This is a genomic window from Shewanella jiangmenensis (assembly GCF_018596335.1).
Taxonomy (GTDB): Bacteria; Pseudomonadota; Gammaproteobacteria; order Enterobacterales; family Shewanellaceae; genus Shewanella; species Shewanella jiangmenensis.
On record NZ_JAHEPS010000004.1, the window covers coordinates 1 to 229,225 of the forward strand.

Sequence of the window (229,225 nt, forward strand, 5' to 3'; positions counted from 1 at the left end):
TGCCTGGTGACATTAGTGCTGTGGTCCCACCTGATCCCATTCCGAACTCAGAAGTGAAACGCAGTCACGCCGATGGTAGTGTGGGGTCTCCCCATGTGAGAGTAGGTCATCGCCAGGCGCCAAATTTGGGCTAAGGCCCAAAGGAGCGGTAGTTCAGTTGGTTAGAATACCGGCCTGTCACGCCGGGGGTCGCGGGTTCGAGTCCCGTCCGCTCCGCCAACATAAAGACGAAAGCCTCTGCAGCAATGCAGAGGCTTTTTTCGTTTCTGCATTTTCTACAAGCTTATGTCGTTGCGACCGTTTCCGGTTAATCGTGGTAATTTGTATCCTGTCATCCTGATGATCTGCGTCGGGTGATAAACTGTATCCTATTAATTTGTCAGTTGGAGTTGGGATTGGAGCTTGAATACAGACAGGCGCTGCTGAATTGGTTGGCGACTTTTGGGGTGCAGCCTGAGGATTCTCAGGGGCTGTCGTTGATCCTGATGTTGGGCGCATCACTGCTGATTGCCTTTATCGGTTACCTAATTGTCCGTCGTGGTGTGGTGCGGGCGATGAATCTGGTTATTCAGCGCTCCAGCGCGACCTGGGATGATGTGTTTATGCATCACAAGGTGCTGGAGAAGTTGTCGCAACTGGTGCCTGTGATGGTGCTGGATTTGCTGCTGCCGATTGTGCTTGCCGAACATAAGCTTGCCAGCGACTTAATCGACCGCCTGACCAACGTGGCTTTGGTGGTATTGATGGTCAGGGCGTTTTACGCGGCGCTTGATGCAGTGAATGACATTGCCGACAGGCGCGATGTGAGCCGCCGCTTACCTATCAAGAGTGTGGTGCAGCTGATCAAGCTGTTCCTGTTCTTCATCGGTGTCATTATCGGTATTTCGGTGCTCGCCGACCAATCGCCGGTCATCTTCCTCTCCGGCCTCGGTGTTGCCACCGGTTTGGTGATGTTGGTGTTCAAGGACACCATTCTGGGCTTTGTGGCTGGCATTCAGCTTGCCGCCAACCGTATGGTGAGCCGTGGCGACTGGATCCAGATGGACAAATACGGAGCCAACGGCGCGGTGGAAGAAGTGATGCTGACCACGGTGCGGGTGCGTAACTGGGATAATACCCTGACCATGATCCCGGCCTATGCGCTGGTGTCGGATGCGTTTCGTAACTGGCGCGGCATGTCAGAGTCGGGTGGGCGCCAGATTAAACGTGCCATCAATATCGACATCAACAGTATTCGCTTTTTGACCGAAGAGGATAGAAAGCGGCTGGCGCGGATTAACCTGCTGAAAGACTATCTGCCGAGAAAGATTGAAGAAGTGACCGAGGCCAATGCCGGCGTCGCTGACTTGGATGTACCTGTTAACGGGCGGCGTTTGACCAACGTGGGGACTTTCAGGGCGTATTTGACCGAGTATTTGCGCAGGCACGATAAGGTGCATCAGGAAATGACCCTGATGGTGCGTCAGTTGGCGCCAACCACCGAAGGCCTACCCATAGAAATTTATATCTTTACCAACGACACCCGCTGGGTGTATTACGAAGGTATTCAGTCAGATATTTTCGACCATGTGTTTGCGATTCTGCCTGAATTCGGCCTGCGGGCGTTTCAGAATCCCACAGGTGAGGACATCCGCAGTATTGGTGTTAATTGCGCGCCGCGAGCAGCGCAGCCAGACTGACAAATACCCCGCCACTGGTTCGGTCGAACCAATGCAGCCGGTTGCTGGCACTGAGTTTGGGTGCCAGCAAGCTTGCCAGGCTCGCATAAATCATCACAAAACTGAAATCCACCACAGCCCAGGAGCCGGCAAGAATAGCCAGTTGTGGCCCTTGTGGTGCTGTCACGTCAATAAATTGTGGAAACAGAGCGGCGAAAAACAGCAGATCTTTTGGATTGCTGATCCCCACCATAAAGGCTTGCCGAAACAGCGCCTTCGGGCTGCCTTTGTCCTGTGGGCGAGCGAGATGAAAACCGTCATCGTGCGGCTTGGTGAGCAGCAGCTTGATGCCCAGATACAAAAGATACGCCGCGCCGCACCATTTAAGTACCGTAAAGCCATACTCGGTGGCCGCCAGCAAAGCGCCAAGGCCTGCGGCTGAGGCCAGCATCAGGCACAGCGCAGCAAGCACACTGCCAAGCGCCGTCGCCAGGCTTAAGCGTTTACCAAAGTGCATCCCATGTGACATGGAAAGCATGGCCATTGGGCCCGGTGAAATGGCAATCAGCACAATGGCGACAAGGTATAACAGCCAGGTATCGAGACTCATGGAATTGTATACAAAAATGAAGGTGGCCGAACTATAGCCAGTTCAGCTGGCTCAGGCAAAGACTAATTGGCTATTTGATGTGGCGGCGCTTATTTTTCGCTGGGCACATAGTCTGGAATTGCCTTGGGGTAGCGGCCGTGAATGCCGCGGTAAAAGGCTATGATGCTGTCCATGTCGGCCTGCATGTCGCCGCTGGTATGGGTGGGGCTGGCGATAACCACTTTACGGCTGGCAAAGTCCAATCCCACGGTCACAATCGGCACCTTTGCCTTAACGGCGATATGATAAAAGCCGGTTTTCCAGCGCGTTACTGCGCTGCGGGTGCCTTCGGGCGCCAGTGCCAGTTTAAAATTGCTATCTGCTTCAAACAGTGCCGACACCGCATCCACCAGATTGTTGTTTTTGCGTCTGTCTACCGGACTGCCACCAATTGCACGAAAGAACCAACCCCAGGGCGGAATAAACAGCTGATGCTTGCCAAGGAAGTGGATCCGCTCGCCCAGCGCGCCACGGGCCATTACGCCGACGATAAAGTCCCAGTTACTGGTGTGGGGCGCGACTGTCATGATGTAGCTTGGCAGTGGCGGTAATTCGCCTTCAAAACGCCAGCCGGTCAGTTTCATCAAAAAACGGCACAATGCTTTAAACATGAGTCAGGTTCTTGGAGTGGTTAATGGCTGGATTGTAGCGCCAATCCGTCGCGGCTGCCTATGACTTAGCTTTGAATAACAAACCTTTGTATACCAAGATTTCTGCCCTTTCCATCGTAACGCAGCTCGCAAAAGTCTATGCGGCCGTGTTTGTCCTGCCAAAGCAGACTGGTAGAGCGGGTGCCGTACTCTTCATGGCGGATATAAATCGATGACAGGCGCCGCTCCCATTCAAGGCTCACGCCTGTGCTTGGCAGCGCATTATCTTCTGGCCTGGACTCGTCCCGCATGATTTCAAGCAGCGCCTGTTCATCGGGTTTTCCGTTAATCACCAGCTGTTCAAGCGCTTGCTGACCCTTGGCCATCTTGGGCCAGACATCATCCATGGCACCATTGCTGATGGCATGACAGCCCGGCGTCAACTTCACATGCTCGGGTGCCAGACTGTTGAAGCAATAAAAGTCCTGCCCTTGGCCGTATACCAGATTAAAGGGATTGTAGTGGCGGGCATGATCTGTAAGCCAGGCGGGAAAGTCATTTGCGCTGCCAAGGAAGCGCGGAATAAGCTCACCACGGCTTTGGCGGTTGTCGCTGTGGTGGGCCGGGCTTCTGATATTGGTGAGGGCGCTGATAAAACCCTGGCGGTTAAGCCCGAGCCAGGTGCCACCGGCAAGCAGATCCTGACCTGCCAGAACCGTTTGCTCCGGCGGCCAGAAGTGGGCGGGTGCCGTGGGTCTGTGGTGATACTCATCGCGATTGGCGCACAGGATCAGCGGGTAATCCGGATTCACCCCAAGCGCCATAAACAGGATACACATGCTGCAATCCTCAATCGGGTTTCACTCAGCCTAATCAGCTTTCTCCCGTTTGAGAAGGGCTTAATGGTGATGATGGCCGTGATCGTTTCCGTGGCTATGCGGCTGACCATGTTTATGGCCATGCCCCTGATGAGGGTGATGATGAGCCTTTTTCGGACGACCATGCCACAAGCGGCGCAAAAACTTGCGCGGGCCAAGTCGCAGCAGGCTTGCCGCAAACAGCAGGGACAGCACCGCAAGCGCGGCAAGCTCCAGCTCATGCGGCAGCGCGATTAGTGGTGCATGAGTCAGCGGTGCATGCGTTGGTGCAATGGCGCTGGCGGCGGCCAGCAAAGCGGCGAGCAGCAGCCCCATGATGACTTTAACATTCAGCGGCATTTGCGACAGCTGGCGCAGGCTAAGCCATGGCGCACCGAGGAGCACCAACATCACAGCGGCTGCCGACCAGCCGCTGAAGGCCAGCGAAATGGCAAGCACGGCACCGCCAAGGTTGCAAAAGCGCATTGGCAGCAACACCAGCGTCAGCACCAGCAGTTGCAGCCAAAGATTGGATAAGGGAACCGACGGGTGGCCGATAAGGTTTGCCAGCAGCAAGCTGAGCAGTACCCAGGGCGCGCTGCGATCTACCAGATGGCTGAAGCCGAATTTAAGCGCACTGCCGGGCAGATGGCTGTGTGGGTCGACCGGCTTAACCTTGAAATGCACCAGCACAGCACCTATCAGCAGCAAACCAATGCCCTGTGCCAGCGCGTAGATTGGCCCCAGAATCAATGCGGTCAGCACCAGCGCTTCGGGGCCTGCCAGGCGCTGCAGCCAAAACAGCGCCGGTTTGCCGGTATCGGGGCGCACGCCCAGTTTGAATCTCATCACCGCCACCAGATAGGCCAGCAGCAGCGCGGGCGACAACTGCATCAGCCAGTGCAGCAGTTGTTCGCTGCCGTGATGTTCGTGGCTGTGGCCGCCATCCGCCACTGCCAGCAGCACAAACAGAAGCGCAATGCCGATAAGGCTGCCGATGCCGGCCTGATATTCGTGGCTGTGGTCGTCCAGCGACGACTGACCATGGGGCTGATGCAGCACCACATGCAATATCGAGCCGGTCACAAAGGCTTGCAGATAAACGGTATTTTCAAGGCTGAGGCGCTCGATGATCTGCTCGCCACCGAAAAAGCCGAGGGATGTCATCAACATCATGCCCAGCAGCACCAGCATGGTCCAGCCCACGCCAAGCTGTGGCCGCAGCAGCCACCAGATGGCCAGACCCACCGGCAGGCGGTGCAATACCACGCCCAGCGCCAGCAAGGTTGAGCTGCTGTCATGGCTTGCCAGCGCCATGGCACCGCCATCTGTGATGGTATGCAGCAGCAGACCGCCGATGCCGAGCACCAGTGTCAGGTTGTGGGTTAAATCTGAATAGCGGTGGAACAGCTTTTCACTGGCGGTGGGGCCCCAGAGCCCAAGCACCACAAACAGCAGCGACCACAGGCCACCGTGTGCCAGCAGTTCCGGCAGGATGTGAATAAGCACCAAACCGCCGAGGGAAACGAAGATAAAGCCGTCCAGCCCCTTCTGCAGCCCATTGCCCTGGGCAATGAAGCGATAACACAGAGGGCCCAGAAGAAGGGCGATGCAGCTGGCGAGCAGATAAAGCATGGGGATCCGGTGCGATTTTAAAAACGCTGTAGTATACCAGTTGCCAGCCGAATGAGCAGCGCCCATTTCGTTATTTACCTTTGTGCTGAGAGGGGCATTCAGGAAAGAGCCAATAGCTTATGTACTGGCCCTGCTCGTGTTCAATCTGCCCTCTTGCACTTATGGCAATGTTTGCCGCGAATCCATCGGGGCCTTGTCAATTTCATAGGGATTTTTCAGTCGGAGAAGCCCTTTTGTGATCCACGACAAAAATACCTATTGTAGCCGGAGAGGTGGTTTTCTGTGGCTATACTCTAGATAAATGATGACCTTGACGAATTTATGCATGGGGAGCTGCGTGTTCTTGTTAGTCATTTTGCTGCCGGCTCGGACGAATGCCGCTGTGACCTTAACAGGCAGCTTGCCCTAATGTCAGAGGATTCGAATGGTAAATGACATTCTTTTCAGCAATCTTATCGAATACATTCCTGTTGGAATTGTGGTTCACGGTCCACAATCCGAAATTTTGTATGCGAATAACAAAGCATCGGACATTCTTGGGCTCAGCATTGAGCAGATGATGGGAAAGGTCGCAATTGATCCCGCGTGGCGGTTTGATTCAGCTGACGGCTCTCCAATGAGTCTTGCTGACTATCCGGTTAACAGGGTGCTTGATGCCAAGGAAGGTGTATGGGGAATCATACTCAAGGTGCATCGCCCGGCTTCGAGGGATGTAGCTTGGGTGCACTGCAATGCGTTTCCGAATCTTGATGAGAACGGAGACGTAGCACAAGTCATCACCTGTTTTACAGACATCTCCAATGTTAAGCAGACTGAAGAGGCTCTCAGGGCGTCTGAAGAACGTCTGAACCTCATGCTACAAGGGGCTAATGATGCCGCGTGGGATTGGGATTATCGGCAGCACAAGATGTATTACTCCCCCAGGTGGTGGGATATGCTGGGCAGAGAGCCCAATGAGTTGGAGCCCGAAGAAGAGTTGTGGGTCAAGCTATTGCACCAGGAAGACTTGGAGCGGATTCTCGAAGAATTGCAGGAGTTGATGAGCAAGTCCGGCCCCACCGCCTTTGATACAGAATTCAGATTGCAAACCAAGTCGGGTGACTTTGTTCCTGTCCTTTGTCGGGGGATTATTGTTCGGGATGCCGATGGCACTCCACTGCGTGTGTCGGGCACTAATATGGATCTGACGGAGCGGAAAGCATCCGAGGCGCGCATTTATCAACTGGCTTATTACGATGTGCTCACCGGTCTGGCCAATCGAACCTTGCTCATGGAACGGCTCAAAGCGGCCATTGCACTGTGCGAGCGGAGTAAACAGGTTGGGGCGCTGTTTTTTCGATCTTGATAACTTCAAAATTCTCAACGATACCATGGGGCATGATATTGGCGATCAATTCCTTAAATTGGTTGCTGAGCGCCTGCTTCATTCTGTGCGGGGTTGCGATCTGGTTGCCCGTCTTGGGGGCGATGAGTTTGTAGTTGTTATGGAAAACCTAGCCGAAGATGAGCAGGGGGCGGCCCTTAAAGCAAAATCAGCCGGGCAAAAAATTAGAACTTTGTTAAATGAGCCTTTTTTTCTGGACGACAAATCTGTGCGTACTTCTCCGAGCATTGGCGTCGCATTGTTTGCTGATGGGGGCGGCTGCCTGGACGAGTTATTGAAGCAGGCTGATGTGGCTATGTATCAGGCAAAGGAAGCAGGTAAAAACGGATTGCGTTTCTTTGACCCAGCGATGCAGGCCGCGGTGGAAGAGCGGGTTGCACTGGAAAATGATTTACGTCAGGGGCTGCGGGACAATCAGTTCAGACTATTTTGTCAGCCGCAGGTGGATGCACAAGGCAAGCTGTGTGGCGGCGAAGTATTGATTCGCTGGCAACACCCGGTTAGAGGCCTGGTGATGCCCAACCATTTCATACCACTGGCTGAGCAAACTGACCTGATTATCCCTATCGGAGAGTGGGTTCTGCGCAGGACCTGCGAAACCCTGGTGGAATGGGAGCGTCATCCATCTCTGAAGCAAATCTCCCTGTCAGTTAATATCAGTGTGAATCAAATCCGGGCCGATGACTTTGTCGAGCGGGTATTGTCGATAGTTAATGACTGTGGCACCAATCCAGCACGCCTGATGCTGGAGTTAACGGAAAGCTTAATGGCAGAGGATGTTGAGGGTATTATTTTTAAAATGAATGCGTTACGCGAAAATGGTGTGCGTTTTTCTGTTGATGACTTTGGCACGGGCTACTCCTCGCTTAGTTACCTGAAACGCTTTCCTCTTGCCGAGCTCAAAATTGACCAATCTTTTGTCAAAGAAATACCAGAAAATCAGAATGATGCGGTAATTACCGAGATTATTATTGCGTTGGCACGACAGTTAGGGTTGGCGGTGTTGGCTGAAGGTGTTGAAACGATGGACCAGTTCAACTTTTTGTTGCGCAATGGGTGTGGCTATTTTCAGGGCTATTTATTTGGTAAACCATGTGCAATCGAGTTTTTCAGCAGCAACTTTGCCAATTTGATGGCGGCTGACATCAGGGGTGTCCGTTAGGGTTAACCTTTGTTCAAATTGCCGTTCGACCTGCAGGAATTTGCGAGTAAAATAATCCCATAATTGGAGTTTTCCGATAAATCATTGCCATGGATATATTTTCTGCTGCTGTTATGTTGTTTTTGATTATGGACCCGCTCGGTAACCTGCCGATTTTTGCGTCCATTCTGCGTCATATCGATCCGAAGAAGCGCCGCAAGGTGCTGGTGCGCGAGTTGCTGATTGCGCTCGTCATCATGTTGCTGTTTTTGTATGCCGGTCAGTGGATCCTCGACTTCCTCAATCTGCGCTCTGAGTCAGTGAGCATAGCCGGCGGTATCATCCTGTTTTTGATTGCGATTAAGATGATTTTCCCGAGCGAGGGTGGTGTCACCGGCCTGCCCGCCGGCGAAGAGCCTTTTATCGTGCCGATGGCCATTCCGCTGATGGCTGGCCCCTCGATTCTGGCAGCGCTTATCCTGCTTGCCCATACTGACCCAAGCCGTATGACCGACTGGACCATAGCGCTGGTGTCTGCCTGGGCGGTGAGTGCTTTTATTCTGATGTTTTACAAGAGCTTTACCCGCATACTCGGTGAAAAAGGCCTGACAGCGGTCGAGCGCCTGATGGGTATGGTGCTGGTGATGATTTCGGTGCAGATGTTCCTCGATGGCGTGGCAAACTACTTAAATAAATCCGTTGGTTGAGTCAGGTAGCGTGTTGGGCTGTTGCCTGAGTGCGCCGCTCCTTGATTGATGCGGCTTGTAGATTGAGTTGATTACCAGCCTCGAACAAAGCCATGGTTCCGATAAGGGTTCTGTGGCTTTTTGTTTGGCATTCATATTCTTTCGCCTTCCACGCTTAGCTTCCTTTGCACTTACCTTCCTCTGCACTTATCTTCCTCCAGATTTACCGTCTTCCATTTCGCTGAGCTGAACTGAACTGCGCTGTGCTCTGCCAGCTGTTCCGCTTCACCTCCGGTCACCTGAACTCTAATAATTGCCGCGTCACTTGCCAGCAGCGGGTGTGGGTGCGATTATCGGAATATTGTATCCAAAAATAACTACCATAATGCCCAGCTCGTCGCATAGCTCTCTGTTCGGCTCTTCGCAAAGCACTTTGTTCAGCTCTCTACTAAGCGCCCTGCTTATTGGCTCACTCACGCTTATCGCCGTGCCCATTGCAGCAGCCCCTCCAGTGGTCAATTCAATAGCGGCCAACTCAGCAGTGAACGCCTTTGGAACGGCGACCATGCCACCTGTCACGTCGCCTGCGATGAGTGGTGCTGCGACGCCTGCTATCAGCGCTACGCTTAAACCTCAGGCCACTGCGCTGCCCTATGCCGGTGTGCCTCCGTCGAGTGAATCCCGCGATAAGCTCGGTAATCTCATCCCCGCTGCGGTTTATACCGACCTTGGTGCCTGGCATGGCTTTCATTTACCCACGGCGGCAGCGGTGGGCAGTTTTCCCGGCCCACTGATTATTGCCGAGGAATACAGCATTCATTTATCAAAGGCCATGGAGCGGCTCAGTATCAGTCAGGGTGGGCAGCTTTTGCCGTTGGCGCAGGCCAAAGTCACGCTAAGCGCCGAGCCTTGGGGGCTTTATCAGCGGCTCGACTGGCCCGAATTAAGCGTAACACTCGCGCTTGAGTATCTTGATGCGCGAACGGCAATAGTCACGACCGGGGTCATCAATCAGGCGCAGCGGCCGCAGCAGTTGACGCTGCACTGGCAAGGCGAGCCCTTTGCCGAACATTCGGGAGAGGCGTTGACCAGCGAGCCTAAGCTTGGCGAGCGGCAGATAAGCTGGGCTATGAATGACAGGGCTGATACCTGGAACCTGCTGCTTAACGGCGCATCGTATCGCATCAGTTTTGAAACGCCGCTAAGCCTCAGTGCTGCGGCACAAAAAGGTTATCGGGGCGAACTTACCATCAGCCTAAGCGCTGGTGAGCAGAGAGTATTTCGCTCCGCCCATCGCTATTTTCACACCCGGGCGGAAGTAAGCGAATTTGCCTTTGACTGGGGCCGGGTTGATGGTGCGCTCAAGGCAAACAAAGCGCGCTGGCAACAACGTTTTGCCCGCCTTGGCGCCAGCGGCGACAGGGCGCTGGACGGGGCTGCACAAAAAGCGGTGATGACATTGCTGCACAACTGGCGTTCGGCGGCCGGTGCCATTCGCCGTGATGCGATAACCCCTTCTGTTACCTACAAGTGGTTTAACGGCGTATGGGCATGGGATAGCTGGAAGCAGGCGGCAGCCCTGGCGCGCTTTGATGCCGGGCTTGCCAAATCCAATGTGGAAGCCATGTTTGATTATCAGTTTGGCGCCGATGACAAACTGCGGCCGCAGGATGAGGGTAATCTGCCGGATGCGATTTTTTATAATCAGTCGCCGGAGCGGGGCGGCCGCGGCGGAAACTGGAATGAGCGCAACGGCAAGCCGCCACTTGCGGCCTGGGCCGTGTGGGAAATAAACAAACAGGCCCCGGATCATGAATTTGTAAAGCGCATGTATCCAAAGCTGGTGGCATACCATGAGTGGTGGTACCGCAATCGTGACCATAACCAAAATGGCCTGGCCGAATATGGTGCCAATCTGCACTCTGCCCATGTGAAAGACGGTAAGCCCGACAGCAAGGCCATTCTTGAAGCTGCCGCCTGGGAGTCGGGGATGGACAATGCCCCACGCTTTGATGCCAGACCCAGCCTCAAGGTGCTCGAAAACCGCGACCGAGCCGGCAAGTTGCTGGGTTATTCGGTATCGCAGGAAAGCGTTGATCTCAATAGTTATCTTTATGCTGAAAAAGGTTATCTGGCCGAATTTGCCGATGAACTTGGCCTGAAGGAAGAGGCGGCGCGCTGGCGTGAGCAGGCCGAGCGGCTCAAAGCGCAGATCCAGACGCTGATGTGGGATGAGGAGCAGGGGTTTTTCTTCGATCGCGACAGCATCAGCGGCGAGCGGCTGGTCTCGCTTGGAAAAGGCGTCGAAGGCTGGATCCCGCTGTGGGCGAGGGCCGCCGCCAAGGCACAGGGCGAGCGGATAATCCGGGAGCAGCTTGAGCCCGGTCGTTTTGGCAGCCTTATTCCGTTTCCTACGGTCAGCGTCGATAACCCGGCGTTTGCGCCCAGCCGTTACTGGCGCGGCCCGGTGTGGCTCGATCAGTTGTATTTCGCGCTCGAGGGCATGGAAAACTACGGTGGTGCAACGCAAATAAGGCCCTTGGTGCTGCGGCTTTTTCAGCAGGGGCAAGGGATTATCGGTGACGGGCCCATCCGCGAAAACTATCAGCCGCTGACCGGCGAAGGCTTACATGCGACCAACTTCAGCTGGTCGGCGTCGGTACTTTTGCTTGCCCATCAGCGCTGGTTGCTGCCGCCTGCGATTAACCAATAAGTTTTGTGAAACCGCCGGGTTTGTTAACGGGAGTGCAGGCCGTTTCGCTGAACCATGTTGCTGAGTTGCTGAACCGTGCCTGAATGCCTTGAAGATAGGGCGCTTGCCCTGTTGAGGCGCCTGCCCGGCGCTGTTAATGTTCTGTTCCCGACCTGTTGCGCTTTGTTTGGCTGTTTATCAGCCGATTAAGCGGCAGTGGTTAACATGAACTGTCATCATGGGCGTCGGCGACTACACTTTAGTTTTATCCCGGTTTGGTGGTTGGTTTAAGGGCGTATGGCTTTTCATGGTCAGCCCGAAGGAAGGTTTTGATGGGCAAAAGATTCAAGTCCCCGGGGCTGTGTGCTTTGGGCGTAATGTTGGCATTGGCAGGCATGCAGGTTGCGGCGGCGCCGACCTCAGGAACCCCGGCCGATATCGGCATCATCAACAAAGAGCGGGTGCTCTACTGGCTTATCAAGCGCGGTGAAGTTGACGCCGATGCCAGTGACGACATCAAACAGGCGGCAGTCGAGGCCTTTATCGCCCGCGCCCGTGGCACAGCGCCGGATATCGCTCTTGCCGAGCGCCAGGAGCGTGAGCAAAAAGCCAAGGCGCAGCAAAACCAGATGCAGCGCAGCCGTGCTCAGGCGGTGGCCGACGCCGATGTCACCAAAACCGTGAAGGTATTGGGCGTGCTGGTGGATTTTCCTGATTTACCATACGATAACAATGGCTTGGTTGCCGGTGATACCGACATGTATTACCCAAGCTACCCCAAAAGCCATTATCAGGACCTGCTGTTTTCCACCACAGGTGTAACCGGCCCGAACAATCAGAATTTGATCTCCGGTTATCAGTATTTCCAGCAAGCCTCGGGACAGACCTTTTTCTTTACCGGTGCGGTACGCGACTGGGTGCGCGCCGACAATAACGCCGCCTATTACGGTGGCAATGCCGGTGAAGCCGATAACGACAAGGCGGTGCCTGAACTGGTGCTCGAAGCCGTGACCAAGGCGGTGGTGGGCATGAGTGCGCAGGAGCTCGCCAGTTACGATATCGAAGATCCCTACGATGTCGATGAAGACGGCAACCTCGATGAGGCCGATGGCATTATCGATCACATCATGCTGTTCCACTCCAGCATAGGTGAAGAAGCAGGCGGCGGAAAACTCGGAGCCGATGCCATCTGGTCGCACAGATTTTTCCTCTCAAGCGATGCCACCGCCTATGGTAAGGCCGTACCCGGCACCAATCTGCGCGCCTACGGTTACACGGTTCAGCCGATTGATGCCGCCGCCGGGGTCTGCACCCATGAATTTGGCCACGACTTGGGCCTGCCCGATGAATATGACCTTGAGTCAGGTGGCGATGGCTCGCCGGTTGGCAGTTGGTCACTGATGTCCGGCGGCAGCTGGACCGGTGAGGTGGCTGGCGCTGAACCCGTGGGTTTCAGCCCTTATGCCCGCTCGTACCTGCAAAATACCTACAAGGGTAAGTGGGTGAATGAGCAGCAGGTGAGCCTCGACAGCCTCACCCCATCCGGCACGGATTTCACCCTGGTTGAAGGGGTTAACGCCAATGGTGTTAACCAGTTATCTCTGAAGGTGCCAGCCGCACCGGTTGAGTTCAAAGCACCCTATGCCGGTGAGTACCAGTATTACTCGGGTCAGGGACATGGGCTTAACAATGCCATGTCGTTCAATGTGACCCTGCCGTCAGCGTCGACTATTACCCTGAAGATGCGCGCCCATTGGGAAATTGAAGAGGGCTACGACTATATGCAGGTGCAGGTGGATGGCACGCCGATAGCGGGCAATCTGACCCAGCCAACCAGCTACTATGCCCATGGCACCCATGTCATTACCGGCTCATCTCAGGGAGAATGGATTGAGCTGACCTATGACCTCAGTGCCTATGCAGGAACTACGAACAGGCAAATCAGCATTCTGTATCGTACCGACGAGTATGATGGCGGCTATGGTATTGCCATCGACAACCTCAGTATTGAAGCGGGTACAACGGCGGTTTACAGCGATGATGCCGAAACCGATGGCAAGATGACCCTGGGCGGCTTTGCTCGTATTGACGGTTACCGTCCGGGTAAAGACCGCCGTTATATAGTGCAGCTTCGCAGCCACAATGGTATCGACAAGGGGCTTGCCAGCCACAAATACGATCCGGGCGTGGTGCTCTGGTTTGAAAACTTCGACTACAGCGACAACAACTCTGTCACCCATCCGGGCTCTGGCTTGATTGGTGTGGTCGATGCGGATCAAAACCCGATTGGCTTTGGCAGTGCGCTTGGCAGCACCGATACCCAAATTCGTGATGCCGCCTTCAGTACCCGCCAGCAAACGGTCTACGAGGGCGACAGCCACCGCAGCCCGGTGAGCCTGTTTGACGACAGTCTGGATTACAGCGCGCCGTTGCAGCCGCAGTCGGGCATAGTGCTGCCCAAACTGGGTCTGACCATGGAAGTGCTGGAGCTGGCCGCCGACAATAAAACCGCCCGTATCCGCATTAAAAAGCAGGATGGCAGCACGCCACCACCGCCAGCGTTGGTGGCCGATATCGGCGTTAGCGTAAGCGGCGCTACCGCCAGTTTCAGCAGCAATGTCAGCGGTGGCAGTGGCAATTACACCTATGAGTGGAATTTTGGTGTCGCGGGGGCAACGTCGACCCAGACAAACCCAAGCTACAGCTACGCCAGAAGCGGTGATTACACTGTTACCCTGACCGTGACCGACAGTGCGGGCGCCACCATCAGCGACACCCAAACTGTGCAGGTGACTGTACCTGTGGTGGCCAGTTTCACTCAGGTCGTCAACCAGCTTAACGTTACCTTCAGCAACAGCAGCAGCGGCGGCGATGGCAACCTTAGTTACAGCTGGAGCTTCGGTGATGGCAAGAGCAGCACGGCGGCATCGCCAAGCCACAGTTACTCAACTGCCGGCAGTTACACTGTGGTGCTGACTGTGACCGACGGAAAAGGCAAATCCGCCAGCCAAACCCGCACCCTGTCGGTAACGGCGCCTGTGGTGACCCCAACACCCGGTGACAGCGGCGGCGGTGGCGGCAGTCTCGGCTGGTTTGCACTGCTGGCCTTAGGCCTTGCAGGCGCTGTGCGCCGCCGTCCGGCCTGATGTCGGCTTGAAATCGGCCTGATGTTGGCCTTATGTTGAAGCAAAAGGATTAACAAAAACGCCCCGTTTAGGGGCGTTTTTTATGGGCGCTGATGAAGGGCGACAGCCGGCCGTTAAGCGCCGCGCACCCTGCGGTAGTGGCTTTTTACCATGGCGCCGAGCAGCACCTCGGTGTTTACATGCTCATACTGCTGCGGCTCTGATAATGTCCCAAACAGCGGCGAGCCGCCGCCAAGCACAATCGGCAGGCGGGTTATCACCAGCTCATCAATCAAATCGGCGGCCATAAAGCCCTGAACGGTCTTGCCGCCATCGATGTAAAGCCGCTGCAAACCACGGTGATTAAGGGTTGCGACCAGTGCCGCCAGCTCGCTGCTGACGAGTTCGGCCTTGTCTGCGAACTTTGCCCGGATCTCACTGAGGCTATTGCTGAGTACAAACACAGGCACAGGATAGGGCCAGTCGATATCGAAGCTGCACACAGTCTCAAAGGTGGTTCGCCCCATCACTATTGCATCGATACGGCTTAGAAAACCGGCCCAGCCGCAATCATCGCCATCGGGATTGGGCACCGAGTGCAGCCAATCGATGCTGCCGTTGCTGTCGGCGATAAATCCATCGAGGCTGGTGGCGATATAAACTATGTTTGCCATGGTTTTACTCCCCTGATGATGCATTTCGCTGGGCTGCTGATGTACTTCGCTGTTGGTGTACGTCGCTGTTGGTGTACTTCGCTGAGGATGCGCTCAGCTGGTGATTTGCGTAACCGCTGCCGGCAAAAAGATTTCGCTCACGGTCAGCTCCTGTCCGGCGCAGCCAAAGTAGCGTCGCCGGCCCCAGAGTCTATCCGGGACATTTTGTCCCAGGCTCTCGGCTAGGCTTGCCAGTGCGCTGCAGGAATCGAAACTCGCCACTTCAATTCGTCCGGGGCGGAAGTGGTCGCTGGCAAACAGCAGTTCGCCCAGCGGCCGCTCACCAAGGCCGGTCAGCTCGTTGCCAAGCCGCGCCAGCAGTGAGGGTGGCACCAGAGTGCGGGCAAACACCCAGGGCGTGCCATCAAGCACCAGTAGCACTTCGCGCACCCACATGGGCTCGGCGCTCGCGGTGTCGATAAGCTCAGATTCCCCCAATACTTTTACTTCAAAGCGTTGGCATTGAGTCTTCAGGCGGGCGGTTAAGCTGCCGCCATCGAGCAGCCAGTCGGTCAGCGCGGCACCGGGCAGGCCGATGTCGTCGGGCGCGTGCCAGGTAATGGATTCGCCATACGGAAAACTGAGACTGGAAACACTCATGGATTGCTCGCTACAATGAATGGGTAAAACGAGCCAAGTCTATCATGTTGATGTAACTGTCGATAGTTTGCCTCCGGCCGATACTGGGATCACAAGGAGTTCGGGATTTGATGAAATATTTACTGATGCTGGCCGTTTTCGTGTTGTCTCTGGGCCTGCCTGCCTTGGCCGAAGAAGAGGCGCCAAAGCTTGAAGAGTATGCCTATTACGGCTTTGAACCCGAGATTGTGACCAACTACATCTCCAACCGTAAAAAGCTTGGTTTTGTGCGTATCAGTGTCGAGCTGATGGTCAAAAATCCCGATGACATGGTGCAGGTTGAAAAGCACGATCCGCTGCTGCGCTCGGCCATCATCGAGATCCTCGGCAATCAGCCGGAAGAGAAAATCAAATCCCTCACCGGCCGCGAAGAGATCCGCCGCGAATGCTACGATGCGGTCAACAAGCTGATGGAAGCCGAAACCGGCAAGGCGCTGGTGGTTAACCTGCTGTTTACCCGATATTTGTACGACTAATCTCAAGGCGGCGCCTCAGGGCGCCGTTCACTTTTTATGAACTCCAAATCTGCCAATTCCAAAGGGCTGCACCCGGATAATGCACATCGCCACGGCTATGATTTCAGCGCGCTGGTGGTGAGCTATCCGCCGCTCAAATCCTTCGTGCGCCCCAATCCCCATGGCAATCTGTCGATAGATTTTGCCCTGCCGGCGGCGGTGAAGGCGCTCAATGCCGCCTTGCTCAAGCATCATTACGGCATCGACGGCTGGGACATTCCCAAGGGCTTTTTGTGCCCGCCCATCCCGGGGCGGGTCGATTATTTGCATTATCTGCAGGATTTACTCGCCCACACACCGGGCGCTGCAGACTTACCGCTGCTGGACATAGGCACAGGTGCCAACGGCATTTACGCCCTGCTGTCGGCGAGCCGGTTTGGCTGCAACGTGGTGGCCACCGACATCGCCAAGGCGTCGCTTGCCAATGTGGACAAGGTGCTTGGCCATAATCCGGCGCTGAAAGCCAAAGTCACGCTGCGCCATCAGGCCAATCCCAAGCGGATTTTCGCTGGTGTGGTTGCAGAAAATGAGCGCTTTGCCGCCTGTGTCTGTAATCCGCCATTCCATGCCAGCGCCGCAGAGGCCGCCAGTGGCACGGGTAAAAAACTCGAGGGGCTCGCCAAAAGTCGTGGCAAAGCGGTGCCTACACCCAAGTCGGCCAGCAAGCCGGGGGCGCTTAATTTTGGTGGTCAGGATGCGGAGCTTTGGTGCGATGGCGGCGAGCGCAGCTTTTTGTTTCGCATGATAGATGAGAGCGCGGCGCGGCCGCAGTTGTGCCTGTGGTTCAGCTCGCTGGTGTCCAAAGGCGATAACGTGCGTCCCTGCAAGCGGCGGCTGGAAAAACTCGGCGCCGCCGAGGTAAAAGTGATCGAAATGCACCAGGGCATGAAAATCACCCGGGTGCTGGCATGGCGTTTTTAAGCTAAAGCGAAGGCGCGGCTACTGCCCCTGCGACCACAGCAGTTGCCCGGCGCCGCTTAAGTCATAACCGCCGAGCATGGCCGCCACCTGACGGGTGTCCGGTGCGGTCAGCATCCCCAGCAATTCCTGCAGCTGGCGGCGAAAGTAGATGCCCTGGGTCATCACAAAATCAAAGGATTCATTCAAAAGCGGCACAAAGGCGAGGCTGCTTTCTCTGGCAACGGCCTGACAGCCAAAGCCAATATCGGCATCGCCACGGGCGATATACCCTGCCAGCTCCCGCTCGCTGAAGCCGGTGTAACGCACATCGATATCGGTCAGGGCTTTGCCCTGCGCCATCAACCAATGTTCCAGATGCTGCTGGCTGCCGGCACCGCTCTGACGCCGCACCCAGCGCAGCGGCAAGCGGGTGATTTGTTGCTGATCCTGCAGCTGGTGGTGCATCTCTGGCCTGACAATCAGCCCCTGTGCGCGTTTATAGCCATGCACCAAAATCCACTGCTGGTGGTTCTGGTACCCCTTTAGCAGCCCGGTGTGGCGGATGCTACGCTCATCGAAGCTGCCCCAGTGCAGGGTGCAGACATCGGCGTAGCCCTTGGCGAGCAGCTCAAGCCCCAGCCGCGAGCCGGTGGCGCTGTAGCTGACCAGTTCGCGGCTGCCGATTTTGCCCATCAGTCTGGCAACCAGCATCGACAGCAGCGGGTCGTCGCTGCCGCTGATAATCAGCCGATCGGTGAGCATGCCGCTGTGGCAGGAATCCATTACCCAGCGGTCAATCAATACTTTTGGAAACAACCATTTACCCGTTACCTTGGTGGCGGGCAACACCCGGTCGTTGGCCATGGCGTAGACCTTCTTCTCGTTGAGATCCAGATAGTCGGCCACCTGTTTGGCGCTCATGTATACCAGTTGTGCTTGGTCCGTCATCGTCCTTTCCGTGTTGTTCCTGTCAGTCCCTAGGCCTGGCGGCGGTATTGATGGCATCAAAGCTGATATTGTCGGCGCCGTGGTACACCAAAAAGTGCCGCCCCTTGGCGCGGGCTATCATGGTGATGCCAAGCTTTTGCGCCAGCTCCAGCCCCATTTGGGTCACGCCGCTGCGGGACAGCAGCACAGGTATGCCCATCTTGGCCACCTTGATCACCATCTCCGAGGTCAGCCGACCCGTGGTGTAAAAGATGTTATCGCCGCCGGTTTCGCCCTTGAGCCACATTTCACCCGCGAGGGTATCCACCGCGTTGTGGCGGCCAACGTCCTCCACGAAGGAGCGAATTTGATCCCCCTCACACAGGCCGCAGCCATGCACGGCGCCGGCGTTTTTGTAGGTGTCGTTGTAGTCGTTGATGTTGGCGAGCAGGCTGTAGAGGGTGCTTTGTTTAAGCGACGGTGTCGGCAGCCTGATTTCATCTAGCCCTGCCATCAAATCACCGTAAACCGTGCCCTGGCCGCAGCCGGTGGTCACGGTTTTTTCCGACAGCTTTTTATCCAAATCCTCGGTTTGCTCGCGAGTGATGATGGCGGCCGAATTGACCGCCCAGTCGACAATCACAGACTCAAGCTGCGATAGGTCTTTAATAAATCCCTGATTTTTAAGATAACCAAGCGCCAGTGCCTCCGGGCGGGCACCCAGAGTCATCAGGGTCACTATCGGACGCCAGTTGAGATACAAGGTCAGTGGCCGCTCGCAGGCGACTTGTTTTTGGAGCACTGCACCGGTTTCATCCACCGCAGTGACGCCAATGGTCAGCGGCGCTTCGGCGCTGGTGCGGATAAAGCGGGTGTGGGGTTTTTCGGCCGTCATGGCAAACCTCGTTGATAAACCTGATCTTGGCTTAGCAAGTATCGTACCCGCCCAAAAACGTGATCTGTTCCGGCAGATTTTCCGACCCTTTTGGCAAACCGAGGGGCGTTCTGTCCCACCCTAAATCGGGTGTGAGACAAATTGTCCTATAAACAGCAGGGATTTGATGATCCAGTTCAAACTTATCCGCCCGGTCCGCTGGCACCCTTCTTGCAGTCTGGGGTTAGCAACGCGGTCGGGGTTTTGAAACTCCGGCTTTTCTCAGAGGAATCAAGAGATGCAACACACCCAAAGCGTTTGGCCCATGTATGTGTCGCTGAAGAAAGTGCAGAAGCAGGTTGGCCGCTGGCTGTCGTCCAGCTGGGAGCTGGATGCCATGGTGCCCGCCAGTCAGGGCGAAGTGCCCGGTGCAACCCTGGTGCTGCTTGAGCTGTACCGCGATGAGCGCGCCAGCTACCGCCTCAATCTCGATATGGACAATCCCATGCTCTATATCGTCTGCGACGAGCTGGAAGGCGGCACCTGGGTGCCCGCTGCCATCAGCGCCGATCAAAACGTCGCCGCCGGTTGTCTCGAAGGTGATACCCCGGTGCTCAATTGCCCGATGCCTGAGGCCATCGCCTGCTGGATTGAAGCCTTTATCACCCACCACGGCGAAGTGGAAATCAGCGCCCATCGCCGCAAGCACGTTAACCGCCGCAAGGAGCTGGCCGAAGCGAACGCACGGAGGCCCTGATGTCTGAATCCGCTGGTTTGTTCGGGCGTTGGCAGGCGCGCCGAGAGGCGGTGGCCGCCGAAGCCGCTGCCGAAGACATCGAGCTGCAATCGCCAGATCTTGCGACTGAGCAGAGCGAGCCCCTGTCTGCTGCTGAAACGGCTGCAGAAGCTGGCACGGCAACGACCGAAGCTTCTGATGCTGCCACAGCTGATGAGGCGGCATTGGCCGAACCCTTGCCCGACCCGGAAAGCATCGAAATCGGTGGCAGCTTTGCCCGCTTTATGGGGCAGGAAGTTGACCCGGTTACCCGCGCTGCGGCCCTGCGCGCGCTGTGGAAGCAGCCCCAGTACAACGAGATAGATGGCCTGATTGAATATGCGCTGGATTATTCCAATCAGCCCAAGCTCAGCCCCGATGCCTCGCTGGAGCTGGCCAAAAAGGTGTTCCGTTATGTGGTAGATACGGCTACCGAAGCCGCTGAAGCCTCTGAAGAAGTACAAAGCGCTGACGTGGCGGCCACAGTCGCAGCGCCAGCGGACAATTTGCCTGAGGGCGCCGATGCTGTGTCCCAAAATGGCCCTGCAGAAGGAGAGCAGCCCCCGACGCAGGTCGTTTAGGGGGAGTTTAGATGAGTTTAATGTCCTTAAATCTGGTATGTGAATTGCTGTATTGAGAGCGGTACGCCAGCGCCAAGTAGCGCAAAATAAACAAGAAATTGGCGGCCCTCACTTACAGAAACAGCCAAAGAACTGTTCAGGAACGCAACGTGAGCATGACAGAAAACACCCACAGAGCCGGGCACGCCGAGGTGCGCCGTCAGGTTCTGGCACAAACCCGCATACTCGGGAACCTTATTCCGCCAACGGTGAGCTATTCCACCGAGGGCCATGTCCTTATCCTCGGTGCCGAAGATCTCGCCCGCCTCGCGGCCGACAAATTGTCCGCCATGGCGAGCTGCACCATTCTGACCACTGATGACATCAGCAGCCAGGATGAAGCCCATCTGGAGCAAGTGATGAACGCCGCCACCAGTGTCGAGAGCTTCTACAACAAGTTGGTGTCCATCAAGGGCTTTCTCGGCCAGTTTCAGGTGGTGGTTGAGCACAATGGCACAAAGGCGCAACTTTCCACCGTCGCCATTCGCCGCCCTCATTTTGATGTGGTGCTGGATTTGTCCATCGCGCCCGCCATCCAGCTCGAAATGCTGCCGCCGGGCTATTTTCATGTAGGTCAGGACAGCGCCAAGCTGGAAGATGCGCTGGCGCAGATCCCCGATTTGGTGGGCCAGTTCGACAAGCCGCGCTACGTTAAGGTGAATGCAGATCTGTGCGCCCACAACCGTAACGGCCTCAATGGCTGTAACCGCTGCCTTAATTTCTGCCCCGCCGACGCGATTCAAAGCGTTGAAAAGAAAATCGAAATCGACCCTTACCTGTGCCACGGCGCCGGCAGCTGCACCAATGCCTGCCCAACCGGCGCCATCAGTTACGACCTGCCCAACCCGCAGGCGCTGCACAGCTTTTTGAATAAGCTGGTGGCCCGCTTTATCGAGCAGGCCCAGGAAGCACCGGTGATTTTGTTCCACGACCAGGCGCAAGGCCAGGCGCTAATCAACGATGACTTGCCCGGCGAAGTGCTGCCGGTGGCGCTGGAAGAAATCACAGTTGCCGCCATGGATCACTGGCTGGCCGCGCTCGCCTGGGGTGCCCGCGAAGTCTTAATCCTTAACACCGCTGCCACCGCACCAACCCTGACCTCAATGCTGAAGGGCGAGGTGGCACTGGCCTGTCGTATCCTCGACGAAATGGGTCAGCCTGCGCGGGTGCGCCTTATCGATGAGGCCGAACTGACGGCGCTGTCGGCATCGCTCGACATCAGCCTCGACTGGCCTGTGATAGTGCCCGCCGGTTTTTCCGCAAGCGCCAAGCGCAGCACGCTATATGCCGCCATCGATCATCTCAATGCCCAGGCCGCCGATGTGCGCACCACAGTGCCCATGACCAACGTGCCCTTCGGCAAGGTCAATCTCAAGCAGGATAACTGCACCCTGTGCATGTCCTGCGTGGCGATTTGCCCGACTGCGGCCCTTAAAGATGGCGGTGACGAGCCCAAACTGCTGTTTACCGAGCAGGACTGCGTGCAGTGCGGCCTGTGTGAGGCGGCGTGCCCGGAAAAAGTCATCAGCCTCAGCGCTCAGGTGAATTTTGACCCACAAAGCCGTCAGGCTGCGCGGGTACTCAAGGAAGAAAAACCCTTTGAATGTGTGCGCTGCGGCGCGCCTTTCGCGACCCAATCCATGGTGCACCGGATGCTGGATATGGTCGGCATGCACTCGGCATTTTCCGCCAACATCGAACGACTCAAGATGTGTGGCGACTGCCGTGTGAAAGACATGTTTGAAGACATTCTTCAAGATCCGGAAAAGCAACTGAGATAAGAGACGCGCTATGACCCAAGCTATTCGAGAAGTATCAGAAAACGATCAGTTCCGGGCCGACATTTACCAATTGTTGGCAGCCTTGCTGCGCCGTGCGCCGTCAACCGAGCTGCTGAGCTTTTTACAGGCCCTCGAGGTTGAGGCCGACGAAGACAACGACATGACCCGGGCCTGGGCCGCCATCAAGCTGGCCGCCGGCCAGTTCAGCCCCGAGCAGTTGGAAGACGAATATTTTGCGCTGTTCCTTGGCGTTGGCTGCGGCGAAATCCTGCCCTACGGCAGCTGGTTTATGACCGGCTCTTTGATGGACACGCCGCTGGCGCTGCTGCGACAGGACTTGGCGCAGATGGGCTTTGAGCGTGAAGAAAACGTCAAAGAGCCTGAAGATCATGTGGCCGCCCTGTGCGAAGTGATGGGCGCGCTCATCCTTGAGGCCCCCGGCTATCGCCAGCTCGCGTTTTACCAGCGCCACATGGGCAGCTGGATTGAGCGTTTCTGCGACACGGTTGCCAGAGCGCCGAGCGCCGCGTTTTACGCCACGGTTGCCCAGCTCGCCAAGGCATTTTTTGCCCTGGAAGCGCGTGAGTTTGAACAGCTGAGCCTGAACATTCCGGTGAATTGCCCGGGCTCAGCCGATATTGCCCCTGCCAGTGACGAAGCCGCCGTCGCGGTGCACTGACAGGCAATCAACCCGGCGGCTTCGGCCGCCAACCAAACCGCCGGCTCAGGCCGGATTTGATAATAACAAGGAGACAACATGAAGAAGCCAGCTTCTGAAATGAGTCGTCGTGAACTGCTTAAGGCGCTCGCCATCGGCGGTGGTGCCGTTGCTGCCGCCACTGTGGCCGGCACTGCTGCTGCCGCTGCGCCCACCGAGGCCGCCACAGATGAGCAAAGCGACAAGTATCGCGAGACCGAACATATCCGCAATTACTACGCCACGCTGCGTAATTAAGTCCAGAAACCAAGGAGATTAAGATGCGATTAACCCGCACCTCCACCGAGGCTCCCAAGGCTGACAAGCCAAGCCTCGGCATGAATCGCCGTCAGTTCCTCAAGTCTGCCGGTTTTGCCACCGGTGGTATCGCCGCCGCTTCTATGCTGGGTACCGGCATGATGCGCCGCGCCGAAGCCAAAGACGTGCCACACAACGCGCCAACCGAAGTGAAGCGTACCATCTGTTCCCACTGCTCTGTGGGCTGTGGTGTTTACGCCGAAGTGCAAAATGGCGTCTGGACCGGTCAGGAGCCAGCGTTCGATCACCCATTCAACCAGGGCGGCCACTGTGCTAAAGGCGCCTCTCTGCGTGAGCACGGCCATGGCGAGAAGCGCCTCAAGTACCCAATGAAACTTGAAGGCGGCAAGTGGAAAAAACTGAGCTGGGAACAGGCTATCAACGAAGTGGGCGACAAGATGCTCAAGATTCGTGAAGAGTCAGGCCCCGATTCCGTGTACTTCATGGGCTCGGCCAAGTTCTCTAACGAACAGTCGTACCTGTACCGCAAACTGGCCGCGCTGTGGGGCACCAACAACGTTGACCACTCGGCCCGTATTTGTCACTCAACCACAGTAGCCGGTGTGGCCAACACCTGGGGCTACGGTGCGCAAACCAACTCCTTTAACGACATCCGCAACTCCAAGTGCATGTTGTTTATCGGCTCCAACCCAACTGAAGCCCACCCGGTTGCCATGCAGCACATCCTGATTGGTAAAGAGCGTGGCGCCAAAATCATTGTGGTTGACCCCCGTTTCACCCGTACTGCGGCTAAGTCCGACGAGTACGTGCATATCCGTCCCGGTACCGACATCCCCTTCATCTATGGCCTGATTTGGCACATCTTTGAAAACAAATGGGAAGATACCGAATTCATCCGTACCCGTGTGTACGGCATGGAACGCATCCGTGAAGAAGTGAAGCGCTGGACGCCGGAAGAAGTTGAACTGGTTGCCGGTGTGCCCAAGGCACAAATGTACCGAGTGGCCAAAATGCTGGCCGACCATAAGCCCGGCACCATAGTCTGGTGTATGGGTGGTACCCAGCACCACGTGGGTAACGCCAACACCCGTGCTTACAGTATCCTGCAACTGGTACTGGGTAACATGGGCGTGTCCGGCGGCGGCACCAACATCTTCCGTGGTCACGATAACGTACAGGGCGCCACCGACTTCGGTCTGCTGTTCGACAACCTGCCCGGTTACTACGGCCTGACCAGCGCCGCCTGGAGCCACTGGGCCAACGTGTGGGATCTGGATCCCGCCTGGATTGCCGCCCGCTTCGATCAGGGCGAGTACCTGGGCAAGCAGCCACAGACCACCGCCGGTATTCCCTGCTCGCGCTGGCACGACGGCGTGCTGGAAGACAAAGCCAAGATTGCCCAGAAAGACAACATTCGTCTGGCGTTCTTCTGGGGTCAGTCGGTCAACACCGAAACCCGTGGCCGTGAAGTGCGTGAAGCTCTGAACAAGATGGACACTGTGGTAGTGGTTGACCCCTTCCCAACCATGGCCGGTGTCATGCACCAGCGCACCGATGGCGTGTACCTGCTGCCCGCCTCGACCCAGTTCGAAACCTACGGTTCAGTATCGGCCTCCAACCGCTCACTTCAGTGGCGCGATAAGGTCATTGAGCCGCTGTTCGAGTCGCTGCCTGACCATGTGATCATGTACAAACTGGCCAAGAAAGTCGGCATCGAGAAAGAGTTCTGTAAGCACATTCAGGTCAATGGCGAAGAGCCACTGGTGGAAGACGTGACCCGCGAGTTCAACAAGGGCATGTGGACCATCGGCTACACCGGCCAGAGCCCAGAGCGTCTGAAGATGCACCAGCAAAACTGGGGCACCTTCGATGTGAACACCCTGACCGCCCCCGGCGGCCCAGCCAAGGGTGAAACCTATGGTCTGCCATGGCCATGTTGGGGCACGCCTGAGATGAAACACCCCGGCACCCAGATCCTGTACGACACAAGCAAACACGTGAAAGACGGCGGCGGTAACTTCCGCGCCCGTTTCGGTGTTGAGCACGATGGCGTCAGCATCCTGGCCGTGGATTCTTACTCAAAAGGTTCTGAAATTCAGGACGGTTACCCCGAGTTTACCGCCGACATGCTCAAGCAGCTTGGCTGGTGGGACGACCTGACTGAAGATGAGAAAAAACACGCCGAAGGCAAAAACTGGAAGACCGACATTTCCGGTGGTATCCAGCGCGTTGCCATCAAGCACGGTTGTATTCCTTACGGTAACGCCAAGGCGCGCTGTATCGTGTGGACCTTCCCGGACGATATCCCGCTGCACCGCGAGCCGCTGTATACCCCACGTCGCGACTTGGTGGCCAAGTATCCTACCTACGACGACATGCAGGTTCAGCGTCTGCCTACCCTGTATAAATCCATTCAGGACAAGGACTTTGCCAAGGACTTCCCGCTGGCACTGACCTCAGGCCGTCTGGTTGAGTACGAAGGTGGCGGTGAAGAAACCCGCTCCAACCCGTGGCTGGCCGAGCTGCAGCAGGAAATGTTTATCGAAATCAACCCTGCCGACGCCGCCGACCGTGGTATCCGCGACGGTGACAACGTCAAGGTACACAGCCCTGAAGGCGCGGTCATCATAGTTAAGGCCATGGTGACTCCAAGGGTGATTGCCGGTGAATGCTTCATGCCATATCACTTTGCGGGCATCTTCGAAGGTGAAAGCCTTGAGAAGAATTATCCAGAAGGCACAGTGCCTTACGTACTGGGTGAATCGGCCAACACAGTAATGACCTACGGCTACGACCCTGTGACTCAGATGCAGGAAACCAAGTCCAGCCTGTGTCAAATCAGCAAAGCCTGACCGTAACTTGATGAGGAGAACGCCAATATGGCAGTCATGAAATTCCTGTGTGACACCAAGCGCTGCATCGAGTGTAACGGTTGTGTCACCGCCTGTAAGAACGAAAACGACTCCGCCCTCGAGTGGGGTATCCAGCGTCGCCGCGTGGTCACCATCAAAGATGGTGAACCCGGCGAGGCCTCAATCTCGGTTGCCTGTATGCACTGCACCGACGCGCCCTGTATGGCGGTGTGTCCGGCGAACTGCTTCTACAAGACCGAAGACGGCATAGTGCTGCACAACAAAGATACCTGTATCGGTTGTGGTTACTGCTTCTACGCCTGTCCTTTCGGTGCACCGCAGTTCCCGAAAAAGACCGCCTTTGGCAGTCGCGGCAAGATGGACAAGTGCACCTTCTGCGCCGGTGGTCCGGAGGAAAACTTCTCCGAGGCCGAGCGTAAGAAGTACGGTGCCAACCGAATTGCCGAAGGCAAACTGCCTATGTGCGCCGAGCTGTGTGCCACCAAGGCCCTGCTCGCCGGTGATGCTGAAGTGGTATCCAACATCTACCGTGAGCGCATGGCCGCCCGTGGCAATCCCAACATGATCTGGGGCTACAACCCTCAGACTGGTGAGATTAACTGAGGCCAAGCTGTGGCGGCGAATTCGGGTCAGCGCCTGAGTTCGTCGCCGCTAAAGGAGTGAAAATGTTATCCAAAGCGTTCAACAAGTCACTGCAGCAGTTCTGGTCTGTAGCCTTGTTGGCGATTGCACTGGCGCTGGGGTCCGTATCCGGAGCCTTTGCCGCCGATGAGCAATCCAGCCAGCAACAGGCCGCCAAGACCAGCGATGCCGACCTGTGGCGCGCGGTGAAAGCCGGTGAATCCGGTTACACCACGGCCGAGGGCGTCGAAGCCGGCGTGCTGATTAACGTGGCCGGTAATCAGGGCAAAGAAGTCCGCAATCAGTATCTGACCCCGGTAATGGGATTGGCAGTGGTGGGGGTGTTCGGTGCCTTCCTGCTGTTTTATCTGGTCAACGGCCCGTCCAAGCTGCATCACGGCTTTTCGGGTAAGTTGGTCGCCCGCTGGAGCAAGGCGGATCTGTGGATCCACTGGGTGATGGCGATTGCCTGTATGCTGCTGATTTTCACCGGCTTGACCATCATGCTCGGTCGTCATGTGCTGGAGCCTTATATCGGCGCCGGTTTGTGGGCCTCGCTGATTTACGGCAGCAAAACCGTGCACGACTTCGCCGGTCCTGTGTTTATGGCCGCGTGGGTCCTGTGTGTGGTGAAGTGGATGCCGCTGCAAACCTTCAAGATGTACGACCTTAAGTGGTTCTTGCTGGTGGGCGGTTACATCAACTTCGGCCCCTTCAAGGGCAAGCACCCCGACAGCGGTTTTGCCAATGCCGGTGAGAAGATGTGGTTCTGGACCCTGACCATCTTCGGTCTGTTTATCAGTGTCAGCGGCCTGATGCTGGTGTTGCCGGGTCTGGATTTGCCGCGTGAGGCCTCGATGGCCGCGCTGTTGGTGCATGCCATCAGCGCTATCATCATCATCGCCTTCACCATAGTGCATATCTGGATGGCAACCGTGCTCAGCGAAGGCGGTATGGAGTGTATGAAGTCCGGTTACTGTGATGAAAACTGGGCTATCCAGCACCACAATCTCTGGTACGACGAAATGAAGGCTAACGGCAGCCTGAAATATAAAGACTGACGCTTAGTCTCGTGCTTAAAAGGCCCAGTTTTGACTGGGCCTTTTTTATTCCCATCTCTAGTTGCTCAGTGGCTATCCCTGCAATGTTCAATTTTGCCCATATCCTGCGGCAATCCTGCCGCTGTAGCCCCCATCCCAGAATCACATTCCGGCTACAAAATTAACCACATTTAACTTTTGAATCAAAACGTTACACCTGCAATTTTTTGCCGGTTTCTTGCGTTTGTTAACAGAAGCGCAAGTTGAGTCTTTGCTCAGAACCACAACACTGCGCCAGATCAACTCCTGCGTGTACGCGCGCGGCTACAGTGGCGGCGAAAATTACCTAACTCACTAATAAAAGTGGGTTTTACAACAATAGTCGTGATTTTTGTTAACAGGGTGAGTCAGCTGCGCTGACGAATTCAGGAGCCAATATGAACAAAACCCCCAACAGCGCCGGACGCCGGGCGTTTCTCAAGGCAGTGGCCTTGGGCAGCGTGGCCGGAAGCGCCGTGCTGGCCACAGGCCATGCTGCGGCAAAACCCGCTGCGCCAGCCCAGCCACAAGGCACGGGCTATCGTGAAACCGATCATGTCCGCCGTTATTACGCCAGCCTGCGCGGCGAGTAAAAGGAGTCAGTGATGAAACTTACCCGTTCCTCCAATCAGGCCGCCAAGACTGAGGCCAAGCCGCTCGGCATGAGCCGCCGTCAGTTTTTGAAAACCGCCGGTATTGCCACCGGTGGCATTGCCGCTGCTTCTATGCTGGGCACCGGCATGATCCGCCGCGCCGAAGCCAAAACCGTATCTGTCCCACATGATGCGCCTATCGAAATCAAACGTACCGTGTGTAGTGCCTGCGCCGTGGGCTGTGGTCTGTATGCCGAAGTACAAAATGGTGTCTGGACCGGCCATGAGCCAGCCTTCGACCACCCATTCAACGCCGGTGGCCACTGTGCCAAAGGCGCCGCGCTGCGTTATCACACCCATTCCGACAAGCGGGTGAAATACCCGATGAAGCTTGAAGGCGGCAAGTGGAAGAAGCTGAGCTGGGAGCAAGCCGTCAGCGAAATCGGCGACAAGATGCTGAAAATCCGTGAAGAATCCGGTTCAGACTCAGTGTACTTCATGGGCAGCGCCAAGTTCTCCAACGAAGCGGCCTACATGTACCGCAAACTGGCTGCTATGTGGGGCACCAACAACGTCGACCACTCGGCCCGTATTTGTCACTCTACCACTGTAGCCGGTGTGGCCAACACCTGGGGCTATGGTGCGCAAACCAACTCGTTCAACGATATCCGTAACGCCAAAAATATCTTCCTGATTGGTGCCAACCCCGCCGAGGCGCACCCGGTGGCGATGCAGCATATCCTTACCGCCAAAGAGCGCGGCGCCACAATTACCGTGGCTGACCCACGTTTCTCACGCACTGCGGCCCATGCCCATGTGCACCTGCCACTGCGCCCCGGTACCGACATTCCGCTGGTTTACGGCCTGATGTGGCACATCTTCGAAAACGGCTGGGAAGATAAAGAGTTTATCCGCCAGCGCGTATTCGGCATCGAGAAAATCCGCGAAGAAGTAAAGCGCTGGACCCCGGATGAAGTGGAAAACGTTACCGGCGTATCCAAAGAAGCCGTATACAAGGCCGCAAAGCACATGGCCGAGCACAAACCCGGCACCGTTATCTGGTGTATGGGTGGTACCCAGCACACTGTGGGTAACGCCAACACCCGTATTTACTCCATTCTGCAGCTGATCCTCGGCAACATGGGGATTCAGGGCGGCGGTACCAACATTTTCCGTGGCCACGACAACGTGCAGGGCGCCACCGACATGGGCCTGCTGTTCGACAACCTGCCCGGTTACTACGGCGTGACTACAGGTGCCTGGCAGCACTGGTCCCGCGTGTGGGATCTGCCGTTTGATGAGGTAAAAGCCCGCTTCGATGCCAGGCAGTACCTTGGCCGTGACCCTATGACCACCCCGGGTATTCCCTGCTCGCGCTGGCAGGATGGCGTGCTGGAAGACAAATCCAAGCTGGCCCAGAAAGACAACCTGCGTCTGGCCTTCTTCTGGGGTCAGTCGGTGAATACCGAAACCCGCCAGATGGAAGTGCGTGACGCGCTCGACAAGCTGGAAACCGTGGTGGTGGTTGACCCTTACCCAACCATCGCCGGTGTACTGCACCGCCGCACCGACGGCGTGTACCTGCTGCCTGCCGCCACCGTGTTTGAAGGCGAAGGCTCGGTCAACAACTCAGGCCGCAGCGCCCAGTGGCGTCAGCAGGTGGTTGAGCCCATGTTCGACTCCAAGCGCGACATGGAAATCATGTACCTGCTGGCCAAACACGTTGGCATTGCCGATGTCTGGACCAAGAACATCGAGGTGAAAAACAACCGTCCAGTGCCAGAAAGCGTGATGCGCGAATACACCCGCGGTATGCGCTCCATCGGTTACACAGGTTGGTCGCCAGAGCGCATCAAGGCCCACACCATGAACTGGGGCGACTTCTCCAACGAAACCCTCGAAGCCGCCGGTGGCGTCAACAAGGGCGAAACCTATGGTCTGCCATGGCCATGTTGGGGCTTGCCGGAGCAGAAGCACCCGGGCACCCAAATCCTCTACCGCACCGGCATGAACGTGAATCAGGGCGGCGGTAACTTCCGTGCCCGCTTCGGGGTGGAATATCAGGGCGAAAGCCTGCTGGCCGACGGCTCCTTCTCCAAAGATGCCGACATTCAGGACGGCTACCCAGAGTTCAATGCCGACATGCTCAAGCAGCTTGGCTGGTGGGATGAACTGACCGAAGACGAGAAGAAACTCGCCGAAGGCCGTACCTGGTCGACCGACCTTGGCGGCGGCATTGTGCGTGTGGCGCTGGCCCACAACATGGTGCCTTACGGTAACGCCAAGGCCCGCTGCCGCGTGTGGACCTTCCCGGATGAGATCCCGACTCACCGTGAGCCGCTGTACACCCCGCGCCGCGATCTGATCGCCAAGTACCCAACCCACGACGATATGCAGGTGCACCGTCTGCCAACCCTGTTCAAGACCATTCAGGACAAGGTAGTGGCCGACAACCTCGACAAGAAGTATCCGCTCATCATGACTTCAGGTCGTCTGGTGGAATACGAAGGTGGTGGTGAAGAGTCCCGCTCCAACCCGTGGCTCGCTGAGCTGCAGCAGGAGATGTTTGTCGAGATCAACCCGGCCGATGCCGCCGACCGTGGTATTCGCAATGGCGATACCGTGTGGCTGGAAGGCGCCGAGGGTGGACGTATTCGCATCAAGGCCATGGTGACCCCAAGGGTGAACCCGGGCGTGACCTTTATGCCTTACCACTTTGCCGGCGTGATGCATGGCGAAGACCTGCAATACCCCGAATCCGGTGGCATAAGCACCAAGCCCTATGTGGTGGGTGAGTCTGCCAACACCGCGCTGACCTATGGTTACGACCCTGTGACCCAGATGCAGGAGACCAAGGTGTCCCTGTGTCAGATAGCTAAGGCCTAAGCGCGGTAATCGAGGAGATAAGTCATTATGGCTACAATGAAATTTTTGTGTGACACCAAGCGCTGCATCGAGTGCAACGGCTGCGTTACCGCCTGTAAAAACGAAAACGACTCCGCCCTCGAGTGGGGTATCCAGCGCCGCCGCGTAGTCACCATCAACGATGGCGTGCCCGGCGAAGCATCCATCTCGGTGGCGTGCATGCATTGCTCCGACGCCCCCTGCATGGCGGTGTGCCCGGCCAACTGCTTCTACAAGACCGACGAAGGCATAGTGCTGCACGACAAGGACACCTGTATCGGCTGTGGCTACTGCCTGTACGCCTGTCCGTTTGGCGCGCCGCAGTTCCCGAAAAAGGGTGCTTTTGGCAGCCGTGGCAAGATGGACAAGTGCACCTTCTGCGCCGGTGGCCCGGAAGAAACCTTCTCCGAGGCCGAGCGCGAGAAATACGGTGCCAACCGTATCGCCGAAGGCAAGCTGCCTATGTGTGCCGAGCTCTGCGCCACCAAGGCGCTGCTGGCGGGTGACGCGGAAATCGTGTCCAACATCTACCGTGAGCGCGTGGCCTATCGCGGCGCCGAAAACGGTGCCTGGAAGTAAACACAGCCAAGGGGGCGGCCTGGCTGCCCCCAAGCGAGGTTATCTATGAACAATTGGTTCAAAATCCTGGCCGCGGCTGTGGTACTCACCATGGGCATAGGCCTTGGCCAGGCGGCCACCGCCGAGGTTGCTGCAGCGCCAGCGGTGCAGGCAGCAGCCGAACTGCCGCAGGCGAGCGATGCTACCCTGTGGGCCGAGCTTAAAGACGGCGCTACCGGCTACACCACCTCGACCAGCGAGTTCCACAACCAGCCAATCAATACCTATGATTTGCGGGTGCTGGAGCTTCGCAGCGACCTGCTGGCACCGGCGTTGATGGCGGCGCTGTTCGGTATGATCCTGATATTCGCCCTGTTTATCATGGTCAACGGCATCTCCAAGCTGCACCACGGCTTTTCCGGCAAACTGGTGTATCGCTGGTCAAAGCTCGATGTGAGCATTCACTGGCTCGGTGCCATTCCGTGCCTGCTGCTGATTATCACCGGGCTTATCCTGCTGGCGGGACGTTTCTTCTTCCAGCCGTTTGTGGGTGAAGGCGTGTGGGCTGGCATGGTGTACGCCGCCAAGCAGGTGCACGACGTGGTGGCCATTCCCTTCATGATTGGCTGGGCGCTGATGACCCTGATGTGGGCCAAAAACCAGCTGCCGAAAATGTACGACGTGAAGTGGTTTATGGTGATGGGCGGCTATATCAATTTTGGCCCCTTCAAGAACCAGCACCCCGACGCGGGCTTTGCCAACGCCGGTGAAAAAATGTGGTTCTGGACCTTCGCCCTGTTCGGGCTGGTGATTTCGGCATCCGGTATGTTGCTGCTGTTCCCCAACCTGTTCGAGCCAAGCCGTACCCTGAGCCTGATTGCCCTTATTTTGCACGGCATCAGTGCCATCATCATCTGCGCCTTCTCCGTGGTGCATATCTTCATGGCCACCGTCATGTCTGAGGGCGGTATGGAGTGTATGGTGTCGGGTTACTGTGATGAGAACTGGGCTACCCAGCACCACAATTTGTGGTTTGATGAAATCAAAGCTAACGGTTCGTTGAAGTACAAAGAGTGATAGTTAAGGACGTCGTCCTTCACCTTTGAGACTGAAAAAGCCCCGCGACAGCGGGGCTTTTTGTTGCAAGGTCGATGTTTGGCTTAGGCTGCGTCTAAATCTATCAGCTTATTAGTAATCGTTTACCAACGGACCTCAGCACCGAGAACCCATGCACCATCACTGACAAAGTTATTGTATTCAGCTGTGATGGCGATGTGCTGGCCGAAGGCATACTTTGCGCCTACTTTGTAGGCCGTATCACTATCATCCCATTCGTCTAAATTGAGGTAATCAAGGCCTGAATAAAGTTCTAAGGCTGGAGTGGTGGCATATCGCAACAACGTCCCCAGGCGGTACCCACTGCCGCTGTCTGAATAATCCTGGATTTCGGCCTTGAGTTTTATGTAGGCAGCTTCAATACCTATATGAAATGTCGGAGTAAGGTGGAAGGCGTAACCTGCGCCATAATTTGCTTGGGTTAGATCCTGATCAAGATCACCGATTGCTGTGTGGAGATCGGAAGACGTTTTACTGTGCTTCAAGGTGATGTAGAAGCCACTCTGAGCAATTTGTTGCAACAGGCTAGCAGTATACCCAGAGTAGTCATCGCTGAACTCATACTCTGCTGTGGTGTAGCCTATTCCTACATGACTATAGTTTAGCGTGTTGCTTTCGGTACTTTCAGCAAATGTAGAGATAGAAATAAGTGCAATCGAGGATATCTGTAGCAGATTCATTTTCATTATTTTTCCATGTGGTTAACGTTAAAAGTCGATTCAGTCCATTGCGACAACACTAACACATGCAAACAATAATTTAACATGTCGGTAGTGGAAAATTTCATCACCACAATGACCGTGTAGAAAGCGCAAACGAGAATTCTCTAGCTTGTTGCCGGTCTCCATTCTGCCCAAGTTCATAGTTTTCGCCCCTGCGGTTGACTGGATTCATACCCTGTGACTTGCGCCTGCCTCTGCTTTTTCGATCTGCATGAAGCACAAAGTAGCCTCACAGCCATACGATCTTGCAGACCGCTACTGCAAATTACTTGTCGACTAGACGACCTCCGTTGTGTTTCATTCGTGTTTTGTTTTTGTTTGATAAGTATTCGGTATGATTCGTGAAGACACTGATTGAACACTAGAGTAAAAACAAGGAGCTAAAATGCGACTGCTGATTCGAGCACTGAAATGGATGTCAATTACCTTGCTTGTCATTCCCGTTGGTTGCTATCTGATTTTGTTTTTTATCAATTATCAAGATAGTGCGCCTTCGACTCAGGCTATGGCCTATCTTGAGCAGGTCAAAGCCGAAGAAGAGGCTTTGAGCCAGCATTTGGAAGATAACCCTTATATATATGCCCTGGGCTTTGATGCATCAGTGATTGACTCACCTATGGCACGTGGACTTGAGCGCTATCAGGCGATCAGGGAGCTTGGAGTTATGGACCGAGCGCTTCAGACAGCCAAAGACCATTTCGAACGACCTAAATGGCCAATAACCAATTGTCTAAGTTCAGAGAATTATCTCAGCGAGTGTGCAGTTCTGCTTTCTGCGACGGAAACATTAGTAAATACACTAAATGAACATGCTTGGTTGATTGAGCGATATTCGATATTGCTTTCTATGGGACAATGGCAGGATGACACCAACTTCAACGTATTCAGCGATGCATTACCCATGCAATATTTTATTGCGGCTCAGCATTTGTATCTTGTTGATGCTTACATTAATGAACGTGATTCAACCGACGTTATAGCTGCATTAGATCAAGATTTTCGGTTTTGGATGCACGCTGCAGAGCTGAATAATTTATTAATTAATAAGTTTTTTGCAATTGCTGCTCTGAAACAAAACTTAAGACTGGGGGAGGTGCTAATTGGTGAGATGCGACAGGGGGATGGTCATCGTCCATTGCCCGTGGTGTGGCAACGCCCCATTCCGGCAAGTGTACTATCTCTGGAGAGGGTTAAACGGGGAGAGTGGCATTTTCTTACTAAAATGACACGCCATATAGGTGCGGATGAAACTGCCAAGATTACAACTAAGCTTGCCGAAGCCCTGCTGGCACCATTGTTTCAACAACAGGATACTGCCAACCGTTATGCTGAAATGCTGACCACGGAGGTCAGCATGGAGCCATGTTCAGACTTTCTCTCATTATCAGCCCTGAAATATTATGCCTATAACCCCATGGGTAAGTTTATCCTTTGTACGGGCACCAGTTCCTTTGACTCTTACCAGGCCACTGCTAATGAGCTGGAGTCATTGCGAAGCGGGCTTATCTTGCGCCTGGAGCCTACTCTGTCATCCCTGTAATGATGATTGTATGAGTGAGTCCTGGTGACTTTGACGCTCGACCTAAAGACCACACCGCTAAAACACTTTTCTCGTTGCATAAGGAGGCTGCTTTAGGGCACGGCCCTTGTGTCCCGTCATGGCCTGCCTGAGGTTATGTTTCTCGGTTGTAATCGTTGAATAAACAAACTGTGTATTCGGCATGGCTAAAATATGCGCTGCTTAACAAAAACCGTTGGTGGACTCTGGTAGCTTGGGTAAATCCGTAACAGCTCACGTTTTGCCTATATCAAAGGGGGTAGTCTTAGGGACGCAGTTTCGGAATCTTCTTTTTGATTATCAAAAAGATCCATTTCGAATGATCTTTGACAGGAAGCCCTATGACCAGCAACAGCAGCACCCTAGCCATCTCCAAGGCCGCCGAGGCCCGTGTCGATATCAGTTTGCCTGACTGGCTGCTGAGCACTGCTGAGCGGGTGATGAATTTCTATGTCGACCGCAATCTGCGGCTCGATACCCTGTCGGTCGATTCCATGCCCGCGCCTGTGCCAGGCAAAAAGTACATGCTGTACGCCCATGTGCCTTTTTGCCATACCCTTTGTTCTTACTGCACTTTTCACCGCTTTACCTTTAAAGAGGATAAGGCGCGCGCCTATTTCATCTCGCTGCGTAAAGAAATGACCATGGCCAAGGAACTTGGCTACGATTTTGAGTCCATGTATATCGGCGGCGGCACCACCACAGTGCTGGAAGACGAGCTGGCCCGCACCATTGAGCATGCACGGCTGCTGTTTCCGTCGATTAAGGAAGTGTCCTGCGAGTCCGACCCGCGCCACCTGGCAAGCCCGGAGTTTCGTCAGCTCAAGGGCTTGGTGGACCGTATGTCCATCGGGGTGCAGAGCTTCGATGACGGCATCTTAAAGATGACCGATCGCTTCGAGAAGTTTGGCTCGGGGCTGCAAACCTTCGACCGTATTCAGGCGGCCAAGGAGCTGTTTCCGATTATCAATGTGGATTTGATTTTTGGCTTCCGTGGCCAGAGCGAAGAGATTATTCAGCGCGACCTCGACATGGCGCGCCGTTTGGATCCAAGGCAAATCACCACGTACCCGCTGATGATCACCCACCAGACCCGCAAGAGCGTGAAGGGCACCCTGGCGGCGCCCCAGGCTGATCTGACCCGTCAGTACCGCCAAATCCTCACCAGCTTGCGCGGCCAGTACAACCAGCTGTCGAGCTGGGCCTTCGGTAAGGCCAATGACGAGGGCTTTGACGAGTACGTGATTGATTATGATGAGTATCTTGGCGTGGGCTCGGGCTCGTTCAGCTTCCTTGGCGACACCTTGTACGTGAACACCTTCTCGCTGCGCAAATATCAGGAGCGCATCGAGGCCGGCAAGATGAGCGTCGAGCAGCAAAAGCGCTACGACACCAAGGCCATCATGCAGTACCGCTTCCTGCTGGGGTTGTTTTCCGGCCGCCTGTCGCGCAAGTACTTCCGCGACACCTTTGGGGTGAATCTCGATACTGCGCTCTTTAAAGAAATGACCGCCATGAAGCTGATTGGCGCGCTGAAAAACGACCCGACCAACCCCGAGGAGCTTATCATCACCGACAACGGCAACCTGATGGGGCTGCTGATGATGAAGGAGTTTTACTCCGGCATGGACAATGTGCGGGCCCAGCTGCGTAAACCATTGAAGTCGTGTGATATGTAGTTAAGGCTTGCTTGTGTATGTGATTGCGGCCGAGTCAGCGCTGGCCTGATTGGGATAGAACAGCAGCGCGCTGCCGTCATTGTTTCCTCTTAAGGCTGTTGGTTACTCAAATATTGGCAGTCCGCCCAGGCTCATCGGATTAACGCCATAAACAGCAGCTCATCATTCGACAGCTGATCCAGTGCCACGAAGCCAAGCTGACTGTAAAGCGTGGCGGCGACGAGGTTACTGCGATACACCCTCAAGGTAAGGGCGCTGGCGGCTGTCACTTCAATGGCTTTGGCAATCAGCAGCTCCATTAAAAGCCTGCCATAACCACGCCCGCGCTGCCCGGGCGCTATCACTATCCGGCCCAAATGTACGCTGTTATCGATAACGGCAGGCATACCAGCCGCCGCAAGCGGCCGCCAGAACTGGCCGAAGCCGCAGAGGGTGCCGGTATCATCCACCAGACAAAAGCTTTCAAGCGCTAGCTCAGGCTTTTGCAGCAGTGCTTCAAGCTCGCTGGCCGCAAAGGGATAGGGCATGGTCGGCCCCGCCCAGCGGCGCACATCTGTGGTATTGTCAAACCAGCTGGCAATGGCGAGATAGTCAGTGCTTTGCGGCGTGCGCAGTGTGATGGTCATCGTGTCCCAGTGATTTGAAGTAAAGCGGCAATTTTTGGTGGCTTTAGTAAATGGATAAACCCTTAAGCTTTTTCAGCCTAACGGTTTTAGTGGCGGTTTCCCAGTCAGGTCCATGCTGGAGTGGGTATCGCAAATCCGATGCCTCCAAAAGTTACATTTTTATTTATATTATTAATCAATAGCCTGGGTGTTTTCTTGGCGTGTGACAGCTGTGCTAGAGAACGTTTTTTAACCAATCAGTTCAATTCGCTAAAATACCGCGCATTATTACGTTTATAAAATAATAATTAGACCTTAATATTACTTCATAAACGTAATATTGGAGTAAATTATGACCAGGCTAAGCGCAGTTGCTACCTCTTATTCAGTGTCTTTGTTGAATCGCTCAAAACTAACGCCTGTAACCTCGGCAGAGTTAACAGAGTACTGCTACTACCTTTTACATGTGCTGAATGACCTTGCAAGTCTGGCGACGAAAGGGAAGTATTTCGAAATGTCCAGGGATTGGACGGGAACCGATGAAGAAATCCAGTTTGTGCACAACTCCTATGCATGGGAACTCTTGGTGCGAATTTGGGATTATGCTGAAAATGGTATTTCTGCGCATAACTTTATGCCGGCCGCTATTACGGATGATTTTGAACACTTCTTTAAATTGACCAGCGCTTGTGAGGGTGTATTGTACCATGATGGTTCATTCAGTCATGAATCTACCGAAATTATGATAACACCAATCAAATTGGCCTTAAAATACTTTGCGAGACTTAAATTAGATACCGAGTGGGACTTGGATCATGAAGTCGGTCCGTGTTTGAGTCTCTATCCATCGGTTCATGAAACACATTTGACTAGCGTTGAATACGCTTTGCTGGCAGGGCTAAGTCATATTGGTGCGGTGCGAAATGAAACTTGTAAAAAAGAGAATCCACTGCTAACCGAAAAGAATGGCAATAATATTATCATTACAATTGAAGAATCTAGAAAGAAACTTAAAAATAAGCGGAAATTTGTTCCTACTCCCGGAGTTAATTATGGTTACGCTTAGTAAGCATGCCACCAAGAGGATACAGCAACGTGACATAGAACCCTACATTGTGTCGCTTCTGCTTAACTATGGTCATGAACAATATGCCGGTAAATCAGTTAATAAGTTACAACTTCCGAGAATAGAACGAAAACGTATTATCTGCAGGCTGAAAAAAATGGCGAAGATGTTGGAGAAGGATCCATATATTTTGTTAAGTGATGATGGAATCATAGTTACTGCAGCAAAAAGTTATTTCTAATTAAGGTGAGTTTTAATAATATGTTTAATGTAACACCGGACGTTCTTGATAAAGTCGTTAATTGCACTCCAGAATCCCCTTGGGATAATAGCTTAAAGCTATTTTATGACAAAGACGTGTCAGTTTATTACGCGCCATTTGACCATGTAAACCTGAATGCAAAGGTCGCTATATGTGGTATTACACCGGGTAAGACACAAGCATCAGAATCTTTATCCGTGGCGCAAAAATACATGAATGCAGGAGCATCAATTACCGACGTACTCGAGCAATCCAAGCAAGCGGCGAGCTTTAAGGGATTCCGCAAACCGTTGGCAGCAATGATGGATGCGATAGGGTTGCAGGATAAATTAGCTTTGGGGTCTTGTGATGCCCTATTCGATACAGCCAAGCACATGGTGCACTACACCAGCGCGTTAAGATACCCGGTCGTGACCGCGAAAGGAGAAAACTACAACGGCAATCCCAGGATCACTAAACATCCGCAACTTATTGGTATGGTTGAGGCGTATTTGGCCAAAGAGGTTGAGATGTTAGGGGTAGACTGTTTGTGGATCCCGCTAGGTCAATCTGCAACAGAGGCGCTTGAGCATCTTGTCAAAATTGGCAAATTGAGGAGTGAGCAGTTGTTGTCTGGATTGCCTCATCCAAGCGGTGCTAATGCGGAAAGAGTTGCCTATTTTTTGGGTAATAAGTCCAGAGAAAACTTAAGTATCAAAGTAAATCCAGTCAAACTGGATGAAAACAAATCAAAGCTCATTTCTAAAATAAAGAGCATAAGAACATAGAATTATTAAGTTAAACGTTAAATTGACTGCCGAATATATTTTCGGCAGTAATAAATTCTGGAGTTAGGTTGTATTGCATGGAAAAGCGTATAAATAATGGTGTCAATGAGCATACAATTAAGGTTTTGCTTGGTATTTTGACAACTGAAGTAGGTAAAAGGATATTTTTCGCTATAGCATTTGTTGTGGCAACAACTGTTCTGCTAGCAGATTTATTATCTGTTATTTTTCTTGAGAAGGATGCAAGTCTACGATTAAGTATAGTGTTTTTTGTTTCGCTTGCTCTGTCTCTGGAGGTGACATATTTCTCAATAAAATACATGTTTTATAAGTTTAACTCACTTAAAGTTTTTAACTTTAAATCAGTTGGTGCGGCACACCTATTTCCTTTGGCATGTTTTATGACCATGCATAGTCTACTGCTACTCAATGACACCGGTAGCTATGAACCTATGTCGGTTAAAGCGCTTTTAATCGGATTTTTGACTGTGCTAGGAGTTGAGTTTGTTTTTTTACTCTGTACCGCAAAGAATATGTCAGAGATGTTTAATTTTGACTTTGTTTCAGTATTTAAAAAGCTTGTAAGTCAATCAATAGCAGAGAAATACTGCATGTTAAGAATATTGTTGTTCACCTTGACTATTTGTGCAGTTTCCAGTTTTTCCCTCGGCACATTTATAGTTATGTTTGCTTTCTCTTTATGGCATTGGGGTGTTGCAGCCAATTATGCGCTCAAATTTGCAGCGGAGCGGCGTAGTATTCAGGCATGATTTAAGTTAGTTCCGAATAAATTCTGTGCTGCCCCTGTGTAAGTTGGGCGAGGGCTTGTTTGCACCGGCCTTAAGTTAACTTGGGCAGCATCATCGCAAAGAATAGATTCGCGACCACAGTTAAACCGACTAATTTGTATTGTCGTTGGTCGGTGAGCTGCACACCCGGTTGCGGCCGCTGGATTTGGCGCTGTAAAGCGCCTTGTCGACCCGGTTCAGGGCGCTGCTGACGCTGTCGCTGGGCATGAGTTCGGTGACGCCGGCGCTGACTGTGATCTGCAAACTGTGTTCGCCGCACTGGATTGGCATGGCTTCAAAATCGCAGCGGATCCGCTCGGCGACCACCATGGCTTCGGCCATCTGGGTGCTGGGCAGCAGCAGAATAAATTCTTCGCCGCCGATGCGGGCGGCAATATCTTCGGTGCGCAGTACCAATTTGACCCGGGAGCAGACTTCCTTAAGCACCGCATCGCCAATCAGGTGGCCAAATTGGTCGTTGATGGGTTTGAAGTAATCTATGTCGATAAGGATTATCGACGCGGGTTGTCGGCGGCGGCGCTTGAGGTGCAGTTGCTGTTTGAGGGAGTTGAGTAGGTAGCGGCGGTTGTAAAACCCGGTGAGTACGTCGGTTTGACTTAATGTCAGCAGTTTTTGCTCGAGTTTGTGGCGGCGGGTGATGTTGCGGGTCAGCCACAGCACGGCGCGCTGGCCGTTGAACAGGCTTTGCAGCGGCACTACTTTGCCTTCAAACCTGAGCACGCCTTCGGGCCCGCTTTGGTCATCAACGCCAATGATTTGCCCCACATTCAGGTCGTACTCGACCGTCATCACCTCGCCCTGATTCAGCGCCAGATTGATTTGGTCATTAAACCATTTGGCCTGCTCTTTGGGCATCACCTGATACAGGCTTTGGCCCACCAGAGGCGCAACATCGTGATATGACTTGCTTTCAACCCCGCCCAAATACGCGATATAGCTGCCGTCGCTTCCCAGAATAAACGCCGGGTCGGGCAGCAGAGACACAATTTCACGCAGTTGAGCCAAGCTGAAGTCTTGCATGGTTCAGTAACATCCTTGAGAGAGAACCCCGGCCTTTTACGCCGGTGTTGAGGCTGCGCTGCCAATGCTCACGAGAGTGAGCCGCAAACCCGGTAAACCGGAATTTTGCACCGGCTAGGTTACTGCAGTGGTGGATAGCAGGCAACTTAACCCTTTATGAGTAGCATACTTTTAGCCTTAGGTAGTAGCTTGCCGGGCCTTGTTTTAACAAGCTTTGTTTTAACGAACTTTGTTTTAACACGCTTTGTTTTGACCCTGCGGTGCGTTGCTACAGTGGCGCCGCGCATTCGGCTGCGGCCGTCACCTGAATCGACTTGTTATTATAGTTGGTCAGTTTGAGTGTGAGGCGGTTTTGGGTCACTGCCAGCAGTGTGCCCTCGCGAAATCCTTCGTAGCTGTCGATGGCGCAGTAGCGGTAAAACAGCGGCGTAACTGGTTTCAGTTGCCAAAGATTAAGATAAGTCCTGGTGGTGAAGGCACCGCCATCGATGCGCTCAAACTGAAAGCGTGTGTCCGCTTGTTCAAGATAATCAGCCTGATAACGGCTCAGGCTAAAGTTGGCCGAGAGCAGCATGCTTAAGCCAAACAGCGACAAAGTGAAAAAATACAGCCAGCGGCGCGCGCGGGCAGAACTTACGCAAAGGGAGATGCCGCCGCACAGGGCGCCGAGCATCAACAGGTCTTTAATGGCCTCGGGCAGCGAATAGCCGGATTGCAGCTCAAAGCGGTACAGCAGATTGAAGTGCTGCATCAATAAATTAAGCAGCAGCGGCAGCGATATCAGCAGCAATCCAAGGCTGATGGAAAGTCCTTTTGGCACGGGTTAATCCTTTAAAACAGCAGCAAGCAAAATTCGGTCGCAATTTGAACATGGCAGCCCGGCAGTTGCAACCTCGGTCAGTCGCTGCGCCCGCGCCCTTCAATTATCCAGCTGCACACAACCTCATCACCGCGCACGCCATAGAGGGTGCTGAAGTTGTTAAGTGTGGTGTCGCAGTGGCTTGGGATCATCATCAGTTGCTCGCCAAGCGCCAGCGGTGCGCAGCCATCTGATAACGTCAGAATGCCATGTTCATCGCCGCCGCTGCGGTAACTGAGGTCACTGCGGCCTTCTGGCTGTGCCGGCCCCATGTCGGTGGAAAGGCACTTGCTGCCGGCATCCACCACGGCGCGGTTTGGTGTTGGGGTGCTGATAACTGTGGTCCACACCTTGAGTGCGGTATGAAACGTCTCGAAACTGTCGCCCCGTTCATCGCCAATTTGCCGATAGCTGCTGTCCATAAAAAGATATGAGCCGGCCTGAATTTCGGTAAAACCCAGCCCCTCGCAGGCGGCAAAGGTACCTGTGCCTGCGCCGCTGACGACAGTTGGCGCCAGTCCAAGTGGCTTGAGTTCGCGCTCGATATAGTCAAACAGCGGGGCGACGGCATCGCGGGCGGCGCGCGTTCGCTCGGCAAACCCCTTGATATGCTGCAAATGGCCGCTGTATGCCTGAATGCCGGCAAAGCGCAGCGCTGGTACGGCATTGATTTGAACAATCAGCTCTTTAAGTGCATCGCCCACCGCCACACCGCAGCGTGCCTGGCCGCTTTCGACTTCAATCATCAGCGCCACTTCCACCTTGGCGGCCGTGGCCAGTGTTGCCAGTGGGCTGACCTGGGCCGGGTTATCAATCACCTGAGTAAAGCGGCACTGCGGATAGTCGCGGATAAGCTGGATGAGACGCCGATATTTGATGTCGCCGGCAATGGGGGTGGTGATAAGAATGTCTTCAATGCCGCCCCGCGCCATGACCTCGGCCTCGCCAAGCTTGGCCACACAAATCCCCGCTGCGCCGTGTTCCAGCTGCATCCGCGCCAGCGCCGGTATCTTGTGCGCCTTGGTGTGCGGTCGCAGCCGAAGGCCAAGCGCATCGGCGTGCATCTGCATAGCGGCAAGATTTTGCTCGAGTAAATCCAGGTCGGCAATCAGGGCGGGGGTATCGAGTTCGGAGAGTTTCATGGGGGTGTCTGCAAAGCGAAAAATGCCACTCTAACAAAGGCCGGCGGTGCGAACAAACCCGCCCAAGTCTCTATAAATCGTCACAAGTCTCAACAAGCAGCCATAGTCCGCCATTGTTAAAGCAGTCCGCAACCGTCGTCAGCGATCTGACGGGTGGTTTACCCCATCGCACACAGGCACCTCGCCCAGCAAATAGGGATCGACGCCCTCGAGGCAACCGACGTTGTAGCCAAACTCGGCGGGGTTAGAGCGGCGCTGGTGGTGGGTGTAAATACCGCAGTGGCCGCAGAAATAGTGCCGCGCCGTGTGGGTATTGAATTGGTAAAGGCGCAGCGCATCCTGGCCTTTGAGAATGGTCAGCCCCGAAAGTGGCACGCTGGCGGCGATGGCGCCCCGGCGCCGACACATTGAACAGTTACAGCGGCGCGGCCTGACTATGCCATCGGGCAACGATAGCTCCAGCACTACGGCGCCGCAGTGGCAGCTGGCGATATGTTTTGGTTTGATTTGGGTGTCACCCACTTGCTTTATCATGCAGTCCCCCGGTTTTGATCCCCTGTTAAGTTACGGTGACAAAATTTATTCGGCAAGTGCGAGTGTGGTTTCCGTATAAGAGACTGTTTATGTTGATCTTGTTCGAAATCGCTTGTTAATAGCCTGTTATGCACTGTTGTAATGATAGCGACCTTTGGGTAATGATTGAGCGCTTGCAGTAGGTCCGGTGTGTGAAAGAGTGCCCTAAACCAACCAGAAAAGGGTGCGCTTTGTTGTCGTCCTCCGGCGAGGTCTGCTGCGTAAAACAATCAAAACTAAGGGACGCAACATGAAAAAAACACTGCTTGCCATGGCCGTGCTCTGCGCCGGTCAGGCTTATGGAATGGATTTCATCCTCGATGTAAACGGCAAATTTGATCAGGCAAAAGTGGCTGCCGATGTGGCTGCCAAGGGTGGGGTGCTCAAGAGCTGTATTCCACAGATTGGCGTGTGTCAGGTTGCCTTTGGCTCGGTGGATGCCGCAGCCGCTGCGGGCCTGGCGTTGGTGCCCGATGCGACCGCGTTTGTACCAGAGCCCGCCGAAGCGTCGCTCAACACCCAGGAACTGACTGTGTCGATGGAAGCGGCCTACGGCAATCCACCTGCCAGTGGCGATAACGACCGCTTCTTTAATCTGCAGTGGGGCCATGTGGCCGTTGGCGCTGTGGATGCCTGGAACGCCGGATACCGTGGTCAGGGCGCCCGTGTGGCGGTGCTCGACAGCGGCGCCGACGGCGACCATCCGGATTTGGCACCCAACATCAATGCCGCACTGAGCCGCTCTTTTGTGGCCGGTGAAGCCTGGGATTACGCCGGTACCACCACCTCGAACCACGGTTCACACACCGCCGGTACCATCGCTGCTGCCGATAACGGCATTGGCTCTATCGGTGTCGCGCCCGAGGCCGAACTGGTGATCCTCAAGGTGTTGTCGGCCAACACCGGCTCCGGCAGCTCCTACGGCACCATGCAGGCCATGGTATACGCCGCCGATAACGACGTGGACATCATCAACATGAGTCTGGGTCTGGCGGTGCGCCGCAACGGCCTGTTTGATGTGAACGACACCCCGTACGACACCTCAGACGACGTGCGTTTTGATGTGGGCGGCAAAGACGGTATTGCCCAGTTTATCGGTGCCTACTCCAAGGCGGCGACCTATGCCCGTCAGCATGGCGTGACCCTGTTTGCCTCTGCCGGTAACGAAGCAACTGACCTTGACAAGACTGACAGCCTGATGCACCTGCCATCCGGTCTGCCAGCCGTTAACGCGGTATCGGCGCTGGGCCCTCAGCTGTGGGGCGCCAACCCCGGCACCAACCTCGACAATCTGGCTATCTACTCCAACTACGGTCAGTCTGAAATCCACTTCGGCGCTCCGGGCGGTGATTACAGCAGCCTGTATATCCCAGGCGGCACGTCACCCTGCACCGTGGCCGGTCTGACCCGTTCTTGCTACGTGTTTGACTTTGTGTTCTCTACCGGCAACAACGGTTGGTACTGGTCTGTGGGCACCTCGATGGCATCACCCCACGCCGCCGGTGTGGCCGCGCTGATTGTGAGCGCCAACGGTGGCCGTATGGATCCGCCGAAGCTGGAAGCCGAAATGCGCCGTCTGGCGCAGGATCTGGGCAAGCCAGGTCGTGACGATGTATATGGTCACGGCAAGGCCTACGCGCCAGCTAACTGATTGACGCTAAGTCATAGCTCAAATAAAAAACCGGACGCTCTGGCGTCCGGTTTTGTTTTACGGCCGATTTTGTTTACGGCTGATGGAGCAAGGCTTACTGCGCCTTACTCATGTCACCGGCTTTTATCAGGGCAAAGTCTTCCGCCTTGATGTACTTGCGGAAAACCTGGTTCAGGTCATCGGCGGTCAGGGCGGCCAGCTTGTCTTCAAAGGCTTTGTCGAACGCCATGGTGCGTTCAAGCTTTAAGTTTTTCGCCAGCGAGCCAACCAGCTCCTTGTCCTGAGAGCGGCTGACCTTGCGGCCCTGCAGCAGGCCTGACTTGGCCGCTTCCACTTCTTCTGCGGTAAAGCCGTCTTTGAGCAGGCGGACGATTTCCTCTTTAAAGCCCAGCTCGACCTTGTTGAGGTTTTGCGGCGCGCAGATGGCGTAGGCGCCAATCATGCCCCGTTGATCTTCACTGCCCAGTTCCATAAAGGAGCCGGCGCCATAGCTTAAACCGTCCTGCTGACGCAGGCGGGTGGCGAGACGCGAGCTTAAGAAGCCGCCGCCGAGGATATAGTTACCGAGCACCAGCGCCGGAGCATCGGCGTCTGCGTCACCCACAGGCAGCGCCAGGGATGCCACAAAGGTGGCGTTTTCCTTGTCTGGGGTGTTGAAGGTCACAGGGCTTGAATCCAACTTGACGTAAGGGGATTCAATCCGCTGATAGGCCTGCTTGCTCTTCCAGCCATCGGTGAGCTGTTCGAGCGCGGTAACTGTTGCACTGCGGTCGAAATCGCCCACCACCGAAATCTGCATGTTTTTGGCGGTGTAGAAATCGGTGTGATAGCGCTTCACCTGCTTCAGACTCAGCTTGTCGAGTTCGGCCAGCTGCTCTTCAAAGGTGCCGACATAGCGTGGGTCATCCTTGCCATAAGGGCTCTGATGACGGCTCAGGGCATTGAATGCCAGCGCCTGTGGGTCCTGCAGGCTCTGCTCTATGGCGACCTTGGCCTCGGCCTTGTAGAGATCAAACTCTTTTTCGGCGAAGGCTGGGTTACGCAGCACGTCGGTGATGAGGTCGAGCACGGGCTGCAGATTGGCCTTGGTGGTTTCGATGGCGACGGTCATATTGCCGTTGCCGCCACCAACGCGCACGCTTGCCTGCAGCTTGTCGAGCTCTTCTTTGATTTGCTCGCGGCTGTATTTGCCTGAGCCGCGCAGCAGCATCTCGCCAACTGCGTCACCGATGGCGCCCTTGCCGGACAGGCTCTTCAGATCGCCAAACTGACCACTTATGCGCACCACCACGGCTTCGCCGCGGGTCTTTTTGGCCAGCAGCGCCACCTTGGTACCGGTAGGCAGGGTCAGGGTTTCGGTGCGCGCATCGATATTGCTCTGGGATGGGTCGAAGGCTTCGCCCTGTGCCACCTGCTCGCGGCCCTTGTAGTCTTTCACCAGTGCTGAGGCATCGGCAACCAGCGGGATCTCGACCCGCTCAGGCTTATCTGTGGGGATAAAGCGGCCGGCGGTGCGGTTATTTTGGGTGAAGTAGTACTCGGCCACCCGCTGCACGTCGGCGGCGGTGACTTTTTCGAGTCTGTCACGGTTTAAGAACAGCAAACGCCAGTCGCCCATGCCCAGCCACTCAGACAGCTCAAGGGCAATTTTTTCAGACGAGTTGAACGCCAGGGTGAGGTTTTTCAGCAAAGTGCGTTTGGCCGCTTCGACTTCCTTGTCGGTGATGGGCTGGGATTTGATGGATTCCAGCGTCTCCAGCAGCACCTTGCGCGACTTTTCGCTGTCGGTGGATTTATCGAGCTCCGCCAGGAAGATAGCCACGCCCGGGTCCTGCCACTGAAAGTTCATGCCAAATACCGAGGTGGCGAGTTTGTTTTCCACCAGTGCCTTGTGCAGGCGGCCGTTTGGCGTGGCCGAGAGCACTTCGTTCAGCACATCGATGGCGGCAAAGTCCTGGTGGGCGCCGGGCGGCACATGGTACAGGGTGCCGAGCAGCTGCACGTCACCTACGCGGCGCACAGTCACTTCGCGCTCACCGTCCTGTGCCGGTTCAACGGTGTACAGTGGCTCTATGGTGCGGTCGGGCTTTGGAATGGCGCCGAAGGTGTTTTCAATCTTGCCCAGCATAGCGGCCGGGTCAAACTTGCCCGCCACAATCAGGGTGGCGTTATCGGGCTGATAATACTTGCGATAAAACGCCTGCAGCCGCTCGATGGAGACGTTTTCGAGGTCGGAGCGGGCGCCGATGGTGGTTTTACCATAGTTGTGCCATTCAAAGGCCGAGGCCAACATGCGCTGCAGCGTGATACGAAACGGGCTGTTTTCGCCCATTTCAAATTCGTTGCGCACCACGGTCATTTCGCTGTCGAGGTCTTTTTTGGCGATGAAGGAGTTGACCATGCGGTCAGACTCCATCGACAGCGCCCAGTCGATATTTTCTTCGGTGGCGGCAAAGGTTTCAAAGTAGTTGGTGCGGTCGGTCCAGGTGGTGCCGTTGGGGCGGGCGCCGTGGCTGCTGAGTTCTGCCGGAATGTCTTTGTGTTTGGGGCTGCCCTTGAACACCAGATGCTCCAGCAGGTGTGCCATGCCGGTTTCGCCGTAGTTTTCGTGCTTGGAGCCCACATGGTAGGTCACGTTAACGGTAACGGTTTCCTTGGTGGCATCGGGAAACAGCAGCACCTTGAGGCCGTTGTCGAGGCGGTATTCGGTGATGCCTTCGACCTCGGTGACTTTTTTGATTTCGGCAAAGGCCTGCAGCGGGTTGAGGCTGCACAGGGCCAGCAACATGGCCGTTGCCAGGGTCGGCAAGCGGCGCTTGAGGGTAAGTTGCATAACGGACTTCCTTTTCGTTGTTGTGGGTACTTCTTGTTGTTTGCAACTTGCCAACCTAACAACACGGCGCTGATTTTTCCAGCAATTCAGGGCGTTGAACCTGAGTTTATTCAGGTTGGCATACGGCGTACCTGCCTGCTTGTCTCTTTGCCCGCTTGCCTGGCTGCTTCTGTGCACACCGAAGTGGATGCCGCAGAGGATGCACCCGCGGCCCATGTTTTCGCTGCATGGCGCAAAGAGCGCCAAAACCTGTATCAACTCTGATAGTCGCTGTCGCAAAACTGCGACATATGGTGCATCCCCCGAAGCGACTGGGCTGCGCCAGCGCGCGTACAACTTTTGGGTTGCTAAACTGCGCAAAAGAGAGGCGTTGCTGAGTTGGTCGTTTGTTTAAAATCATGACCTTAGCGAATGGCATCGAACTTGCGATAAGGAAGTTACGGGTCAGCAAGGGCTGACCCTCTCCCTAAACGAATAATGCAAACGTTGGAGGTTGTGATGCGAAATTTGATGAAGCCGTTACTGCTGTGCCTGGGTTTACTGCTCGCGCTGCAGGTGCAGGCATCGACCAGAGTCCTGTATGCAGGCAAAAATCAGCCCATTGGCGAGGTGGAAACCTATTTTATGGGCAATGAGTTGGTGGTCACGGCCCAGGTGACGGAAGTGGGTTGGTGTCTCTCTGCCTCACACCTGTACGTGGGTGAGCAGGCGCCCACCACCTCGGCCCCGGGGCAATTTCCGTTTCAGCATGAATTGGGCTGTAGCTTAAGTGATACCTACCGGGTGAATGTTGCCGCCGCCGATCAGTACGTTGCCTACCATGCGGTCAGCAAGCAGTCGGCCCATCCCATTGGCGGCACTGTGTCATATATGGTGCAGTTTCCCGGCGATGACTCGTACCTCAAGGCCTACATTGATGGCATGGGGCCCTATGATGCCTGGTGTATCGACATTGGCCGCAGTATCACCCCCGGCACCACCTACACTAACTGTGAGCTGCGCTCGCTGAACGATCAGGATTTGGGTGTGGTCGACCGTGAAGAAAACCTTGGTTATGCCGGCTGGATCCTCAATCAGGACTGGAGCCTGTACCCCGAGTACAGCTGGAAAGAAATTCAGGCCGCCCTGTGGAAACTGATTGACGACAATCCGCCGCAAAATGCCGCCGGTGGCATCAGCTGGGATGAAGCCAAGGCACTGGAAATCGTCAACATGGCACTGCAAAACGGCGTTGGCTACACAGCAGCCAGCTTCGAAGGCCTGGTGGTGCTGTGTAAAAACACCAATGGCGTGGTGAACCGGCAGATTACCCTGGTTGCCGTGCCTGTGGCTGGCTTCTTTATCGGTGAAGATACCGCCTGGGCTCAGGGTTCAAGCAATTGGTACAACAGCAAGGGCAACATGATTGGCTGGGGAAGTTACTTCCTCGAGCCCTATTCTCAGCCCTGATTAGGCCAGAAGCCTTGGCCGCTGCCTTGGCAGGGGCCGCACGGCTGACTATGTTAGTAGCTAAACAGGGTTGTCAGCTAAGCCGCGTTGTTAGCTAAAAAGCGTTGTTATCAAAACAGGGCGGCGATACGGGTTTGGCTAGGCTCAGGCACTTGGGTTCGGGATGGCGGGATGTCACAACAAAAACAATGTCGGATCTGGTCGCTGAGCGGGCTCAGCGTCGAAGACAGAGTGCTTCTGGATTCGCTCGCTTCTCTGGGGTGGGCGTTTCCTGCCGAGGCCGAGTGCGGCAGCATGGTCGGGCTTGCCTTTGTGCAGCCCAAAGACGAGCTTCGCAAAGTGATGGAGCAGCTTGCCGCCCACAGCCGGATGCTGTGGATCGTGGTGTGCGACAACAATCAGCTCAGCGAGCTCTCCAGGCTGTTTTCACTGGGAATAGTGTTTGATTTTCACCATCGTCCGGTGCAGATAGAACTGCTCAGCGCCACCCTGGGGCACGGGCTTGGCGTGCACAAAGAGCTGCTGCAATTACCTGAGCCTTCAACGTTTTCCCACGATATGACCGGCCTGTATGACAAGGCCCGTCGTATTGCCGGCACGGATATTTCAGTGGTGATCCACGGCCCTTCCGGCAGCGGCAAGGAATATCTCGCCCGCTATATTCATCAGCATTCGGGTCGCTCTGCGGCGCCTTTTGTCAGTCTCAACTGCGCTGGCCTGCCGGCAAATCTTATTCAGGATGAGCTGTTCGGCCACGAAAAGGGCGCCTTTACCGGTGCCAATCAGGCCCATGCCGGCGTGTTTGAACAGGCTAAAGGCGGCACCCTGTTGCTGGATGAAATCGGCGACTTACCGCTGGAACTGCAGGGCAATTTTTTGCAGGTGCTGCAACAAAAATCGGTCAGGCGGCTCGGCAGCGCCCGCTATGTGCCGGTGGATTGCCGTATTATTGCCGCCAGCCATAAAAAGCTGTCGGATCTGGTGAGTCAGGGCGGCTTTCGGGAGGATTTGTTTTACCGCCTTAATGTGATTCACCTTGAAGTACCGGCGCTCGCCCAGCGGCGTGACGAAGTACTGCCCCTTGCGGAATATTTTCTCGAGCAATATGCCGAGCGCTACGGGGTGCGCAAACACCTGTCCACCGAGGCGCGGTTTTTGCTGCAGGAATATCACTGGCCCGGCAATATCCGCCAGCTGCAAAATGTCCTTATCAGCGCCGCCACCCTGTCGGATACGTCCATCATCTCGGGGCAGGAGCTTAATCTTGAGCACCCGCAAACCGAATTAGCGTCCCCGCTTGCCGATCAGGTGAGATTATTTGAGCAGCAAACCATATTGCGCGCCGTGAGGATGAACGGCGGCTGTCGCAACAAAGCGGCACGGCAATTGGGAATTTCCCGCCACACCCTGTATCGCAAAATCCGCCAATCAGATTAATTTTGCTGAAAATCCAGCACCGGCTGTCTGCCTGACTATACTTGTCAAACAGGAATGACGGTGTGTTCTTTATGCAACGAATTCATCAGCTTTGGTTTTGCGAATGCGCGCTTTTGACGGGGATCCATTATGGATGATACCCAGAAATCCACCCCCGGATTGGACTACGCCCAGGCTCTGAATCGCCTTGGGGGCAACACGGTTTTACTGCAGGCGGTGCTGGCAAGTTTTGTCGAAACCTATCAATCGCTGCCGCAGCAATTGCCCCATCTGGCCGCGCAGCAGGATTGGGAGGCGCTCAGGGTGCTGTGCCATACCCTTAAGGGTTCTGCCGCCAATATCAGCGCCACACGCCTAAGCCGCGCCGGCGCTGAGGTGGAAGCCCTTATCAAGCAGGGCCAGGTGCCGGTGCCGGAATTTATGTGGCGTGAATGTCTTGCGGCCTGGAGCGAGCTTGAGCCGAGCCTGAATAAGCTGATGACGGTCGTCGAAACCGATGAGGGCAAAGAGCTGACCGCCACCGAGTTGATGGTGCGGCTGGTGAAGCTGCTGCCCCTGATAGAGACTGACTTGGCCGCCGCTGACAGTGCTTTTATTGAGCTCAGAACCGCCCGGGTACCGGAGCGGTTTCAAGCTAACTTTTCTATGTTTATCAAACAATTCGACGCTTTTGATTTAAAGGGGGCTAAGGTCTCGTTGAATCGGATGCTGGGGAGGGATTCCAATGAGTGACAAGCCCGGGCTGCTGCTGGTGGATGATTCGCCCAACGAAATCCGCATTCTGATGGAAATTCTGAAAGACAGTTATCGACTGACTGTGGCCACCTCGGGCGAGCAGGCGCTTGAAATGCTGGATGCGGCCACGCCGGATTTGGTGCTGCTGGACGTGGTGATGGAGCCGATGGATGGTTACCAGACCTGTTCGCTTTTGAAGCAAAAGCACCCCAATCTGCCGGTGATTTTTGTCTCTGCCAATACCGAAACCGATGAAATATTAAAGGGTTTTTCCGCTGGCGGTCAGGATTACATCACCAAGCCCTTTGACCCGGAAATTCTGCGCTCCAAGGTCAAGCTGACCCTGAGTCAGGTCATGCAGCAGCAAAAGCTTGGTCAGGAAAAACAGCAGGCCACTGCCATGGTGATGGCGGCCATGAGCAGCGCCGCCGACATCAGCGTTATCGTTAATTTTTTGCGGGCCTCGACCAAGCTCAGGGATGCTCAGGCGCTGGTGCAGGGGATTTGCGAGGCCAGCCGTAATTATGGGGTGCAGGTGTGCAGCCGCATTCTCGGCGTCAATGAGGCGCCCTTTTATGCGGCGTCACAGGGGCTGGTGCAGCCGCTGGAGCAGGTGTTGATGGACCGCACCGCCGAACTGGAATGTCGGATTCTGGAAAAAGGTAATCGGCTGATTTTACGTTATGAATCCGTGGTCATGCTGGTAAAGAATTTGCCGGAACGGCCCGAGCGGGTGGGTGAGCTCAGGGATTATCTGCTGATCCTGATGGAGGCAGCCCACGATTTGAATATGCGGGTGAAATCCGACACCAGCATTGCTGAGCAGCGGATGGCGATGATGCTCGAAACCGTGACTGAGTCGCGCACCACGCTGCACGAAATTGAGGCGTTTCAGCGTGGTTACAAGCAAAAAAATATGCAGATCATGAACGACCTGATGATGGACATAGAAACCGGCTTTCTGTCCATGGGCCTGTCGGAAGATCAGGAGCAATGGATCACCCGGGTCATTACCAGCAAGCTCGATGAGAGCGTGGCACACCTTGAGTCCGGCCTGAAGGTCGATGAGAAGCTCAACCGGATCATTGAGCAGCTCGACTACATGGCCAAAACCTTCTGATTTACTGGCAGCCGGTGCCTTTTTGCCAAATCAGCGCAGCGCCAAGTGTGCTCAGTAACATCAGAGTGGGCAGCACCACAAAGTGCACAGTCGGTGACACCGGCAACTGAAAATTAAGCCACAGCAGCAAAAACCAGCTCAGCCCCAGGTAAGCCAGTCCCGGCAGCAGGCGATTGAGCAAGAATCTATTCATGGTGCAGTCCTTTACCAGATCGAAGTCAACACAGTTTAAAAACTGACCAAAGCGGTTTAAAGTGTCGTTAATGACATAATTTGGGTTGAAAGTGACATGTTAAACCGCCTGACTCTGGCCATTCTGGTACCTCAGCAACCTGTGATGAGCAGCGTTGCCGCCTTCGTCGACCTGTTCCGTCACGCCAATACCTACATCAACCAGCTTGGATTAACCGGCCTGCCGCAGTTTGAGGTTGGTCTGTATTCCGCTACAGGTGGCTGGGTTGGTGATGGCGGGCTGGCGGTTAACACTGCTCCTGCATCGTCGCTTGCAGGCCTGCAGCCGGATGCGGTGATTATCAGTGCGCCGCTGATTTTGGATGGCAAGGGGCTGCATCAGGCGCTGGCGGAATTTGCGGTGTTTACGCCCTGGCTGCGTGACGTTGCCGCCACGGGGCGACCACTGGCATCGGCCTGTGCCGGCAGTTTGCTGCTGGCAGGCACAGGGCTGCTGGAGGGGCGTCGGGCAACCACCGCCTGGTGGTTGGCGGCCTTGTTTGATAAGCACTTTCCCGGCGTTGAGTTAACGCTGGACCGCTTGATTGTGGATGACGGCCAGTTTGTTACCGCCGGTGCCTCGACCGCGAGTTACAGCCTGGGGCTGGCGCTGCTCTCGCGCATGGTGGATGTGGGTTTTGCGTCGGCCATGGCCAAGTTGTTTTTGATTGATCCGAATCGCTCATCCCAGCGGGTGTTTATGGAGCAGGCGCCGCAAATTCAATTGCATCCCGACCCTGAGGTCGCCCGCATTCAGGAGTGGATTGGCGCCAATCTGGGGGCGCCCATCGGGCTTGATACCCTTGCTGACCGCTTTGCCATGGGCAAGCGCACCCTTATTCGCCGCTTCAAGGCGGCACTGCACGAAACGCCGCTCAGCTACATTCAAAAACTGCGGATTGATCGTGCCAAGCAGCTGCTCGAAGGCTCGGAATTGGCACTGGAAGAAATAGTGCCCATGCTCGGTTATGAGGACATCAGTTCGTTTCGCAAGTTGTTTGTCCAGCACACCAGTCTTACGCCAAAAGCCTACCGTGAGCGTTTCCGCTCCCAGCATGGCTGCTGCGACGCCAGCCCATAATCTGGGCCACAGACATTTTTTCACTGAAGCGGAACTTTGGTTGGAGTTTTGTTGACTGATTATTAGACCAAGGCATGCCTCAGAGGGGAGACGCTGTGCCCAATCATAGTTTGCGTGTAAAAGCCTGGTGGCTGCGTTTTTTTGCCTTGCCCGTTAGTGCAGGACTCCTGTTATTGGCCGTGCTGGGTTGGCTTGATATCGATTTGCTGTTTTCCGGTTGGCTGTTTCAGCTTGAAGGTGGCAGCCAGAATTGGCCGCTGCGCAATGGCTGGCTCACCGATACCGTGTTACACACAGGCGGGCGCGATCTGGTGGTGTTGATGTCGGTAGCTCTGGTGGGGATGCTATTGGCAAGCCGGTTTTATCCACGTATCCACGCCTACCGTCGTGGTCTGGTTTATCTGCTGTGCTCTGTGACTTTAAGTGTGCTTTTGGTGCGCTTTGGCAAAAGTGCTACCCATGTGTATTGCCCCTGGGATTTGACGCAATTTGGCGGCAACCATCCCTATGTTCCGTTTCCCATGAGCCTATGGCAAGGCGATGCCGCCGGTCAGTGCTTTCCCGGAGGGCATTCGGGCGGCGCCTTTGCCTGGGTAGCCCTGTATTACTTTGCCCGTGAGTATTTCCCACGTTGGCGCCGGGTGTCACTGGCGCTTGTTCTCTTTGTTGGGCTGGTGTTTGGGCTGGATCAGGAGCTTAGGGGAGCCCATTTCCTGAGCCATGATCTGACCAGCCTGCTGCTGTCTTGGCTGGTGGCGACTCTGCTTTACGCCCTTTTCTGGCCGATGCGACGGCGTGATGCTGTGCCTGCAGCGCAGCCGCCGGTCTGATGAGTGTCTATTACGCCGCAAGCCACAGCAGCACCGTCAGCACCATGATTGCAAATGTGAGATAACGCCGCTGCCGATATTGCACAAGCTTGGGGTCATTGCTGTTGGCGAGCTCGCCATCCTTGAGCATGGCGCGGATATAATCGCTGCGAACCGGCGTGCCGGGCTGGCGGTTATAACTGTAGGCCTGATGCCATATATCCGGGTAGCTGCGCTCTATGTGTTTGAGCAGCGAAACCCATGAGAATCGCTCCAGGCCCGCGGCAATAAGCAGCAGATACATTCCATAATCCATAGCGACTCCTGTCCTTTCCTTTTCGCTCTTGTTCTTTTATTGGCCCATGACCTTTGCTGACGGCTGTCGCCTTAGCTTTGCAAAAGCGGTGCGCCAGCGCTGCTGTTTGAGCCGCCGCGCGCAAAATTCCTCAATCTAAGCAGATTTGGAGAATTTTCATACTGCCATTGTTGGGCGCTTTCCCCTAGTATTTTCATCATGTGAGGAATTTTAGGGAACGCCATGGCTGCAACAAGCAAAACCCTGTCCGTTAATCGGGAAGCGAAAGCCGCCGCTAAGGGCCGACCCAGCGGCGACAGCGATGCCCGCATCAGGTTGATTGATGCGGCGCGGGAAGCCTTTATTGCCCTTGGCTATCAGGGGGTGTCGACCCGGGAAATTGCCCGCCGCGCCGGGGTGGATGCAGCCATGATCCGCTACTACTTCGGCGGCAAACCCGGGCTGTTTGAGCACATGGTGCGCGAAACCCTCTCCCCGGTGCTTGAGCGTTTCAAAGCCTTGTCGCAGCAGGGCGCCCCTCAGGGTCTGGCATCCCTGATGCAAACCTATTACAGCGCTATCGGTGCTCACCCAGGCCTGCCAAGGCTGATTTTCAGCACCCTGCATGAGGGGCCGCAAAGTGAGTCATTCCGTTTGCTGATGCTGGTGTTTGGCGACGTACTTAAGTTGTCGCACCGCTGGCTGATGCAATCCCTGGTGGCCACAGGTGCGCTCAGGCCCGATATCGACCCGCAACTGGCGCGCTTAAGCCTGGTCAGCCTGATGGTATTCCCCATGATAGCGCCACCGGCGCTGTTTCAATCACTGGGGTTGGAGCAGTCACCTCAGGGCCTGCAACAGCTGGTTTCCCACCATATCAAGGTGCTCAGCCAAGGCATTCTTAACGCGCCGACCAACACCCAAACCGGAGATGCTCAATGAAATCCCCATTATTTTCTGCACTTGCACTCCTGATGCTGTTTGGTCTTGGCGGCTGCAACGACAGTGCCGAGGTGATTTACGGCACCGTGGAGCGCGACCGCCTCACTCTCACTGCCCCGGCGTCAGAGCTGATAGCCAACATCCATGTGAAAGAAGGGGACGAGGTCAAGGCAGGCACCTTGCTGCTGGAACTCGACAGTCGCGGCGCCGAGGCACAGGTAGCGCTGGCCAAAGCCAATCTTGCCGGTGCCGATGCGCGCCTCAGCGAGCTCACCCGGGGCGCCCGCGATGAAGAGCTGGCTCAGGCCAAAGCCAGTGTCGATGGTGCCAATGCCAGTGTGACCGAGGCCGAGGCCCAGTTTCAGCGCACCCGCAAGCTGGTGCGGGAGAAAGTGTTAACCCAGGCCGATATGGACAAGGCTATTGCCGCACGGGACCGTGCGCTGGCGGAGCAAAAACGCGCCTCGGAAGTCCTGAAAGAGCTGATTGCCGGTACCCGCAGCGAACAGTTGCTGCAGGCCGAGGCCGCGGTGGAAGCCGCCCGGGCACAGCTGGCGCTGGCCGAAAAAGAGCTTAGCGATCTTAAGCTTTATGCTGCCCGCGATGCCGTGGTGGAACTGCTGCCCTGGCGCGAGGGCGACAGGGTGACTCAGGGCAGCCAGCTTGTTGGCCTTCTGGCTCTGGATGCGCCTTACGTGCGAGCCTATCTGCCTGCCCCCGCCCTCAGCGATTTGCTTCCCGGCGCTGAGGTTGGGGTGCGGGTGGATAACCCGGGCGATGCCAATTCGGGGGCGATGATAAAGGCAAAAGTGCGCCGTATTCGCGCCGAACCCGCCTTTACCCCCTTTTACGCCCTCAATGAGCGCGACCGGGCGCGGCTGATGTACCTCACCGATATCGACCTGCCCCAAGGCAGCACCCTGGCCACCGGCCTTGCGGTAGAAGTGGTCATTGGCGGGAGCCGCAATCATGACTGAGTTTGCCATCGAAACCCACGGCATGAGCAAGCGCTTTGGTGAGCTCGCCGCCGTCGACGGGGTGGATTTAGCCATTCCCAAAGGCAGTATTTACGGCTTTCTTGGCCCCAACGGCTGTGGCAAGTCGACCTCAATTCGGATGCTGACCGGCCTTTTGCGGCCAAGTGCGGGCGATATCCGGGTGCTGGGTGAAACCCTGCCCGGCGCCGAGGAGCGGTTGCGCTCGCGCATCGGCTACATGACGCAGAAATTCTCCCTCTACGAGAACCTGACCGTGCTGGAAAACCTGCGCTTTGTGGCGCGTATTTATGGCCTCAGGGGCGCGCGGGCACACACGCGAATTGATGAGCTGCTCAGTCTGTACGCCCTCAGCGGCCGTGAAGGGCAGATGGCGGGCTCCATGAGTGGCGGCCAAAAGCAGCGCCTGGCGCTGGCGGCGGCCACTATTCATCAGCCCGAGCTTTTGTTTCTCGACGAGCCCACCTCGGCGGTGGATCCGGAAAACCGGCGCGAATTCTGGGAGCGGTTGTTTGACCTCTGCGCCCAGGGCTGCACCATTCTGGTGTCGACCCACTACATGGATGAGGCCGAGCGCTGTCATGGTCTGGCGATTCTCGAGCGCGGTATCAAGCGTGCCGATGGTTCGCCCAAGGCACTGATGCAGGCCATGGGCGCCCGGGTGGTGGAAGTGGGCGGCGATGAGCTGCGTGCGCTCAAACAGCAACTCGTGGCCAAACCCGAGGTATTGTCGGCGGCGCAGATTGGCAGTCGGCTGCGGGTGCTGGTCAGTAACAACGTCAGCGATCCTATCGGTTGGCTCGGGGCCGAAACCGGCAACCGCCCCATGGATGAGGTGCGCCCGAGCCTTGAGGATGTGTTTGTTACCTGCACCGGCGAGCGGGCGGGAGGTCAGCATGTGGCTTAGGGTTTTTGCTATTTTAATCAAGGAGCTGCGTCAGCTTTCCCGCGACAGAATGACCTTCGGCATGATAGTGATGATCCCGCTGGTGCAGCTGATGCTGTTTGGCTACGCCATCAACACCGACGCCCGTCATCTGCCCGCCGGGTTGCTGGACTTGAGTGCGACTTCTGAGTCCCGCGCCATGGTGCAGGCGGTGAGTGCGACCCAGGTGGTGGATTTTGTGGCGGTTTATCACTCGGTGCCCGAAGCCGAGGCGGCCATTACCGCCGGCAAGGTGAAGGCGGTGTTGGTGCTGCCCGCCGACTTTGGCGAGCGTCTGGCACGCCATCCCCAGAGCCAGCGCGAGCTTCACGCTAGCGGCAGCTATTTCGCCGCCCCCGTGGGCCAGTGGCTGGTGGATGGCTCGGATACAGTCGTGGCGAGCGCCATACGGTCGCTGCGCTCCATGCCGCTTGCCGAAGTGCTCGGCAGGCCGGTAACCGACTCGGTGCCAAGCCTCGAGGTGGTCAATTACTTCAACCCCGAGCAGCGCACCGTGGTGAACATAGTGCCGGGGCTCCTGGGGGTGATTCTGACCATGACCATGGTGCTTTTTACCTCGGCCGCCATAGTGCGCGAGCGCGAGCAGGGCAATATGGAGTTTTTGATAACCACCCCGGTGCGGCCGCTGGAGCTGATGCTCGGTAAAATTCTGCCCTATGTGCTGGTGGGCTTTATTCAGGTGGGCATTATCCTCGGCGCCGGTCACCTTATCTTTAAGGTGCCGGTGCGCGGCGGGCTCGACTCGTTGGCGCTGGCCGCCATGCTGTTCATTCTGGCCAGTTTGACCCTGGGGCTGGTGATTTCCACCATTGCCCGCACTCAGTTGCAGGCGATGCAGATGACGGTATTTATCCTGCTGCCCTCGATTTTATTGTCGGGTTTTATGTTCCCTTACGAGGCCATGCCAATTCCGGCGCAGTGGATTGCCGAGGCCCTGCCCGCCACCCACTTTATGCGGATGTCGCGGGCGATTATTTTGCGGGACGCCGAGGTGATGCAGCTTGGCTTCGATGCCCTGTGGCTGATTGGGTTTTCGGTGATGGGCATTATTATCGCCACACTGAAATTCAGTAAGCGCTTGGATTGACCTTTGGCCTCAACGGCGACAGACACCAAATTCGCGGGTAAACTGCCTGAGTCTATTGAAAATATTAGGGTAATGGCATGGGCAGATTACTGTGGCTTGGGGTGTTTTTGGCGGTGTTTATCTGGTCGGCGATTGGCCCCTTGGACCGCTTCACCTGGTTTTTGGAAGTGGTGCCGGCGCTGATTGGTTTTGCCGTGCTTGCCGCCACCGAGCGGCGTTTCCCGCTGACGTCGCTGGTGTACGGGCTTATCCTGATTCACTGCGTCATTCTGATGGTGGGCGGCCATTACACCTATGCCGAAGTGCCGCTGTTTGACTGGCTGAAGGAGCCCATGGGTTGGGAGCGCAACAACTACGATAAGCTCGGCCACTTCGCCCAGGGTTTTATTCCAGCCATTATTGCCCGCGAGCTGGTGCTGCGTTTAGGCGTGATGAAAAAGGGCCATTGGTGCAACTTCTTCGTAGTGTGTTTCTGTTTGGCTTTCAGCGCCTTTTACGAGCTGATTGAGTGGTGGGTAGCGATTGCCACCGGCGAGGGCGCCGAGGCGTTTTTGGGCACCCAGGGTTATGTGTGGGACACCCAGTCTGATATGGGCTTTGCCCTGCTGGGCGCAATAGTGGCGCTGCTGAGTTTGAGCCGCTGGCACGATCGCCAACTCGCACAGCTTGCCGCGAGAGGCTAATCCGCAGGCCGAGAAAAAAACTGGTTCAAACAAAAACCGCCATCAGGCGGTTTTTTGGCTGCACTGTTATCACACTAAGACCTTAGTGGCATTACTGTGCAGATCTGACGGCGTTATTGAGGGTTTGCAGGGCGTGCTGCAGCAAGGCTGTCGCCGCCGTTTCGGAGCCCGATTCGACATAGCAGCGCAGCTCCGGTGCATTACCCGAGGGGCGGATATGGATGACATCGCCGCTGTTTAACCCCATCCGCAGGCCGTCGATGCGGCTGGTTTCAATAACCTTTTGTCCCGGGGCAAAACTGCGGCAGAAACTGGCAATATCCTGCTGCCAATGGTCAAGCCAGGGCTTAGCGGTGGCGGCGCAGACGTCCTGCAGCCTATCGCTGGCGGTAAAGCGTCCCGGCAGCGACGCAAGCAGTTGTGACAAGGGGCGATTTTCAGTGCGTGCCCGCACCAGCACTGCAAGCGCGGGTAAAAGCGCATCGCGGGTGGGCAGTTCCTGGGTCATAAAGCCGCCATTGGCCTCAAAGCCTGCGACTTTTTCATGGGCCGAACTCAGTTGCAGCATTGCTTCAATCACGTAGGGTGAGCCAATGCGGGTGCGTTTGATTTGGGTAAAGCGGCCGCTGAGTTCGATAGCGCTGTTACAGCTTACCGGCACCGCCAACGCCTGATAGCCGAGGGTGTCGGCGCACAGCAGCCCGAGAATATCGCCTCTCAGCCACTGGCCGTGCTCGTCCGCAAGCAGGGGGCGATCGCCATCGCCATCGGTGGAAAAGAGGGCATCGAGCTGATGTTGCTCGGCCCATTCCTGTCCGAGCAGCTTGTCGGCATGGCTGACGGCCTCGGTGTCGATGGGCACAAAGGTCTCGGTACGACCAAGGGAGATAACCTCTGCACCAAGTGCGCTCAGAATGGCGGCGCTGATGTCGCGGCCAGCTGCCGAGTGTTCGTATAAGCCGATGCGCATGCCATCGAGGGGGGTGTCCGGAAACATCGCCATATAGCGCTTGCAGTACAGGCGACGCGCATCGTTGCTAGGTTCAGGCCGCTGGGGTTCAAACGCTGGCAATGGGGCTTTGCAGGCAAGGATATCGGCTTCATCCTGCTTGTCGATTTCGCCGTCGGGACGATAAAACTTAAGCCCGTTGCGATCGAACGGAATGTGGCTGCCGGTAACCATGATGGCCGGAATTTTTTTATCCAGAGCGTACAATGCCAGCGCCGGTGTGGGCACTGTGCCCATGTAGTCAACCTCGATACCCAGTGCCCGGGCGGCGCCAATACAGGCGGCTGCCATGTCGGGGCTGCTGGGGCGCCGATCGATGGCAACGGCAAGCCGGGTTACCGGCTGTCTGGTTTGCAGGGTGGTGAGAAAGGCGAGGGTAAATGCGCCACAAACCCGGTCGGTGAATTGGGTAACCAAACCACGGGCGCCACTGGTGCCAAATTTTACGCCGCTGGTTTCGATAATTTCTTTTGAAATTAAATCCTTTGCATTCATTAAAGTATCCTTCCTTTAATTTGCCAATCCTTAATTTTAAACTGGGCAAATGATATGGCTTAATGCTGATTATTTCAAAGGTTGATTGTTTGCCGTTAAATATCTTCTACTTATCCCTGATTATTGTCTGTTTGGACTTGAGTGATGTCGATTTTGTGGGGTAGGTTTGTTTTTTACTTTCAGTTTCCGGTTAACCTTTACCACACGACCGACCTTTTGATAGACATTAATCATTCCTAAGTTGCACGTTTTATCTGATTTTATAGACCTAGGTTTGTCTTGCTTGTTTTCTTTAAATTACTTTTTTGTAACCACGACGTCCTCGCTATCATGTTGTTATCTTTTGGTTTGACTAGGTTTTTAAGCGTTGCCTGATATTAATGTTTTTATTTTGTTAATTTCATTTTGGCGGCTTTGGAAACGAAGGTTTAATCCATCTCCTACGTTCTTCACGTTCCAGACTGATTTTTTTTAAACCAGTTGAGTTACTACTCCAACTGGGTAGAATTCAGCCCGAATTTAGCATGACTCGAACTCTGAAATTAATTCTGAGCTTTTGATCATGCTGCTTTGCATCACTGCTGGAATGGATTGTTTATTGTTGGAGTATTTAATTCCGGCAAGGGTTTTTATTATCTAGATTTTTATTATCTATCTTGGAAATTAAGTATATGGATATCAGTATTTTTGGACTTGGATATGTCGGAGCTGTGTGTGCCGGTTGTTTGTCGGCCCGCGGCCATAAAGTGATTGGTGTCGATGTGTCTTACACCAAGATAGAACTCATCAACAAGGGCATGTCGCCCATCGTGGAGCCCGGATTGCAGGAATTGCTGCAAAAGGGCATCAAGGGCGGATTGCTGAGCGGCACCACCAGTATTATCGACGCTGTGCTCAATACCTCGGTCAGTTTTATCTGCGTGGGCACCCCGAGCAAGCGTAACGGCGATTTGGATCTGGTGTACCTCGAGCAGGTATGCGAGCAAATCGGTATGGCGCTGCGGGACAAGCGCGAACGCCACACTGTGGTGGTGCGCAGCACAGTGTTGCCGGGCACAGTGCATAACGTCGTTATTCCAATCCTTGAGCGTGCTTCAGGCAAAAAAGCCGGCGAAGGTTTTGGTGTTGCGGTTAACCCTGAGTTTCTGCGTGAAAGCACCGCCATCAACGACTACGACTTCCCTGCCATGACAGTAATTGGCGAGTTTGATACCGAGTCGGGCGACGTGCTTGAAACCCTGTACCGCGACCTGGATGCACCGATTTTCCGCCGCGATATCAAAGTGGCCGAGATGATCAAATACACCTGTAACGTCTGGCACGCCGCCAAGGTGACCTTCGCCAACGAGATTGGCAATATCGCCAAGGCCTGTGGTGTCGATGGCCGCGCCGTGATGGACATCGTCTGTCAGGATCACAAGTTAAACCTGTCCAAATACTACATGAAGCCCGGCTTCGCCTTTGGTGGTTCATGCCTGCCCAAAGACGTGCGCGCCCTGACCTACCGCGCCGGTCAGCTCGATGTGGCTCACCCCATGCTTGCCGGCCTGATGCCGAGTAACGCCTTGCAGGTGCAGCGCGCCTTCGAAACCATCGCTTCTTACGACAAGCGCCGCGTTGCTTTGCTTGGTCTGAGCTTTAAAGCCGGCACCGACGATCTGCGTGAAAGCCCGCTGGTTGAACTGGCCGAGAAGCTGATTGGCAAAGGTTTTGAGCTGCAGATTTTCGATGAAAACGTTGAGTATGCCCGCGTGTTTGGCGCCAACAAGGAATACATCGAATCCAAGATCCCACATGTGTCTTCACTGCTCAACAATGATTTCGACGCCGTGATTAACAATGCGGACGTGATTGTGATTGGTAATGGCGATGCGCGTTTTGCCACCCTGGCCAATCATGCACCCGAAGGCAAGCGAGTGTTTGATCTTATTGGTTTTATGCACCAGCCAAGCCATGGAAATCTCGAAGGCATTTGCTGGTAAACCCGCTGTCGGCAGCCTGGCTGCCGCAGATTTCAGTCAATCCAGACAAGGACTAATGTCATGATCCCGCTGATTCTGTCCGGTGGCACAGGCACAAGGCTGTGGCCGCTGTCCCGTAAGCTGTTCCCCAAGCAATTCCACGCACTGACCGGCGAACACTCGCTGCTACAGCAAACCATGCTGCGTCTTGGCAGTGTGGAGCTGCAGGCGCCGATTGTGGTCTGTAACAGTGAACACCACTTCATTGCCAGCGAACAACTGGCTCAGGTGCACCATGCGCCGCAGTTGATGGTGCTGGAACCCTTTGGCCGCAATACCGCGCCGGCGGTAGCGCTGGTGGCCATGCATCTGCTGGCGCAGGGCCGCGATGAGATGCTGCTGGTACTGCCTGCCGATCACCTTATCAAGGATGAAAACGCTTTTGCAGCCGCCGTTGCCGAGGCTGGCAAAGTGGCTGAGTCTGGCCAGCTTGCGCTGTTTGGCATTCGTGCGACGCATCCTGAAACCGGTTATGGCTACATTCGCGGTGAGTCGGTGGGTTTACTCGGGCAGGCTCAGCCGGTGGCCGAGTTTATCGAAAAGCCGAATTCACAGCTCGCCGCGCAGTTTGTCGAGCAGGGCAACTACTTCTGGAACAGCGGCATGTTTATGTTCCGCTGCAGCGACTTTATCGAAGAGCTGGGTAAGTATTCGCCGGCGATTCTGCAGGCCTGTAACGACACTCTGGCTGCCAGCAAGCACAAGTCCCGCGTGCTCAATATCGATGCCGATGCGTTCCGCCATTGTCCGGACGATTCCATCGACTATGCGGTGATGGAGCATACCGCCAAGGCGGTGGTTGTGCCTTTTGCCGGTGGCTGGACCGATGTGGGTTCCTGGTCGGCGCTGCGTGAAGTGCAGGCGCAGGACGAAAACCGCAATGCCTGTCGTGGTGATGTGCTGCTCAAGGACTGCAACAACAGCTACATCCATGCCACCAACCGTCTGGTGACTGTGCTTGGTATGAGCAATGTGGTGGTGGTGGAGACCAAGGATGCGGTGATGATAGCCCACGCCGACCGCAGTCAGGACATCAAGACAGTGGTCAATACCCTGGGTGCCAGTGGCCGTGATGAGGTCAACAGCCATCCGCAGGTGTTCCGTCCCTGGGGCTCTTACGACTCAGTGGACCAGGGCCGCCGCTTTCAGGTGAAACGCATTACGGTGCAGCCCGGCGCGCGCCTGTCGCTGCAAAAGCACCATCACCGTGCCGAGCACTGGATTGTGGTGTCCGGCACCGCTGAAGTGACCTGTGATGACAAGGTATTTCTGCTGACCGAAAACCAGTCGACCTACATCCCGATTGCGTCTGTGCATCGCCTGGCTAACCCAGGGAAAATCCCGCTTGAAATCATCGAGGTACAGTCCGGGAGTTACCTGGGTGAAGACGATATCGAGCGCTACGATGATATCTACGGCCGTGCTCCAGGCCTTGAACAGCGCCAGGAAATGTAAGCCCCATGCATGTGTCCAGTTTGAGCCCATGGCAAGCCAGGCTGCGTAAAATCAGCAGCTGGGCCTGCCTGTTTGGATTGATAGCGCTGGCGTCGACCCTGATTGACCCGGCCTATCTCGACCCGGCTCACCATAAGTTTATTTTGCTGATAGGTGCAGTGGGCCTGTGGCGTTACTCCAACGCCTTTATCCATTACCTGCGCGGCATGTATTTTCTGCACTGGCATTTTCCCGGGCTTCGCAGCCGGGTGGATGCCATGGGCAAGGATGCTTTGCCATCGCACATGTACATGGTGGTCACCAGCTTCAGGATCCCGGCCGAAACCACCTACAAGGTGTATCGCTCGGTGTTTGAAGAGCTGATGGCGATTGAGGTGCCAAGCACTGTGATCGCCTCCATTGTGGAGCGGGGGGATGAAGACTTTATCCGCCAAATTCTGCAGGAAGTGGATGGCGGGGAAGGGCGCATTCAGCTGGTGGTGGTGCGGGCGCGCGGTACCGGAAAACGCGACGGCCTCGCCCATGCGTTCCGTGCTCTGTCGCGGCGTATGCCCACCTCGGATGCGGTGGTCGGCGTGGTTGATGGCGATACCATCATGCTGCCCGGCTGTATCGAGAAGGCGGTGAAAGTGTTCGCCGCCCTGCCCAATGTGGGCGGGGTCACCACCAACGAGTTTTGTGTGGTGGAGGGCGGCCGTCTAATCAAGGAATGGCACACCATGCGTTTTGTGCAGCGCCACATCAACATGTGTTCGATGGCGCTGTCGCATCGGGTGTTGACCCTGACCGGACGGCTGTCGTTTTTCCGCGCCGAGGTGATGATAGATCCGGATTTTATCAAGGACGTGGAGGCCGATTTTCTCGAGCACTGGCGCCTTGGCAAATTCCAGTTTTTGACCGGGGATGACAAGTCGTCCTGGTTTTCGCTGATGCGCGGCGGCTGGGACACCTATTATGTGCCCGACAGCCACACCCTAACGGTGGAGCATCCGCCCGAGGGCAACTTTTTTACCGCGACCCGCACCCTGATGTACCGCTGGTACGGTAATTCGCTGCGCCAGAACTTCCGTGCCACCAAGGAGCTTGGCCTGCGCCGGCTGGGGCTGTTTGCCAGTTATGTGCTTTATGACCAGCGGGTCTCGATGTGGACCTGTCTTGCCGGCCTCACCGGCTCGCTGCTGGCGGGGCTGCTGTTTGGTATTCAGTACCTGCTGGTGTACCTGTTCTGGATCCTGGTGTCTCGAACCCTGGTCACCTTAACCTTTTTCCTGACCCGGCATCCGGTGGACCCTTTGTATCCCTTTGTTCTGTATTACAACCAGATAGTGGGATCGGTAATGAAGGTGTACTCCATGTTCCATATGGATCAGCAAAGCTGGACCCGGCAAAAAACCACACTGAACAACCAGTTAAATCTGGATGTGCGCATGAATCGCTGGACCTCGAAAGTGGCTTGGTTATCGTCCATTGCCATTTTCTTCGGGGTGATTTCCGCACTGCTACAACTGACTCAACGTTAAACAAGGGATTGAGATGAGTATTGCCTTGCCTGCCACCGCGGTGGTGCACGAAGCCATAGATGAGCGCCAGTTTGTGCGCGCCAAACTGCCTGCCAAAGTGATGTTGACCGACACGGATGAAAAACGGCACATCCCCTGCGAGCTGCTGGATATTTCGCTGGGCGGACTTGGGCTCAGCTGTAAAGAGACTCTGACCGTCAACGGTGTCTATCGGGTGCTGATCATCCTGTCGATTAAAGGGGTAGACCTCAATATCAAGGGTCGCATCACTGTGCTCAAACAGGCCGACAATAAAGTCGGCGCCCGCTTTGTCGATATGGAGCCGGAGCGCACCGATATTCTGCGTTACATCATTTCCGCTTATATGTCCGGTGAAATGGCCGACGTGAACGGCCTGTTCAATGTGATGCAGCGGGAAAACTACATTAAGGAGCGCAAGCAAAAGCTCCAGCATGTGCGTACCCCGTGGCAGCGCGCCAAGGCGCTGCTGGGCACCCTGCTGTTTTCACTGCTTGGATTGGGTGCCATCGCCTTTGCCGCTTATCAGGCTTACGGGCTGTTTTTTCGCTTCCCCGCCGCCGAGGCGCGGGTGGTCAGTGCCAACCATGTGATAAGCGTGCCCGACAATGGCGTGGTGAAGTATCTGCTGCCCGCCGGTGCCACCGAGGTCAAGCAGGGTGAGCCGCTGCTGAGCGTGTCATCGCAGCTTGCCAGCCGCCTCACCAGCGCCAACGACCTTGCCGTCGTCAGCCAGCTTTCCAGTGCCGATGCCAACAGCCTGCTCGGGCTTGCCAACGTCGAAACCGTCATCGCCAGCCCCTGCGACTGCGTGCTGTATTTCCCCGAAGGCCGCAAGGAAGGCTTTGGCTACAAGGGCGATGTGCTGGTGCACCTGCTGCCCAAAGATGCCGCTATGCTGGTGGAGGCCAGTGTGCCCTACAGCCAGCTTGAAGCCCTTGGCTCGGTAAACCGGATTGAGCTGCAGGTGTATGGTGATGAGCGCCGTATTCAGGGTGAAATCTTAAGTTCGGTGACCGATGTCGATACCCAGCGGGTGCGCCTGACTATCAAACCCGATGCGCCTTTGGCCAGCGCCGCCTATCTGAAACCCGTGTGGGTGCAGTTTTCCCAGGGGCTGGCGTTACCGGCAAACCCACTCGGCTAAGGCACAGGCGTGAATATGGACATTCAACCGAGGCAAAACCGCCTCATCGGCCTTAGCCACCCGCTCAAAACTATGCTGAGCAAGGCGCTGGGCGCAGTGCTGGGGGCGGCATTGCCGCTCTCGGTTGCCTTCAGCGGCCCGGCCGCCGCCCTGAGCCTTGAGCAGGTTCGCTATGCCCTGTATCAGGACCCTGCCGCTCCTGTCACCGGCGCGCTGGAGCAACTGGCCGCCGATGGCGACACAGGCGCCATGCTGATGCTGGCTAATCGCTTGCTGCAGACCGAAACCGACGACAGTACGCGGATTATTGCGCTTTATAAACAGGCATTTGATGATGGCCGCGGTGAAATGGCGGCCCTCAGTGGGCTGGTGCGGCTTGTGGAGATGTATCCGCATCTGCAATCCAGCCAGCGCAGTTACTTTGAGCGGGCACTAAGGCTCTACAGCCATGACCGTGATTTGGCATCGGTGGCGGCCACGCTGGACGTTTCGCTCCTGTACCCCGAACTGGTGGCAGACAAGGCCACGTTGCTGGCGCTGTACGGGGCTGCCTGTGTCGAGAATTGTAAAACCGCGTATTTTGCAGCGGTTCACGCCGCCCATAACGGCGACACCGAGCTTGCGTTGGCACGCTTTCGCGACGCCATGAGCTACGAGCCCAAGGCGGTGGAGCGTTACTATCAGGCGCTGAATGAGACTGACAGGGACAACCTGTTTCGCCGTTTTGCGGACGACCTGAAAACGGCAACGCCGCCGGTCAGCGCCGAGGTGGCGCTGGCCACGGGTAAGGTACTCGACCGCATCGCCGACATTAAGCGGGTTGATGAGCAGTTGGCAGAGCTCGCCCGCCGGGCCGCCGAGGAGCGGGCAATAGCGCAGGCACTTGCCCGCGGCGAGCCTGCGCCTGAAAAGAGCCAGGCTGTGCCTGAAAAGAACGAGGCTACCACCGATGAGCTGGCGCGCGCCCAGCCCGAGTCTGAGCAAATTCGCGCCGAAGGTCAGTACTGGATTGATCAGGCCGTATCGGCCGGGCTCTTGGATGCCATGATAAGTCAGCTGTATTCAATGACATCCTCACCCGAGTCGTACAGTGGCGATGAAGCCTTTGCACTTATCCGCGACATCGAACGGCAAGACCCACTTCAGGGCAGGCGCCTGCGGGTGGCGGCGCTGATGGTGATTGACTGGCCAACCCTTGACCCCGAGGCGGCCCATAAGCTAATCCAGCAAATGATTGCCGAAGGTGATGCCCAGGGCGAGCTGCTGCTTGCCGACCTCTACAGCCGTGGCGGCCTCGATGAACCGGATCAGCAGCGTGCTCTGACGCTGCTCAAGCAACTTGCCGACAAGGGCGAGCGCACCGCCATGCATCGGATGGCGGGTATCTATACCTATGGCCGGGCGATTTGCCGCGATTACGAGCAGGGTTATCGCTATGCCCTGATAACCCTTGGCATGGGCGGTCAGCGCGCCATGAGTATCGTGCGTTTTCTCGAAGGTCAGCTCGATAGCGACACAATCAAGCGGGTGAAACAGGAAAGCGCCCGTTATCTCAAGGATTTGGAGAGTTTATGAGTCAGTTTGGCAAATGGGCCGGATGTGCCCTGATGCTGTGGGGGGCGCACGGCTTTGCAGCGCCCATGTCGGCCGAACCTGTTAGCAGCGAGTGGGGCCACAAGCTGTCTGTGCAGGGCGGTTATGCTCCCCGTGATGGCGTGCTTGGCGCCAGCAGTGATGATTTCTACAGCCTGCGCTACGAGCCTTCGTTCAACTGGTACAGCCCGGACAAACAGTGGCACAAGTGGCAGGTTTTTGCCCGTGGCTGGCTGGCTTACGATGAAAACGCGGCGCTGGTGCAGGAGCAGGACGATGCCAGAACCGACGGTTTCAATGCCGAGCTGCGGGAGTTTTTCGTCCGCCGCCGGCTCTTGGGCGATGACCCGCGCTTTGCGCTGACGCTGGGGCGGCAACGTTATTCTGACCGTCTCGGTTTGTGGTGGGATGATGCGCTGGAGTCGGTGCGGTTCGATTATCAGGGCAGCACCTCCGAGGGCTTTTTGGCACTGGGCCAGAAGCTTGCCAGCTACAACACCGACATTGACCATCTGAGCGACGCCGATGACGAGGTGCTGTATGCCTTCGGTGAATACGCCCTTCGCTGGAGCAGCCGTCACTGGCTCGGTGGTCGCGCCATGCTGGAGCACGACCATTCAGATAAGGACATTGAAGATCGCCGCGATTATCAGGGCTACCGGCTGGGGCTGTTTGCCAAGGGCGATGCACCGCTTGGCAGCCTGCTGCTGGATTATCACTCCGAGTTTGCCTTTATCGATGGCGAGCGCGAGCAGTATCTGCAGCGCCAGTGGCAAAGCGTCGATGTTCAGGGCTGGGCCTGGCTGTCTGATGTCGGGCTGCAATGGTCGCAGCTCATCCTTAAGCCCCGGCTGTCGCTGCAGTGGGGTTTGACCGACAAGCCGACCGCAGCCGATGACGGTTTTTTCCAAAACCGGATTCAGTCTGACCGGGTGCGCGAAAACGACGACTTCGGTACCCGTTTGGTGAGCTCCTTCTTTCGTCTTGAAGTGCGCAACCTTAAATATGTGGGCCTGGGTTTACGGATCGAACCGGCTTCCCGTCAGGAACTTAACCTGCGGCTGACCGATTTGCACCGCCAGACCGACTTGCTGCCGGGGGCGCTGCGCACCGAGCAGGAGATGGGCAGCGGTACACACCTTGGCCAAATGCTGGATCTGCAGTGGTATTGGGAGCAGTTTCCCAGGGCCTTTAATGGCCGGGTGCAGCAGCTCAATCTGCTCGTTGGTGCCGGCGCGTTCTTTCCGGCCGATGCTATGGGCGACATGGACACCCAGTACCAGCTGATGCTGGGGCTGACTGCGCGCTACTGACGGAGTCGGCCCGATGGTTTTCAGTTCCAACGTGTTCCTGTTTTTGTTTCTGCCGGCTTTTCTGGCGCTGTACTACGCCGTGGGCAGCGCCTGGCGTTCGCTGGTGATAGTGCTGGGCAGCTACCTGTTTTATGCCTGGTGGCGGCCTGACTTTTTGCTGTTGTTTGTGGCCATTACCCTGTGGAATTTTTACCTTGGCAATGCCATCCGCAAACAGCAGCAGGCCGGCAATAAGCGCCGTGGCTGGCATTTGTTGCTGCTTGCGGTCATCGGTAACCTCGGCGCGCTGGCGTACTTCAAATATGCCAATTTCGGGATTGAGCTGGTGGCCACAGTGCTGGCGCCGCTTGGGATAAACACCTTCACCCTGGAAACCATCATTCTGCCGCTGGGCATTTCGTTTTATGTGTTTCAGGCTATCAGTTACACGGTGGATATCTATCGCAATCAGGCCGATCCCGCCCGGAATCTGCTGGATTTTGCCGCTTATATCTCGTTGTTTCCCCAGCTGATTGCCGGGCCTATCGTCAGATACAAGCTGGTGGATTTGCAGCTGCGCGAGCGTGAGCACTCCCTTGAGCTCTTTTCCCTCGGCGCCGGGCGGTTTATGCAGGGCTTTATCAAAAAAGTGCTGATTGCCGATTCGCTCGCCCCCATCAGCGCCGCCTTTCTGGCAGAGCCTGAGCCGCAACTGCTGGACGCTTGGTTTGGCCTGATTGCTTCGACCTTGCAGCTGTATTTTGATTTTTCCGGTTACAGCTGTATGGCGATAGGTTTGGGGATGATGATGGGCTTTCGTTTCCCTGAGAACTTCAACCAGCCCTTTATGGCGCAGAGCATTACCGAGTTCTGGCAGCGCTGGCACATTACCCTGTCGGAGTTTTTGCGCGATTACGTGTATTTCCCGCTGGTTCGGGCCAAGGTTGCCGGTGCCTTGTCAGCGTTGGTGTGGACCATGTTTCTGTCGGGGCTTTGGCACGGCGCCAGCCTGGCATTTATCTGCTGGGGGCTGTTCTTCGGGGTCGCCATGGTGCTTGAGCGTCGGCTTGGGATTGCCACCAAGGTTGGCGGTCAGTACCGGGTGCTGCGGCATCTGCGGGCTTTTTTGATGCTGAATTTGAGTATGCCGCTGTTTTTCACCGGTGAACTGGGCCATAGCTTTGAGGTTTACAAGGGGCTGCTGGGCATCAACGGCATGGGCTCGCTGCAGGGTTACTACTATGGCGTGTCGTCGTTGCCATTGCTGTTTGTGGCGGTGGCGCTGCTGTGGTTGCTGCTGGCGGGGCGCAGTAACTACCGTTTTTATCATCGGGGCGAGCAGGGATATTTGTTCCAGAATGTCGCCGGTTTGCAGGCGGTGTTGCTCTGGGGCGGGTTTGCTCTTGCACTGAGCCGGCTTGCTGCCAATTCATTTTCGCCGTTTTTGTATTTTCAGTTTTAGGGTGGTGACATGTATCCGGTGATGACCAAAGCGAGTCGCTGCAATGGGGTGCTGTTTATTTTGATGCTCTCGGCGATGTTTCTCTATTCGGTGCCTTCGCTGCTGCGCTTTACCGATACCCAGCAACTGGCATGGGACAAGTTCAGCGAAGGTGAGCTGCTGCGTGAGTTTGAGCAGTTTTACGATAAGCAGCTGTTTTATCGGGATGCGGCTATTCGTCATTGGGCCAATCTGCAGTTTCATTTGTTTGGCGAGGGCGCCCGTGGCGTGGTGTTTGGCCGCGATGGCTGGCTGTTTACCGGGCAGGAGTTTTTGATCCCCAATAATTTGGATGCCAACATCGAGCGGCAGTTGGCGCGGATTGTGGCGGCTAAGACCGCGCTCGCGGCAAGGGGAAAGACGCTGGTGATCCTGCCGGTGCCGATGAAGGTGGATATTTACCGTGGGCATGCGCAACGGGCGCCGTCGGCGGTGCAGCTTGGTCTGTATGATGATTTTGTGGCTCGCCTGCGCGAGTTGCAGCTGACTGTGGTGCCGGTGCGGCAGGCGTTTTTGGACTCGGCGGCGACCGAGCTTTTGTATGTGCCCAATGACAGCCACTGGACCCCGGCGGGTGCGAGGCTGGCGGCGGCCGAGCTTGGCAAAGCGCTGCAATCGCAACGGGGCAGCGACAACTTTGTCACGCAGGAGCAAAGCCGCGAACAGTTTCAGGGCGATCTGGTGAATTTTCTGAAGTTTGACCCGAGCTTGGCGCCTGAGTATTTCAGGCCCTGGCTGCGGCCGGTATTTGAAACCGTGCGCCAATCCGATGCGGACGCGGATTTGTTCGCCGATGTCAGCCACAGGGTAGCGCTGCTTGGTACCAGTTACACGGCCATGGAAGCGTGGAATTTTGCCGGATTTTTGCAGCAGCAATTGGCGCAGGAGCTGCTGACCCAGGCCTATGAGGGCGCGGGCCCGTTCAAGGCAATGGATGAGTTTTTGGCCGGGGAACTTAACAACAATCCCGAGCTTGAATTGGTTGTGTGGGAGTTTCCTGTTCGTACCCTGCTTGCCGACCGGGAAGGTCAGGCAGGCACTTTTTAACTTTGTTTGGAGAAACAAAAACATGTACATGCGTAGCTTTGTACTTTTTGTCTGTGTGCTGCTGGGAGCTATGGCACAGGCATGGGCTCAGGGCGGCAATGCCGAGTTGTATGATGCCGCCGTGCCGGCCGACTCAGGCTTTGTCCGCGTGCTTAATGCCAGCCGTCAGCCGGTGATGGTAACCCTGAGCGGTAAGCGCCAACCCCAGCGGGTGGCGGCGATGCAGTTTGGCGGTTATCGCTACACCCAACCCGGCCATTATCGGCTGGAGGTGGAAGGCGCCAGCATCGAGCTGGATATTCGCGCCAATATGGCGACCACAGTGCTTTATCATCAGGGGCAGTTGCAGGGGCTTGATGATCAACTGGTGCTGGATCTGAAGCGCGCGCAGCTGAATTTCTATAACCTGGCGATGAGTGCCCTGAGCCTGAAAACCAGTGGCGGCAAGAGTGAGGTCATCGCCGCAGTGGCGCCCAAGACCAATGGTCATCGTATGGTTAACGAGCTCAAAATGGGCTTTGAAGCCTTTGACGGCGATGCTGCCGTGGGTCAGTTTGAAGCCCAGTTGCTGCGCAAGGGCCGCTCTTACAGTTTTGCCGTCATCGAAGACGAGCAGGGCAAAAACAGCATCAGTCATGTCAGTTTTGTCGATAAAGCAGAGTAGGCGGGTTTAGCGGGATGAAAACAACACTCTGGCATTGGATTGGTCTGATGGGCGCCTTGCTGGCAAGCACTGCGGCGGCAAAGGACGAGGCGGCCGCGCCATGTGACGACTTATCGTGCCTTTATTGCCCGGCAATGGAAGATCCGGCCAGCTATGCCACCGGCGAAATGAAGCTGATGAAGTATCTGGTCGAAGGAAAAGACCGCTGGCTGTTCCGCTCCGAGGTGGACTTAACCAACAGATTTGAAATCAGTCAGGCAAACCTGCACAACATGACCCGACTGGTGCAGGAGCTGCGGGAGCGCGGCACTGAGCTGGTGTTTATGGTGCAGCCAACCCGGGGGCTGATGCACAGAGACAAACTGCTGGCCGATAAGCGCCATGGCTTTGAATTTGACCGCGCCCGTGCCGAGCTGGCGCAGTATCTCGCCAGCCTGCGGGCCTCGGGTGCGCTGGTGCCGGACATATTGCAGCTGATTGATAATCCACCCAAAGAGGAATACTTTTTCCGCCGCGATCACCACTGGACTCCGGCGGGTGCCAGGGCAACAGCAGCGCTCGTCGCTGACTTCCTGCGTCAGCAGGGCGTGTATCAGTCGCTGCAAAAAAGCGCCTTTCGGACCGAGCCCGGCGTCACGCTGGTAAAGGATGGCACCCTGAATCTGGCGCTGGCCAGTTTGTGCGGTAATCATCTTGGTGCTCAATACGTTAAAGGCTTTCGTACCATTCCGGAGCAAAGCTCTGAAGAGGCGCTGTTTGCCGAGGCACCGCCGCCGGAAGTGGTGTTGGTGGGCACCAGTAACTCGGCGGTGCGAGAAGAAGAATACAAGCAGTTCAACTTCGACGGTTTTCTGAAGCAGTATCTGTCGGTGGACATTCTCAACTATGCGCTGCCCGGTGCCGGCGAATACGGCGCCCTGCAGGAGTATCTCAACTCAGGCGATTATCAGCCGCAAAAGCCGCCCAAAGTGCTGCTGTATGAGCTGCCGGCCAACTATCAGCTCAGTGAAGACCCCTTGATGTACCGTCAGCTCATTCCGGCGGTGCAGGGGCGCTGTGAAGGTGATGGGGTATTGGTCAGTCAGTCATCCAAACTCGCCGCCCTGAAACAGGGGGAGCGGGCGGAGATTTTGAGTAATCCGGCCACAGGCGCGGCCTTATCCGGCGGTGAGGATTATCTTGATATCCGCATCAGCGATAAAAACCTGCGCGACTTTTACCTTATCACTTACTACGACAACGGCAGCCGCGACAAAACCTGGATCCGCCGCGAAGCCATTGTCAGTGGCGGGCAGTATTTTATGGAGCTGAGCCGGGACCCTGCCCACAAAAATGCGCGTTTGCTGTCGGTGTTTATTGAGCCGTCGGCAGATGTCGCCAAAGATACAGAGCTGGATGTGCGCCTATGCAAAGGGTGATTCTGATGCTGCTTTGCCTGGCAGCCGGCAACGCCTTGGCGATTGAAAGCCTGTGGAGCGCCCGCGAAACCCGTGCATCCGGTTTGCTGCACCCGCCGCTGGCGGTTGGGTGCGCTGAAAAGGTGGCCAAGCCTTTTACCGACACCCTGAATTTTGAAAGTAAATACAATCAAAATGATGCGACCAAAACTGAGCGGCGGTCTGTGTCCGCTCAAACCCGTAAAGGCCGCGAGGCACTCGATGGTTTCGCCAAGGCGCAGGTGGAGTGGTTGCTTGCCTTTGAGCGGGCAGATTCATCGGATGAGGCGCAGCGGGCGCTGGCCTGTTTGAATGAAAATCTTGAGCAGTGGGCAAATGCCGGCGCTGTGCTGGCCGATGCGCCAAGCAGCAGCGGTAAAGCGGCCCGCAAGTGGTTTTTGGCGGCCATCGGCGCGGTATTGCTCAAGGCGGAGGCGCTGAGTAATGGCCGTTATCACACGCCGGATTCAGTATCGCTCTGGTTAAACCGGCTCGCCGATGCGGTGATTGCCGATTATGGGCCAAGACAATCACTCGAGTATCAGTGGTTTAATAATCACGATTACTGGGCAGCCTGGGCTGTGGCCACTGTGGCCATGCTGAATCAGCGCTCGGAGTATCTGCGTTTTGCCGAGCGCACTTTCGAGCTTGCACTGGAGCAGGGGCAGCAGGCCCGAAACGGTAGCCTGTATTGGCCGCTTGAGGTGGCCCGTGGCGAGCTGGCGGTGGATTACAGCAGCTATGCCATGGTGCCGGTTGCCTTGCTGGCCGAGACGCTGGCAGCCAACGACCGGCCGTTATCGGCCGAGCAGGCGGCAAAGCTCGGTGCGCTGGCGGATTTTGCGGCAATAGGTGTGCTGCGCCCCGGCTCGCTGGCTGAACTGACAGAAACCCCAAAGGTGCCGTCACTGCACAAGCTTAATTGGGTGTTGCCGCTGCTCAGCGTGCTGCCCAGCCATAAAATGGCAGCTGAACTTAAGGATAAGTACCGCAGCAAGCTTGGCTTTTACGGCCAGTTGGGCGGTGATTTGCGCGCGCTGTATGCGCCGATTTTGCACTCAGGAGATTGACAGTGCTGACTTTTTTCTCATCACGCCAGCTTGCTTTACTGGCGTGCTTTTTACCTGCAATGACCTTTGCCGACGCCGGGCCCGCAAAGGTGCAGCATCAGGGGCTAAAGGCGGCTGAGCAGCAGGTTCAGGCGCTGCGAAGCACAATGGCGGCGTTGCCGGAGTGGCAACTTGAGAAAGGGCCACTTCGAAGCGGCGCGGCGCAGATTTCAATTCAGCCGATGTTTGCAGCCCAGCAGGGCAGCTGGCCGTTCGAGCCCTTGGTCAAGCGCGGGCTCTTTAAACGCATTTCGACTTATCAGACCCGCCATCCGCAGATGTTGACCATAAGCCAAGGCCAGATAAGTCTGGCGCAGCTTTGCAGTCGCATTGACGACCCCAGCGTTATCCAATGTGCCGGCGATAAGGTGCAGCTGCACTATCCGCTGCTGATAGCGCCCGATGCGGCGCTGACGCTGGATAAGCTGAATCTCGTTCTTCATGGCGGCCATGGCGCCGCCATCATCAATCAGGGCGCGCTGGTCATTCGTGGCAGTAATATCAGTGATGTGGCGCTTGGTGCCTCTCAAGCGCAAGGCGCTGCGCCGGCCGATGCGGTCAATGAGACTAATGCGGCCAACTCGACTAATGCAGCCAAGGCGGGCAATTTGACCAAGGCGGCGCCGAGAGCGTTTTTGCTCTCCTGGGGCGGAAGCGAGCTGTGGCTTGAAGACTCGACCCTGACCGGCCTTGGGGTGGATTCGCATTTATCCACCGGGCTTAGCGTTGCCCGCAGTCCGCAGCAGGGCAAAGACGTGGCCGAGGCGCGTGTCACTTTGATTAATAACCGCTTTGTCGACATGTGGGTCGGGGCCGAGCTTAGCCACGCCAAAGCCCGGATAGTGAATAATCATTTTGAGCTGACCCGTAAACAGGCGCTGGATGTGAGCCAGAGCCGTGTTCTTATTCGGGGGAGTTATGTCGCGGGCACCAATGAGCAGAGCGGGATCCGCGTTCAGGGTGGCAGTGCGGCACTGCAGAGTAATAAGGTGTTCAGGGCAAACAAGGCGGCGATTGAGCTTGTCGGCGTTGCGACTGCGCTGGTGGAAGATAACCTGCTGGGCGGCGGTCCCGGCTACGGAGTGCTGGTGCAGCAGGCGGGAGTGCTGGTGATGTCCGGCAATCTGGTGGGCGCAGGCGGGCGTAATGGCATTGATGTTTCCGATGCCACGGAGCTTGCGCTGATTGACAATAAGGTCATCAGCCGCGCTGAGCATGGCATCAGTCTGCAGGCCGGAAAAGATGTGGCATCGGCATACGTTATTTACGGCAATTATTTTGAATCTATCGGCAAATCTTTGCTGCGAACCTCAGGCATCAGGCAGCTGGTCTTGGGTAAAAATACCTTTTTATCCAGTGGATTGCAGCAGGATGTGTATGCAGGCGATCTGTCGGTGCTGCAAGGCCGCTTGCTTGACCCAGAGCTGATGGAATTGCTGCGGGTCGAGTTTGATGGCGCTAACTCTGCCGCCAGCGCCAAACTCAACTGACGCGCAAACTCAACTGAAGCCCAAACTCAACTGAAGCAAAGCTGATACGGGCGGCCGACAAGCCGCCTGATATCGTTGAGCGAAAAGGCCCGGCTAAGTTCGCCGAACGGTTTTCCCTCAAAGTACACTTGGACTACGGGCAATGAAAACACGCCAAGCTGCGCACAAAGCGCGGCAGCGCCGCCCTGGCAGTCGACATAGGCAAGCTGCATGGCCGGAAATTCTGTCTCCAGCAACTGGGCGATTTTGGGTTTGATGGCCTGGCACACGCCGCAATCTCTACCGCCAATCAGCAGTAATAGCGCCGGGCTTTGCCGCGCGGCGTCAAACTCGTCTTGGGTGCATAGGGTCAGCACGATTTCATTCTCCCGGTTTACATTTGCCAGCGTTTAGAGCGCAGTTAACTTAAGCGGTTCATTGCCTGGCCGTTTGCGCTGGCCGTTTGCGTTGGTCTTTTGCGCTGGCGTTCATGCAGTCTGCCTTTTTCCGGGATTGTGCCACAGAGTTTGGTGGCAGTTTACTGCCACTAGCGGCTTGGGTGGCAATCCGGTTGCTGAGTGCTTTAATTGATGAACTGACCTCGGAATTTGACGGGATAGGTTTATGCCGCTTTGTGCCAGTACGCCGGATGTGGGTTTATCGGGCGATGCCGCCAGTTTGCTTGCGCTGCTCGACTCACTTGAGGAGCAAATTGTCGTTATCGACAAGGCTGGCACCATACATTTTACCAATCTCGCCTGGAACCGTTTTGCCGAGGAAAATGGCATGCCTGCCGGCCATAACTGGCTTGGCAGCAACTACCTTAAAGTCTGTGACGGCGCAGGCGAAGCGCACAGCAAAGAGGCTGCCGAAGGCATACGGCGGATTATGTCCGGCCGCCAGGAGCGGTTTTATCTCGAGTACCCCTGCCACAGCCCCACCACCCAGCGCTGGTTTATGATGCGTGCCTGTGCGGTGAGCGGCCGCGAGCAGGCGCTTTTTATTATTGCCCACATCAATATTACCGAGCGCAAACTGCTGGAGCTGAAAGTCGCCAGCTTGTCTATGCATGACCCGCTCACCGGCCTTGCCAACCGGCGCTTGTTCGACAATTTTCTGCATAATGAATGGCGCCGCAGTCAGCGGGAGCATATGCCATTGACCCTGATGCTACTGGATTTGGATAACTTTAAAGCCTGCAACGATTGCTATGGCCATCTTGCCGGCGATGCCTACCTGCAGCTGGTGAGCAAGGTACTTAAATCGTTTTGCAAACGGCCAACCGATCTTGCCTGCCGTTTTGGTGGTGATGAGTTTGCGCTGGTGCTTGGCAATACCGGTATCGACTCGGCGCGGCGGATGGCGGGGGAAATTTGTCTGGCGATTGCCGACCTTGGCATTGCCGCCGATGATTGCCACCGGGTGACCGCGAGTTTGGGGGTGGCCAGTTGCAGCCCTGACACTACAGGTATGTCCGAAACTGACCTGTGCGCAGTCGCCGATTCCGCCCTGTATCAGGCGAAGGATGGCGGTAAAAACGGCTGTTATTGCCTGGTGTGCTGAAGGGGTAAAAGCAAAGCGCCGCGATGCGGCGCTTTTCGGGTGCCAAAGCCCAGAAACTAAGTGGATATCAATCCGTTGGCAGCGTTGTTTGTGCTGGGCTCTGTTTGGCGCCAGACACGGCATGCCGTGATGGTTTCGGGCATTAATGGCAGTTTCGTCAACATATCAGGCAACTGTTTGTGGCGGCTGACCAAACCCTTTGCCCGCCCAATCAGTTACTTTGTGTTGCTTTGCCTGTTTCCAACCTCTTTCTTGCTACTTCTTTCTTGCTACTGGCGCGCAATGTTGGCCGCTATCTTTGGCCTGCTATTGCGGTCAGCTTTGCTTTCTGGCCGCTGATGGTGCTGAGTTTCTGTGCCACATTCAGTTGCTAAATTCAGTTGCTAAATTCAGGTGCTAAATTCAGGTGCTAAATTCAGCTGCCGAATGTGTACGGCCATAAGCTTTGTTGGCAAAGCAACCGGCTCAAAGCGTTGCGGGGACCCGGGACGCAGTGTAGCTCTCTCCTCTGACAGGCGTCGTTCCCAACTGGCTTTGGCGTGGAAGGAATTGCTTCCCTCCTTGTCAAAATATGGCTGCTTGGGGCAAAAATTCAAGCGCTCAGCCTGCTGGTATGGCCTGCCTTGGCTGCCCGTGACTGTCCCGAAAAATTGCCAGCACGGGCGGGTGCAGTTAAGTGGTTCAGTCTGCGCGTTTTTTGTCGCGGCGAAGGTTTTTGAACATCAATGTCATGGCGATGATGAGCGGCAGGCCGATGGCCGCGCCTGTGACCCAATTGTCGGTGACGAGGCGACAGGCCAGGCCTATCAAAATCCCGCCGGCAAGCGACACAAGCCCGGGGAGATATTCGCTGGCGACTTTATTTGCATTGCTGCTTATCAGCCCAAGTTTGCGGGCGCAGTACTGCATAAAAAAGGGCTGCGGCAGGGCGAGGGCAATCAGCAGCAGCGACAGGTCTTTGCCGCTGTCCCACTGCAGCGGTTTATTGTGGATAAGGTCGCCGACAATCCACTGGCCGGCAAGCTTGCCAAGGGAAAAAATACCGGCCAGCAGCAGACAGGCTGCGAGTGCCAATAACAGCCAATAGACTGCTTTGTAGCGGGTGAGGTTCATACGTTAATTCCTTTTAACTGGGGTTGAACGAGAGGCGCCCAAGGCGTAAAGGCTGCACCTCGGGCGCGTGCGCGCGGCTCACAGGCGGCTGATTTGCTGTTTAAGCTCGTAGCCTGGCTCTGTGACTATGGCTTCAAGGGCGGAGATGCGGGCCTTGAGCTCGGCATTTTCACGCTCGAGATTGTCATCCACCTTGGCGCTGCGGGGGCGGCTCTTGAAGTAAGTCGTGGCGGCCTGTGCCATAAAGGCCGCTATCATGATCAGGGTAACTGCGGTCAGTTTATCCATTTTGATGCTCCTTAATGGGGCGCGGCTGCGCCCCGATTGGGTTTAAACGCGGTTTACAGACCAAACACTACTTTCTCGCTCTTGAGTGAGCGTTCCATCACCAGCGCCAGCACCAGGGCGATAGCCAGGGTGGCGGCCGATGTCACCAGCAGCTGCGCCAGCGGCAGCTCCTTGCCCTTGACCACTTCCATCAGCGCCTGCTGCTGGCCCGACAAAGGCAGCCACGACAGCACATCCGGGGCAACCTGATAGGTGCTCGCCATTACCAGCATCAGCGGCACAAACAGCACTATGGTGAGGTACGACTGCGCCTCTTTGAAGGTCTTGGCCATAAAGGACACCGACAGTTGCAGACTGGCTGCGAGCAGCGCAATCGGCACGGCAACCAAAAACATCAGCAGCATGAACGAGGGGCTGAGGTTGATGGCAAAACCCAGTTGCTGCCAGGGCACCAGCGCATAGGCAAACTTGGATACGATGAGGATGAGGATCACCCCCAGCAGCGCAAAGCTGGTCACGGCAAGGATCTTCGACCACACCAGCTCGCGGGTCGAGAGCGGGTGGCTGAGCAGCAGTGCCAGACTGTTGCGTTCGCGCTCGCCGGCGCTGGTGTCGATGGCAAGGTTCATGCCCGAAATAAACACCGAGTAAATCATGGTGAAGATGGCAAGCCCCAGGATCATGCCGCCCTTGGAGTCGGCGGTGGCCTGATCTTCCACCTCAACCTTAAGCGGCTGCACTACCCTTGGGTCAACCCCGCGGGCGATAAGGCGCAGGCTGCCCATTTCGGCGCTGTATTGCTGCAGCAGAGCCTCGAGGCGGCGAATCGACTTTTGCAGTTTGTCGTCTGAGTTATCGGCCACTAAGGTCACCAGTGCGGCTTCGCCCTTGGCCATCTGCGCCGGGTACTCGTCACCAATCACCAGGCGGATGTCTTTTACCTTGGTGGCATCGTCGCTGTGGCTCACGCCCTTGCTTTCAAGGTAATGCACCAGATCCTTGGCTTTGTCGGCATTGTCAATTTTGATAAACAAATCATCGGGGCTCGACAGTTGATTGATCAGCACCATAAACAGACCGCACATGATCAGCGGCGTGCCTATGGCGTAATACAGCCCTGCCATTACAGAGCGTTTGTCGCGGGCCGCATCCAGCAGCTCCTTGCGGAACATGGTCATAATCCGTTTCATGCGGCGATCCCCTCATCGGTACCAATCAATTGAATAAAAGCTTCTTCCAGTGACTCATGGCCGGTCTGGGCGCAGAGTTCGGCCGGGCTGCCCACGGCAACCACCTGACCACGGGCCATCACTATTACCCGGTCGCAGAGTGCGGCCACTTCCTGCATCACATGGCTTGAAAACAGCACACAGTGGCCCTGAGCGCGCAGGTCTTTGAGCATGTCGCGCAGCACCCGGGTGCTCATTACATCCAGCCCTCGGGTCGGTTCATCGAGGATGATATTGCGCGGCTGATGCACAATCGCCTGCGCCAGGGCGGTCTTCATACGTTGTCCCTGAGAAAAGCCCTTGCAGCGACGGTCGGCAATTTCTTCCATCTTGAGCTGGCTCAGCACCCGGGCGGTGGCGTCTTTGGCGGCGGCACCTTCCATGCCGGACAGCTCGGCAAAAAAGCGAACGTATTCCCTTGGGGTCAGGCGCTCGTACAGGCCAAAGGGATCGGGGAACAGCCCCAGCGCCTGCTTGGCGGCGATGGGATTGTCGGCCACGTTAATACCGTCGATTTCGGCAAAGCCTTCATCGGGTTTGAGCAGGCCAAACACGGTGCGCAGGCAGGTGGTCTTGCCGGCGCCGTTGGGGCCCAGCAGGCCGGTGATTTCGCCGTCGCGGGCCTCAAAGCTTAAGTTGCTGAGTGCCTGCACCTGACCGATTTTTTTATAGAGTCCGTTAACTTTAATCATGATGCGATTCCTTATTCGCTGGCCTTGGCGGCGTCTTGCTTGTCGCTTTTCTGTGGCAGCGGTTCGACCGTGCTGGCATTAAGGTAGAAGCCGCGGCGAATGTCTTTTTCGATACAACCGGTGTCCAGCTCTTTGGCCGAGCCTTCGCTAACAAACTCGGCAATCACCCCAGCGGCGCAGGACTCACGGGCAATGCCGTGGCCTGAGTAGGGCGCGACCAGATGACGGGCGTTGCCCATGTTGGCCATCGCCAGCTCGGCCCAGCTTGGTGGGGTGGCGGGGTCGAGGTTGCCGGACAGCAGCAGTACGGGTTTGTCGGTTGTTACCCCGTCGGCAAAGTCGGCCGCTACCTGAGGGATGTTCCACACCTTGCAGGCCTTATTGAGGGCGGTGAACATTTCGCTGCCGTAGTAGCTCTGCTCGAGGCGGCTCTTCATGGCGGCATCGATGCGGTGCATGTCTTCGCCGCACACCACGGCGTTGTGCATTCCGGCGGCCATATCCAGCCCGCCCACTGTCATGCCGTAGAGACCAAGGATGCTCTGATAGTTGCCGCGCGCGGCTTCATGGATGGCAAAGGGCAGCAGGGCGCGGGTGGTGGGCGAATAGAGCGCCAGGCGCACCACAGCGGCAAACTTGCCTCGGGTCAGCAGAAAGGTTTCCGCTTCGCCGGTGAGTGGATGGCGCACACTGTTGCTCACCGGAGCCTGTGCCAGTTGGGTGTGGACGGCGGCAAGGTCGGCCTCGAGGGTCGGAAACTGGCTGTTGCAGGCCTCGTTGGCTTTGCAGTCGGCCAGCAGCAGCGCCACGGCGCGGTCGATGGCTTCGCCAATGGCAATCACGCTTTGCTGCATGGGAACCACGCCATCCAGAATGGTGGTGGCAACCTGTTCAGGGTGCAGTTTCAGGTACAGCTGCGCCATGCGGGTGCCGTAGGACACGCCATACACATGCAGTTTTTGATAACCGGCCGCCTTACGCACCGCTTCGATATCGTTAACCGCATTGAGGCTGCCGTATTGGGTAACATCGGCGCTTTGCGCGTCGAGGCACTTTTGTGCTTCGGCTGTGGTGTCGGCGCTTTCGTCGTTGAAGGCGAGGGCGTTGATAGCGCCATCGTCACAGGCCAGCAGGTTGGAGCGGCCGGTACCACGCTGATCGATCAGCAGAATGTCGCGGGTCTGGCGCACTTTACGGAACATGCGATCGAAGCCGTCGGCATGGTCGATGGCCGACTGACCCGGGCCGCCGGCGATGGCGAGAAAGGCTTCATTCGGGAAGCTTGGCTTAATGGCAGGCAGTACGGCGTAATGCACTTCAATCTGCTTGCCGTCAGGCTTGGCCGGATTTTCCGGCACCTTGACCACACCGCAGCGTACCCGGTCGGAGATGCCGCTCAGGTAGCAACTCTCGCTGGCGCCGTCGAGTTTCTTTTCCAGCTGATGGGTGTCCACCGCCTTGGCCGGCAGACCGGCAACGGCGAGCAGGGTGGCTGCGGTCAGCAGCGAGAGCCTGCGCACACCTTGATAACGAGTCCTTGCTTTCATAAGACCTTTTCCTTTTTGCAATTCGGGCCGACTGTGCTAATTTATAGTGTATCGGTGTATCAATGTATTAATACAGTGATTCAAGGCTAATGTTAGAACTTCTGAATGTCAACCCCTCCAGCGGCGAACCTATATATCGCCAGCTGCATGAACAGATAGTGAGGCTTATCGTCTCCGGCCAGTTGGCTGAGGATGATGTGCTGCCGTCTGTCCGTCAGATAGCCGAGGCGCTGGCGGTAAACCCGATGACGGTATCCCGCGCCATCCAGCAGTTGGTGGATCAGGGCTATCTGGAGCGCCGCCGTGGGCAGGCGACCCGGGTTGCGCCCCGTGGTGAAGCCGGGGCCACCTCGGCTGCTGAATTACTCACGCCCAAGCTCACTGAGTTGATTGCCGAAGCTCGCCAGCTGGGCATGACACACCATGAACTTGAAATCCTGCTTAAAAAATTGTGGCAATGAGGCCTGAAACGACAATGGACATGACGTTGGAAGGACCGCTGCTGGCGGTTCGTGGATTGAAAAAGCGCTTTGGTGACAAGCTGGCGCTCGATGGTATCGACCTGACCCTGGAGCCCGGCATGGTGATGGGGCTGCTCGGTGAAAACGGCGCCGGTAAATCGACCCTGATGCGCACAATCCTCGGTTTGCTTGCGGCCGACGAAGGCGAAGTGCTTACCCTGGGCCAGTCTTCAGATGTGCTTGATAAACAGCATAAAACCCGCATTGGTTATGTGCCGCAGCAGCACTTCGGTTATGAAGGCTTTTCGGTTGAACGGGCGCTGGCGCTGCACTCGGGTTTTTATCCCGATTGGGACAAAGCGCTCGAGCAAAGCTGGCTTACGCGTTTTGGGCTGGATGCCAAGGCGCAGGTTAACCGTTTGAGTCTGGGTCAGCGCCAGTCGCTCGCCATCATCATGGCCATGGCCTATCGCCCCAGCTTGCTTATTCTCGATGAGCCGGTGGCGAGTCTCGACCCATCTGCCCGACGCCGCTTTATGGGCGATCTGTTTGAGTTGGCGCTGGAATCCGGCTCGGCGGTACTGTTTTCATCCCATATCACCTCGGATCTGGAGCGGGTTGCCAGCCACGTGGCGCTGCTCAAAGATGGTAAGCTTTTGATTTGCAGTGAGCTTGATGGGGTGCGTGAGTCGGTGCGGCTGCTGAATCTGGCTCCGGGCACCAAGCTGCCGCCAACGCTTAAAATCCTTGGTCGGCAGGGCAACCGGGTGGTGGTCGATGGCTACCAGAACGAGCAGTTTGAGGGGTTACTCGCGGCCGAGCCGCTTAATCTTGAGCAACTGTTTATGGAGCTGCACCCATGAGCCGGCTTGCCGCATTCTGGCCGCTGTGGTGCCGCGATGTGGGCTCGGCCAGCTTTCTTGGCATGGCGGCGGTATTCCTGGGGTTGATTCTGCCGCTTGGCTTGCTGCTGGGGCGTGCGGATGAAGTCGGCTTTATGCTGGCGTTTGCCAACATTGGCCTTTGCTGCGCCATCGCCTGGCAACACAATCGGTTGCACGCCGCCGAATGGACGCTGGTGAATCCGGGCTTTACCGAACTTGTTCGCAGCCACAGCCGCGCGCTGCTGGCCTTTGCCGCCCTGTTGTCGCTGCTGTGCTGGCAGTTTTTCGGCATACCGCTGGGGTATGGTGCGCTGTCGATGCTGCTTGGCGGCGGCTTTTTGTATCTTTGCTATCTGCGCCCGGGCAGTTTTTACCTGTCGATGGCGGCATTTTTCGCCATAGTGCTGATTGACCCGCTGCTTGAGCAGTTGCCCTGGCTTAACTGGCTCGCGCCTGTAGTGGCTATCGCGTTGTGGTATTGGCTGGATAGCAAGCTGTGGCGCGGCCCCTGGCGGCAGGAGGCGGTAACGCTTTACTGCACCGGCATGACCACAGGCGGTTTGCACCTGCCCGGCTGGAGCTGGCTGTCCATCACCCGACACCTCGACGCCAAACTTTTTCCCCTCAGCTATTTTGGCGGCCCTGCGGTAAACGCCGTGCTGCTGTTTATGCCGCTGCTGGTGCTGGTGGCAAGCCTTGCGCTTAAGGCAAAAGGCTCTGAAATCAGCTATCTGCATCTGTGGGTGCAGTTTACTGTGATGATGAGCTCCATGGTGCACTGGACCCGCTGCATGCGCTGGCGCTCGCTCGATTCGCTGCTGGTGCTGCCGCTGTTTTCCGGTTGGAATGACTTTTGTGAACGCATGTTCGGCGCGCAGTTTAAATTATTGCTGCTGACTGTGGTGTCTATGGTGTTCAGCGCCCTGATTGCCGTGCTGGTGTTCGAATTGCCGCTGTGGATCTGGCCTGTGGCTGTACTTGCCACTGCCTGGGGCGCGGGTTTTTCGCTGGCGTTCGGGGTGTTTTGCAAAAATACCGTTCATACCACGGCCTTGATGATGCTGATGATATTGCCGCTGGTTACAGTGGATGTGGCGCTGCGCTTTGCCAAAGAGGGCTCGGCTAATCCGCCGCTTTGGCTTGGGATCAATGGCTTGCTGGCACTGCTGGCGCTGGCATCTATGTACTGGACGAGATTCAAGCTGCCGCGCGGCTGAAGCTAAACTAGAAGCTAAACTAAGCCGAGCGCAAACCAAGCTGAACATCAACAAGCTGAGCGTAAACAAGGCTGAGCTTTAATCAGGGCCGGAGCATCAGTGCGTTGGCATTCGGGCTGTAAATCCGCAGATCTCTAGCTTTAACATCATTCGCAACCTCAACCCAAAGCCGCAGCAATGCGGCTTTTTTGTGGGTTTTGGGCGGCTGTAAGTCGGGCTTTGGGTCACTTTTTCGGCAAAATTAGAGCAATAACTCTTACCTTTGTGGCCGCGCTGGGCTAGAATGCCGCCAAAACAGGAACACGTGTACGCCTAAGTTCAGGTAAATCAGTTCAGGCAAATCAGTTCCGGTCATCAGGCAGGTAATTCCATGTCACTCGAGCAATTTCATCTGGTGCGGCTGCTCAAGGCCCAAACCAAACAAAACCCCGACGCCATCGCCCTTGAAGGCTTTGAAATGGCAGCTCCCTGGGATCAGGTGTCCCGCAGTCAGTTCGATACCGGCAGCGATGTGCTGGCGATGCAGCTGATTGCTGCCGGGCTTGGGGTACAGGATAAAATCGCCATCATGTCGAACAACTGTCCACAGTGGACAGTGGCCGATGTGGCGGCGCTCAAGGCCCGCGCCGTGGTGGTGCCTGTGTATCCCACCAACACCCTGGAGCAGGCGGCTTATATTCTTAACGATGCAGACGTCGGCTTTTTGTTTGTCGATAACGCCGAGCGTTACCAGCTCGCCTGTGAACTGCGCGCACTTTGCCCGGGGCTTAAGTCTATCGTGGTGTTTGATGAGTCGATTGCGCTGAGCCATCCCGATGATAAGACACTCGCGGCCATGCTTGCGGCTGTGCCACCTGCCGAGGCTGCGATGGAGCTGGGCGCTCGCCTCGAGCAGACGTCGCTTGACGACCTTTTGACCCTGATTTATACCTCGGGCACCACCGGCGAGCCCAAGGGCGTGATGCTGCCGCACCGCGCCATTGCGTCCACCATTTATCAGCACGATAAGCGTCTTGCCTTTACCGAAGGCGATGTATCGCTGGCGTTTTTGCCGCTAAGTCATGTGTTTGAGCGCGGCTGGAGTTTTTACGTGCTTGGCCGTGGCGGCCGCAACGTGTATTTGTCTGATACCAATCGGGTGAAGCAGGCGATTGCCGCCGTGCGCCCCCATACCCTGTGTGTGGTGCCGCGCTTCCTGGAGAAGGTTTACAGCGCGGTGCAGGATAAGCTGTCGCGGGCGCCATCTTCACGCAAGGCTCTGTTCAACTGGGCTTTGTCGGTTGGCAGTCGTCAGTTTGAGGTGGCTCAGGGGCGCGCAAAAGGCGGTGTGCTGCTGTCAATGCAGGCGAAGATTGCCGATAAGTTGGTCGGCAGTAAAATCCGTGAGCAGCTCGGTGGCCGGCTTAAATTTATGCCCTGCGGCGGCGCGGCGCTAAACGCCGATGTCAGCCGTTTTTTCAATGCCGTGAATGTGCCAGTGCTCTGCGGTTACGGCCTGACCGAAACCACAGCCACAGTCACCTGCAACACCCTGGAAAACCGGGTGCCCGGCTCCAACGGTCAATGCCTGCCGGATGTGGAAGTGCGCATTGGTGCCAATGACGAGATTTTGGTGCGCGGCGATACCGTGATGACCGGCTATTACAATCGTCCCGAAGACACAGCTGCGGCGTTTGAGGAAGGCTGGTTTAAAACCGGCGATGCCGGACGGCTGGATGCGGCGGGTAATCTCTTTATCACCGACCGTATCAAGGAGCTGATGAAGACCTCGAACGGCAAATACGTGGCGCCGCAGCGGGTTGAAGGCATGGTGGGGCGCTGCCCCTTTATCGAGCAGGTGGCGATTGTCGCCGATGCCCGTAACTATGTGACCGCCCTGATTGTGCCGGCCTTTGAAGCGCTGGAAGCCTGGGCGAAAGAGAAAGGGGTGAAGTACGAGTCGCCGCTGGAGCTTATTCGTCACAGCCATGTGCTTGAGCACTTTGAGGCGCGGCTGAAACTGATGCAGGATGGTTTGGCAGGCTTTGAACAAATCAAGAAGTTCACTCTGCTGGCCGATGCTTTCACCATGGAATCAGGGCTGATCACCCCGACCCTGAAGCTCAGGCGAAAGATGATTTATCATAAATATCAGCGGGAAATCAGTGCCATGTACGGCGGCTGATCTTAACCGTACAAAAAGCCAAAGACCGCCCGGTGGCGGTCTTTTGTTTTATGCGGCCCTTGGTGTACTCTGCTCGCTTGTGTCATACCCAAAGAGCTTCACTCAGATGAGCAAGAGGACCCCGCATGGCCCAGTTTGACCTCAGTATCCAACCCAGATTCAACGAAACCGATGGGCTTGGCCATATCAACAACACAGTGATCCCGATATGGTTTGAAGCGGCCCGCGAGCCGATTTTCGCCATCTTCAACCCCGAGCTCGACCTGAACCACTGGAACCTGATAGTCGCAGGTTTCAGCATCGCCTTTACCGCGCCAACCTATTACGGTAAGCCGGTGGAGGTGGTAAGCCGCATCTCCCGCATAGGTAATTCCAGTTTTGAAGTGCTGCAGCAGAGCTTTCAGGGCGGCAAGATGACCGCTGAGGCTAAAACCACCCTGGTGCACTACGACTACCAAACCGAAAAAAGCGTGGCTATTCCAGCCGATATCCGCACAAAGCTCGCAGCCTTCCTTATCGAGGCCTGATGTTTTAACCGGGCGTAAGCAACAAAAAAGCCAATCCCTGTTCTTACTTGGGGATTGGCTTTGTGTTTTCTGGCCCGCTAGAGGCCGCTTATCGAACGGCTAAGCTATTGAAACAGCTTACAGGCCTGCGAGCTTAGCGCGAGCAGCATGCAGCTTTTTGTAGCTGTCAATCAAACGCAGGTGACGGTCGAGCCCTTCAAGCTTCATGCTGGTTGGGGTGAGGCCGTAAAAACGCACTGTGCCTTCGACCGAACCCACCACCGCATTCATGATCTCCTCGCCAAACATACGGCTGAGGTTGTGCTGATAGTCAGCCAGCTCCAGCTCGTCATCGAGGCTGATTTCCAGCACTGCCTGCATTGCCTGATAGAACAGGCCACGCTTAACCGTGTTGTCGTTGTACTGCAGGAAGGCTTCGGTCAGCTCGAGCGCCGGTTCGAGATCGCCAAGGGCGAGGAACGCGAGCAGCTTAAGCTCGAGAATGGTGAGCTTGCCCCAGTCGGTGTTTTCGTCAAACTCGATGCCGATCAGCGTCTTAATGTCGGTGTAGTCATCGAGCTGGCTGTCTTCGAGGCGCTCAATCAGATCGGCGAGTTCATCGTCGCTCAAGCGATGCAGGTTAAGAATGTCCTCGCGGAATGCCAGCGCCTTGTTGGTGTTGTCCCAAATGAGGTCGGACACCGGATACACCTCGGAGTAACCGGGCACCAGAATGCGACAGGCACTGCCAAGGGCGGTGAACTCTGCCACATAGGCCTCAAGGCCCAGGTCGTCGAGGATGCCGAACAGGGCGGCCGACTCTTCTTCATTGCTGCCGCTGAAGTCCCACTCTACAAACTCGAAGTCGTGCTTGGCACTGAAGAAGCGCCAGGAGATCACCCCGGTGGAGTCGATAAAGTGCTCGACGAAGTTTTCCGGCTCCTGCACCGCCAGGCTGTTGAAGGTTGGCTTTTGCACATCGTTCAGGCCTTCAAAACTGCGGCCCTGCAACAGTTCGGTGAGGCTGCGCTCCAAGGCCACTTCGAGGCTTGGGTGGGCGCCGAAGGAGGCAAAAACGCCGCCGGTGCGTGGATTCATCAGGGTTACGCACATCACCGGGAACTGGCCGCCGAGGGAGGCATCTTTTACCACCACGGGGAAGCCCTGGGCCTCCAGCGCTTCGATACCTGCCACTATGCTTGGGTACTTGGCGAGCACCTCGGCCGGTACGTCCGGCAGGGCCAGCTCTTCTTCGATGATCTGGCGTTTTACCGCGCGCTCGAAGATTTCTGACAGACACTGCACCTTGGCTTCGGCGAGGTTGTTGCCTGCGCTCATGCCGTTGCTGAGGAACAGGTTTTCAATCAGGTTGGACGGGAAATACACTGTCTCGCCATCGCTGCGGCGGGTGTACGGGATGGCGCAGATGCCGCGCTCGCGGTTACCCGAGTTGGTGTCAATCAGGTGCGAGGCGCGCAGCTCGCCATCGGCGTTGTAAATACTGAGGCAATACTCGTCGAGCAGACCCTGTGGCAGCGCATCGCGCTTGCCGGGCTTGAACCATTGTTCGTTGGGGTAATGCACAAATTCAGCATTGGCAATTTCTTCACCAAAGTACTGATCGTTATAGAAGAAGTTGCAGCTGAGGCGCTCGATAAACTCGCCCAGCGCCGAGCACAGGGCGCTCTCTTTGGTGCTGCCCTTGCCGTTGGTAAAACACATGGGCGAGGCGGCATCGCGGATATGCAACGACCAGACATTGGGCACCAGATTGCGCCAGCTGGAGATTTCGATTTTCATCCCCAATTCGGCCAGTTTGGCGGTCATGTTGGCGATGGTCTGCTCCAGTGGCAGATCTTTACCCAAAATAAAGGTGCTGTGGTCGCCATCGGGCTTAACCATCAGCATGGCCTGGGCGTCTTCGTCGAGATTCTCAACGGTTTCAATCACAAACTCAGGGCCGGTCTGCACCACTTTTTTTACTGTGCAGCGGTCGATGGAGCGCAATATGCCTTCGCGGTCTTTCTCGCTGATGCTCTCTGGCAGTTCAACCTGAATTTTAAACTGCTGGTTGTAGCGGTTTTCCGGGTCGACAATGTTGTTTTGCGACAGGCGGATACCTTCGGTCGGGATTTCCCGCGACACGCAGTACACCTTCACGAAGTAGGCGGCGCACAGGGCGGAAGAGGCGAGGAAGTAGTCGAACGGGCTTGGCGCCGAGCCATCGCCCTTGTAGCGGATTGGCTGGTCGGCAATGACGCTGAAGTCGTCGAATTTGGCCTCGAGTCTCAGGTTATCGAGAAAATTAACTTTGATTTCCATGGGATAATTCCAGATGTTCCGGGCATTCGCAGTTGCCCCGCGGCAAAACCGCTGAAAAATTAGCGCAATTATCGGCTTTTTTGCGGCATGTGTCTTGGATTTATTGTGCTGGCGCGGTCGGTGAGCGTGCCGAAGAGGCGAAAGCCTGTCTGGGTTAAGGTAGCGTTTTGCAAAATGCAAAACCCAAATTGCACAGCGCTGGGTGATGGCGATGGCAATTTGCAATCAGCAGTTGGCTGTGGGGCGGTCTGTTTCTGATAAAAATAAGCAAATTCATGAGGATAATACCAATTTTTGGGTTGGCCTGATTATTGAGTATTCCCTTGCGTCTGTCAGCCTGAGGGAATTGCCATGTTTAAATTATCCACTGTATGTGTATCGGTTCGCGTTGCAGCCCTGTCGCTGGTGGCGATGGCCGGCACCCTGAATGCGGCACCGAGCTTTACCGAAAAGCTCATCACCGATGTGGGCTGGCGGGTCGAGTTTGTCGAGAGCCAATATGACGCTGCCGCCGATACCACTACCTTTACTTACCGGCTGATGGCCTCATCGCAGGAAAAGGATTTGAGCCATTGGGTGCTGGCGCTTGATGAAAGCCCGATTGCCAGCCAGGGCTGCGACCTGGTGAAGTTTGGTCTGGACCCCACCACAGGTGTGTCGGGCTGGAAGTGCGACGATGGCCAAAATGCCGGCAGCACTCAGCTGTATGAACTGACCTTCAGCGGCCATTTGGGGCAGGACGACACCGAATATTCGGTTAAAGGCGGCACTTATTATGCGGTGGGTGATACCACAGGTCCGGGTGAGCCCATTATCGATGTACAGAAATTCAATCTCTCCGGCTTGGCGTTTTTGGATGCCAACGGCAATGGTCTGCACGAAAACGATGAGCCGGTATTTGCCAACGTCATGGTATTACTCAGTAATGGCGAAACCCAGCGCACCGACGATGGCGGCCATTACCGCTTTACCGAGCTGCCCCGTGGCTACTATGAAGTCAGCATTCAGCCTGAAACTCCGGCAGTAATGGACGACTTCAATGAGCTTTTGAGCGGCTATTACCTGCCGACCACGGCCTCATTGCTGAGCCTTGAGCTGACTTCGGACATCAGCAATCAGGATTTTGGCTTTAATACCAATGTCGGCGCCCTGATGGATGATTTTGACAGTGCAGATCCCGATGGCAACGGCCAGACCTTTGCTGGCACCGGCAAGACCATAGGTTTTTGGAAGCATCAGCTAACCTCGGCGCAAAAAGGCAAAACCAAAGGAGTGCAGGTGAGTGCGGCGCTGGTGCGTGACTATCTGTACAGCGGCACCTCGTCAGTTAAAACCATGTACATCGAGCCCTTTGCCGAACTGCCGGCGGCTGTGCCGGGTGCGTATGATTACGGTCTGACGGTATTGAGTTCTACTTCCAGTGATGCGCTGGCTCTGCTTAAAAAACAACTGTTTGCCACCGAGCTGAATTATCAGGCCGGTTGGGGGCTCTCCAGCATGGCGCTGCAGGGCAGCCTGATTGCCTGGGCCGAGTATCTCGCGAAATACCCCGACAGTTTCAGCCGCGATGAGCTGTTGCAGGCCAAGGATATTTGCGACCTTATCAATAACTCGGGCGAATAATATCTGTATGTAAAACAGGGCTTAATCTTAGGCGCAGTCCAAGCTTTACATCTAAGGTTTTGTTCTGAGCAAGAGGCCCGTGTGGCCTCTTTTTGTTGCTGTGGTGCTTAGCCGACGCCTGCTTCTGGCGATGGGGCAAGAGCAGGCGTATCATGGTGCCGATTTTTTGGTATCCGGAGTGGTAATGAGCGGTTTGACCCCTGAGCTGGCGGTAATTTTATTGAATCTGGCAATTATTGCCGTGGCCTATGGCTCTGTGTATCCCAAGCTTGCCGGCAGTAATATGCAAAAGATTTCGGTGTGCGACCTGTTCGCCTCGGGGCTGGCACTGGTCATAGTCGGCATTAAATACTGGGGGAGTGGCGCCGAGTTTAACCTGCTGCTCGGCAACACCAACTGGTTCTGGTTTACCCTGATAAGCTACTTTGTGCTCGAGCTGCCAGCGGTGTTTTGGTACATCAAAAAATACGGTATCAGTATGCCAAAGTAACCACTGCCTCAGTCGTTATAGATGGTTTAAATTAATCCATGATGTCGTAAAGGCTGTGCCGGGTGGAAAACTCTGAATATCTGCCATGGCTATGACTTATTGTCCTTGGCGTCTTGGCAATCATAGTTTTTATGGGTTTATTTATTTCACCCATGTGCTTGTGAGTTCAGGAGAAGGCCGGAGCCGGTTTTCTTGGGCTGGCGGCCTTCTTGGTTGTTACTCAAACTGGCTGAGCCAGTTCTTTAATAAGCCGTTGAGCGCCTGCTGCTCATCCTGACTCAGCCCTGCCAACGCTTTTTTTTGGGTTTCCACATGGCTGGTCAGCACCTGCGCCAGGGTGGAAATGCCCTTGGCGGTAAGGCAGACTTCGATGCTGCGCCGATCGGTCTGGCTGTGCTCGCGCACTATCAGACCTTTTTCTTCCAGCCGATCGAGACGGTTGGTCATAGCGCCCGAAGTGAGCATCATGGAACTGAGCAAATCCGACGGTGTCAGTCGGTAAGGCGCGCCGCTGCGACGCAGTGTTGCCAGCACATCAAATTCACCCGGCTTAAGATCGTACGCCTTGTGGCAATCGCTGATGGCCTGCTCAAGGTGCTTTATCAGTCGGGCAAAACGCCCCATGATCCCCATGGCAAGGGTGTCCATGCCGGGTTTTTCTTTGGCCCACTGCGCCAGAATGTTATCGACCGCGTCCATCTAATGTCTCAATTTTCATCAACATATAATTATCTTAGCATGAAGATACTTTACGGAAAGGTTTTTCTGCGTTAGCCTGAAATTAATCTCAACGTAAAGATACTTACCATGAATATAATTTTGGCCATGCTCACCGCCGCCCTGTGGGGGACGACCTACGCGGTAACCCAATACACCATGCCCGACTGGCCGCCGCTGCTGTTGGGTGCGATTAGGGCATTGCCGGCCGGACTTATTCTTTGGTGTATCCGCCCCGGATTACCTGCCAAAGGCCAATGGCCGGGGTTAGTTAAATTGGGTGCTGTGAACATAGCGCTGTTCTTCAGTCTGATTTTTGTGATGGCGCATACGCTGCCCTCGGCGGTATCCGGCGTGGGTATGGTGTCGGTGCCTTTGTTCGCCATGCTGTTTCAGTATCTGGTGCTTAAGGCTAAACCCAGGGCGTCGCAGCTGCTGGCAGGCGCTTTACTGTTGGTGCTTGGCGCCCTGCTGTTTAATCCCGCCAGTCTCACCTTAAATCCACTTGGCTTGGCGGCTATGCTTGCCGCCATCGGCTGCATTATTGTCGGTAGCCGCATGACCCAAACCCTGAGCGGCAAACTGCATTGGTGGGATGTGCTGGTGTGGCAGTTAGTTAATAGTCGGCGGCAGCTTGCTGGCGCTGGTTGCTGGGATTCAGTGGTGGTTTGAGCCCACCGCCTTCGCGGCAATCCGCGATGGTGTGAGCAGCCGCGAAGTCGCGGGATTGGTGTGGATTGTGCTGCTCAATACGGTAGTGGCTTACGGCCTGTATGTATTTTTGATGCAGCGTATGACAGTGGTGGAATTTACCTTTGGCGGCATCGCCAACCCCATCACCGGCATTGCTCTTGGGGTGTGGCTGCTCAGCGAGCAATACTCGCCGCTGCAATATGGCCTGATGGCCGGGATGATACTGGCATCACTGCTGCCAAGCTTGCTGCCACTGCTCGGCCGAAAGCTTGGCAGCAATAAGCTTGGCCGCGCTTAGACCATAGCCGCTTTGACATACACGTCGAAGCGGTTTTTCTTGGTTTCGATGCGGGCGCTGGGCTTGATGCCATCGAGGTCTTCGGCGTAGTCGGGGCGTTTAACCACCACCCGCTTTTGCGCCAGGTTCAGGGCGGGTTGCAGCAGGCCATCGGCATCGAGATCGGCGCCGACCAAGGATTGAAACACCCGCATTTCTTTTTTGACCAGCGCCGACTTGTCGCGGTGGGGATACATGGGGTCGAGGTACACCACGTCGGGTTTGTCGGCAACGCAGGCAAGCGCCTCGAGGCTTGAGCCGTGCAGCAGCTGCATCCGGCTTTGCATCCAGGGGCCGATTTCAGCATCCTGCCAGGCGCGGCGAAGGCCGTCTTCCAGCAGGGCCGCCACCACGGGGTGGCGTTCAATCATCAATACTTTGCAGCCAAGGCTTGCCAGCACAAAGGCGTCTCGCCCCAGCCCGGCGGTGCCATCGACCACGGTCGGATTGGCACCGGCCTTGAGGCCGACCGCTTTGGCGATGGCCTGACCGCGTCCGCCGCCAAACTTGCGTCTGTGTGCCACGGCGCCGCTAACAAAATCCACCGAGATGCCGCCAAGTTTGGGTTCATCGTTCTTTTTCAGGGTGAGCATGTCCTCCTCAAACACCAAAGAGAAGGCGGCGGAGGCGTCAAAGGCAAGACCCCAGCGCTGGCCGATGTCGCCAAGGCGCTGATCCTGATTATCGAACTGTATTGGAAACAAAGCGGGCACCTGTCAGATAAACTCGCGGCAGTATAACGCCAAGCGGGGCCAGTACGCAGCAAAAGCATACAGGCGCGGCGCAAGCAGTTATAATGTTGCCAGATTTTCACCCGCCCAACGTTTCGGGAACCCACTATGCTCAGTTATCGCCACGGCTTTCATGCCGGCAACTATGCCGACGTGCTCAAACATGCCATTTTGCTGCAAGTGCTGGAATTAATGCAGAAAAAGGACAAGCCATTTGTTTACATCGACACCCATTCCGGCGCAGGCGGCTATAGCCTGAGCGATGAATTTGCCCAGAAGACCGGCGAATATCGTGACGGAATCGGCAAGCTTTGGACCAAGACCGATCTGCCTGAGTCGCTGAAGCATTATGTGGGCGCCGTGCGTCACTTTAACGAAGGCAATGGTAACGATACCGACGAGCTGCTCTGGTACCCCGGCTCACCCGCCTTTGTGGATATGCACCTGCGAAACGATGACCGTATGGTGCTGCACGAGCTGCACGGCACCGACTTTGAACTGCTCAGCGAATATTTTGAGGGGGCAAAGCAGGTTCAGGTGACCAAGTGGGACGGCCTCAGCGGTTTGATTGCCGCCGTGCCGCCACTGGAGCGCCGTGGCGTGGTGCTTATTGACCCAAGCTTTGAAATCAAAACCGATTATGAAGCGGTGGCCGATGCCATCATCAAGGCCTATCGCAAATTTGCCACCGGCGTGTATCTGCTCTGGTATCCGGTGGTTAACCGCGCGCAGACCGAAGCCATGCTCGGCAAACTGAAAGACAGCGGCATTCGTCGTCAGCTGCGGATTGAGCAGGCCATCAAGCCTGACTCAGACGAATTTGGCATGACGGCCGCAGGGCTCTGGGTCATCAACCCGCCCTGGCAGCTCGATACCCTGGCTACCGAGATGCTCGACTATTTGCAGCAGCATCTGAATGTCGAAGGTGGCAGCGTGCGGGTTGAGTGGGAAGTGGGCGAGTAAACCTGCTGCGCTTGAATAAAAAACGAATGAAAAAAACGGGCCGACTGGCCCGTTTTTTATTGCTCCCGTTGCTGGGCGACTCGAACCTGAGTGCCCGGGTCAGGCGTGGGCATCAGGTGCGCAGGTTGCGGTAGCGCGACAGCAGGATATTGACCCGCTCCACATACGCCTTGGTTTCAGGATAAGGCGGAATGCCGCGAAACTCCTCGACCCGGGTCGGCCCGGCGTTATAGGCCGCCAGTGCATGGTTCAAATTGCCTTCAAACCGCTCCAGCATCATGGATAAATAACGGCTGCCACCATTGATATTGTCGCTTGGCTGAAACGAGTTGCGCACGCCCATGTCTTTGGCGGTGCCCGGCATCAGTTGCATCAGCCCCATGGCACCGGTGCGGGAAATGGCCTTGGGATCGAAGTTGGATTCGGCATGGATCACCGCGCGAATAAGCGCCGGATCAAGCTTATAACGCCGTGCGGCGAGCAAAATGTCCTGCTCGTAACTGCGATTAAGGCGGATGGTGCGCCAGTTAACCTTGGAGCGCGGATTACAGGCGTAGCAGTCAAACAGGATCACCTGATACTTGCCGCTGTCGGGCGCCTTGTCGCTGAAGGCGACCGTGCCGTTTGGCTGGATGTATTTGTATACCCGGGTCTGTTTGCCGGTGCCGTGCTCAGAAAATTTCGCGGTGATCTTGGGTTTTTCGGGGGCAGTTTGGCCGCTGGCGCTGGCATAAACCGGCTCCATTCCCGCGAGCAGCAAACAAGGCAACAACCACAAAAAACGCATTACAGACCCGTGTATTCGTTAAGCTTTAGTAACTCTATGATAGCAAAGAGTTGCTTCATTTCTGCATTGATTTGGCTGAATTCATATTCAAAAGTTGCACCGTTGAAGATGGACGATTGCTCAAAACGGTTATCCCGGCTCTCGATGGTGATAAGCAAGCGGTTGAGATGAAAGGCGCATTGGATGCGGCTGTTGAAGAAATTGGCCAGGTTCAGCAGTCGCTCCATAAAGGCGGTGGTTAACAGCACCCGCGCCTCAATCTGATCGCTGGAAAATACATCAAACAGCTTTTCAAATTGCGGGTCTTCGAGCCGTACCCGCTCGAGGCCGCCGTGGCTGTCGGAGAAAAAGTTGGTCAGGCTGCTGCGGGAGCGGATCACCACAGTGTGGCCCTTAAACGGCTTGTGGCTTGCCAGCGAGATAATCAGGCCGCGAAACACGGTCACGTCCTGGGGTTTGTTGTCTTTATCTCTGTCTTCACGCAGCAGCTGCACTTCGTTGATGCCAATCTCGACCCCAAGATGGCTGCCAAGCACGCAGTCATCGAAGCGTGCCTTGTCGTAGCCGGGCAGGATTTTGGCTTCTTTAAACATCCGAAGCCCCATGTCCTGCCCCTTGGCAAACACAAAGTCGGGGCCAAAGTATCTGAAAATACGGGGGTAGATTTCAGCCTGCACATTGCTTGAATAATGGCGCATCGGAAAGCTGGCCCAGCGCCAGCCAATCACGGCAAGGGCAATGGCCGCCATCCATATCAGCGGTGCAAACTCGGCGTCAGGGCGGATAAAGGGCAGCGCAAACAAGGCCGCGCCCGCATAGGCTGCCGCGCCAAGATAGCAGCGTTTACGGGCGTGCTTAAGGGCGGTTACGCGCTGATTTTCGAACTTGCGGCAAAGGGGCGCGAGGCTCTCGTCATAATAAGCCTGCAGGGCGGCAAGTTCGTCGGCATCGGCAAACAGGCCCTTGGCTGCGCGCTGCGCCCTGATGGGCGCACCGAGCAAAAACGACAACATGTTCATGGGTTATTTAAGAAAATCGCTGGCGTTTACCGGGGCGCGATCGGCTTCCTGCGCCTCAAAAAACGGCATGGCTTTAACCGAGGCCATGTTGGCAATCAGCGAGCCGGGGAAGATTTCCACGGCGGTATTCAGCTCCGACACGGCTGAATTGTAAAAGCGACGGGCGGCGCTGATGTGGGCTTCGACCTCGTTGTAGGTCTGCATGGCCTGCACCATGGTCTGGTCGCTTTTAAGCTCAGGGTAGTTTTCTACCGTGACCATCAGCTGGCCCATCTTGCTGTTCAGCGCATCGGCCTGAGCCAGATGCTGACGCACGGCATCGGCATCGCCCTTGTCATAGGCGGCGCTCATCTGGGCGCGCAGGGCAGTGATTTCCGTCAGCAGCGACTTTTCATGATCCATAAACTTTTGCGCTATGATCAGGATGTTGGGGACCAGATCGGCGCGCTTCTTCAGCTGCACGTCGATGCCGGACAAGGCCTCCCGCGCAGTGTTGCGCTTTTTGATAAGGCTGACGTACCACAGGTACGCCACAATAGTGACCAACACCAGACCGATTAATAATCCTTCCATCGCAAGTCCTTATTATATGTCGCCCTTTTCGGGCTTTGCTGCCCAAGCTAACCATAAAATGACCCTAAATGCATCAGTCGCGGTGGAATTCTGAACACCTTCGCAATAAAAATCCGTCCCAGGCTGCCTGTTCTTGAATTAAGCTGATGATTTTGAGTGCTTTTACTCGAATTTTGGCTGAGGGTTTCGAAATCTTGGTTTAGCCAGGTGGAAAAGTGGCTGTCGCAATGTAACATTATGATAATTAGCTATTTTACTTGATTTTTGATTGGTGCGATTTTCATCAGCACAACAAGAGAAGTTAGCTTTGGAACCGGTAAAATCCGCTGTTCGCGGGGCAATTTGGCACCTTGGCACAATAATGCGTACGGCGGCCGGATTTATCCATGAACAGACTATTTTTGATGGCCGTTAAGCTTAAGTTCAGTTATCCAGCGCTAGAGTCTCAAGTGCACAACATTTGGATTTGGCAACCAATTTGCCTTTGTGGATCCCTCCGGGATCCCTTTTTTTTGCCTGTCTTCCCACGTTTTTTGCACCTTGATCCCGCCCCAGCTTAAGTTTGTGTTAACCCTTTTGTGCTAGCGTGCCAGCCCACTTTGGCTGGAGGCGGCGAAATTTTGCACGCATCCGGGCAGTCGATTTGACCCATAACAAGTGCTGCAAAGCAGCCTCGCCTGAAGGATACAAGATGAGTGCACAGATGCCGGACACTACCTCGTCCGAGACCCCGCAAGACATAGCCAAGAGCGGCTGGTTTGTCCGCTTCCTCAATCTGGTGGAGCGCCTTGGTAACCTGCTGCCTCATCCTATTACCCTGTTTGCGCTGTTTTGTCTCGGCGTGGTGCTGCTGTCGGGGCTGCTGGGCTATTTCGAGGTATCGGTTGCCGATCCGCGCCCTGAGGGCGCGCCCGGTCGCAGCGCCGATGGCATGATTTCGGTGGTGAGTCTGCTGAACGCCGAAGGCCTTAGGATGATAGTGTCCAATCTGGTTACCAACTTCACCGGCTTTACCCCGCTGGGCACTGTGCTGGTAGCGCTGCTTGGGGTGGGGATTGCAGAGCGCTCCGGGCTCCTCAGCGCCGCCATGCGCGCGCTGGTGATTGGCCGCTCACGCCGCCTGGTCACTGTGACCATAGTGTTTGCCGGTATCGTGTCCAACACCGCCTCCGAGCTTGGTTATGTGGTGCTGATCCCGATGGCGGCGATGATTTTCCACTCCCTTGGCCGTCATCCGCTGGCGGGCCTTGCGGCTGCGTTTGCCGGGGTATCCGGCGGCTACAGTGCCAACCTGCTGCTGGGCACCATTGACCCCTTGCTGTCGGGCATTACCGAAGCCGCAGCGCGAATGATTGACCCCGAGTACGTGGTTGGCCCGGAGGTGAACTGGTATTTCATGTTTGCCTCCACCTTTGTGGTGGCGCTGATGGGCGCCTGGGTGACTGAAAAAATCGTCGAGCCCAAGCTTGGCAAATACGATGACAGTGAAGCGAGTATCGATCTGTCGACCCAAACCATGGAAACCGTAAGCCCGCTTGAAAAGCGTGGCCTGAAAATCGCCGGTCTGGCGGTGCTTGCCGTGGCGGCGCTGCTGGCGCTGACTGTGGTGCCGGAAGGGGCGCCGCTGCGCCATCCTGACACAGGCCTGGTGGCGGGCTCGCCTTTCCTTAAAGGCATAGTAGTGTTTATTTTCGTTGGCTTTGCCATTCCTGGCCTGGTTTACGGCCGGGTGGTTGGCACCATGAAAAAAGATACCGACGTGATTAATGCCATGAGCCAGAGCATGAGCACCATGGGCATGTACATAGTGCTGGTGTTTTTTGCCTCGCAGTTTGTGGCCTTTTTCGGCTGGACCAACCTTGGCGCCGTGATGGCGGTGCTCGGCGCCGATGCGCTCAAGGCGCTGGGCCTGACCGGACCGCTTTTGTTCCTGCTGTTTATCGCCATGTGCGGCGTGATTAACCTGTCGCTCGGGTCGGCCTCGGCCCAGTGGGCTGTGACTGCGCCGATTTTTGTGCCCATGCTGATGCTGGTGGGTTACGCCCCTGAGACCATTCAGGCGGCTTATCGGATTGGTGACTCGGTCACTAACCTTATCACCCCGATGATGAGTTATTTCGGGCTTATTCTGGCAGTGGCCTGCCGTTACAAGAAGGACATGGGTATTGGCACCCTGGTGGCGACCATGCTGCCTTATACCCTGGTGTTCTTTACCGGCTGGAGCGCCTTCTTCTTCCTGTGGGTGTTTGGCTTGGGGCTGCCGGTTGGCCCGGGCGCGGCAACCTATTACACGCCGGGATAAGTGATTGATCTGATTGTGTAATGCCGGGCTAAGTGCTTAACGCTGAGCGTGGCACTGAGCCCGGAAACTATCGGAGCCGGAAGCTATCTGAGCCGGTGTGGCTGGCATTAAGCTAAGCAGCCTCAAAGCTCAGATATTAAATCGATTGACCATGCCCGACAGTGCGCTTGCCTGCTCGCCAAGCTGAGCCGCTTCTTTGGAGGCTATTTCAAAGGAGTGGCCGTTTTCGCTGGCGTGATGGTCAATCTGGCGCACGTAATCCACAACCGCCTCGGTTTGCCGTGCCTGCACTGACATCTGTTCCATCAGATCGCCCACCGCCGTTGCCACTGTCTGGCAGCTGTCGACAATTTCGCCGACCGACGCGCTGGTATCTTTGATTTCATCCAGCCCGCGTTGGGTCAGGCTGACGTTGGCATCCATTTCCTCCACCACTTCACGGGTCTTGTCGCGAATGGCGCCAATGGCCTGCACTATGTCCTGGGTGGTTTGGGCGGCGCGCACCGCCAGTTGGCGAACTTCGTCGGCTACAACGGCAAAGCCGCGCCCCTGCTCGCCGGCGCGTGCCGCTTCAATGGCGGCATTCAGTGCCAACAGGTTGGTTTGCTCAGCGATATTGCGAATGCCGGTGACCAGAGTGGAAATGGTCTCGGTTTGCTCGCCAAGGGCATTGACCTTGGCGGAGGCGGTGTGAATGCCTTGGGCTAAATCTTCGACCGCGCGGGTGACGCCGCCTAGGCGCTTAATGCTGCCCTCGGCCTGATCTTCGGCGCTTTTGGCAAGCTCCACCAGGCGGCGATTGCCTTCCTGCACTTCGGCGCGGCTCTGATCGGTCAGGGCAATGCTGTCAACAATCTCGCTCACCAGATTGGCCATGGTACCGGCCCGTGAGTGCAGTTCGTTTACCCGCCCGCCCTGGGTTTCCGCCTGGGACGCCAGCGTCATTGCCAATTGCCGGATGGATTGCACCACAGCGCGCAGCTCCTGTTGCATTACATCAACACCAGCCAGCACCGACTGCCTATCGTGGGCGCTGATGTGCTGCGCCAAATCGCCACGGCCGATGCGCTCAACCAGCATTTTCAGTTCCCGCGGCTCGGCGCCAAGGGGTTTGTATATGGCGCGGGCTATCCACCAAAGCGCGGCGCACAGCAGTAAGCCCAGCATCAGTTGCAGGCTGATGGAGCGGTTGGTGCGCTCCTGTTGATGCTCGGAAAGCTCGGCTTGGCCAGCGTCAAACTGCGCTTGGTAGTCGTTGATAAGGCGATTGAGACTGTCACTCAGCGCTGAGCCGGCAGCGTCGATGTCGTCATCGAGTTTGGCCATCTCGGATTCACCGGCGCGCGCTTCAATCAGCTGCGGCAGGGTGTGCAGGACTGTGTTGCCAAGGCTGTCGAACGGCGGTCGCAGGGTTTGCTGCTCGGCCTGCGGTAGGCTGGCAAGGGCACTGCCGATGTTGGCAACCAGTTGCTCAGCTTCCTGCTGCCGCTCGGGTTGTACCTTGCCTTCGGCTTTGTCGACCAGATTATCCATGGCAACCAGTACCAGCTGGGTCATCCAGAGCTGGAGTTGATTGAGGGTCTGATGCTGACGCACCAGAACATCGGACTTCTCGATGCGCTGCACTGTATCCTGATGGCTAAGCCAGGCATCCAGCCCCAGTGCGGCCAGAGTCAGGATCACTGCACTGGCAAGCAGCATCAGCAACTGTTTTATTTTTATCGCTTGCATATCCATATGAGTCCGTATCCAGAAAGACGATTAGTGGAGATCTCAAGTGTAGTCAGTGAATTGCGGCTGTGCATTGCCGCGGCTAAGGGCTGCTTCCGATTGTGGCTGTTGCTTGTGGCTGTGGATTGTGTGCTTGGATTGGGGCTGCAGAGCTTGGTCAGTTAAGGTACATTGGCCTCAGATTGTGAAATGCCGGTAGCCGGCGCGTTTGAAAACGGGTAAACATGCAAATTTGGGTCGATGCCGATGCCTGCCCATCGGTGATAAAAGAAGTGTTGTTTCGCGCCTCCGAGCGGCGGCAAATTCCGCTGACGCTGGTCGCCAACCAGAGTATCAGGGTGCCGCCTTCGCCCTTTATCAAGTCATTGCGGGTGGCGCCCGGTTTTGATGTGGCCGATAACGAAATCGTTAAGCGGGTGAGCGCCGGCGAGCTGGTGATCACCGCCGATATTCCGCTGGCGGCCGAGGTGATTGCCAAGGGGGCGCTGGCGCTGAATCCCCGCGGTGAGCTTTACACCACCGAAAACGTCAAGGCGCGGCTGAATATGCGCGACTTTATGGAAACCCTGCGCGCCAGCGGTATCCAGAGCGGCGGGCCTGCGCCCTTGTCTCAGGCCGATCGCCAGGCGTTTGCCAATCAGCTCGACAAATGGCTGGCAAAGCTGCCAAAGGTTGGCTGAGGCGCTGGGGTTTAGCGCTGCGGCACGGCAGATAGATTTTTGTGATTTTTGAACGCCAGTGCCCGAAATTCTGTTCTGTCTTACGAAATCCTGATTTTGTGTGGAATATCAAACAGCATTTAACGGAATAACATGCTGTTTTAGTGGATATTCCTGATCGTGATGAGTTATGCGCAATTATACGCTTTGTTTGCTCGACATTTGAGCGAATGCGCTGTATCTTGCGCCCGCCTGCTTTATGAGCAGTGGTCCCGAATACAGCGCCGCGCCTGCGAAGGTGGCTGAAGCGGGTGCCTTCGGGGCATCACAATCGAACACTTACTCAAATTTCGAGGACATCCATGAAACACGCTTTAGCAGCGATCCTTGTCATTTTTGCCAGCGGCTGCGCCACCACAGGCAACGAACAGGCTGCCAACCCAGAGGCCAAGCAGGCTGAGGTTTCCGCCGGCCACAAAAATCGCACCGTGATGCCGGGCAAGGCTGCCAACCCAAGAAAAGCGGTATCAGCCATCTGAACCTTTCCGATAAACCCCGCCCTGTGCGGGGTTTATTTTTTAATCTGTTTTGCTGTGGGCGGCGTATCCATGTTGGCAACTATCCATCCGGTACTCTCAAATCCGGTTGCCAAATGCCAGGGAGCCACGCCATGACTATTCGCTATTCCAGCTTGAAATCCATGCCCGGTATCGACAAAGCCTGCATTCACTCACTCGATATGTCTTTGTATCAGTTGTCGGTGGTGATTGATGGCGCCGAGCTCTATGTCACCGATGACGATGACCGTATGCTGAGAAGCATAAATCTGTGCCAGATGCAGGCCCTGCTTGAGGACTTGCCGGTGCGTGAGACAGTGCTGCGCCAGGAAAGCGCCTACGATGAAATGGTTGGCCAGTCGGAGCGACTTTGCAGCAATGCGATGGAAATCCCTCTGCGCGTGGCCTGAAGCGGGTTTTAAGTCAGCCAAACGCCGCCTGAAAAAAAGCCCCGCGGTGCGGGGCTTGGCTTTTCAACAGGCGCTGACGTGCTTAATGCTTGTCGGCCGGTTTATCGGCTTTGTCGGCCTTGTGCTCTTTGCCTTCTTTCTCGCGCTTACTGAAGATGCGCTCAACAATCACGAAGAACAGCGGCACAAAGAAGATGCCGAGGAAGGTCGAGCTCATCATACCGCCGAGTACGCCGGTACCGATGGCATTCTGCGCGCCTGAGCCCACGCCGGTGGAGATGGCAAGCGGCACTACACCCAGACCGAAGGCCAGCGAGGTCATCAGAATGGGGCGCAGACGTACCCGCACCGCGTGCAGTGTGGCTTCGATAAGGCCCGAGCCTTTTTCGTAGAACTCTTTGGCGAATTCCACAATCAGGATGGCGTTTTTAGTGGCCAGACCCACAGTGGTCAGGAGGCCCACCTGGAAGAATACGTCGTTGGACAGGCCGCGACCGTTCATGGCAACCAGGGCGCCGATAATACCCAGTGGCACCACCAGAATCACCGCAAAGGGCACAGACCAGCTTTCATACAAGGCCGCCAGCACCAGGAACACCACCAGAATCGACAGCGCATACAGGGCTGGTGCCTGGTTGCCGGACAGACGTTCTTCGTACGACAGGCCGTTCCACTCGATGCCAAAGCCCGGTGGCAGCTGTTCGACCAACTTTTCGATGTCCAGCATGGCATCACCTGTGCTGTAACCCGGGGCGGTGGCGCCCTGAATGTTCATCGCAGGTAAGCCGTTGAAGCGCTCAAGACGCGGCGAGCCAAATTCCCAGCGGCCGGTGGCGAAGGCCGAGAAGGGCACCATTTCGCCTTTGGCGTTACGCACATACCAGGTGTTGAGATCTTCAGGCTGCATCCGGTACTGGGCATCGGACTGCACAAACACCTTCTTCACCCGGCCACGGTCGATAAAATCGTTCACGTAGCTGCCGCCCCAGGCGGTGGCGATGGCGCTGTTAACTGAGCCGATATCCACGCCGAGTGCCCGCAGCTTGGCATGATCTATATCCAGCTGGTACATGGGCGCATCTTCCTGACCATTGGGGCGTACGCCCACCAGGTTCGGGTTTTGTGCCGCCATACCCAGCAGCTGGTTACGGGCCGCCAGCAACTTGTCGTGGCCCTGACCGTTCTTATCCTGCAGATAGAAGTCGAAACCGTTGGCGGTGCCGAGTTCAATCACAGACGGCGGCGCAAAGGCAAACACGAAGGCTTCTTTAATCTGCGAGAAGGCCATCATGGCGCGGCCCTGCAGCGAGAACACGTCCTGACCTGCGCCTTCACGCTCGGACCAGTCTTTCATGCCGACGAAGGCGATACCCATGTTCTGACCCATACCGGCAAAGGAGAAGCCAGCCACGGAGAACACAGAGTTGACGTTGTCTTTCTCATCTTCGAGGAAGAACTTGTCCATCTTCTCCAGTACCTTCACCGTCGACTCCTGGGTGGAGTTGGTCGGCAGGATCACCTGAGCAAACAGGATGCCCTGATCTTCGTCAGGCAAGAAGGCAGTGGGCATGCGCATAAAGATCCAGCCGGTGGCAACTACCAGCGCCAGATAAATCGCCATCACCCGAACTGTACGCTTGAGGATACCGGCAACGCTGGCCTCATAGCGAGAGGTCAGCTTGTCGAAGCTGCGGTTGAACCAGCCAAAGAAGCCGTGCTGACCATGGGCATGGCCGGGCTTGAGTGGCTTAAGCATGGTGGCGCACAGCGCCGGAGTCAGAATAAGCGCCACCAGTACCGACAGCGCCATGGCCGACACGATAGTGATGGAGAACTGACGGTAAATCACCCCGGTAGAGCCGGACATAAAGGCCATGGGCACGAATACCGCAGACAGGGTCAGACCGATACCCACCAGGGCGCCGGTGATCTGATCCATCGACTTACGGGTCGCTTCCAGCGGGCTTAAGCCCTCTTCCTGCATTACCCGCTCGACGTTTTCCACCACCACGATGGCATCGTCTACCAGAAGACCGATGGCCAGTACCATGGCGAACATGGTCAGGGTGTTGATGGAGAAGCCAAAGGCCGACAGCACCGCAAAGGTACCGAGCAGCACCACGGGCACCGCAATTGTCGGGATAAGGGTGGCGCGGAAGTTTTGCAGGAACAGGTACATGATCACAAACACCAGTACCACGGCTTCCAGCAGGGTGTGCACTACGCCTTCAATGGATTTTTCCACGAACGGGGTGGTGTCGTAGGGATAAACCACTTCCAGACCGGCTGGGAAGAAGGGTTTCATCTCTTCGATTTTTTCCCGCACCCGGGTCGCGGTATCCAGCGCGTTGGCACCGGTGGCAAGGCTGATGGCCACACCGGACGCAGGGCGGCCATTGTAGTAAGACTCAACCACATAGCTTTCGGCGCCAAGCTCAACCCGCGCCACGTCATTCAGGTAAACCTTGGCGCCGTTGGTATCGGATTTGAGGATGATTTTACGAAACTGCTCCGGGGTTTCCAGGCGGCTTTGGGCCGATACAGTCGCGTTCAGCTCCTGGCCTTTTACCGATGGTGCGCCGCCAAGCTGACCGGCCGACACCTGGGCGTTTTGCTCGCGAATGGCGGCAACCACGTCCTGGGTAGTCAGGCTGTACTGGGTCAGTTTAAGCGGGTCGAGCCAGATGCGCATCGCATAGGGCGCGCCGAACAGGGTAATGTCACCCACACCGGCAACCCGGCTTAAGGGGTCCTGAATGTTGGAGCCCACGTAGTCGGCGATGTCGCTCTTGTTAAGGCTGCCATCGGAGGATACGAAGCCCAGTACCATCAAAAAGCCTGAGGTGGACTTGTTGACCTGTACGCCTTGGGCCTGCACTTCCTGCGGCAGCAGCGGCATGGCCGATTGCAGCTTGTTCTGTACCTGCACCTGGGCGATGTCGGCATCCGCTTCGGCGTTGAAGGTCAGGGTGATTTCGGCATTACCGAAACCATCACTGGTGGAGTTGATGTATCGCAGGTTGTCCAGACCTGTCATCCGCTGCTCAATAACCTGGGTTACCGAGTCTTCCAGCGTCTTGGCCGACGCACCGGGATAACTGGCCGAAATCACCACTTTGGGCGGGGCAATACTCGGATACTGAGACACGGGCAGGCCCTTAATGGCCAGCACACCCGCGAGCATCACCAGAATTGCGATCACCCAGGCAAAGATGGGTCGATCGATAAAAAAACGTGCCATAGCTTATTCCTGAAATTCGCGTGGTCTGGATTACTGGGCCTGCTCTTGGCCAGCAGGCTTGGCGACCACAGGGGCGCCGGGACGAATTTTCTGCAGTCCTTCGATAATCAGCTTGTCACCGGCCTTGAGGCCTGAAGTAACCCGCCACTGGTGATCTATCACCTCGGCTGTGGTCACATTACGGGCCTCAACCTGGCTTTCAGCATTCACCACCATGGCCACGGCTTCGCCGCGGGTGTTGCGGGTAATGGCCTTTTGCGGCACCAGAATGGCATTGGGGTCCACGCCTGTGTTCAGCACGGCGCGCACATACATGCCGGGCAGCAGCACGTTGTCGGGGTTCGGGAACTCGGCGCGCAGGATAACTGAGCCGGTGTTTTCATCCACGCTCACCTCGGCAAATTGCAGTTTGCCCTTGTGCTCGTAGGTGGTGCCATCTTCCAGTACCAGTTGCACTTCAGCGTTATCGGCCGCCTGCAACTTACCGGCGCGCAGCTTGGCCTTGAGGGCAAGCAATTGGGCGCTGGATTGGGTGATGTCCACATTGATGGGGTTAAGCTGCTGAATAGTCGCCAGTACCTGACCCTGGTTGGCAGTCACCAGTGCGCCCGGGGTCACGGCAGACTTGCCGATACGGCCGGAAATTGGTGCCTGAACCTGGGTGTATTTGAGGTTGATGCCGGCGGTGTGCAGCTGGGCTTCGGCCACTTTCACCCGTGCCTGCGCTTCCTTATAGGCTGCGTCGGCTTCATCGTAATCCTGCTTGGAGATGGCGTTGGTTTTTACCAGCTTCTCGTAGCGGGCGGCGCGGGCCTTGGCGCTGGCAAGGGATGCCTGGGCGCTGGCTAAATCGGCCTTGGCGCTTTCGAGGGCGGCCTTGTAGGTGGCGTCGTCAATCTTGTACAGCGACTGGCCTTCTTTCACTTCGCGGCCTTCAACAAAGTTGCGCTCCATGATGATGCCGGATACCTGAGGGCGAACCTCGGCCTCGAGGAAGGCACGGCTGCGGCCCGGCAATTCCACCTTAATGTTTTGCGAAGACGCCTGCACTTCCACCACACCCACTTCCATGGGGGGCTGTGCCTGCTGGGCGGCCGATGGCGCCTCTTCTTTACCACAGGCGCTGAGCCACAGTGCGAGGCTGACCGCAGAGGCAACTTTTAACATTTGCCGCATGTAAATCTCCTTTTTGTGTCCGGGCTTACGGGGGCTCCATGGAGGCAAATGCTCCGAAACCCAGACAAATCGCCCAAATTTAATGCTGAATTCATGATCCACCAGTTATCTCACACGCAGCACAACTGCTCAAGTCGGCAATGGGTGTAAATGTGTAAACAACTGCAAATTTTTCCAAGATTTGCATATGTTTAGCTCAAATTTAACAATTAGGTTTCAGCTGCCGAAAGCTTGCTAACCACGCTTCGGTCTTGTTCATATTTCTTCATATTCTGTCGCGGATCATTCACGACTGCCGCCAAGGTTGTTCATAACCCCTGCTTATTATTTGTGGCAGCGGGAGAATCCAATCCAATGAGGCAACGATGATGAAATTAAGCAGAACTCTGCTGGCAGTAGCAGTGCTTGCCAGCTCAGGCGCGGCAGTGGCCGAAGAAGCCAAGGTGTTTGGTGGCGCCGTGAATGGCAAACTGACTATTGCCAGTGATTATGTATTCCGGGGCGAGTCTGAGACCATGGACGGCGATGTACCGGCCATTCAGGGCACCCTTGGTTGGGGCAATGACGCGGGTTGGTATGCCGGGGTGTTTGGTTCCAACATCAAGTTTGCCGATCCCAATCTGGAAGTGGTGACCGCGCCTTACATCGGCAAGGCCGGTGAGTTTGGCGACTCTGGCTTTACCTATGATGTGATGCTGTTTTCTTACCTCTATCCCGGCGCGTCTTACAGCAACTACACCGAGCTGTGGCTCAAGGTCGGCAAGCAATTTGGCAAGCTGAACATGCAGCTTGAAGTCACCCCAACACTGGACGACTGGTTTGGTGTGGACGGGTGGCAGGGCGTGAACTACGCCATTCACCCAAGCTACAGCTTCGATAACGGCGTGCAGCTGTCAGGCTCTGTCGGCTATCAGGATCTTGACGGCGAAGGCGCTGAAGGCTGGGGCCACTGGAACCTCGGCCTGTCCAAGAGCTGGGCCGGTTACACCCTGGATTTACGCTACCACGGCAGCACAGTGGATTCAGACCACAAGGTCTACTGCACCCAGACCGAGATTTTTGATGACCGTTTCGTTGTCGGCATCAGCAAGGTGTTCTGAGTCTGATTTTGTCAGCGGCTGACCGCGATGGCTGCCAGCTACAGATAATTGTCTCCCACGCTGCAGGAGATCACCCGACTGATGTGGGCCAGCGTCCGGCCCGATTCAGCCTGCCAGTGATTGAATGCAGCCTGGGCCTGCGTCAGGCCCTTTTGGGTGGCAAGCCCGGCATCCACAAGGCCGGTCGCCCTGAGATAGGCTTCCACATCGCTGCTGAGCAAAAAGGTATCTTTGCCGGTAGCGCGCAAAAAATAAGGGCCGGTGTTACCGCCAAGGCGGGCACCGCGCTTTTTCAGCACCTGCCACAGGCCGGTGATTTCTTCTGACGGCCACAGCGCAATAAAGCGCGCCAGACTGCCATGTTCTTTGGCAATATCCTGTACCATCAAGGCATTATCATAAATTGCCTGAGTCTTTTTGCCGTGGCGGATAAGGGCGGGATCGCTGGCGCGGGCCTCCAGTTGCTCAGGTGACAGCAGCAGGATTTTCAGCGGGTCAAAGCCGAAAAAGGCTTGCTCATAGGCAGGCCATTTGGCATCGACCACCTTCCAGACAAACCCACTCTGAAAAATCTTTTTGCTCATGGCCGACAGCAGCGCCGCATCCGAATGCTCCTGATATTCCGCTGCACTCAGCGACAGCGGCAGCAGGGCTTCGAGGGCATCAGCGCCGCCTTTACGCTCGGCGGCGCGTTGGTAAATGCTGGCAAAGGATTCAATTTTCATGGGCTTCCCTGAACGATGAATGGCTTTGCCAGTGTACTTGGATGCAAAGCAGCAGTCCAAACCCCTGCGCAGCATCCACAACTGTCACACCAGCCACAGCAGTCGCATCAGTTATCTGAGCGCGGTGCCAATCACCTCGGCAAGGGATTTTGGCGCGCGGCCAAGGATGTTTGCCAAATCATCGCTGCGCTTATCGTACTCGCCTGCTGCCATGGCGCGGCTCGCACCGGCAAGCGCCTTGGCCAAAAAGCCGGGTAACCCCATTTGGCTCAGCGCCACAATTTGTGCTTCCGGGCTGATTTCGTTGGTGTGAATCCGCTTACCGGTCAGTTCGCCAATGAGTTTGGCGATGTCGGCGTTGGACAGCAGCTCGGGGCCGGTGAACTCATAGGACTTGCCGATATGCCCCTCGCTGGTCAACAGTCTGGCCAGGGCTTCGGCAATGTCGGCCTTGCTGACCGGTGCAAAGCGACCGTCAGCGGCAGCGTGGGTGAGGGTACCGCTTTCCAGTGTGTGGCCAAGGCCCATCAGCTGCAGCTCGGCGTAAAAGGCGTTGCGTACCACAGTGGCGGGCACGCCCGAGGCCTTGATGGCCGCTTCAGTGGCGGCGTGGCTGGCGCCAAAATCAAAGGCGCTGTCGAGACTGGCTGACTGAAAGCTGGTGTACAGCAGTTGGCTGACGCCGGCCTTTTTGGCGGCGGCAATCACGTTCAGATGCTGCGCCAAACGTTCATCGTTGGCGCAGTCGCCTGAGATAAACAAGACTTTTGAGACACCGGCCATGGCCGCATCCAGTGATTGTGGCTCATTGTAGTCGGCAAACACCGCAGCGCCTGCGCTGGTTGGCAGTTTGGCCGGTGTGCGGCTGGCAAGGCGTAATGGCTCGTTATTGCCGAGGGTTTGCAGGGCGGTGATGGTCAGGCTTGCCAGCTCGCCGCTGGCACCAAGGATCAGGATCATAGTTAACTTCCTCAAGATGGGTTGTGATGACGAGGCCAGTGTAGATCCGTGGCAAAAATTGATAATGAGTGATTTACTTATATCTTTGGTAATTCAAACTAAACAAAAGGACGGGCCATGGACGCTTCGCAGCTGTATCGGATGTTGGTGTTTGCTTCAGTTGTCGAGCAGGGGTCGCTGACACTGGCGGCCGACGTGCTGGGGATCAGCCGCTCCATGGTGAGTCAGCATCTTAAAAAACTCGAAGAGCGTCTGGGCTGCGAATTACTGCACCGTACCACCCGCCGCATCAGTCTGACCGAAGATGGCCGCGAGTTTTTTCAATATTGCGCCGAGCTGTTGCAACTGGCGCGTCAGGCCGAGGCGGTAACCCGTCCGGCCGATGAGCACCTGCATGGCAGCCTGCGGGTCACGGCCCCTGTGGGGCTTGGCGAGCATGATTTGCTGCCGCTGATTGGCGAGTTTCACCGGCAATACCCCAATATCCGCCTGACGCTGCTGCTGGAAGACAACAAGCTGAATCTGCTTGAACATCAAATCGATGTGGCAATTCAGGCCGGCTGGCCGGAGGATTCAGAATTCAGAGCCATCAAGCTAGGCAGTTTTGATGAGCAGCTGGTGGCAAGCCCCGCCTATGTGGCGGCGCAGGGGCGGCCATCGCACCCCGATAACCTGCAGCACCATCAGTGGCTTGCCCATGCATCCAGCCATCTTCCCAAAAGCTGGACCCTGCACAATGGTCAGGGGGAGGAATTTCGGGTGCGGGTGACTCCGTTTATCAGCTGCAACAGCACCAATGGCCTGCTGGCGCTGACGCTGCAGGGTCTGGGGGTGGCGATTTTGCCGGATAACCTGATTGCCGAGCATCTGGCGGCCGGGGAGCTGACCTTGCTGCTGCCGGATTATCATTTGCGTGAAGGCGGTATCTACGCGCTGCATCCCTATAAAGACAACACTCCGCCGCGGGTGCGGGTTTTTGTTGAGTTTCTCCGTCAACGGCTGTTCAATCAGGACAAAGCAGGACTAAATTTAAAGCAAGCGTGATCCGGCCGGGACGCTGTAATGCCGGCCCAGTAGCGCCCTTGCATGGCGGGGCGCAGACAATGGGGGCCTGAACCCATGGAGCTTTTCTATCATCCGCTGTCCCGTTATTCCCAGAAGGTATTGCTGGGCATGTACGAGAAGCAGGCAAATTTTTATCCCAGGGTCACCGACTTGCGTGATCCGCTGCAACGTCAGGCCTTCAGTAAACTCAATCCGCTCGGCAAGTTGCCGCTGTTGCGCTGCAGCGACGGCAGTATGCTGCCCGAGTCGAGCATCATTATCGAATATCTCGATCGCCACATCGCCTCAGGCTCACGGCTGCTGCCGCCGGACGCCGACGATGCGCTCAGGGTGAGGCTATGGGACCGCATCATCGATAACGACATAAGTAACCAGCTGTTTTTAATTGAACAGCAGCAGAGTATGGCGCCTGAACATCGCAACGAGCTGGCGATGGCGCAGGTGCGGCAGCGGCTGCTGCTGGTGTTTGCCGGATTGGATAACGAGCTGGCCCATTCCCACTGGCTGGTGGGGGATGGTTTCAGTCTGGCGGACTGCGCGCTGTTGCCCTGTCTGGAGCCGGCCTTTACGCTGCTGCCGCTTTTGGATTTGGATAACCTGTGCCGTTACCGGCAGCAGGCAAAACTGCGGGGCTCGTGGGAGCTGGTGGCCGAAGAAGCCCAGCTTGCGGCCGCCGACGACATCAGCGGCGTTAAGCTGATTCCCTGAGCTTTTGTAAGCTTAGCTATTGCGCTCTTTTTTGAGCTGCAAAAAGGCCTTCCACTTTTGCACTTCCGGTGACAATGCCGGTGCTTCGCCTTCATAACCTGCCTCGCGCACCAGCTCGCTGATGGGCACCTGCTTGCGGTTACACACAAACACCCCGCGTACATGCACTATGCAGTGCAGGCCACGTTCGCTGACAAAGCGCTGATCAATATAAAAATATTTCTCGTCCCAGCCCACCACGCGGCTCTCGATGGTGAACTTTTGCAGCGGCTTGATATCGCGGATGTAGGTAAATTCGGCGGCGTTGACTATGGGCATCCACTTGAGTTTCAAAAAGCGTTTCAGCAGGCCCATTTCCGCCAGCATGTAAGTGCGGGCCAAGTCCATAAAGGCCGGATAGCGGCTGTTGGTCAGGTGCATGTTGATGTCGCAGTCTGACGGCAGCGCCCGGTATTCGATGCGGCTCACGTCGAGAAAGCCGATGCGATTGCAGTGGCGAACACGCCATAAAAACAACCAGATAAGACGGAAATACAGGTTCATGGACTTATTTATTAGAGTAATTGCGTAAAGCTGAAGGCTAGCAGAGCGACCGTTGGCAGGCAATCCATGGCCTCAAAAACAACAAGGGCGCTTGCGCGCCCTTGAGTTGCCGAATTTATTTGCCCATCAGTGGCTGATACCACTGTGACGCAGCAGCGCGTCTGTGTTGGGTTCGCGGCCCATAAAGCGGCGGAACAGCTCCATCGGCTCTTCGCTGCCGCCCATCTCGAGGATGTTGGTGAGGAAGGCGCGGCCGGTCTCCGGATTGAAAATCCCTTCATCTTCAAAGCGGGAGAAGGCGTCGGCCGACAGCACTTCGGCCCACTTGTAGCTGTAGTAACCGGCGGCATAACCTCCGGCAAAAATGTGCGAGAAGCCGTGCTGGAAGCGGTTGAAGGCGGGCGGGATCACCACAGACACCTGCTGGCGCACTTCGTCCAGAATTTGCTGAATACGGGCGCCGTCTTCGCTGTTGTATTCAAGATGCATGCGGAAATCGAACAGCGAAAACTCAAGCTGACGCACCATCATCATGGCTGACTGGAAGTTTTTCGCCGCCAGCATTTTATCCAGCATGGCCTTGGGCAGTGGCTCGCCGGTCTCGAAGTGGCCGGAGATTTCATTGAGCGCCTCGGGCTCCCAGCACCAGTTTTCCATAAACTGGCTTGGCAGCTCTACCGCATCCCAGGGCACGCCGTTGATGCCGGATACGCCTGCCACATCAACCTTGGTCAGCATATGGTGAATGCCGTGGCCAAATTCGTGGAACAGGGTGACCACTTCATCGTGGGTAAACAGGGCTGGCTTGCCGCCGACCGGGCCGTTGAAGTTACAGGTGAGATACGCCACCGGGCGCTGCAGCTTGCCGCCGCTTACGCGCCGTACCCGGCACTCGTCCATCCAGGCGCCGCCGCGTTTGCCGCTGCGGGCGTATAAATCGAGATAGAAACTCCCTCTGTGCTCACCCTCGGCATCGAAAATGTGGAAGAAGCGCACGTCTTTATGCCAGCGGTCGAACTCGGTTTGCTCCTCGATTTTCAGGCCAAACAGGCGCTCGACTGTGTGGAACAGGCCGCTCAGCACCTTGTTTTCGGGGAAGTATGGCCGCAGCTCCTCCTGAGAAATTTCGTATCTGTGCTGCTTGAGCTTTTCGCCGTAGAAGCTCAAGTCCCATGCTTTGAGGTCGGTGGCGCCATATTCGCTGGCGGCGAAGGCTTTAAGCTCGTCCAGCTCTTGTTTGGCCTGCGGGCGTGAGTGCAGCGCCAGTTCGTTCAGGAAGCTGATAACCTGCGCCGGGGTCTCGGCCATTTTGGTGGCCAGCGACTTGTGGGCGAAGCTGTCAAAGCCGAGCAGGGTCGCCAGCTCATGGCGCAGCGCCAGCAGCTCTTCCATCAGCGGGCTGTTGTCGAACTGACCGGCGTTGGGGCCTTGATCTGAGGCGCGGGCGGTGAAGGCGGTGTAGCACTCTTCGCGCAGTTCGCGGTTTTCGCAGTACATCATCACCGGCAGATAAGAGGGAAAATCGAGAGTAAACAGATAGCCCTGCAACTCCCGCTCTTCGGCCATGGCCTTGGCGGCCGCCAGCGCTGACTCTGGCAGGCCCTTAAGCTCACTTTCGTCTGTAATGAGCTTGGTCCAGGCCTGAGTGGCATCGAGCACATTGTTGGAAAAGCTGCTGGACAGCTCAGACAGGCGCTTGACTATCTCGCCATAGCGGGCCTTTTTGGCCTCATCCAGACCAATACCCGACAGCTCAAAGTCGCGCAGCGCATGTTCAATCAGGGTTTGCTTTGGTCGTGGCAGGGTTTTGAATTCTCCCGAGCCGTGCAGGGTTTTGTAGGCCTGATACAGACCCTCATGCTGACCGACAAAAGTGCCGTATTCAGACAGCAGCGGCAGGCAGGCATCGTGGGCGGCGCGCCACTCTTCGGTGCTCAGTACCGAATTCATGTGCGACACAGGCGACCAGAGCTTGCTGAGGCGGTCATCCGCTTCTTCCAGCGGGGAGACCAATCCATTCCAGCTGAAATCACCCGCCGCCAGCACCCGCTCTATCTCGGCGCGGCAATGGCTTATGGCCTGTTCAACGGCGCTTTGGATGTGTTCGGGCTTGATGGCCGAAAAGGGTGGCAGCTCGGTGGCGGCCAGCAGGGGATTGGTCATGGGGATGTCCTTGTTTATTGGCATTAGGGGATAGATAGGGGCTTGGGCGCTATTTATCAAGCCATGGCAGAGGTTAACTGCATGCAATAGCAGCTGACGTCACACAAAACCGTGATCCGCCATCGAATTTGCGACTAGGCTTAATTTACAATGTCAACTTTGCCAAGCCTGCCAAAAATGCAACTTGTTATCATTTACAGTTTTCGGCTGTTGCATACCATGGCGCTGGGAATCGTGAAACAGGATGGATTGTATGCGTGCAGCAGTGCTGATGTTGAGTGTGCTTGCGGCGCCCGCAATGGCGCAGGGGCCAGAATATGAACTGGCGCTCGGCTGGGATAGTAAGTATGTCTCGGAGGGGCGGGATAACCTCGGTCGCGGCGGTATTGGCTGGGCAGTGCTCGCGGCATCCTTTGGCAATCTGACGCCCTATGCGGTTGTTGGCCGCGCCGACAGTGAAGCCTTTACCGAGTGGAATTTTGGCCTCGAATACGCCCTCGAACTGATGCCCGACCTTGATGCTCATGTCGGTATTCAGCAGGTTGAAACCTATGCCGACGAGCGCCTGTCGGAAACCGAACTGTTCGCCGAACTTGCCTGGCACCGCATTGATTGGTTAATTCCATCGGTGGCTTACACCTACAGCTTTGAGACCTCAGGCTATTTTGTCGAACTCAGCCTGCACAGCAACTGGCATATTGGTGAGCAATTCACTTTGAGCCCCTATATCACCCAGGGGCTCGATTATCAGTATGTGACCGAAGCGCACAATGGCCGCAACCACCTGCAATTTGGCCTCGAAGCCGAGTATATGCTGAGTGACAGCCTGGCTGTGTCGGGCCACATCAGCCGCAGCATTGCCGGGCACGATATTGAGCTGGAAATGGGCGATGAGGCGCGGGATGAAACCTTTGCCGGTATCCACCTGCATTGGTCGTTCTGAAGAGGTTTGACTACACTCAATAGCCCGGGCCTCCATGGTGGAGGCTTGGGCGAAGGGCCGCCGGATGCGGCCGATTGGAGGACAGGGAATGTCAGCCACAGCCAAGGCAATTGCCAAAGTTAAAGTCGCCGCCAAAGTTAAAACCACAGCCAAAGTTAAAGCCACTGCACCCGCCATTTCACGCACACCGCTGCAGCGTGCTTTTGTGTGGCTTACAGGCTTGGCGCTGATTGTCAGTTCGCTTGTATTTGCCGGCGACTACGATGCACTCATCAAGGCCGATAAGCGCGAGTCTGCCAAATCACAAAGGCTCGATAATCACAGCGAGATAAAACGCAAAGAGATAGCCCTCGACAGCGACGGCAACCCTATCCCGATACCGAGCGACACAGAGCCTGGGCTCGAATTCAGCATGGATGAGTATCTGCAGTCGGCGCAGGGCGCGTCTGGCTCGACTACACCAGTAGCATCCCCAAAGCGGCCATCAGCAACGTCTACCGCTCAAAAGCCAACCAAAAAGCAATCCGCCAAAAAAGAGTCCACCCAAAAGCGCTCCGCCAAAAAGTCCGCTGGCAGAGGGGATGACTATGACGGCCGGGTGGCGAACGATCCGGGCTGTCGCTGGCTTGATGGCAGAATAAGGCTGCTGCAGCAATTTATCGCATCCAAGGCCGCTGGCAGCCATCACAGGGATGAACTCGATGCACGCCAAAGCGAGTGGCGCTGCATGGATTGCGGCGGCGCAGGGCCGAATGGCGATGACCATGCCCGCTGCCAATATCGGCGCTGACGGTAACAAAGCGGCCAAATCACAGGTCTTCGCTATGGTCTAAGGTGAAAAAGCTTCCTACAATGGGCAACTTGCCGGTCGTTCACAGCGGAGAATTCCATGGCTCAACATTTTGATTATATTTGTCTTGGCGCAGGCAGCGGCGGTATTGCCTCGGCCAACCGTGCCGCCATTCGTGGCGCCAAAGTGCTGCTTATCGAAGCCAAACACGTGGGCGGTACCTGCGTGAACGTGGGCTGCGTACCAAAAAAAGTCATGTGGTACGGCGCTCAGGTGGCTGAGGCTATTCATCTGTACGCCAAAGACTATGGCTTTGATGTGGAAGTAAAAAACTTCGACTGGAACACCCTGGTCGCCAGCCGTGAAGCCTATATCGAGCGGGTCCACGCCGCCTATGGCCGTGGCTTTGCCAGTAACGGCGTGACTTTGGTAGAGGGCTATGGCCGCTTCAAAGATAACCGCACTATCGAAGTGAACGGCGAAGAATACACCGCCGATCATATTCTTATCGCCACCGGCGGTCGCCCAAGCATCCCCAATATCCCCGGTGCCGAGCACGGTATCGACTCCAACGGCTTCTTTGCCCTCGACGCCCAGCCCAAGCGGGTTGCTGTGGTTGGCGCAGGTTACATCGCCGTCGAAATCGCCGGGGTGCTGCATGCCCTTGGCAGCGAAACCCATCTTTTGGTGCGTAAGCACTCACCGCTTCGCAGCTTCGACCCCATGCTGAGCCAAGCCTTGGTTGATGCCATGGCGCAAAATGGCCCGACTCTGCACACCCATGCTGTGCCAAAAGCCGTTGAAAAACATGCCGATGGCAGCCTGACCCTGCAGCTTGAAAACGGCGAGTCCCTCACTGTGGATTGCCTGATTTGGGCCATTGGCCGCGAACCCTCTACCGACAAGATTGGCCTCGAACACACAGATGTGAAGCTCGATGAGCAGGGCTACGTGCTGGTGGATGAGTGGCAAAACACGTCTGCCAAGGGGATTTACTGTGTCGGTGACATCATGGCCGGTGGCGTGGAACTCACCCCGGTGGCAGTCAAAGCCGGTCGCTTCCTGTCTGAGCGCCTGTTTGGCAACCTGCCCAACGCCAGGATGGATTACAGTAACATCCCCACCGTGGTGTTCAGCCATCCGCCCATCGGCACCATGGGTCTGAGTGAGCCAGACGCCAAAGCCAAGTTCGGTGAGGATCAGGTGAAGGTTTATAACTCTACCTTTACCTCCATGTACACCGCTGTCACCGCCCATCGCCAGCCGTGCAAGATGAAGCTGGTCTGCGCTGGGCCAGATGAAAAAGTCGTGGGTATCCACGGTATTGGCTTTGGTATGGATGAAATCCTGCAGGGCTTCGGTGTTGCCATCAAGATGGGCGCCACCAAGGCCGACTTCGATGCCGTGGTGGCCATTCACCCCACAGGCGCTGAAGAGTTTGTGACCATGCGCTGATTGCAGAGCCTGCACTGAACCCAAAAGCCGCTCACCGAGCGGCTTTTTGCTGTGCCGTAGCTGTGTTGTAGCGGCGCCGACGCTGGGCGCGGCTGGCAGATGCGGCGCGGAAATTGGTCATTGTGATGCAAGCTGATACCTAGGTGAATTGGCTGTGTCGCTTGTGTCGTGCGCTGATGCAAATCGTATTAACGCAATGATTTTATTTAAAATACATTTAATTCCATGCTGCCATTTCTGATGTGCGGCAATGCGGTTTTGGGATCTGCCCCTTAAGTCACACAAATTGCCTGTGACCCATGACAGGGATCGCGTTTTACAGCCTTCGCCATGGCTATGCTGCGACGGTTTGTCTGTACCCGGAACCTGATATTTATGGAAATTTTAATAAGTCTTATCGGCATGCTGTCGCTCATTGCGCTGGCGGTGCTGCTTTCAGAAAATCGCCGTGCTATTCGCCTTCGTACCGTGCTCGGTGCGCTCGCCTTTCAAATCGCCTTTGGCGCCTTCGTGATGTATGTGCCCGCCGGCCAGGTGGTGCTGGACGCCGCCTCCAAGGGCGTGATGCATGTGATCAATTACGGCAACGAGGGGCTCGGCTTCGTCTTTGGCGATCTGGCCCGATTCGGTATGGGCTTTATCTTTGTGATTAACGTGCTGTGCGTAGTGGTGTTTATCAGCGCCTTGATTGCGGTGCTCTATTACCTCGGCATCATGCAGTGGGTAATTGGAATCATAGGTGGCGCCTTATCGCGCCTGCTCGGCACCAGCCGCGCCGAGTCATTGTCGGCCACCGCCAACATTTTTGTTGGGCCTATTGAAGCACCGTCCATGGTGCGCCCCTTCGTGCGCCGCATGACCCGCTCTGAACTGTTTGCGGTGATGACCGGCGGCCTCGCCTCTGTGGCCGGCGGCACCATGATTGGTTACATCCAGATGGGTGTGGACGTTAAGTATGTACTCACGGCCGCCTTTATGACGGCACCGGCCGGACTGCTGTTTGCCAAGCTGATGTGGCCCGAAACCGAAACGCCCATCAACGATATCAACAAGGTACTGGACGAGCAGGACGACAAGCCCGCCAACGTGCTGGACGCTGCGGCGAACGGTGCGGCCATGGGTATGCAACAGGTGCTGGCGGTATCGGCGCTGCTGCTGGCCTTTGTGGCGCTGGTTGCGCTGCTCAACGGCATGATTGGCGGCATAGGTAACTGGTTTGGAATCGATAATCTGTCGCTGCAGATGATGCTTGGGTATGTATTGGCGCCGCTTGCCTGGCTGATGGGCGTGCCCTGGAGCGAAGCGACCCAGGCGGCGAGCTTTATCGGCCAGAAGATGGTGATCAACGAGTTTGTTGCTTACATGGACTTCCTTAAGGTGGCCGATGGGCTGTCGCCCAAGACCCAGGTGATCATCAGCTTTGCCCTGTGTGGCTTTGCCAATATCGGCTCGCTGGCCATGGTGATTGGCGGCCTGTCGGCCCTTTGCCCCGAGCGGCGCCATGACCTTGGCCAAATCGGCATGAAGGCACTTATCGCGGCGGCGCTCGCCAACCTGATGAGCGGCACCATCGCTGGCTTACTTTTCAGTATCGGAGGTTAACCATGACACCCCATATCAATGCGCCCCAAGGGGCTTTTGCAGAAACTGTGTTGATGCCCGGCGATCCGCTGCGGGCCAAATTTATTGCCGAGCAGTTTCTCGATAACGCGGTGCAGGTCACCGATGTGCGCAATATGCTCGGCTTCACCGGCGAGTATCGCGGCAAGCGGATTTCGGTGATGGGCTCCGGCATGGGTATTCCGTCCATTTCCATCTACGCCCGCGAGCTGATCGTCGACTATGGCGTAAAAAATCTCATCCGTATCGGTTCCTGCGGCGCCGTGAGCAACGATATCAAACTGATGGATGTGGTCATGGCGATGGGCGCCAGTACCGATTCTGGCGTAAACAGAACGCGCTTTCCCGGCGCTGACTTCGCGATGCTGGCGGATTTCAATCTGCTGCGTCACGCAGTATCTGCGGCCGAAAATCAGGGCGTGTCTTTCATAGTGGGTAACATTTATTCATCTGACCTGTTTTACTGCGCCGATGAAAGCCGTTACGACCTGATGGAAAAATACGGCATTCTAGGGGTCGAGATGGAGGCCGCCGGACTCTATGGCGTGGCCGCCGAAACCGGTGCCAGGGCGCTGGCGATGATGACAGTCACAGATCATCTGCGTCAGGGGCTGCACCTGAGCGCCGAGGAGCGCCAGCAGACCCTGTGCGACATGATCCGGTTAACGCTGGAAGCCGCCAGCCAGCTCGACTGACAGTTAATGCCTTTCACCAAGCCGCTCATTGAGCGGCATTTTTGTGACTGGCCCTCGGCGAAACAATGTAAATTCAGTTGAGACTGATTCTTATTTGCGCCTAAAATCTGCGCTTTACGTTGAAGGCCAACTGCGAAAATCCCCTTCAAACTGCCTTTCTTATCAATGGCATGCGCCAGAGCTCCCTGCGGCTGGTATTTTGCGGCTGGCTTTTGCTTTCCATCCTGTTTTGTTGGAGAACAACATGTCCAAGTTGCCGGCTCGCCTGAGCCTGATTGCCGCCGCCATCGCCTGCCAGTTATTGCCTGTGGATACGGCCTTTGCCAGCGAGCGCGCTGCGATTGAGCGTAGCGCAATGGAACGAATCGTCGTGACCGCTAACCGCACCCCCACCCAAATCAGCGACCTGTCGAGCACTGTGTGGGTGATAGGCGAAGCCAGTATCCGCGAGCAAACCGACAGCGGCAAAGGCATTAAGGAAATGCTGGCTGCGCTGGTGCCGTCGATGGACGTGTCCAGTCAGGGCCGCACCAACTTTGGCCAGAACATGCGTGGCCGCGCCATGGTGGTGCTGATTGACGGAATATCGATGAATACTTCCCGCGGTATCAGCCGTCAGCTCGACAGCATTGACCCGTTCAACATCGCCCGCATCGAAGTGCTGGCGGGCGCCTCGGCCCTCTACGGCGGCGGTGCGTTGGGCGGCGCCATCAATATCGTCACCAAAAAGGCTGCCCACAGTCCGGATACCTTTGAGGCCGAAGCCGGTTTCAAGTCAGGTTTTGCTGGCGGCGATGATTTGGATTACCGCACCGCCTTTGCTGTGGCCGGTGGCAGCGACGCGCTCAAGGGCCGCTTCAGCGCCGCTTGGCAGGAGAACGGCCAATGGTTTGATGGCAGCGGCAATGAGGTGATGCCGGATATCACCCAAACCGGACTGCAGTACACCCAAGGCTATGATTTGATGGCCAACATGGACTGGAGTCTTAGCAATGACACCAGCCTTGGCGCGCTGGTGCAGCACTATCGCAATGGCTCCGATGGCGAGCACGGCCTGTACATGGGCGATAACTTTGCCGGAGTCACCGGCGACGCCGCGTTACTCGAAAGCCGCAAAGGGTTGGATGCCGACCGCAGCCCAGCCACCGAGCGCACACTGCTGAATTTGTCGCTGAGCGAGGCGGATTTCTTCGGGCAAACGCTTTATCTGCAAGGCTTTTACCGCAAAGAAGATTTGGACTTTCACCCGTTTCCTTACGTAAGTCAGGCCAAAGGGGTATACAACTATTCGGCCTCGGCGCAAAACACCGCCATTTATGGCCTAAAAGCGGTGCTTGAATCTGAGCTTGCCGACAGTCTTAAGCTCACCTGGGGCGTGGACTGGGATAAAGAAAGTTTTGACTCGGATCAGATGAGTTTTGACCTCACCGCCGCCAACCAAAGCGGCGGCTTGGTGATGCGCGAGCTGTTCAGTACCGGCCGCTACGTCGATTTTAGCGTGGAGTCGGTTGCGGCGTTTGTGCAAAGTAGCTGGGATATCAACAGCTTTCTGCTGCTGAATGGCGGCTACCGTTATCAGCAGATGGAAAACAGCGTCGATGACTTTATCGGTTTCAACCAGCAGGTGGCGATTGCCTCCGGCAAAGCCCCGGGCGCCGATGCCATCCAGGGCGGCAGCACCGACTACAACGTCGGGCTGGTGAATCTGGGTCTTGTTGCCAAACTCAGTGACGATCAGCAGCTGTGGCTGTCGTACTCAGAGGGGTTTGAGCTGCCGGATCTGTCCAAATACTATGGCCGAGGCAGCTACAAGGCCGATGCCGATGGCTACCTGCGCTTGCAAAACAGCATCAATATCAACGACACCCGATTGGATGGCATTAAAACCGACTCGATGGAGCTTGGCTGGCGTTATATGGCGAGCGCTTGGCAGGCACAGGCCAGCGCCTATTATGCCGAGTCGGACAAGGTGATTGAGGTCAACAGCAAAGACCTGACCATTAACGTAAAAGATCAGCCCAAGCGCAGCTACGGACTGGAAGCCCAGCTTAACTTCAACATCAGCAGCGACTGGCTGGCGGGCACCAACCTGCATCTGGTGAAAAGCGAAGTGAAAAACGACGCCAGCTGGATTGATGAGACGGTGACCTATGCTTCGCCCTCCAAGGCAACGGCCTTTATTGCCTGGGAAGCAAACGAGTTCAAGCTGAGGCTGCAGGCCGAGCACAGTTTCAGCGCCGAGTCGGCTTATCGCTTCAAGACTACAGATGGCCTTGTAAGCGAGCTTGAAAGTTACACCACGCTGGATTTACTGGGCTCGGTGGCGCTGCCGGTGGGCACCTTAAGTTACGGCATCGAAAACCTGCTCGATGAAGACTACAGCACCCTTTGGGGCCAGCGGGCGGTGTATTTCTACAGCCCGACCTACGGCCCGGAGGCGATGTTTGACTACCATGGCCGTGGCCGCACCTTTGCCCTGAGTTATTCTCTCGGCTGGTAACCCTGATAGTGTTAAAAAAGCGCCGCGATGCGGCGCTTTTTTATTGGCTGCGGTTTAGGCCTGCCGCTATTGAGGCATAAGCTCCAATTTATGCACGGCCTTACCGGGCAGCAGCGGCGTGGGCGTGTGGTTGGCGTAATCATCAAAGCCGAGGCGATAGAAAGGCGACAGCGGATGCTCCGACTGGCCGCCCGGCAGCATCAGAATGCCGTCCTGCTCGCGGCCGGGCTGCACCACAAAGCGCTGCGATGCACCGAAGGCGGCGGTTTGCACCGCAGGCTCGTGCTTGCCGCCAAATCCTGCAACCACAGGCATATCGAGCAGCGGCGACAGGAAAGGCATTTGCTTACTGAAAGGGTGCTGCACCTTAAGGGCGTTAACCTTACCCCAGTTCAGAGTGCTGATGTCGTCGCCCTTACCGTGCTCGGCCAGTAGCTTGGTGCGGCTGCCTAGGTACACATTTACCAGCAGCGCCTGCCAGTCGGCATTGCCGGCCGGCAGCCAGGCCGCTGGCTGTTGTTCAAGCAATTGCCAGGCGGCAACTTCGAGTGGGCCCTTAATGGTCGACAGGCTCAGGTCCTGCTTGGCAAGTTCGGTTTGCAGCGGCGCAAACAGTGTATCGAGCAGCGCCTCACGGAAACTGTGCACCAGTGAATAACCCACAGAATCGGCGCAGGCACAGGCGCCCCAGTTCTCCAGCGCTTTAATGTCGTCGGCAAATTCGTCCGGTGCCTGCTTCAGGCTGCCAAGCAGCAGCGTTTGCCAGCGGCTCATAAACAGCGCGCGGTTATCCAGCTGCATGGCGAGAAAGTCCTGTTCGGTGAAATTGTCTTTGGCGAGCAGGTTATCCCGTATTTGCACCGCGCGGCTGCCGATGGCGTAGCCGCCATTGCCAAAACGCGGGTTGTCGGATGCCGACAGTACCCGGCTGTTGGCGCTCCAAAGCCTGTGGTTGGATGGGTTTTTCACCAGAGGAACATCGGTCATGGGCGAGCGCCATCCGCCACTGTGCCAGTTATCGGCGCTGATGGCGGTCTCACTTGGGTTGCTGCGGGACGGCAGGGCGCCGGTAAGGCGCCAAGCGGCATTGCCGCTTGCATCCACAATCAGCATATTTTGCGCGGGGATACCTGCGCTTTGCGTGAGTTGCAATCCTTCATCCACGCTCTTTGCCGTTTCCAGCGCCATCAGCGACAGATTGACCGCATACGGGCTGTGGGCGACCCACGACAGCGCATAATCCTGATTACCCAGGGATTTAACCGGGCCAAAGCGCGACAGCTTAAGCGGCATGTCTTTGCCTTCGCCGCTGCTTTCAAGGCGCTCAGTCTGGGTTTGCACCGCTTCGTCTTTCTCAAGCTTTACCCAATCGGCCGTGTCGGTGTAACCGTTGGTAAAGCCCCAGGCGATGTGGCCGTTGCTGCCAACTACAATCACAGGCGCGCCCGGCAGGCTGACGCCGGTAATGCGCTGGGGCTTGCCCGCGTGCGGGTAATTGAGCTGTGCCCGATACCAGATGATGGGCACGGCAAGCCCAAGATGCATGTCGTCCGACAGCATGGCGTGGCCACTTTGGGTTAACTCCCCGCTGACCGCCCAATTGTTGCTGCCTTTAATCGGCTCATCGCCAATGGCGTTTGCTGCGACGGCCATCGGCGCAAACGCTGGCGCCTGCAGGGTTGGTGTAGGCAGCAGGCTTGCATCCAGCGCGGCCTGCAGCGGGTCGTTTTGGCTGACAAAGGCGAGCATCTCGCTGCCAAACTGCTGCTTGATGGCTTCGAGTACCAGTTCACGGCGGAAGGTGGCGTTTTGCAAATCAAGGTACATGGAGAAAATGGCGAGCAGGCTGTCTTCACTCTGCCACGGCAAGGGGGCGCTGCGGGTCAGTAAATACTCAAAACCGCGCACGTTTTGCCTATCCAGTGCGCTGTTTACCCCACGGGCATAGGCATCAAGCACAGCGCGGTCGCGCTCTGGCAGGGTCGCAAGAATTGCTTTGGCGCGGGCTCGGAACTGATGAAAGCGGTTGCGCTCATCGAGCTTCAGGGCGCCGTCGCCAAAAAGTTCGGCAAGTTCGCCGGCGGCGTTACGCCGAAGCAGATCCATTTGGAAAAAGCGGTCCTGACCGTGGGCAAACCCAAGGCCAAAGGCGGCATCTTCACGGCTGTCGGCAAAAATGACCGCCGCACCAAGACTGTCGCGCTCCAGCGACACCGGCGCGCCAATGCCCTTGGTTTCAAGTTTACCGTCAAGGTTTGGCAGGCTGGCACTGAGCACCAGATACAGCGCGATACCCGCCACTGCCAGCAGTAACAGCAGCCATTTAACGAGGGTTAAGGATTTTTTGAGCATGATAGCGCCTGTCAGCCGAGCAGATGGGAGCCGGCTTGTTCCTTAAGCCAGTCGATGAAATGTTTAACCCGCTGCTGATCCCTTGCGCCCTCGGCCACAGTGACCGAATACCCGGCGCCCGGCAGCACTTTTTCCGGCAGACAAGGCTTGAGCCAGCCCTGTTCAACCTGTGCCGATACCAGCAGCGAACTGGTAAGAGCCAGCCCCTGACCGGCGAGGCAGGCCTGCAGCAGCTGATCTTCTCTATCAAATTCAATCAGCTGGGGCTCACGAAACTTGCCATGCAGTTGCTGCCATTCATCCCAGCAGGCCTGAATGCCAATCTGAGCCGTGGCTGGACCGTGGCGGCGTACATGCATCAGGGTTTGTTGACTATGTTTGCGTTGCAGATAAGCGGGGCTGGCAAAAACCCCCAGGGTTTCACCAAGCAGAATCGCGCCCGCGCTTTGGCTGTCACTGCCCGGGCTTTCACTGCCTGAGCTTTCTCTGCCTGCCGCGCGGCTTATGATGATATCGGCCTCTTTGGCAGCCGGTGTGTCGGACTGGCTGACCGACACTTCAATCTCGGGAAAACGGCGCTGAAAATAGGGCAGCCGCTGGGCGAGCCACAAGGCGGCGAATCCCGGCGCGGCGCAGATGCTGAGGCTTTGGTTGCCGACACCGAGTTGGCCCAGGGTTTGGTCGAGCTGGCGCAGCACCCGCTGGCAGCTGTCAAACAGGGTTTGCCCGGCAAGGGTCAGTTCTACCGCGCGGGTGTGGCGAATAAACAGCGACAAATTGAGCTGGGTTTCGAGATTGCGTATTTGATGAGAAACCGCAGTGGGGGTGAGCTCAAGCTCTTTGGCTGCGAGTTTGAAGCTGAGGTGACGGGCCGCGGCCTCAAACACCCTCAGCCCGTTTAAGGATGGCAGATGTGCAAACATGGCGATAGATGAAATTTTGGATGGCGTAAAATTGATTTTGCTATCCAGTGATTGGAATGTCTATCGCAATAAATAATAAAAATTCATTTATAAAGGCTCTGGAAACTCAGAGCCTTGGATGGGCGGTTAGTCTTTGGTGATGACCCAAATGGCGTGCAACACGCCCGGAAGCAAGAAAAACAGGCACAGAATGATGTTGATCAGCAGCTGTTTGCCTGCGCCTTCTTTTAAAAATACGCCGACCGGCGGTAGCAGAATGGCGATAATCACCAGCAGTAACTTATTGGTATCCATGACTTCTCCTTGAGGACGATTTTGGAACTAACTTCGCAAGCCTGCGGGCAAATGGCAAGTCCAATGACTAAAATCTGACAATCGGGTTACTGAATGCGCTTTGGCGCTCAGGCAAAAGTTGAACCTATTTTATGGATATTCAGGCAAAGCTGCTGATTGAGGTGATCATTCTGTTCACGGGCATAAGCTCGTTGGCCTGGGCTATGCTTGCCGGCCCGATGACGATTGCCCCCCAGGCCTGCTGGCGTTATTCGGCCGCCAACGCACTGCTGATGCTTGGGCTGGTGCTTAACAGCCTACGTGATGGCAGTGCGAGCTATATCGCCTGGTTTGGTGCCGACATAGTGCTGCTGTCGGGCATGGTGCTGCTGCGGCTTGGCACTGTGTTTTTGTTTCGCTTGCCGCTTAACTTCCGCCCCGATTTGCTTATCTGGCTTGGCGCGGCGGCTACCATGCTGGTTGTGCCGCCGGAAATTAAATCCCAGGCTTACCTGGGCGCTGTGTTCTCGATTGCGGCGTCGATTTTGTTTGCCCGTCTGGCGCACACCACCTATCAGGGCCTGCTGCCAAGTGCAGGGCCACGGTTATCCCTTTTGCTGGTGGCGCCTTTGATTGTGGCGTCGTTGTCGTTCTTCGCCCGTTTAGTGGTGATTTTGGTGCTCGAGAACCCGGAAGACAGATTTATTTCGATTCAGACCGCCGAGGCGGTTCCCATGCTGTGGTTCTATTTGGTGCTGACCATTTCCATCAATGTGTTGGCTATCGGCAATGCGCTGTCGCGTCTTATTCAAAAGATCCGTCTGCTTGCCGATAAGGATGTGCTGACCGGGCTTTGGAACCGACGCAGTGCTGAGCATTCCCTGATGCAGTTACACCATAAGTGGCAGCGCGGTGGGGAGGGCTTTGCTGTGGTGCTGCTGGATTTGGATCACTTTAAGCAAATCAACGATAACTTCGGTCATCAGGCGGGTGATGCGGCGCTGCGCCAGGCTGCGCTGCTGATGAAGTCGACGCTCCGGGAGAGCGACATCCTGTGTCGATTTGGCGGCGAAGAGTTTTTGGTGATTTTGCCGGGGGTCAGTATCAAGCAGGCGCATCAGGTCGCAGAAAAGCTGCGTCTGTGTTTGGCATCGAGGGCACTGCGCTGGGATGATCAGGATATTCCGCTCAGTGCCAGCTTTGGTTTTGCCGCAATCAGCCCGGGTTTGAATATTTCGCAGCTGCTGTGCGCCGCCGATCAGGCCATGTATCAGGCCAAGGCGCAGGGGCGTAATAGGGTGGTGGAAGCAGGCGTCGCGCCGCTGCCGCCGTCAGGTTAATTATGGCTTGGGCCAGTCAAGGGTGGCGGGCGATAACCACTCGCCGTTAAGCAGCATGGTCAATGCCGGCAGTTGAAACAGGCTGCCAAATTCAGGCGCTGAGCCAAACTGGTAGGATTGGCCGCGAAACTCAAACTGCAGTTGCCAGGCATGCAGATAACCGCGATCGGATAATTCTCCGCCATAGAGTTCATCGCCGAGAATGGGGGTGCCCAGGCTTGCCAGCGCGACCCGCAGCTGATGGGTTTTGCCACTGAGCGGCTTGAGTAAATAAGCGCGCAGGCCCTCATCCACCGAGGCGGAAAAAAACTGGGTCACGGCCGGGTTGTCCATGGTGCGCAAAAGTTTGTATTGGCTGCGGCGGGATTTGGCCATGTCACCGGCGATTTTCCCTTGTTTTTTCTTAGGCTTGCCCTTGGCTAGCGCCAGATAATACTTCTGCACCCTGTGGTTGGAAAAAAGCTCGGTAAAGTCGGCGGCGGCCGCACTGGACTTGGCAAGAATAATCAGCCCTGATGTCAGGGTGTCGAGCCGGTGCACCGCATAAAGCTTAAGCCCCAGCGCGGCCTCGGCGCTCGCCACCACACCGGCGCTGCCATCCTGACTGTGAAAATGCACGCCCGGCGCCTTATCTATCACGATAAAGTTGGCATCATCATGGATGAGCTTAAACATAACTTATTGAAATCCGATTATGACCCGCAGGCCCGGCTGGTTGTCTTCGAGGCTGATTTTGGCCTGATGGCGCGATAGTATCGCCTTTACCATCGACAGACCAAGCCCGGTGCCCTGATGATGGCGGCTGGGGTCGAGCCGCACCAGGCGCTCGAATACCCGCTCACGGCTTTCGGCAGGAATGCCGGGGCCATTATCGCTTATCACCACTTCGCGGCCATTCTGGCGGATGTGAATCGCCGCGCCGTCGCCGGCATACTTGATGGCGTTATCCACCAGATTGAACAGGGCCTGAAACAGCAAATACTTGTCGCCCTGCAGCACGCACGGCTGGCCAAGCGTCAGGTTCAGGGTCTGGCCACGCTCTTCGGCCATGAGTTCGGCCATTTCTTTAAGATCGGTGCAAAGCTGCGACAGTTCCACATCCTGCAAATCCAGTTGCTGCTGGCCTTCTTCAATGCGGGTCAGCGACAGCATGGCGTCGAATGTTGCAAGGCAAAAATCCAGTTCTTCAATCAGTTGCTCGGCCTTTTCGGCCTGCTCTTCGCTGGGTTTGTCTTTGAGCTGCTCAAGGCCAATGCGCAGATGCGACAGCGGTGTGCGCAGGTCGTGGGCTATGTTGTCGGTGACGCCGCGCACCGCCTGCAGGTTGTCTTCGAGGGTATCGAGCACCCGGTTGAACTGCTTGGCCAGCATGTCGAACTCATCCTGACGCCAGCTGATGGGCAATCGGGTGTCGTAATGGCCGCGTTCAATCCGCTGGGCAAGGCGGTTGTATTGCACCAGTCGCCGTAAAATCGCCTTGGAAAACAAATAGCCCAGCGCCATGGTCAGCACTATGGTGAGGGTCATGGCGGTGACGGCGGCACGCAGGAATTTTTTAATCAGGGTCGCTAGCTGATCGGTTCGGGTGGCGATAAGCACAGGGCCGTAGCGGGTGATAACCAGGCCACCCGTGAGTATGTGCAGCTTGTCTGGTCCACCGGAAAGGATCGGGAATTCAACGGTTTCTGGCAGAAGTGGTATGTCTTCCGGCATCAGGCTCAGGGAGCCGACGATATCGAAGCTGTTACGCCAGGCAACCAGCACGCTTTTGGGGTCGGCGGCGCGTATCTGTGCGGCAAAGCTTCGCCGGTCAACGGTTTGCGCCAGTTGGATGTAACGCTGTTTTTCGGTTTCCAGATGCTGGTCTATCTGATGCTGCTGTTCATTCACCAGCTGGCGGTACAGGGTAAACAGCAGCGCGCCGGTGATCAGGGTCACCAGCGCGGTAAAGATAAGGGTAATGCCCCAAATCGAGCTTTGATGAGGCTTAATGCCTTTGACGAAGACGATAACCAGCCCCCCGCACGGTTTCGATAAGCTCGCCGTGGCCCAGCTCTTCAAACTTGCGTCTGAGTTTGGCGATATGCACGTCAATCACGTTGGTGCGCGGGTCGAAGTGGTAGTCCCACACAGCTTCAAACAGCAAGGTGCGGCTGATGACCTGATTGGGGTGTTCCATCAGGTATTTGAGCAGTTGAAATTCTTTTGGCTGCAGCATCAGCTCCTGGCCGTCGAGGGTGACGTTGCGGGTCAGCAGCTCCATTTGCAGCGGTCCGGCCTGCAGGTGGGTTTGCACCGGCGCCGCCTGGCCGCGTGACACCAGAATTTCGGCGCGCACCAGCAGCTCCGAGAAGGCAAAAGGCTTGGTCATGTAGTCGTCGCCGCCGCTGCGAAGCCCCTTAACCCGTTCATCCACATGGGACAGGGCCGACAGGATAAGCACAGGAGTTTGATTGGCGTTGGCGCGCAGCGCCGCCAGCAAAGCCAGACCATCCAGGCCCGGCAGCATGCGGTCGAGAATAATCAGATCGTACTGGTTGCTGGTGGCCAGCAGCAGTCCCTGATGACCATCGGCGGCGGACTCAATATTGTGACCCTGCTCGGAAAAGCCTTTGACTATGTAATCAGAAGTGGTGGCGTCGTCTTCGACCAAGAGGACCTTCATGGTTGCTCCTTAACCGCGGGTGTTACTGCCACTGCAACATCGGCAGCGGCTTGAGTTTTTGGATGTCGAACGCATGCTTGCGCTTGCCGGTCTCGTCTATCAGTTTGAATTCCAGATAGCTGATGCCCAGATCGTGCTCAAGCTGGGCCTGCAACAGCTTACCCTGATGCTTATCGGTCGCAAGGCGGGCAAGCTCTGAAAAACGCATTTCATTGCGCTCGAGCAATTTTACCGCTTCAAGCTCGTCGTGATCATCCGCCTCCAGTTTGCTGTTGCGCTGCACCACCAAAGCACCGTCGGCGGCGCGAATGGTCAGCTCGGAGAGGGTGTTTTCATCCGGATCTATCACGTCAAATTCATACATCAGCTCGCCTTCCTGTACGTCGAGTTCGAACGCGGAAATAAAGCCTTGGTGTTCAGATTCAACCTTTTCCATCATGGCAAGGGGCTCGACCCGCTCGCCTGTGCTGAGCAAATTGAACAAACTGGTGTTGGCCGATGCCGCACCTGCCACCATCATTGCTCCCAGCAACCAGTATCTCATTGATGCCTCCGAAAAAAGCCAGTGCCGATATGCTAAAAGACTATCCCTTGGAAGTCACCACACGGATGCTGTCAATTTCGACTTCGCGGCCGTGCCATTCCTTGTCTACTTCGCCTTTAAGTTCAACCAGACTGGCGTCGGTTATCTCAAGATTGCGAAACAGGCTGTTGTCTATTTCCACTTTGACTTCGCCGCTGGCGTCGGCAAACAGGTAGTGTTCGTCACCCAGGCTTTTGGCGAGGTTGCCGGTGAGCACGACCTGGGTGTCATCATCGGCCGTGTTGGCGGCCTTGGCGGTATTGACTATGACCGATTGGGGGCCTGTGTAGGCGGCTTGGGTCAGGGCGGTGCTGGCAACGGTGATAAGGCCGAGAATAAGCACCAGGGGCGTCAGAATACGCATGGGAGAATCCTTGTAAATCAATAATGGATCCAGTCTAGCCAAGCGGGTCTGAATTCAGGGTGGCGCCAAGATTAAGCTTTGATCATCTCAAGCAGGTGCAGCTCTTCGGACTTGAGTGCAACCTCGGTTTCCATGCCGGGACAAAGCGCCAGCTTGCGCGCCAGATGCAGTGGGATCTCGGCATTGAGCCGCTCTTTGCCGCCAAGCACTGTGGCCTCGAGCCGCACCGATTCGCCGAGGGTCAGCAGGTTATCGATGCGGATATTGAGGATGTTGAAGCTGCGGCACAGGCGGCCGCTGGCGATGGAGTTAAAACGTATGCCCTGATTGGGAATAACCCAGCGCACCCGCTGGCCAATGGCGACCTCGGGCAGGCTGTCGGAGGCAATCAGCTTTTCGCCGAATTTAAGCCAGGTCACGCCCTTTTGCTCATCCTGTGCTACCACATGGGCATCGAAAATATTGCGAAGCCCCATCTGGCGGGCCACCGCCTCGGTGCGCGGCCGGGCAAATACCTGCTGCGGCGCGCCGTGCTGCAGCATTTGTCCCTGACTGATAAGCAGCATGCTGTCGGCGAGCAGCAGCGCCTCGTTAAGGTCGTGGGTCACCATGATGACCGGAATATTGAGCTCGGATTTAAGCCGCGCCAGCTCGAGATACAGCCGCTCGCGGGTTTCCCTGTCTACCGCCGAAAAGGGTTCGTCCAGCAGCAGTGCCCTTGGCTCGCGGGCCAGGGCCCGCGCCAGCGCCACCCGCTGCTTTTGGCCGCCTGAAAGCTCACTCGGCAGCCTGTCGGTAAGGCCATGCAGGTTTACTTTTTCAAGCATCGCCAGCGCCCGCGGCATCCGCTCGGCCTTGGGCAGGTGGTCCAGCGCGGCAATGATATTGCCAAGGGCCGAGAGTTTGGGAAACAGGCCAAAGTGCTGCGGCACAAAGCCGATATGGCGCGCCTGGGGCGAGACATTGAGATGCTTTTTATCATCAAACCACACATCGTTGCCGCAGCGGATTTCACCGGACTCGGGTTTGGCAAGGCCGGCTATCATCCTAAGCAGCGTCGTTTTGCCGCCACCGGAGGGGCCGACTACCGCTAAAAACTCACCGGCGCGGCAGGAAAACGCCGCCTCGATGCGAATGCCTTTGGTTTGATGAATGCGCACATGAAGGTCAGTGGCTTTGGCCATGGCTGCCTCCCATGCGGCGCGACAAACTGGTGGTCAGCGCCAGCGCGCTGATGGCAAACAGTAGCAAAATGAGCGACATAGCACCGGCCGAGTCAAAATCAAACGCCTGCACGCTGTCGTAGATAGCAATAGAGATGGTCTTGGTTTCGCCGCTGATATTGCCGCCCATCATCAGCACCACGCCAAATTCACCGAGCACATGGGAGAAGGTCAGCACCAGCGCGGTCACCAGCCCGGGCCAGATCATCGGCAGTTCGATGCGGGTCAGAATTTTAAAGCGGCTCATGCCGCAGCAGGCGGCGGCGTCGCGCACATCCATGGGAATGGCTTCAAAGGCACGCTGAATGGGCTGAATTGCAAAGGGAATATTCACCAGCACCGAGGCCAGCACCAGACCGGAGAAGTGAAACACCAGCTCGATGCCGAAGGTATCTCTAAGCCAAACGCCGAGCACACTTTGGCTGCCAAAACTCACCAGCAGGTAGTAACCCACGACTGTGGGCGGCAGCACCAGCGGCACCATGATAAGCGCCTCAATCAGGCTTTTGCCGCGAAACTGGCGATAGGCGAGCAGCCTTGCCGCGAGGATTGATAACGGCAGCAAAATCAGCACTGTCACCAGCGCGAGCTTGCCGGATAGCCACAGCGCCTGCCAATCCATCAGTGGCTGGCCTCCGGCTTGGCATGCCGAGCAGGCAGTGAGAAGCCATAGTCAGCAAAGATAGCGCGGGCCTTGTCGCCCTGAAGGAAGGTATACAGTTCGTGGGCGGCAGCGGATGCCTTGGGCAGCAGCACCATGCGCTGACCAAGCGGCTGATGCCGGTCCTCGGGAATAGCAACGTAGTTGGCCTTGGCGGCAAACTGCGGCGCCTTTGCCAGCGACAGTGCGACTATACCGCCCTGAGCCGAGCCAGACAGGGCAAACTGCGCTGCCTGAGATACGTTTTCGCCCAGCACCAGCTTGTCTTTGATGCCATCCCACAGGTTTGCGGCCTGCAGCAGCTCGCGGCCACGCTCGCCGTAGGGGGCGAGCTCGGGGTTGGCCAGCGCAAAGCGGCGCAGCTCTCCTGAGTCGATAAGCGCCTTGAGACCTGTGAGTTCGGCATCAAGGCTCAGCGGCGAGCCCTTGGCCGCGACCAGTGCCAGCCGGCCATAAACGTAGATATCACCATGGTTTGCCGTGACACCGCTCTGGTGCAGCAGCTTCACGTATTTCTCATCCGCCGACAGAAACAGCTCGAAGGGGGCGCCGTGCTTGATTTGTGCCACAAAGTTGCCGGACGAGCCAAAGCTCAGCTTGAGCCGATGGCCGCTTTGCGCCTCAAATTCGCGGGCTATGTCTTCCATGGCGAACTTGATATTGGATGCCGCCGCCACTGTGACCGTTTCGGCAATGGCAGACAGCGGCAGGAGCAGGCTGGTCAGCAATAACAGCAGGCGTGGCAACATGGATTACTGCTCCCAGGCTTTGGCGGCCTGCTCGTCGGCATCGCGCGCCTCGACCCAGCCCTGGCCCTTGTCGCTGCTCTCAAGCTTCCAGAAGGGCGCCTTGGTTTTCAAGAAATCAATCAGAAACTCGCAGGCAGCGAAGGCAGCCTTGCGGTGGGCACTGCTGACGCCGATAAACACGATTTGCTCGCCAAGGTGCATGGTGCCGACCCTGTGGATGATGGTCAGGTGGTTGAGCGGCCAGCGGCTGCGGGCCTCAGCGGCGATTTGTTCGAGCACCTTTTCGGTCATGCCGGGGTAATGCTCCAGTGTCAGGTCACTGATTTGATTGCCTTCGTTGAAGTCGCGCACCTTGCCAACGAAGGTGACCACAGCGCCGTCCTGATGATCGGCAGCAATACGCTGATACTCTTCGGGCACGTTGAAGTCGGCGGTTTGCACCAGAATGCGGCTCGTTTGCATATCAGCCTCCGGTCACGGGCGGGAAGAAGGCCACTTCGTCGCCGTCGTTGATTTCGGTATCCCAGTGGCACAGGGTCTGGTTTACCGCGACCAGCAGCTTGTCGGAGGCGAGCACCTTGCCCCATTTGTCGCTGCGCGCGGCCAGGGTTTGGCGCAGGGCATCGGCGGTGGCTGTATTGCTGCCAGCTTCAATGCTTAAGGACGATTCACCCAGAAGTTCGCGCACCTGCGCAAAGAAAAGTACGTTAATCATAAACTTATGCCTTTAACTGCTATACAGCTAATACTAAACCTTGAAGTGACCGGACTTGCCGCCACGCTTTTCCAAAAGGCGCACCTGGCCAATCACCATGTCTTTCTGCACCGCTTTGCACATATCGTAAATGGTCAGCGCGGCCACTGAAGCGGCGGTGAGGGCTTCCATTTCGACCCCGGTTTTGCCCGAGAGTTTACACAGACTGGTGATCCGCACCCGGCTGTGTTCCACCTCAGGTTCCAGCTCCACTTCTACCTTGGTCAGCGCCAGTGGGTGACAAAGCGGAATTAAATCAGAGGTTTTCTTGGCAGCCATAATGCCTGCGATGCGGGCGGTGGCAAATACGTCACCTTTGTGATGCTTGCCTTCGATAATCATCGCCAGGGTCTCGGGCGCCATCTCGATATAGGCCTCGGCGCGGGCCTCGCGCTCGGTCACCGACTTGTCGGTCACATCCACCATGTGGGCGTTGCCCGCGTCATTGATATGGGTAAAAGAGCTCATGAACTGGCTTACTCCTGGGAAGGGGCTTTTAAGTGGGCGACAAAGTTACAGGGGCGATGACGGGCATCGAGCTGCTCTTTGATGATGCCGTTCCAGCCGGTGCGACAGGCGCCGGTGGAGCCCGGCAGGCAGAAGATGGCGGTGCCGTTGGCAACGCCGCCGATGGCGCGGGACTGCACTGTGGAGGTGCCAAGCTCCACATAGCTTAAGTGGCGGAACAGCTCGCCAAAGCCTTCGATGGGCTTGTCGAACAGGGGCGCGACCGCATCCGGGGTGTTGTCGCGGCCAGAGAAACCTGTGCCGCCGGTGCTGATTATCACCTGCACTTCGGGGTCGGCAATCCAGGCGGAAATCACCGCACGGATTTGATATTTATCGTCTTTGATGATGCGTCTGTCAGCCAGAACATGGCCGGCGGCAGTGATGGCATCCACTAAAAAAGCACCTGAGGTGTCGGTGGTTTCATCGCGGGTGTCTGACAGGGTCAGTACGGCAATTTTAAGGGGTTTAAACTCGCTTTCGCGGCAGTGTCCCATGGTGTCTCCTTCGATGCAGTGAACGGCGCTGCGGCCTTAAGGCAACAGGCCTCAGCGGGCGAAAAACAGCGGCGGCGTTAACCGCCGATGGAGGCCAGATGCTGAGTAACGCCGGTGATGCCCTGATGCAGGTAGTGGGTTTCTTTTTTAAGATTCAGCTGACCTTCGAGGCGCGAGAGCAGCTCTGGGCGCTGGTCGGGGCTTTGCAGCAAATCACGTAAATCCAATCCCTGCTCGGTAAAGAGGCACAGATGCAGCTTGCCCTTGGCAGAGACCCGCAGCCGGTTGCAGCTGGCACAGAAATTCTTTTCATAGGGCATGATAAGCCCGATGCGGCCCTGATAGTCGCTGTGGCTGAAGTTTTGCGCCGGGCCATCTTCGGCGCTGCGCGCATCCAGCTGCCAGCCTTCGGCCATGAGCCGGTCGCGAATGTCACTGCCGGGCAGGTGATGGGCCTGGAAATAGTCGCGGCCAAGGCCGGTTTCCATCAGCTCGATAAAGCGTAAATCGATGGGAGTGTTTTTTATCCAGTGCAAAAAGCGCGGCAGGTCTTTATCGTTCAGGCCCTTGAGCAGCACGGCATTGATTTTTACCCGCTCAAACCCGGCTTCCAGCGCCGCGTCGATACCGCGCATCACGGTGTCGAACTTATTCTCGCCGGTGATTTGATAAAACATCCGTGGGTCGAGGCTATCCACCGACACATTGATGCGCCTAAGTCCCGCATCGAACCATTCTTTGGCGTGCTTTTCGAGCCGGTAGCCGTTGGTGGTGGTGGCAATGGTGCTGATGGCTGGATTGCCTGCAATGACCCGGATGATGTCGGTAAAGTCTTTACGCAGCGTGGGTTCGCCGCCGGTAATGCGCACCTTGCGGGTGCCGGCTTCGGCAAAGGCACCGATGAGATTTTCCATCTCGCTCAGGGTCAAAAAGCTCGGCTTACCGTCGGGATGATAGCCATCCGGCAGGCAATAGCTGCATTTGAAGTTGCAAACGTCGGTAACCGACATCCGCAAATAATGAAATTTGCGACCAAAATTGTCTTGAAGTTGAGACATTTCACCTTTCCAAGTATCGGGAGGTGAGGTCATTTCTGAACCCACCCCGGTGGCACCGCGCCACGGCTCAGGCACCATATCTGTTTGACTTAGGTGCAGGAGCTCGGAGAACCGTCGTTGCTGGATTATAGGCACAAAGCCTGACCGGACCATACCTCTAAACGTGTATTTCTTGGTCTGGATCAAGTCGCCGTTAACAATTTGTGACGCTGCTCACCCGAAAATTGCATGCCAAACAGCGCCGCTATGCCGCTGACCCCCTGTGACTTGTGCGGGATTTGGGGTAAGGTGGACGAGTCACAGAATATAAAACACCCGTTTACATCGGGGGAACAAGCTTAGGAATGAGGTGAAAGATGGAACGCGAATTCATGGAGTTCGATGTTGTTATCGTGGGTGCCGGCCCTGCTGGCCTGGCCACGGCGTGCCGTTTGATGCAAATCAGCCGCGATGCCGGCAAAGAGCTGACCGTGTGTGTGGTCGAGAAGGGTTCTGAAGTAGGCGCGCACATTTTGTCGGGCGCCGTGTTTGAGCCCAAGGTGCTCGATGAGCTGTTCCCCGATTGGCGCGATGCCGGAGCGCCGCTGAATACCGCCGTTACCCGTGATGAAATCCATCTTCTCAAATCGGCCACAGATGCCAAGTTGATGCCCAATGGCCTCATCCCCAAAACCATGCACAACGATGGTAACTACATTATCAGCGTGGGCAATCTGGTGCGCTGGCTTGGTGGCCGCGCCGAAGAGTTGGGCGCAGAGATTTTCCCCGGTTTTGCCGCCAGCGAACTGCTGCTGAATGACGATGGCAGCGTGAAAGGCATTTTGATTGGCGATATGGGCGTTGGCGCCGATGGCGAGCCGAAAGACAGCTTTATGCCCGGCATGGAGCTGCACGCCAAGTACACTGTATTTGCCGAGGGTTGCCGTGGTCACCTTGGCAAGCAGCTGATTGAAAAGTTCCACCTCGATAACGGTAAAACCGCCCAGCACTACGGCCTGGGCTTTAAAGAATTATGGAAAGTGCCGGGCGACAAGCACTCTCCGGGTCTGGTGCTGCACACTGGCGGCTGGCCGCTGGCCGAATCTGAGTCCTCCGGCGGCGGCTTTTTGTACCATCTGGAAGACAATCAGGTGGTTGTTGGTTTGATTATTGACCTTAACTACCAAAACCCGCACTTAAGCCCCTTTGATGAGTTCCAGCGCTACAAGACCCATCCGCTGATTGCCCAATACCTTGAGGGCGGCGAGCGCATTTCTTACGGTGCCCGCGCCATCACCAAGGGCGGTTTGAATTCGCTGCCCAAAATGAGCTTCCCCGGCGGTCTGGTGCTCGGCTGCGATGCCGGTACCCTTAACTTCGCCAAGATTAAAGGCACCCATACCGCGATGAAGAGCGGCATGCTGGCGGCAGAAACCCTGGCCGAAGCGCTGTTCAAAGGCGTGGAAGGCGGCAAGGATCTCGACTGCTACCAGACCCGTTTCGAGCAAAGCTGGCTCGGTGATGAGCTGCACCGCTCGCGCAACTTTGGTCCGGCGATGCACAAGTTCGGCACCTTCCTTGGCGGTGCGTTCAACTTTATCGACCAGAACCTGTTTGGCGGCAAGCTGCCCTTTACCCTGCGGGATGATAAGCCGGACTATGCTCAGATGGGGCTGGCAAGCGAGCACAGCAAAATCGACTATCCCAAGCCCGATGGCAAGCTGAGTTTCGATAAGTTGTCGTCTGTATATCTGTCGAACACTTATCATGAAGAAGATCAGCCCTGCCATTTGCGCCTCAAAGATGCGCGTATTCCGCTGGCGGTGAATCTGGTGAAATTCGATGAGCCGGCGCAGCGTTATTGCCCGGCCGGGGTGTATGAAGTGGTCGAAGATGCCGGTGAGCAGAAGTTTGTGATTAACAGCCAAAACTGTATTCACTGCAAAACCTGCGACATCAAAGACCCGAGCCAGAATATCACCTGGGTGACGCCCGAAGGCTCAGGCGGCCCTAACTACCCCAATATGTAAGGTATTAAGGTCGCATCATCAGCCGGGCGCAGTCCCGGCTTTTTTACGTTTGTTTCCTGATTGTAATTGCCTCGCAGCCCTAAGTTCGCCATAATCCGCCGCCTACAAAAACAAGTACATATCTTCTGTCCCCTCCCCATGGCGCGTCGCCTGAGCGCCAGCATGCGTTATTGAATCGATTGCATTTTTTTACCCCAAAACGCGGGCAAAACCGGCTATTTGGGTCAATACTGCTATCGAGTGTCTGATAACGGAATTTCCGACAACCTGAAGAGTAAGACCATGAAATTGAACATGCTTACCATTAAACAAAAGATATTACTGACCGTAGCACTGGCGGTGATCCTATCCACCGTCGCCGTGGGGTGGCTGAGCCAGCAAAGTGCCCGCGATGTGGTGGAGCAGCGGATGCTGGGCTCAGAAATGCCAAGCCAGATGCTGAGTGTCCGCAATCAACTCGAAAAAGACATAGTCACCCTGATGAATGCCGCCGAGCAACTGGCGGGAAGCCGCATGTTGCTCAAGTGGCTGGAGGAGGGGCGTCCGGCCGACGATGAAAGTCGTGTCGTCGCCCAGCTTAAAGATGTCGCGCGCCAGTATTCGCTGGTGCAGGCCTCCTATGCCGACCGTGAAAGTGCCGCCTATTACACCCAGGATGGCTTTTTGCGGGTGCTCACGCCCGAGCAGGACGGCTGGTTTTTTGGCTATCGCGACAGTGGCCAGGAGCGGATGCTGAACGTGTTCACCGAGGCCAACGGCGAAGTAAAACTCTTTATCAACTACCAACAGCCCAATGGCCGTGGCCTGGTAGGCCTTGCCAAGTCGCTGGATGACATGGTGCGGCTGCTGGGCTCCTTCACCATTGAAGAAACCGGCTTTGTGTATTTGGTGGATGCCAGTGGCAAGGTGCAACTGCATCAGGACAAGGCCAGTATAGGCCGCGCGACCCTGTCATCTCTTTATGGCGGTGATAGTGGCAAGCTGCTCAATCAATCGGACTTCAGCCTGCTGCGTACCGACGTGGGCGGCGAGTCCAAGCTGGTGGCCAGCAGCTACATTCCATCGATGAACTGGTATCTGGTGGCTGAAGTACCCGAGGCTGAGATGTTCGCCCTGCTCGATGACGCGGCGCTGAAAATCCTGCTCTCAACCCTTATTATTGCGCTCGCCTTTGTGCTGCTGGCCGGCTATGTGGCCGGTACTGTCAGCCAGCCCATTGCCGCCGTGGCGCGCATGTTCCGTGAAATCGGCGAAGGTGAAGGCGATTTGCGCCAGCGGCTGCCGGTCGAGGGCGAAGACGAGCTGGCCCAGCTTGCCGGCGGCTTCAACAGCTTTATCAGCAAAATTCAGGACTCAGTACTGGAAGTGGCCCGCACCTCTGAGGCCCTTGGCAAGTCGGCAATCGATGTGTCCCGTCAGGCCCAGCAGACTCTGGAAGACAGCCAGGATCAGAAAGATCGCACCATGCAGGTGGTCACCGCCATCAACGAGATGGGCGCAACGGTCAATGAAATTGCCAGCAATGCCGCCAACGCCGCCGAAGCGGCCAAGGATGCCGACCGCGCCTCGGACGCCGGGCAAAAGGTGGTGACCCAGGCCCGTGACACCATTAATCAGTTGTCACGGGATGTGGGGCAGGTGGGCGAAGTGATTGAGTCGCTGGCGACCCACACCAAATCCATCGGCAGCATTCTGGATGTTATTCGCGCCATTTCAGAGCAAACCAATTTGCTGGCGCTGAACGCCGCCATTGAAGCGGCCCGCGCCGGTGAAGCCGGTCGAGGCTTTGCCGTGGTGGCGGATGAAGTGCGAAGCCTTGCGTCCCGCACTGCGGCCTCCACCGATGAAGTGCAGGTGATGATAGACAAGCTGCAATCGGAATCGGCCCGCGCCGTCAGTGCCATGTCCCAAAGCCGCTCGCGCTCCCAGGAAGGGGTCACGGCTGTGGATGAAGCCAGCAATACCTTAAGCGGTATTTCCGACCGGATTGGCCTTATCAGCGACATGAACATTCAGGTGGCGGCAGCGACCGAAGAGCAGTCCACCGTGGTGGAAGACATCAACCGTAATGTCACCGAGATTAACGACATTACCCAGCGCACCGCCGATACGGCGCAGGCCGCCGCCCGCGCCAGTCAGGATTTGAATGCGCTGGCCAAACGGCTCGATCAGCTGGTGGCCCGCTTCAAGGTGTAATGGTTGTTAATGTGCGCAGCCCAAACTGTGGGCTGCGCCCCTTGCGGGCAGGCGCGCACTGGCGTAACCTGCGCGGGTCTGCCGCAACTGCCGGCGCTCAATATCGGCGCGATGCCACTGCGCCCTATCCGAGGAAACACCATGTCTGTGATTGCCGTTCCCGAGTTGGAAAGACCACAAATCAAGTCCCACCACAAGGCTCGTCACCTGAAAAAGCTGGCCCTTGGCCCTTGGGCAGAAACCTGCATCGAGTTTCGTTTTGAAGCCGATGAAGCCAAATTTGAGCAGCTGGATGAGGTGCTCGGTAATCAGGAGCTGGAAAACGGCTGGGATCTGCTGATTGCGTACTTTAACAATCGCTACCATGTATCGGTGAGCTTCTTCTCCGGTCAGGGCAGTGTGGAAGAGGTTGCCAACACAGTGGCTGAAAGCATTCGCAGCGTGTTCGGTGAGCTGCCGCTGACTGTGTATGCCGGTGACGCCAACTATGGCGATTGGGATACCACTTACGCCGACTAAGGTGTATGAGTCAGCAATAAAAAACGCCCTCAGTGGGCGTTTTTTTATGCTTAAAAATAAGCCGTTGAACACTTGGACGAGCGCTTCGCTGATTGCCCGGACTGAGTGCTCAGGCGAGTGCGGCGGCGAGTGCAGCGGCGGTCGGGCCTATCAAGCGCGCCCGCCAGTCTTCGATTTTGCCGCTCTCGAGCCTGCGCGCCAAACTGCCGCGCCAGCTTTGGGCAAGGCCCTCACAATTCAATAATCTGGCGTAGGCCGCCTCATCAAAGCGTGGGCTGAAATAAATCGCCATGGCCTCGGCTACGCTGATGTCTGATAAGCGTTCGCTTAAACGCATCGGGTCGTTTGAGCGGATTTCACCGGCCTGCAGCACCCGATAAAACCAGCCGCTCATCCCCAGTGTCTGCATCGCCAGCGCAAAGCCCGGGTAGTCATAGCGCAAGTCCAGCTTGAAACAGGGCGAGCGCGGCTGGCTGAGCTGCAGCACCGCAGTGCCGATTTGCACCACATCGCCTATGTGCAGATCCTGCTCCAGTATGCCGACGGAACTTAGGTTTTCACCCATGGACGGGGCATCGACCTGGCGGCGCAGCATATCGCGCCGGCGGTACTCGCCGTAATGCTCGCGGGGGAACTGGTGTATTACCCTGTCTGGGCCGCCATGATGGCGCTTATCGACCTGCCCGTCGCCTTCGATTCCGTTTTGGCTGACATACAGCACCTCGGCGCTGCGTTTGTGCGCCATGCCGCTGTCGACCGGCCCGAGGGAGGAAAAGGCATCGCCACGGTATAACGCGGCTTTGGCAATCAAAATCTGAGACACTGTGGTTCCCGAAAGGTTGGCAGGGCTTCAGAGTAACAGTGCGCGGCCCGCGCTGCCAAGGGGGCGCCAATGCGACAAAAGTCGACCGGGGCGCTGCGCCTGTCAGGGGTGACTTAACGCCACCCGGTTGCGACCGCCTTCTTTTGCCTGATACAGCGCCGTATCGGCGCGTTTTATCAGCTGGTCGGCCGATTCGTGATACTGAAACTGCGCCACGCCAATGCTGACGGTGACATGGATATCGTGGCCGTTAACCTGCATGCGGTGATCGGCTATCCGCGCACGCAGCTGCTCGGCCCTTTGATGGGCGTTTATCATGTCAACCGGCGTCATCAGCAAAAACTCCTCGCCGCCCCAGCGACACAGGAGCTCGCCCGGTGGCAAATCGCGCTCCAGCATGTTGGCCACGGTTTTCAGCACCAAATCCCCCATGCTGTGCCCGTGGCTGTCGTTGATTTGCTTGAAATGATCTATGTCGAGCATCAGCACGCTGACGGGGGTTGATTGCGCTTTGGCCTGCAGCAGTTGTTTTTCAAACACCTCTTCAAAAACCTGCCGGTTGGCGGCGCCGGTGAGTTTATCGATAGAGGCCATGTGTTCGAGCCGCCGCTGGTAGCGGCCGAGGGTCAGGTTGGCGATGATAAGCACGCCAATCACCACCGTCAGGCTGAGGGCCATGTTGATCCAGAAGGTGCCAAGCAGGTTGCGCTCTGCCTGATCTTCTTCCTGCTCGACCAGTAAATACCATTTGAATTCAGGCACCAGACGGCTGTTGAGGTAAACGGTTTTGCCTTCCCGCTCGTAGGTAAAGGCGCCGCTCGGGGTCGTCAGCAGGCGGGTGGCGAGCTTATCGACGCCCGGAGTGTGCTGCAGACTGTCGCCGCCATAGTAGCCGCTGCCGCTTAGGGTGATGATGCCTTCGCGGTCCGCAAAGTACACCACCCGGTTGTAGCGTTTCTGGTACAGCTCAATCAGGGCTCTGACTTTTTCCACCGCCAGCCCGACGCCGGTGATGCCAATGAAATTCCCCTCGAAATCAAACACCTTGTAGTTAACAAACACAGTGGTTTTGCTGCGATCCGCCGTGTCTGAGTCGATATTGATTTCGTAGTGCTCCTTTTCCGGCAGCGAACGCACCCTGAAATACCAGCTGTCGCTCGGGTCCTGATCTTTTATCTGTTTGAGTATGCCGCTGGAGTGGTAGTACTGGCGGCTCTGCTCTGAGACGAAAAAGCTGGTGACAGTGCCGTACCTTTCCTGAATTTCCCGCAGATAGCGTATGAGTTTGTCCGGGTCCTGCTCATGGTTGAGGGTCCATTCGCGGACAAAGGTGTCCTGCGCCATCAGCGAGGAGATAAAGATAGGCGTGAGCAAATCCTGCTGAATTTCGGAGTAAATATTGTCGCTGGTCAGCGGCAGGGTGTTTTCTTCCACCTGCTGGATGAGAGAGTCCCGCGCGACTTTGTAGCTGATGCCGCTGGTGGCGAGAAAGGCGGTGATCAGCAGCAGGCTTAATACCCAGATAAAGCGCTTTTTATCATTCCAGGGGCGGGGTCCCATGGTGTATGCCTCGTGCTGCTAACGTCTTAAAATCCTAATTCACAGCGCAATATTCGGCCAGTTTGGGGCAAAAAAAAGCCCCATGGGGAATGGGGCGACATAACGAGCAAACAACTGACAAATGGGGAAAGTCAGGAAGGCAAACCCTTATCAAGCATCTCACTGTGGCCAGACTAACGGCCCTGGATTGCAGTTGTATGACAGTTGCTCTCTTTTTCGTGCAAATACACTTTGAGCGGCTCGCCCGGCGTCGAGCTTTCGCTCTCAACGGCAAATGCGGCCCACACCGCCGCTTCAGCCATGGCTTCTTTCAGCGCCATACCGCAGAGCAGCCCGTGCATCAGGCCTGCGGCATACACATCACCGGCGCCTGTGGTGTCCACTACTCTGGCGGGCTTTGCCGCCACCCGAATCATCCCATCGGCGCTGAAGGCTCTGGCACCTTTGGCGCCGTCGGTCACGATAAAGTGCCTGAGGCTGTCACCGGCGATGCTGCGGCCGTACTGCCACAGGTCGCCTTCGGGGCGCCCGGCCAAATCCGATGCGGAAGTAATGAGGATATGACAGGGGCGCTGGCGCTCATCTTTGGCCAGTTGCCCGACAACCAGGCACTGTTCCAATGCGGTCTTAGCCCAACTGACGGCGCCTTCGGCCGAGGAGTTGATGTACAGCGCATCCCAACGATGCCAGCGTGGCGGCGCCGGTAGTTCGAAGATAGGGCGCTGCGGACGGATGATGGTGCGATCGCCGTTTGGCGTCATCATCAGCAGCATCTCACAGGTATTGCCGGGGCGGCGCTGAATAAGATGGCAATCAATGCCGGCGGTACTGGTTTCGGCGAGTAGCCAGTCGCCGATATCATCGCGGCCGACCTGGCTTACCAAGGCGACCCTGTGGCCAGCCCACACCAAACCGAGCCCGGTATTGGCGCCGCCACCGCCAAGGCGCTGACCACCATCGTGGTAGTGAAAGCGGCCGCCGCTGGCCAGAGGCTTATCGAGCAGTAAGATGCGGTCACAATTGAGGTTGGCAACCAAAAGAATGTTGGCCATGGTCAGGGTTCCGAGTACGTGATAAAGCGGATGTTAATCTGCCTCGGCCCGCAAGTGAAGCGGCAGCTGCCACGGCTGGGCGGCGGCGCCAATTTTTGAATTTTTCCCGGATTCGATGGCCGAATGATGCCTGACTAATGGCTAACCCGTGGGCGAAACCAGAGATAACTACGCGTGAAATAACGCACTTTTATGCAAGGTGGCTGCGCTGGGCTGTGAGCCGTTGCCAAATCTGCTGTAGGAGATCGGCCCGAAGCGGGGAGCAGTTTAAAGTGGGTTGATGTTAAGTTGTTGATTATATTTGGTAATGCCTGAGGAGGCTGCGCCTGTAGCCCATTTGGCTGATATCAGTGCGGGTGAATGTTTACTCTAAACTATCAGCCTATTCTCAATTCGAGTCAGCACATGGATGCAAAAGCGAAAATGGATTTTCTGCAACTGACCCCGGTGAGCCCTGAGCGCAAGCTGGAGATGTATCTTGCTTGCCTTGCTGAGTTTGATGAGCTGGATTACGACGACCCCTATGTCGCCGAAATTCGTCTCGAGGCTGAAAAACTTATCAAGGCGCAGCAAGGCGATTGACGCTCTGCCCTCAGTAACCGGCTAAGTTCAGCCGACAAACAAAGCATCAAACGGCCGGTTAAAGCAAGCGCGAAAGCTAACGTGAACGCTAACACGTAGCTGCGGGCTGTCGCTATCAGCTCAACTCTGGGCTCTGAATTTTGTCGGCGCCAAAACTCCACATGGTCTGGATAAGGCCGTCACGGACTTCATACACCACCGCCACCTCAAACGGCGTGTTACCCAGGCCGGTGATGCGCTCATGATCTATCACCTTATTGCCAAGCACCATGCGGCTGACAACTTCGGCATGCAGCGCTGGCAGGCAAAAACGTTCGGTTCGATAAAATTCGGCAAAGGCCGCTTTGCCGCGCAGCACCGGCTCGCTCGCCGGCGGGCGGATAACCGCTACTGTGTCACTGAAAAAGGGCAGGAAGGCTTCCAGGTCGTGTGCGTTGTATGCCTCTAATTGTCCCTGAGCCAATTGTTCCGGAGTCATTGGATATCCTTGTTTGCTCATTGTTTTTTGACGAAGGCGGCGTTGATTTTATCTGAATGGCCAATCGGTCGCCCTTTTACAACCTGCAGAAATAACATAACAGCAAAAAATTATAAAAAATTTTTCCGCGCCAATAATCGTACTGCGTTTCGTAACTTACTGTCATATAAGAAAATAATAAATTGCGCACAATTTGTTTAGTCAGTTTTTTGACTGGTCAAAAAAACAACTGTTGAAACAACTGATTTTTTTAAACAAAATTTACCCAGAGTGACACAGCCAGTGGCACTTACCCTGAGTAACACATAACTATATTTGAAGGATACTGTCATGAAACGGCAGATATTTTATGCCATCGTAGCCTACGCCGGTTGGTTGACCTACCAGGACATCAACGGCACGCTGCAGGACACTAACCTTGACGCCCCGCAACCTGTGCTGCGGCAACTGGTGGCGGAGAAGGTCGGTGATGCGAAAAGCATCTCGGCATACAGGGCAGAGCCAGCGCCTGCAGAATGTATCGACTCTTACGGCTGTGACGGCAAGAGCCGAACGAACGGTCGGCTAGACTAGGCTTGATGCCAACCAAGACGCAGCGGCACCTTCGGGTGCCGTTAGTCTTTTTGGGGCTTTGCCACACAATCGCGGCTTAAGCTCCAGGCTTGTCCCTGATTTTTCTCTGTGTTTGTTGCCCGCCAAAGCGAGTAGCATGGGATAACCCTCATTTCTGGAGAAAACCATGATAGCCCAAGGACAAACCCTGCCTGCCGGACAACTGGCACAACTGACCGCCGAAGGCGTGGTAAATCACGACGTACAGGCGTTGTTTGCCAACAAGAAAGTGGTGCTGTTTGCCGTACCCGGCGCTTTCACCCCGACTTGCTCAGTGTCACATCTGCCGGGTTATGTGGTGCTGGCCGATGAACTCAAGGCCAAGGGCGTTGACCTTATCGCCTGTGTGTCGGTAAACGATGCGTTTGTGATGAAAGCCTGGGGAGATGCCCAGAATGCCTCTGAAATCCTGATGCTGGCCGACGGCGATGGCAGCTTTACCAAGGCGCTGGGCCTGACCATGGAAACCGGCGCTTTCGGCGGCCTGCGCTCACAGCGTTACGCCATGGTGGTGGACAACGGCGTGGTTAGCCTGCTTAACGTAGAAGCACCAAAGAGCTTTGAAGTAAGCAAGGCCGAAGTGATCCTCGCCGCGCTCTGATCCGGCACGTTAGCGCCGACAATGCATGTATGAAATTTGATAGGCAGGCGCCTGCGGCGCTTGCCTGTTATTGCTCCAGGGTTGATAAATTCTGACTCAGGCTTTTGATATTTAAGCTCATTCTATGAGCCCGTTTTTGAGCTCATCCTCAGAATAGCCCGCCCAGCCGTTATTCCTTCGGCAAAAATACTTCGGCGATAAGGCCGCCATCGGCGCGGTTTTTCAGTTTTACCTTGCCCTGATGCCGGTCGACTATGCGTTTGATAATCGCAAGCCCAAGCCCTGAACCGACGCTGCCTCGCGCGCTGTCGCCCTGGGTAAAGGGTTGAAACAGTTTGGGGATTTGCTCTGGCGGTATGCCGGGGCCATTGTCTTCCACGCTGATGACCACATGGTTTTTGTCGACCCGGGTCGAGATCTTAAGCCAGCCACGGCCGTAGCGGAACGCGTTCTCGGTGAGGTTACTCAGTACCCGCTTGATGGCGATTACCTGCATCGGCACCGCCGGGCACGGGGTCAGCGCCAGCTCTATGGTGGCGTCGCGTTTCGATTCGGCCTGGGCCAAATCCGTTATCAGCTGGTTGATGTCGGCCGGTTCCCACACCGCTTCCTGATCCTGACGGATATAGGCAATAAACTGGTTGATGATGGCGTTCATGTCGTCGATGTCGGCGACTATGCCGTCTTTGAGATAAGCATCTTCCTCGACCATCATCTCTGAGGCGAGCCGGATACGGGTAAGTGGCGTCCTCAGGTCGTGGGAGATCCCTGCCATCATCAGCGCTCTGTCCTGCTCGAGCATGCGCATGCTGTGGGCCATCTGGTTAAACGCATGGGTCACTTCAACAATTTCGCTGGAACCTGCCGGCGTAATGGCGTCGGGATATTCGCCGCGCGATACGCTAATGGCAGCTTTTTGAAGCTCTTTCAACGGCTTGCTTTGTCTTCGTGCAAACAGCCAGCCGCCGGCAACACTGAGTGCGCCTATCACCAGCAGGTACAGTGTCAGCAGTGACATTTCCAGCTCATTGAAGCCCGACAGCGGTACCCTGATCCATACGCTGGGCGCCTGGGGCGGGCGGATCCAGATATGCACGGTTTCGCCCTGGGCGATACGCACCTCGGCTTCGCCGCCCAGATACTGGGACATCTGGGTCGAGAGCAGCCCGTAGTAGGTGGCACTGTCGATCCCTGCTTCTTTGGCCTGCTTCTGGTTGTACACCTGCATGCTGTCGTCATGCACCTTGGCATTGAGGGCATCGACCAGGCTCAGGTATTCGCGGCCTATGACCATGTCATCGACAAACAGGTAATTAATTTGGCGTGCAATCAGCTGGTTTATCTGTTGGTAGCTTGGCTTTATCACGTAAAGCGCAACAGAGACATAAGAAACCAGCTGATTGATTAGCAGCAGGCAGCCAATCAGCATCACTGTTTGACTGAAGGCGCTGCGTGGCAGCAGCCGCTGCCACCAACGAAGGGTTATTGCCATGGAGTTAAATCAGCGCCGGGCGCTGCCGTCGGGCACAAACACATAGCCAAGGCCCCAGACGGTTTGAATGTATCTTGGATTGGCGGCATCTTTTTCGATAAGCCGGCGCAGGCGTGACACCTGCACATCGATAGAACGCTCCAGTGCTGAGTAGTCTCGGCCCCGGGCCAGATTCATCAGTTTATCCCGAGACAAAGGCTCGCGCGGGTGAGTCACCAGTACCTTGAGTACGGCAAATTCGCCGCTGGTGAGTGAAATGGCTTCGTTGCCCTGGTACATCTCGCGGGTGGCGAGATTTAGGGTAAACTCGCCGAAGCTGACTTCTTCTTCCTGCTGCGCCGGGGCACCGGGAATGTCCTGGCTTTGGCGGCGCATCACGGCCTTGATACGGGCCAGCAGCTCGCGGGGATTGAAGGGTTTTGGCAGATAATCGTCGGCGCCAAGCTCCAGACCGATAATCCGGTCCACTTCGTCGCCCTTGGCGGTGAGCATGATAATCGGCAGTGGGTTGCCACTCTGACGCAGGCGGCGGCAAATCGACAGGCCATCTTCGCCCGGCAGCATCAAATCCAGCACCATCATGTGGAAATTTTCCCGCTCCAGCAGCCGGTCCATCTGCTCGGCATTGGCCGCAGCCCGAACCTGGTAGCCCTGCTCAACCAGATAGCGCTCCAGCAACGCGCGCAGACGCATATCGTCATCGACAACCAGAATCTTGGAAGTTTCCTGTCCCATGTAGCCTTCCCCTCAAAGTGGCTTGCAGCCACACAATACTAACCGAAAAAATGGCGGAATATCCTAAATTTAGCCAGTTCAGGGCCAAAATGCACTGGCGACTTTGTAACATTCGTTAAATGGTGTCGAGGTTGTGAGCTAATGCCTGGGGCGGTGAATTTGTCAGCGACGCGGCCCGGCACCGGCCGCCGGTACTTGCAAGCAGGTCTTGCTTCTGGAACCCTGTGTCATCTCAGATCCAAACACAGGCCCTGACCCATGACTGAAAAAACGCACCTCATTACCCGCAAGGGCTGGGAAGCTCTGGATAAGGAGCTTAAGTACCTCTGGAAACAATACCGGCCTGAAATCACCCTCAAGGTGCAGGAGGCGGCAGCTCAGGGCGACCGCTCTGAAAACGCCGATTACACCTATAACAAGCGGCTGCTGCGGCAAATCGACAGCCGTATCCGCTATTTGGTGAAGCGGCTTGAAGTGCTGAAAATCGTTGATTACTCGCCCAAACAGGAAGGTAAGGTGTTCTTTGGCGCCTGGGTTGAGCTCGAAAACGACGATGGCGATGTGGTACGTTACCGGATTGTCGGCAAAGACGAAATCGACACCAAAAAGGGCTACATCACCATAGACTCACCGATGGCGCGTGCGCTCATCGGCAAACAGGTGGACGACGAAGTGTCGGTACAAACCCCGTCCGGTCGTAAAGACTGGTATATCAATGCCATCCGTTATCAGGCGTTTGAGGGGCAGGAGTGATTATTAATCAACGCCGCCCAGTGCGGCGTTGATGCCTGTCTTCCGTGGCTGGCGCCTGGTAATCGGCACTTGGTTCATCCGGCTGTCAGTCACTTCCAGTCGTTGTTTTCCCCTTTGTAATCCGTTTCCTCGTTATTTTTTCCTTCAACACGCCGCCGATTGGTTCCCTGGCTCCTTGGCTCCTTGTCGGCGGGCGGTGGGTGGATTTTCCGAATCTATACTTAATCCAGGTACCCAGTTTACCGGGATAAAAACAGATGAAGAGTCATGTCAATCGTGTCAGCGCTTGCCTTGCGGCCATGGGCGTCGCCTGGGGCGCCTGGGCCGATGCGGGGCAATCGATTTTCGACCTATCCCTCGAGCAGCTGGCCGATATCGAGGTGTCGGTGTCGTCCAAGCAGGCGTTGCCGCTCAGCCTTGCGCCTGCCAACGTCAGTGTGTTCAGTCAGCAGCAGCTTGAGCAGCGTGGGGTAAATACGCTTGCCGAACTTGCCGACCTGAGCTCGGGCTATTCCAGTTACAGCATTTTTGGCGAACGGGTGTTTGAAACCCGTGGGCAGCGCGCCGGCAGTTTTGAAAACAACAAGCATCTGGTGCTGCTCGATGGTGTGCGCCTGAACCATGCCCGCGCCAACAAGGCGCCGATCGAAAATGAACTGCCGCTGATGCCGATGCGTCAGGTTGAGTTGCTGCGTGGCCCCGCATCAGCCGTGTATGGCCAGAGCGCGTTTTTCGGCGTGGTGAGCTTAAGCTCCGACAGTGAAGGCGCTGACTTACTAAGGCTCGATGCCAGTCACACCCTCGATGGCCAGGGCGACAGAGGCGGCGTGTACGGCCGTGTTGGCAGTCGCCTGGGCCAGAGTTTTGCGGCGCTGTCGTATTTTGATAAGCGCAGCGCCGATGCCCTGGTCGGCCCCGATTTCTCGCCGCTGCAACGCTACTATGACGATCAGGAGGCGCACTTTGCCTATCTGAAACATGGCTTCAGTGGCGGCAGTCTGGGTGATTTTACCTTGGGTTACATCGACATGGCGCGAAGCTCGGGTCTGGGTGAGCATTGGATGGGCGACTTGTCGGCGCCAGAGAACAATATCCGCTGGGATACCGACATAGGTTATCTGCGCTGGCAACGCGGCTTTGGCGAGGCGTTCAGGGCCGATGTGCATCTGGTCAATAACGACTCGGCGGAGGCGGGCCTTGCCATCGACAATACCCGCGCGCAAATCCTGGATGGTGAAGAGGCGCAGTTCAATCGCTATCTGGTGGATGTCAATTCAAAATTGCTGGAAGCCGAGCTTAGCTGGCAGCCCGGCGCTGACACCTCACTGCTGTTTGGTATGTCGCTTGAAAAACGTCGAGACGAGGGCGGCTTTTTTGTGCCGGATTTACCGCTGCAGCAATTATTGGCAGCGGATACAGGCGCGATACAGTGGCAACGGGAGGCGTCAGATAGCGTCGAGTACCGCGCGGCATATCTGCAATACTCGGATTTTTACCCGTCAATCTGGGGGCTGCATCTGACGGCGGGGCTGAGATACGACAGTGGTGCATACGGCGATGATACCTTTGAGCACTTTTCACCGCGGGTGGCGCTGGTAAAAAGCCTGAGTGATCGCTGGACCGCCAAGGCGCTTTACAGCTCGGCGTTTCGCTCGCCCGGGCTTAAGGAGTATCTGCTTAATGATGAAACCCGCAATCGGATTTTAAGTATTGCCGCCAATCCCGAGGCTGAGCTTGTGAAACTGAGCGACAGCCTGAGCCCGGAAACCTTCAGCTCAACCGAGCTGGATTTGCTGTACGTCAACTCGCCCTGGATGGTGAAGCTGGGTGCTTTTTACAATCAAACTGACAACGCGCTCGATGGCAGGTCGCTGAAATTCATCGATAAAAATGGCGACGAGGTGAGTAAAAACAGCTTTGCCAACTCGGCCGCAACCTTCGAAGTGTACGGCACTGAAGCCGAATTTGAGTGGCGTTTTTCACCTGTGTGGCAACTCAATGGCGCCATCAACCGGGTGTGGCCTGCGTCCGGCTCAGAGGCGGCCACCCAAGACATGCCAACGCTTAAGTATCTGCTGGGGGTTAGCGGCGATTTGGCCTTTGGCTCGGTGCGGCTCGACTATCGTTTTCATGGTGATATTGCCGGTGATGTGGATGCGATTCAGGTGCTTGATGCCAGCGTGCGCGGCCTGTGGCATGGCGTTGGCTGGTCGGTGAAGCTTGGCAATCTGCTCGATGCAGAGAATTTTTATGCCTTTGGCGGCGAGGAGGGTAATCCCTTGCCCGGCAGAACTCTTGAATTTGGTCTCAGCTACCGCTTCGACTAGCTGTTGTTGCTTCGATGCACTGCGGCTTCGGTCAACTTTGCGTCTACTCACTGCTCTGGAGCGGCAGGCTGATGCGAAAATGTGCACCTGTGTCGGATGGCAGGCACTGTAAGTCGCCGCCAAACTTTTGATTAACTATGTTGAACGAGACATGCATGCCAAGCCCTGAACTGCCTTCGCCGCGGCGGGTGGTAAAAAACGGGTCAAACACCTTGGCGACGGTTTCGTCGGCAATGCCGCAGCCATTGTCGCGATAATCGATGATGAGCCGGTTTTCCTGGGTGTAGCAGTCAAAGCGGATTTCGCCATCTGTCTTATGTCTGAATCCATGGATCAGCGAATTCATCACCAGATTGGTGATGACCTGCGCCATGGCGCCAGCTTCGCAGCTGTAGCTAAGTTGCTGCTCGGCATTGATTTTGACCTTATGGCCGCCGCGCTTGAGTTCATGCTGCAAGCTGTCGCACACCTCCTGAATATACTCCTTCATCTGCAGTGTGCGGATTTCTTCATGGCTCTGGTCGATGGAGACCTGCTTGAAGCTCTTGATAAGCCGTGCGGCGCGGTCGAGATTGCGCACCAGCAATTCCAGCGACTGGGTTAAATCATCGAGAAGCTGGTCGAGATCCGCCTCGGTCACTTCTTCGGCTTTATAGCGTTTGATAAAGCGCGAAAGTTGCTCCTGCATATGGGTTGAGGAGGTGACTCCCACACCAATAGGCGTGTTTATTTCGTGGGCAACCCCCGCCACCAGGCTGCCGAGGGCGGCCATTTTCTCGGATTTCAGCAGTTGGTCACGGGTGCGGATGATTTGCGCGTTGGCGCTTTCAAGCTCGGTATGTTTGTGCGCCAGCTGCACAAACAGCTGGTTTTTGACCCGGGCTCCGCGATAGATGAGCATCACCGAAATGCTGATGGAAATGATGAGCGCGATGGAGATGTACAGCAGGGTCTTTTGGGTTTGAATGATGGTGCTTTGGGCCTCAAGGGTTTCACTCTGGCTTGCCAGGCTTTTTTCTTTCATCGCCAGCTCAGTTTCGTAGCCGGCCAGCACGCTTTTTTGCTCCCGGATGCGTGCTTCATTAATGCTGATTGACGCCGACAGTGCGGTGATTTCATCGGTTTTGTTTTTCAGCTCCTGCTGCTTGGCGTCAAGCTCCGCTTGCTGGCGGCTGAAGCTTGCCTGGGTATCAGCCATCTTCTGCTCCAGCGCTTGCTGCTGGCTTTTCAACGCTTCCTGGGCGGTTTGTTGCTGCGCGAGGGTGTTGTCAAGCTCGGTAATTTTAGCCTGCTGCTGCTTCTGCTTTTGCTGCTGGGCATCGAGCTGGCGCTGCTTTTCAGTGACCTGAGACTGCAGCCTGGCGTATTGCTCGCGGTTCGCCTGCAGGGTGGATTCCATGTCCTTGACCATGGATGCAACGTCAAGCTCGGTGCCGCCGAGAATAACTATGTCTTTCGACACGGTAAGCTTGTTGTACACCATATTGTAGCGATTGATTTCAAAGCCGATTTTTCCGCCGCTGCGGTTTACAAAGTTAAAGCCGAACAGCTGTTTTTCGCGGGCGTTGTCGGCAATAACCAAGATGGGACGATTGAGAATGAGCGCATTGATGTCGCCAAGGCGGCTTTCACGGCTTTTGTCGACTACCAGCACGTCGGCTCCGGTGATGGCGCTGTCGCTGTTACCCGCTGAAACACTGAGCGCCAGCGAGCGGACTTTTTGCTGCTCGAGGCTTTTTAACACCGACAGCAGCTTATCGTTGTCACCCACATACAGCACCTTGAGGGTGCGGCGCTGATTTTCGTCTGGCCACTGTACGTATTTAAGAAAGTTATACACATAGGCCGTTTTTACCTGCTCGGGAGTCAGCTCGGCGCCAGTGCTTAACGGGGAGCAAAGCAGCAACAATACCAGGCACAGATATTGGCCGATTTTTGTCATAACGGCTCCGTTGATGGTGGGGATTAACGGCGGGAACTTGCTAAAAGCATAGGTGTTGATCATGCTTTTTTCCTGTTTGGACCAATGGTGACCAAGGTGCATGAAACTGGTGCGTGCCCTGTGGTAATCTTGGCAGCATTGTGTTTTTCCCGTGTTTTTTGACACCACAAACCAACGAGTAATCTAGATGACAGCGAATATTGCGCGGACTATCGCCCAGGAGCTGAGCGTTCGTGAAGAACAGGTCGCCGCCACCATTGCCCTGCTGGACGATGGCGCCACCGTGCCCTTCGTGGCCCGTTACCGTAAGGAAGTCACAGGTGGCCTGGACGATACCCAGCTGCGCACCCTGCACAGTCGCCTTGGCTATTTGCGCGATTTGAATGACCGCCGCGAGGTCATTCTCTCCTCCATCGAGGCCCAGGGTAAATTAACGCCTGAGCTGAAAGCCGCGCTGATTGGCGCCGACAGCAAAACCCGCCTCGAAGATTTGTATTTGCCGTACAAGCCAAAGCGCCGTACCAAGGGCCAGATTGCCATCGAAGCCGGAATTGAGCCGCTTGCCAATCTGCTGCTGGCAAACCGCAGTGCCGATATCGATGCCGAAGCCAGTGCCTTTATCAATACCGACGCCGGATTTGCCGATGTGCGCGCCGTGCTCGACGGTGCCCGTTACATCCTGATGGAGCGCTTTGCCGAAGATGCTGAGCTTATCCGCAAGGTGCGTGAGCACCTCTCAGGTGTCGCGGTGCTGCAAAGCAAAGTGATTGAAGGTAAAGAGAAAGAAGGCGCCAAGTTCCGCGATTATTTTGAGCACAGCGAGCTTTTGGGCAAGGTGCCATCGCACCGCGCACTGGCGATGCTGCGCGGTCGCAACGAAGGTATTCTCAGCCTGTCGATGAATGCCGACCCGGATGCTGAGCCGGGCCGCGGCAGTTACTGCGAGGTGATCATTGCCGACCATCTGGGGCTTAAGCTTGGCGACAGCAGTGTCGACGCTTGGCTTAAAACCGTGGTCACCGGCACCTGGCGCATCAAGGTCGCGCTGCAGATGGAAACCGAGTTTATCTCCCGCCTGCGCGAGCTTGCCGAAGAAGACGCCATTCGTGTATTTGCCCGCAACCTGCACGACCTGCTGATGGCGGCGCCCGCTGGCTCCAAGGCCACCATGGGGCTTGACCCCGGGCTGCGTACCGGCGTTAAGGTTGCCGTGGTCAACGACACAGGCAAGCTGGTGGCTCACACCACGATTTTCCCGCATGAGCCGCAAAATCAGTGGGATAAGTCAGTGCGGGCGCTGGTGACTCTGGTCAATATGCATAAGGTTGAACTGATTGCCGTGGGTAACGGAACTGCCTCGCGGGAAACCGACAAGCTTGCCGGTGAGGTCATCGCCGCGCTGAAAGAAACCCACCCTGCTCTGACCAAGGTGATGGTGAGTGAAGCGGGCGCTTCTGTGTACTCGGCATCCGAGCTGGCGGCGCAGGAATTTCCGGATCTTGACGTCTCCATTCGCGGCGCCGTGTCCATCGCCCGCCGCCTGCAGGACCCGCTGGCGGAGCTGGTGAAAATCGAGCCCAAGTCCATCGGCGTGGGGCAATATCAGCACGACGTGAGCCAGAGCCAACTGTCATCAAGCCTTGAGGCTGTGGTTGAAGACTGCGTGAACAGTGTCGGCGTTGATCTCAACATGGCATCGGTGGCGCTGCTCAGTCAGGTGTCTGGCCTTAACAAGACCCTGGCCAAAAACGTGGTGGATTACCGCGATGAAAACGGCCAGTTCCGCAGCCGTAAAGAACTGCTGAAAGTGGCGCGTCTTGGCCCCAAGGCGTTCGAGCAGGCGGCGGGCTTTTTGCGCATCCGTGAAGGGGATAACCCGCTAGATGCCTCGGCCGTGCACCCCGAAGCTTACTCACTGGTAGAAAGCATTGCCCGCGCCCGCAATCTGGCGCTGCCTGAGCTGATTGGCAACAGTGAGCTTATCAAGTCACTCAATGCCAAAGAATTTGTGACTGAAGACTTTGGTCTGCCCACAGTGACCGATATCCTGAAAGAGCTGGATAAACCCGGCCGCGACCCACGCGGCGAGTTTAAAACTGCCCATTTCAAAGAGGGCGTGACCGACATTCGCGACCTCAAGCCCGACATGGTGCTTGAAGGTGTGGTCACCAACGTGACCAACTTCGGCGCCTTTGTCGATGTGGGTGTGCATCAGGATGGTCTGGTACACATTTCATCCCTGTCGGACAAGTTTGTCAGCGACCCGCACACTGTGGTTAAAGCAGGTGATGTGGTCAAAGTGAAGGTGATGGAAGTGGACGTTGAGCGTAAGCGCATTGGCCTTAGCATGCGGCTCGATGAAAAAGCCCAGCCAGCCGCGCCGCACAAGGCTGCAGCCGGTCACAAGGGCGCTGCCAAAGCGGGCGGTAAACCGGCGCCTCAAGGTAAGCAGGGCGGCAAGCCACAGCAGATTAACGCGGCCATGGGCAACGCCTTTGCCGACGCCTTAGCCAAACTGAAAAAATAATCGTTATCTTGATTTAGACCAAACGGTTCAGAAAAAACGCAGCCTCGGCTGCGTTTTTTGTTTCGGGTAAAACAAATTCTGAAATCCTGTGAATTTACGGTGAACTTTTGTTGCTTGTCGGTATCATACCCAGCATCAGAAAACGCCGCCAACAAGAGCGGTCAGTGGAGTAACACAATGAGATTCAGAGAGCCGACCCATACCCCCTGGCGGGCGATGGCCATTTTTGCGCTGATAGCGCTGGTTGCCCTGATGCTAAGCCGCATCGGCCTTGCCATCTGGCAACAGGAGCGGGTTGCCGCCGCCGATGGCTGGAGCCACTTGCTGCTGCAGGGGATCCGGGTGGATTTTGCTACGCTCTGCTGGCTATGGGGCGTTGCTGCGCTGGGCACAGTGATTTTTGGTGGCAACCATCTGGTGGGTAAGCTGTGGCTGTGGATTTTGCGCGCCTGGTTGACCCTCGGCCTGTGGCTGATGCTGTTTCTGGAAATCTCGACCCCGTCTTTTATTGAGGAGTACGGCTTTCGCCCCAACCGCCTCTACGTTGAGTACCTGATTTACCCCAAAGAAGTCTTGTCCATGCTGTGGAATGGCCGCCCGCTGGAGCTGATTTTCGGACTGGTTGCCTCGACGGCTATCCTCTGGGGCGGCTGGACCTTATCGGGCAAGCTGACCCGCAATCTTGAGTATCCGCGCCTGCTGTGGCGCCCTGTGTTGGCCGTGCTGGTGATTGCCGTGACCCTGCTTGGCGCGCGCTCAACCCTTGGCCACCGGCCGCTCAATCCGGCCATGGTTGCCTTTTGCGACGATCCGCTGGTGAACTCGCTCACTGTGAATTCAGCCTACTCGCTGACCTTTGCCATCACCCAGATGGGCAAAGAAGCCAACGCCGGCAAGATGTACGGCACCCTGCCGGAAGAAGAGATTATTGCCACCATAAGAGCCGAGAGTGGCCGTGATGCCACAAGCTTTGTCTCGGATGAAATCCCAAGCCTGTCGGAAAACAGCGCCAGTTATCAGGGCAAACCGCGTAACCTGGTGATTATTCTTCAGGAAAGCCTGGGCGCCCGCTTTGTTGGCAGCCTCGGCGGCCTGCCGCTGACACCCAATATCGACGCGCTTTCCAGCGAAGGCTGGTATTTCGACAACCTTTACGCCACCGGCACCCGCTCGGTGCGGGGCATTGAGGCGGTAACCACGGGCTTTACCCCGACTCCGGCCCGCGCCGTGGTCAAGCTTGGCAAGAGCCAGCAGGGTTTCTTTACCATTGCAGAGCTACTGCGCCGCCACGGCTACGACACCTCGTTTATTTACGGCGGCGAGAGCCACTTCGACAATATGCGCAGCTTCTTCCTGGGCAACGGCTTTGGCCGCATCGTCGATCAGGACGATTACTCCAATCCGGCCTTTGTCGGCAGTTGGGGTGTGTCGGATGAAGACCTGATGCGCCGCGCCGATGAAGAATTCAAGCGCCTGCATCAAGAAGGCAAGCCCTTCTTCAGTCTGGTGTTCAGCTCGAGCAACCACGACCCGTTTGAGTTCCCCGATGGCCGCATTGAGCTGTTCGAGCAGCCCAAGCAAACCCGTAACAACGCCGCCAAGTATGCCGACTATGCCGTAGGCGAGTTTTTCAAGCTGGCCAAAGAGTCAGAGTATTGGAAAGACACGGTATTTTTGGTGGTGGCGGACCATGACAGCCGCGTTGGCGGTGCTGAGCTGGTGCCGGTGAACCGTTTTCGCATTCCGGGGCTGATTATTGCACCGGGTGTGGAGCCATCACGGGATCAGCGTGTGGTCAGCCAAATCGATTTGCCGCCAACCCTGTTGTCGCTGATGGGCATTTCCGGTCGTTACCCTATGCTGGGGCAGGATCTGACCAAGGTTCCCGCCGACTGGCCGGGCCGGGCGTTGATGCAGTACGACAAGAATTTTGCCTACATGCGCGGCGATGAGCTGGTGATTTTGCAGCCTGAGCGGGCGCCGGAAGGTTTCCGCTATCAGCGCAGCGACGGCACACTGCAAAGTGCGCCGCAGCCGGAGCATATGCAAAAAACCGCTCTTGCCTGGGCGCTGTGGGGCAGTATGGCCTATCAGAAAGGTTTGTATCGTCTGGAGTGATCAGACCGTCAGGGTGAGCCCGCCGTCCAGCGCTGGCTCACTGGTCTGACGGTAAAAGTTACCCACATGGGCCGCGATGGCGCGGTACAGGCTGGCAGACTCACCGGCCGGTGGCGTGGCCATCTTGCCACCGACTGGATTTCGCGGTGGCTGCGGCTCGGTGCGGATGCGAACGTCTTTGCGATTAAGGCCGGCAGGCAGCCTTGGCGGTAGTTTAAGCGGCTTGGCGGGGGGCGTTTGCTGCGCCTGCTGCTCTGACTGTTTTTGCTGTTGCTGCTGATGTTGCTGTTGCTGGCGCTCATCCACCCGCTGCTGCAGTTTGGCCTGCACCTGAGGCTCGTCTGCGGTGCGTTCATTTTGCGGATTGAAGGCGCGCTCTTCATGGCCCTTGGTCAGCTCAGGTGCCGGCACTATCGGCGGCCGCTGCTGACTCTCTACCCGCAGTGAATCCGTCGCGGCGTTACTCGTCGCTAACGGTACCTGGGGATAGTTGGTGGCAATCAGCATCGTGGCTCCGTTGGGCTGCGTGTCCGGCCTGAACCCGCCAACATTCATCTAACGTCGACTATCGAAGAATGCCGGCGAATCGGCGCTGCTTAAATAATAACCTTTGCAGTGGCCGCGATAAAGCCTTGGGGTGCAATAAGCTGCGCGCGCCGGGTTTACCCCCGAGCTGATGGCGATGCGCTTATGATCCTAAGCCTAAGGCTAAGCCTAAGCCTAAGCCTAAGCCTAAGGCAGCTTGGCCAGCCATAGCTTGAGTCCGTCGATAAATTCCTCTGGATGGGAGAAAAACGGCGCGTGGGATGCCTTGTGCAGCAATAAATCCTCATAGTGCGCCGCCATTGGCATCTGCGCCATGACCCGCCGTGGCACCAGACCATCAAGGCGGCCCCAAATCCGTAGCCAAGGCCGGTTAAGCTCGGCAAGTTCTGCACGCAAATCCACTTCTTTCAGCATGGTCAGTCCCTGCGCGAGTGCGGTTCTGTCCGGCAGCGGCCGCGACAACACCAAATCGCGCAGGCGGCGGATATCTTCTCGGGCTGTGTCGCTGCCCATGGCCTGAATCGCAAGAAAACGCTCTATGGTTTTTGGCAGGTCTTTCCCCAGCTCATCGCCGAACTGACGCAGCACCTGCGGCGGGATCCCGGGCCAGCCCTCGCTTTCCTGTGCAATAAAACAGGGCGACGAGGCGATGGTGATAAGTGCCTGTACCCGCTCGGGATAACGCAGCGCGGCGCGGCTTGCCACCAGTCCGCCGAGTGACCAGCCAGCGAGAATCATCCTTGGCGGCAACTGCGCCATCAGGGTATCGACCCACATGTCCAGCATGCCATCCACAGGGGCGCTCAGGCCAAAGCCCGGCAGGTCGGCCAGATGCAACCTATACTCGGAAAATGCCTGCTGCAGCGGCAAAAATACTGCCCCGTTCATGCCCCAGCCGTGCAGGATAACCAGATCCGGCCCCTGGCCGTGGCTGTCGATATGTATGGGGTGCGCTGAAGTCGGGTTCACTTATGCCTCGTGTCAGGGATGATGTTATGGCCAATGCGTTACCGTGGCGGCTGTGGTGGTTACAGGCCAGGGCGCTGCTGCTCGGCAGTTTACCCAACCGCTGTCTTGTCTGTCATCAACAGGTGACCGAAGGGACGGGGATTTGCGGTTTTTGTCTGGATGCCTGCTGCTATCAGGGGCCGGTATGCCTTGGCTGTGGTCGCAGTCTGGACGCCGAATTTGGCTTTTGCGCCCCTTGCCGCATTCTCAATGCGCTGCCGGTGGTGGCGGGGGCAAGTTATCATCGCGGCCTGGGTCATGCGGTGGCGGCGATTAAATATCAGGGCCAATTTGCGGCTATCGAGCCTTTGTGCCGGCGGCTTGCTTCGCGGGTGCAGCAGCTTCGGCAGGCCAGGCTTATCCGCCCCGTGTCGCTCTTGCTGCCTGTGCCCTTGCACCCAACGCGCCTGCGGCAGCGTGGCTTTAATCAAGCTTATGAAATTGCGAAGGAACTCTCACGCCAGACCGGCATAGCCGTGGCGCCTGATCTGCTTGGCCGCTGTCGCAACACGCCGCCACAGGCCGGGCTTGATGGCCGAGCCAGGCGGCGAAACTTGCAGCAAGCCTTTGTTATCAATGGGGTGTGCAGTGCAGGCTCGGTGGCGCTGGTGGATGATGTGGTCACCACGGGCAGCACAGCCAGTGCCATTGCCACCCTGCTGGAGGCGCAGGGTGTGAGCGTACAGGTTTGGTGTCTTGCCCGGGCCGAGGCGCCCGGGCTGCTGGATGAGGCAGTTCAGGGCTCCATGGCTGCCGGCAGCAGGTAAAGCGCGTTGCTGTACACCTTGGCTCCGCTCAGCCAGATATTGCGAAACAGCAGGTTATCAGCCATTGCAACCACCACACCCTTGCCTTTGGTTTCGGCAACCAGGGCGTTGCCAAGGCCGAGTGCCTGCTGATACTCATCGGCGAGAAAGCCCGCCAGCAGCGGCTTTTGAGCGTAATAGGCCGCCACGGTAAAGGCATCCTCACTGGCGGCGAGGGCAATCACCTTGTCTTTCATCACGGGTAACTGCTCGGTGCCTATGCCGTAGGCGAGGGGATGGCTGTTATCCAGCTGCCAGCTCACCACGGCGCCGCCTATGGTCTGACGTGCCTTAAGCGCATCGCGGTCGGCAAATTTCAGTGCTTTGGTATCAAATTCCTTTTGATAAAACGAGGCATCCTGCACCGCGGTGCGCAGTAAGTCGTGCTTGGCAAGCCAGCTGAGGGCACCTTTTTGGGCGATGACCACGCCGCCTGCTTTGACAAACTCGCCCAGCTTGCGGCCAAAGGCCTCGCCAAGCTCGCTGTAATTGCCATCAGCGAACAGCACGTGGGTGTAGCCGCTAAGATCGAAACGCTCCAGATTATCCATGTCGGCGAGGGTATAGGGCTGATTAAGACCGCTATCGAGCAGCTGCCAGATTTCACCTACTTCGGTGGTGTCGGTGCCGCGCCCGGAAATCAGCAGCGGTTTGACCCTGGCAAGTGGCGCCATGTTGGCGCTGCCAAGGTCGATGCCGGAGGAGGCGCTGAAGGATGACACGGGGAAAAGCTCAAGCTGCGACTTGTCGGCAAGCTCGGTGAGCAGCGCCAGCAGCTCGCTGCGGCCCAGTGGCTGTTGTCCGGTGGCGACCATCAGGGTGCCCGGGCCAAATTCACGCTCGCCGCCGCGGGGGGTAAAGGCCCTGGTGGCAACCCGCACTCTGATATCCTGCTGATGCAGTGCGGCCAGAACCTTGGCGGCGGCGCCCTGACGCCAGTCTATTAATACGGCGACTGTGGATTCGGGCAGCGCCTTTGGCTGTTTAGCGGGTTTTGTTTGGCTCAGCGCCTCGCTGTCCGGGGCAAAATCGTCAGTCACAGTGAGATTCAGTGCCGAGCCAAAGTCCCAGGCGCTGACATCATAAAAGGTGCTGTCGGCAAAGCGGGTCCGCCGCTCAAACATGGCCTGCAGCAACAGGGATTGAGATTGTTTGTTTGGAATAAACAAACTGTCGTTCGGGGTATAGATTTGCTTGTCTGATTTGATAGTTTGCTGCAAATACGCAAAGTGAATGCCGTGCTGGGTCAGCACCTCGGCCAGCGCATCACGGCGCTGCGGATCGCCCTGGGTATTGATAAGCCGACCTGAATCGTCACTGCCCTGTTTATCGGCGTAAAAGGCTTTTTGATAAGCCATCAACTCTTGGCGTAATGCATGGGTTCCACGCAGCGCCGCCAGCGAAGTGGTCAGCTGATTGTCGATGGCTTTGGCAAGGCTGATGCCGCCATGGCTGGAGTCCTGCATCTGGCCGCGGGCGCTGGCCTGTTCAAACAATACGCCCACAGCGCCATTGATGTCCGGGTAGGTGGAGCCTTTGCCGTAAAAGAAATCATCGAAGCTTTGGCGGCTGAAATATGGCTGCTGTTTTTGATCCAGCGCTTCGCGGTAAAAATCAGCCAGTTTCTCAGTGAGTTCCTGATTCTTTTTGGCCGTAAGCGGGTGAGTGCGCGATGGCACGCCGGGCTGGAAGAAGTAAGTTTCATCGTGGCCCATCTCGTGAAAATCGCCCACATAATGGGGCTGCCATTTATGCAGCAAGGCAACACGCCCACGGCTCTCGGGATGGCGCAGGAACAGCCAGTCGCGGTTCAGATCCGCCAGATAGTGATTGAAGCGGCCAGAAGGCCAGTTCTGGTTGTGTTCTTTGTGATTGTTGTCGCTGGTAGCTACGCCAATGCCACGGTAACTGTTTGACCAGTTGGCGAATCTATCGAGGCCATCCGGGTTTTGGCTGGGGGTGACCAGCACCACGGTGTTTGCGAGCAGGTCGGTAATCCAGGGCTCCTGGCTGGTGGCGAGCTGCTCAATCAGCGCCATGGCGGCATGGGCGCCGCTGGCCTCGTCGCCATGAATGGAATAGGCAAGCCAGACAACCAGCACATCGTCTTTGGCGTTACCTGACTTAACCTCTAGTCTGGCTGCCAGGATCTCCTTGAGTCTTTGCTGGTTTTGCTCAGAAGTAATGACAGCGGTCAGCTGCTGTCTGCGCTCATGGCTGTAGCCGGTTTGCTCGAGCGACACTTTGGGATTGCTGCTCGCCAGTTGCTGCAGGTAGCCGTTAATCTGGTCATGGCGGATGTGCCACTCGCCAAGGGGATAGCCCAGATATTGCTCAAGTTCTGCCGCGATGGCGGGAGTGCTGCCAAGCAGGCACAGGCTAAGACAAAGGCGGCGAAGCAGGGTGCGTGACTTGGTCTGTCGCGGGGTAGTTGGCATGGCGTTGAGCAAGGCGTTTGGCATGATGTATCCGGATTATATTTTTGTAATACCAGCCAAATTAACAGGTTGCCGCCGGATTGACTATCCTGCCTTGGTCGGCAGGCGTGCAGCATTGATGGGATCTCATCGACATTTTTCGGGAACAGCCTTGGGCTGAGGGCTACTATCCGCCAGACAGAGCGAGTATCATAGGCGCAATTCTTAGTAAATTACTCAGGTTTCCCTGATGGAGCGCTCTACATGATTAGCATTTCCGAAGCGGCTCAGGCCCATTTTGTGAAGCTGCTTGCCGACCAGCCTGAAGGCACCAACATCCGTGTATTTGTGATTAGCCCTGGCACGGCGCAGGCCGAGTGCGGCGTATCTTACTGCCCACCGGATGCCGTTGAAGACGACGACATTGAGCTGGAATTCAACGGTTTCAACGCCATGGTCGATGAGAAAAGCGCTCCGTTTCTGGAAGATGCCAGCATAGATCTGGTGTCTGACTCCCTCGGCTCACAGCTGACACTGAAGGCGCCCAACGCCAAGATGCGCAAAGTGTCTTCCGATGCGCCGCTGGTTGAGCGAATCGAGTACCTTATTCAGTCCGAAATCAACCCGCAGCTGGCCGGTCACGGCGGTAACATTATGCTGGTGGAAGTGACTGCCGACGGCGTGGCCGTTATCCAGTTCGGCGGCGGCTGTAACGGCTGCTCCATGGTAGACGTGACCCTGAAAAATGGTATCGAAAAGCAGCTGCTGGACATGTTCCCGGGCGAACTGACCGGCGTGCGCGATGCCACAGAGCACAGCCACGGCAGCCATTCTTACCAGTGATCCCTGCCGGGATGTGAAAAACGCGGCCGATGCCGCGTTTTTTTATGCTTAAGAAGCAGCGGCTTTAGACATCACTGCCTTGCAAATTGGCCGGCGCTCAAGGCGTTTGCTGCTCGATAAAGCGGCCATGAAAGCGGTAAAAATGCCAGCCAAGGCTTAAGCTTCGTGCTGCCATAAACGCGCTCATGGCAAGCCAAAGGGCGTGATTTCCCTGCTGCTGTGATAAAAACCAGACCGGTAAAAACACCCCAAAGGTCGCCAGCAACATGCTGTTTCGCATCACCTTTCCCTGAGTTGCTCCGATATACACCCCATCAAACAGATAAGAGCCGAACGCCAGTATCGGCATCAGCACCAGCCAGGGCAGGCAGGTCAGGGCGGCCTCTTGCACCGCGCTGATGTCTGTCATCAACTGGATAAGCATGTCACCTCCGAGGGCAAAGGCGGCGCTGAAAAGCAGTGCAAACATGGCCGACCACCCGAGTGCCAGCGTGACTGCGCCGAGCAGCGCTGAACCGTCGCGCCGACCGATAGCAGCGCCGGTTTCGGCCTCGCCATAGTAGGCAATGCCATCGAGCGCATAAGATACCAGCAGTAAAAAATTCAGCAGTACCGCATTGGCCGCCACCGTGGTATCGCCAATGCCCGCCCCCTTGAAGTTCATAAAAGCAAAAGTGAGCTGCAGGCACAGGCTGCGGATGAATATGTCGCGGTTAAGCCTGAGCAGCCGCCCAAGGCCTTGGAACAGCCCGGTAAGTTGGATTGGCGCGGCTTTCATGTGGGAAAGTGCGCGGCGCACGAACACTGCCGCCACGGCAAACGCCGCGACGTCGGCCAGCACAGACGCAAGCGCGGCACCCTTTACCCCCATGCCAAGGCCGAGCACAAACAGTACATCAAGCGCAATATTGACCAGATTGGCCAAAATCAGCTGCCACATGGCGGCTCTTGGGGATTGCCGCCCCAACAACCAGCCAAGCATCACCAGATTGGCCAGCGTCAGCGGCAGCGACAGTATTCGCACTGAAAAATACTCGCGGCAATAGTGCAGCACCTCACTGCTTGCCGCCGACAAGGAAAGCACCAGCTCCAGCAGCGGCTGATGCAGCAGTACCAGGCTGCTGCCCAATAACACAGCCAGCAATAAGCCCTGATACAGCAAGGCTTTTTGGTTGTGAGCGTTGCCGGCGCCAAAGGCCTGAGCCGTGAGCCCAGTGGTCGCCATCCGCAAAAAGCCCAATAACCATACAATCAGGGTGAACAGGGTTGACCCCAGTGCGACGCCACCCAAATAATAGGCCGCGCTCAGATGGCCTATGATGGCAGTGTCCACCAGGCCAAGCAGCGGCACAGTAATATTGGACAGCATCATAGGCAGTGCCAGCGCCCATAATTTTTTATGCCTTTCCCGGTCAAACCAGGTAAGCGATAGTTGTTTTTGCAGAGGATTTCCCCGGAATGTTAAAAGTCGTTGCCTTGCTTTTTGCCCTGATTGGCACCGCAGCCCAGGCGGCGGTGGTGATGCAGTACCACCATGTGTCTGAATCCAGTCCCCGCGTTACCAGTGTGACCCCGGCCGAGTTCAGAAGCCACATGCAGTTTCTGGCAGACAATCAATTTAAAGTTATGCCGCTTCGCGATCTGGTTGCCATGGTGCAGCGTGGTGAAGAGCCGCCGCTCAGGGCCGTGGCCATTACCTTTGACGATGGTTATCAAAACATTGCCGATGAAGCTGTGCCGATCCTAAAGGAATTTGGTTTTCCCTACACCCTGTTTGTTTCGATAGACCCTATGCTGAAGGGCCACAAGGGCATGATGACTGAGGCAACGCTGAAACGCCTCGCCCGTGACGGCGCCGAGATAGCCAACCACAGTTTTGCCCACGATCATCTGATCCGTAAGTTGCCCGGTGAAACTGACGCCGATTGGAAAGCACGTATTCGCAGTGATCTGCTCGCCACCGAAAAAACGCTGGAGCAAATCCGCGGTAAGGCGGTGCAGCCTATGCTGGCCTACCCTTTTGGTGAGTACAATGGCGCGCTGCAGCAGCTAATTAAAGAGTTGGGCATGGTGGCATTCGGCCAGCAGTCCGGCGCCATGGGGCGCTACAGTGACCTTACCGCCATACCGCGATTTCCCTTTGGCGGCGCCTACGGCACGCTTGAGAGCGTAAAGGAAAAGCTCTGGAGCCTGCCATTGCCGGTAAAGGCTTTATCTCCCGCCGACCCGCATCTTACCAAGGACTTTGGTCCGTTGCTGTCGGTCACCCTTGCGGATGTGAGTGACATTCAAACCTCGGCGCTGCGCTGCTTTTTACCAAACGAAGGCGCAGTGACACCAACCTGGGTATCGGCAACCGAGTTTAGCGTACGGGCGAGCAAAGAGTTACCGGCGGGGCGTTCGCGCTATAACTGTACCGCACCGTCAAAAAGTCAGAAGGGCTATTATTGGTTTTCTCAGGCATGGGTGCGTGCCAATAAAGATGGCAGCTGGCCGAAGGAGCCCTGAGCCTCAGCGAGCATTGGGGCTGCTGCGGGCTTTGCTTGGGTAACGCTTATAGCGCGGTTAAAACAGCGCCGGTTAATCAGTACGGTTTAATCGGTGCTGTTTAAGCTGCGCGACTTTTTACATGCTTTCATCGGCGCTGCTCTATTTACACGCTTTCAGCGGCTAAAGAAGTCTCGGTCAGTGAACCGATTGGCCGGAAACGCCCACGGGTTAATCGAGTTTAAGTAAGTCGAGTAATCTTGCGGCGATTCTGTCGAGATGCATCTGCTCACAGGCAGCGCCGATTTCGACCGAGCTGCCGGGCATACCCCATACCACCGAGCTTGCTTCATCCTGGGCTATGGTGTGCGCGCCTTGCTCGCGCATATTCAGCAGCCCTTTGGCGCCATCCCGTCCCATTCCGGTCAAGATTACCCCGATGGCTGATTTGCCGACACAATCGGCCACGCTGTCAAACAGCACGTCTACCGACGGTTTGTGGCGGTTCACCGGTTCGGTGTCGAGTATGGCGGTGCGAAAGTGTGCGCCGCTGCGCCTGACCACCATGTGGGCATGTCCGGGTGCAATGTAGACGTTACCAGGCCTTAGCTGTTCGTCGCCCGCAGCCTCTACCACTGTCATCTGTGAATTCAAATCGAGCCGCTTGGCAAAAGAGGCGCTGAATGCGGCGGGTATGTGCTGGGCTATCACTATAGGTGGGAAATTGGCCGGCAGTCGCGATACCAGCCGCTGAATGGCTTCGGTGCCGCCGGTGGAGGCGCCAATGGCGATGACGCGGTTTTTCAGTTTTGATGGGCTGTCGGTCTCCGGCGGTGGTGGCGTTAACGCCCGCACCCGGCTTACGGCGGCCTGACGAATTTTTTCAATCAGCTCTTCCTGGTACTCAGGCAGCTTATTCGCCAAGTCATTCTTGGGTTTAGAAATAAAATCGACAGCGCCAAGTGACAGCGCCTCAAGGGTAATGGCGGCGCCTTTTTCGGTGAGGGTTGAAATCATCACCACCGGCATGGGGCGCAGTTTCATCAGGTTTCTGAGAAAGGCGATGCCATCCATGCGCGGCATTTCGATGTCGAGGGTGAGCACATGGGGATTGAGCTCTTTAATCATGTCGCGCGCTTCGTAAGGGTCTTCGGCGCAGCCCACCACCTCGATATCCCCCGCCTTGGACAGCATATGACTCAGAAGCTGACGTACCAGCGCGGAATCATCAACTATCAACACTTTAATCATGAGTCCCCCGGTTGTTAAAAGTGATTCAGACGGCGGTTGGGCCGGTAAATCGTCTGGCCAATCAAATCAAACTCATCGGAAATATGGTGCAGGGTTTCGGAATGACCGATGAACAGATACCCGTCATCACTTAATAATTGTCTGAATTTACTTATTATTTTTTTCTTGGTTGGATTGTCGAAATAAATGAGGACATTGCGACAAAAGATGACGTCGAATGGTCCTTGCATAGGCCAGCTTTCCAGCAGGTTAAGTTGCCGAAAAAACACCAGTTTTTGTGCATCATCCGTTACTTTGAACACATTGCCCTTAGGCTGAAAATACTTGTCCATCAGCTTACCCGGCAGGTTTTCAAGATTCTCCGGCGGATAGAGCCCGGCTTCAGCCTTGGTCAGCACATTGGTGTCCAAATCGGTTGCCAGAATTTTTAAATCCCACGGGCTTTTGGCGAAAAAGGGCTCCAGCGTCATGGCAATTGAATAGGGCTCCTCGCCGGTCGAGCAGGCGGAAGACCAAATTCTGAGACGCTTGTCGGCTCTTTTTTGCCAGCGCGGTATCAGTTCGTCCCGCAAAAACTCAAAGTGATGCTTTTCGCGAAAGAAGGATGTCAGGTTAGTGGTCAGGGCATTGATAAAGTGCCCCAACTCCTGCTCCTGTTGCTGTTGCAGTAACAAGCAATACTGACGGAAATCATTGATCCGCAAGGCTCTGAGGCGGCGACACAGGCGTGAGTACACCATGTGCCGTTTACGGTCAGGCAGCACTATGCCGGTTTGGCTGTACGCCAAATCCCGAATAAACTCGAAATCCGCCTGAGTCATCGGGAATTCCCGTTCCGATGTTGATTCCAAAGTCGCCGCTCCCCTAATGGTGGTCGTCCGTGACCACGTCTACCGCTGAATGTGTGTAACGTCAGAACTCATGCCATTCTTCTTTGCTGGTCTTGAACTTATTATTGGACGCCGGCCGTTTATCGCCGCCCGACACCAGCGCCAGCGGCGCAGCGACAGGTGCGGCCTGTTCGTCGGTTCGGAAGAAGCCAAGTTGCCGGCGCATATTGCGTGCCTGCTCGGCCATGGCATCACCCGCTGCTGAGACTTCCTCCACCAGAGCGGCGTTTTGCTGGGTCATCTCATCCATTTGTGAAACGGCTTTGTTCACTTCTTCAATGCCGGTTGCCTGCTGCTCGGCAGCGACGCTGATTTGATTAATCATTTCAGCCACTTTGGATACGGCGTTGACTATTTCCTGCAAGGTATTGCCCGACTGGTTTACCAGCGAGGTACCGTCATTGACCTTGTTAACGCTGTCGCGGATAAGTTCTTTGATTTCTTTGGCGGCGCCGGCGGAGCGCTGAGCAAGATTACGCACTTCACCTGCCACCACGGCAAAGCCGCGACCCTGTTCACCGGCTCTGGCGGCTTCCACGGCGGCGTTCAGCGCCAGCAGATTGGTCTGGAACGCGATTTCATCGATGACACCGATAATGTCGGCGATGCGCTTACTGGACTCGTTGATGGCTTCCATGGCGGTGACCGCCTGTTTAACCACCTTGCCGCCATGATCGGCCTTGGTTGAGGCTTCTTTGGCGAGGGTGTTGGCGAGGGTGGCATTTTCTGCGCTTTGTTTCACGGTTGCCGTCATCTGCTCCATGCTGGAGGCAGTTTCTTCAAGTGATGCAGCCTGCTCTTCGGTACGCTGACTTAAGTCGGCATTGCCCTGAGCAATTTCTTCGGCGCCGGAAGTGACAGTGTTGGCCGACTCGCTGATGCCGTTCAGCACTTCGGTCAGACGGCTGACGGTGGCATTGGCATCGCTTTGCAGCTTGCCAAACTGTCCTTCGTAGTCGCCTTTAATCTTGCGGGTCAAATCGCCTTTGGCGAGGCCATCAAACATCTCGACCACGTCAGAGATCACGTTGTCGGCAATGCTCACCAGGCTGTTGAGGCCGTTGGACAGATTAAGGAAGAAGCCCTCTTTGTCGTGGGTGGTAATCCGCTGAGACAGGTTACCGGCATTGGCTGAGGCAATGATGTTATCGATTTCATGCTCGATAGCGACTTCGGCGGTGCGGTCGGCCCATTCGACCACTGTGCCTATGCGGCTGCCGTCAGTATCTGTGATGGGGTTGGCGATAATGCGGAAGGTGCGGCCACCCACCGTAAGCTGGCTGACATAGGTCGACTTAAGGTTCGCCAGCATATTGCGCTGATGCGCCGGATTTTTGTGGAATACGTCGATATTCTCACCGAGCAGCTTGTTGCTGTTGAAGTTGGGCAGATCTTTAACTATGTCGGACTGGGCGTTGCGGAACATGTCACTTACCGCGCCATTGAGGTAAATGATGTTGCAATCGGCATCGGCAACCATGGTGTTGGACGACACATTGTCCAGCGCCTTGCGAATGCGGGCGTTTTCCGCCGCAAGCTTTTTGTCGGCCTCTTCGCGGGCCAGCATGGCGGTGACATCCTGCCATTCGACCACGGTACCTGTGCGTTTGCCTCCGTCAAATACCGGGGTGGCAATCAGGTTGAAGGTCAGGCCCGCCACCTTGATCCGGGTTTCGTACGCTGCACGCAGGTTATCCAGCATGCGCCGCTGATGTTCCGGGCTCTTGTGGAAAATATCGATGTTGGCGCCCATGAGTTTGCCCATATCGAACTGCGGCAGCGACTCTCTGAGCTTGTGCTCGTTGCCGCTCAGCATCTCTTTGAGCGAGTAGTTAAAGTAGATAATGTTGTAATTTTCATCGGCCATCATCACGTTGGCCTTACACACATCCAGCGCCTGTTTGATGCGGTTGGTGTCGCGGATAAGCTTGTCTTCGGCTTCCTGACGCGCCAGCGTTTCGGTCAGATCTTGCCATTCGACTACGGTGGCAATGCGCTGGTGGTTATCGTCAAACACAGGCGATGCTATCAGGCTGAAGGTGCGGCCACCGACTTTTATCTGGGCGGAATAGACGGAGCTCAGGCTGCCGACCAGGCGCCGTTGATGACTTGGGTCTTTATGGAAGCTGTCCATGTTGACCCCGATAAGGCGTTTGGCATCGAAGTTGGGCAGCTCTTTGCGGATATCGCTCTCGGCCTTGGTCAAGGTAGCTTTGAGTGATTCGTTGAAGTACAGAATATCGCCGTTGGGGTCGGCCAGCATCACGTTTGCCTGGCAGATATCCAGTGCTTTGAGGGTGGCTTTGCCTTGCTGCTGCGCTTCCCAGAAGGTACAGAAATCATCTGAAAACGCCTGCCAGCCGGGAATGTCATATTGGCTGAATTTCGGTCTTGTCGGGCTTTTAAGCGCGCTGCGAATTTCATCCAGTGCATCGGCAAAGCGCACGTTGGACCCCGCGCCCTTTTGGGTTATCCCAATGCCAAGCAGCACCAGCGCCAGCACCAGCGCACCGCTGACCATGTTGCCGGATTGCCCGACCAGACTCAGCACCAGTGCAACGACACCGGCGGCCATGCCGGCAAGGGTTAATGGGCTTTGTCCCATCATATTGTTATTGCCTGCGTCCATGTTTGTTCCTCTCACAGAATTGCCGTCCTCAAGCGCTCAGCGCCTGGGATTGCTGGTCAATATTGTCTAGAATGCGGCTTAGCGTGTCTGGGTCAGGCAGGATTGCTGAGCCAAGTAACCTGTTGATTTCAAGTAGAATAACCATCTTGTCCTGCACGTTGGCCAAGCCCTTGATAAAGCGAAGGTCGGTTTCGTGGCCAAAATCCGGAGCGCGGCGTATTTCATCCTCTTCGATGCTGAACACATCGGACACGGCGTCGACCACTATGCCAATAATCTTTTGGGCATCTTCCATGGTGACCTTGACCACTATCACCACTGTGGTGGTGCCGTATTCGAGGGATTTGATGCCGAACTTCTGCCGCAAATCTATGATAGGGACGATAGTGCCGCGCAGGTTTATCACGCCTTTGACATAGTCGGGCGCATTGGGTAGCACTGTGGTGGGCTCCCAGCCACGGATTTCCTGAACCGAAAGAATGTCGACCCCATATTCTTCATTCGCCATGATGAAACTGAGGAACTGCTGTTGTCCGTGTTTGGCGTCTTCTAGTGACATGTCTGCCATAACGAGCCTTCCTTTTATGCTGCGTGTTCTTTGCTGTTGCTGATACCGGCGAGATTAACCAGGCCTGCCACATCGATAATCAGAGCCACGGTGCCATCCCCAAGGATGGTCGCCCCTGAGATGCCGGGTATGCGGGTGTAGTTGTCTTCCAGACTCTTGATAACCACCTGTTGCTGCGCCAGCAGTTCATCGACCAGAAGCCCGGTTTTCTCGTTGTTGTTGTCCACGACCATGACCAGGCCGTCTTTGATTTCTTTGGCATCGGCATCGTGATTAAACTCACGGAACACCTTGATTACCGGAAGATATTCATCGCGAAGCCGGATAAGTTCATGGCCATCAGAGAGCTTGTTGATCCGGTTTGATGGCACTTGCAGCGACTCATAGATAGAGACCAGCGGCACCACGTAAATGTGTTTGCCTATCCGGATGAGCTGGCCGTCGAGAATAGCCAGCGTCAGCGGCAGCCTTATGGTAAAGCGGCTGCCTTTACCGGCTTCGGAGCGCAGCTCTATGGTGCCGTTAAGCTCGTGGATATTGCGTTTGACCACATCCATACCGACGCCGCGACCGGAGAGGTCTGAAACCGTATCGGCGGTAGAAAAGCCGGGTTTGAAAATCAGCTGGTGGATAGATTCTTCAGGCAGCTCTTCATCGGGGCCAACCAGGCCTTTTTGGCGCGCTTTCATCAGAATTTTTTCGGTATTGAGTCCGGCGCCGTCATCCACAATTTCAATCACTATGCAGCCGCCCTGATGGAAGGCATTCAGCGTGATGGTGCCGGTTTCCGATTTGCCCCGGGCGAGGCGCGCTTCCGGTAATTCGAGCCCGTGGTCAAGCGAGTTGCGTACCAGATGCACCATGGGGTCGACGATTTTCTCCAGCACGGTTTTATCAAGCTCGGTATCTTCGCCCTTGAGCACCAGTTCAACTTTTTTACCCAGCTGCTGGCCTATGTCCCGCACCAGACGTGGGAAGCGGTTAAAGGCAAAGCTGATGGGCAACATGCGGATTTGCATGACGCTTTCCTGCAAATCCCGGGTGTGGGAGGCGAGCTGCTCAAGTCCTTGCTGTAGCAACAACAAGGATTCCTGATTGATTTCTTCCTGTTGGCCGATTTGCCCGAGCATGGCTTGGGTGATGACCAGCTCACCGACCATGTTGATCAACATGTCGATTTTTTCGGTACTGACCCGAATGGAGCTGCTTTCGGCATTCTTGGCGCTGGCGGCCTGTTTGGCGGCCTGAGCTTGAGGTGCCTTTTCGATTGGAGTAACTGCAGTCGCCGTTGGCAAGCTGCTACCGGCAATTGGCGTAGCCGCCTGACTTTGGTTAACGCTTTGGCTGGTACTTTGGCTGATACTTTGGCCAAGAACGGCCGCCTGGCTCACTGCCCCGGCTTGGCTTATCGCGCCTACCTGGGTGTCGACAGTATCATCGGCAGCTTGCAGCGCTTCGCCGGTTACGGTGCTGCAACCCCGCTGATAGCTGATTTCACACTCGTCTTCGACCCACTCAAACACTTCCTGCAGCGATTTTTGCGGCGCATCCGTGATGACTTTCAGTTGCCAGTGCAGATAGCAGCCTTCGGGGTCGAAGTCGTCCCAGGCTGGAAACTGGGGCGGCAGCAGGCTGACTTGCACCTCGCCTTTGGCCTCAAGCTCGGCAAACATCAGCAGCGGGTCGTTGCCGCAGCGCATGATGTCAAAGCCTGCTTTAAAGTCGATGTACCAGCAGTCTTCGATAGCGGAATCAGCATCGGAGGCGACTGGCGCTGCGCTGGACTCTGCTGGCTCGGGCTGGCTGGTTTCCGGCGCGTTGTTGCTTGCCAAAGCCTGTGCAAGCCTTTGTTCCAGCTGCGGTAATTTAGGGTCATTGAACTCACTTTTATTCATCAGTGAGTCAATCATGCCGCGCAGCAGGTCAACCGAGTGCAGCAGCATATCAACGTGGTCAGGAGTCATCCGCCGCCGACCATCGCGGATTTCATCCAGCAGGGTTTCCAGCAGATGGGTGTAATTGGCCACTGCCATAAAGCCAAAAGTTGCGCTGCCGCCCTTGATGGAGTGGGCTGCGCGAAAGATGGTGTTGATGGTCTCGGGATCCGGCGCGTCCACATCCAGTTTCAGCAGCTCAGACTCCATTGCCGCCAGACCTTCAATACTTTCTTCAAAAAAGACCTGGCTGAATTGGCTGAGATCTATGTCCATGCTCTTGCCTCGTGGGGGCTTATCCTAAAACTTTGCGCACTGTGGCCAGCAATTGTTCTGGATTGAAGGGTTTCACAATCCAGCCTGTGGCACCGGCGGCCCGACCTTCCTGTTTTTTGTCACCGCCGGATTCGGTGGTGAGCATCAGCAAGGGGGTGAATTTATAGGCGGGAAGGGTGCGCAGATTGCGGATCAGGGTGATGCCATCCATTACCGGCATATTGACGTCGGAAATCACCAGATCGAATTGTCCGGTTTGCGCAACCTTCAATGCTTCATCACCGTTGCAGGCCTCGGTGACATCAAATCCAGCGGTCTTGAGTGTGAAACCCACCATTTGGCGCATGGAGGCAGAGTCATCAACGGCAAGAATTTTCTTCATATGCTGTCATCCTTTTACAGTTCGTCGGTGATACCCGGGAGCTGCATACCCATTTGGATAAATTGCTTTTTAAGTTCGGCGGTGGTTCCCTGCCAATGAAGGGGAATTGACCTTTGTTCACAGGTCGAGTGCAGGCACAACAGCAGCTGAAGCCCGGCGGTGTCTGCCTTGATAAGTGTTGAGGCATCCAATGTCACCGGAGTTCCACTGTGCAGCAGTTCGGCCAGTTGGCTGTAGATCGGCTGAATATTGCGAATGGTCAGCTCACTGCCCAGTTCCACGGTATTTTCAGACATCGAGGCTTCCTTCGTGCTTGTCGGTTGCTTCCCTTTACCTTGAAAAGATAGACGCCATTCGAGACTGTCGCCTCATTTGCAAGGATTTTTTTTAGGATGTGCTCAGCTAACCAAAAAGAAATACGGCCGTATCGGCCGTAAGTTTTACGCAGAAAGACCCGGGGATTTAAAACTGGCGACGAATGGCTCGCATGTCGGCAATCAAGGCCTGATTGAGGATTTGTGGCACGGACTTGCCATCAGATTTGGGTTTGAAGACGGCGTATTTTTCACCGCTGGGGGAGATAACGACGATAGATGCGCTGTGATCGACCTGATAGTTATCGCCCTCGCCAACCATGGCGTACACCATGCCAAGCTCACGGGTGAAGGGCAGCAGTGCCTTGTGCTCGCCTGAAACGGCGATAAAGTCGGGGTGGTAAAAGGCCGCATATTGTTTGAGCCGCTCGGCGCTGTCGCGCCCGGGGTCGACCGAGACAAAAATTACCTGCACATCGCCGGCCTCGTTAAGCGCCGGGTAGGCCGCCGCCAGCTTGGCCATGGTGGTGGGGCAAATGTCGGGGCAGAAGGTGTACCCGAGGAAAATAAGGCTCCATTTTCCTTTCAAGCGGCTGTTATCAAATAGCTTACCGTCTTGATCTGTGAGGGTGAAAGGCGACAGGGGTTTGGCGTCCGGAAACACAAAGCCGGTGTCGAGTACTGCCTCAGTCGGCTTAAGCCCGGCAAATTTTATCAGCAGCAGCCCCGAAAGCCCGAGGGCGGCCAGCAAAACAACAATCCAGGCTTTATTCATCTTGGCTCCTTAAACATAGTGATCGAGCAGCAGCACCATAAACAGCAGCATCAGGTGATAAATCGAAAACTTAAACACATCCATCGCCATGCCCGGGGTTTCATGGAATTTGAGCCGCCACGCCTTGTAGATGAACATCAGGCTCAGCGCCGTGGAGCCTATCAGGTACAAACCGCCGCTCATGCCCACCAATACCGGCAACAGACAAGCAAGACCAAGCAGCAGGGTGTATAAAAAAATACAGGTTTTGGTGAATTCCACCCCGTGGGTGACCGGCAGCATGGGGATGTTGACCTTGGCGTAGTCGGCGCGCCTGTGGATAGCCAGCGCCCAGAAGTGGGGCGGCGTCCAGGTAAAGATGATGATAACCAAAAGCAGCCCGTGACCGTGGAATTCGTTGGTGACCGCAGTCCAGCCAAGCAGCGGCGGCATGGCGCCTGCAAGGCCGCCAATCACGATATTCTGCGGCGTAGCACGCTTAAGATAGGCCGTGTACACCACGGCATAACCGAGCAGGCTCGCCAGGGTCAGCCAGGCGGTAAGCGGATTGACGGCAAGGTACAGCAGCACAAAGCCAAAGACCGAAAGCAGCGCGGCAAACACAATGGCATTGCCTACCGGCACCTTACCCTTGGGCAGCGGTCGGTTATAAGTGCGGGCCATCAGGGCATCAATGCGCCGGTCTATCAGATGATTCATGGCTGCCGCCGCGCCCGCCATCATGCCGATACCGAGCATGCCGGCAATCAGCGGCTGCAGCGGCACCGCTCCCGGCAGCGCGAGACACATGCCAACCAATACGGTAAGCAGCATCAGCGCCACCACCTTGGGTTTGGTCATTTCAAGATAGGCGCGCCAGTGACCCAGAGTGTGGTTGGAGACGGCAACGACAGAAAGCGATTTAGCCATAAAAACTCCTTGTGAGTCAGAGCTTGCGCCAAAGGGCGTAGTTGATAAACACCAGGGTAACCAGCAGCAGCGCCGCCCCCAGGTTGTGTGCCACAGCAATGGCCAGCGGCAGGCCCAGGGCAACATTCGAGATCCCGAGGCTGATTTGCAGTGCCAGCAGCAGCCACAATACCCAGCCGGCCTTTTTCAGCTCCCGGCTGCGGGCGCTGCGTACCAGCCGAAACGCCAACAGGCCGACCACCACCGCGGTCAGCATGGCGCCGGCGCGGTGGGCAACATGTATGGTCATGCGGGCGTGATAATCGAGCACCCCGAATTCGAAGCTTGGATGGGTGCCCTGAAACGGCGAAAAGGCATCGGCGAGGCGCAGATTGCTGTGCCAGTCGCCTTCACAAAAAGGCAATTCGGTGCAGGCCAGCGCCGCGTAGTTTGAAGAGGTCCAGCCGCCAAGCAGGATTTGCCCGACCAGTACCCCCAGGCAAAGCAGCGCCAGGCCACGGTAGGCGCGCATGGCGCCATCGCCGCCGGGAATACGAAAGCCGCTGGTACGCAAATACAGCAAGGTCAGCAGCGACAGCAGGGTAAAACCGCCAAGCAGGTGCGACATCACCACCACAGGCATCAGCTTCATGGTCACGGTCCATGCCCCCAGCGCCCCCTGAAACAAGATGAGCACGAAGATGAACAGCGGCAGTTTACGCGGTGCTTCGCGGCTTTTAAGGCAGCTTATCAGGATGATAATGACCAGCAGCCCGAGCGTGCTGGCAATGTACCTGTGGATCATTTCAAGCCAGGCTTTTTGTGGCTCAACCGTGTGTCCGGGGAAGTGGGTCTCGACTTTGGCAAGCTCGTGCTCGGCGCTTGGCACCTTAAGATGGCCGTAGCAGCCGGGCCAGTCCGGGCAGCCAAGCCCCGCGTCCGACAGGCGGGTGTAGGCGCCCATCAGGATAACCATCAGGGTAAACACCAGCGTTAATTTCAAGAGGTTATTCAGTGTCATCAGCCAACCCTCGACAGCTTGAGCAGTTTGCGAAGGTCGGCCAGCAGCGCCTTGCCCTGACTAAGATTTGCCTCACGGCCGCTGACGCCGGGGTAGCTCATCACCAAGGTGCCCATCGGGTCGGTGAGAATAAGCGCATCTTCATTCAAAAGCCCCGCCAGCGCGTTTGGCAATGCCGCGGTGGTAAAGTCGGTGCCGGTCAGCATCGTCTGGTCACTGTCCGGGCTTAGCATCAGCATCAGGCTGACTCTTCCCTGCTCGGCACCAAGGGCGGTGTGGGCCTGCTTTAACATATAGAGCCGCTCCTGACAGGCGGCATGGCAGCTTTTTGGCATGCGATAGAGGATTTGCCAGCGCTGTGGCAGCGGATTGGCTATTCCCAGGCTTTGGTAGCTGGTGGCCTCAGCAAACAGGGTGCCCTGATTGGTTGCGCCTTCGCGGTACCAATGTTGGCTCAGCACCAATTTGGCCAGCAGCACAGGCACAATAAAGGCTGCCAGTAACAGTAGCAGTGGGCGCGCACTTCGGTTTACGGTGGGAGAGTTCATGACTGGCTCCTCTTTGGTTATGTTATTTTTTGCGTTACCAGCGCCGCTCAGGTTTGCCTGCGCCGGTTTTTAATCCCATAAATCAACATCAGTATCAAAAGTGCCGCCGCCAGCGAAAACCACTGGATGGCGTAGCCAAGGTGCTTTTCAACCGACATGTTGACCGGCATCCAGCGCCTTGGCAGGGCTGGCGTGGCCAGGGTGTCAGGCTGAAGGCCGATGTCGAGCAGTGTTAACTTCATCGCCTTTGCCAGCGCAGGCATGTCCAGTGCCTGTATCCGTGCAGGCTCGCCGGGCTCAAGATTAAGCCCCGCCGACATTGGGTTTATCGAGCGCCGATAGAGCCGGCCACGCAGCGTCAGCTCTCCTGTGGTGGCTTCAAGTCGCGGCAGCGCCCGCCTGTCTGAGCCTGCTTCGACAAACCCAAGCTCCACCGGCAGCAGCGCCTCAAACCCCGGAACCTGCATAAACCGGTAGGCGAGGTAGCCCACCTTGCCGTCCAGCACCTGGTTATCGAGCAGCACAGTGGGCGTGCTCAGCAACTCGCCGGTTACTTCAAGCTTTGCGCCTTCAGCCTCGGCAAGTGGTCGGCTAATCAGGCTGTCCATATTGAGCGGCGTGGCCTGAAACCGGCTCTCTTGCTCGGCAAGCAGAGCCGCCTTTTCATCGGCCCGCGACAGTTGCCAGAATCCCAACTTGACGAGCCCGCAAAACAACACCAGAGTGAACAGTATCAGCAACTTGCCGACCCAGGTCGGTCGTACACCCGGAGCATCCATGGTCAGCCTGCTGTTCAAATCAGTACTGGTTCTGCTGCTGTTTTTCATCGTGTTCAACCTCGGCAGAGCGCTTTACATCATGGTCAAGGGCGACAGCCAGATCCCGATGAGCCGTTATCTGGGCAGGCGGGTTGCGCTATCCGCCCTGGTGGTGCTGCTGCTTTTGATTGCATTGGCGATGGGGTGGATTACGCCCCATCACCGGCCTTACTGAGTTACAGCACGTACACAAACACAAACAGACACAGCCAGACCACGTCTACAAAGTGCCAGTACCAGCTACCGGCCTGAAACGCGAAGTGGTTGTCGATGCTGAAATGCCCCTTAAGCACCCGGAAAAACAGCACTATCAGAAAGATAGAGCCGAGGGTGACATGCAGGCCGTGAAAACCTGTCAGCAAAAAGAAGGTGTTGCCATAAACGCCGGACGCCAGTGTCAGCCCCATTTCGGTATAGGCGTGGATATATTCTTCTGCCTGCAGCCCAAGGAAACTTAGCCCCAGTAGGATGGTGACACCCAGCCACAGTTTCAGTGCGCCGCGATTGCCCTTTTCCAGCGCCAGGTGGGCAAAGTGCAGCGTGAATGAGGACGTCAGCAGCAGTATGGTGTTGATAAGTGGCAAGCCGTACCAGCCCATTGCCTGGGTCTTGGTGCCGTCCGGCGTGGTTTCCAGTGGCCAGATGGCTTCAAAGGTCGGCCACAGCACTTCGTGGGTCATGGCGTTGTTGGAGGCGCCGCCAAGCCAGGGTACGGCGACCATGCGGGCGTAAAACAAAGCGCCGAAGAAGGCAGCAAAAAACATCACTTCGGAGAAGATGAACCAGCTCATGCCCTGACGGAAAGAGCGGTCCATCTGGCTCGAATACAGCCCCGACATCGACTCGTCGATGACGTTTCTGAACCAGCCAACCAGCATAAACAGAATAACGGCAATACCGGCGAGCAGAATGTAGCCCGCGCCGCTGCCGCCGGATTTCATTTGATGGACAAAGTTGCCCGCGCCATAGGCAATCAAAAACAACCCGATGGCACCCATGATTGGCCAGCCGCTCTGGCTTGGCACGTAGTAATTTTGATGTTTGCTTGTCATTTTGCGGCTCCTGCCTGAATGGCACCGCCCAGACTCTTGTCGGTGATGTCATACAGGGTGTAAGAGAGGGTCAGGGTTCCGATGGATGCCGGCAAATCCGGATCGACAAAGAAAATCAGCGGCAACGACGCGCTGTCCTGACCTGCCAGTACCTGTTGGTTAAAGCAAAAACACTCGGTTTTGTTGAAGTAAGCGGCGCCTTGGCCTGGCGATACCGAGGGTATCGCCTGACCGACAATGCGCTTGGCTGAGTGGTTGGTGGCGCGAAACTCGGTGCGAACCAATTGCCCCGGATGCACCTGCATGCGTTTCACCACAGGGCCAAATTCCCACGGCATACCCGGCTGCACCTGGGCGATAAATTCCACTTCCACGGTGCGGGCCTCATCCACTTCGACCTTGCTGTAGCTCGCCGCCTCTGAGCGGGTCTTGCCATTGATGCCAAGTTTCTCGCACAGCACGTCATACAAGGGCACCAAGGCAAAGCCAAAGCCGAACATGGCCACGCAGCCAAGGCCAAGGCCGATTATCAGCTTGCGATGAGACACGCCGGGCGCAGCCATTTACTTCACCTCGGGCGGTGTGGTGAACGAGTGGTATGGCGCCGGGCTTGGCAGCGTCCACTCAAGCCCCTCGGCGCCTTCCCAGGGTTTGGCCGGTGCCTTGGCGCCGCCGCGGATGCACTTGATGACCACAGCAAGGAAAATCAGCTGCGACAACCCAAAAGCAAAGCCGCCGATGGAGACTATCTGATTAACGTCGGCAAACTGCACCGCGTAATCGGGAATGCGCCGAGGCATGCCCGCCAGCCCCAGAAAGTGCATGGGGAAAAACAGCACGTTGACCGAAATCACCGAGCACCAGAAATGCAGCTTGCCGAGTTTCTCGTCGTACATGTGGCCGGTCCACTTTGGCAGCCAATAGTAGGCCGCGCCCATAATCGAGAAAATCGCGCCGGTCACCAGCACATAGTGGAAGTGAGCCACCACGAAGTAGGTGTCGTGATACTGGAAATCCACCGGGGTAATCGCCAGCATCAGCCCTGAAAAACCGCCTATGGTGAACAGAATAATAAAGGCCACCGCAAACAACATCGGGGTTTCAAAGGTCATGGAGCCGCGCCACATGGTGGCAACCCAGTTAAACACCTTCACGCCGGTCGGCACCGCAATCAGCATGGTGCAGTACATGAAAAACAGCTCGGCAAATACCGGCATACCGGTAGTGAACATGTGGTGCGCCCACACCAGGAACGACAGAATTGCGATACTGGCGGTGGCGTACACCATGGAGGCATAACCAAACAGGGGCTTGCGGGCAAAGGCCGGTACTATGGCTGAGATGATCCCGAACGATGGCAGGATCATGATGTACACCTCGGGGTGACCGAAGAACCAGAAAATATGCTGGAACATCACAGGATCGCCGCCACCGGCCGCATCAAAGAAGCTGGTGCCGAAGTACTTGTCGGTGAGCACCATGGTCACAGTGCCCGCCAGCACAGGCATTACCGCAATCAGCAGGAAGGCAGTGATAAGCCAGGTCCAGACGAACAGCGGCAGTTTCATCCAGGTCATGCCCGGCGCCCGCAGGTTGACTATGGTCACTATCACGTTGATAGCGCCCATGATGGAGCTCATCCCCATGATGTGCACCGAAAACACGAACAGCGCTGTGCTGTCGGGGCTGTAGGTGGTCGACAGCGGGGCGTAGAAAGTCCAGCCAAAGTTGGGTGCGCCGCCTTCCATAAACAGCGAGCTGAGCAGAATGAGGAAGGCAAAGGGCAAAATCCAGAAGCTCCAGTTGTTCATCCGTGGCAGCGCCATATCCGGCGCGCCAATCATCATGGGGATCAGCCAGTTGGCGAGCCCGGTGAAGGCTGGCATCACGGCGCCGAACACCATGACCAGGCCATGAACAGTGGTCATCTGGTTGAAAAAGTTGGGTTCAACCAGTTGCAGACCCGGCTGGAACAACTCGGCGCGGATGACCATGGCCATGGCGCCGCCGATAAGAAACATGATGAAGCTGAACCACAAATACAGGGTGCCTATGTCTTTGTGGTTGGTGGTCAGCACCCAGCGCATGATGCCTTTGGCAGGGCCGTGGTGATGGTCATCATGGGCATCGTGATGGGTATCGTGGGTTGTGGTCGTCATTGTCTTTCCCCTACTTGCCATGATTGTTAACGTCGGCGGCCTGTACCATGTCGCCGGTGTTGTTATCCCAGGCGTTGCGCTCATAGGTCACCACGGCGGCAATATCCGCCGCAGAAAGCTGACCGACAAAGGCCTGCATTGCCGTTCCCGCCTTGCCGTGAAGCACAATTTCAAGGTGGTTGGCGACAGGCCCGGTGGCGATGGCACTGCCTTTTAGGGCGGGGAAGGCTCCCGGCAGTCCTGCACCATTTGGCTGGTGGCAGGCAACGCAGGCAGTCATGTACACCTGCTCACCCCGAGCCATCAGCGCGTCCATTGACATGGGCTCGTTGCTCGCAGAGTCAGCGCCTGCACTGGCGGCTGCAGGGGCGCTCGCCTGAGGCTCGCCGGAAGCAGCTGGCGTTTCTGTGGCAGGTGTTGCTGTAGCAGTTGCTTCTGTGGCTATTGTTTCTGGGGCTGGAGTGACAGCCCCTTGGGTGGAGGACGTCGCGCCGCCATTACTGTGGTCGTTCACATCACTCGCCTGCACCACATCGCCGGTATTGTTATCCCAGGCGTTGCGCTCGTAGGTCACCACGGCGGCAATATCCTGTGCCGACAGCTGTTTGCCAAAGGCTTGCATCGCGGTACCTGCTTTGCCGTTAATCACAATCTCAAGGTGACTGGCAATTGGGCCGGTGGCAATCGCGCTGCCTTTAAGTGCCGGGAACACGCCCGGCAAACCGGCACCGTTTGGCTGGTGACAGGCAGCGCAGGCAGCGATATAGACCTTTTCGCCCTGAGCCATCAGCTCATCCTTAGACAGGGTTTGGCTAAGGGCGGCCTTGGCGGCGGCCGCTTGCTGACTGGCTTGCTCTTTCTGGTCGGCAACCCAGGCGTCAAATTCGGCCTCTGGCAGTACCTGCACCACAATTGGCATAAAGCCATGGTCTTTGCCGCAAAGCTCGGCGCATTGGCCGCGGTAAATGCCGGGCTCGTCAATGCGCGTCCAGGCTTCGTTGATAAAGCCCGGGTTGGCATCCTTTTTCACCGCAAACGCCGGCACCCACCAAGAGTGAATGACATCATCCGAGGTCATTAAAAAACGCACCTTGCGATTGGTCGGCAGCACCAGCGGTTTATCGACCTCCAGCAGGTAGTGCTCGCCCTTGGCTTCAGCGCCTTCAATCTGTGCCCGGGGCGTAGCAAGGATGCTGTAATAGCCAAAGTCGTGATCGAAATAGTCATAGCGCCACTTCCACTGCGAGCCAGTGACTTTAATGGTCAGCTCGGCATTGGATGGGTCTTCCATGGCTATCAGGGTTTGAGTGGCCGGAATGGCCATCCCCACCAGGATGAGAAAGGGCAGCAAGGTCCAGGCAATTTCGACCTTGGTACTTTCATGGAATTGGGCGGCGACAGCCCCTTTGGATTTGCGGTGGTTTATCATGGCGTAAATCATGGCGCCAAAAACCACCACGCCGATGGCGCAGCAGATGTAAAGGATGGTCATGTGCAGGCCGTAGACCTTGCCACTGATTTCCGTTACGCCTTGCGTCATATTGAGCGGCATGTCAGCCGCGACGATGGGCGGTGCCAAAAAGGCAGCCGCAAGACAATACAGCCATTGCTTCACAAGACATCTCCTCTGTCAATTGCATCAAGCAACTACAAAGAAGAGTCACACAGTAAGTCTCTGCTCTATGCAAACTCTTCAGTTCCCACAAAAAGCAACGATGACTTCAAAGTGCGGCGGCGGTTTGCTTGTTGATTAGGTTGTTACAGCTCTCATAACCACGCTTGCACCTACTGCTGAATATATCGGTCAAATCCGCATTACCGGCGCACGGTATTGGTAATGCGACGACGTAATCGTCCAGATATAACAAACGAATCGTTGTTAGCCTGAACTACATTACTTGCAGATTAAATATTGATCAAGATCACTTTCTTTTCTAATTATCTGAAAGATTTATTGAAAAAAGTCTGAAAGATTGAATGGGAAAAGACCGAAAGGCTGACAGAAAAAAGCCCCGAAACCGGGGCCAAAGGGGATGAGCAAAAATCAGTGGATGTGCGAACCTGCGCGAAAGGCGCCCGGGTAGTGGGCTCTGGCATTGAAATGGCCACAAAGTGAGTGAGCATTTACATTTTCGAAAATCACCCCGAGGGCAACGGCATTGCGAGCTACCAGTTCGAGGCGACGTTTGTCGCGCATATCCAGGGTGCTGGTCCAGCACAATACTGCGCTGGAGGTGCCGTTGGTCAGTGCCTGCTCCATGGCCCACAGGGTCTCAACTTCGTCTTTGGCATGTACCAGAAGCACCCGGTCCATACGCACACCGGCTTGGGCCAGCATGGCCTTAAGGCCGATATTGGGTGGGCTGATAAGCACAATCCAGCGGCCTTCCAGGCTCAGGCGTGCCAGCTCTGGCGCCAGCTTTGTCAGTTCGTCACGCCCTTTTGAGCAGGTGGATTGGGTCAACACCTGAGTCGCGGCTGCCTTGCCGGCGGCGTTTTCGGTCCACAGCCCCGGATGGCGGGGAGCATTTCCGATGAGCTTGTTCATAACCAGCCTCCGTTACGGATAACGCCTACTGCCAAACCCTCGATTGTGAGGCTTTGATGGCTTAAATCTACTTTGATAGGGGCAAAATCCTGGTTTTCTGCATGCAGATACACCACGTTGCCCTTTTTCTCGAATCGTTTGACCGTGACATCGTCTTCTACGCGTGCCACAACAACCTGGCCGTTACGGGCCTGATCCATTTTGTGCACCGCCAGCAGGTCGCCGTCGAGAATGCCTATGTCTTTCATACTGTCGCCGCGTACCCGCAGCAGAAAATCGGCCTGTGGGCGGAACATATTGGCATCGACCTGGTAGTATTGCTCTACATGTTCCTGAGCCAGAATCGGTTCGCCGGCGGCAACCTGACCAATCAGCGGCAGACCGGCATCGGCCTGGTCTTCCAGTTCGTCACCGGCCAGACGTATGCCACGGGAAGTGCCGGGCATGATCTCGATACAGCCTTTTTTAGCCAGCGCTTTCAAATGTTCTTCGGCAGCGTTGGCGCTCTTGAAGCCAAGACGGGTGGCAATTTCAGCCCGGGTCGGCGGCATGCCGGTTTCGGCGATATTGCGTTTGATCAGATCCAGGATCTCGGCCTGGCGAGGCGTAAGCGGTCTCATGGGCATTCCTGTTTTTCCATACAGTAACTGTTAGTATATACAGTATTTGTGGCAGCGCAAGTATTAACCATTTTTTAGATTATTGGCTAAGGGATATGGCTGTCTGATATTCTATTGCGCTATTGATTTGAAGCCAGGTCTCGAAAAACAGCATGTCAGCACACGACTCAATTTGGTCCAGGTCACTGCGATGGATCCAGAAGCAGCTGGTGCACACTATTGTGGTGCCGCAGAATCCTTTTGCCGACCTTAACCTCGATCCCGCCAGACCCTTGGTTTATGTAATGAAAACCGAGTCAGTCAGTGATATCGCCGCGCTGCACGAATGCGTTGGCAAGCTTGGTCTGCCAAGCCCTTATGATTCGCTGGTGGTTAACGGCAACACTATGCCACGTGTCGTTTGCCTCGAAGGTCGCAAGCCGATGTTCGGCAAGCGCGAGGGTAACGAGCCCTTCCTGCAAACCTTTCAGCAGCTGTTGACCCTGCATCGTCAGCAGGCTGAGCTGGATATTCAGCTGGTGCCGGTCAGCCTTTACTGGGGGCGTACTCCGGGTAAAGAAGACGACACTATGCGCGCGGCGGTGCTGGAGCGTGAAGATCCTACCTGGCTTCGCAAGTGTCTGATGATTCTGTTTTTGGGGCGTCACAATTTTGTGCAGTTTTCCCGCGCTGTGTCGCTCAGACACATGGCCGATGAACATGGCACCGACAAGAGCATCGCCCATAAACTGGCGCGTGTGGCGCGGGTGCATTTCCGCCGTCAGCGTAAGGTAATGACCGGGCCTGTGTTGCCAAACCGGCAGGCGATGTTCCATGCGCTGCTCAAGTCCGACAACCTGAAAAAGGCCATCGCCGAAGAAGCGGCAAGTAAAAAGATCTCGGAAGAAAAGGCCCGTGAAACCGCCATCGAGTATCTGGATGAAATCGCGGCCGATTACTCCGACAGCCTGGTGCGTATCGCTGAGCGTTTCCTTACCTGGCTGTGGAACAAGCTTTATAAAGGCATCAGCATCAAGGGTGCCGAGCAAATTCGTCAGCTGCACCACGATGGCCACGAAATCGTGTATGTGCCGTGCCATCGCTCGCACATGGATTACCTGCTGCTGTCTTACATCCTTTATTACGAAGGCATGGTGCCGCCACACATTGCTGCCGGTATTAACCTGAACTTCTGGCCAGCCGGCCCCATGTTCCGCCGTGGCGGCGCGTTTTTCATCCGCCGCAGCTTCAACGGTAACAAGCTTTATACTGCTGTGTTTCGTGAGTATCTCGACCAGCTGTTTGCCAAAGGCTATTCCGTGGAGTATTTCACCGAAGGTGGTCGCTCACGTACCGGCCGCCTGCTGGCACCCAAAACCGGTATGCTGGCGATGACCCTGTCTTCGGTGATCCGCGGTATCGAGCGCCCCGTGACCCTGGTGCCCGTGTATCTGGGTTATGACCATGTAATGGAAGTGGCGACTTACCATAAAGAGCTGTCGGGTAAGAAAAAAGAGAAAGAATCCGTATGGCAGGTGTTTGGTGCCATCCGTAAGCTTGGCAACTTTGGCCGTGGCTACGTGAACTTTGGCGAACCTATCACGCTGCAAAACTTCCTCACTGAAAAAGTGCCTGACTGGCGCGAGCAGGTGAGCGGCGATCCTGAGCAAAAGCCAAGCTGGCTTACCCCTGTGGTTAACGCCCTCGCGACCCGGGTGATGACACGCATCAACAATGCCGCCGCAGCCAGTTCGGTGACCCTGTCGAGCATGGTACTGCTGGCCTCTGAGCAAAATGCGCTGGAGCGCGGCGAACTTGAGCGTCAGATTGATCTGTATCTGCACCTGCTTAAGTCAGTGCCTTACACCCATTATGCTTCTGTGACCGAGGGAACAGGTAAAGATCTGGTTGAGCGCGGGCTTGAGCTTAAGAAGCTGGTTAAAAGCCATGATGGGCTGGGTGAAATCATCTCCATCGAGGAGAGCCAGACTACCTCGGTAACCTATTATCGCAACAATATCATCCACATGTTCATCATTCCGTCGCTGATTGCCACCATCATGGTGCGTCACGACGAAATCAGCCGCGAGGCGCTGCAGGAACTGGTAGCCGAGTGTTATCCGCTTTTGAAAGCCGAGCTGTTTATGGGCATTCAGGACTTGCCGCTGTATGTGGATTCGCTGGTCAATGCCTTTATTGCTGAAGGACTTATCCAGGATGATGGCCGCCTTAAACTGGTGGATGAGCGCATTAACCAGATGCTGCTGCTTTCCGGTGTGGTGGCCGAAACCCTTAAGCGTTATGCGGTGATATTCAACCTGTTGGCGGAAGATCCTGATATGGAGCGCGCCGACCTTGAGCATCACAGCCATCGTCTGGCGAGCCGCCTCGGCGCGGTTCATGGCGTGACGGCACCTGAGTTTTACGACAAAAAGCTGTACGCGCTGCTGTCGAGCAAACTCAAGGAGCTGGGCTACCTGTCAGACAAGGCCGATGGCGCCAAAGCCCGTAAAATCCGTGACCATGTTAACGGCCTGCTCAGAGGCTCGGTACGGCAAACCATTATTGATACCGTGACCAAGGAGCATCAGGACTGATGACCAACCACATGAACGGCGCACCGCGGCCGGCACGCTCGCCGTCGCTGCTTGGCGGCGCGATGATCATTGCCGGTACCACCGTGGGTGCAGGCATGTTTTCGCTGCCCGTGGTGGGCGCGGGGATGTGGTTTGGCTGGTCTTTGGTGCTGATGGCGGGCATTTGGCTGTGCATGTTGCTCTCGGGGCTTTTGCTGCTTGAAACCAACCTGCGCTTTGCGCCGGGTGCCAGTTTCGACACCCTGACGCGGGAAACACTTGGGCGTTTTGGCCGTATCGTCAATGGCTTATCTATTGCCTTTGTGCTCTATATCCTGACCTACGCCTACATCAGCGGCGGCGGCTCTATCGTCAATCACAGCCTGAGCGCCCTCGGCATCAGTCTGCCCCAGAGCGCTGCCGGGCTGGTGTTTGCAGCCGTGCTTGCTGCTGTGGTGATGATCAGTACCCGCGCTGTGGATCGCATCACCACCATCATGCTTGGCGGCATGGTGATCACCTTCTTTCTTGCGGTTGGTAACCTGCTGCTTGGTGTGGATTCAGTTAAGCTGTTTGTGCCCGATGGCGAGCAGAGTTTTGCGCCTTACCTGTGGGCGGCCATTCCCTTCGGCCTGGCGAGCTTTGGCTATCATGGCAATGTGCCATCGCTGGTGAAGTATTACGGTAAGCAGCCTCGGGTGATTATCCGGGCCATTTTTACCGGCACCTTTATCGCGCTGGTGATTTACGTTTGTTGGCTGCTGGCGGCCATGGGCAATCTGCCCCGCAGCCAGTTCAGCGACATCATAGCTCAGGGCGGCAACATGGGGGTGCTGGTGTCGGCGCTGTCACAGGTAATGTCGAGCGACTGGCTTGGCAAGATGCTGACTCTGTTTGCCAATCTGGCGGTGGCCTCCTCATTTTTGGGCGTTACTCTGGGTCTGTTTGATTATCTTGCGGATTTATTTGGTTTCGCTGACGATGCCAAGGGCAGACTCAAAACCGCTGCGGTGACCTTTTTGCCGCCCACAGTGCTTGGGCTGCTGTTCCCCGATGGCTTCCTGATTGCGATTGGCTTTGCGGCGCTGGCGGCAACCGTGTGGACCCTGCTGGTGCCCGGCTGGATGGCGCTTAAACTCAGGCGCCGTGAGACCGAGTATCAGGGTTATGTGGTGCCGGGTGGCAATGGAGTGATTTATCTGGTGATAGGATTCGGGCTCTTGACCGCCACTTGTCATCTGCTGGCGATGGCCGATTTGTTACCTGTGTTCAAATGAGGCGCATCAGGCGCCTCATCGCTTGACAAGGATAGGATATTCAGTAATTTATATCCTTCGCGTGCTGGAGGTATAGTGCGGGTGTAGTTCAATGGTAGAACGGCAGCTTCCCAAGCTGCATACGAGGGTTCGATTCCCTTCACCCGCTCCATTTTCGCGTCAATGTCGCCTCAAACCCACTTCAACTCCGCCTCAAACTCGCTTCAATTCTGCGTTAAGCCCGCCCTTATCCTTATGGGCAGCCGTGCCTCTTCATCTCTGCTTTCATTACATCTGCCACCAGGTGCAGCACAGCTATCCAGGCGTTTTTGGTCTCGGCGGTAAACTTGTCACCCAGCCCCTCAGCCAGGGTATACAGCAGCGCATTGCCCACCGGGGAAAAGTGACTGGTTTTCACGCCATAGTTGATATGGCGTCTGGCCAGGTCTTCCAGTACAGGCACCAGTTTATCCGGCTGCTCAAGCCCTTTCACGGCGGCGTCGAGCATGGCCATGAGTTTGCGGCCCTGACTTTTTAAATCGGTTTTGAACAGCGGCCGCAGCGACGGGTCAATTTCAAACAGGTTGCGATAAAACAGTGCTGCCGCGTCCTCGGCGATGGGGTGAACCATGTCAAACGAGCGGCGGATAAGGCTAATTTGCTGGGGAGTCAGAGACATATCGGGTCCAATCCGTTTTTGGTTTTATTAAGCATAGTCAAAAAATGCCAAAAGCAAACGGATGGAAATACACCCGCCGCTTGTGCGGCAGGCGTTTGTTTTAGGCGCCTTTAGCCCGGCGCGTCTACCAGAAAGCTGGCCGGACAGCTGTCGCGCAGTTCTGCGCCGTCCCGTGCCATCAGGTGCTTGATTTGAATCGAACTATCCAGTGTCGCCGGCAGACTCAGGCGAATTTCGGTCAGCAGACCACGGCTGCAGTGAAAGCTCACGCGCTTGCCGCTGTGTTTGCCAAACTCCGCGGTGAAGAGCTGCCTTAGGTTGGCGGTGGACTGCATCTTGCCGCTGCTGTCTTTGAGCGCCTGTGCCATTTTGCTTTGGTTGACCAGCTCCGTCAGTCTGGCGGCCTCAATAAAGTAAGCATTGGCATCGAGGGTCTGGCAGCTGCCGTGTTTCCACCACTGATGGCGCTCAAGGCAGGAGTTGAAATCGGCCGAGGGCATCACCTCGGCAAGGCGTGCCTTGGCGTCGGCGCCAAAGGGAACGTCCGGGTAATTACAAAAGCCTTTGGCTTTTTGTTTTACCGCGCCGCAAAAGCCGTATTCGGTTCCGCAGCTTTTTTTGTTGGGCCAAAGGCCGTGCAGGGTCAGGTTAAGCCAGCGTTCGTCATTGCGGCTGCGATTAAGCGCATCGCACTCCCGCTTGCCCTTGCCGTACAGTTCGCAAAATGCACCTTGCCAGCTCAGCGCAAGGACGTGGCCGTCCTGTTCGCCTGCGACGTCACATCGGCCGCTGTCGCTGCCGGTGTTTTGCTGCTGCAATGTGCCGCAGCGGCCGGCAAGCCAGCGCTCGGGGGAGCTCAGTGCTGCGGTTTTAACCCGCACCCATTCCGGGCGAGTGGCGCGCCCCTGCATTTCCAGCACTTCATATTCGGTGCCGGGCACGGACATCATCTCGCCGGGGTTGGTGAGTTTGTTTTTGGATTGATACAGCGGGCAGCTGTGGGTGGCGGTAAAGCTATCGGCCGATACCTGCGCTGCGAACAGCGACAGCAGGAATGCGAGCGGCATAAACGACTTCATTTTCGAAATATCCTTTTTCGAAACATATCTTTTTGATACATCGAGTGGCGGAATCGGGTCAGTGTAACAGGCTTCCCCCTGCGGGGAAGCCGTTCTGATCAATAACTAGACTTAGGTATTAAACTTCGGCCTCTTTACCGACATCTTTACGGTAAACAAGCAGATACAGCGCAGGCAACACAAACAGCGACAGCAGCGGTGCTGTCACCATGCCGCCCACCATGGGCGCGGCAATCTTTTGCATGACCTCGTTGCCTGAGCCTGCGCCCCACATAATCGGCAGCAGACCAAAGAAGATGGTCGCCACCGTCATGGCTTTAGGGCGAATGCGCATGGCGGCGCCTTCAATCAGGGCTTCACGCAAATCCTGCTCTGAGTTGTACAAGCCTTTGTCTTTGCGATGTTTGATGGCGTTATTGAGGTACACCAGCATCACCACGCCAAACTCGGCGGCAACCCCTGCGAGTGCAATCATACCCACGGCCACGGCAACTGAAATGTTGTAATCGAGCCAGTACAGCAGCCAGGCGCTGCCAACCAGCGCAAATGGCAGGCTGAACATGATCATGGTGGCCTGTTTACCCGAGCCAAATGCCAGCACCAGCAGCACAAAGATAACCGCCAGCGTCATGGGCACCACCTGCTTGAGCTTGGCATCCACCCGCTGCATGTACTCGTATTGACCGGCAAAGCTGTAGCTGTACCTTGGCGGCAGCTTAAGCTCGGCCTCCAGTGCGGCCTTGGCAACATCGATGTATTGGCCGATAGAGGTGCCTTTCATGTCGATAAACACCCAGGAGATCAGGCGACCGTTTTCGCTGAGCAGCATAGGCGGGCCGTCGCTGATTTCGATATCGGCGAGGTTACCCAGCGGCAGGTAGTTGCCGTTTTTGGTCACCACCGGTAGCTCTTTGAGTTTTTGCAGGCTGTCGCGCAGCTCCCTTGGGTAGCGCAGGTTGATGGGGTAGCGTTCCGAGCCCTGTACCGACTCACCTATATTCATGCCGCCGATAGCGTAGCTAACCACGCTCTGGATATCGGAAAGCGTCATGCCATAGCGGGAGGCTACTTCCAGCTTGGGGGTGATGTCGATGTAGCGGCCGCCGCCAACCCGTTCGGCGTAGGCGGATTTGGTGTGTGGCACCTTGGACAGAATCGCTTCCACCTGGGCGCCAATCGCCTGAAGCTCGTTAACATCGGCGCCGGTGATTTTGACCCCGATAGGCGTTTTGATCCCGGTGGACAGCATGTCGATACGGGTCTTGATCGGCTGCACCCAGGCGTTGGTCAGCCCCGGCACCCGCACGGTTTGCTGCAGCTGCTCTATGATGCCCTCAAGCGTCATGCCTTCGCGCCACTCGGCTCGGGGTTTGAGCATAATGGTGGTTTCCAGCATGGTGAGCGGCGCAGGATCTGTTGCCGTTTCGGCGCGGCCGATTTTGCCAAATACCCGCGCTACTTCCGGCACGGTTTTGATTAATCGGTCGGTTTGCTGCAGTACCTCGGCGGCCTTACCAGCGCTGATGCCGGGCAGGGCGGTTGGCATGTACAGCAGGTCGCCTTCTTCAAGCTCTGGCATAAACTCGCTGCCCATGCGGCTTGCGGGATACCAGACGCTGGCGGCGGCCAGCACCGCAATCAGCACCGTCATCTTGGGATAATCGAGCACCAGCCGCAGCACGGGTTTATACAGGGCAATCAATACCCTGCTGACCGGATTACTCTCTTCCGACGGAATTTTACCGCGAATAAAGTAGCCCATCAGCACAGGCACCAGAGTAATGGCCAGAATCGCCGCTGCGCCCATGGCAAAGGTCTTGGTGTAGGCAAGCGGCGCAAACAGCCGACCTTCCTGCGCTTCGAGAGCAAACACAGGAATAAAGCTCAAGGTAATGATAAGCAGCGAGAAAAACAGTGCCGGACCCACTTCAATTGAGGCCTCGGTCACCACATTCCAATGCTCTTTTACGCTTGGGTCGCGGCCATGCTCGGCGCGGAAATGTTCCAGATGCTTGTGCAGGTTTTCAATCATTACAATGGCGCCATCCACCACGGCACCAAGCGCAATGGCGATGCCGCCAAGGCTCATGATGTTGGCGTTGATGCCCATGTGATTCATGATGATAAAAGACACCAGAATCGACAGCGGTAGGGTGAAAATTGCCACTAAGGTTGAGCGGGCGTGCAGCAAAAACAGCAAACACACCAGACCCACCACAAACATCTCTTCCATCACCTTTTTGGTGAGGTTATTCACCGAGCTTTCAATCAGCTGCGAGCGGTCGTAGGTGGTGACTACTTCGACGCCGTCCGGTAAACCGGATTTGAGCTGTTCGAGCTTGGCCTTGACTGCCTCAATGGTGGCGAGGGCGTTTTCGCCGTAGCGCATCACGATAATGCCGCCAACCACTTCGCCTTCGCCATCAAGCTCGGCAATGCCGCGGCGAGCCTCGGGGCCCTTGCGGACGGTGGCAACGTCTTTGAGCAGCAGCGGTGTACCGGCGCTGGTGGTGATGCCAAGGGGAATGGCACGGAAGTCATCCAGGGTCTGGCGATAGCCCTTGGCGCGCACCATGTATTCGGCTTCGGCCATTTCGACCACGCTGCCGCCAACCTCGTTATTGGCCTTGCTGATGGCGTCGGCCACCGAGGCAATATCAAGCTTGTAAATGGCGAGTTTGTCCGGCTCAAGCACGATTTGGTAGGTCTGCTCCATGCCGCCAACAGTGGCAACTTCCGAGACCCCTTCGACGCTTTGCAGTTCGAGCTTGAGATACCAGTCCTGAAGACTTTTCAGCTGCGACAAATCGAGGCTGCCGCTGCGGTCGACCAGCGCGTACTCGTACACCCAGCCCACGCCGGAGGCATCGGGGCCGAGGGACGGCTCAACGTTGGCCGGCAGGCGGCTGCGCACCTGACTCAAATACTCCAGCACCCGCGAGCGGGCCCAGTAGATGTCGGTGCCGTCTTCAAAAATCACGTACACGTAGGAATCGCCGAACATGGAGTAACCACGCACGGTTTTGGCGCCGGGCACAGACAACATGGCGGTGGACAGCGGATAGGTGACCTGCTCTTCAACCAGCTTGGGCGCCTGCCCCGGGTAGCTGGTCTGGATAATCACCTGCACGTCTGACAGATCCGGCAATGCGTCCAGTGGCGTTTTGCGGATTTCGGCAATACCCCACACCGTTATCATCAGTGACACAACCAGCACCATAAAGCGCTGTCGTATCGACGATTTAATCAAATATTCCAGCATGGTCGGTCTCCTAGTGCTGATGACCGCTGCCAAGGCGCATCAAACTGCCCTTGAGGCTGGCTTCTGAGTCGAGCAGGAACTGGCCTGAGGTTACTACCAGCTCGCCGGCCATCAGGCCCGAGCGGATTTCCGCCTTGCCCTGGGCCATCATGCCCACGCTGACTTCACGGGCTTCAAAGCGGTTATCGGCGGTTTTGACGATCACGCGGTTGTCTTTACCGGTTTGAATAAGGGCTTCCTGCGGGATAACCAGCAAGTCGTGTTTCGGGCCGCCGAAGAGTTCGATTTGTGCCAGTGTGTTGGGGCGCAGCGTCTTGCCGGTGTTGGGCAGTACAATCCGCACCCGCAGGCTGCGGGTCACAGGGTCGAGCTCGGGGTAGATGTAGTCAATGGTGCCTTCAAGGCCGCTTATCTCCATCGCCGGGACCGACACCTTGGCGCTTTGCCCGACTTTCAGCCAGCTTTGCTCATTCTCGAACACATCGGCAATCACCCAGACTTTGCTGAGATCGGCAAGCTCAATCACTTCGGTCATCGGCTGGATATACATGCCGTCACGCACGCTGAGCGCTGTGACTACGCCGTTGTCGCGGGCGTAGAAGGGCACGCGATATTGGGTCTGGCGGGTTTTGGCAAGCTCGCGCACCTGCGCCTGATCCATGCCAAGCAGCTCAAGCCGCAGGCCGGCCTTGCGTACCAGCTCTTTGTAACGCTCACTGTCGCCGGACTTTTTCAGGGTGTCCTGGGCCAGCAAAAAGTCGTCCTGGGCGTTGACCAGCTCAGGGGAATAGATTTCATACAGCAGCTGCCCCTTGGTGACCTTGTCGCCGATGGATTTAATCTGCAGCTTTTCAATCCAGCCGTTCACCCGGGCATGCACGTGGATAAGGTTGCTTTCATCGTAGCCAACCTGGCCGACGGTGCGCACATGTTGCCACAGGGTGCCGGTTTCGGCCTTGGCAACCCGCAGCGCCAGTGCCTGCTGCATATCGCCGGACACATCCACTTCGACCTTCTGGCTGTTGCCCATCTCGACTTTTTCCAGATCCATGCCGCAGATTGGGCAGCTGCCGGGGGTGTCGCTGATGATGTGGGCGTGCATCGGGCAAACGTAGCGCACCTTGGCGCCGTCCATGGGGTTTGCTTCTGCTGGCGATGCCTTGGGTTTATCAAGCACTGCTTTTGCCGCCGCATTGCCCTGATGGGCGCTGTGATCTTCACCGGCTTCGGCGCTGGCCGTGACTTCTTCTTCCTCTTCTTTTTCTACGAGGAACATTTTGCACTTGGGGCAGCGACCCGGCTCATGGCTTTCCACTTCGGGATGCATGGGGCAGGTATAGGTTTTGGCGCTGCTCGCGGTCAGCTGCGCGCCGCTTGCGGATGCGCTGGCGGAGGCACCGGCGCCCGGTACCAGAAACATTTTGCACTTGGGACAGCGGCCGGGCTCATGGCTTTCCACTTCGGGGTGCATGGGGCAGTGATAAAGCTCGTGCTGGCTTGCGGCTTTGGTTGCTTCGCTCGCTTGCTCGCTCGCCTGTACCAGCGCTGGCAATGCCGGACCGAAGGCCAGGCTGGTGCCCAGCAATACGACAGCGGCTTTGTTGTGTTTGTAAGTCATGATTAACCTCATTTCCACCCGTGCCGATTAATGATGGGCGTGCTTAGCCGGTTTTTTCGGACAGTTAGCGCAATGCTCACCCGTGGTCGCAGCCGCTTCCAGATCCATACCACACTTGGGGCATGAATCCCCTGCATTTCCTGTTACTTCAGGGTGCATAGGGCAGTTGTGGGAGGCTTTGGCTTCGAGATCCATACCGCACGTGGGGCAAGTATCGCCAGCGGCTCCCGTGACATCAGGATGCATAGGGCAGGCGTGACTGGCGCTTTGCGCCTCGGCGCTCGCGTGGTGCTCGTGGGTTTGCGCAGCAAAAACGCTGACAGACAGGGTGACAGACAACAGGGCGGCCAAAAACAGGCCAAAAATTGTTTTCATATGGATACTCCACTCGGGCCACACAATGCAGCTGCACTGAGGTTGGCCTTATATTCAAAAAAGCTGAATTAATTGCGTAAATCTAGTGTGAGCGTTCAGGCCTTGGGCGGCTTGAAGGCGGCAGAGGGCGCAATAGAGTGGAAATGAGGTAAAGGCAGGGCCTGCGCCGCTTCGGGAATGAAAGACACAGGCCAGTGTGCCGCGATGGGCAGGCTGACACTGACAGAGATGGTCAGGCAGTGAGAGCAATCTCCTGCACAAAAACCACCGCCATTACAACAGGAGGGGCTGTCTTGGTCGGGAAGCATAGACATACTCCCGTCTTCGCAGCAGTGGCTTTGCGCGGCCATTTCGCCGTGGCAGGCCATCGCGGAACTGTCCATCATCGAAGCCATGTCGTCCTGCATCACCATAGCATGGCCATTGGACACCAGTGCCTGACCCACAAGGGCAAGCAAGGTGAACAGCACCAGCAGTGGCTTTTTAAGCAGGTTGGACATAAGTACCTCAAACCATGGACAGACCGAGTTTAACATATCCCGTACGCAGTGTGTTGACTCAATTCACAATAATGCCAACACAGCTGCGTCGGGCTGCTGGGCTCGTCAGTGGGATTTCGCCATCCAGGCCATCAGCGCGGCATGGTCCATCAGGGTGGTGGTGGACTCTTTACCGTCGCGGCTTAAGGTCACTTCGGGCCGTTTGAGGAAGCTTCGTCCCTGCTCAATGGTCTTTACCGGCGGCAGCTTGATGCTGAGCGCCTGCTCATCGCCTACGGTGAGCTGCACATAAAGCGGACCTGAGCGCAGCCACTGGCCTGAGTCTTCGGCATTGACTGCGTAATAGTCGGCAAACTTAAGCTCCAGCAAATGTTCTCCTGGTGCGAGCTCGGGCGAGCCGGTTTGCGGCTTGCTGCCATCAACGGCGGCGACTGTCATGTTGGAAGGCAGTTTGAGCTGCGCCGCCTCGGCAAAGCCTATGGCAAACAGTGACAGTGATGCGGCAATCAGCAGGGTTTGGATTGATGTTTTCATGGTAATTCTCCTTGGGCGCACAAGGGCTGCGCCCGTTTTCAGGCTAAGTAAGGCAATTAAAGCGAGACAAACAAAATGTCAGAAAGACAAATTGTCTGGTGCGACTTGTACTTAGCTGAAATCAGGAGGGGGTGACTGTAACTGCGGGGTGAACGAGCGAACGCTCCATGGCGCCGTGGCAATGGCATTGTCGCTAAGATTTTGCGCTTGCAGCAAAGGTGCGGCAGTGGGCAGCGAGCTTGCGCTGGCGCAGTGTTTTACGCAGGAGCCGTCGTCTGTGTCTTCGCCCATCTTGTTGCAATGGGCGGCGCAGGCGTTTGTGTCGGTCATGGGGTGCATGTCGGCGCTCGAATCTCGCAGCTCTGCCGTGCCAGCGTGAATTTGCGCCTTGCCGGATTGGATTTGCATAGCCTGCATTTCAGGCGCTGTCGCAAGCTGCTGGGTAGCCGGAAGCGGCGCTGCGAACAATCCGGCCGGCAGCAGAGCTTGTGCCAGCAACGAGACTATCAGCGTTAGCTTTAGCAACAACTTCAGCGCCAGAGACGGCTTTCCTGAACCCATGTCATGCTCCAAATGGTTGACACCAGAGTAGACCTGCGTTTGGCTTAAAAAGTTCCTCACTTCGAATTGTTCTGCGACTTTTTATTGATTCTAAAGCAAATTTTGTGGCGTAACGCACAGAGCTTTCCTTGCCAGCCGCCTATTATTACTTTAGCTTCAGATGTTGGAACGCAGGTGCAGAGAATATTTGGTGGGCAAAATCAGAGCTTGATCCCAATCCCGTACAAAACTTGGGGCGACGCTCAAAAATCCCGTGTGGCATCAAATTTCCAGCGCCAAAATTACCCTACTATGGGCCTACTAAAAAAATAACCCGAATTTGGAGATAGAGTGATGAACTGGCGTGCACTATTCAAACCCAGCGCAAAATACTCAATATTTGCCTTGTTACTGGTAGGTATTGTAGTGGGCGTAGTGGGTTACTTTGCGACTCAAACCACCTTGCATATGACAAGTACAGACGAGTTCTGTATGACCTGTCACAGCAACCATTCACTGAAAACTGAAGTGTTGGAATCTGCCCACGGCAACAACAAAAACGGTATTGTTGTGCAGTGTCAGCAGTGTCACATCGCCCAGGAACCTTTTGCTTACCTGAAGAAGAAAATCATCGTATCCAAGGACGTTATCGGCTTCCTGACCATCGATGGCTTCAACACTCAGGAATGGCTCGAGGCTAACCGTAAAGAGCAGGCCGATCTGGCCCGTGATTACCTGCGTGCCATCGACTCCTCAACCTGTCAGAACTGTCACAATCGTATTTACGAGAACCAGTCTGAGAACATGAGCAAGATGGCGGTGCGCATGCACAGCAACAACTTCAAGAAAGATCCTGCCGAGCGCAAGACCTGTATCGACTGCCACAAGGGCGTAGCCCACCCTTATCCGAAGAGCTGATAAGGCCTGAGCAGTCAAAAGCCCCGCGATGCGGGGCTTTTTGTTTTCAGTGATTTTTGTTTTCAGTGACTTTTTGTTTTCAGTGAATGTATGTCAGCCTATCCATTATTGCCGCTCAGGGGCGGCGTGCTTCGGCGGCATAATGGGCCATGGCTTTGGCGCGGTATTCGAGCAGCGCAAACACACCAAAGGCAAACACATTCAGGTAATCGCGGCCGTTAAGCGGCATCAGTTTTTTGAACAGCAGATGAAACACCCCAAGCTGCATCAGGTGCATCAGTACTGTGATGGCAAACAGAATAGTCAGCAGAGTGCCGATGTCGCCGCCCAGAGGTGATATCAGGTTGTAGCCCATCATGGCCCAGGCGCCGAGGGTGATAAGTTTTCCCGCCAGAATCATCCATTTCATTGTGCCGGTTCTCCCTGATCGTTGTTTGAGGCTTCGTTGTTTGAAGCGTCGGTGCCATCAACTGTGCTGCCAACATATTGCAGCAGGCGGTAGCACACCTGGCCTGCAAGCTTATGTTTAAGCTCATCAAAACCCGCCGGCAGCGGCAGGGCGGCGAGTTCGGCTTCGGTCTCAAGATAAACCAGCGCGTCTGGCTTGAGCCAGTTGTGGGCCGTGAGCAGCGCCAGGGTTTGGGGCGCCAGGTCTTTACGAAACGGCGGGTCGATAAACACGATATCAAAGCCTTCATCGCAGCCAGCGGCCAGCAGCGACAGGGTATCGCCGTTGATGACCTCGGCCGAGTCGCACTTGAGGGTGGCAAGATTGGCCTTGAGCTGGTTGGCGGCATCCCGCTGCAGCTCAAAAATTTTGGCGAAGGCGGCATAGCGCGACAAGGCTTCCAGCGCCAGCGCGCCGCTGCCACCAAAGCAGTCGAGCACCCGCGCCCGGGGCAGGTCGGATGCAATCCAGTTGAACAGGGTTTCCCGCACCCGGTCGGTGGTCGGCCTCAGGCCCTCAAGATCCTTGATTGGCAGCTTGCGCGAGCGCCACTGGCCGCCGATGATCCGCACCTGACCCGAGCCCATGGCGGCCGATGTTTTGGACTTGGCTGCAGCGCTGCGTCCGGCAGATGAATGATTTCTGCTCATTGAGTCCCCGTCATTTTGCCCGAAGAAAGAAAGTGGTAGACTAGGCCACCCCGTAAAAGGCCGTCATTTTAACGTAAAGCGTATCCCCAGGGATACCTTCGAGGCAGGCCCGGAATGACCGATGAAGCCAACGGCTTCGCAAAGGGCCCCCGCGCCACCACACACCGGTACCACAGATGTCAAAGAAAGGTTTTTTCTCCTGGTTCCGCAGGGACAAGGATGATGCGGCCGCACAGCAGGCCGAGGCAGAGCGCGCTCTAGCCGAAAAAGCGCTGGCAGAACGTCAGGCAGCAGAAGCGGCCGAAGCAGAAGCCATTAAAGCGGCAGAAGCAGCAGAAGCGGAAGCCGCCCGTCTCGAGGCAGAACGTCTTGAGGCCGAGCGTCTTGAGGCAGAACGAGTTGCTGCCGAGCAGGCCGCCCGCCTGGAAGCCGAGCGTATTGCCGCAGAGCAGGAAGCTACTCGTCTTGAAGTCGCTCGTCTCGAAGCAGAGCGTGCCGCTGCCGAAGCTTTGGCTTTAGAGCAAGCCGATGCCGCCCGCGCCGAAGCCGCCCGAGTTGAAGCAGCCCGAGTTGAAGCAGAACAAATCGAAGCTGAGCGCCTTGCCGCTGAGCAAGAAGCTGCCCGTCTTGACGCAGAGCGCATCGAAGCCGAACGTATTGCCGCTGAGCGGGCCGCTCGTCTCGAAGCAGAGCGTATCGAAGCGGAACATGTTGAAGCTCAGCGTATTGCAGCTGAGCAGGAAGCTGCTCGCCTTGAAGCTGAGCGCCTTGTCGCCGAAGCAGCGGACGCCGCCCGTGCAGCCGAGGTGGCTCGTGAAGAAGCCGCTCGTGAAGATGCTGCTGCCGAACAAGCCGAAGTACAGCCTGAGCCTCAGGCCAAGCCGGTGAAGGAGGGCTTCTTTGCCCGCCTCAAGCGCGGTTTGCTGCGCACCAGCGAAAACATCGGCAGCGGCTTTATCGGCCTGTTCCGAGGTAAAAAGATTGATGATGAGCTGTTTGACGAGCTTGAAGAGCAGCTGCTGATCGCCGATGTGGGCGTTGAGACCACTTCAAAGCTCATCAAGAGCCTGACCGAGCACGCCAGCCGCCGACAGCTCAAAGACGCCGAGGCCCTGTACGAACTGCTGCGGGATGAAATGCACCGCACCCTCGAGCCTGTCAGCGTGCCGCTGGTGCCGGAAAATGCCGCCGGTCCTTATGTCATCTTGATGGTGGGCGTAAACGGCGTGGGCAAGACCACCACTATCGGTAAGCTCGCCAAGCAGTATCAAAGCCAGGGCAAGAGCGTGATGCTGGCCGCCGGTGATACCTTCCGCGCCGCAGCGGTTGAGCAGCTGCAGGTGTGGGGCCAGCGCAACAACATTCCCGTGGTGGCGCAGCATACCGGCGCCGACAGTGCTTCGGTGCTGTTCGATGCGCTGCAATCGGCCAAGGCCAAGGGCATAGATGTGCTGATTTGCGACACCGCCGGTCGTCTGCAGAACAAAAACCATCTGATGGAAGAGCTGAAAAAAGTGGTGCGGGTCATGAAGAAGCTCGACGAGAGCGCCCCCCACGAAGTGATGCTGACTCTGGATGCCAGCACAGGCCAGAATGCCATCAGTCAGGCCAAGCTGTTCCAGGAGGCCGTGGGCGTTACCGGTATCTCCATTACCAAGCTTGATGGCACCGCCAAGGGCGGGGTTATCTTTGCCATTGCCGATAAATTTGGTATTCCTATCCGATACATAGGTGTTGGCGAGCAGATCGACGACCTGCGGGTGTTTAATTCCCGCGACTTTATCGATGCCCTGTTCAGTCAGGAGAAGGCGGACAATTAATTCATGATCAGATTTGAGCAGGTCAGTAAAATCTACACCGGCGGCCAGAAAGCACTGGCCGACGTGAATTTTCATCTGCGTCGCGGCGAAATGGCGTTTCTCACCGGCCATTCCGGTGCCGGCAAGAGTACCCTGCTCAAACTGATCACCGTGATTGAACGCGCCAGCGCCGGCAAGGTGTATATCAACGGCCACGATATCGCCAATATCAGTCGCCGCCATGTGCCTTACCTGCGCCGCGAAATCGGTATGATCTTCCAGAATCACCACCTGCTGATGGACCGCAGCGTGTTTGACAACGTGGCGCTGCCGCTGGTGATTGAGGGCTTCAGCCACGGCGAAGTGAAAAAACGCGTTGCGGCTGCGCTCGACATGGTCGGTCTGTACGGCAAAGAGCGCCACAACCCCATTATGCTGTCCGGCGGTGAGCAGCAGCGGGTGGGCATTGCCCGCGCCATCGTCAATAAGCCAGCCTTGCTGCTTGCCGACGAGCCCACGGGTAACCTCGACCCCAAGCTGTCGATGGATATTTTGCGGCTGTTTGAAACCTTTAACGACGCTGGCACCAGCGTGCTGATCGCCACCCACGATTTGGGGCTGATTGCGCGGATGAAATACCGTACTTTGACCCTGCGTCAGGGGCGGATGCTCGGCGCGCGGGAAATCGGCGAGCCACTGCGCCGCGGCGAATAAGGAATCCAAGATGCGCGAACACGGTGAATTGACCCGCAGCAAGCTGCCCATCAGCGGCCAGATAGTGATGTTCTTTATCCGCCATATTCAGCAGGGCATGGCCAGCATTGGTGAGCTGTGGCGTAACCCTGTGTCATCGCTGATGACCATGGCGGTGCTGGGGGTGAGTTTAAGCCTGCCAGCCGCGCTGCAGGTGTTGGTGAAAAACGCCGATACCATCACCCAATCCTGGAGTGATGCCGCTGAAATTTCGCTGTTTATTGAAGAAGGCCGTAACGAACAGGCCGTTCAAAGCCTGGTGAGCCGCATCAAGGGCTACAGCGAAGTCGCCGAGGTGCATTACATCAATAAAGATGAGGCGCTGGCCGAGTTTCAGCAGCTCTCGGGCTTTGGGGAGGCGCTGTCCTACCTTGAAACCAACCCGCTGCCAGCAGTGGTGACCGTTATCCCAACCGACAAATACTCCAGCCCCGATGGCGCCAAGATGCTGCTGTCGAAGCTTGAAAAAGAGCAGGACGTTAACCACGGCCGCCTTAATATCGAGTGGCTCGAGCGGCTGCAGGCACTGATCCGTTTGCTGGAGCGCACCGTATTTGCCATTGCCGCGCTGTTGGTGCTGGCGGTGGTGCTGATTATCGGTAATACCATTCGCCTTGCCATCATGAACCGTCGCAGCGAAATCGAGGTGATGAAGCTGGTGGGCGCCACCGAAGCTTTTATTCAACGGCCGTTTTTGTACACCGGCATCTGGTACGGCATTATCGGCGGCATTCTGGCGTGGATCATCATCAACCTGCTGGTGTGGTATCTCGATGGTGCTATTGCTGATCTGCTGGGGCTGTACGACAGCAGTCTGGAAATGGCGTCGTTAAGCTTTACCGAGCTGTTGCAGCTGGTGTTTTTGGCCTCGTTCCTCGGCTGGTTTGGTTCGTACCTGTCGGTACGCCAACATCTGCGCGCCATCGAGCCCTCCTGAGCTGGCCTCATCCCTACGGGCATAGGTGGTGTAAAAGTGAACGTTTGTTCACTTGTGTTGTCGAATCTGTGGGTACAAACTGTCGGGCAGGCGAGTGTGGAGCGAATGTCCACGCCAGCCCCGTGCTTGACATGACATGTCAGATGGCCGATAGTTCAACAGCCCATCCGGGTGCCAAGGCGCCCGAATACACAGGCTCAAGTGAGAAGTAATCAGGAGTACCAATGACTGGACAAACGCAATCAATGGCGCTGATGGTCCCCCAGGGAGCCAGTAGCCTTGAAGCTTATATTCACTCGGTCAACAGCATGCCCATGCTGGAGGCGGAGCAGGAGTATCAGCTCGCCAAGCGTTTGCAGGAAACCGGTGACCTGCAGGCCGCTAAGCAGCTGATTATGTCCCACCTGCGCTTTGTGGTGCACGTAGCCAAGAGTTACTCAGGCTACGGTCTGCCACAGGCCGACCTTATTCAGGAAGGCAACATTGGCCTGATGAAGGCCGTCAAGCGTTTCGACCCCGATGTAGGCGTGCGACTGGTGTCGTTTGCCGTGCACTGGATCAAGGCCGAAATCCACGAATACGTACTTAAAAACTGGCGTATCGTTAAGGTCGCTACCACCAAGGCACAGCGCAAGCTGTTCTTTAATCTGCGCAAGGCCAAACAGCGTCTGGGCTGGTTTTCAGACGATGAAGTGGCCATGGTGGCAGAAAACCTTGGCGTGACCAAAGAAGATGTGACCGAGATGGAGTCGCGTATGGCGGCTCAGGATCAGGCCTTCGACCTGCTGAACGACCACGACGACGATGAAGGTTTCGCGCCGGTGCATTATCTGGAAGATCACTCTTCCGATCTGGCCGCCAACATCGAAAACGACAACTGGGAATCCAATGCCCAGACCCGACTGCTGTCTGCCATCAAGACCCTCGATGAGCGCAGCCAGCACATTCTGCGCGCCCGCTGGCTGGATGATGACAAGATCACCTTGCAGGAGCTGGCCGAGCAGTATCAGGTGTCGGCCGAGCGTATTCGTCAGCTCGAAAAGAACGCCATGAACAAACTCAAGGCTTGCATGGAGCTGTAATGCTCTGCAGACCCAAGGCTGCCGCGGCAGCAATAAAAAACCGGCCAAGTGCCGGTTTTTTTTATCGTGTTGCCAATGGCTTATTCCAAATCTATTTGCGGCTTTGATGTGATGCCGCCAGCGCCGCCGCTATCACCTGTTTGCGTGGGACTTTAAGCCCCACGGCCGCCACCTCCGGCCAGGGCAGATAACTGCGCGGGCGCTTAAAACGGGCGATGCGGGTTTGTAAGAATGCGTCCAGCGCATCGGGGCTTGGCATAACGGCCGCAGCTTTAATGATGGCATGGGGCAGGGCGCCAAACCTGGGGTCTGGCGCGGGAAAAACTATCGCTTCGACTATGTCCGGGTGCTGACACAGCGCCGCCTCCACCTCTTCGGGCTGCAGATTTTCGCCGCCGCAGATAAACATATTATCCAACCGGCCTTCGACCTTAAGTTTCAGCGCGCCGTCATCGTCTATCCAGCTGCCCCTGTCTTTACTGGCAAACCAGCCATCCGGCGTCAGTGGCCGTTCTACGCCGTTTGGGGTGAGGTAGCCCAAAAATAAGCTGTCGCCCCGCAGCAGAATTTGTCCGTCTTCAATTTTTAGCTCGCGTCCTGGCAACAGGCTACCGCTGTGGCCCTCGCTGTTGGCGGCGCCGCTGGTCACCTGCGAGCTCATCTCGGTGAGGCCGTAGCTGCAAAAGGCCTTAATGCCGAGCGCAAGCAGGCGCTCCTGCATGGCCGATGGCATGGCACCGCCGCCAAGCAGCAGCGCCTTGACCGGCGCCAATAACTGCGGGGTTTCGAGCAGCGTAGCGAGCTGCGCAGCTACCAGTGACACATGGGTGGGTTTAAGCTGCGCGAGACTGTCTGCGACTGAGCCTTCTGCCAACACCACTGCCGCGCCGCCGTGGGCGCAGCGGTTCAAAATCGCGATGCCGCCGATATGAAACAGTGGCAGCGACAGCAACCAGCCATCGCCGGGGACGAGTGGGATAAGGCTTGCCGCGCCCTCGGCGCTGGCGATGTGATTATTCAGGCTGTGCAGCGCCGCCTTGGGCGCGCCGCTGGAGCCCGAGGTGAGCACTAAGTTGACCGGCGCATGCCAGTCAAGCTCGCTCGCTGGGATGCCCGTCGCCTGTACTGCGTCGCTTGGACAGAAGCGTGGCAGGCTGGGGAGAAGTGGTTTGTTGGCGTCATCGCCGATTTCAGCCTCCTCGCCGACAAACACCGCATCTATGCCAAGGCGGTTTGCCAATTCTTCAAGCTGCGCCGCTGGAAAGCGCCACGACAGCGGGCAAAAGAGCACGCCTGCTTCGATGCAGCCCCAATAGAGCAGCACCTGCGCCGCGCTGTTTGGGCCGATAACGGCGAGACGGCGAATGCCCCTTGCCTTGAGCTCACCCGCAATGGCAAGGGCGCGCGCGGCGAGGTCGCGGTAGCTGAGGCAAAGCTGATTTGAGCGCAACGCCTCGACATGGGGCAAGCGCCTTGCAGTTTGCTGCAGCGGCGACAGCGCCCTGTCAGTCTTAACAGCTAACTCTGCCATCTCATTCACCACCGTCATCCGGTCATCCCCGTCATCAAAGCCGTTTTTGATCAAAGCATTCTTTGATCAAAGCCTTTTTTAATCAAAGCAGCGATGCGCCGATTTCGGCGCCCTGAATATCGCTGGGGGCATCCGGCATCAGCCGCCTGGCCTTGCCGCTTGGCACCACGCAGTCCACTTCAAAGGCATCCAGGGTATCGAGTCCGGGCGCTTCGTCGGGAGTGACAGCGGCGGCAAAGCGCGCCAGTGCGTCTATCCCGAGGGAGGACTCGAGGCTTGAGCTTATCACGCAGCGAAGACCGCGCTCATGGGCCTCATCAATCAGCGCCTGCACTCTGGCGGGTGAGCCAAGCAGCATCGGCTTCAGGATGAGTGCCCTGAGGCCGCTCGCCTGAACATCATCAGGAAAATGAAAGTTATCCAGCGACAGCGACTCATCGAGGGAAAAGTGAATGCCGGTGGCGCGGAACAGTGCGCCGTGATCGTGCTCATTCAGGCAAGGCTCTTCAATATAATCAATGGCATCGGCTGGCAGGCAGGCGCAAAAGTCGATGGCCTGCTCAAGGCTGAAGCCCTGATTGGCATCGAGCCTGAGTTTAAGGTCTGGCCTTGCTGCCAGCACCCCGTGCACCAGCTTAAGCTCGGTTTCCATCGAGGTTTGCGCTACTTTGATTTTGACAAAGCGGGTTGTTGGCGAAAGCCTGGCGACCCGGGCGGTCAGGGCGTCTACCGGCTCGTCTTGCTGCAGGTACATCAAGGGCACAGATGCCTTTGGCTTGGCCGCTGGCAGTTGTCCCTGCAAGGTTGCGGCTATAACCCCAAGCCCCCAGCCGACGGCCGGCAAGGGCGCGGTGTCGGCGGCCTGTTCCAGCGCTTCGAGGCTGTGGATGCCGGGCAGATGCGACAAGAGCCACTCGCGGCAGTCGTCAAGGGACTCCTGGCTGAAGCCCATGATGGGCGCGCCGTCCATATCAAGCCCTGACAGAGGCGCGATGTCGGCAAATGCCTGCAAGGGCCTGGCGCTGGCATCTGCATTGGTATCGGCTAGCGTAGCGACCAGCACCAGCCCTTGGCGCTCACTGATGCGCTGCTTGCCCACAGGTAAGGGGCGCGACAGCGGAATGCGGTAAGGATGAAGCGTAAAACTGAGTTCTGACATAGAGTTAACCCCAAATTGACTGCGCTGGCTTATTGCCGGATGGGCGGCGCAGCTGTCATGCCTGGCCTCGATAAGTCGTTGCTGAGTTGCAGCAGCAGGGCGCTGGCAACGGCCTCGGGCTGCTCGCCGTGGCAGTGGTGGCCGGCATTGGCGATGCGAATGAGCTGCAGCGTCTTGCCTTGGTCAGCGAGTGCCTGCTGCCAGTGGCTTGCGATGGCGGTGAACTTGGCATCCTGTTCGCCAACAACATAGTAAAACGGGCAGTGAAGCGACAGCGGCAACGCCGACAAATCTGCCTGCCTCCCGAGCGAGGAACCAAGGTACATGGCCCTGAGCGCATGGCGCTCACTCTCGGGCTGGCTTTGGCTGCGTTTGGCGATGAGCGCTGCCCGCGCCTGCTCATCGAGATGGGCAAACACGCCCTGACGATACCAGGCATCAAGAAAATCTGTGATGGAGCCTTGCTCGAGCCGCTCGGCCCACAGGCTATCGGAAGCGAGCCGCTCGATGCGCAGCTGTTCGCTCACAAGCCCAGGATGGCTCGACTCCAGCGTCAGGCTGAGGAGCCGGGGGCCGTCAGCTTGGCTTAGCATTCCGGCCAGATGCAGGGCGATGCGCCCCCCAAGGGAGTAGCCGAGCAGATGCAGCTCAGTCACAGCTTCGCGCGCAAGATAGCGGCAAAGTGCTTCGCACACGCCGTTGAAATCATAGCGGTCGCAGGCCAGCGGCTGCCTGCCGTGACCGGGTAAGTCCGGCGTCAGCAGGCGAAAGTGCGGCTCAAGCAATGGCCGCAGCGTCTGCCAGTCATCGCCGCTGCCCAAAAAACCGTGCAGCAGCAACAGCACCGGCTTGACGGCGCCGTTTTCCGGTTCAAAGAGCGGCTTGGCTCGCATCAGCGGCTCCGGCTCCACTCGGCCATGCGCTTGATTTGCTGGCTCGCCTGCTCGGGGCCGACCAAGACTTCGATCACCGAGGCGCCCGGGTGGTCGAGCGCGGCCTGATAGGCATCCATAAAGGCTTCCATGTCTTCGGCCCTGTCGTAGGGCAGGCCAAACATGGCGGCACCGTAGCCAAATTCGAGGCCGTGGCTCAAGCGATAAAAATCGCGCCGCAGCGCCTCAGTGGGCACGGGCAGCAGGTTGAAGATATTGCCGCCATCGTTGTTGAGCACCACTATCACCAGCGGCGATTCAGCATCGCGGGCGAGGGCGAGGGAATTTAAGTCGTGCAGCGCCGACAGATCGCCAAGTACCAGGGTAGTGGGTCGCCCCTTGTCCCGAGCCACGCCACAGGCGCTGGCGATAAGGCCGTCGATGCCGGAGGCGCCGCGATTGGTAAAGGTGCTGGCGGCGCAGCAGCCGATGGGGGCAAACATGTCATACAGCCGCACCGGCAGGCTGTTACCGATAAAGAGTTGCTGCTCGGCGGTATGGCTTGCGGCAATGGCGCGGATAACCTGCGCTTCACCGAATTCGCCACCATCGATATGGCGGACAAACTCCTGCTCCATCGCTTGATTGAGCGCGGTTAGCTCGTTGGCCCAGTGGGCGGCACTTGAGCGCGGCCAATCCAGCGCGGCTACATCAGCGGCGCGGCCAAGCCATAACTGTTTGCCGCTGTGGCTGGGGTCGAGCCGCTCCTGTGTCGGCAGTACCTGCCAGTAGCTGTGCCAGTCTTTGTCGGCAAGATAGGCAATCAGCCGCTTGGACAGAAGGCGGCCGCCAAACACCAGCACCCGCTCGGCCTGATCAAGCAGCGCCTTGGCCTTGGGGCTCAGCAGCAACTGATCCACATGGCCAATGGCACCGGGATGCTGGCGCAGTTGACACTGGGCATCGGTCAGCAGCGGCCAGCCAAGTTTTTGCGCAAGCGTAATAAGTTCCAGCGGTTCATCGGCATCGGTGAGGGTGCCGGCGATGATAACGCCCTTGCCGTGGACAAAGCGCATCATCGCATCCCGCGGCGGCAGGGCGCTCAGCGTCGTCCTGGCGATGTCGAGGTAAGGCGTCTGACGCGCCTGCCATTGGCCGAGGCGGCTTAAATAGCGATCGAAGCGGCCTAAATCCGGATGCTCGGGCGGGTAGAGTGGCTCGCGGTACATGCAGTTGATGTGCAGTGGCCGGTCGAGGTTGGCCACTTGCTCATCGATGGCGCTGAGCAATACTTCCGGGCCGATTTGCAGATCCGGCGTCGGCAGGTCGAGTGAGCGGGCATAGGTGCCAAAAATACCAGGCTGGGGGATGGCCTGATTGGCGCCGCAGCCATTGAGTTCCCACGGACGGTCGCCGGAGAGCACGATGAGTGGCACCCGGGTGAGCCAGGCTTCGACTATCGCGGGGTAGAGATTGGCCACCGCCGTGCCCGAGGTGGTGATAATGGCCACCGGCGCCCGGCTCGCCTTGGCAAGGCCGAGGGCGAGAAAGCCAAGGCCGCGTTCGTCAAAGTGAATATGGCGTTTGAGTTTGTCCTGGGCGGCCGCCGCCAGTGTCAGCGGCGTCGAGCGTGAACCCGGCGCCATACACAGGTGCTGTACGCCGTGGCGTGCCAGCTCTTCCAGAATGAGTGAGCCCCAGAGCAGATTGAGCTCTGCCGTGCCCGCGTGCGAATGATCCATGGTCTGCCAGTGTCATGACAACAATGGCCATAGTTTACCGCTAAGCGCGCATCTTAGAAGGCAATTTTTCACGCTTTGTGTCAGCTGCCAAGATTGTTTATCCATTCGCTCATCACCACGTGGGTCTTAATCTTGATGATGTCGGTGTGGGTGTCGATATATTCGCGGATTTCGTGCAGTCGCCGCATCGAGGGGGCGTGCACATACACCAGCAAATCCATGTCGCCGGAAATGCCGTGGCAGGTCAGCACTTCGGGAATGGCCTGAAACACATGCACCACATCGGCGCAGCGCGGGCACTTGTGCTGAATTTCAAAGTAGGCCGACACGCCTTCTTTCTGGGATTCGGACAGGAGCACCTGATAGCCGCGGATCACCCCGGTCTGCTCGAGCTTTTTGATCCGGTCTGATACGGCGCTGCGGGACAGATTTGCCCGCTCGGCGATGGCCGATACGCTTTGGCGCGCATCTTCGCGCAGTGCCTGAATAATGGCTTGGTCGAACTTGTCCACCCTTGGCTCCCGGGTTGTTGCCCGTCAAATTGACGGTGAAAATTAAAAAATCCGGCAAATTGCCGGTTAATGCATGCTGTGTGGCGGCTAAGAGCGGCAGAATGGCGCGCAGCACAGGGCTATACTTTGGCTAACTTTCCGCAGCACTACTTTAACAGATGGAACAGATCAGAGGAACGATAGGCCGCTGGCAAGGCGCCGGGTTGATGGCCACCACATTACTGGGTACCGGCGTATTTATTTTGCCGCAAATGACCCTCGAAAAAGCCGGTACCAGTGCCCTTTGGGCCTGGGCGCTGCTGACCTTGGCCATCATACCTGTGACCCTGGTGTTCGGGCGGCTGTCGAGCCGTTTTCCCCACGCAGCGGGGCCGGCATTTTTTGTTGAAAAAGCCTTTGGCCGCACCCTCGGTCGCAGTATCGGGCTTATCTTTCTGCTGGTGATCCCCATGGGCGCACCGGCCGCCATTTTGATGACCTTTCAGTTTGTCACTTCGCTCATCCCGCTTGCCGGTTGGGGGTTGCTGGCCGCGCAGTTGCTGGTGATAGGTTTGCTGTGGGTCGCCAATTTACGGGGGCTGCAGGTGTCTGCCAAGGCGCAGTTTGCCCTGACACTCGGCATTGTGGTCGTGGTCCTGACCCTGTTTGCCGCGCTTGGGGTGCAGCATAAAGCCGTCGAATTGCCGGATTTTGAGTCAGCCTGGCAGGCAGGGCCCATGATGCTCGCGGCCGCTATCGCCTTCTGGAGTTTTCTTGGGGTTGAAGCCATGACCCACCTCGCCGATGATTTTCGTGAGCCGGAAAAAGACATGATCCCGGCCATGATGCTTGGCACTGTGCTGGTGGGGATGATTTACCTTGGTTGCACCAGCCTGTTGTGGCTGGTGCCCTCGACAAGCGGTGTGGCCATGATGGGGGTGTTCGATGCCCTGCTTGGCGGCGCTGGCGCACAGGTGATTGCTATTCTGGGTATTGCCGCCGGACTTGCCACGGTGAACGTGTATTCCGGCAGTGCGGCGCGGCTTTTGTGGAGTTTCAGCCGTGAGGGCATCATGCCGCGCTGGTTTGAAAAGCTTAATCCCCATGGGGTACCGGTGCGGGCGCAGACTGCGATTCTTGGTGCCATGGCGCTGGTGCTGACCCTGGTGTTTGTGACCGGTCAGGAGCTTGAGCAGCTGATTGCCTGGAGCAACGGTGTGTTTGTGATCATCTATGCCCTGTCGATGGCCGCCGCATGGCGTTTGCTGCCGCGCTCATCAAGGCCATTTATCCTGCTTGGGCTGCTGTTTTGCGCGGCGCTGGCCTGGTCTTTGGGTGAGCGCATGCTTTATGCCCTGTTGCTGCTATCGGCGGTGTTGCCGCTGCTGTGGTGGCAAAAAGGGCATTTGCAGCGCAAAGCGAGCGGCATTTTGTGATTGCCTGACTAATTCAGGTGGGCTCAGGTAAGCTCAGGTTGAAATGGTTAACTCCGCTCAAGGCCCGTCAGTGACGGGCTTTTTTATTTGCGCTCATGCAAGTCTTACCGCAATTCGGTTTGATTTTGGCCACAGTTCGGCCAAGGCTGCTGCGGTGTGTAAACGTATTTTTTTACAAAATAGTAACAGCCTTCTTGCCAATCCTTTTGCAGAATGGTGTCTGTAACGGGTAGCAGACTGGATAAGGAAGGCCGATGAAAACTGTTAAACCTCTGATTGCGTTAATCTCTTTGATGGCGTTGTTTGAACCTGCTTGGGCAGCAGACGTACCGGCCAATGCCGATACCCAGCATGCCAAGCTGCAACCGGCCATAAGTGCCGCCCTTGCTGCTGCCGAGAGGCCTGCTGCCGACAAAGCGCGGGATGCGCAGCGTAAACCCGATGTAATGCTGAACTTTTTTGAGGTGGAGCCCGGGCAGAAGGTGCTGGATATTTTCTCCGGCGGTGGTTACTACACCGAGCTGCTGGCGCGGGTGGTGGGTAAAGAAGGGACTGTGGTTGCCCACAATAATCAGGCCTATCTTCCCTTTGCCGGTGAAGAGCTTAAACAGCGCCAGTATGATAAGCGTCTGCCCAACGTGCAGCCGCTGCTTGCCGAAGCCAACGACTTACGTTTCGCCGAGGCCAGTTTCGATCGGATCTTTTTTGTGCTTGGGTTTCACGATGCCTTTTTCAGCGACAAAGATTGGCCAGCCATCGATGTCGACAAGCTGACGGCGCTGATGTTCCGCTCACTGAGGCCCGGTGGCAAGGTGGCGATTATCGATCACAGGGCAAAAGCGGGCAGCGATATTGAGGTAGCCAAGCGTTTGCACCGCATCGATCCGGCCATCATCATCGAAAAAATGACCGCTGCCGGTTTTGTGCTGGAAGCCCAGAGTGATGCGCTGAAAAACAGTGCCGATGACCTTGAACAGTCAGTGTTTTCAGAGCAGATGCGCGGTCGCAGCGACAGGTTCGTACTAAAGTTTACTCGTCTTTAGTCAACGGCTTGCGCAGTAAAATTCTGGTCTATATTTGATCTACTACACCAAGGAGATCGGATATGAATTCTGCTGCGCTGCTTGCCAAAGTTGACCAACTTCCCCGCCTTCCCAAGGCCATTGCCGAGCTGCTCGACATAGTCAATCGTGACGATGCCACAGTGAAGGTGGTGTCTGAAAAACTCTCCCATGACCCTGTGCTCAGTGCCCGGGTGCTGCGGCTGGCCAATTCGGCCCGTTTTGGCTGCTCCCGCGAGGTGGGGTCCATCGACGATGCCGTGGTGCGTCTGGGGATGCAAACCCTGCGCACTTTGGTGATTGCCTCCGCCGTGGTTGGCGCTGTGCCCAAGGTTCAGGGAATAGATTTGGGCGATTTCTGGGGTAATACCTTTGAAGTGGCCATTGTCTGTCAGGAGTTGGCCAAGCGCATGGGCACCCTGCCGGATGAGGCCTTTACCGGCGGCATTCTGCACTCGATTGGTGAGCTTTTGATTGTCAGCAGCGAGCCTGAGGCGGCCGCCAATATCAATGCCGCCGTTGCCGATGGCGCCGATCGTAACCTGATGGAGCGCGAGCTGCTGGGCTATGATGCGGCCGAAATTGGTTCTCTGCTGGCGCAAAACTGGAAATTTACCCCGGCGCTGGTCAAGGGCATTCAGTTTCAGGACTCCCCCAAAAACTGTGAGCCGTTTTCCAAACTGGCGGGCATGCTGGCCATGTCTAAAAAGGTGGTCAGCGATTGGGACAAAATCGGCGACGATGAGCGCACCAGTTGGCTTGCTCAAATCAGCGAAATGGCCGGTATCAAGGTGGATTTGAGCGGGCTTGCGCAAAAGTTGACCAAGCTGCACGGGCAGGGCATGGACATGGGCAAACAGCTGGCGTGAGTGTTATTGGCTGGCCTGATTGCGCAGCTGGATAAGCTCACTGTGTTTGAGGTAGAGCAGATCGGCGGTTTTACGGATGATCTGCTCTTCATACTGGCACAGTTCACCATCGGCAAACGCGAGTTGCCACATCGCCAAAATCAGCGCCTGTTTATCCTGCAGGCTGAATTCCCGATTGATTAAATCAGTGTATTCAAACAGCGAAGTTGCGTCTTCATGGCGCGCTTTGGCATCCTGAATGAGCTCATCGGCCTCGCTGGGCGATACGCCGGTGAGTTTGACCAGCAGCTCAGGCAACAGCTGCTGCTCCTGATTGGCAAGACTGTCGTCCGCCAGCACCAGTTCAATCAAGAGCGCCGATGCAGCTTCCTGGCGAGAAATTGCTTTGCCGGGTTCCCCCAGCTGCTGTTTCAGCAGTTTTTTCAGCGCCGCTATCATGCTTTTCTCCTGATTGAACCCTGCAGAATTTGCGGACTGTTACAGTAGTCCGCCAAGGCCTTTGGTCAGCAGACCCACGGTACCTTCACCGCCGCTGGCCTGTAAATAGTTTTTGGCGACATCGACCATAGGCATGGCGAGCTCTTTGGAGATGCCCAGCTTGGCGAAAGCATCGTACACCATGGCGCTGCCCTGCAGTGAGTTGCCAAGGCCGCCGGCTTTGGACAGCAGGCCCGACATGCCGCTGCCGCTGTCGAGTTTGGGCACGGCGCCGAGCATGGCATCGGCACCCGGAATGGCGCTGGTAAGGCTTGTGAATTCGTTGCCGCTGAGATTGCCTTTTGCCAGTTGCAGCAGTGCGCCCATGCCGCCCTGTGCCTGATTTTGATTCAGACCCAGCGCCATCAGGTTACCGAGCAGATCGCCGCTTTGGGCTGTGGCAGCCTGCGCCGCTTGGGTTGCCGGGGCAATCTGGCTGGCGCCAACCTGCCTGAGGGTCTCGCCGGCGAGGCTGCCCAAATCGGCTGCATTGGCCAGAGGCGACAGCAGTGACAGTGACAGGATGACTGAAAATGGCGTGCTTGCTTTCATAAAATGGTGTCCTTGTAGCGCTTTCCTTCGAATGATGGCGGCTATTCTAGGCGTATGGCTGTGGCAAATGCACGGAATTTGCGACTCTTACGCCGCCCTGCGTGCAGAAGGACTGTGCATCGGCAGGGGATTTTGGGTATTCTAGGCGCACAAAATAAGGGGTCAGGTCCTTGGGCGGCGCCGCTTTGGTGTCACCGGGCAATATTCACATTCAACGATTGGATAGACACATGTCACTGTCGGTAGTTTTGAGCGAAGCCTATAACTTCTTTCGCAATCATTTGAGCCAGTTGGCGGCATTCACTTTTCCGCTGCTGCTTGCCCAGGTGGGGATCCAGCTGTGGCTGGGCAGTGAGTTTAAGGTTATGGACGAGAGCAATCCCCAATTTGGTGGGGCGCACTTTTTCGCCATGATGATGCTGCTGGTGATTTTCTCCATGCTGATAGCGTCGCTGACCCTGTTCCTGCAAGTGCGCAGCGAAGGGAATAATCTGTCGGCCGGTGCCTTGCTCAAAGCGAGCCTGCCATTCGTGCCGCCACTTTTGCTGGCCGGTGTGTTTTCCGGCATGGCGGTGATTGCCCCTGTGATGATTGCCGCCGCGCTCGGGCCGCTGTGGATCATAGGTCTGGTGCTGAGCCTGTATATCTTCTCCCGCCTCGCTTACGTGAATTTTATGGTCGTGGCCGAGCGTTTGACACCGCTTGAAGCCATCAAGGCAAGCTTTCAGTTTTCCTCTCCCATAGTGCTGCACACCATTGGCCTGTTGTTGCTGTATGTGCCGCTGATGCTGATTGGCGGCGCAGTGGGTACGCTGCTTAGCGGCGCTGGCATGCCGGTACAGCTGGTGATTGAAAGTCTGTTCGCTTTTATCGGCCTGTTCGTCAACGTGGCGCTGTTCCGCCTCTATATGGTGACCCGCGCCAAGGCCTGATGGAGTGCCAATGACAGACTCGCAGCTCATCGCCGCATTCGATGCTGCCCTTGGCGAGGATTATCGTCAGGCCCGCCGGTACGCGCGCGATGTGCCGTCTCAGTCACTGCTGACACTCAGAAGCGCGCTTTACAAACTCACGGGTATCCTCGCGGATACCCGTGTGCATTTTGATAGCCCCAATCTGTACAACCGCATTGAAGCGTTATCGCAGGCGCGGGTGCTCGGTGTGCGTCAGGTGCGCGCCATGCACCGGCTGCGCGCCGATGGCAATCGCGGTGCCCATCCCGAAAAATACCATTTAAGTCAGGCCGATCTGTTGGCGCTGGCGCAAAAGTCGCTGCAGCAATTTTGCCAGCTGGTGGCCGGACTGAGCGGCGCCGAGCCCACAGCCTTTGAGTTTGAACCGCTGGAAGACTCCTGCAAGCGTGAGCTTTGTTACCGAGCCGTGATGCAGGATGACGCCGAGGCCCAATATCTGCTGGGCATGGCATTCAAAGCCGAAGGCCTGATGGCCCGCGACCTCATTGCCGCCGCCGGCGAATATGGCAATGGCCTGAAAGATGAAAGCGCCGCAGAGCCTGCGCCGGATGCTGAGCGTTTGCTTGCCAAAGCCAAGCACTGGTTCAGTGAGGCGGCGTCGCTGCCCAAGGCGCGCTACGAGCTGGCGGTAGCCTGGCTCCACTGTTACGGCGGCAATGCCGATACCGCCAGAGGGCTTGCGCTTTTGCGTGAAGCGGTGGATTTGGGGGTTGAGGATGCCTGTGCCTTGCTCGGCTTTTGTGCCCTGACCGGCCAGTTTGGGCAGACGCTGGACTTTACCCTTGCCGAGGAGCTGCTCAGCCGCGCAGCGCAAAGCGGCCACAGCGAAGCCGAAGCCAACCTTGGCGTGCTTTTTTATCAGCAGGGGCTCACCGAGCAGGCATTTCGCCATATCGAATCGGCGGCGCGGGCGGGATTTCCGCCGGCGCAATATCATCTTTACTTACTGCTTGGCCGCGGTGAAGGCTGCCAGGCCGACGCCATGGCTGCCGAGCGCTGGCTTGCCGAGGCGGCCTCGCAGGGGCAGCTGGATGCCATGTTTTTACGGGCCCGCCACATGCTGCACGATGAAAGCACCCTTGGCAGCGACCTTAAACTGGCTGAAGACTATTTACGCCAGGTTATCCGCTACAGCCGCAGCGTGCCTGCCATGGTGGAACTGTCGATGGCACTGGCCGATGGCATGCTTGGCCGCATCGATGTGGTGGGGGCAGCGGCGCTTTTGCATCACGGCGCCCTGATTGGCAATGATGAGGAGCGCAGCATCATAGCGCCACTGTGGCAGTCGCTTGCCAGTCAGGTGGAGCGGGTGCTGGCATTGAGCCAAAACGCAGACGAAAAAAAGGCTCTGGAGAGAGCCAAAGAACTGCTTTTGGAGATGCCGGGGCAGGGTGATTAGCCCCGGGTGCAGTGGATAGGTTGAGCGGGCGACTCAGGCTGACAGCGTCAGTTGAGCGGGTCGTGCTCGAATGTCTCGCCCTTGTGCGGCCGTGGACGGAAGCTGTCGCGGTCGCGGAATTTGACAAAAACATCACTTTGCTCGGCGTTCTGCCCGGCAAATTCAGCATTGAAACCATAAGCTTTCTGGGCGGCAGCCTGTTGCTGCGCCTCCATTTGACGACGCAATTTGCCAAGCCAGAATCGGCCAAACAGGGCAAAGAGTACAAAGGTCACGGCGCCGGCGAGCAGAATAAAAGGCAGTGCCATCAGACTGAGTCCCAGTACCAACAGACCCGCGGCGAACATGGCGAAACCCTTAAGGCCGCTGAAGCGTTCGTGCATGGGTGGTGTATGGAATTGACTGTAAATCATAGTGCCTCCACGGCTGATGTCAGGGCTACAGTCTGCGAAAATTTGCGCTGCTAAGCACGTGAAATATGGTTAATCTTGCGTCCATTTTTGACTGTTGCCGACGTTTTCACGGCCTCTGCCGCTGACGTTTTTAAGAGCACTGTCGCCAAAGTTTTCAAGGGCGCTTTGGGTGATGAGTTCGCGCAGCCACCTGTGGCCGGGGTCGCCGTCATTGCGCTGATGCCACAGCAGCACATAGGCCAGCGGCATAAACTCAAACGGCAGCGGCAGCATCTCCAGTCCGTAGAGTTTGCTGGCGTGGCGGGCAAAGCTTTGCGGCAGGGTAAACACCAGATCCGTATGGGCGCAGACGCTGGCCGCGCCGTAGAAATCCGGCACAGTAGCGCACAGATGGCGCTGTTTACCGTTTTGGGCCAGGTGATAGTCGAGCGCCCACCAGTCATTGCCTTCGCAGCGCACCTGCACATGTTTAAGTGCCAGATAATACTCCAGATCCCACTCACCCCGCGCGGCCAATGCCAGCGCCGGATGCCCTTTTCGCACCAGACACAGCTGAATGTCGTGATACAGGATCTGATGGCAAATGCCTTCGGGCAGGCTGTCGATACCTAAATCGGACTGGGGTTTCAGATCTATACCGTCTATACCCAAGTCAATCTGGCCAAGTTGCAGGTCACTTAAGGATTTTTCGCTCCACATGTAGGAGTTGAGCCTGAGCCCCGGCGCTGTCTCCAGCAGCGGCCCGATAAAACCCGGGATTAGGGTTTCGTAGGCACTCTCGACCATGGCAAAGCTGAAGCTGCGGGTACTGCTTGCCGGGTCGAAGTGGGGCGGCCTGGTCAGCTGATACAGCGCCTGCAGAATGTCAGGCAACTGCTTGGCCAGCGCCAGTGCGTGGGCTGTGGGCTTAAGGCCATGGGCGGTGCGGGAAAACAGCGGGTCGCCCAACAGGTCACGCAGGCGATTGAGGCTTTTTGACAGCGCCGACTGGCTCAGATTGAGCCGGACACCGGCACGGGTCACGCTTTGCTCTTCCAGCAGTACCTGCAGCACAACCAATAAATTCAGATCGATACGTGCGAGCTTGTCCAGTTGCATAGATATTCCCAGGCGGAATGTTTAAAAGGAATATATACCATTTCTGTTCATACCATGGCAGGAGTAAACTCTGCCCAATCCGAAATTTGCCGAAAAGTTACCCTACATGTCTCGTAATCTGTTGCCCATTTTGATGTCGCTGGTGCTGCTAAGCCCGCTCGCCATCGACATTTATCTGCCGTCCATGCCTGCCATGGCGCAGGAGTTTGCTGTTGATGAGCGCCAGGTGCAGTCGACTCTGGTGCTGTTTTTGTTTGCCATGGGCGTGGGACAGGTGCTGATTGGCCCGCTGGCCGACCGCTACGGCCGCCGTCCGGTGGCGCTGTTTGGCATAGTGCTTTATATCGTCAGCAGCTTGCTGGCGATGGCGGCAGTGGAGTTTGAGTGGCTGCAGCTGGCGCGTCTGCTGCAGGGGCTGGCTGCGTGCTCTACCTCGATTGTGGCGTTCAGCGCCGTGCGTGACAGCTACAGCGTTGCCGAAGGCGGACGAATTTACAGCTACCTGAACGGTGCCATCTGCGTGATCCCCGCGCTGGCGCCTACTCTGGGTGGCCTGCTGGCACTGCAATTTGGCTGGCGCTCAACCTTTGCTTTTATGGCCATTTATGGCCTGTTGATGCTGCTGGTGGTGGGTTACCGCTTGCCGGAGACCCGTCCGGCCAATACGGTGTCGAGCGGCGCCCTGTACCGCTGGGAGCGTTATGGCCCTGTGCTGGGTAACAGCCATTTCATGTTTTACGCCGTGACCTGCATGGCGGCGATGGCGGCCATCCTGTGTTACGTGTCTTATTCATCCATGTGGCTGATTGGTCGCCTTGGCGTGAGTGAGCTGACCTTCTCAGGGCTGTTTGGGCTCAACGCGGTGGTCAATATCATCGCCTGCTTTGCTGCGCCTGTGGTGATGAAGCGTCTGGGGAACCGCCCGACCGTGATAGTGGCGCTGTGGCTGATGACCCTGGCCGCCGTACTTGAGCTGGCGCTGCAATTGCCGGATTGGTCATCGGCGCTCGCCGCGGCCTTCGCCTTTATGTTGCCTATGATGTTGCTGTGCATCGGCTTTGCGCTGCTGCTTGGCCCTGCCACCTCCATGGCGCTGGCGCCCTTTGGTGAGCGTGCCGGTACTGCCACCGCCATGCTCGGCTTTATTCAGATGAGCGGCGCATCGGTTATCACAGGTCTGGTGCAGCTGACACCGCTGGAAGCACCGATGGCGATTGGCCTGACCATGGGCGTGATGTCGCTGTTACTGTTGCTGATTATGATGCTGCCCGGCCTGAATCACTGGCACCGTGAGCCCGAAGGGCAGCAGCTCCACGAAGTCTAAAATCACCCTTTGGCCCGCAAGCGATATTCCCGCTGCGGGCCATTTTTTTTATGATGGGCAAATTCAAATCAGTTGAGTTAATCCTGTGTCCAGACGTGTTTGTGCCCATTGCGGTTTCCCCATGCGGGTTTGTTTGTGCGCTGAACTTGTGTCGGTGATGAGCCAAACCCGGGTGTGGGTGCTGCAACATCCATCCGAGGTGGAGCATGGCAAAAACAGTGCACGGCTTTTGCCACTGTTGTTGCCCGCGGCAGAGATTTTTGTTGGTGAGAGTGAGGCGGATTTCAGTGCTCTGCGTGATCGCCTTGTCGCCGAACGGCTTAAACCTGTGCTGGTGTATCCGTCAGAGCAGGAGTCGCAGGCCTTTACTGACAGCGACACTGACGACAGAAGGGTATTGCTGCTCCTTGATGGCACCTGGCGCAAGGCGCTGAAGATGTACCATCTCAATCCCTGGCTGCAGCAATTGCCACATCTGTCACTGCAGCCCGGTAAGCCGTCGGCTTATCTTATTCGTAAGGCGAGCCGTGCCGACAGCCTGTCGACCCTCGAAGCCGCCGCTGAGGCGCTGTCGATACTTGAGCCGTCACTCGATGTGACGCCGCTGCACACAGTGTTTGCCGCCATGGTCAGGCGGCGCATTGATGCCATGCCAGCCGAGGTGCGAAAGCGCTATGGTCTGGATGAGAGTAACCGGTTCGACTGATAGGGCAAGTCCTGCCTCGGTGTTACTCTGATTGTCTGGGGATTGCCCCGGTTAACTGACACGGATTGAGCCCGCAGGAAGGATGCCTATGCCGCGCACTATTCAGCCGAGCACTGTTCAGCCGAGCACTGTTCACCAAGCAAACGGCGCCGCGAGCGTGAACAGCGGCGGCCCGCATCGACACTCGGCGCTGATGTGGCTTGGGCTGGTGCTTGGCGCCGTGCTGGTTACTGCGACTGTGTCGATTGGCTACGCCTACTGGCAGATTGCCCGCGAAGTCGATGAAGATTTAACCCAGCTTATCAGCTTTATCGACACCCGATTGCAAACGGCCGAGCGCTCGCTTCTGGAGCTCGACAAGCTTGAGCTGGAGCTGTGCGATAGCCCCGCGATAGAGCGTCTGACCGAATTTGCCTTTGAGCACCCCGCCAGCGGTATCTTTCTTACCCGTCCAAATGATGAGCATGCCAAGGTATTTTGCACCATCCATGGACAAGTCTCGCCGCTGCAGCACAGCAGGGTATTGGCGCGAGCGCCCCTGGCAGATAAACCGCAGTTTGAATTGCTGATTGTGGAGCATCTCTGGTCCGGGCGGCTTCGCAGTGACCTGTTTCTCGACTACCACGGCGAGCGGCAATACAACTCGGTGCAAATCCCCCTCACTGACAGCTTCGCCTTTTTTGAAGACGACAATGACAGGGAGCGGCGGGTGGTAAGCCGCTTGGCCGGGGAGTATGAGCTGACCCGGCAGGGCGAACTGTCTGAGGCGGCGCAGTGGGGGCAGATAAGCAGCGAGAGTCAGGGCTGGCCTATCCAGTATGAAGCCGGCATAGGCGGCAACAGGGTGCTGCATGAGGCTATGATTTCACTGCCTTTCTGGCTGCCAGTCGGCTTGCTCACTGTCGGCCTGTTTGGCTATGTGCTGCGGCTTAGGGAAGAGGTGACGGCTCATCATTTTCGCTTTCACCGCGCACTGGATCGCAAAGAATTCGTTGGCTACTTTCAGCCGCTGGTGGATGTCAGGGCCGGTAAAATTGTCGGCTGCGAAGTGTTGCTGCGCTGGCGAAAAGCCAATGGTGCCGTAATCCCCCCCGGGCACTTTATTCCTGAGCTTGAGCGAAGCTCGCTTATCCAGCCGGTAACACAGCAGCTGCTCACCTCATTGGGGCCGCAGCTGGACGAAATTCTCGCCGCCGATCCGCTTTTTCGCTGCGGCGTTAATCTGGTGCCGGCCCAACTTGAGCAGCCCGCCCTCGGCGACTGGCTGGTCGATTTCAGTAAGACATTCGATTGCCGCCAACTGGCGTTTGAAATCACCGAGCGGCTGCCCATCACCGACATGGAAGCCGCCAAGCACGAGCTTAAGCGGATTAAGGCGCTCGGCATTGAAATCGAGTTGGACGATGCCGGCACGGGTTACGGCGGCGCAGCTTACCTGCAGGAACTGACCATAGATGTGCTCAAAATCGACAAACTGTTTGTCGATACCCTGGTGCACTCGCCTGCTCATACGCCGGTGCTCGATGCCTATATTCGCCTCGGCCAGAGTCTGGGGCTAAAAATCATTGCCGAAGGGGTCGAAACAGAAGCGCAGTCGCAGGCGCTGCTTTCCCGTGGCGTGAGTCTGCAGCAGGGCTATTTATTTGCCAGGCCCTTGCCTGCAGCAGAATTTGTTGCCTTTTACCGTGGCTGGCGGCCACAATTATCGGGGTCAGAGCTCAGTTCCGTTTCAGCCGTTCGCGCCAAAAAGGTATTGCCATGAAAAGCTTGTCATACTCGCTGTTAGTTATGCTCGGTTTGAGCGCTGCCGCCCACGGCGCGGACGACGCCAAACCCAGACTGGTAATGAAGGCCAATCAGGCCCATGAGCAGGCGTTGAAAACCGAAGCCGAGCAACTCGAAAAGGCCCGTGCGGCGGCAAACGACACGGCCAGCCGCGAGGCCGACGTGTTAAAGCGCCAGCAAAACGGCAGTTGGGAAGACGCCCAGCGCGACAAGGCGGCGAGTCAGTTCAGCGAACGTGAAAGCCGCGAGCAAAAATACCTGCGTGAAGCCAAAGAAGCCGCCAAAAAAGAGCGAAAGATCCCCAAACCATGAGTCTTGTCTGTAACCTGTGCGGCGCATCCGACCTGTACCTGTTTGCCGAAGATAAACGCCGTCCCTATTATCGCTGCCGCCACTGTGCGCTGGTGCAGGTGCCATCTCCCTTTCATTTAAGCCCCGAAGCCGAAAAGGCCGAGTACGACAAGCACGACAATGGCGAAGACAGCCCGGGTTATCGCCATTTTTTAAGCCGTACCTTAACGCCACTGCTGCCAAGGCTCGCCCCCGGAGCGAGAGGGCTCGACTACGGCTGCGGCGCCGGCGCGCTGCTGGCAAAAATGGCGGCTGAGCAGGGGTATCAATTTGCGCCATACGATCTCTACTACTTCCCTGACCGCAGCGTGCTCAATAGCCGCTACCAGTGCATCACGCTGACCGAAGTGATTGAACATGTCGCCGATGCTGCCGCCTTGCTGGATGAACTCGCCCGGCTGATAACCCCCGGCGGCATTCTGGCCATCATGACCAAACGGGTGCTGTCGGCGGAGGCCTTCAGCCGCTGGCATTACAAAAACGACCCGACTCACATCAATTTTTACAGCGACGAGACCTTCGCCTGGATAACCGCCGAGCGTGGCTGGCAGCTCGAGTTGGTCGATAAAGACGTGGTGTTTCTCCGCGCTGCGGATTAACAATCAGCTGACTGCGTAAGAGATTGGTTATCCCGGGCGCAGATTGATGAGGCTCGCCCCAAAAGTCACTGTGCGGCGCAAAAGATAGCGTCCGGCGCACGGTATCACTTTCGTTTACACTTTTTTGACCGCTTTATCCCGCGCTTGCCTTGCTGCTAAGCGCGGGATTGCATTAAATGGCGCTTTTAGCATCAGATTTTACACATCACATTCTCGCAATCATGATTCAGGAGCAGGACGCGCAATGAAACGTACGCTGTCAGCCCTGACCCTGGCGATGGGGCTTGCTTTGGCCCCCGCCATCAGTCAGGCCACCACTGCCGCCGATGTACAGAGTTTTACATTGGAAAACGGCATGAAAATTATGGTGTTGGAAGATTCATCCATTCCAAACGCCAACATGTATCTGTTCTGGAAGGTCGGCTCGCGCAATGAAGCGCCGGGCATTACCGGCATTTCACACTTTTTTGAGCACATGATGTTTAACGGCTCGAAAAAGTTCGGCCCCAAGATGTTTGACCGCACCATGGAAGCGGCGGGCGGTGCCAACAATGCCTACACCACTGAAAACCTGACCGTGTACACAGATTGGTTCCCGGCGGCGGGGCTGGAGACGATTTTCGACCTCGAAGCCGACCGTATCGCCAATCTGGATATCGACCCCAAGATGGTTGAAAGCGAGCGCGGTGTGGTGACCTCCGAGCGCAGCACCGGCCTTGAAAACTCCAACATTCAGGTATTGATGCAGCAGCTCAAGGGCATAGCGTTTCGGGCGCACCCTTACAGCTGGTCGGTGATTGGTCATGAGTCGGATATTGCTGCCTGGACTCAGCAAGATTTGGTGCAATACCACAAGACTTACTACGCCCCCAACAACGCCGTGGTGGTGATTGCCGGTGATGTGAAACTGGCCGAAGTCAAAGCGCTGGCGAACAAGTATTTTGCGCCTATTCCGGCGCAGGCACCGCCCCGCGACGTGAAAACGGTGGAGCCGGAGCAGCAGGGCGAGCGGCGCACCTTTGTCCATAAGCCATCGGCCAGCAGCCCAAGTGTGATGATGGGTTATCACGTGCCCGCCACCTCCCACGCCGACTACTATGCGCTTGATTTACTTGCCGGTATTTTAAGTGCAGGCAACAGCTCGCGTTTATATCAGTCGATGGTGGACAGCGAGTTGGCGCTGGAGGCCGATACCTATCTGCCGATGTCGTTCGACCCGAACCTGTTCTATCTCTATGCCGTGGGTGCACCCGGAGTGGCGGCCGACAAACTCGAGCAGGCGCTGATCGCCCAGACCAATCGTATCGCCGCCGAAGGTGTGACCGAGCAGGAGCTTGAGAAAGCCAAAAATATCAAGCTGATGAACTTCTATCAAAGCATGGAAACCATCAACGGCAAGGCCGATACCATAGGCACCTATGAACTCTTCTTTGGCAGTTTTGACAAGCTGTTCAATGCCCCCGAGGCCTATAACAAGGTCACAGTGGCCGACATTCAGCGGGTCGCGCAAACCTATTTGAAACGCGCCAACCGCAGTGTGGCTGTGCTTTCTGCCAACGAGGAGATGGATAAATGATGAAGTGTAAACCTCTGCTGCTGGCGGTGGCTCTGGCGCTGTCTGGCTGTGCCGCTACCGAGGGCACAAAGCCGCTCAGTGTGGATAATTCACCGGCATTTCAGTTGCCTGCCTACGAAACCCTGACGCTGGATAACGGGCTGACCCTGTATCTGATGCAGCAAAAAGAAGTGCCGCTCATCACTGTCAATGCAGTGGTACGTGCCGGCGCTGTCAACGACCAGTTGCCCGGTATTTCGGCCATGACGGCCGAAAGCCTGCTGCTTGGCGCCGGTGGCAAGTCCAAGCGCGCCATTGAAGATAAAGTGGATTTTCTCGGCGCCAGCCTGAATGTCAAAGCCGGTAAAGAAGGCAGTTACGTCAGCAGCAAATTTATGGCCAAGGACACAGAGCAGATGCTGCCGCTGTTTGCCGATGTGCTGCGCCGCCCTGACTTTGATGCCGCTGAGTTTGCCAAACTGAAACAGCGTGAAATCGGCGGCCTTATTCAGGCGAAAGACAGCCCGCGCGCCGTGGTCGGCAACTACTTTGCCGAGCTGGTGTACGGCGACCATCCCTACGGCAATGCCAGTGGTGGCAACAGTGACTCCATCGCCGCGCTTGAGCTGTCGCAGGTAAAAGGCTTCTACCGCGAATTTTATCAGCCCGGCAATACCGCCATTGCTGTGGTGGGCGATTTTGACGTGGCCGAGATGAAATCCAAACTCAGTGCCGCCTTCGCCGACTGGCAAAATCATGCCAAGCCCCAGACTGTGGAGCTTAAGCAGGCGCTGCCAGCCCCAACCAAAGCCAGAGTACTGCTGGTGGATAAACCCGATGCCACCGAAACCACCTTTGTGATTGGCGGTGTTGGCGTGACCAACAATAACCCCGATGCAGTGGGCCTGACTGTGGTCAACACCATACTCGGTGGTCGTTTTACTTCCTGGCTTAACGATGAGCTCAGGGTTAACGCAGGCCTGACCTATGGCGCGCGCTCAGGCTTTGTGTCGTTCAGTGAAAGTGGCCTGTTTCAGATGAGCACCTTCACCAAAACCGAGACCACCGAAGCGGCAATCGATCTCGCGCTCAAAACCTACGGCCGCCTGTGGCAGCAGGGGATAGACCAGGCCACCCTTGACTCGGCCAAGGCTTACGTAAAGGGCCAGTTCCCGCCTGACTTTGAAACCAGCGGCCAGCTCGCCGGTTTGCTGACCGACATGTATCTCAATGGTTTTGATAACAGCTACATCAACGACTTCGAGAAAAAAGTGGACAGTCTGACCCTGGCCGAAAGCCAGCGCCTGGTTAACACCTATTTCCCCAAAGATGGACTGCAGTTTGTGCTGATTGGCAATGCCGCCAAGATAGCACCGCTGGCCGCCAAATATGGCGAAGTCACCCAAATCAGCATCAAGGATGTGGGCTTTGGCGGCTAATCCGGCTTAGCCAGTATCACGGGGCCTGCATTGTCAGGCCCCGTTTCATTTTGTCTGCAGCAACGGCACTTTCTTTC

Annotated in this window: 207 protein-coding genes, 2 tRNA genes, 1 rRNA gene, 1 pseudogene and 1 riboswitch; of the genes and pseudogenes, 110 read left to right on the top strand and 101 right to left on the bottom strand. The window is 56.4% G+C overall.

The window, feature by feature from the left end; genetic code table 11:
- The first annotated feature begins 2 nt into the window (after positions 1-2).
- The 3 genes from rrf (at position 3) to KJI95_RS10955 (ending at position 1,679) form a co-directional block, all read left to right on the top strand.
- Positions 3-118 (top strand): 5S ribosomal RNA (gene rrf, locus KJI95_RS10945).
- A 24-nt stretch (positions 119-142) separates the two neighbouring features.
- A tRNA-Asp gene (locus tag KJI95_RS10950) sits at positions 143-219 on the top strand.
- Between the two features lie 266 nt (positions 220-485).
- Positions 486-1,679, top strand: a complete 1,194-nt coding sequence (locus tag KJI95_RS10955; protein ID WP_214507630.1) for a mechanosensitive ion channel family protein — start codon at positions 486-488, stop codon at positions 1,677-1,679.
- Here the strand turns inward: KJI95_RS10955 and KJI95_RS10960 are convergent.
- The 4 genes from KJI95_RS10960 to KJI95_RS10975 form a co-directional block, all read right to left on the bottom strand.
- Positions 1,645-2,268, bottom strand: coding sequence for a LysE family translocator (locus KJI95_RS10960; protein ID WP_214507248.1), 624 nt, complete (start codon positions 2,266-2,268; stop codon positions 1,645-1,647). The two genes, KJI95_RS10955 and KJI95_RS10960, sit on opposite strands and share 35 nt — an antisense overlap.
- 89 nt (positions 2,269-2,357) lie before the next feature.
- Positions 2,358-2,918, bottom strand: coding sequence for a lysophospholipid acyltransferase family protein (locus KJI95_RS10965; RefSeq protein ID WP_214507249.1), 561 nt, complete (start codon positions 2,916-2,918; stop codon positions 2,358-2,360).
- Positions 2,919-2,983: 65 nt separating this feature from the next.
- Positions 2,984-3,736: an NRDE family protein gene (locus KJI95_RS10970; RefSeq protein WP_214507250.1), complete on the bottom strand. Its 753-nt coding sequence runs from the start codon at positions 3,734-3,736 to the stop codon at positions 2,984-2,986.
- A 60-nt stretch (positions 3,737-3,796) separates the two neighbouring features.
- Positions 3,797-5,389, bottom strand: coding sequence for a metal transporter (locus KJI95_RS10975; RefSeq protein ID WP_214507251.1), 1,593 nt, complete (start codon positions 5,387-5,389; stop codon positions 3,797-3,799).
- A gap of 424 nt (positions 5,390-5,813) precedes the next feature.
- Here KJI95_RS10975 and KJI95_RS10980 point away from each other — a divergent pair, with 424 nt between their 5' ends.
- From KJI95_RS10980 to KJI95_RS11000, 5 genes are all read left to right on the top strand, one after another.
- Positions 5,814-6,734 carry a sensor domain-containing diguanylate cyclase gene (locus tag KJI95_RS10980; protein ID WP_214507252.1) on the top strand — a complete coding sequence of 307 codons (921 nt, stop codon included), beginning with the start codon at positions 5,814-5,816 and terminating at the stop codon, positions 6,732-6,734.
- On the top strand, positions 6,709-7,935 hold the full coding sequence (locus KJI95_RS10985; protein ID WP_214507253.1) for a putative bifunctional diguanylate cyclase/phosphodiesterase: 1,227 nt from the start codon (positions 6,709-6,711) through the stop codon (positions 7,933-7,935). Before KJI95_RS10980 ends, KJI95_RS10985 begins: the two co-directional genes overlap by 26 nt.
- An 89-nt stretch (positions 7,936-8,024) precedes the next feature.
- Positions 8,025-8,621, top strand: coding sequence for a YhgN family NAAT transporter (locus KJI95_RS10990; protein WP_214507254.1), 597 nt, complete (start codon positions 8,025-8,027; stop codon positions 8,619-8,621).
- 544 nt (positions 8,622-9,165) lie between these two features.
- Entirely contained in the window at positions 9,166-11,313 is a 2,148-nt protein-coding gene (locus KJI95_RS10995) for an MGH1-like glycoside hydrolase domain-containing protein (RefSeq protein WP_250885788.1), read from the top strand.
- Between the two features lie 311 nt (positions 11,314-11,624).
- Positions 11,625-14,438 (top strand): immune inhibitor A domain-containing protein, encoded by a 2,814-nt coding sequence (locus KJI95_RS11000; RefSeq protein ID WP_214507255.1) that lies wholly within the window; start codon positions 11,625-11,627, stop codon positions 14,436-14,438.
- Positions 14,439-14,551: 113 nt separating this feature from the next.
- On the opposite strand, the gene KJI95_RS11005 is transcribed toward KJI95_RS11000, so the two are convergent.
- Together KJI95_RS11005 and KJI95_RS11010 are read right to left on the bottom strand one after the other, a co-directional pair.
- Complete coding sequence (locus KJI95_RS11005) at positions 14,552-15,091, bottom strand: dihydrofolate reductase family protein (protein WP_214507256.1); 540 nt, start codon at positions 15,089-15,091, stop codon at positions 14,552-14,554.
- A gap of 93 nt (positions 15,092-15,184) precedes the next feature.
- Positions 15,185-15,730, bottom strand: coding sequence for a chorismate--pyruvate lyase family protein (locus KJI95_RS11010; RefSeq protein WP_214507257.1), 546 nt, complete (start codon positions 15,728-15,730; stop codon positions 15,185-15,187).
- Between the two features lie 110 nt (positions 15,731-15,840).
- On the opposite strand from KJI95_RS11010, the gene KJI95_RS11015 reads away from it, so the two are divergent.
- Entirely contained in the window at positions 15,841-16,245 is a 405-nt protein-coding gene (locus KJI95_RS11015; protein WP_214507258.1) for a flagellar basal body-associated protein FliL, read from the top strand.
- A gap of 36 nt (positions 16,246-16,281) precedes the next feature.
- Positions 16,282-17,205, top strand: a complete 924-nt coding sequence (gene rlmF / locus KJI95_RS11020; RefSeq protein WP_214507259.1) for a 23S rRNA (adenine(1618)-N(6))-methyltransferase RlmF — start codon at positions 16,282-16,284, stop codon at positions 17,203-17,205.
- 18 nt (positions 17,206-17,223) lie between these two features.
- Here rlmF and KJI95_RS11025 read toward each other — a convergent pair whose 3' ends face one another.
- Together KJI95_RS11025 and KJI95_RS11030 are read right to left on the bottom strand one after the other, a co-directional pair.
- Complete coding sequence (locus tag KJI95_RS11025) at positions 17,224-18,132, bottom strand: substrate-binding domain-containing protein (protein ID WP_214507260.1); 909 nt, start codon at positions 18,130-18,132, stop codon at positions 17,224-17,226.
- A gap of 22 nt (positions 18,133-18,154) precedes the next feature.
- Positions 18,155-19,006: a formate dehydrogenase accessory sulfurtransferase FdhD gene (locus KJI95_RS11030; protein WP_214507261.1), complete on the bottom strand. Its 852-nt coding sequence runs from the start codon at positions 19,004-19,006 to the stop codon at positions 18,155-18,157.
- A gap of 277 nt (positions 19,007-19,283) precedes the next feature.
- Between KJI95_RS11030 and KJI95_RS11035 the strand changes: the two genes are divergently transcribed.
- The 12 genes from KJI95_RS11035 to KJI95_RS11090 all read left to right on the top strand — a co-directional run bounded on the left by KJI95_RS11035 (position 19,284) and on the right by KJI95_RS11090 (position 32,842).
- Complete coding sequence (locus tag KJI95_RS11035; protein WP_214507262.1) at positions 19,284-19,742, top strand: DUF3305 domain-containing protein; 459 nt, start codon at positions 19,284-19,286, stop codon at positions 19,740-19,742.
- Positions 19,742-20,341, top strand: coding sequence for a DUF3306 domain-containing protein (locus KJI95_RS11040; protein ID WP_214507263.1), 600 nt, complete (start codon positions 19,742-19,744; stop codon positions 20,339-20,341). The genes KJI95_RS11035 and KJI95_RS11040 overlap by 1 nt, the downstream gene beginning before the upstream one ends.
- 155 nt (positions 20,342-20,496) lie before the next feature.
- Positions 20,497-22,161 (top strand): 4Fe-4S binding protein, encoded by a 1,665-nt coding sequence (locus KJI95_RS11045; protein WP_214507632.1) that lies wholly within the window; start codon positions 20,497-20,499, stop codon positions 22,159-22,161.
- A gap of 10 nt (positions 22,162-22,171) precedes the next feature.
- Complete coding sequence (locus KJI95_RS11050; RefSeq protein ID WP_214507264.1) at positions 22,172-22,840, top strand: TorD/DmsD family molecular chaperone; 669 nt, start codon at positions 22,172-22,174, stop codon at positions 22,838-22,840.
- 78 nt (positions 22,841-22,918) lie between these two features.
- Positions 22,919-23,116, top strand: coding sequence for a formate dehydrogenase (locus KJI95_RS11055; RefSeq protein ID WP_214507265.1), 198 nt, complete (start codon positions 22,919-22,921; stop codon positions 23,114-23,116).
- Positions 23,117-23,139: 23 nt separating this feature from the next.
- Positions 23,140-25,989, top strand: a complete 2,850-nt coding sequence (locus tag KJI95_RS11060) for a formate dehydrogenase subunit alpha (protein WP_214507266.1) — start codon at positions 23,140-23,142, stop codon at positions 25,987-25,989.
- Positions 25,990-26,016: 27 nt separating this feature from the next.
- Entirely contained in the window at positions 26,017-26,613 is a 597-nt protein-coding gene (fdh3B, locus tag KJI95_RS11065; RefSeq protein WP_214507267.1) for a formate dehydrogenase FDH3 subunit beta, read from the top strand.
- Between the two features lie 62 nt (positions 26,614-26,675).
- Complete coding sequence (locus KJI95_RS11070) at positions 26,676-27,692, top strand: formate dehydrogenase subunit gamma (RefSeq protein WP_214507268.1); 1,017 nt, start codon at positions 26,676-26,678, stop codon at positions 27,690-27,692.
- 416 nt (positions 27,693-28,108) lie between these two features.
- Complete coding sequence (locus KJI95_RS11075; RefSeq protein WP_214507269.1) at positions 28,109-28,303, top strand: formate dehydrogenase; 195 nt, start codon at positions 28,109-28,111, stop codon at positions 28,301-28,303.
- A gap of 12 nt (positions 28,304-28,315) precedes the next feature.
- Positions 28,316-31,189 carry a molybdopterin-dependent oxidoreductase gene (locus KJI95_RS11080; RefSeq protein ID WP_214507270.1) on the top strand — a complete coding sequence of 958 codons (2,874 nt, stop codon included), beginning with the start codon at positions 28,316-28,318 and terminating at the stop codon, positions 31,187-31,189.
- A gap of 27 nt (positions 31,190-31,216) precedes the next feature.
- Positions 31,217-31,786 (top strand): formate dehydrogenase FDH3 subunit beta, encoded by a 570-nt coding sequence (gene fdh3B / locus KJI95_RS11085; protein WP_214507271.1) that lies wholly within the window; start codon positions 31,217-31,219, stop codon positions 31,784-31,786.
- 45 nt (positions 31,787-31,831) lie between these two features.
- Positions 31,832-32,842 (top strand): formate dehydrogenase subunit gamma, encoded by a 1,011-nt coding sequence (locus KJI95_RS11090; RefSeq protein ID WP_214507272.1) that lies wholly within the window; start codon positions 31,832-31,834, stop codon positions 32,840-32,842.
- A gap of 122 nt (positions 32,843-32,964) precedes the next feature.
- Here KJI95_RS11090 and KJI95_RS11095 read toward each other — a convergent pair whose 3' ends face one another.
- Positions 32,965-33,567 carry an outer membrane beta-barrel protein gene (locus KJI95_RS11095; protein WP_214507273.1) on the bottom strand — a complete coding sequence of 201 codons (603 nt, stop codon included), beginning with the start codon at positions 33,565-33,567 and terminating at the stop codon, positions 32,965-32,967.
- 421 nt (positions 33,568-33,988) lie between these two features.
- On the opposite strand from KJI95_RS11095, the gene KJI95_RS11100 reads away from it, so the two are divergent.
- Both KJI95_RS11100 and KJI95_RS11105 read left to right on the top strand, forming a co-directional pair.
- A complete protein-coding gene (locus tag KJI95_RS11100) occupies positions 33,989-35,143 on the top strand; it encodes a hypothetical protein (RefSeq protein WP_214507274.1) in 1,155 nt (384 codons plus the stop codon).
- Between the two features lie 359 nt (positions 35,144-35,502).
- Entirely contained in the window at positions 35,503-36,840 is a 1,338-nt protein-coding gene (locus KJI95_RS11105; protein WP_214507275.1) for a coproporphyrinogen III oxidase family protein, read from the top strand.
- A gap of 131 nt (positions 36,841-36,971) precedes the next feature.
- Here KJI95_RS11105 and KJI95_RS11110 read toward each other — a convergent pair whose 3' ends face one another.
- The gene (locus tag KJI95_RS11110) at positions 36,972-37,466 is read right to left on the bottom strand and encodes a GNAT family N-acetyltransferase (protein ID WP_214507276.1); all 495 of its coding nucleotides are present in this window, start codon (positions 37,464-37,466) and stop codon (positions 36,972-36,974) included.
- 331 nt (positions 37,467-37,797) lie between these two features.
- Here KJI95_RS11110 and KJI95_RS11115 point away from each other — a divergent pair, with 331 nt between their 5' ends.
- From KJI95_RS11115 to KJI95_RS11125, 3 genes are all read left to right on the top strand, one after another.
- Positions 37,798-38,511 carry a hypothetical protein gene (locus KJI95_RS11115; RefSeq protein WP_214507277.1) on the top strand — a complete coding sequence of 238 codons (714 nt, stop codon included), beginning with the start codon at positions 37,798-37,800 and terminating at the stop codon, positions 38,509-38,511.
- Between the two features lie 261 nt (positions 38,512-38,772).
- Positions 38,773-39,540: a uracil-DNA glycosylase family protein gene (locus KJI95_RS11120; protein WP_214507278.1), complete on the top strand. Its 768-nt coding sequence runs from the start codon at positions 38,773-38,775 to the stop codon at positions 39,538-39,540.
- A 77-nt stretch (positions 39,541-39,617) separates the two neighbouring features.
- Complete coding sequence (locus tag KJI95_RS11125; RefSeq protein WP_214507279.1) at positions 39,618-40,310, top strand: hypothetical protein; 693 nt, start codon at positions 39,618-39,620, stop codon at positions 40,308-40,310.
- A 129-nt stretch (positions 40,311-40,439) separates the two neighbouring features.
- Here KJI95_RS11125 and KJI95_RS11130 read toward each other — a convergent pair whose 3' ends face one another.
- The 4 genes from KJI95_RS11130 to KJI95_RS11145 form a co-directional block, all read right to left on the bottom strand.
- Positions 40,440-41,369: a sensor domain-containing diguanylate cyclase gene (locus tag KJI95_RS11130; protein WP_214507280.1), complete on the bottom strand. Its 930-nt coding sequence runs from the start codon at positions 41,367-41,369 to the stop codon at positions 40,440-40,442.
- A gap of 268 nt (positions 41,370-41,637) precedes the next feature.
- A complete protein-coding gene (locus KJI95_RS11135) occupies positions 41,638-42,189 on the bottom strand; it encodes a hypothetical protein (protein ID WP_214507281.1) in 552 nt (183 codons plus the stop codon).
- 77 nt (positions 42,190-42,266) lie between these two features.
- A complete protein-coding gene (locus KJI95_RS11140) occupies positions 42,267-43,370 on the bottom strand; it encodes a DSD1 family PLP-dependent enzyme (protein ID WP_214507282.1) in 1,104 nt (367 codons plus the stop codon).
- A 138-nt stretch (positions 43,371-43,508) separates the two neighbouring features.
- Complete coding sequence (locus KJI95_RS11145; RefSeq protein WP_214507283.1) at positions 43,509-43,904, bottom strand: GFA family protein; 396 nt, start codon at positions 43,902-43,904, stop codon at positions 43,509-43,511.
- 289 nt (positions 43,905-44,193) lie between these two features.
- Here KJI95_RS11145 and KJI95_RS11150 point away from each other — a divergent pair, with 289 nt between their 5' ends.
- Entirely contained in the window at positions 44,194-45,594 is a 1,401-nt protein-coding gene (locus KJI95_RS11150; RefSeq protein WP_214507284.1) for a S8 family peptidase, read from the top strand.
- Positions 45,595-45,688: 94 nt separating this feature from the next.
- Here KJI95_RS11150 and KJI95_RS11155 read toward each other — a convergent pair whose 3' ends face one another.
- Positions 45,689-48,427 (bottom strand): M16 family metallopeptidase, encoded by a 2,739-nt coding sequence (locus tag KJI95_RS11155; RefSeq protein ID WP_214507285.1) that lies wholly within the window; start codon positions 48,425-48,427, stop codon positions 45,689-45,691.
- A gap of 498 nt (positions 48,428-48,925) precedes the next feature.
- Between KJI95_RS11155 and KJI95_RS11160 the strand changes: the two genes are divergently transcribed.
- The 4 genes from KJI95_RS11160 (at position 48,926) to KJI95_RS11175 (ending at position 53,168) form a co-directional block, all read left to right on the top strand.
- A complete protein-coding gene (locus KJI95_RS11160) occupies positions 48,926-49,876 on the top strand; it encodes a hypothetical protein (RefSeq protein ID WP_214507286.1) in 951 nt (316 codons plus the stop codon).
- Positions 49,877-50,047: 171 nt separating this feature from the next.
- Positions 50,048-51,313: a sigma-54 interaction domain-containing protein gene (locus KJI95_RS11165; RefSeq protein ID WP_214507287.1), complete on the top strand. Its 1,266-nt coding sequence runs from the start codon at positions 50,048-50,050 to the stop codon at positions 51,311-51,313.
- Positions 51,314-51,442: 129 nt separating this feature from the next.
- Positions 51,443-52,045 (top strand): Hpt domain-containing protein, encoded by a 603-nt coding sequence (locus KJI95_RS11170; RefSeq protein WP_214507288.1) that lies wholly within the window; start codon positions 51,443-51,445, stop codon positions 52,043-52,045.
- Positions 52,038-53,168 (top strand): response regulator, encoded by a 1,131-nt coding sequence (locus KJI95_RS11175; RefSeq protein ID WP_214507289.1) that lies wholly within the window; start codon positions 52,038-52,040, stop codon positions 53,166-53,168. Before KJI95_RS11170 ends, KJI95_RS11175 begins: the two co-directional genes overlap by 8 nt.
- 1 nt (position 53,169) lies before the next feature.
- On the opposite strand, the gene KJI95_RS11180 is transcribed toward KJI95_RS11175, so the two are convergent.
- Positions 53,170-53,361: a hypothetical protein gene (locus KJI95_RS11180; RefSeq protein ID WP_214507290.1), complete on the bottom strand. Its 192-nt coding sequence runs from the start codon at positions 53,359-53,361 to the stop codon at positions 53,170-53,172.
- A gap of 96 nt (positions 53,362-53,457) precedes the next feature.
- On the opposite strand from KJI95_RS11180, the gene KJI95_RS11185 reads away from it, so the two are divergent.
- Together KJI95_RS11185 and KJI95_RS11190 are read left to right on the top strand one after the other, a co-directional pair.
- Positions 53,458-54,480, top strand: a complete 1,023-nt coding sequence (locus KJI95_RS11185) for a GlxA family transcriptional regulator (protein ID WP_214507291.1) — start codon at positions 53,458-53,460, stop codon at positions 54,478-54,480.
- 179 nt (positions 54,481-54,659) lie between these two features.
- Positions 54,660-55,310, top strand: a complete 651-nt coding sequence (locus tag KJI95_RS11190) for a phosphatase PAP2 family protein (RefSeq protein ID WP_349356735.1) — start codon at positions 54,660-54,662, stop codon at positions 55,308-55,310.
- A 10-nt stretch (positions 55,311-55,320) separates the two neighbouring features.
- On the opposite strand, the gene KJI95_RS11195 is transcribed toward KJI95_RS11190, so the two are convergent.
- Entirely contained in the window at positions 55,321-55,605 is a 285-nt protein-coding gene (locus tag KJI95_RS11195) for a hypothetical protein (protein WP_214507293.1), read from the bottom strand.
- A 222-nt stretch (positions 55,606-55,827) separates the two neighbouring features.
- Here KJI95_RS11195 and KJI95_RS11200 point away from each other — a divergent pair, with 222 nt between their 5' ends.
- The 5 genes from KJI95_RS11200 to KJI95_RS11220 all read left to right on the top strand — a co-directional run bounded on the left by KJI95_RS11200 (position 55,828) and on the right by KJI95_RS11220 (position 60,237).
- Complete coding sequence (locus tag KJI95_RS11200) at positions 55,828-56,526, top strand: TetR/AcrR family transcriptional regulator (protein WP_214507294.1); 699 nt, start codon at positions 55,828-55,830, stop codon at positions 56,524-56,526.
- A complete protein-coding gene (locus KJI95_RS11205) occupies positions 56,523-57,503 on the top strand; it encodes an HlyD family secretion protein (protein WP_214507295.1) in 981 nt (326 codons plus the stop codon). The genes KJI95_RS11200 and KJI95_RS11205 overlap by 4 nt, the downstream gene beginning before the upstream one ends.
- On the top strand, positions 57,496-58,428 hold the full coding sequence (locus tag KJI95_RS11210; RefSeq protein ID WP_214507296.1) for an ABC transporter ATP-binding protein: 933 nt from the start codon (positions 57,496-57,498) through the stop codon (positions 58,426-58,428). Before KJI95_RS11205 ends, KJI95_RS11210 begins: the two co-directional genes overlap by 8 nt.
- Positions 58,418-59,554, top strand: coding sequence for an ABC transporter permease (locus tag KJI95_RS11215; RefSeq protein WP_214507297.1), 1,137 nt, complete (start codon positions 58,418-58,420; stop codon positions 59,552-59,554). Before KJI95_RS11210 ends, KJI95_RS11215 begins: the two co-directional genes overlap by 11 nt.
- A gap of 77 nt (positions 59,555-59,631) precedes the next feature.
- On the top strand, positions 59,632-60,237 hold the full coding sequence (locus tag KJI95_RS11220; protein WP_214507298.1) for a DUF2238 domain-containing protein: 606 nt from the start codon (positions 59,632-59,634) through the stop codon (positions 60,235-60,237).
- Positions 60,238-60,328: 91 nt separating this feature from the next.
- Here KJI95_RS11220 and KJI95_RS11225 read toward each other — a convergent pair whose 3' ends face one another.
- Complete coding sequence (locus tag KJI95_RS11225; protein WP_214507299.1) at positions 60,329-61,741, bottom strand: phosphomannomutase; 1,413 nt, start codon at positions 61,739-61,741, stop codon at positions 60,329-60,331.
- Between the two features lie 671 nt (positions 61,742-62,412).
- Here KJI95_RS11225 and KJI95_RS11230 point away from each other — a divergent pair.
- From KJI95_RS11230 to KJI95_RS11285, 12 genes are read left to right on the top strand one after another with little or no spacing between them, the layout of a single operon-like run.
- Positions 62,413-63,723: a nucleotide sugar dehydrogenase gene (locus tag KJI95_RS11230; RefSeq protein WP_214507300.1), complete on the top strand. Its 1,311-nt coding sequence runs from the start codon at positions 62,413-62,415 to the stop codon at positions 63,721-63,723.
- Positions 63,724-63,783: 60 nt separating this feature from the next.
- Positions 63,784-65,217, top strand: coding sequence for a mannose-1-phosphate guanylyltransferase/mannose-6-phosphate isomerase (locus KJI95_RS11235; RefSeq protein ID WP_214507301.1), 1,434 nt, complete (start codon positions 63,784-63,786; stop codon positions 65,215-65,217).
- A gap of 5 nt (positions 65,218-65,222) precedes the next feature.
- Complete coding sequence (locus KJI95_RS11240; protein ID WP_214507302.1) at positions 65,223-66,737, top strand: glycosyltransferase family 2 protein; 1,515 nt, start codon at positions 65,223-65,225, stop codon at positions 66,735-66,737.
- A gap of 13 nt (positions 66,738-66,750) precedes the next feature.
- A complete protein-coding gene (locus KJI95_RS11245) occupies positions 66,751-67,902 on the top strand; it encodes a PilZ domain-containing protein (protein ID WP_214507303.1) in 1,152 nt (383 codons plus the stop codon).
- Positions 67,903-67,917: 15 nt separating this feature from the next.
- On the top strand, positions 67,918-69,477 hold the full coding sequence (locus tag KJI95_RS11250; protein WP_214507304.1) for an SEL1-like repeat protein: 1,560 nt from the start codon (positions 67,918-67,920) through the stop codon (positions 69,475-69,477).
- Positions 69,474-70,808 carry an alginate export family protein gene (locus KJI95_RS11255; RefSeq protein WP_214507305.1) on the top strand — a complete coding sequence of 445 codons (1,335 nt, stop codon included), beginning with the start codon at positions 69,474-69,476 and terminating at the stop codon, positions 70,806-70,808. Before KJI95_RS11250 ends, KJI95_RS11255 begins: the two co-directional genes overlap by 4 nt.
- Before the next feature lie 13 nt (positions 70,809-70,821).
- On the top strand, positions 70,822-72,249 hold the full coding sequence (locus KJI95_RS11260; RefSeq protein ID WP_214507306.1) for an MBOAT family O-acyltransferase: 1,428 nt from the start codon (positions 70,822-70,824) through the stop codon (positions 72,247-72,249).
- Positions 72,250-72,258: 9 nt separating this feature from the next.
- Positions 72,259-73,335, top strand: coding sequence for an alginate O-acetyltransferase AlgX-related protein (locus tag KJI95_RS11265; protein WP_214507307.1), 1,077 nt, complete (start codon positions 72,259-72,261; stop codon positions 73,333-73,335).
- Positions 73,336-73,357: 22 nt separating this feature from the next.
- A complete protein-coding gene (locus KJI95_RS11270; protein ID WP_214507308.1) occupies positions 73,358-73,999 on the top strand; it encodes an alginate O-acetyltransferase AlgF in 642 nt (213 codons plus the stop codon).
- Between the two features lie 14 nt (positions 74,000-74,013).
- A complete protein-coding gene (locus tag KJI95_RS11275) occupies positions 74,014-75,417 on the top strand; it encodes an alginate O-acetyltransferase AlgX-related protein (RefSeq protein WP_214507309.1) in 1,404 nt (467 codons plus the stop codon).
- Positions 75,405-76,505, top strand: coding sequence for an alginate lyase family protein (locus KJI95_RS11280; RefSeq protein WP_214507310.1), 1,101 nt, complete (start codon positions 75,405-75,407; stop codon positions 76,503-76,505). Before KJI95_RS11275 ends, KJI95_RS11280 begins: the two co-directional genes overlap by 13 nt.
- Positions 76,506-76,507: 2 nt before the next feature.
- On the top strand, positions 76,508-78,034 hold the full coding sequence (locus tag KJI95_RS11285) for a right-handed parallel beta-helix repeat-containing protein (RefSeq protein ID WP_214507311.1): 1,527 nt from the start codon (positions 76,508-76,510) through the stop codon (positions 78,032-78,034).
- A 26-nt stretch (positions 78,035-78,060) separates the two neighbouring features.
- Here the strand turns inward: KJI95_RS11285 and KJI95_RS11290 are convergent, their stop codons facing one another.
- Positions 78,061-78,390 carry a thioredoxin family protein gene (locus KJI95_RS11290; protein WP_214507312.1) on the bottom strand — a complete coding sequence of 110 codons (330 nt, stop codon included), beginning with the start codon at positions 78,388-78,390 and terminating at the stop codon, positions 78,061-78,063.
- A gap of 247 nt (positions 78,391-78,637) precedes the next feature.
- Here KJI95_RS11290 and KJI95_RS11295 point away from each other — a divergent pair, with 247 nt between their 5' ends.
- Both KJI95_RS11295 and KJI95_RS11300 read left to right on the top strand, forming a co-directional pair.
- Positions 78,638-79,576, top strand: coding sequence for a sensor domain-containing diguanylate cyclase (locus KJI95_RS11295; RefSeq protein WP_214507313.1), 939 nt, complete (start codon positions 78,638-78,640; stop codon positions 79,574-79,576).
- 60 nt (positions 79,577-79,636) lie between these two features.
- Positions 79,637-79,915, top strand: coding sequence for a hypothetical protein (locus KJI95_RS11300; protein WP_214507314.1), 279 nt, complete (start codon positions 79,637-79,639; stop codon positions 79,913-79,915).
- A gap of 342 nt (positions 79,916-80,257) precedes the next feature.
- On the opposite strand, the gene KJI95_RS11305 is transcribed toward KJI95_RS11300, so the two are convergent.
- The 5 genes from KJI95_RS11305 to KJI95_RS11325 all read right to left on the bottom strand — a co-directional run bounded on the left by KJI95_RS11305 (position 80,258) and on the right by KJI95_RS11325 (position 84,445).
- Entirely contained in the window at positions 80,258-80,689 is a 432-nt protein-coding gene (locus KJI95_RS11305) for a hypothetical protein (protein ID WP_214507315.1), read from the bottom strand.
- Between the two features lie 78 nt (positions 80,690-80,767).
- Positions 80,768-80,977 carry a hypothetical protein gene (locus KJI95_RS11310; protein WP_214507316.1) on the bottom strand — a complete coding sequence of 70 codons (210 nt, stop codon included), beginning with the start codon at positions 80,975-80,977 and terminating at the stop codon, positions 80,768-80,770.
- 53 nt (positions 80,978-81,030) lie between these two features.
- Positions 81,031-82,167, bottom strand: a complete 1,137-nt coding sequence (locus tag KJI95_RS11315; protein WP_214507317.1) for an ABC transporter permease — start codon at positions 82,165-82,167, stop codon at positions 81,031-81,033.
- Complete coding sequence (locus KJI95_RS11320) at positions 82,164-82,898, bottom strand: ABC transporter ATP-binding protein (protein WP_214507318.1); 735 nt, start codon at positions 82,896-82,898, stop codon at positions 82,164-82,166. The genes KJI95_RS11315 and KJI95_RS11320 overlap by 4 nt, the downstream gene beginning before the upstream one ends.
- 11 nt (positions 82,899-82,909) lie before the next feature.
- Positions 82,910-84,445: an alpha/beta hydrolase gene (locus KJI95_RS11325; protein ID WP_214507319.1), complete on the bottom strand. Its 1,536-nt coding sequence runs from the start codon at positions 84,443-84,445 to the stop codon at positions 82,910-82,912.
- 89 nt (positions 84,446-84,534) lie between these two features.
- On the opposite strand from KJI95_RS11325, the gene KJI95_RS11330 reads away from it, so the two are divergent.
- From KJI95_RS11330 to KJI95_RS11350, 5 genes are all read left to right on the top strand, one after another.
- The gene (locus KJI95_RS11330) at positions 84,535-84,906 is read left to right on the top strand and encodes a GntR family transcriptional regulator (RefSeq protein ID WP_214507320.1); all 372 of its coding nucleotides are present in this window, start codon (positions 84,535-84,537) and stop codon (positions 84,904-84,906) included.
- Positions 84,907-84,920: 14 nt separating this feature from the next.
- A complete protein-coding gene (locus KJI95_RS11335; RefSeq protein WP_214507321.1) occupies positions 84,921-85,769 on the top strand; it encodes an ABC transporter ATP-binding protein in 849 nt (282 codons plus the stop codon).
- A complete protein-coding gene (locus tag KJI95_RS11340; RefSeq protein ID WP_214507322.1) occupies positions 85,766-87,007 on the top strand; it encodes a hypothetical protein in 1,242 nt (413 codons plus the stop codon). Before KJI95_RS11335 ends, KJI95_RS11340 begins: the two co-directional genes overlap by 4 nt.
- 370 nt (positions 87,008-87,377) lie before the next feature.
- A complete protein-coding gene (locus KJI95_RS11345; RefSeq protein ID WP_214507323.1) occupies positions 87,378-89,171 on the top strand; it encodes an AMP-dependent synthetase/ligase in 1,794 nt (597 codons plus the stop codon).
- 125 nt (positions 89,172-89,296) lie between these two features.
- On the top strand, positions 89,297-89,698 hold the full coding sequence (locus KJI95_RS11350; protein ID WP_214507324.1) for an acyl-CoA thioesterase: 402 nt from the start codon (positions 89,297-89,299) through the stop codon (positions 89,696-89,698).
- Positions 89,699-89,815: 117 nt separating this feature from the next.
- Here KJI95_RS11350 and KJI95_RS11355 read toward each other — a convergent pair whose 3' ends face one another.
- Positions 89,816-91,999 carry an OsmC domain/YcaO domain-containing protein gene (locus KJI95_RS11355; protein WP_214507325.1) on the bottom strand — a complete coding sequence of 728 codons (2,184 nt, stop codon included), beginning with the start codon at positions 91,997-91,999 and terminating at the stop codon, positions 89,816-89,818.
- 351 nt (positions 92,000-92,350) lie between these two features.
- Between KJI95_RS11355 and KJI95_RS11360 the strand changes: the two genes are divergently transcribed.
- The gene (locus tag KJI95_RS11360; protein ID WP_214507326.1) at positions 92,351-93,622 is read left to right on the top strand and encodes an SdrD B-like domain-containing protein; all 1,272 of its coding nucleotides are present in this window, start codon (positions 92,351-92,353) and stop codon (positions 93,620-93,622) included.
- Positions 93,623-93,806: 184 nt separating this feature from the next.
- Positions 93,807-94,112 (top strand): hypothetical protein, encoded by a 306-nt coding sequence (locus tag KJI95_RS11365; RefSeq protein WP_214507327.1) that lies wholly within the window; start codon positions 93,807-93,809, stop codon positions 94,110-94,112.
- A 216-nt stretch (positions 94,113-94,328) separates the two neighbouring features.
- Here KJI95_RS11365 and KJI95_RS11370 read toward each other — a convergent pair whose 3' ends face one another.
- Positions 94,329-94,811, bottom strand: coding sequence for a MarR family winged helix-turn-helix transcriptional regulator (locus tag KJI95_RS11370; RefSeq protein ID WP_214507328.1), 483 nt, complete (start codon positions 94,809-94,811; stop codon positions 94,329-94,331).
- A 108-nt stretch (positions 94,812-94,919) separates the two neighbouring features.
- Here KJI95_RS11370 and KJI95_RS19690 point away from each other — a divergent pair.
- Positions 94,920-95,820: pseudogene (locus KJI95_RS19690) on the top strand (DMT family transporter).
- Here KJI95_RS19690 and KJI95_RS11380 read toward each other — a convergent pair.
- Positions 95,817-96,563, bottom strand: coding sequence for a class I SAM-dependent methyltransferase (locus tag KJI95_RS11380; RefSeq protein ID WP_214507329.1), 747 nt, complete (start codon positions 96,561-96,563; stop codon positions 95,817-95,819). The pseudogene KJI95_RS19690 and the gene KJI95_RS11380 sit on opposite strands and share 4 nt — an antisense overlap.
- A 135-nt stretch (positions 96,564-96,698) precedes the next feature.
- On the opposite strand from KJI95_RS11380, the gene KJI95_RS11385 reads away from it, so the two are divergent.
- A complete protein-coding gene (locus KJI95_RS11385) occupies positions 96,699-97,553 on the top strand; it encodes a 23S rRNA (adenine(2030)-N(6))-methyltransferase RlmJ (RefSeq protein ID WP_214507330.1) in 855 nt (284 codons plus the stop codon).
- Between the two features lie 112 nt (positions 97,554-97,665).
- Here the strand turns inward: KJI95_RS11385 and KJI95_RS11390 are convergent, their stop codons facing one another.
- From KJI95_RS11390 to KJI95_RS11400, 3 genes are read right to left on the bottom strand one after another with little or no spacing between them, the layout of a single operon-like run.
- Positions 97,666-98,340: a lytic transglycosylase domain-containing protein gene (locus KJI95_RS11390; RefSeq protein WP_214507331.1), complete on the bottom strand. Its 675-nt coding sequence runs from the start codon at positions 98,338-98,340 to the stop codon at positions 97,666-97,668.
- Positions 98,340-99,359, bottom strand: a complete 1,020-nt coding sequence (locus KJI95_RS11395; protein WP_214507332.1) for a DUF3137 domain-containing protein — start codon at positions 99,357-99,359, stop codon at positions 98,340-98,342. Before KJI95_RS11395 ends, KJI95_RS11390 begins: the two co-directional genes overlap by 1 nt.
- Before the next feature lie 3 nt (positions 99,360-99,362).
- The gene (locus KJI95_RS11400) at positions 99,363-99,932 is read right to left on the bottom strand and encodes a LemA family protein (protein ID WP_214507333.1); all 570 of its coding nucleotides are present in this window, start codon (positions 99,930-99,932) and stop codon (positions 99,363-99,365) included.
- 691 nt (positions 99,933-100,623) lie between these two features.
- On the opposite strand from KJI95_RS11400, the gene KJI95_RS11405 reads away from it, so the two are divergent.
- Positions 100,624-102,234, top strand: coding sequence for an AbgT family transporter (locus tag KJI95_RS11405; protein WP_214507334.1), 1,611 nt, complete (start codon positions 100,624-100,626; stop codon positions 102,232-102,234).
- A gap of 129 nt (positions 102,235-102,363) precedes the next feature.
- Here KJI95_RS11405 and KJI95_RS11410 read toward each other — a convergent pair whose 3' ends face one another.
- Positions 102,364-103,965: a methyl-accepting chemotaxis protein gene (locus tag KJI95_RS11410; protein WP_214507335.1), complete on the bottom strand. Its 1,602-nt coding sequence runs from the start codon at positions 103,963-103,965 to the stop codon at positions 102,364-102,366.
- Between the two features lie 224 nt (positions 103,966-104,189).
- On the opposite strand from KJI95_RS11410, the gene KJI95_RS11415 reads away from it, so the two are divergent.
- From KJI95_RS11415 to KJI95_RS11425, 3 genes are all read left to right on the top strand, one after another.
- Positions 104,190-104,645, top strand: a complete 456-nt coding sequence (locus tag KJI95_RS11415; RefSeq protein ID WP_214507336.1) for a YaiI/YqxD family protein — start codon at positions 104,190-104,192, stop codon at positions 104,643-104,645.
- A gap of 341 nt (positions 104,646-104,986) precedes the next feature.
- The gene (locus KJI95_RS11420; protein ID WP_214507337.1) at positions 104,987-105,163 is read left to right on the top strand and encodes a hypothetical protein; all 177 of its coding nucleotides are present in this window, start codon (positions 104,987-104,989) and stop codon (positions 105,161-105,163) included.
- 131 nt (positions 105,164-105,294) lie between these two features.
- On the top strand, positions 105,295-105,591 hold the full coding sequence (locus KJI95_RS11425; protein WP_214507338.1) for a DUF6482 family protein: 297 nt from the start codon (positions 105,295-105,297) through the stop codon (positions 105,589-105,591).
- An 82-nt stretch (positions 105,592-105,673) separates the two neighbouring features.
- Here KJI95_RS11425 and KJI95_RS11430 read toward each other — a convergent pair whose 3' ends face one another.
- Together KJI95_RS11430 and KJI95_RS11435 are read right to left on the bottom strand one after the other, a co-directional pair.
- Positions 105,674-108,832, bottom strand: a complete 3,159-nt coding sequence (locus KJI95_RS11430) for an efflux RND transporter permease subunit (RefSeq protein WP_214507339.1) — start codon at positions 108,830-108,832, stop codon at positions 105,674-105,676.
- A gap of 30 nt (positions 108,833-108,862) precedes the next feature.
- Positions 108,863-110,008 carry an efflux RND transporter periplasmic adaptor subunit gene (locus KJI95_RS11435; protein WP_214507340.1) on the bottom strand — a complete coding sequence of 382 codons (1,146 nt, stop codon included), beginning with the start codon at positions 110,006-110,008 and terminating at the stop codon, positions 108,863-108,865.
- Between the two features lie 365 nt (positions 110,009-110,373).
- Between KJI95_RS11435 and KJI95_RS11440 the strand changes: the two genes are divergently transcribed.
- Positions 110,374-111,108, top strand: coding sequence for a TorF family putative porin (locus KJI95_RS11440; RefSeq protein WP_214507341.1), 735 nt, complete (start codon positions 110,374-110,376; stop codon positions 111,106-111,108).
- A gap of 38 nt (positions 111,109-111,146) precedes the next feature.
- Here the strand turns inward: KJI95_RS11440 and KJI95_RS11445 are convergent, their stop codons facing one another.
- Both KJI95_RS11445 and KJI95_RS11450 read right to left on the bottom strand, forming a co-directional pair.
- Positions 111,147-111,833 carry a DNA-3-methyladenine glycosylase I gene (locus KJI95_RS11445; RefSeq protein WP_214507342.1) on the bottom strand — a complete coding sequence of 229 codons (687 nt, stop codon included), beginning with the start codon at positions 111,831-111,833 and terminating at the stop codon, positions 111,147-111,149.
- Between the two features lie 111 nt (positions 111,834-111,944).
- On the bottom strand, positions 111,945-112,793 hold the full coding sequence (locus tag KJI95_RS11450; protein WP_214507343.1) for an NAD(P)H-binding protein: 849 nt from the start codon (positions 112,791-112,793) through the stop codon (positions 111,945-111,947).
- Positions 112,794-112,910: 117 nt separating this feature from the next.
- Between KJI95_RS11450 and KJI95_RS11455 the strand changes: the two genes are divergently transcribed.
- Together KJI95_RS11455 and KJI95_RS11460 are read left to right on the top strand one after the other, a co-directional pair.
- Positions 112,911-113,837, top strand: a complete 927-nt coding sequence (locus KJI95_RS11455) for a LysR family transcriptional regulator (protein ID WP_214507344.1) — start codon at positions 112,911-112,913, stop codon at positions 113,835-113,837.
- Positions 113,838-113,912: 75 nt separating this feature from the next.
- Positions 113,913-114,566 carry a glutathione S-transferase family protein gene (locus KJI95_RS11460; protein WP_214507345.1) on the top strand — a complete coding sequence of 218 codons (654 nt, stop codon included), beginning with the start codon at positions 113,913-113,915 and terminating at the stop codon, positions 114,564-114,566.
- A 12-nt stretch (positions 114,567-114,578) separates the two neighbouring features.
- Here the strand turns inward: KJI95_RS11460 and KJI95_RS11465 are convergent, their stop codons facing one another.
- Positions 114,579-115,109, bottom strand: coding sequence for a thioesterase family protein (locus KJI95_RS11465; protein WP_214507346.1), 531 nt, complete (start codon positions 115,107-115,109; stop codon positions 114,579-114,581).
- Between the two features lie 126 nt (positions 115,110-115,235).
- Positions 115,236-117,272 carry an oligopeptidase A gene (gene prlC, locus KJI95_RS11470; RefSeq protein ID WP_214507347.1) on the bottom strand — a complete coding sequence of 679 codons (2,037 nt, stop codon included), beginning with the start codon at positions 117,270-117,272 and terminating at the stop codon, positions 115,236-115,238.
- Positions 117,273-117,525: 253 nt separating this feature from the next.
- On the opposite strand from prlC, the gene KJI95_RS11475 reads away from it, so the two are divergent.
- From KJI95_RS11475 to KJI95_RS11500, 6 genes are all read left to right on the top strand, one after another.
- Positions 117,526-118,215 (top strand): hypothetical protein, encoded by a 690-nt coding sequence (locus KJI95_RS11475; protein ID WP_214507348.1) that lies wholly within the window; start codon positions 117,526-117,528, stop codon positions 118,213-118,215.
- Between the two features lie 88 nt (positions 118,216-118,303).
- The gene (locus tag KJI95_RS11480; RefSeq protein ID WP_214507349.1) at positions 118,304-119,005 is read left to right on the top strand and encodes a hypothetical protein; all 702 of its coding nucleotides are present in this window, start codon (positions 118,304-118,306) and stop codon (positions 119,003-119,005) included.
- Between the two features lie 99 nt (positions 119,006-119,104).
- Positions 119,105-120,460, top strand: coding sequence for a glutathione-disulfide reductase (gene gorA / locus KJI95_RS11485; protein ID WP_214507350.1), 1,356 nt, complete (start codon positions 119,105-119,107; stop codon positions 120,458-120,460).
- 375 nt (positions 120,461-120,835) lie between these two features.
- Positions 120,836-122,062 (top strand): NupC/NupG family nucleoside CNT transporter, encoded by a 1,227-nt coding sequence (locus KJI95_RS11490; protein ID WP_214507351.1) that lies wholly within the window; start codon positions 120,836-120,838, stop codon positions 122,060-122,062.
- A gap of 2 nt (positions 122,063-122,064) precedes the next feature.
- Complete coding sequence (gene deoD / locus KJI95_RS11495; RefSeq protein ID WP_214507352.1) at positions 122,065-122,775, top strand: purine-nucleoside phosphorylase; 711 nt, start codon at positions 122,065-122,067, stop codon at positions 122,773-122,775.
- 244 nt (positions 122,776-123,019) lie between these two features.
- Positions 123,020-125,275: a TonB-dependent receptor gene (locus KJI95_RS11500; protein WP_214507353.1), complete on the top strand. Its 2,256-nt coding sequence runs from the start codon at positions 123,020-123,022 to the stop codon at positions 125,273-125,275.
- A 66-nt stretch (positions 125,276-125,341) separates the two neighbouring features.
- Here the strand turns inward: KJI95_RS11500 and KJI95_RS11505 are convergent, their stop codons facing one another.
- From KJI95_RS11505 to KJI95_RS11515, 3 genes are all read right to left on the bottom strand, one after another.
- Positions 125,342-127,627 (bottom strand): penicillin acylase family protein, encoded by a 2,286-nt coding sequence (locus KJI95_RS11505; RefSeq protein ID WP_214507354.1) that lies wholly within the window; start codon positions 127,625-127,627, stop codon positions 125,342-125,344.
- Between the two features lie 11 nt (positions 127,628-127,638).
- Entirely contained in the window at positions 127,639-128,550 is a 912-nt protein-coding gene (locus KJI95_RS11510) for a LysR family transcriptional regulator (protein ID WP_214507355.1), read from the bottom strand.
- 126 nt (positions 128,551-128,676) lie between these two features.
- On the bottom strand, positions 128,677-128,844 hold the full coding sequence (locus KJI95_RS11515) for a YqaE/Pmp3 family membrane protein (RefSeq protein WP_214507356.1): 168 nt from the start codon (positions 128,842-128,844) through the stop codon (positions 128,677-128,679).
- A 131-nt stretch (positions 128,845-128,975) separates the two neighbouring features.
- On the opposite strand from KJI95_RS11515, the gene KJI95_RS11520 reads away from it, so the two are divergent.
- Positions 128,976-130,163 (top strand): GGDEF domain-containing protein, encoded by a 1,188-nt coding sequence (locus tag KJI95_RS11520; protein WP_214507357.1) that lies wholly within the window; start codon positions 128,976-128,978, stop codon positions 130,161-130,163.
- Here the strand turns inward: KJI95_RS11520 and KJI95_RS11525 are convergent, their stop codons facing one another.
- The 13 genes from KJI95_RS11525 to moaA all read right to left on the bottom strand — a co-directional run bounded on the left by KJI95_RS11525 (position 130,164) and on the right by moaA (position 139,224).
- Positions 130,164-130,838 carry a TIGR01621 family pseudouridine synthase gene (locus KJI95_RS11525; RefSeq protein WP_214507358.1) on the bottom strand — a complete coding sequence of 225 codons (675 nt, stop codon included), beginning with the start codon at positions 130,836-130,838 and terminating at the stop codon, positions 130,164-130,166.
- A 3-nt stretch (positions 130,839-130,841) separates the two neighbouring features.
- Positions 130,842-132,101, bottom strand: a complete 1,260-nt coding sequence (locus tag KJI95_RS11530) for a sensor histidine kinase (protein WP_214507633.1) — start codon at positions 132,099-132,101, stop codon at positions 130,842-130,844.
- 49 nt (positions 132,102-132,150) lie between these two features.
- Entirely contained in the window at positions 132,151-132,828 is a 678-nt protein-coding gene (locus tag KJI95_RS11535; RefSeq protein ID WP_214507359.1) for a response regulator transcription factor, read from the bottom strand.
- Between the two features lie 22 nt (positions 132,829-132,850).
- Positions 132,851-133,372 carry a PepSY domain-containing protein gene (locus KJI95_RS11540; protein ID WP_214507360.1) on the bottom strand — a complete coding sequence of 174 codons (522 nt, stop codon included), beginning with the start codon at positions 133,370-133,372 and terminating at the stop codon, positions 132,851-132,853.
- Positions 133,373-133,412: 40 nt separating this feature from the next.
- Complete coding sequence (locus KJI95_RS11545; protein ID WP_214507361.1) at positions 133,413-133,775, bottom strand: YgiW/YdeI family stress tolerance OB fold protein; 363 nt, start codon at positions 133,773-133,775, stop codon at positions 133,413-133,415.
- A 71-nt stretch (positions 133,776-133,846) separates the two neighbouring features.
- On the bottom strand, positions 133,847-134,959 hold the full coding sequence (locus tag KJI95_RS11550) for an ABC transporter ATP-binding protein (RefSeq protein WP_214507362.1): 1,113 nt from the start codon (positions 134,957-134,959) through the stop codon (positions 133,847-133,849).
- Positions 134,943-135,620 carry a molybdate ABC transporter permease subunit gene (gene modB / locus KJI95_RS11555; protein ID WP_214507363.1) on the bottom strand — a complete coding sequence of 226 codons (678 nt, stop codon included), beginning with the start codon at positions 135,618-135,620 and terminating at the stop codon, positions 134,943-134,945. Before modB ends, KJI95_RS11550 begins: the two co-directional genes overlap by 17 nt.
- On the bottom strand, positions 135,620-136,408 hold the full coding sequence (modA, locus tag KJI95_RS11560) for a molybdate ABC transporter substrate-binding protein (RefSeq protein WP_214507364.1): 789 nt from the start codon (positions 136,406-136,408) through the stop codon (positions 135,620-135,622). The genes modB and modA overlap by 1 nt, the downstream gene beginning before the upstream one ends.
- A gap of 3 nt (positions 136,409-136,411) precedes the next feature.
- Entirely contained in the window at positions 136,412-136,870 is a 459-nt protein-coding gene (gene moaE / locus KJI95_RS11565; protein ID WP_214507365.1) for a molybdopterin synthase catalytic subunit MoaE, read from the bottom strand.
- A 1-nt stretch (position 136,871) separates the two neighbouring features.
- Positions 136,872-137,123: a molybdopterin synthase sulfur carrier subunit gene (gene moaD / locus KJI95_RS11570; protein ID WP_214507366.1), complete on the bottom strand. Its 252-nt coding sequence runs from the start codon at positions 137,121-137,123 to the stop codon at positions 136,872-136,874.
- Between the two features lie 33 nt (positions 137,124-137,156).
- Entirely contained in the window at positions 137,157-137,630 is a 474-nt protein-coding gene (moaC, locus tag KJI95_RS11575; RefSeq protein WP_214507367.1) for a cyclic pyranopterin monophosphate synthase MoaC, read from the bottom strand.
- An 8-nt stretch (positions 137,631-137,638) separates the two neighbouring features.
- Positions 137,639-138,166, bottom strand: a complete 528-nt coding sequence (gene moaB / locus KJI95_RS11580) for a molybdenum cofactor biosynthesis protein B (RefSeq protein ID WP_214507368.1) — start codon at positions 138,164-138,166, stop codon at positions 137,639-137,641.
- A 77-nt stretch (positions 138,167-138,243) separates the two neighbouring features.
- Complete coding sequence (gene moaA, locus KJI95_RS11585) at positions 138,244-139,224, bottom strand: GTP 3',8-cyclase MoaA (RefSeq protein WP_214507369.1); 981 nt, start codon at positions 139,222-139,224, stop codon at positions 138,244-138,246.
- Positions 139,211-139,345: riboswitch (molybdenum cofactor riboswitch) on the bottom strand. Its footprint overlaps the gene before it by 14 nt.
- A gap of 235 nt (positions 139,346-139,580) precedes the next feature.
- Here moaA and KJI95_RS11590 point away from each other — a divergent pair.
- The 3 genes from KJI95_RS11590 to KJI95_RS11600 all read left to right on the top strand — a co-directional run bounded on the left by KJI95_RS11590 (position 139,581) and on the right by KJI95_RS11600 (position 143,948).
- Positions 139,581-141,233 carry an electron transfer flavoprotein-ubiquinone oxidoreductase gene (locus KJI95_RS11590; RefSeq protein WP_214507370.1) on the top strand — a complete coding sequence of 551 codons (1,653 nt, stop codon included), beginning with the start codon at positions 139,581-139,583 and terminating at the stop codon, positions 141,231-141,233.
- A 282-nt stretch (positions 141,234-141,515) separates the two neighbouring features.
- Positions 141,516-143,429, top strand: coding sequence for a methyl-accepting chemotaxis protein (locus KJI95_RS11595; protein WP_214507371.1), 1,914 nt, complete (start codon positions 141,516-141,518; stop codon positions 143,427-143,429).
- A 9-nt stretch (positions 143,430-143,438) separates the two neighbouring features.
- On the top strand, positions 143,439-143,948 hold the full coding sequence (locus tag KJI95_RS11600; protein WP_250885789.1) for a hypothetical protein: 510 nt from the start codon (positions 143,439-143,441) through the stop codon (positions 143,946-143,948).
- Positions 143,949-144,057: 109 nt separating this feature from the next.
- On the opposite strand, the gene KJI95_RS11605 is transcribed toward KJI95_RS11600, so the two are convergent.
- The 3 genes from KJI95_RS11605 to KJI95_RS11615 all read right to left on the bottom strand — a co-directional run bounded on the left by KJI95_RS11605 (position 144,058) and on the right by KJI95_RS11615 (position 147,383).
- Positions 144,058-144,771 carry an MOSC domain-containing protein gene (locus KJI95_RS11605; protein WP_214507372.1) on the bottom strand — a complete coding sequence of 238 codons (714 nt, stop codon included), beginning with the start codon at positions 144,769-144,771 and terminating at the stop codon, positions 144,058-144,060.
- Between the two features lie 102 nt (positions 144,772-144,873).
- Entirely contained in the window at positions 144,874-146,331 is a 1,458-nt protein-coding gene (locus tag KJI95_RS11610) for a sensor domain-containing diguanylate cyclase (RefSeq protein ID WP_214507373.1), read from the bottom strand.
- Between the two features lie 173 nt (positions 146,332-146,504).
- Complete coding sequence (locus KJI95_RS11615; protein ID WP_214507374.1) at positions 146,505-147,383, bottom strand: PfkB family carbohydrate kinase; 879 nt, start codon at positions 147,381-147,383, stop codon at positions 146,505-146,507.
- A 360-nt stretch (positions 147,384-147,743) separates the two neighbouring features.
- Here KJI95_RS11615 and KJI95_RS11620 point away from each other — a divergent pair, with 360 nt between their 5' ends.
- The gene (locus KJI95_RS11620; protein ID WP_214507375.1) at positions 147,744-147,965 is read left to right on the top strand and encodes a hypothetical protein; all 222 of its coding nucleotides are present in this window, start codon (positions 147,744-147,746) and stop codon (positions 147,963-147,965) included.
- Positions 147,966-148,080: 115 nt separating this feature from the next.
- On the opposite strand, the gene KJI95_RS11625 is transcribed toward KJI95_RS11620, so the two are convergent.
- Positions 148,081-148,443, bottom strand: coding sequence for a nuclear transport factor 2 family protein (locus KJI95_RS11625; protein ID WP_250885790.1), 363 nt, complete (start codon positions 148,441-148,443; stop codon positions 148,081-148,083).
- A 330-nt stretch (positions 148,444-148,773) separates the two neighbouring features.
- On the opposite strand from KJI95_RS11625, the gene KJI95_RS11630 reads away from it, so the two are divergent.
- Both KJI95_RS11630 and KJI95_RS11635 read left to right on the top strand, forming a co-directional pair.
- Entirely contained in the window at positions 148,774-149,016 is a 243-nt protein-coding gene (locus KJI95_RS11630) for a hypothetical protein (RefSeq protein WP_214507377.1), read from the top strand.
- A gap of 166 nt (positions 149,017-149,182) precedes the next feature.
- The gene (locus KJI95_RS11635; protein ID WP_214507378.1) at positions 149,183-149,656 is read left to right on the top strand and encodes a peroxiredoxin; all 474 of its coding nucleotides are present in this window, start codon (positions 149,183-149,185) and stop codon (positions 149,654-149,656) included.
- Between the two features lie 169 nt (positions 149,657-149,825).
- Here KJI95_RS11635 and envZ read toward each other — a convergent pair whose 3' ends face one another.
- Together envZ and ompR are read right to left on the bottom strand one after the other, a co-directional pair.
- Positions 149,826-151,148: a two-component system sensor histidine kinase EnvZ gene (envZ, locus tag KJI95_RS11640; RefSeq protein WP_250885791.1), complete on the bottom strand. Its 1,323-nt coding sequence runs from the start codon at positions 151,146-151,148 to the stop codon at positions 149,826-149,828.
- A 9-nt stretch (positions 151,149-151,157) separates the two neighbouring features.
- On the bottom strand, positions 151,158-151,883 hold the full coding sequence (gene ompR / locus KJI95_RS11645; protein WP_214507379.1) for an osmolarity response regulator transcription factor OmpR: 726 nt from the start codon (positions 151,881-151,883) through the stop codon (positions 151,158-151,160).
- Positions 151,884-152,141: 258 nt separating this feature from the next.
- On the opposite strand from ompR, the gene greB reads away from it, so the two are divergent.
- The gene (gene greB / locus KJI95_RS11650) at positions 152,142-152,636 is read left to right on the top strand and encodes a transcription elongation factor GreB (protein ID WP_214507380.1); all 495 of its coding nucleotides are present in this window, start codon (positions 152,142-152,144) and stop codon (positions 152,634-152,636) included.
- A gap of 257 nt (positions 152,637-152,893) precedes the next feature.
- Entirely contained in the window at positions 152,894-154,963 is a 2,070-nt protein-coding gene (locus KJI95_RS11655; protein WP_214507381.1) for a TonB-dependent receptor plug domain-containing protein, read from the top strand.
- A 43-nt stretch (positions 154,964-155,006) separates the two neighbouring features.
- Here KJI95_RS11655 and KJI95_RS11660 read toward each other — a convergent pair whose 3' ends face one another.
- A complete protein-coding gene (locus tag KJI95_RS11660) occupies positions 155,007-156,905 on the bottom strand; it encodes a YfiR/HmsC family protein (RefSeq protein WP_214507382.1) in 1,899 nt (632 codons plus the stop codon).
- Between the two features lie 187 nt (positions 156,906-157,092).
- On the opposite strand from KJI95_RS11660, the gene KJI95_RS11665 reads away from it, so the two are divergent.
- Both KJI95_RS11665 and KJI95_RS11670 read left to right on the top strand, forming a co-directional pair.
- Positions 157,093-159,432 (top strand): Tex family protein, encoded by a 2,340-nt coding sequence (locus KJI95_RS11665; protein ID WP_214507383.1) that lies wholly within the window; start codon positions 157,093-157,095, stop codon positions 159,430-159,432.
- 177 nt (positions 159,433-159,609) lie between these two features.
- Positions 159,610-161,550 carry an LTA synthase family protein gene (locus tag KJI95_RS11670; RefSeq protein WP_214507384.1) on the top strand — a complete coding sequence of 647 codons (1,941 nt, stop codon included), beginning with the start codon at positions 159,610-159,612 and terminating at the stop codon, positions 161,548-161,550.
- On the opposite strand, the gene KJI95_RS11675 is transcribed toward KJI95_RS11670, so the two are convergent.
- Both KJI95_RS11675 and bioH read right to left on the bottom strand, forming a co-directional pair.
- On the bottom strand, positions 161,551-162,057 hold the full coding sequence (locus KJI95_RS11675) for a hypothetical protein (RefSeq protein WP_214507385.1): 507 nt from the start codon (positions 162,055-162,057) through the stop codon (positions 161,551-161,553). It lies immediately after the preceding gene.
- A 225-nt stretch (positions 162,058-162,282) separates the two neighbouring features.
- The gene (gene bioH / locus KJI95_RS11680) at positions 162,283-163,065 is read right to left on the bottom strand and encodes a pimeloyl-ACP methyl ester esterase BioH (protein ID WP_214507386.1); all 783 of its coding nucleotides are present in this window, start codon (positions 163,063-163,065) and stop codon (positions 162,283-162,285) included.
- Positions 163,066-163,091: 26 nt separating this feature from the next.
- Here bioH and KJI95_RS11685 point away from each other — a divergent pair, with 26 nt between their 5' ends.
- Positions 163,092-163,871, top strand: coding sequence for a ComFC family protein (locus KJI95_RS11685; RefSeq protein WP_214507387.1), 780 nt, complete (start codon positions 163,092-163,094; stop codon positions 163,869-163,871).
- Here the strand turns inward: KJI95_RS11685 and KJI95_RS11690 are convergent.
- Positions 163,841-166,372, bottom strand: a complete 2,532-nt coding sequence (locus KJI95_RS11690) for a M14 family zinc carboxypeptidase (RefSeq protein ID WP_250885792.1) — start codon at positions 166,370-166,372, stop codon at positions 163,841-163,843. The two genes, KJI95_RS11685 and KJI95_RS11690, sit on opposite strands and share 31 nt — an antisense overlap.
- 219 nt (positions 166,373-166,591) lie before the next feature.
- On the opposite strand from KJI95_RS11690, the gene nfuA reads away from it, so the two are divergent.
- Complete coding sequence (gene nfuA, locus KJI95_RS11695) at positions 166,592-167,170, top strand: Fe-S biogenesis protein NfuA (RefSeq protein WP_214507388.1); 579 nt, start codon at positions 166,592-166,594, stop codon at positions 167,168-167,170.
- A 97-nt stretch (positions 167,171-167,267) separates the two neighbouring features.
- Here nfuA and KJI95_RS11700 read toward each other — a convergent pair whose 3' ends face one another.
- Positions 167,268-168,542: an MATE family efflux transporter gene (locus KJI95_RS11700; protein WP_214507389.1), complete on the bottom strand. Its 1,275-nt coding sequence runs from the start codon at positions 168,540-168,542 to the stop codon at positions 167,268-167,270.
- An 86-nt stretch (positions 168,543-168,628) separates the two neighbouring features.
- Between KJI95_RS11700 and KJI95_RS11705 the strand changes: the two genes are divergently transcribed.
- Complete coding sequence (locus KJI95_RS11705) at positions 168,629-169,678, top strand: polysaccharide deacetylase family protein (RefSeq protein ID WP_214507390.1); 1,050 nt, start codon at positions 168,629-168,631, stop codon at positions 169,676-169,678.
- Positions 169,679-169,888: 210 nt separating this feature from the next.
- On the opposite strand, the gene KJI95_RS11710 is transcribed toward KJI95_RS11705, so the two are convergent.
- The 12 genes from KJI95_RS11710 to KJI95_RS11765 all read right to left on the bottom strand — a co-directional run bounded on the left by KJI95_RS11710 (position 169,889) and on the right by KJI95_RS11765 (position 181,912).
- On the bottom strand, positions 169,889-170,908 hold the full coding sequence (locus tag KJI95_RS11710; protein ID WP_214507391.1) for a protein-glutamate methylesterase/protein-glutamine glutaminase: 1,020 nt from the start codon (positions 170,906-170,908) through the stop codon (positions 169,889-169,891).
- 14 nt (positions 170,909-170,922) lie between these two features.
- A complete protein-coding gene (locus KJI95_RS11715; RefSeq protein ID WP_214507637.1) occupies positions 170,923-171,729 on the bottom strand; it encodes a CheR family methyltransferase in 807 nt (268 codons plus the stop codon).
- 91 nt (positions 171,730-171,820) lie between these two features.
- Positions 171,821-174,427, bottom strand: a complete 2,607-nt coding sequence (locus KJI95_RS11720) for a methyl-accepting chemotaxis protein (protein WP_214507392.1) — start codon at positions 174,425-174,427, stop codon at positions 171,821-171,823.
- A 28-nt stretch (positions 174,428-174,455) separates the two neighbouring features.
- Positions 174,456-174,995 carry a chemotaxis protein CheW gene (locus tag KJI95_RS11725; RefSeq protein ID WP_214507393.1) on the bottom strand — a complete coding sequence of 180 codons (540 nt, stop codon included), beginning with the start codon at positions 174,993-174,995 and terminating at the stop codon, positions 174,456-174,458.
- A gap of 14 nt (positions 174,996-175,009) precedes the next feature.
- Positions 175,010-177,205 (bottom strand): chemotaxis protein CheA, encoded by a 2,196-nt coding sequence (locus KJI95_RS11730; protein WP_214507394.1) that lies wholly within the window; start codon positions 177,203-177,205, stop codon positions 175,010-175,012.
- A 19-nt stretch (positions 177,206-177,224) separates the two neighbouring features.
- Positions 177,225-177,587 carry a response regulator gene (locus KJI95_RS11735; protein WP_126168669.1) on the bottom strand — a complete coding sequence of 121 codons (363 nt, stop codon included), beginning with the start codon at positions 177,585-177,587 and terminating at the stop codon, positions 177,225-177,227.
- A 14-nt stretch (positions 177,588-177,601) separates the two neighbouring features.
- The gene (locus KJI95_RS11740; protein WP_214507395.1) at positions 177,602-177,883 is read right to left on the bottom strand and encodes an STAS domain-containing protein; all 282 of its coding nucleotides are present in this window, start codon (positions 177,881-177,883) and stop codon (positions 177,602-177,604) included.
- A 166-nt stretch (positions 177,884-178,049) separates the two neighbouring features.
- Entirely contained in the window at positions 178,050-178,676 is a 627-nt protein-coding gene (locus KJI95_RS11745) for an SCO family protein (RefSeq protein ID WP_214507396.1), read from the bottom strand.
- A 9-nt stretch (positions 178,677-178,685) separates the two neighbouring features.
- Positions 178,686-179,585 (bottom strand): heme o synthase, encoded by a 900-nt coding sequence (cyoE, locus tag KJI95_RS11750; RefSeq protein ID WP_214507397.1) that lies wholly within the window; start codon positions 179,583-179,585, stop codon positions 178,686-178,688.
- A gap of 16 nt (positions 179,586-179,601) precedes the next feature.
- Positions 179,602-180,585, bottom strand: a complete 984-nt coding sequence (locus tag KJI95_RS11755; RefSeq protein WP_214507398.1) for a COX15/CtaA family protein — start codon at positions 180,583-180,585, stop codon at positions 179,602-179,604.
- On the bottom strand, positions 180,585-181,133 hold the full coding sequence (locus KJI95_RS11760; protein WP_214507399.1) for a hypothetical protein: 549 nt from the start codon (positions 181,131-181,133) through the stop codon (positions 180,585-180,587). The genes KJI95_RS11755 and KJI95_RS11760 overlap by 1 nt, the downstream gene beginning before the upstream one ends.
- Before the next feature lie 47 nt (positions 181,134-181,180).
- Positions 181,181-181,912: an SURF1 family protein gene (locus tag KJI95_RS11765; protein ID WP_214507400.1), complete on the bottom strand. Its 732-nt coding sequence runs from the start codon at positions 181,910-181,912 to the stop codon at positions 181,181-181,183.
- On the opposite strand from KJI95_RS11765, the gene KJI95_RS11770 reads away from it, so the two are divergent.
- Positions 181,911-182,126, top strand: coding sequence for a DUF2909 domain-containing protein (locus KJI95_RS11770; RefSeq protein WP_214507401.1), 216 nt, complete (start codon positions 181,911-181,913; stop codon positions 182,124-182,126). The two genes, KJI95_RS11765 and KJI95_RS11770, sit on opposite strands and share 2 nt — an antisense overlap.
- Position 182,127: 1 nt before the next feature.
- Here KJI95_RS11770 and KJI95_RS11775 read toward each other — a convergent pair whose 3' ends face one another.
- From KJI95_RS11775 to lexA, 6 genes are all read right to left on the bottom strand, one after another.
- Positions 182,128-183,003: a cytochrome c oxidase subunit 3 gene (locus KJI95_RS11775; protein WP_214507402.1), complete on the bottom strand. Its 876-nt coding sequence runs from the start codon at positions 183,001-183,003 to the stop codon at positions 182,128-182,130.
- A complete protein-coding gene (locus KJI95_RS11780; RefSeq protein WP_214507403.1) occupies positions 183,000-183,566 on the bottom strand; it encodes a cytochrome c oxidase assembly protein in 567 nt (188 codons plus the stop codon). The genes KJI95_RS11775 and KJI95_RS11780 overlap by 4 nt, the downstream gene beginning before the upstream one ends.
- Positions 183,567-185,162 carry a cytochrome c oxidase subunit I gene (ctaD, locus tag KJI95_RS11785; RefSeq protein ID WP_214507404.1) on the bottom strand — a complete coding sequence of 532 codons (1,596 nt, stop codon included), beginning with the start codon at positions 185,160-185,162 and terminating at the stop codon, positions 183,567-183,569.
- A gap of 10 nt (positions 185,163-185,172) precedes the next feature.
- Positions 185,173-186,777, bottom strand: a complete 1,605-nt coding sequence (coxB, locus tag KJI95_RS11790) for a cytochrome c oxidase subunit II (RefSeq protein ID WP_214507405.1) — start codon at positions 186,775-186,777, stop codon at positions 185,173-185,175.
- 429 nt (positions 186,778-187,206) lie between these two features.
- Positions 187,207-187,710: a cell division inhibitor SulA gene (locus tag KJI95_RS11795; protein ID WP_214507406.1), complete on the bottom strand. Its 504-nt coding sequence runs from the start codon at positions 187,708-187,710 to the stop codon at positions 187,207-187,209.
- Positions 187,707-188,330, bottom strand: a complete 624-nt coding sequence (gene lexA / locus KJI95_RS11800; RefSeq protein ID WP_214507407.1) for a transcriptional repressor LexA — start codon at positions 188,328-188,330, stop codon at positions 187,707-187,709. Before lexA ends, KJI95_RS11795 begins: the two co-directional genes overlap by 4 nt.
- A gap of 152 nt (positions 188,331-188,482) precedes the next feature.
- Here lexA and plsB point away from each other — a divergent pair, with 152 nt between their 5' ends.
- The 3 genes from plsB (at position 188,483) to KJI95_RS11815 (ending at position 192,313) form a co-directional block, all read left to right on the top strand.
- Positions 188,483-190,906 carry a glycerol-3-phosphate 1-O-acyltransferase PlsB gene (gene plsB / locus KJI95_RS11805; RefSeq protein WP_214507408.1) on the top strand — a complete coding sequence of 808 codons (2,424 nt, stop codon included), beginning with the start codon at positions 188,483-188,485 and terminating at the stop codon, positions 190,904-190,906.
- Entirely contained in the window at positions 190,906-192,162 is a 1,257-nt protein-coding gene (gene mtr / locus KJI95_RS11810; RefSeq protein WP_214507409.1) for a tryptophan permease, read from the top strand. Before plsB ends, mtr begins: the two co-directional genes overlap by 1 nt.
- Positions 192,163-192,239: 77 nt before the next feature.
- A tRNA-Gly gene (locus KJI95_RS11815) sits at positions 192,240-192,313 on the top strand.
- An 81-nt stretch (positions 192,314-192,394) separates the two neighbouring features.
- On the opposite strand, the gene KJI95_RS11820 is transcribed toward KJI95_RS11815, so the two are convergent.
- The 8 genes from KJI95_RS11820 to KJI95_RS11855 form a co-directional block, all read right to left on the bottom strand.
- Positions 192,395-192,820, bottom strand: coding sequence for a globin family protein (locus tag KJI95_RS11820; RefSeq protein WP_214507410.1), 426 nt, complete (start codon positions 192,818-192,820; stop codon positions 192,395-192,397).
- Positions 192,821-192,930: 110 nt separating this feature from the next.
- Positions 192,931-193,899 carry a ribonuclease T2 family protein gene (locus KJI95_RS11825; protein ID WP_214507411.1) on the bottom strand — a complete coding sequence of 323 codons (969 nt, stop codon included), beginning with the start codon at positions 193,897-193,899 and terminating at the stop codon, positions 192,931-192,933.
- A gap of 118 nt (positions 193,900-194,017) precedes the next feature.
- Positions 194,018-197,161, bottom strand: a complete 3,144-nt coding sequence (locus KJI95_RS11830; protein WP_214507412.1) for an efflux RND transporter permease subunit — start codon at positions 197,159-197,161, stop codon at positions 194,018-194,020.
- Positions 197,162-197,171: 10 nt separating this feature from the next.
- Complete coding sequence (locus KJI95_RS11835) at positions 197,172-198,779, bottom strand: efflux RND transporter periplasmic adaptor subunit (protein WP_214507413.1); 1,608 nt, start codon at positions 198,777-198,779, stop codon at positions 197,172-197,174.
- Positions 198,780-198,806: 27 nt separating this feature from the next.
- The gene (locus KJI95_RS11840) at positions 198,807-199,154 is read right to left on the bottom strand and encodes a heavy metal-binding domain-containing protein (protein ID WP_214507414.1); all 348 of its coding nucleotides are present in this window, start codon (positions 199,152-199,154) and stop codon (positions 198,807-198,809) included.
- Between the two features lie 95 nt (positions 199,155-199,249).
- Positions 199,250-199,654 carry a hypothetical protein gene (locus KJI95_RS11845; protein ID WP_250885793.1) on the bottom strand — a complete coding sequence of 135 codons (405 nt, stop codon included), beginning with the start codon at positions 199,652-199,654 and terminating at the stop codon, positions 199,250-199,252.
- A 105-nt stretch (positions 199,655-199,759) separates the two neighbouring features.
- Positions 199,760-200,188 carry a DUF2057 family protein gene (locus tag KJI95_RS11850; RefSeq protein WP_214507416.1) on the bottom strand — a complete coding sequence of 143 codons (429 nt, stop codon included), beginning with the start codon at positions 200,186-200,188 and terminating at the stop codon, positions 199,760-199,762.
- 111 nt (positions 200,189-200,299) lie between these two features.
- Positions 200,300-200,749, bottom strand: a complete 450-nt coding sequence (locus KJI95_RS11855) for a hypothetical protein (RefSeq protein ID WP_214507417.1) — start codon at positions 200,747-200,749, stop codon at positions 200,300-200,302.
- A gap of 333 nt (positions 200,750-201,082) precedes the next feature.
- Between KJI95_RS11855 and KJI95_RS11860 the strand changes: the two genes are divergently transcribed.
- Entirely contained in the window at positions 201,083-201,646 is a 564-nt protein-coding gene (locus KJI95_RS11860; protein WP_214507418.1) for a NapC/NirT family cytochrome c, read from the top strand.
- Between the two features lie 115 nt (positions 201,647-201,761).
- Here the strand turns inward: KJI95_RS11860 and KJI95_RS11865 are convergent, their stop codons facing one another.
- Together KJI95_RS11865 and rsmD are read right to left on the bottom strand one after the other, a co-directional pair.
- Positions 201,762-202,055 carry a DUF1145 domain-containing protein gene (locus KJI95_RS11865; protein ID WP_214507419.1) on the bottom strand — a complete coding sequence of 98 codons (294 nt, stop codon included), beginning with the start codon at positions 202,053-202,055 and terminating at the stop codon, positions 201,762-201,764.
- Entirely contained in the window at positions 202,052-202,744 is a 693-nt protein-coding gene (gene rsmD / locus KJI95_RS11870) for a 16S rRNA (guanine(966)-N(2))-methyltransferase RsmD (RefSeq protein ID WP_214507420.1), read from the bottom strand. Before rsmD ends, KJI95_RS11865 begins: the two co-directional genes overlap by 4 nt.
- A 176-nt stretch (positions 202,745-202,920) precedes the next feature.
- On the opposite strand from rsmD, the gene ftsY reads away from it, so the two are divergent.
- From ftsY to rpoH, 4 genes are all read left to right on the top strand, one after another.
- Positions 202,921-204,564, top strand: a complete 1,644-nt coding sequence (gene ftsY, locus KJI95_RS11875) for a signal recognition particle-docking protein FtsY (protein WP_214507421.1) — start codon at positions 202,921-202,923, stop codon at positions 204,562-204,564.
- A 3-nt stretch (positions 204,565-204,567) separates the two neighbouring features.
- Positions 204,568-205,257, top strand: a complete 690-nt coding sequence (gene ftsE / locus KJI95_RS11880; protein ID WP_214507422.1) for a cell division ATP-binding protein FtsE — start codon at positions 204,568-204,570, stop codon at positions 205,255-205,257.
- Positions 205,258-205,267: 10 nt separating this feature from the next.
- The gene (gene ftsX / locus KJI95_RS11885; protein WP_214507423.1) at positions 205,268-206,233 is read left to right on the top strand and encodes a permease-like cell division protein FtsX; all 966 of its coding nucleotides are present in this window, start codon (positions 205,268-205,270) and stop codon (positions 206,231-206,233) included.
- A gap of 224 nt (positions 206,234-206,457) precedes the next feature.
- Positions 206,458-207,315, top strand: coding sequence for an RNA polymerase sigma factor RpoH (gene rpoH, locus KJI95_RS11890; protein WP_214507424.1), 858 nt, complete (start codon positions 206,458-206,460; stop codon positions 207,313-207,315).
- Positions 207,316-207,406: 91 nt separating this feature from the next.
- Here rpoH and KJI95_RS11895 read toward each other — a convergent pair whose 3' ends face one another.
- From KJI95_RS11895 to KJI95_RS11915, 5 genes are all read right to left on the bottom strand, one after another.
- Positions 207,407-208,846: an AMP-binding protein gene (locus KJI95_RS11895; protein WP_214507425.1), complete on the bottom strand. Its 1,440-nt coding sequence runs from the start codon at positions 208,844-208,846 to the stop codon at positions 207,407-207,409.
- An 82-nt stretch (positions 208,847-208,928) separates the two neighbouring features.
- The gene (gene menC, locus KJI95_RS11900) at positions 208,929-210,005 is read right to left on the bottom strand and encodes an o-succinylbenzoate synthase (RefSeq protein WP_214507426.1); all 1,077 of its coding nucleotides are present in this window, start codon (positions 210,003-210,005) and stop codon (positions 208,929-208,931) included.
- A gap of 29 nt (positions 210,006-210,034) precedes the next feature.
- The gene (gene menH, locus KJI95_RS11905) at positions 210,035-210,898 is read right to left on the bottom strand and encodes a 2-succinyl-6-hydroxy-2,4-cyclohexadiene-1-carboxylate synthase (protein WP_214507427.1); all 864 of its coding nucleotides are present in this window, start codon (positions 210,896-210,898) and stop codon (positions 210,035-210,037) included.
- Positions 210,898-212,619, bottom strand: coding sequence for a 2-succinyl-5-enolpyruvyl-6-hydroxy-3-cyclohexene-1-carboxylic-acid synthase (menD, locus tag KJI95_RS11910; RefSeq protein ID WP_214507428.1), 1,722 nt, complete (start codon positions 212,617-212,619; stop codon positions 210,898-210,900). Before menD ends, menH begins: the two co-directional genes overlap by 1 nt.
- Positions 212,620-212,699: 80 nt before the next feature.
- Complete coding sequence (locus tag KJI95_RS11915) at positions 212,700-213,131, bottom strand: Lrp/AsnC family transcriptional regulator (RefSeq protein WP_214507429.1); 432 nt, start codon at positions 213,129-213,131, stop codon at positions 212,700-212,702.
- Positions 213,132-213,289: 158 nt separating this feature from the next.
- Here KJI95_RS11915 and yjeH point away from each other — a divergent pair, with 158 nt between their 5' ends.
- The 3 genes from yjeH to KJI95_RS11930 all read left to right on the top strand — a co-directional run bounded on the left by yjeH (position 213,290) and on the right by KJI95_RS11930 (position 216,476).
- Positions 213,290-214,546, top strand: coding sequence for an L-methionine/branched-chain amino acid transporter (gene yjeH / locus KJI95_RS11920; protein ID WP_214507430.1), 1,257 nt, complete (start codon positions 213,290-213,292; stop codon positions 214,544-214,546).
- 254 nt (positions 214,547-214,800) lie between these two features.
- The gene (locus KJI95_RS11925; RefSeq protein ID WP_214507431.1) at positions 214,801-215,589 is read left to right on the top strand and encodes a class I SAM-dependent methyltransferase; all 789 of its coding nucleotides are present in this window, start codon (positions 214,801-214,803) and stop codon (positions 215,587-215,589) included.
- A gap of 62 nt (positions 215,590-215,651) precedes the next feature.
- Positions 215,652-216,476, top strand: a complete 825-nt coding sequence (locus KJI95_RS11930; protein WP_214507432.1) for an HDOD domain-containing protein — start codon at positions 215,652-215,654, stop codon at positions 216,474-216,476.
- A gap of 3 nt (positions 216,477-216,479) precedes the next feature.
- Here KJI95_RS11930 and KJI95_RS11935 read toward each other — a convergent pair whose 3' ends face one another.
- Both KJI95_RS11935 and KJI95_RS11940 read right to left on the bottom strand, forming a co-directional pair.
- The gene (locus tag KJI95_RS11935) at positions 216,480-216,914 is read right to left on the bottom strand and encodes a tellurite resistance TerB family protein (protein WP_214507433.1); all 435 of its coding nucleotides are present in this window, start codon (positions 216,912-216,914) and stop codon (positions 216,480-216,482) included.
- A 39-nt stretch (positions 216,915-216,953) separates the two neighbouring features.
- A complete protein-coding gene (locus KJI95_RS11940) occupies positions 216,954-217,505 on the bottom strand; it encodes a DUF2780 domain-containing protein (RefSeq protein ID WP_214507434.1) in 552 nt (183 codons plus the stop codon).
- Positions 217,506-217,735: 230 nt separating this feature from the next.
- Here KJI95_RS11940 and KJI95_RS11945 point away from each other — a divergent pair, with 230 nt between their 5' ends.
- Both KJI95_RS11945 and KJI95_RS11950 read left to right on the top strand, forming a co-directional pair.
- A complete protein-coding gene (locus KJI95_RS11945) occupies positions 217,736-218,437 on the top strand; it encodes a hypothetical protein (protein WP_214507435.1) in 702 nt (233 codons plus the stop codon).
- A 10-nt stretch (positions 218,438-218,447) separates the two neighbouring features.
- Positions 218,448-219,878, top strand: coding sequence for a DUF4145 domain-containing protein (locus tag KJI95_RS11950; RefSeq protein WP_214507436.1), 1,431 nt, complete (start codon positions 218,448-218,450; stop codon positions 219,876-219,878).
- Between the two features lie 47 nt (positions 219,879-219,925).
- Here the strand turns inward: KJI95_RS11950 and KJI95_RS11955 are convergent, their stop codons facing one another.
- Together KJI95_RS11955 and KJI95_RS11960 are read right to left on the bottom strand one after the other, a co-directional pair.
- Positions 219,926-220,291, bottom strand: a complete 366-nt coding sequence (locus KJI95_RS11955; RefSeq protein ID WP_214507437.1) for a hypothetical protein — start codon at positions 220,289-220,291, stop codon at positions 219,926-219,928.
- Between the two features lie 69 nt (positions 220,292-220,360).
- Complete coding sequence (locus KJI95_RS11960; RefSeq protein WP_214507438.1) at positions 220,361-221,389, bottom strand: LysR family transcriptional regulator; 1,029 nt, start codon at positions 221,387-221,389, stop codon at positions 220,361-220,363.
- Between the two features lie 106 nt (positions 221,390-221,495).
- Between KJI95_RS11960 and KJI95_RS11965 the strand changes: the two genes are divergently transcribed.
- From KJI95_RS11965 to KJI95_RS11995, 7 genes are all read left to right on the top strand, one after another.
- On the top strand, positions 221,496-222,713 hold the full coding sequence (locus tag KJI95_RS11965; protein WP_214507439.1) for a multidrug effflux MFS transporter: 1,218 nt from the start codon (positions 221,496-221,498) through the stop codon (positions 222,711-222,713).
- Positions 222,714-222,798: 85 nt separating this feature from the next.
- On the top strand, positions 222,799-223,419 hold the full coding sequence (locus KJI95_RS11970) for a tRNA-uridine aminocarboxypropyltransferase (RefSeq protein WP_214507440.1): 621 nt from the start codon (positions 222,799-222,801) through the stop codon (positions 223,417-223,419).
- An 88-nt stretch (positions 223,420-223,507) separates the two neighbouring features.
- A complete protein-coding gene (locus tag KJI95_RS11975; protein ID WP_214507441.1) occupies positions 223,508-225,181 on the top strand; it encodes an EAL domain-containing protein in 1,674 nt (557 codons plus the stop codon).
- Positions 225,178-225,516, top strand: coding sequence for a hypothetical protein (locus tag KJI95_RS11980; RefSeq protein WP_214507442.1), 339 nt, complete (start codon positions 225,178-225,180; stop codon positions 225,514-225,516). The genes KJI95_RS11975 and KJI95_RS11980 overlap by 4 nt, the downstream gene beginning before the upstream one ends.
- Positions 225,513-226,154, top strand: a complete 642-nt coding sequence (locus tag KJI95_RS11985) for a class I SAM-dependent methyltransferase (RefSeq protein WP_214507443.1) — start codon at positions 225,513-225,515, stop codon at positions 226,152-226,154. Before KJI95_RS11980 ends, KJI95_RS11985 begins: the two co-directional genes overlap by 4 nt.
- A 244-nt stretch (positions 226,155-226,398) precedes the next feature.
- Positions 226,399-227,730: a M16 family metallopeptidase gene (locus KJI95_RS11990; protein ID WP_214507444.1), complete on the top strand. Its 1,332-nt coding sequence runs from the start codon at positions 226,399-226,401 to the stop codon at positions 227,728-227,730.
- The gene (locus KJI95_RS11995) at positions 227,727-229,148 is read left to right on the top strand and encodes a M16 family metallopeptidase (RefSeq protein WP_214507445.1); all 1,422 of its coding nucleotides are present in this window, start codon (positions 227,727-227,729) and stop codon (positions 229,146-229,148) included. The genes KJI95_RS11990 and KJI95_RS11995 overlap by 4 nt, the downstream gene beginning before the upstream one ends.
- Positions 229,149-229,225: the final 77 nt, after the last annotated feature.

Bases quoted from the DNA above. Each gene is read 5' to 3' on its own strand.
- KJI95_RS11170 (WP_214507288.1), top strand. From the start codon at position 51,443: ATGGATGATACCCAGAAATCCACCCCCGGATTGGACTACGCCCAGGCT.
- KJI95_RS11450 (WP_214507343.1), bottom strand. From the start codon at position 112,793: ATGATCCTGATCCTTGGTGCCAGCGGCGAGCTGGCAAGCCTGACCATC.
- KJI95_RS11940 (WP_214507434.1), bottom strand. From the start codon at position 217,505: ATGAAAGCAAGCACGCCATTTTCAGTCATCCTGTCACTGTCACTGCTG.
- KJI95_RS11115 (WP_214507277.1), top strand. From the start codon at position 37,798: ATGACCAGGCTAAGCGCAGTTGCTACCTCTTATTCAGTGTCTTTGTTG.
- KJI95_RS11165 (WP_214507287.1), top strand. From the start codon at position 50,048: ATGTCACAACAAAAACAATGTCGGATCTGGTCGCTGAGCGGGCTCAGC.
- KJI95_RS11150 (WP_214507284.1), top strand. From the start codon at position 44,194: ATGAAAAAAACACTGCTTGCCATGGCCGTGCTCTGCGCCGGTCAGGCT.
- KJI95_RS11465 (WP_214507346.1), bottom strand. From the start codon at position 115,109: ATGAACCTGTATTTCCGTCTTATCTGGTTGTTTTTATGGCGTGTTCGC.
- deoD (WP_214507352.1), top strand. From the start codon at position 122,065: ATGACACCCCATATCAATGCGCCCCAAGGGGCTTTTGCAGAAACTGTG.
- KJI95_RS10960 (WP_214507248.1), bottom strand. From the start codon at position 2,268: ATGAGTCTCGATACCTGGCTGTTATACCTTGTCGCCATTGTGCTGATT.
- KJI95_RS11980 (WP_214507442.1), top strand. From the start codon at position 225,178: ATGAAAAGCTTGTCATACTCGCTGTTAGTTATGCTCGGTTTGAGCGCT.
- KJI95_RS11610 (WP_214507373.1), bottom strand. From the start codon at position 146,331: ATGGGACCCCGCCCCTGGAATGATAAAAAGCGCTTTATCTGGGTATTA.
- KJI95_RS11620 (WP_214507375.1), top strand. From the start codon at position 147,744: ATGTTTACTCTAAACTATCAGCCTATTCTCAATTCGAGTCAGCACATG.
- KJI95_RS11840 (WP_214507414.1), bottom strand. From the start codon at position 199,154: ATGAAAACAATTTTTGGCCTGTTTTTGGCCGCCCTGTTGTCTGTCACC.
- KJI95_RS11950 (WP_214507436.1), top strand. From the start codon at position 218,448: ATGACAGACTCGCAGCTCATCGCCGCATTCGATGCTGCCCTTGGCGAG.
- KJI95_RS11990 (WP_214507444.1), top strand. From the start codon at position 226,399: ATGAAACGTACGCTGTCAGCCCTGACCCTGGCGATGGGGCTTGCTTTG.
- KJI95_RS11510 (WP_214507355.1), bottom strand. From the start codon at position 128,550: ATGTTTGCACATCTGCCATCCTTAAACGGGCTGAGGGTGTTTGAGGCC.
- KJI95_RS11100 (WP_214507274.1), top strand. From the start codon at position 33,989: ATGCGACTGCTGATTCGAGCACTGAAATGGATGTCAATTACCTTGCTT.
- yjeH (WP_214507430.1), top strand. From the start codon at position 213,290: ATGGAACAGATCAGAGGAACGATAGGCCGCTGGCAAGGCGCCGGGTTG.
- KJI95_RS11325 (WP_214507319.1), bottom strand. From the start codon at position 84,445: ATGAAAGCAAGGACTCGTTATCAAGGTGTGCGCAGGCTCTCGCTGCTG.
- rsmD (WP_214507420.1), bottom strand. From the start codon at position 202,744: ATGAGCAGAAATCATTCATCTGCCGGACGCAGCGCTGCAGCCAAGTCC.
- KJI95_RS11445 (WP_214507342.1), bottom strand. From the start codon at position 111,833: ATGAAAATTGAATCCTTTGCCAGCATTTACCAACGCGCCGCCGAGCGT.
- KJI95_RS11425 (WP_214507338.1), top strand. From the start codon at position 105,295: ATGACTATTCGCTATTCCAGCTTGAAATCCATGCCCGGTATCGACAAA.
- KJI95_RS11685 (WP_214507387.1), top strand. From the start codon at position 163,092: ATGGCCAATGCGTTACCGTGGCGGCTGTGGTGGTTACAGGCCAGGGCG.
- KJI95_RS11055 (WP_214507265.1), top strand. From the start codon at position 22,919: ATGAAGAAGCCAGCTTCTGAAATGAGTCGTCGTGAACTGCTTAAGGCG.
- KJI95_RS11260 (WP_214507306.1), top strand. From the start codon at position 70,822: ATGGTTTTCAGTTCCAACGTGTTCCTGTTTTTGTTTCTGCCGGCTTTT.
- KJI95_RS11515 (WP_214507356.1), bottom strand. From the start codon at position 128,844: ATGGATACCAATAAGTTACTGCTGGTGATTATCGCCATTCTGCTACCG.
- KJI95_RS11090 (WP_214507272.1), top strand. From the start codon at position 31,832: ATGAACAATTGGTTCAAAATCCTGGCCGCGGCTGTGGTACTCACCATG.
- KJI95_RS11075 (WP_214507269.1), top strand. From the start codon at position 28,109: ATGAACAAAACCCCCAACAGCGCCGGACGCCGGGCGTTTCTCAAGGCA.
- KJI95_RS11505 (WP_214507354.1), bottom strand. From the start codon at position 127,627: ATGCTCAAAAAATCCTTAACCCTCGTTAAATGGCTGCTGTTACTGCTG.
- KJI95_RS11930 (WP_214507432.1), top strand. From the start codon at position 215,652: ATGAATTCTGCTGCGCTGCTTGCCAAAGTTGACCAACTTCCCCGCCTT.
- KJI95_RS10990 (WP_214507254.1), top strand. From the start codon at position 8,025: ATGGATATATTTTCTGCTGCTGTTATGTTGTTTTTGATTATGGACCCG.
- KJI95_RS11060 (WP_214507266.1), top strand. From the start codon at position 23,140: ATGCGATTAACCCGCACCTCCACCGAGGCTCCCAAGGCTGACAAGCCA.
- KJI95_RS11140 (WP_214507282.1), bottom strand. From the start codon at position 43,370: ATGAAACTCTCCGAACTCGATACCCCCGCCCTGATTGCCGACCTGGAT.
- KJI95_RS11660 (WP_214507382.1), bottom strand. From the start codon at position 156,905: ATGACAAAAATCGGCCAATATCTGTGCCTGGTATTGTTGCTGCTTTGC.
- cyoE (WP_214507397.1), bottom strand. From the start codon at position 179,585: ATGGCTAAATCGCTTTCTGTCGTTGCCGTCTCCAACCACACTCTGGGT.
- KJI95_RS11795 (WP_214507406.1), bottom strand. From the start codon at position 187,710: ATGAACAAGCTCATCGGAAATGCTCCCCGCCATCCGGGGCTGTGGACC.
- KJI95_RS11730 (WP_214507394.1), bottom strand. From the start codon at position 177,205: ATGGACATAGATCTCAGCCAATTCAGCCAGGTCTTTTTTGAAGAAAGT.
- KJI95_RS11310 (WP_214507316.1), bottom strand. From the start codon at position 80,977: ATGGATAAACTGACCGCAGTTACCCTGATCATGATAGCGGCCTTTATG.
- moaA (WP_214507369.1), bottom strand. From the start codon at position 139,224: ATGTCTCAACTTCAAGACAATTTTGGTCGCAAATTTCATTATTTGCGG.
- KJI95_RS11545 (WP_214507361.1), bottom strand. From the start codon at position 133,775: ATGCGTATTCTGACGCCCCTGGTGCTTATTCTCGGCCTTATCACCGTT.
- KJI95_RS11105 (WP_214507275.1), top strand. From the start codon at position 35,503: ATGACCAGCAACAGCAGCACCCTAGCCATCTCCAAGGCCGCCGAGGCC.
- KJI95_RS11675 (WP_214507385.1), bottom strand. From the start codon at position 162,057: ATGCTGATTGCCACCAACTATCCCCAGGTACCGTTAGCGACGAGTAAC.
- rpoH (WP_214507424.1), top strand. From the start codon at position 206,458: ATGACTGGACAAACGCAATCAATGGCGCTGATGGTCCCCCAGGGAGCC.
- KJI95_RS11670 (WP_214507384.1), top strand. From the start codon at position 159,610: ATGAGATTCAGAGAGCCGACCCATACCCCCTGGCGGGCGATGGCCATT.
- KJI95_RS11245 (WP_214507303.1), top strand. From the start codon at position 66,751: ATGAGTATTGCCTTGCCTGCCACCGCGGTGGTGCACGAAGCCATAGAT.
- KJI95_RS11705 (WP_214507390.1), top strand. From the start codon at position 168,629: ATGTTAAAAGTCGTTGCCTTGCTTTTTGCCCTGATTGGCACCGCAGCC.
- KJI95_RS11025 (WP_214507260.1), bottom strand. From the start codon at position 18,132: ATGACGGACCAAGCACAACTGGTATACATGAGCGCCAAACAGGTGGCC.
- KJI95_RS11410 (WP_214507335.1), bottom strand. From the start codon at position 103,965: ATGCAAGCGATAAAAATAAAACAGTTGCTGATGCTGCTTGCCAGTGCA.
- KJI95_RS11240 (WP_214507302.1), top strand. From the start codon at position 65,223: ATGCATGTGTCCAGTTTGAGCCCATGGCAAGCCAGGCTGCGTAAAATC.
- KJI95_RS10980 (WP_214507252.1), top strand. From the start codon at position 5,814: ATGGTAAATGACATTCTTTTCAGCAATCTTATCGAATACATTCCTGTT.
- KJI95_RS11315 (WP_214507317.1), bottom strand. From the start codon at position 82,167: ATGAAACGGATTATGACCATGTTCCGCAAGGAGCTGCTGGATGCGGCC.
- KJI95_RS11265 (WP_214507307.1), top strand. From the start codon at position 72,259: ATGTATCCGGTGATGACCAAAGCGAGTCGCTGCAATGGGGTGCTGTTT.
- KJI95_RS11125 (WP_214507279.1), top strand. From the start codon at position 39,618: ATGGAAAAGCGTATAAATAATGGTGTCAATGAGCATACAATTAAGGTT.
- fdh3B (WP_214507267.1), top strand. From the start codon at position 26,017: ATGGCAGTCATGAAATTCCTGTGTGACACCAAGCGCTGCATCGAGTGT.
- KJI95_RS11985 (WP_214507443.1), top strand. From the start codon at position 225,513: ATGAGTCTTGTCTGTAACCTGTGCGGCGCATCCGACCTGTACCTGTTT.
- KJI95_RS10965 (WP_214507249.1), bottom strand. From the start codon at position 2,918: ATGTTTAAAGCATTGTGCCGTTTTTTGATGAAACTGACCGGCTGGCGT.
- KJI95_RS11755 (WP_214507398.1), bottom strand. From the start codon at position 180,585: ATGACACTGAATAACCTCTTGAAATTAACGCTGGTGTTTACCCTGATG.
- KJI95_RS11525 (WP_214507358.1), bottom strand. From the start codon at position 130,838: ATGTTTAAGCTCATCCATGATGATGCCAACTTTATCGTGATAGATAAG.
- KJI95_RS11145 (WP_214507283.1), bottom strand. From the start codon at position 43,904: ATGATAAAGCAAGTGGGTGACACCCAAATCAAACCAAAACATATCGCC.
- KJI95_RS11740 (WP_214507395.1), bottom strand. From the start codon at position 177,883: ATGTCTGAAAATACCGTGGAACTGGGCAGTGAGCTGACCATTCGCAAT.
- KJI95_RS11780 (WP_214507403.1), bottom strand. From the start codon at position 183,566: ATGGCTGCGCCCGGCGTGTCTCATCGCAAGCTGATAATCGGCCTTGGC.
- KJI95_RS11230 (WP_214507300.1), top strand. From the start codon at position 62,413: ATGGATATCAGTATTTTTGGACTTGGATATGTCGGAGCTGTGTGTGCC.
- KJI95_RS11330 (WP_214507320.1), top strand. From the start codon at position 84,535: ATGTTAGAACTTCTGAATGTCAACCCCTCCAGCGGCGAACCTATATAT.
- KJI95_RS11975 (WP_214507441.1), top strand. From the start codon at position 223,508: ATGCCGCGCACTATTCAGCCGAGCACTGTTCAGCCGAGCACTGTTCAC.
- KJI95_RS11630 (WP_214507377.1), top strand. From the start codon at position 148,774: ATGAAACGGCAGATATTTTATGCCATCGTAGCCTACGCCGGTTGGTTG.
- KJI95_RS11540 (WP_214507360.1), bottom strand. From the start codon at position 133,372: ATGAGATACTGGTTGCTGGGAGCAATGATGGTGGCAGGTGCGGCATCG.
- menC (WP_214507426.1), bottom strand. From the start codon at position 210,005: ATGTCAGAACTCAGTTTTACGCTTCATCCTTACCGCATTCCGCTGTCG.
- KJI95_RS11335 (WP_214507321.1), top strand. From the start codon at position 84,921: ATGGACATGACGTTGGAAGGACCGCTGCTGGCGGTTCGTGGATTGAAA.
- KJI95_RS11345 (WP_214507323.1), top strand. From the start codon at position 87,378: ATGTCACTCGAGCAATTTCATCTGGTGCGGCTGCTCAAGGCCCAAACC.
- KJI95_RS11340 (WP_214507322.1), top strand. From the start codon at position 85,766: ATGAGCCGGCTTGCCGCATTCTGGCCGCTGTGGTGCCGCGATGTGGGC.
- KJI95_RS11385 (WP_214507330.1), top strand. From the start codon at position 96,699: ATGCTCAGTTATCGCCACGGCTTTCATGCCGGCAACTATGCCGACGTG.
- KJI95_RS11745 (WP_214507396.1), bottom strand. From the start codon at position 178,676: ATGAATAAAGCCTGGATTGTTGTTTTGCTGGCCGCCCTCGGGCTTTCG.
- KJI95_RS11925 (WP_214507431.1), top strand. From the start codon at position 214,801: ATGAAAACTGTTAAACCTCTGATTGCGTTAATCTCTTTGATGGCGTTG.
- KJI95_RS11725 (WP_214507393.1), bottom strand. From the start codon at position 174,995: ATGGCAGACATGTCACTAGAAGACGCCAAACACGGACAACAGCAGTTC.
- KJI95_RS11715 (WP_214507637.1), bottom strand. From the start codon at position 171,729: ATGACTCAGGCGGATTTCGAGTTTATTCGGGATTTGGCGTACAGCCAA.
- KJI95_RS11500 (WP_214507353.1), top strand. From the start codon at position 123,020: ATGTCCAAGTTGCCGGCTCGCCTGAGCCTGATTGCCGCCGCCATCGCC.
- KJI95_RS11390 (WP_214507331.1), bottom strand. From the start codon at position 98,340: ATGCGTTTTTTGTGGTTGTTGCCTTGTTTGCTGCTCGCGGGAATGGAG.
- KJI95_RS11205 (WP_214507295.1), top strand. From the start codon at position 56,523: ATGAAATCCCCATTATTTTCTGCACTTGCACTCCTGATGCTGTTTGGT.
- KJI95_RS11225 (WP_214507299.1), bottom strand. From the start codon at position 61,741: ATGAATGCAAAGGATTTAATTTCAAAAGAAATTATCGAAACCAGCGGC.
- KJI95_RS11770 (WP_214507401.1), top strand. From the start codon at position 181,911: ATGGTCAGCCTGCTGTTCAAATCAGTACTGGTTCTGCTGCTGTTTTTC.
- moaE (WP_214507365.1), bottom strand. From the start codon at position 136,870: ATGCAAACGAGCCGCATTCTGGTGCAAACCGCCGACTTCAACGTGCCC.
- KJI95_RS11015 (WP_214507258.1), top strand. From the start codon at position 15,841: ATGAAATATTTACTGATGCTGGCCGTTTTCGTGTTGTCTCTGGGCCTG.
- ftsX (WP_214507423.1), top strand. From the start codon at position 205,268: ATGCGCGAACACGGTGAATTGACCCGCAGCAAGCTGCCCATCAGCGGC.
- KJI95_RS11295 (WP_214507313.1), top strand. From the start codon at position 78,638: ATGCCGCTTTGTGCCAGTACGCCGGATGTGGGTTTATCGGGCGATGCC.
- KJI95_RS11120 (WP_214507278.1), top strand. From the start codon at position 38,773: ATGTTTAATGTAACACCGGACGTTCTTGATAAAGTCGTTAATTGCACT.
- ftsE (WP_214507422.1), top strand. From the start codon at position 204,568: ATGATCAGATTTGAGCAGGTCAGTAAAATCTACACCGGCGGCCAGAAA.
- KJI95_RS11820 (WP_214507410.1), bottom strand. From the start codon at position 192,820: ATGTCTCTGACTCCCCAGCAAATTAGCCTTATCCGCCGCTCGTTTGAC.
- nfuA (WP_214507388.1), top strand. From the start codon at position 166,592: ATGATTAGCATTTCCGAAGCGGCTCAGGCCCATTTTGTGAAGCTGCTT.
- KJI95_RS11000 (WP_214507255.1), top strand. From the start codon at position 11,625: ATGGGCAAAAGATTCAAGTCCCCGGGGCTGTGTGCTTTGGGCGTAATG.
- gorA (WP_214507350.1), top strand. From the start codon at position 119,105: ATGGCTCAACATTTTGATTATATTTGTCTTGGCGCAGGCAGCGGCGGT.
- KJI95_RS11405 (WP_214507334.1), top strand. From the start codon at position 100,624: ATGAGTGCACAGATGCCGGACACTACCTCGTCCGAGACCCCGCAAGAC.
- KJI95_RS11535 (WP_214507359.1), bottom strand. From the start codon at position 132,828: ATGAAGGTCCTCTTGGTCGAAGACGACGCCACCACTTCTGATTACATA.
- KJI95_RS11235 (WP_214507301.1), top strand. From the start codon at position 63,784: ATGATCCCGCTGATTCTGTCCGGTGGCACAGGCACAAGGCTGTGGCCG.
- KJI95_RS11475 (WP_214507348.1), top strand. From the start codon at position 117,526: ATGCGTGCAGCAGTGCTGATGTTGAGTGTGCTTGCGGCGCCCGCAATG.
- KJI95_RS11550 (WP_214507362.1), bottom strand. From the start codon at position 134,959: ATGGCCAAAGCCACTGACCTTCATGTGCGCATTCATCAAACCAAAGGC.
- KJI95_RS11280 (WP_214507310.1), top strand. From the start codon at position 75,405: ATGCAAAGGGTGATTCTGATGCTGCTTTGCCTGGCAGCCGGCAACGCC.
- KJI95_RS11945 (WP_214507435.1), top strand. From the start codon at position 217,736: ATGTCACTGTCGGTAGTTTTGAGCGAAGCCTATAACTTCTTTCGCAAT.
- KJI95_RS11865 (WP_214507419.1), bottom strand. From the start codon at position 202,055: ATGAAATGGATGATTCTGGCGGGAAAACTTATCACCCTCGGCGCCTGG.
- KJI95_RS11860 (WP_214507418.1), top strand. From the start codon at position 201,083: ATGAACTGGCGTGCACTATTCAAACCCAGCGCAAAATACTCAATATTT.
- KJI95_RS11175 (WP_214507289.1), top strand. From the start codon at position 52,038: ATGAGTGACAAGCCCGGGCTGCTGCTGGTGGATGATTCGCCCAACGAA.
- KJI95_RS11040 (WP_214507263.1), top strand. From the start codon at position 19,742: ATGTCTGAATCCGCTGGTTTGTTCGGGCGTTGGCAGGCGCGCCGAGAG.
- prlC (WP_214507347.1), bottom strand. From the start codon at position 117,272: ATGACCAATCCCCTGCTGGCCGCCACCGAGCTGCCACCCTTTTCGGCC.
- fdh3B (WP_214507271.1), top strand. From the start codon at position 31,217: ATGGCTACAATGAAATTTTTGTGTGACACCAAGCGCTGCATCGAGTGC.
- menD (WP_214507428.1), bottom strand. From the start codon at position 212,619: ATGGATCATTCGCACGCGGGCACGGCAGAGCTCAATCTGCTCTGGGGC.
- KJI95_RS11005 (WP_214507256.1), bottom strand. From the start codon at position 15,091: ATGGCAAACATAGTTTATATCGCCACCAGCCTCGATGGATTTATCGCC.
- KJI95_RS11935 (WP_214507433.1), bottom strand. From the start codon at position 216,914: ATGATAGCGGCGCTGAAAAAACTGCTGAAACAGCAGCTGGGGGAACCC.
- KJI95_RS11490 (WP_214507351.1), top strand. From the start codon at position 120,836: ATGGAAATTTTAATAAGTCTTATCGGCATGCTGTCGCTCATTGCGCTG.
- KJI95_RS11600 (WP_250885789.1), top strand. From the start codon at position 143,439: ATGTGCGCAGCCCAAACTGTGGGCTGCGCCCCTTGCGGGCAGGCGCGC.
- KJI95_RS11095 (WP_214507273.1), bottom strand. From the start codon at position 33,567: ATGAAAATGAATCTGCTACAGATATCCTCGATTGCACTTATTTCTATC.
- KJI95_RS11250 (WP_214507304.1), top strand. From the start codon at position 67,918: ATGGACATTCAACCGAGGCAAAACCGCCTCATCGGCCTTAGCCACCCG.
- KJI95_RS11200 (WP_214507294.1), top strand. From the start codon at position 55,828: ATGGCTGCAACAAGCAAAACCCTGTCCGTTAATCGGGAAGCGAAAGCC.
- KJI95_RS11400 (WP_214507333.1), bottom strand. From the start codon at position 99,932: ATGGAAGGATTATTAATCGGTCTGGTGTTGGTCACTATTGTGGCGTAC.
- KJI95_RS11590 (WP_214507370.1), top strand. From the start codon at position 139,581: ATGGAACGCGAATTCATGGAGTTCGATGTTGTTATCGTGGGTGCCGGC.
- KJI95_RS11110 (WP_214507276.1), bottom strand. From the start codon at position 37,466: ATGACCATCACACTGCGCACGCCGCAAAGCACTGACTATCTCGCCATT.
- KJI95_RS11080 (WP_214507270.1), top strand. From the start codon at position 28,316: ATGAAACTTACCCGTTCCTCCAATCAGGCCGCCAAGACTGAGGCCAAG.
- KJI95_RS11395 (WP_214507332.1), bottom strand. From the start codon at position 99,359: ATGAACATGTTGTCGTTTTTGCTCGGTGCGCCCATCAGGGCGCAGCGC.
- KJI95_RS11855 (WP_214507417.1), bottom strand. From the start codon at position 200,749: ATGGGTTCAGGAAAGCCGTCTCTGGCGCTGAAGTTGTTGCTAAAGCTA.
- KJI95_RS11735 (WP_126168669.1), bottom strand. From the start codon at position 177,587: ATGAAGAAAATTCTTGCCGTTGATGACTCTGCCTCCATGCGCCAAATG.
- lexA (WP_214507407.1), bottom strand. From the start codon at position 188,330: ATGAGACCGCTTACGCCTCGCCAGGCCGAGATCCTGGATCTGATCAAA.
- moaD (WP_214507366.1), bottom strand. From the start codon at position 137,123: ATGATTAACGTACTTTTCTTTGCGCAGGTGCGCGAACTTCTGGGTGAA.
- plsB (WP_214507408.1), top strand. From the start codon at position 188,483: ATGTCAGCACACGACTCAATTTGGTCCAGGTCACTGCGATGGATCCAG.
- KJI95_RS11850 (WP_214507416.1), bottom strand. From the start codon at position 200,188: ATGAAAACATCAATCCAAACCCTGCTGATTGCCGCATCACTGTCACTG.
- KJI95_RS11965 (WP_214507439.1), top strand. From the start codon at position 221,496: ATGTCTCGTAATCTGTTGCCCATTTTGATGTCGCTGGTGCTGCTAAGC.
- KJI95_RS11825 (WP_214507411.1), bottom strand. From the start codon at position 193,899: ATGAAGTCGTTTATGCCGCTCGCATTCCTGCTGTCGCTGTTCGCAGCG.
- KJI95_RS11195 (WP_214507293.1), bottom strand. From the start codon at position 55,605: ATGGATTATGGAATGTATCTGCTGCTTATTGCCGCGGGCCTGGAGCGA.
- KJI95_RS11835 (WP_214507413.1), bottom strand. From the start codon at position 198,779: ATGACTTACAAACACAACAAAGCCGCTGTCGTATTGCTGGGCACCAGC.
- KJI95_RS11700 (WP_214507389.1), bottom strand. From the start codon at position 168,542: ATGATGCTGTCCAATATTACTGTGCCGCTGCTTGGCCTGGTGGACACT.
- KJI95_RS11665 (WP_214507383.1), top strand. From the start codon at position 157,093: ATGACAGCGAATATTGCGCGGACTATCGCCCAGGAGCTGAGCGTTCGT.
- KJI95_RS11045 (WP_214507632.1), top strand. From the start codon at position 20,497: ATGACAGAAAACACCCACAGAGCCGGGCACGCCGAGGTGCGCCGTCAG.
- KJI95_RS11155 (WP_214507285.1), bottom strand. From the start codon at position 48,427: ATGCAACTTACCCTCAAGCGCCGCTTGCCGACCCTGGCAACGGCCATG.
- KJI95_RS11360 (WP_214507326.1), top strand. From the start codon at position 92,351: ATGTTTAAATTATCCACTGTATGTGTATCGGTTCGCGTTGCAGCCCTG.
- KJI95_RS11130 (WP_214507280.1), bottom strand. From the start codon at position 41,369: ATGCAAGACTTCAGCTTGGCTCAACTGCGTGAAATTGTGTCTCTGCTG.
- KJI95_RS11520 (WP_214507357.1), top strand. From the start codon at position 128,976: ATGGATATTCAGGCAAAGCTGCTGATTGAGGTGATCATTCTGTTCACG.
- KJI95_RS11480 (WP_214507349.1), top strand. From the start codon at position 118,304: ATGTCAGCCACAGCCAAGGCAATTGCCAAAGTTAAAGTCGCCGCCAAA.
- mtr (WP_214507409.1), top strand. From the start codon at position 190,906: ATGACCAACCACATGAACGGCGCACCGCGGCCGGCACGCTCGCCGTCG.
- KJI95_RS11275 (WP_214507309.1), top strand. From the start codon at position 74,014: ATGAAAACAACACTCTGGCATTGGATTGGTCTGATGGGCGCCTTGCTG.
- KJI95_RS11625 (WP_250885790.1), bottom strand. From the start codon at position 148,443: ATGACTCCGGAACAATTGGCTCAGGGACAATTAGAGGCATACAACGCA.
- KJI95_RS11350 (WP_214507324.1), top strand. From the start codon at position 89,297: ATGGCCCAGTTTGACCTCAGTATCCAACCCAGATTCAACGAAACCGAT.
- KJI95_RS11775 (WP_214507402.1), bottom strand. From the start codon at position 183,003: ATGACAAGCAAACATCAAAATTACTACGTGCCAAGCCAGAGCGGCTGG.
- greB (WP_214507380.1), top strand. From the start codon at position 152,142: ATGACTGAAAAAACGCACCTCATTACCCGCAAGGGCTGGGAAGCTCTG.
- envZ (WP_250885791.1), bottom strand. From the start codon at position 151,148: ATGGCAATAACCCTTCGTTGGTGGCAGCGGCTGCTGCCACGCAGCGCC.
- KJI95_RS10955 (WP_214507630.1), top strand. From the start codon at position 486: ATGTTGGGCGCATCACTGCTGATTGCCTTTATCGGTTACCTAATTGTC.
- KJI95_RS11435 (WP_214507340.1), bottom strand. From the start codon at position 110,008: ATGCGGCAAATGTTAAAAGTTGCCTCTGCGGTCAGCCTCGCACTGTGG.
- KJI95_RS11595 (WP_214507371.1), top strand. From the start codon at position 141,516: ATGAAATTGAACATGCTTACCATTAAACAAAAGATATTACTGACCGTA.
- KJI95_RS11760 (WP_214507399.1), bottom strand. From the start codon at position 181,133: ATGAACTCTCCCACCGTAAACCGAAGTGCGCGCCCACTGCTACTGTTA.
- KJI95_RS11460 (WP_214507345.1), top strand. From the start codon at position 113,913: ATGGAGCTTTTCTATCATCCGCTGTCCCGTTATTCCCAGAAGGTATTG.
- KJI95_RS11655 (WP_214507381.1), top strand. From the start codon at position 152,894: ATGAAGAGTCATGTCAATCGTGTCAGCGCTTGCCTTGCGGCCATGGGC.
- KJI95_RS11440 (WP_214507341.1), top strand. From the start codon at position 110,374: ATGATGAAATTAAGCAGAACTCTGCTGGCAGTAGCAGTGCTTGCCAGC.
- KJI95_RS11995 (WP_214507445.1), top strand. From the start codon at position 227,727: ATGATGAAGTGTAAACCTCTGCTGCTGGCGGTGGCTCTGGCGCTGTCT.
- KJI95_RS11830 (WP_214507412.1), bottom strand. From the start codon at position 197,161: ATGCTGGAATATTTGATTAAATCGTCGATACGACAGCGCTTTATGGTG.
- KJI95_RS11215 (WP_214507297.1), top strand. From the start codon at position 58,418: ATGTGGCTTAGGGTTTTTGCTATTTTAATCAAGGAGCTGCGTCAGCTT.
- ompR (WP_214507379.1), bottom strand. From the start codon at position 151,883: ATGGGACAGGAAACTTCCAAGATTCTGGTTGTCGATGACGATATGCGT.
- KJI95_RS11220 (WP_214507298.1), top strand. From the start codon at position 59,632: ATGGGCAGATTACTGTGGCTTGGGGTGTTTTTGGCGGTGTTTATCTGG.
- KJI95_RS11320 (WP_214507318.1), bottom strand. From the start codon at position 82,898: ATGATTAAAGTTAACGGACTCTATAAAAAAATCGGTCAGGTGCAGGCA.
- rlmF (WP_214507259.1), top strand. From the start codon at position 16,282: ATGAACTCCAAATCTGCCAATTCCAAAGGGCTGCACCCGGATAATGCA.
- menH (WP_214507427.1), bottom strand. From the start codon at position 210,898: ATGCGAGCCAAGCCGCTCTTTGAACCGGAAAACGGCGCCGTCAAGCCG.
- moaB (WP_214507368.1), bottom strand. From the start codon at position 138,166: ATGGGACACTGCCGCGAAAGCGAGTTTAAACCCCTTAAAATTGCCGTA.
- KJI95_RS11635 (WP_214507378.1), top strand. From the start codon at position 149,183: ATGATAGCCCAAGGACAAACCCTGCCTGCCGGACAACTGGCACAACTG.
- KJI95_RS11960 (WP_214507438.1), bottom strand. From the start codon at position 221,389: ATGCAACTGGACAAGCTCGCACGTATCGATCTGAATTTATTGGTTGTG.
- modB (WP_214507363.1), bottom strand. From the start codon at position 135,620: ATGGATTGGCAGGCGCTGTGGCTATCCGGCAAGCTCGCGCTGGTGACA.
- KJI95_RS11690 (WP_250885792.1), bottom strand. From the start codon at position 166,372: ATGCCAAACGCCTTGCTCAACGCCATGCCAACTACCCCGCGACAGACC.
- KJI95_RS11010 (WP_214507257.1), bottom strand. From the start codon at position 15,730: ATGAGTGTTTCCAGTCTCAGTTTTCCGTATGGCGAATCCATTACCTGG.
- KJI95_RS11355 (WP_214507325.1), bottom strand. From the start codon at position 91,999: ATGGAAATCAAAGTTAATTTTCTCGATAACCTGAGACTCGAGGCCAAA.
- ctaD (WP_214507404.1), bottom strand. From the start codon at position 185,162: ATGACGACCACAACCCACGATACCCATCACGATGCCCATGATGACCAT.
- KJI95_RS11180 (WP_214507290.1), bottom strand. From the start codon at position 53,361: ATGAATAGATTCTTGCTCAATCGCCTGCTGCCGGGACTGGCTTACCTG.
- KJI95_RS11415 (WP_214507336.1), top strand. From the start codon at position 104,190: ATGCAAATTTGGGTCGATGCCGATGCCTGCCCATCGGTGATAAAAGAA.
- KJI95_RS11370 (WP_214507328.1), bottom strand. From the start codon at position 94,811: ATGGACGCGGTCGATAACATTCTGGCGCAGTGGGCCAAAGAAAAACCC.
- KJI95_RS11615 (WP_214507374.1), bottom strand. From the start codon at position 147,383: ATGGCCAACATTCTTTTGGTTGCCAACCTCAATTGTGACCGCATCTTA.
- KJI95_RS10970 (WP_214507250.1), bottom strand. From the start codon at position 3,736: ATGTGTATCCTGTTTATGGCGCTTGGGGTGAATCCGGATTACCCGCTG.
- KJI95_RS11710 (WP_214507391.1), bottom strand. From the start codon at position 170,908: ATGATTAAAGTGTTGATAGTTGATGATTCCGCGCTGGTACGTCAGCTT.
- KJI95_RS11030 (WP_214507261.1), bottom strand. From the start codon at position 19,006: ATGACGGCCGAAAAACCCCACACCCGCTTTATCCGCACCAGCGCCGAA.
- modA (WP_214507364.1), bottom strand. From the start codon at position 136,408: ATGTTGCCACGCCTGCTGTTATTGCTGACCAGCCTGCTCCTGCCGCTG.
- KJI95_RS11420 (WP_214507337.1), top strand. From the start codon at position 104,987: ATGAAACACGCTTTAGCAGCGATCCTTGTCATTTTTGCCAGCGGCTGC.
- KJI95_RS11430 (WP_214507339.1), bottom strand. From the start codon at position 108,832: ATGGCACGTTTTTTTATCGATCGACCCATCTTTGCCTGGGTGATCGCA.
- KJI95_RS11255 (WP_214507305.1), top strand. From the start codon at position 69,474: ATGAGTCAGTTTGGCAAATGGGCCGGATGTGCCCTGATGCTGTGGGGG.
- KJI95_RS11895 (WP_214507425.1), bottom strand. From the start codon at position 208,846: ATGGCAGAGTTAGCTGTTAAGACTGACAGGGCGCTGTCGCCGCTGCAG.
- KJI95_RS11160 (WP_214507286.1), top strand. From the start codon at position 48,926: ATGCGAAATTTGATGAAGCCGTTACTGCTGTGCCTGGGTTTACTGCTC.
- KJI95_RS11185 (WP_214507291.1), top strand. From the start codon at position 53,458: ATGTTAAACCGCCTGACTCTGGCCATTCTGGTACCTCAGCAACCTGTG.
- KJI95_RS11365 (WP_214507327.1), top strand. From the start codon at position 93,807: ATGAGCGGTTTGACCCCTGAGCTGGCGGTAATTTTATTGAATCTGGCA.
- KJI95_RS11720 (WP_214507392.1), bottom strand. From the start codon at position 174,427: ATGGACGCAGGCAATAACAATATGATGGGACAAAGCCCATTAACCCTT.
- KJI95_RS11955 (WP_214507437.1), bottom strand. From the start codon at position 220,291: ATGATTTACAGTCAATTCCATACACCACCCATGCACGAACGCTTCAGC.
- KJI95_RS11455 (WP_214507344.1), top strand. From the start codon at position 112,911: ATGGACGCTTCGCAGCTGTATCGGATGTTGGTGTTTGCTTCAGTTGTC.
- KJI95_RS11070 (WP_214507268.1), top strand. From the start codon at position 26,676: ATGTTATCCAAAGCGTTCAACAAGTCACTGCAGCAGTTCTGGTCTGTA.
- moaC (WP_214507367.1), bottom strand. From the start codon at position 137,630: ATGAGCTCTTTTACCCATATCAATGACGCGGGCAACGCCCACATGGTG.
- KJI95_RS11210 (WP_214507296.1), top strand. From the start codon at position 57,496: ATGACTGAGTTTGCCATCGAAACCCACGGCATGAGCAAGCGCTTTGGT.
- KJI95_RS10975 (WP_214507251.1), bottom strand. From the start codon at position 5,389: ATGCTTTATCTGCTCGCCAGCTGCATCGCCCTTCTTCTGGGCCCTCTG.
- KJI95_RS11845 (WP_250885793.1), bottom strand. From the start codon at position 199,654: ATGTCCAACCTGCTTAAAAAGCCACTGCTGGTGCTGTTCACCTTGCTT.
- KJI95_RS10995 (WP_250885788.1), top strand. From the start codon at position 9,166: ATGCCACCTGTCACGTCGCCTGCGATGAGTGGTGCTGCGACGCCTGCT.
- KJI95_RS11035 (WP_214507262.1), top strand. From the start codon at position 19,284: ATGCAACACACCCAAAGCGTTTGGCCCATGTATGTGTCGCTGAAGAAA.
- KJI95_RS11765 (WP_214507400.1), bottom strand. From the start codon at position 181,912: ATGGATGCTCCGGGTGTACGACCGACCTGGGTCGGCAAGTTGCTGATA.
- ftsY (WP_214507421.1), top strand. From the start codon at position 202,921: ATGTCAAAGAAAGGTTTTTTCTCCTGGTTCCGCAGGGACAAGGATGAT.
- KJI95_RS11305 (WP_214507315.1), bottom strand. From the start codon at position 80,689: ATGAACCTCACCCGCTACAAAGCAGTCTATTGGCTGTTATTGGCACTC.
- KJI95_RS11050 (WP_214507264.1), top strand. From the start codon at position 22,172: ATGACCCAAGCTATTCGAGAAGTATCAGAAAACGATCAGTTCCGGGCC.
- KJI95_RS11270 (WP_214507308.1), top strand. From the start codon at position 73,358: ATGTACATGCGTAGCTTTGTACTTTTTGTCTGTGTGCTGCTGGGAGCT.